Source organism: Variovorax sp. Varisp36, assembly GCF_047304235.1.
Taxonomy (GTDB): domain Bacteria; phylum Pseudomonadota; class Gammaproteobacteria; order Burkholderiales; family Burkholderiaceae_C; genus Variovorax.
This window is the reverse complement of the sequence record NZ_JBGLYU010000002.1, coordinates 1-219,454: the sequence shown is the minus strand read 5'-3', so window position 1 is coordinate 219,454 and position 219,454 is coordinate 1. Positions and strand designations below refer to the sequence as shown.

Here is a 219,454-nt window from a genome sequence, read left to right as displayed (position 1 = left end):
GCGGTGGTCCGTGTTCAGCAGCGCATCAAGACTCGGCGGCGAACTTGTCGTACGAGGCCGCATCGAGCAGCGCGTCGAGCTGCGCCGGCTCGCTCAGCTTGACCTTGAAGAACCAGCCGCCGGCCAGCGGGTCGCTGTTGGCGAGCGAGGGGTCGGCGCGCAGCGCTTCGTTCACTTCGGTGATCTCGCCCGACACGGGCATGAACACGTCGGCCGCGGCCTTGACCGATTCGACGACGCCGGCGACTTCACCCTGGGCAAAGGTCTTGCCGACTTCGGGCAGATCGACGAACACCACATCGCCCAGCGCGTCCTGCGCGTGCACGGTGATGCCGACGGTGGCCGCGCCGCCTTCGGCCGAGACCCATTCATGGTCCTTGGTGTACTTGATGCTCATGTAAAAAACTCCTCGTGGAAAAAATGATGATCGGGGTGCGTAGCCTAGCCGCGGTAGTAGCGGGTGGGCACAAAAGGCATGGTCGAGACTTCCATCGGTACCGGCTTGCCGCGCACGATGGCCTGGATGCGCGTGCCCGGCTCGGCGAAGGCGGTGGCCACGTAGCCCATGGCGATGCAGCGGTCGGCGGTCGGGCCGAGCAAGCCGCTGGTGACGAGGCCGATGTCCTGGCCTTCGAAGGATTGCAGCACCGTGCCGTCGCGCACCGGAATGCGTTCGAGGGCAACGAGGCCCACGCGCTTGCGCTTCAGCGTGTCGTGATCGGTGTGGCCTGCCGCGCCCACGGTGGATGCGGTGAGCTGCGCCAGGACCTTCGCGGCGCCCGGAAAGCCGCCTGCGCGCGCGCCGCCGGTGCGGCGCACCTTCTGCATCGCCCAGTTGAGCGAGGCCTCGACCGGCGTGGTGGTGGTGTCGATGTCGTTGCCGTACAGGCACAGGCCGGCTTCGAGCCGCAGCGAATTGCGCGCGCCCAGGCCGATGGGCTTGACTTCGGGCTGGGCCAGCAGCAGGCGGGCGAGGGCGTCGGCGCCCTTGGCGGCCACCGAGATCTCGAAGCCGTCCTCGCCGGTGTAGCCGCTGCGGGTGACGAAGGCGGGAATGCCGCCGATCTGCACCGCGCCGCCCGTCATGAACACGAAGCGCTCGACACCGGGCGACAGCCGCGCGAGTGCGGCGGCGGCCTGCGGGCCTTGCAGTGCGAGCAGGGCGTGGTCGGGCAGGGGCTGCACGTCGCAGCGGGCGCCGATCTTCTGCTGGATGTGCGCGATGTCGGCCACCTTGCAGGCCCCATTCACGATCACGAAGATCGAGCCGTGGCCTTCGTTGAAGAACATCAGGTCGTCGAGGATGCCGCCCTCGTCGTTCAGCAGCAGGCCGTAGCGCTGCTTGCCGGCGGGCAGGTCGATCACGTCGACGGGCATCAGGGTTTCGAAGGCGGCTGCCGCATCGGGCCCGACGAGGCGCAGCTGTCCCATGTGGGAAATGTCGAACAGGCCGGCCGCATCGCGCGTGTGCTTGTGCTCGGCCATCAGGCCGGCGGGGTATTGCACGGGCATCGAATAGCCGGCGAAAGGCACCATGCGGGCGCCGAGCTCCAGATGGAGGTCGTACAGCGGCGTCTTGAGAAGAGGGGCGTCGGAGGGAGCGGAAGAAGCAGCCACGGGGCACTCCAAAGGGGCAGTCGAAATCCATGGCTGCAACGCCATGGGCCACCCCTGCTGTCCGCTTTACCTGAGAGATTCGCCCCACGATCGGGGTTTGCTCCTTCGGTGGGCCGTTGCTTGGCAACGGCCTCTCTCCAGCAAGGAAACACCGGTGTCCACCAGTGCCTTGTCAGTCCTTTTGCCTGAGCGTTCGGGAATCCCTGCGCCTTCGGCGGCCCCGGCGTGCGGGGCTCTCTCCTGACCCCGGCAAGTGTAGTGGATCGCGCAGCCCGCAGCCCCGGAATTGCCCTTCACCCTATCGCGACCACAGGCGCCACGCCGCGACGCCGACCGCGATCCACACGGCCACGACAAGCGCGGCGCCATACCGGCTGGTCGGCCTGGCGCCCGACTTCTGCATCCAGTCGTCGGCTTGCCGGCGGCACTCCGCGAGCACCGGCGGCGGAATCATCCGGATCGCAAGCCAGATCAGCCCCGGCAGCAGGAGAACGTCGTCGAGGTAGCCCAGGACCGGGATGAAGTCGGGAATGAGGTCGATCGGGCTGAGCGCGTAGGCGACCACGAACATGCCCAGTGCCTTGGCATACCACGGGGTGGATGCATGCCTGCCGGCGAACCACAGCGTGACGCCGTCGCGCTTGACGCGCCGGGCCCAGGCGCGAAGCCGGTCGGACAGGGGCGGTTTTTCAGGAGCGGAGTTCACCTCGCGATGGTGTCACAGGCTGCGTTCGCGCCCGGGGTGCGCTCTTCAATGAACGATTTCGGCCGGCGGCAGCAGCCGGTCGATGCGCTCGCGCAGCGATTCGGCCCGCTCCACGCCGGCGGTTTTCTCGATCTCGGTCAGCATCAGCGCGGCGATGGTCAGCATCGCCTCGCGGTCGCGCGCCTCGCGCAGTGCGTCGCGCATCTGCAGCGCGAACTTCGGGTCGCGCCGCACGAACATGCGCTCGCAGATGTCGAACAGGAACATGCGCGTGGTGGCCAGCGAGCGCTTGCCGTCGAAGGTATCGGCCGAGGTGGGGAGGCGGATCGGTTCGTTGGCGGGGATCGGCACGGGCTGGGCGGGTGCCGGTGCGTCCGCGGCTTGCGGGCTCTGCAGGTAGCCCCTCTGGATCAGCGCCCGGATCGCCAGCTCGGCTTCATGCCGGTCGGGGAACAGCGCGCTGAAGTCGGTCAGCGAGCGCCGGCCGTCGGCCATCAGCAGCAGGGCGCGCTCGCGCTGGCTGAGCGTGCGCTGTCCGCCCTGGAGTTCGTCGCGCGCCTTGTCGGTCTTGGTGGGAAACATGGCAGCCACAGCTTTGGGGAGTCGAGGGCCGCAGCATCGTTGCAACCGATGACATCTTCATGAACCGTTTGCCTCGCAGGGCCATTGGCTGCCCCGGGGCGGCCCCGCGCGTTCCGCCGCACGCCGGGCGCGCTGCCCGGCGTGGACCGCGCCTCGGCTACCTGGCGTAGACCAGGTCCCGCAGCGCGAGCGAGATCCACGGCACGTAGGTGATCACCATCAGGCAGGCCAGGATCACCAGTACGAAGGGCACCAGGTATTTAATGATCCGGTCGAGCGAGATGCGGGCCACCGTACAGGCCGCGAACAGGTTCACGCCGAAGGGCGGGGTGATCATGCCCAGCGCGAGGTTCACTACCATGATCAGCCCGAAGTGCACCGGGTCGATGCCGAAGTGCACTGCTACCGGCGCCAGGATCGGCGCGAGCACGATGATGGCCGCACTGGTCTCGATGAACATGCCGATGATGAACAGCGCCGCGTTCACGCCCAGCAGGAACATCGCGGGCGACTTCAGCACTTCCTGCAGCCAGTGGCCGATGGCGTCGGGCACGCCTGCGCGCGTGATCAGGAACGCGAACAGTCCCGCGTTGGCGATGATGAACATGATCACCGCCGACGACAGCACCGACTTGCGCAGGATCGCGTACAGGTCCTGCAGCTTGATCTCGCGGTAGATCACTATGCCCACCACCAGCGCGTAGAACACCGCCACCGCCGAGGCCTCGGTCGGCGTGAAGATGCCGCCGTAGATGCCGCCCAAAATGATGACGGGCATCAGCAGCGCCCAGCCGGCCTGCCACAGCGCGCGGCCGAAGGGCATGCGGCCGTCGCCGTCGTTCTTGCCCCAGCCCTTCCACTTGCAGTAGATCCAGACGAACAGCATGAGCGCCAGGCTGATCAGGATGCCGGGGCCGAAGCCCGCGATGAACAGCTCGCCGATGGACACCTCGGCGCTCACGCCGTAGAGAATCATCGGGATCGAGGGCGGGATGATCACGCCCAGCTCGGCGCTGGTGGCCTGCAGCGCCGCCGCGTACGCCGTGGGGTAGCCGTGCTTGATGAGCGCCGGGATCAGGATGGCGCCGATCGCGAAGGTGGTGGCTACCGACGAGCCCGACACCGCCGCGAAGATCATGCAGGTGAGCACGCAGGTCATGGGCAGGCCGCCCTGCACGCCGCCCACGATGCTCTTGGCGAACTCGACCAGCCGGCGCGAGATGCCGCCGGTTTCCATCAGGTTGCCGGCCAGGATGAAGAACGGGATGGCCGCCAGCGGAAACTTGTTGATCGCGTTGAACATCTCCTTGACGGAGATCAGCATGTTGGCGTTGGCCACCTGGATGCCCAGGATCGACGCCAGCCCGATGGACACCGCCACCGAGATCGACAGTGCGAAGCACACCACCATCGTTGCAACCATCACGACACTCATTGCGCGGTCTCCAGTTCGAGCCGCTTGGGATCGAGAAAATTGCCGACGATGCCGAACAGGCAGAACAGCGAGCCGACCGGCAGCGCCAGGTAGGACCACATCATGGAGAGGCTCTCGAGCCCGGCCATCGATTGGACGCGGCCGCGCATCGCATAGTCCCAGCCCCACCAGAGGATGACGAGCATCAGGGCCAGCGCCGCAATGCTCACAACCGCGTCGAGCACGCGGCGCACGCGCGGCGGGCTCCAGCGGTAGAGCACGTCCACGCTCACCATCGCGCCCTGGCGGAACGCCATCGGGATGCCGAGGAACACCATCCAGATGAGGCTCACGCGGATCAGGATCTCGCTCCACTCGGCCGGCTGCTCCAGCACGAAGCGGGTGATGATCTGGAACACGCCCAGGGCGGATGCAATGACCAGCATCACGCAGGCCAGGACCATCGACACGCCGGTGGTCCAGCGCTCGATGCCAAGGAATTTTTCTTTCACTTGTAGTCGCGGATCTTGTCGAGATTCGCCTTGCCGAATTCCTTCTCGAACTGGGCGTTCACCGGTGCCAGCGCGGCGACGAACTTGGCCTTGTCGACGTTGTCGATCACGGTCATGCCCTTGGCGCGCAGGTCGGCCACGCCCTTGGCGTCGTCCTCGTCGACACGCGCGCGGTTGGCCTTGGTGCCTTCCTTGGCGGCGTCGAGGAAGGCCTGCTTGTCGGCGGCGCTGAGCTTGTCGAAGCTCGCCTTGTTCATCAGGAAGATACAGGGCGAGTAGACGTGGCCCGTGAGCGACAGGTGCTTCTGCACCTGGTCGAACTTGGCCGAGATGATGACCGGCAGCGGGTTCTCCTGGCCGTCGACCGTGCCCTGCTGCAGCGCGGTGAACACCTCGGGGAAGGCCATCGGCGTGGTGATGATGCCGAAGCCCTTGTAGGCCGCGATGTGCACCGGGTTCTCCATCGTGCGCATCTTCAGGCCCTTGAGGTCTTCGGGGGCCTTCACGTCGCGCTTGCTGTTGGTCATGTGCCGGAAGCCGTTCTCGGCCCAGGCCAGCGCCTTGAAGCCCTTGGCGTCGAACTTGGTCAGCAGGTCTTGTCCGATGGGGCCGTCGAGCACGGCACGCGCATGGGCCTTGTCGCGGAACAGGAAGGGCACGTCGAGGATCTTGGTCTCGGGCACGAAGTTGGGCACGGGGCCGGTCGAGGAGAAGGCCAGTTCCTGCGTGCCCAGCTGCACCGCCTCGATCGACTCGCGCTCGCCGCCCAGCGAACCGTTGTAGAAGGTCTGCACCTTGTAGCGGCCCCCCGTGCGCTTCTCGACTTCCTTGGCGAAGGTGTCGATGGCCACGCCCTGGTGGGAGTTCTGTGCCGTCGAGATGCTGATCTTCATGGTCGTCTGCGCGAAGGCGACCGAACTCAGGGCGAGCGAAAGGCAAGCGGCGGCGATGGGGCCGAATTTCATGGTGTCTCCGGGGAGTTGAGGTCAGGAGCGCGTCAGGTGCGCTTGGCCCCGACTATGCAACACCAGGGAGTTTCACCGCGTCGGGATTTTCACGGACGTACTCGCGAATGACCGTCTCGAAGTTCTCGTCGCAGTCGAGACCCAGCGTCCTGGCGCGCGCGGTCTCTATGCGACCGGGCCAGGTCTTCACGATGCGCATGATCGCCGGGTCGGGCGTGCGATCGAGCAGGGCGGTGGCGGCCTTGCCGGCCACGCGCTCCAGCGCCGCGGCCATCTCGCCCACGGTGGTGGCCAGCGACGGCAGGTTGAGCGCGGTGCGCGGGCCCCACTGCGCGTCGCTCGCCTCGGCGGCGCGGATGATGCCCTCGATGGTGCGCGCCGGTGACGCGATGGCGACAGGCGTCGAATCGGGCACGGGGCAGGCCGCGCGCAGGCCGGCCAGCGGCTCGCGGATCATGCCGCTGAAGAAGCCCGAGGCCGCGCCGTTGGGTTTGCCCGGGCGTACGCTCACCGTCATGAGCCGCACGCTGCGCCCGCGCACGAAGCCCTTGCGCGTGAAATCGGCCACCAGCTGCTCGCCGATGAATTTCTGGATGCCGTAGCTGGTCTGCGGCGTGGGCAGCGTGTGGTCTTCGATGACCTTCGGCAGCGGCTGCTCGGGCGAATCGCCGAACACCGCGAGCGAGCTGGCGAACACCAGCACTGGCTTCGTGCCAAGCGCACGCACCCGTTCGAGCAACGCGTGCGTGGCTGCGAAATTGCTGCGCATGCCGAGGTCGAAGTCGGCCTCGCACTCGCCGCTCACGGCCGCGGCCAGGTGGAAGACGGCATCGGCTTCACGCCAGACGGTCGCGTCTGCATCGAGCGAGAGTTGCGCGTTGAGGTCGCCCGTCACGGTGGCGATGCGCGCATCGGACGCGAGGTCGACGGGCGCGCCCACGCGGTCGACCAGCGTGATGCGCTCGATCGGCCGGGCCGGTGCGCCGGCCAGCGAGAGGGGGCCTTGCTTCAACAGCGTGCGGGCGAGGCGAGCGCCCAGAAAACCGGCGCCGCCGGTGATGACGATGTGCATGGGTTTTGTCTCCTGTGAGCCGCCAGAATACGCGAGGCTCCGGCAACACGAAGCGCAGCGGAGAGCCGAAATGAAAAAGCCCTCCGAAGAGGGCTCGCCGACGAGGCAAGGAGGCCTTACATGCCCACGTAGTTCGGCCCGCCGCCGCCTTCGGGTGTGACCCACACGATGTTCTGCGTCGGGTCCTTGATGTCGCAGGTCTTGCAGTGCACGCAGTTCTGCGCATTGATTTGCAGGCGCTGCTTGCCGTCCTCGGTGCCCACGAACTCGTACACGCCGGCCGGGCAGTAGCGGCTTTCGGGGCCGGCGAACTTGGCGAGGTTGATGTTGACCGGCACCGTCGCGTCCTTCAGCGTCAGGTGGGCCGGCTGCTGCTCTTCATGGTTGGTGTTGCTGATGAACACGCTGGAGAGGCGGTCGAAGGTGAGCTTGCCGTCCGGCTTCGGATAGACGATGGGCTTGCACTCCGAAGCGGGCTTCAGGTAGAGGTGGTCGGGCTTGTTGCGGTGCAGTGTCCATGGAATGTGGCCCTTGAGCAGCCACTGCTCGATGCCGTTCATGAAGGTCGCGATACCCAGGCCCTTCTTGAACCAGGCCTTGAAGTTGCGCGCCTTGTTCAGCTCGGTGTAGAGCCAGCTCTTCTCGAACGCGGCCGGGTAGGCCGTGAGTTCGTCGTGCTGGCGGCCGGCCTGCACCGCCTCGAAGGCGGCTTCGGCGCACAGCATGCCGGTCTTGATGGCCGCATGGCTGCCCTTGATGCGGCTCACGTTGAGGTAGCCGGCCTCGCAGCCGACCAGCGCGCCGCCCGGGAACACCGTCTTGGGCAGCGACATCAGGCCGCCGGCCGTGATGGCGCGCGCGCCGTAGCCGATGCGCTTGGCCGGCTTGATGCCCTGGGCCTCGTCGCCTTCGAGGTACCAGCGGATGTTGGGGTGCAGCTTCCAGCGCTGCATTTCCTCGAACGGGCTCAGGTAGGGGTTGCTGTAGTCCAGGCCGGTGATGAAGCCCATCGTGACCTTGTTGTCCTCCATGTGATAGAGGAAGGCGCCGCCATAGGTGTCGCTCTTCATGGGCCAGCCGGCCGTGTGCAGCACGAAGCCGGGCTGGTGGCGCTTGGGGTCGATCTCCCACACTTCCTTCACGCCGAGGCCGTAGGTCTGCGGGTCCTTGCCGGCGTCGAGCTTGTACTTCGCGATGAGCTGGCGGCCCAGGTGGCCGCGCGCGCCTTCGGCGAACACGGTGTACTTGCCCAGCAGCTCCATGCCGAGCTGGAAGTTCTCGGTGGGCTCGCCATCCTTGCCGACGCCCATGTTGCCGGTGGCCACGCCGCGCACCGAACCGTCTTCGTTGTAGAGCACTTCCGCCGCGGGGAAGCCCGGGAAGATTTCGACGCCCATGTTCTCGGCCTGCTGCGCCAGCCACTTGGTGAAGGCGCCGAGGCTGATGATGTAGTTGCCGTGGTTCTGGAAGCAGGCCGGCAGGAACAGGTTGGGGGTGCGCAGGCCCGACTTCTCGCCGAGGAACACCATCGCGTCGTCGGTCACGGGCTGGTTGAGCGGCGCGCCGAGTTCCTCCCAGTCGGGCAGCAGCTCGTTGAGCGCGCGCGGGTCCATGATGGCGCCAGAGAGGATGTGCGCGCCGGGCTCCGAGCCCTTTTCGAGCACCACGACCGAGATCTCCTTCTCGTGCTGCGCGGCCAACTGCTTGAGCCGGATCGCGGTCGAGAGGCCGGCCGGGCCGCCGCCGACCACGACCACGTCGTATTCCATGGCTTCGCGAGGGCCGAACTGGGCGAGGATTTCGTCGTGGGTCATGTGGGTTGGGTCGATAATGATTTTTCGAGGCGCGGGGCATTTTATGCGGCGTCCACGGGCGGTCCGTGTCACTCGCGGACGGGCCTGTTTCGTCACCTGCGCGACTCCACAGGATCCAGTCCATGGCTTACAGCATCGATCTTTCCGGCCGCGTGGCCTTCGTCACCGGCGCCTCCAGCGGGCTCGGCGCGCAGTTCTCGAAAACCCTGGCGCGCGCCGGTGCCGCCGTGGTGCTGGCCAGCCGCCGCGTCGAGAAGCTCAAGGAGCTGCGCGCCCGCATCGAAGGCGAGGGCGGCGACGCCCATGTGGTCGAGCTCGACGTGACCGACATCGGCAGCATCAAGGCCGCGGTCGCGCGTGCGGAGACCGAGGTCGGCCCCATCGACATCCTGGTCAACAACTCGGGCGTGAGCACCACGCAGCGCCTGCAGGACGTGACGCCCGACGACTACGACTACATCTTCGACACCAACGTGAAGGGCTCCTTCTTCGTCGCGCAGGAAGTCGGCAAGCGCATGCTGGCGCGCGCCACGGGCACGGCACCGGGCACCTACATCGGCGGGCGGATCATCAACATCGCCTCGTCGGCGGCGCTCAAGGTCATGCCGCAGATCGGCACGTATTGCATGAGCAAGGCCGCGGTGGTGCAGATGACCAAGGCCATGGCGCTCGAGTGGGGCCGCTTCGGCATCAACGTGAACGCGCTGTGCCCGGGCTACATCGCGACCGAACTCAACGAGGAGCACTGGACCACCGAGGCAGGCGCCAGGCTGGTCAGCATGCTGCCGCGCAAGCGCGTGGGCAAGCCCGAGGACCTGGACGGCCTGATCGTGCTGCTGGCCAGCGGCGAGAGCCATTTCGTGAACGGTGCCGTCATTGCGGCCGACGACGGGTTCGCGCTCTGAGTCCGCGGGCCTGGACCGGCATTGCCGCCGGCCTGGGCGCGGGTGCGCTCTGGGGGCTGGTGTTCGTAGCGCCGCGCATGGTGGGCCAATTCGGCATGGTCGACATCACCGCCGCGCGCTTTCTCGTGTTCGGCGCGGTCTCGGGGCTTGCGGTGTTCGCGCGGCCGGCCGCCGTGCGCTGGCCAAACGGTCGGCAGGCGCTCGCGGCGCTGGGGCTCAGCGTGCTGGGCTTCAGCGGCTACTACCTGCTGCTCGCCTTCGGCATCGCGGCAGCCGGCACCGAGGTGCCGAGCCTCGTCATCGGCACGATCCCTGTCTGGATGATGCTGCTGGGCCGGCCCGCGGGCCTGCACATGCGGGCCTTGCTGCCCGGGCTGTTGCTCACGGGCGCGGGCATGGCACTCATGATCTGGGGCGCCTGGTCGGCGCACGGCGGCGCGGGCAGTGGTGCTGGCGCGCGCTTCGGCGGGGGCATTGCGCTGGCGCTGTGCTCGATGGTGAGCTGGACGGTCTACGGCTTGCTCAACGCCGCCTGGCTGCAGCGGCACCGCGAGGTGCACGCGGCCGACTGGGCCAACTGGCTCGGCATTGCCACCGGCCTCGGGGCCTTGCTGCTGTGGGCGGCGGCGGGCAGCGATGCCGCCACGCTGCGGTCGCAGCCCGACGGCATGCTGTTCATCTGGATCGCACTGGCGAGCGGTTTCGGTTCGTCGTGGCTCGCGACCATCCTGTGGAACGTCGCGAGCCAGCGGCTGTCTGCGAGCCTGTGCGGCCAGCTGATCGTCAGCGAGACGCTGTTCGCATTGCTCTATTCCTTCCTCTGGGACGGCCGCTGGCCGCTGGCCACCGAATGGCTGGCTGCCTTGCTGTTCGTCCTGGGCATCCTCGCATCCATCAAGGCTCACCGATGAGAATCGAAATCCCCGAAAAGAAGAAGCTCGTGTACGAAATGTCGATCCCCATCCGCTGGGGCGACATGGACGCCATGGGCCACCTGAACAACGGCACCTACTTTCGCTATCTCGAAACCGCGCGCATCGACTGGATCCGCTCGATCGGTGTCGAGCCCGCGCCGGGCGGCGAGGGCATGGTGATCGTCAATGCCTTCTGCAACTTCTACCGGCAGATCGAATACCCGGGCAACGTGCGGATCAAGATGTACGTGAGCGACCCGGGGCGCACCACCTTCGAAAGCTGGGCCACCATGGTCCGCGAAGACGCGCCCGACGTGATCTGCGCGGCCGGCGGCGCAACCACCATCTGGGTCGATTTCCCGAAGCAGAAGGCGCTGGCGCTGCCCGACTGGCTGCGCACGCTGGTGAGCGACTGAGCAGGAGCCGCTGACGCAGCTCAGGCCGGCTGCAGCACGATGCGAGCCTCGAAGCCATGCGCCGCGGCCGCCGGCGGCGACGAGAGTTCGAGCCTCGCGCCGTGCTTCTCGACGATGGTGCCCACGATCGAGATGCCCAGGCCGTAGCCGGCGCGGTCGGAGCTATGGCGCACATGGCGCTCGCGCAGGGTTTCGAGCTGCGCGGGGTTCACGCCGGGGCCGAAGTCGCGCACGGCAAGGGTGCAGGGCGCCGTCACCTCGACGACGACGCGGCCACCCCCGTAGCGCAGCGCGTTCTCCACTAGGTTGCGCAGTGCGATCGCGAGTGCGTCGAAGTCGCCGAGGGCCAGGGGCGTGGCGCTGTCGGGCACCTTGAGCACGAGGCGCTCGGTGTTGCGCGGGTCTTGCCAGAAGTCCTGTGCCACGGCGCCGGCGAGCTGCACCAGGTCGACCCGCGTGCGTGTGAGCGAGGCGCCCGATTCCGCGCGCGACAGCTGCAGCAGCTTCTCGGTGCGGTGGCTGAGGGTGCGCAGCGCATCGAGCGCGGCCTGCACGTCGTTGCGCTGCAGGTCGTGTTCGAGCGCGGTCTGCAGCCGCAGGCGCGCGGCGGCAAGCGGTGTTCGCAGTTCGTGCGCGGCGTTGGCCGCCAGCGCGCGCTCCACGTCGAGCGAGTGCGACAGGCGCTCCAGCAGCCGGTTGACGTGGTCGCCGACGGTGCGCAGCTCCCTCGGCAGGCCGGGCAGGGCGATCGGGCTCAGGTCGGCGCCGCTGCGTTTCTCGATCTCACCGGCCAGCTCCTGCAGCGCCCGCAGCTCGGCACGCGCCACGTTGCGCAACACCAGCGCGAGCAGCGGCAGCACCGCGACGAGCGGAATGATCAGGCCGAAGAGCGTGCGGTTCAGGGCATGGCGGCGTTCGTCGAGCGGGTCCGCCACCTGGAAGAACAGGCCCAGCGTCGGATGGCGCACGGTGTAGATGCGCCAGCTCGGGTTGTTCGCGAAGCCGGCGGCCAGCGGCACATCGAAGGTGTCCGCGGGCGCTTCGGCGGAGCGCAGCAGTACGTGTTCGTGCAGGTCGACGATCTGGTAGATCACCGCGTCCTCGGAGAACAGCTGCTTGGGCGCGATCAGCGGTTCGCGCGGCGGCTCCTGTCTGGGGTGCTGCAGCTTTTCCAGTTCCTGTACGGCCATCGCGAACATGCGGTGCGAAACTTCGACCATTTCGTTGTCGAAGTTGTGGTTGATCTCGCGGTCCACATACCAGACCACGGCGAACACGCACAGCAGCCACACGCCGCCGACCCAGAGGATCAGCGTGCGGGTCAGCCGGCCCGCGAGCGTGTCGCGGCCGGCCACGAGCTTGTTCAGGCTCATTCGTCGTCGTCCGCCGAGAACGACAGGCGATAGCCGAGGCCGCGCAGCGTCTGGATGTGGTTGCGCCCCAGCTTGCGGCGCAGGCGGCTGATGAAGACCTCGAGCGTGTTGCTGTCGGCCTCGTCGCCGAAGCCGTAGAGCGCATCGGCAAGGTTCTCGCGCGTGTGGATGCGCTCGGGTCGCGTGGCCATGACACGCAGCAGCGCCCATTCCTTCTGCGTCAGCGTGATCGGCGAGCCGTCCTTGCGCACCATGTCGTGCGCCAGGTCGATCTCCAGCGTGCCGAGCTGCAGCACCGGCGAGCTGCTCGCGCTGCGGCGGCGCTCGACCGCGCGCAGGCGCGCCAGCAGCTCGGCGGGGTCGTAGGGCTTGATGAGGTAGTCGTCGGCGCCGGCATCCAGGCCGCGGATGCGGTCGGTCACCTGGTCGCGTGCCGTCAGCACGATGACGATGGGGCGCTCGGGCAGGGCGCGCACCTGCGGCAGCAGCGAGAGGCCGTCGCCGTCGCCCAGGTGAAGGTCGAGCAGCACGGCCGCGTATTGCACCGAAAGCAGGGCGCCGCGGGCGTCGGCCAGGCTCGAAGCCACGTCGACCACGAAGGCCTTGGCCAGCAGGTAGCTGCAGACGGCATCTGCCAACGCAGTGTCATCTTCGACCAGCAATATGCGCACGCCATGTCCTTCCAACAAAAAATGGAGTCTAGCGCTGCCCGGTTGCACGGGGCCTGCCAGTCAGGTTCGGTTCATCTTGCTTCAGGCTGGGTTCATTCCGCGAACGTAGGCTCGCGTCTGTTTTTCAGTCCCGCCTTCGTTCATGACACGTTTCCCGCTATTTCGCCTGGGGGTCTTGACCCTTTTTGCACTGGTTGCACTGATGGCATGGGACGCGACGGGGGCAGACCTGGCGCTGGCGCGCATGGCAGGTTCGCACGCGGGTTTTCCCTTGCGCGACAACCCTTTCATGGTTCACGTGATGCATGAGGGCGCCCGGAACCTGAGCTGGGCGCTCGTGATCGCATCGTTCGCCGCAATCCGGTGGCCGTTCGGCTTCCTGCGCCGCCTGAGCACCGGGGGCCGCGTCCAGCTGGCGCTCACGGTGCTGGCCTCGGTGATCGCCGTCAGCGTGCTCAAGCATGCCAGCCAGACCAGCTGCCCGTGGGACCTGCAGGAGTTCGGCGGCGTTGCACGGTATGTGTCGCACTGGTCGTGGGGCGTCAACGATGGCGGACCGGGCGGGTGTTTTCCTGCCGGCCATGCGTCTGCGGCCTTTGCCTACGTGGGCGGGTACTTCGTGCTGCGCCGGGTGTCGTCCCGTGCGGCGGCGATCTGGCTGGGGGTGTCCGTGGTTGCGGGGTTCGTGCTGGGCGCGTCGCAGCAACTGCGCGGCGCCCATTACATGAGCCACACCCTCTGGACCGCGTGGGTCTGCTGGGTGGTGGGCTTCGTCATCGAGGCGGCGGTGACTCGCTTCAAATCGCGCACGCTGAAGCCGGCGATGCCCGCACATGCAGGATCTTGATTTCGCACTGTTCAGGCTGATCAACGCGGACCCTTCGGTGCCTGCGTGGAGCCTGCGTGTCGCCGAGTTCTCCTCCAACCTGCTGCCGGCCCTGCTGACGCTCGCCATCGGGGTCTGCGCGCTGTTCAGCCGGCGCTGGCGCCATGCGCTGTTCACGGTGCTGGTGAGCGTGCTGGCCGTGTGGTTGATCGTGAACATGATCCGCACGCTGATGCCGGTTCCCCGGCCTGCGTTCTATGGCCTTGGCATCCAGTGGGTGCCCCAGGGCGTGCGGCCCGGTTTTCCGAGCCTGCATGCGGCCGGAACCTTTGCCGCCGCCTTTTCGCTCTGGTGCCTGCCTTCCCGCGCAGCCATGCTGGCGGCGCTGCTGGTGGCTGTTGTGGTGGCATGGAGCCGGGTGTTCCTGGGCCTGCATTTCCCCTCCGATGTCGTCGTGGCGGCGGTGCTGGGCGCGATGGTGTCGGTCGTTGTGGAACGCGGCGTCAGCCGGCCGCTGGGCCTGGCCGCTTCCGGCGCGCTCGTGGCGCGCAGGCGCGCGAAGATGCGACTGCGCCGGGCCAGCCTGAACACCGACTGAAGGGGCAATTCAGGCTCGCTTCAGGCGGACTCGCTACATTCGCCGCATGTCTGTTTCGCGAATCGAGCCCGCACCCCTGCAGCGGGCGAGCACTTCTGACCCCAAAACGCCGCACTCACCCGCCTCCGGTACGTCGTGGGAGCGCTTCAACCTGTGGTTGAAGCAGCCGCGTTCGGCCGCCGTGCTCGTTCTTTGGCTCAGCCTCTACCTCGTATTGACCACCAACTGGCCGCTGTGGAACGAGCTGGCCCGTATCGGCGGTGCGCCGAGCACCTACATGTCCACCATCGTGGCCATGAGCCTGCTCACGCTGTGCGGCTCGGCGGCCATGCTGGCGCTGACCGCCTGGTCGCGCTGGATGAAGCCGCTGTGGCTCGCCGTGGTCGTGCTGGCCGCGGTGGTCCAGCACTACATGCTCCAGTACCGCGTGGTGATGGACCCGACCATGATCGCCAACGCGCTGCAGACCGATCCGAACGAGGCGCGCGATCTGCTGAGCTGGCGCATGGCCTTCAACGTCGGCGTGGTGGTCCTGCCCGCGGCCTGGCTGCTGTGGCGGGTGCGCGTCACGCCGATGCGCTTTCTGTCGAAGCTCTGGCGCAACGCCGCGCTGCTGCTGCTGTCGGTGCTCGTCGCGCTGGGCGCGGCGGTGTCCATGAACCGCGAGCTGGCGCCGCTGATGCGCAACAACGTTCATCTGCGCTACATGATGAACCCCATCGCGACGCTCTATTCCACGGGCTCGCTGTTCATCAAGCCGCTGTTCAAGCGCAGCGGCAAGCTGATTCCGATCACCGCCGGCACGGCGCTGGGCGCCAGCTATGCGGCCCAGACCAAGCCACCGCTGTTCGTGGTGGTGGTGGGCGAGACGGCTCGCGCCGACCACTTCGCCTTGAATGGCTATGCGCGCGACACCACGCCCGAACTCGCCAGGCGCGGTGTGCTGAGTTACCGCGAGGTGCATTCCTGCGGCACCAACACGCTGGCCTCCGTGCCGTGCATGTTCTCGCCGCTGGGCAAGGAAGGCTACGAATCGCGCAAGGACGACTACGAGACACTGGTTGACGTGCTGCAGGCTGCGGGCCTGGCCGTTTTCTGGCTGGACAACCAGGCCGGCTGCAAGGGTGTGTGTGTCCGCGTGCCGAACGCCTCGGCCTTCGAAGGCCTCGATGCCGCCACCAAGAAGGCGCTGTGCGACGGCGACGAATGCCTCGACGACGTGATGCTCAAGGGCCTCGACGAGCGCATTGCCGCGCTGCCGGCCGAGCGCCGCGCCAAGGGGGTCGTGCTGGTGATGCACCAGATGGGCAGCCACGGCCCGGCCTACTACAAGCGCTCGGCGCCCGACGTGAAGCGCTTCCTGCCCGAGTGCAAGACCAATGCGCTGGCCGAGTGCGGCCACGCCGAGCTCATGAACGTGTACGACAACTCGATCGTGCAGACCGACCGCTTCCTAGGCCAGACCATCGACTGGCTCAAGGCCCAATCGAAGCAGTACGACCCGGCGATGCTGTACGTGAGCGACCACGGCGAGTCGCTCGGCGAATACGGCCTGTTCCTGCACGGCGTGCCGTACAGCTTCGCGCCCGAGGCGCAGAAGCACGTGCCGATGGTCACGTGGTTCAGCGAAGGCATGAGTCAACGGCGCAAGCTTTCGCGTTCGTGCATGGAGGCGGGGCTCGACACGCCGCTCACCCACGACAACCTGTACCACACGGTGCTGGGCGTGATGGACGTCGCCACGCCTACCTACAAGCCGGCGCTGGATGCACTGGCTTCTTGTCGCGGCAAGGGCTGAGCTTCTATCGGAGCTTGCCTGCGGTTGATGGCCCAGGGGCATTCGCGCAGAGGAGTACCCGGTGCCCTGTGCACACGCCCTGAACGGACCCCGCATCAAATCAGGCTCACTTCTTCTCGCGCGGCAGCCGCCCCATCAGGAAGAACTCGTTGTTCGGCTGCATGCCGCTGAAGCTCGCCAGCCGGTTGCTCAGGCCGAAGAAGGCGGTGATGGCCGCGATATCCCAGATGTCCTCGTCGTCGAAGCCGTGCGCGTGCAGCGGCGGGAAGTCGCTGTCGTCGATCTCGTGCGAGCGCTCGCAGACCTTCATCGCAAAGTCGAGCATGGCGCGCTGGCGCGGCGTGATGTCGGCCTTGCGGTAGTTCACCGCCACCTGGTCGGCCACCAGCGGCTTCTTCTCGTAGATGCGCAGCAGCGCGCCGTGCGCCACCACGCAGTACAGGCACTTGTTGGCCGCGCTGGTGGTGGTGACGATCATCTCGCGGTCGCCCTTGGTGAGCGAGCCTTCCTCCTTGAGCATGAGCGCGTCGTGGTACGCGAAGAAGGCGCGCCATTCGGCGGGGCGGCGCGCGAGACCGAGGAACACGTTCGGCACGAAGCCGGCCTTTTCCTGCACCGCGAGGATCGCGGTGCGGATGTCTTCGGGCAGGTCTTTCAGTTCGGCGAGGGGATAGCGCTCTGCGGCCATGTTGTCTCCGGTGCGGGTTGCTTTGATGGAGCCATCATAGGCAAGCCGCACCGCAGACGTGGAACCGCTCCTTCTCCTACTTGAGTGCCTTGCCCTGCGTCGCACCCAGCGGCGTGTGCAATTGCGACGGCACCCACTCGCCGGTGTTGTCGTTGCGCCCCTGCAGCAGATAGCGCGTGTCGGCCTTGCCGTAGTTCTGCACCGCCATCGCCGAGAACTTGCCGATGTCGGTCTTCGGGTCGCGCAGGCGGTTCACGATCAGCACCTTCTTCGTGTCGGCGAAGTCGGCCATCATGTTCTGGTCGCCTTCGCTGTCGCCGGCCACGAAGCTCGGGCCGTAGCCGTACTTGGCGACGAGGAAGCGCTGGATGTTCTTCGTCTTGCCCGGGCCCTGCGTCTGGTCGTAGCCGCGGCGGAACTCGGGCTGGATCACGCCATTGGCATCGCGCTCCAGTTCCATCGCGAGCACGCGCTCGGGCGGGTTGTTGTAGCCGAAGGCGGGGTTCGACGAGATTTCCTTGATGACATCGACGAACGACGCCGAGCACACCCACACGTCGAAGCCCGCGTTGCGGAAGGCGGCGTACAGCGCCTGTATCTCGGGTTGCAGCCGCAGGCCGTTCTTCCAGCTCACCGACACCACGCCGGCGCGGCCCGGCAGGGCTGCGGGCGACGTCCACTTGACCTTGACGATCGGCTCCTTCAGCTGCCATGCCACCGTGTCGGCCGTGAGCTTGCGCACCTGCGCCTCGGTCATGCCGGCGAAGAGGTAGGTCACCCACGGGTAGGCCGTGTCGTGGTCAAAGGTGTCGCCGATGGCTTCGTAGAGATAGCGCACCTTGGTGGTGAACGCGATGTAGTGCGGGTTCAGCTTCACGGCCGCCAGCGGCTGGCTGCCCTTGAGGCCGGCATAGTTCTGATAGAGCCAGGTGTAGCTGGCCACGATGTCGGGCACCACCAGGTCGATGTTGACCGACCCGCCGGCCGCGTTGTTGAACGGCGGGAGGAAGTCTTTCTTCGGAATGTTCTTGCGCAATGCCACCTCGAGCTGCGCGGGCGTGGCGCCGAACACCAGGTTCTCGAGCTGGTAGATCAGCGAGGCTTCCTCGATGTCGAGGAAGACGCTGGTGTTGTCCCAGTCGAAGACGACGTAGGGCGGCCTGGCGGCGTTGTAGCCGGGGCTGTCCTTGCCGAGGCCGGCGATCAGGCCTTCGATCTGCGCGCGGTTGAAGGCGTCCCAGTGGCCGGGCGACAAGCCCTTGGCGGGCGAGAGGCTGGCGCAGCCGGTGGCGACGAGCGCGGTGGCGAGGGGGGTAAGGAGAATGAGGCGGCGTTGCATGCGTTCCCTGTTGTTGTGCGGTGTGGATGGGAAGCACCAAGCGTATGCGGCGCTGGTGACACTTCCGCGTCGACTTACGCATCAGCCGTGCCAGCCCACCGCATGAGCTCACGCTTGCCTCCTGCCGCCTCGACGCTCGCCGCGGCCCGCCGATCTCCACGCCAGCTTCGACACGCCGGGAATTGGAAGGCGTCTAGCCGGGCAGCCCCGGCCTCACCGCACCGGGTTGCTTCAGCACTGCGAGATCGCTCTCGTCCTTGAGCCCGACGCCGGTCAGCCCGCGGCGCAGGGATTCGCGCATCAGCCATGCCAGCTTGAACGCGGCGGTTTCATAGGACAGGCCTTCGGGCCGCACATTGGAGATGCAGTTGCGCTCGGCATCGTGCCGGCCGCGCTTGGGCGAATGCGTGAGGTAGATGCCGAGGCTGTCGGGCGAGCTCAGGCCGGGGCGCTCGCCGATCAGCATGACCGAGAGCGCCGCGCCGAACAGCTCGCCCACCTCGTCGGCCAGCGCCACGCGTGCCTGCGTGGCGATGACCACCGGGGCGAAGCTGGTGTCGGGCGGCAGGTGCGAGCGCAATGCGGCCAGCAGCGGCGCCGCATGGCGGGCGACGGCGAGCGAGGAGAGCCCGTCGCCGATCACGACGCAGACATCGCAGCCGTAGCGGCCGTCGACGAGCAGGCGCGTGGCGTCGTCCTCGTCGAGCTGCCGGCCGAGGTCGGGGCGGCGCAGGTATTCGGTGCGGTCCGCTGCACGGCTGCGTGCGCGCGCCACCTCCCAGTGCTGCGATCGCAAGGCGGCTTCGAGCGCATCGACGTCGAGCGCGGCATGGATGGCATCGCGTGCCATCGCATGTGCCCAGCCAAAGCGCAGCGTCTCGTCGGTCGGCATGCCTGCGCCGGCGCGGCCCAGCGCCAGCCGCGCGGGCGTGGCCGAGCGCCATTGCGCCCAGGGGTTGGGTGTGACCGGTGAATCGCTCATGACGCGAGCGCGGACAGCCCGCTCATGTCGGCCAGCAGCCGGTTGGCAGCAGGCGGCGCCAGTTGCCCGGCCGCGTTGGTGATCTGCATGCGCTGCAGCCAGGCCTCGAATTCGGGCGCGCGCTTCAGGCCCAGCGTTTCGCGCAGGAAGAGCGCGTCGTGGAAGGAGGTGCTCTGGTAGTTGAGCATCACGTCGTCCGCGCCCGGGATGCCCATGATGAAGTTGATGCCCGCCGTGCCCAGCAGCACGAGCAGCGTGTCCATGTCGTCCTGGTCGGCCTCGGCGTGGTTGGTGTAGCAGATGTCGCAGCCGATGGGCAGGCCCAGCAGTTTGCCGCAGAAGTGGTCCTCGAGCCCGGCGCGGATGATCTGCTTGCCGTCGTACAGGTACTCCGGCCCGATGAAGCCGACTACCGTGTTGATGAGGAAGGGCTTGTAGCGCCGCGCCAGCGCATAGGCGCGCGCCTCGCAGGTCTGCTGGTCGACACCGAAGTTGGCATTGGCCGAGAGCGCGCTGCCCTGGCCGGTCTCGAAGTACATGACGTTGTCGCCGATGGTGCCGCGCTTGAGCGACAGCGCCGCGGCATAGGCCTCGTCGAGCAACTCGGGCGTCACGCCGAACGAGAGGTTGGCCTTCTCGGTGCCCGCGATCGACTGGAACACCAGGTCCACCGGCGCGCCAGCCTCGGCAAGCTTGAGCGTGTTGGTCACGTGCGTGAGCACGCAGCTTTGCGTGGGAATCTCGAAGCGCTGGATCACCTCGTCGAGCATGCGAAGCAACTGGCCCAGCACGGGCATGCTGTCGGAAGCGGGGTTGAGGCCGATCACCGCATCGCCCGCGCCGTAGAGCAGCCCGTCGAGCGTGGAGGCCGCCACGCCGCGCAGGTCGTCGGTCGGGTGGTTGGGCTGCAGCCGCACAGCCAAGTGGCCGGGCAGCCCGATGGTGTCGCGAAAGCGCGTGACCACGCTGCATTTCTTCGCGACCGATACCAGGTCCTGGTTGCGCATGAGCTTGGACACGGCCGCGACCATCTCGGGCGTGAGGCCCGGTGCCAGCGCGGTGAGCGTGGCGGTGGTGGCCGCTTCGGACAGCAGCCAGTTGCGCAAGTCGCCGACCGTGAGATGCGCGACCGGCGCGAACGCCTGCGCGTCGTGGCCGTCGATGATGAGGCGCGTGATGTTGTCGCTCTCGTATGGAATCAATGCTTCGGTCAGGAACTGCCTGAGCGGCGTCTCGGCCAGCACGTGGCGCGCGGCCATGCGCTGCTGCGCGGTGGCCGCGCCGATGCCCGCGAGGTAGTCGCCCGAACGCGCCGGGCTCGCGAAGGCCATGACCTGCCGCAAGTCGTCGAAGGCGAAGACATGGCTGTCGATGGTGGTGCGGTACAGCATCTGTCAGGCGGCGGTCTTCGAGGAAGACAGCATCTCGTCGGGCGCGGCCGCCTTGCGCTGCGCCGAGGTCAGCAGGAAGTAGCCGTACGCCGCTGCCATCAGCACGATGAACAGCAGCGTGAGCATGCCGTTGAACCACACCATTGCGCCCAGGCACACGACGCCGAGCCCAAGCGCAATGGCCGGGAACACGGGATAGAAGGGCGCGCGGTAGGTGCGCAGCAGGTTGGGCTCGGTGCGGCGCAGCTTGAACAGCGCTGCCATCGAGATCAGGTACATCACGATGGCGCCGAGCACGGCCATGGTCACGATGTTAGCGGTGAGCGTCTGGCCGCCGAACTGCACCCACTCGTCGCTGAAGATCGCGACCACGCCGATCACGCCGCCGGCCAGCAGCGCGCGGTGCGGCGTGTCGAAGCGCGGGCTCAGCCCGGCGAAGTAGCGCGGCAGGTACCCCGCGCGCGCCAGCGCGAAGATCTGGCGCGAGTAGCCCATGATGATTCCGTGGAACGAGGCGATCAGCCCGAACAGCCCGATCCACACCAGCATGTGCAGCCAGCCGCTGTTGTCGCCCACCACCGCCTTCATGGCCTGTGGCAGCGGATCGTTGATGTTGGCGAGCTTGCGCCAGTCGCCCACGCCGCCCGCGAAGATCATCACGCCGAAGGCCAGCACCACCAGCGTGACGATGCCCGTGGTGTACGCGATGGGAATGGTGCGGTGCGGATCGCGCGCCTCCTCGGCCGCCATGGCCGCGCCCTCGATGGCGAGGAAGAACCAGATCGCGAACGGAATGGAGGCGAAGATGCCCGAGATGGCCGCGCCGTTGAGCACGCTGCCGCCGGCCCAGCCGTTGGCCACGAAGTTGGCCATGGTCCAGCCCGGCGTGACCACGCCCATGAACACCAGCAGCTCGACGATGGCCAGGATGGTGACGAACAGCTCGAAGGCCGCCGCGATGCCCACGCCGATCCAGTTGAGCCCGATGAAGATCACGTACGCGCCCAGCGCGAACCACTTCGGGTTGATGCCCGGGAACTGCACGTTGAGATACGCACCGATGGCCAGCGCGATGGCCGGCGGCGCGAAGACGAATTCGATCAGCGTGGCAAAGCCCGCGACGAAACCACCGTTCGGACCGAAGGCGCGCCGCGCATAGGCGAAGGGCCCGCCCGCATGCGGAATGGCGGTGGAGAGCTCGGTGAAGCTGAAGATGAAGGTGGTGTACATCGTGGCCACCAGCACCGTGGCGACGAGGAAGCCGAGTGTGCCGGCCGTGTTCCAGCCGTAGCTCCAACCAAAGTACTCACCCGAGATGACGAGGCCCACCGCGATGCCCCAGAGCTGGACGGGACCGAGCACTTTCTTGAGATGACCGGTGCCTGAATGGGCGGGCGTCGTGCCCGTGCTGGCGGCTGCGGTGGAGTTCATGCGGCTTCCTCTCTTCGTGGATGTTGACAGTGCACATTCCGCAAAGCAAGGGCTGTTCCAACACGCGCATCGGTCCCGAATATCCCCTTACAGGCCTGGCCGGCCGCTGGCCATAATCGACGACTTTCAACCTCCGAGGTCTTTCGTGAAGTCTCTTCTCTGCGCCGCAATCGTGTCCGTTCTCGCCGCTCCCGCCGCCTTTGCGCAATCCGCGCCGGTGACCACGCCCAGCGGCCTGGTCTACCAGTCGCTCAAGGAAGGCACCGGTGCCTCGCCTGCCGCGACCGACACGGTCAAGGTGCACTACCGCGGCACCTTCCCCGATACCGGCAAGGAATTCGACAGCTCCTACAAGCGCGGTGAGCCCACCGAGTTCCCGCTCAACGGCGTGATCCCGTGCTGGACCGAAGGCGTGCAGAAGATGAAGCCGGGTGGCAAGGCCAAGCTGACCTGCCCGCCGTCGATTGCCTACGGTTCGCGCGGCGCGGGCGGCGTGATTCCGCCGAACGCCACGCTCAATTTCGAAGTGGAACTGGTGTCGGTTACCAAGCGCTGATTTCAGGCTGCAGCCCCGCCCGCAGTCAGACTCCCGGCTGGTACTGATACAGCCAGGTTTCCGTAAGCGTCTTGTCCCCCGTCTTCAGGTAGAGCCGCATGTCGACCGGCTCGTTGCCTTCGGGCGTGAAGTCGAACTGCGCGCGCCAGTGGCCCGGCACGCCGTTGGGCACGGCCTCGGCGAAGATGTACGAGAACTTGCCGCGCGCCGCCGTCAGCACCACCTCGGGCTTCACGCCGAAGGGCACGGTGGTCAACGGTTGGCCGACGAACTCGACCATGAACTTGCGCACGCCCTGCGGTCGCGGCTGGCCCGGCTGTCCGCCGCGGCCGATGCGCGTGGCCACGCAGCGCGCGAGCGGCGACGGAAACGGCTCCTGGTCAGTCCAGTGCAGCCGGTACTGCAGGCTGTAGCTCGCGCCCGCCTTGGCATCGGCCTTCGGCACCCAGAAGGCGACGACGTTGTCGTGGATCTCGTCGTCGGTCGGAATCTCGATGAGCTGTACCGAGCCTTCGCCCCAGTCGCCCAGTGGCTCGATCCACAGGCTCGGGCGCTTCTCGTAGCCCACGCCGTCCTGGTAGTGGTCGAACGCGCGGTCGCGCTGCAGCAGGCCGAAGCCACGCGGCCTGGTGTCCGCGAACGCGGATGCGCGCGTCTGCGTCGGGTTGTTGAGCGGGCGCCAGATGCGCTCGCCCGCGCCGTTCCAGATCGCGAGGCCGTCGGAGTCGTGCACCTCGGGGCGCCAGTCGATGGCCGTGGGCTTGATGGTTTCCGAGTACCAGTACATCGACGTGAGCGGCACCAGGCCCAGGCGCGACACGTCGCGGCGCAGGAACATGCGCGCGTCGATGTCCATGATCACGGCCTTGGTGCGCTGCATGACGAACTTGAACACGCCCGTCACGCTCGGTCCTTCGAGCAGCGCGTAGACCGTCATCGAGGTGGTGTTGTTCGCGGCCGGCGTCTCGAAGTAGAAGCGCGTGAAGCTCGGGAATTCCTCGGGCTTGTCGGGCACCGCCACGTCGAGCGCAATGCCGCGCGCCGACAGCCCGTACTGGTAGAGCTCGCCGATGGCGCGGAAGTACGAGGCGCCGAGGAACGCGACCCAGTCGTTCTTCTGCCAGTCGAGCTTGGCCTGGTCGCCCAGCCGGCTCTCCTGCAGGCGAAAGCCCGCGAAGCCCGCGCCCGGCGGCAGCGCGCGCGCGGGGCTGTCGGGCGGCATTGAGAAGTAGGTGGGGCTGTAGAGCACCTCGCGGGCGAACGCATCGCCGTCGGTGTTCTCGAGCACGTGCATGCGCACCGGCGTCTGGAAGAAGCGGCCGAGGTGGAAGAAGGTGACCGGGAACGCGCCGGGCCCGTCGCGGAACAGGGCGTTGGCGACGTCGAACTTGATCTTGCCGTGCGCGTCGTAGTCGATGCGATCGAGCACCTCGGGGGCCAGCGGCGCCGCGGCCGCATAGGGCCTTGCGGCGAGCGACTTCGCTTGTGCGACCAGCGCGTCGAAGGAGAAGGGAGCGGGCTGGCTCAGTTGCAGTCCGTTGGCGGCAAGCGCCTCTTCGGGCAGTCCGAGGGCGGCGAGTGCGGCAGCGGCTCCGCCGGCGGCAAGGAAGGATCGGCGATCAAGCATGTGGTTCTTGAGGGTTGCGAATCTTTGGGGGAAGAAGGGAAAGCGGCGGAAACGACAGCGCATTTTCCGCGAATGGGAACACCGGCGAGCTTGGCCCGGCGCGGGATCGAACCGCGTCAGCCATCCAGCGCAAGCCGGGCCGGACAAAGCCGGCAATTCACGAAATTGTGCGTTTATGTATCGGCCTCGTTCTCCGCCTTCAACGCGTAGAGCGCATACAGCGGTACGCCCAGGAACAGCATCACCATCGGCGCGAACAGCGTGTAGGGCAGGCCGGCGCCTTCCAGCACGCCGTAGGTGGCGGCCAGCTGCAGGCGCGGATGGGGTTGCGTCAGCTCGGCCGGCCGATGGATGCCCCAGTGGAACTCCGCGCCGGTCGCGCGCACCGAAGGGTGCTGCTTCGCGTGGCCCACCGCGAGCCAGCACAGGGCGTCGAAGACCAGCATCGAGCCCGCAGGCGCGCGTTCGCCGAAGGTGGCGAGCACCGCCTGCACCTGCTCGGGCTTCAGGTACATCAGCACGCCTTCGGTGAACAGGAACACCGGCCGCGCATTGCGCCTGCGCGGCAGGCCCAGTTGCTCCCACCAGCCGGGCGTGGTCAGGTCGAGTTCGCGCAGGTCGTGGCGTTCGTTGGCTTCGGGGATCAACTCGCGGCGCAGTTCGAGCACTTCGGGCAGGTCGGCGTCGGTCATGCGGGACTTGCCGTCGTCCAGCCACTGGAAGTAATGGCTCAGGCCGCAGCCCATGTTCACCACGCGTGCTCCGGGGTGCTCCTTGAGGAAGTCCTGGGCCAGGCTGCGGAAGCGCCGCGTGCGCGAGAGGATGCCGTAGATGGTTGCCCGGTCTTCCGGCAGCGCGCTGCCGTCGTCGCGGATCTGCTCCAGGATGCCGGCGGCATAGGCGTCCCGCACGGCCATCTGCGGAAAGATGGCGTCGCCCGAGGCCCGCGCAGCGAGGGGGATCCGCAAGGTGGAAGGGACGGCCGAGAGGCGCTGTGCCTTTTTTCTGGTGGTCATGAATGCGAGGGCGAGGCCATGCGCAAAGTCTGGCCGCTGCGGCATGGCGGGGCAAGTCAGTCTTTGGTTGTGCGGGCGGCCTCCGCCGGCCGCCCTGTCAGTGCCCGGAAGGCTTGCCGCGCTGGCGCGCGAGATGGCGGTAGATGGTGCTGCGGTGAACGCCGAGGCGGCGCGCGGCCTTCGCCACGTCGTGCTCGCAGGCCTTCAACGCCTCGTCGATGGCGTGGCGTGTGATGGCCTGCAGCGGCTCGGCATGCGCAGGGGCGCACTCGAGCGGGTCGTCGGGCAAGACGGTAGGCTGCGCGCCCAGCAGGTGCGCGGGCAATGCGCTCGCCGTCACCGAGTCGCCCGTATCGGCCAGTGCCACGATGGCGCGCAGCGTGCTGCGCAGCTCGCGCACGTTGCCCGGCCAGCGGTAGGCGGCCAGCACTTCGAGTGCGTCGTTTTCCAGCTGCAAGTGCTTGGCCGCGCCGCCCGCTTCAAGAAACAGCCGCGCGATCAGCGCGTGCCGGTCGTCGCGCCGGCTCAAGGGAGGCAGGGCGACGGTGAACCCCGCCACGCGATACATCAGGTCGGCGCGGAAGCGTCCGGCCTCCACCAGCGCCGGCAGGTTGCCGTGCGTGGCGCAGACCAGGTCGAAGTCCACCGCCACCCCCTGGCCGCCGCCCAGCGGCGTGACCACGCGCTCCTCCAGCACGCGCAGCAGGCGCGTCTGCAGGGCCAGCGGGATCTCCGCGATCTCGTCGAGGAACAGCACCCCGCCATGCGCTTCGCGGATGCGGCCCCCCATGCCCTTGCGCTTCGCGCCGGTGAAGGCGCCTTCCTCGTAGCCGAACAGTTCGGACTCGATCAGCGTCTCGGGCAGCGAGGCGCAGTCCACCGCCACGAAGGGGCCCGTGCTGCGGCGGCTCGCGGCGTGCAGCCGGCGCGAGAAAACCTCCTTGCCGCTGCCGGTCTCGCCGTTGACCAGCACGGAGACGCCTTCGTTCAGCACCCGCACGGCCTTGTGCAGCAGAGGCTGCACATCGTCGGTTTCGGGCTCGGCCACCGCGCGCCGCGTGGGCGTGCGCGAACCGCCGGCCGCATGCGAACGCTCCATCACCGTCGCGATCTGCCGGCCGCCCGGCAGCGTCAGCAGGCTGCGCCGGTGTTCCATGCGCGGCCAGTTCGCGCCGAGAAAGGCCTCGGCGTCCAGTTCGAGAAGACCGTCCCACGAGCGCCCGAACAGCTCGAGCGCCACCCGGTTCGCCGCGACGATGCGCCTGCCCTCGATCACCATCAGCCCTTCGCGCGCAGTGCCGATCAGCGCCGGGCGCGCATGGAAGCGCAGTACGTGGCCGTTGGCCTCGGCCAGCATCATGCGGTGCTCGACCTGCTGCGCCGCCATGCGCACCAGGCCGAGCGCATGCGTGTTCACGCGCACCGTCTCGCCCGAGATGTCGAGCGCGCCCGCCAGTTCGCCGCGCCCGGTGAAGATGGGCGCTGCCGCGCATCCGAGCGTTCCGTTCTGCGCCAGGTAGTGCTCGGCGCCCAGCACCATCAGCGCCTCGCGCTCCGCCAGCGCCGTGCCGATGGCGTTGGTGCCCCGGTTGCGCTCCGACCATTCCACGCCGGGCTGCAGCGCGATGCGCTCGGCCTTGGGCAGGAAGTCGGCGCTGCCGACCTCCTCGAGGATCAGGCCGCTGGCATCCGACAGGATCACCACGCAGCCGTTGCCGACCGCATGCTCGGCCAGGCCGTCGAGCTCGGGCTGCGCGCAGTTCAGCAGCCGCATGGCCTGCTCGCGCCGTTCGCGCAGCAGGGCCAGCGCCATCGGCTCGGGGTCCGTGGCCTGGTGGCCGACCGGTCGGCAGCGCTGCCAGGAGCGCGAGATGTGCGGGGCGATCCACGGCGCGGGATCGCAGCCTTGTCCAAAGAACAGTTCGCGGGCCTGCGCCACTTTGATCGACGGCAACTGCGCTGCGCTCATGCGTGTCTCCGAGAGGTTTTCGCCTTGTGCGACATCCTAGTCGCCATGTTCGCGCGGACATGTCGCATATTGCGAATGAAAACCCCCTGCGGCATGCGATGCCCAGGAGGAAGTACCCAGGGAATGTACCGATCCGGCCGGGTACGCGGCTTGCGATTGCTCAAGCAGGTCGCCGCATGTCGCGGCGCCGCCAGCAGCAAATGGAGACAAGTCATGGACATGCTCGAACCGGGCAAATTCGGCACCGCGGTGCCGTTCAAGAAGCGTTACGGCAACTACATCGGCGGCGAATGGGTCGCGCCGGCGGACAACCAGTATTTCGAGAACATCACGCCCGTCACCGGCAAGGTCTTCTGCGAAGTGCCGCGCTCTACCGCGGCCGACATCGAACGTGCGCTCGACGCCGCGCACAAGGCCAAGGGCCCCTGGGGCCGCACCTCGACCACCGAGCGCGCCAACATCCTCAACAGGATTGCCGACCGCATGCAGGAGAACCTGCCCATCCTGGCGGCAGCGGAGACCTGGGACAACGGCAAGCCCATCCGCGAAACCACCGCGGCCGACCTGCCGCTGGCCATCGACCACTTCCGCTACTTCGCCTCGTGTGTGCGCTCGCAGGAAGGCGGCATCAGCGAGATCGATCACGAAACCTTCGCCTACCACTTCCATGAGCCCATCGGCGTGGTCGGCCAGATCATTCCGTGGAACTTCCCGATCCTGATGGCCGTGTGGAAGCTGGCGCCCGCGCTGGCGGCCGGCAACTGCGTGGTGCTGAAGCCGGCCGAGCAGACGCCGGTGTCGATCCTCGTGCTGCTGGAGCTCATCGGCGACCTGCTGCCGCCGGGCGTGTTGAACGTGGTCAACGGCTTCGGCGTGGAGGCGGGAAAGCCGCTCGCGTCGAGCAACCGCATCGGCAAGATCGCCTTCACCGGCGAGACCACCACCGGCCGGCTGATCTCGCAGTACGCGAGCCAGAACCTGATTCCGGTCACGCTGGAGCTGGGCGGCAAGTCGCCCAACATCTTCTTCGCCGACGTGATGGACAAGGACGACGCCTTCTTCGACAAGGCGCTCGAGGGCTTCGCAATGTTCGCGCTGAACCAGGGCGAGGTCTGCACCTGCCCGTCGCGCGCGCTCATCCAGGAGTCGATCTACGACCGCTTCATGGAGCGTGCGCTGAAGCGAGTGGCAGCCATCAAGCAGGGCAGCCCGCTCGACATGGCCACCATGATCGGCGCGCAGGCCTCCGGCGAGCAGCTAGAGAAGATCCTGTCGTACCTCGACATCGGCAGGCAGGAGGGGGCGAAGGTGCTGATCGGCGGCGAGCGCCAGCGGTTCGAGGGCGACCTGGCCGACGGCTACTACGTGAAGCCGACCGTGTTCCGGGGCCACAACAAGATGCGCATCTTTCAGGAGGAGATCTTCGGCCCGGTGGTGTCGGTCACCACTTTCAAAGACGAGGAAGAGGCGCTTTCCATCGCCAACGACACCCTCTACGGCCTGGGCGCCGGCGTGTGGAGCCGCGACATGAACCGCGCCTTCCGCATGGGCCGCGGCATCCAGGCCGGCCGCGTGTGGACCAACTGCTACCACCACTACCCGGCGCACGCGGCCTTCGGCGGCTACAAGCAATCGGGCATTGGCCGGGAGAATCACAAGATGATGCTCGACCACTACCAGCAGACCAAGAACCTGCTGGTGAGCTACAGCGAGAACAAGCTGGGCTTCTTCTGATGAGCTCCACCGGCGACGTCCTGCGCGTCACCGCGACCGATGCCGCGCTCGCGCTGATCGACAGGCTCGCCGCAAAGCACGGCCCGCTGATGTTCCATCAGTCGGGCGGCTGCTGCGACGGCAGCGCGCCCATGTGCTATGCCCAGGGCGAGTTCATCGTGGGCGACTACGACCGGCTGCTGGGGCACATCGGCGGCATGCCGTTCTACATCAGCGGGCCGCAGTTCGAGTATTGGCAGCACACGCAACTCATCATCGACGTGGTGCCGGGGCGCGGCGGCATGTTCTCGCTGGAAGGCCCCGAGGGCGTGCGCTTCCTGACGCGCTCGCGGCTCTTCACCGACGCGGAATGGGCCGTGCTGGAAGCCGAGGAGGCGAAGTAGGGCTGCTGCAAAGGGTGCGGCCCTGTCGCCACCGAAGTCACGCCAGACAGCCACGAGCAGCATGTTCTTCCGCAGCGGGATATCTTCGATCGCGCGAATGCGCCGCGCCATGTAGGCATTGATTGCGAGCAGGAGGGCGCAAGCGCCGAGCAGAATGAATGTAGACATCGTCATGCGCTGGCCTGTTTCAGGAGTTGCCCGACCAGCAAGAGGGCCGCGGGGGAGAGATCGGCACCCGTCTTCGTCGCCATCAGCAACCGCCGGGTGGCCCATGCATCCTTGAGCCGCACGACCTTCAGATCGAGCGCCTCCACCTGCGCCTTGCACGCCGCCAGCGGCACCACGCCGATGCCGAGGTTGGCCGCGATCATGTGGCACATCGCGTCGAAGCTGCGCACCTGTACGCGCAGGCGCATCGGAATGCCTGCCTGCTCGGCCGCGCGCGAGGTGAGTTCGAGCAACGAGCTGCTGCGGTTCAGGCCGACGAACTCGTGCGCGAGACAGGTCTTGAAGTCGGCCTGTTTCACGCGGCTTCGCGCCAGCGGATGCTGCTTCGCGCACAGCACCACGAGCTCGTCGGTCTGGAAAGTCTGCACGTCGAGGCCGTAGGCGGGCGTGTTCTCCGCGAACACGCCGACATCGGCAAGGCCATCGACCAGCGCACGCACGATGTCGCCGCTCAGTTGCTCCTCGACCTCCACACGGATGTCGGGATGCTGCGCGAGAAAGGTCGCGAGCGTGGTGGGCAGGAACTCCGTCAGCGCCGACATGTTGGCCCACAGCCGCACATGGCCGCGCACGCCGCTCGAGTAGTCGCCGAGCTCGTTGCTGAACTGCTCGAAGCCCTGGAAGAGCCGCATCGCATGCTGCATTGCCACATGGCCGGCCGGCGTGAGCGCGATGCCTTGAGAGCTGCGCTCCAGAAGTTTCGATCCCGTCGCCGCCTCGAAGTCCGAAAGCCGCCGGCTCGCGGCAGAAAGCGCAAGGTGGCATGCTTCCGCGCCCTTGGTGATGCTGCCGGACTGGGCCACGGCGCAGAACAGGCGCAGCGTCACGAAATCGACACGAGCGGGGTTGATGGGGTTGGCCATCGGCGGATTCTAGGGAGAACACAGGTGGCCTTCGCGTTTCGCGAAGGACCGCTGCTGCCAAAGCAATTCCACGTTCCGCGATCCGTTCCTAGAGTCGGGCCAGCCCAACAAAGGAGACGGACGCGGACATGAATGCACTCGAAGGCCTGAAGGTGCTGGAGCTCGGCCAGCTCATCGCCGGCCCCTTCGCCGGCAAGACGCTGGCGGAGTTCGGCGCCGATGTGATCAAGGTCGAGCCGGCCGGCGTCGGCGATCCGCTGCGCAAGTGGCGGCTGCTGCGCGACGGCACCTCCGCGTGGTGGGAAGTCCAGTCGCGCAACAAGCGCTCGGTGTGCCTGGACCTGCGCAGCGCCGAAGGACAGGAGGCCGTGCGCGCGCTGGCGCTCGAAGCCGACGTGCTGATCGAGAACTTCAAGCCCGGCACGCTCGAAGGCTGGGGTCTGGGCTGGGAAACGCTGCATGCGCTGAACCCGCGGCTCATCATGCTGCGCATCTCTGGCTACGGGCAGACGGGCCCCTACCGCGACAAGCCCGGCTTCGGCGTGCTCGGCGAATCGATGGGCGGGCTGCGCTACCTGAGCGGCGAGCCGGGCCGGGTGCCGGTGCGTGTGGGAGTATCGCTGGGCGATACGCTGGCGGCGCTGCATGGGGTGATCGGCGTGCTGACCGCGCTGCACCATCGCACGGCTCACGGCGGCGAAGGGCAGTTCATCGACGTGGCGCTCTACGAGTCGGTGTTCAACGTGATGGAAAGCCTGCTGCCCGAGTACGACGCCTTCGGAGCCGTGCGCGAGCGGGCCGGCAGCGCATTGCCCGGCATCGCGCCGACCAATGCCTACCGCTGCGGGGACGGACACTACGTGCTGGTGGCCGGCAACGGCGACAGCATCTTCCGCCGCCTGATGCGAGCTATTGGCCGCGAGGACCTGGAGAACGACCCTGGGCTCGTGCACAACGACGGCCGCGTGCTGCGCGTGGAAGAGATCGACGCCGCCATCGAGGCATGGACGCTGCAGCGCAGCCGCGACGAGGTGCTGGCCGCGCTCGACGCGGCGGGCGTGCCGGTCGGGCGCATCTACACGGTGGCCGACATCGCGAGCGACCCGCAATACCAGGCGCGCGGAATGATCGTGGAGGCACCGAGCTCCGACGGTTCCACGCTCAAGGTGCCGGGCGTGGTGCCCAAGCTCAGCGCCACGCCGGGGCGCATCGCGTACCCCGCGCCTCGGCTTGGCGAGCACGACGGCGATCTGCTCGGCGCCGGATGGCCCGCGCGACGCGCGGAAGGAGTGGTGGCATGAAGACGGGCGACGGCAAGCGGCTGTTCATCAACGAAGTCGCCACGCGCGACGGCTTCCAGATGGAGAGCCGCTTCATTCCCACGGACGACAAGATCGCGCTGGTCGACCGGCTGAGCGGATTGGGCTACGCCAAGATCGAAGTCACGTCCTTCACTTCGGCGAAGGCGATTCCCGCGCTGCGCGACGGCGAAGAGGTGATGCAGCGTGTCGCCCGTCGCCCCGGCGTGGTCTACACCGCGCTGGTGCCCAACCTGCGAGGGGCGGAGCGTGCGCTGGAGAGTCGCATCGACGAGTTCAACATCGTCATGTCTGTGAGCGAGACGCACAACCTCGCCAACCTGCGCATGGCGCGGGAGCAATCGTTCGCGCAACTGGCCGGCGTCATCGCGCTGGCGAAGCAGGCCGGTGTGCCGGTGAACGTGTCGCTGTCGTGCGTGTTCGGCTGCCCTATGGAGGGCGAGGTGCCGCTGGCGACGGTGCGGGGCTGGATCGATCGCTTCGCAGCGCTCGATGTGCAGGGCGTCACGCTTTGCGACACGACGGGCATGGCCTATCCCACGCAGGTGGGGCAGGTCTGCGAAGCCGTGATGGCGAGCCACCCGGCAATGGAATGGACGGCCCATTTCCACAACACGCGCGGCATGGGCCTCGTGAACACGGTCGCCGCCGTGGAAGCCGGCATCCGCCGGCTCGACATGTCGCTCGGCGGCATCGGCGGCTGCCCCTACGCCCCGGGCGCGACCGGCAACGTGGCGACCGAGGACGTGGTCCACATGCTGCAATGCATGGGCTATGACACGGGCATGGACCTCGCCGGCCTGGTCGCCGCCGCAGCGGAGCTGGAGGCGCTGGTAGAGCACGAGCTGCCGGCCCAGGTCTCGCGCGCGGGCCACCGGCTGACGCGCCATGCGCCGCCGCCCGATTTCAACGACACCGTGGCCCGCGCCAGGGAGCGCGGGCACGCACCGAAGGAGCTGCAACCATGATCGACCACCTGGACCACCTCGTACTGACCACCGCGCACGAGGAAGCCTGCATCCGTTTCTACGTCGACGTGATGGGCATGGCGCTGGAGAGCTTCGGCGCCGGCCGCAAGGCCTTCCGCTTCGGCAACCAGAAGATCAACCTGCATGTGAAGGGCCACGAGTTCGAGCCGAAGGCGCAGTTGCCGACGCCCGGCTCGCTGGACCTCTGCTTCATCGCCAGCGCGCCGCTCGACGAGGTCATCACCCGCCTCGGCGAGAAAGGCGTGCCGATTCTTGAAGGGCCGGTGATGCGCACCGGCGCCACCTCGCGCATCCGCTCGGTCTACGTGCGCGACCCCGACCTGAACCTGATCGAGATCTCGGAGCTGTCGCCCTGAGGGCACCGCCCGAAGACGGCAGGCAAGCGAATACAAAACCACCGGAGACAAACCATGAAACCCATTCACCGCCTTCTCGCGGTCGGCCTCGCTCTGGGCGCTCTGACCGCCTCGGCCAGCGACGCCTGGCCTTCGAAACCGATCACCATGGTCGTGCCGACCGCGCCCGCCGGCTCCACCGACATCATGGCGCGACTGGTCGGCGACCCGCTGCAGCGCGCGCTGGGCCAGGCCGTGGTCGTCGACAACAAGCCCGGCGCCAGCGGCAACATCGGCACCGAGTTCGTGGCGCGCGCCGCGCCCGACGGCTACACGCTGCTGATGCAGTACTCGGGCTACCACGTGGGCAACCCCTCGCTCTACCCGAACATCCGGTGGAGTCCCACGAAGGACTTCGTGCCGGTGGCGATGGTGATGCGCGCGCCGCACGTCGTCGCGGCGAGCGGCAAGCTGCCGGTGAAGTCGATGAAGGAGCTCATCGAGTACGGCAAGAAGAAGGAGGGCGGGCTCTTCTACGCCTCCTCTGGCAGCGGCTCGATCCAGCACATCGCGGGCGAGCTGCTGTCGCGGCAGACCAGGCAGGCGATGACGCACGTGCCCTACAAGGGCTCGGGGCCGGCGATCAACGACCTGATCTCGGGCAACGTGGACATGTTCATCACCACGCCACCCTCGGTCATCGGACATTTCGCGGGCGGGCGCATCAAGCCGCTGGCGTACACGGGCAGCAAGCGCCATCCGTCGATGCCCGACGTGCCGACCTCGGCCGAGGCAGGGCTGCCGGGCTACGAGGTCGAGTCGTGGTTCGCGGTGTTCGCGCCGGCGAAGACGCCGCCGGAGATCGTCAACAGGCTGAGCGCGGAACTCCGCAAGATCGTGGAGAGCGAAGCCTTCCGCAAGAAGGTGGACGAGCAAGGCGCCTTCGCGACCTACATGGACCCGCCGACGCTCGCGAAATTCGTCGACCAGGAGCTGGCGGCGTGGTCGAAGGTGATCAAGTCGGCTGACATCAAGCCCGATTGATTCGAAATACGGGCACGACCGGCTACAGCTTGACTAGCCCGCGATCAGCTTCTGCACCAGTTCCGCGGTGGTCGCGGCCGCGTACTTGCGCATCAGCCGGGCCCGGTGCAGTTCCACCGTGCGGTGGCTGATGCCCAGCGCCTTGCCGATCTCCTTCGAGGTCAGCCCGCGCATCACCTGCGCCGCCACCTCGCGCTCGCGCGGCGTGAGTTCGGCCTTGACGGCGCGGCGCGAGCCCAGGTCCTCGAAGGTCCAGATGCCGGCCTCGTGCGGCGCGGCGCGGTTCATGGCGTGGCCGGTGACGTGGCACCAGAAGGTCTCGCCGGCGATGGCGCCGTGCAGTCCGCCCAGGCGCTTCATCATGCGGTTGTCGGCGTAGTGCCCGCTGGCATTCAGAAAGGGCTCCATGCGCTTGCCGATGCGCTCGAACTCGACCACGCTGGGGTACAGGATGCTGAACGAATGCCCGACCAATGCGGAGGGCGTTGCGCCAAAAATCTCGCACACGCGAACGTTGCAGGCCACGATGGTGCGGTTGCTCGACACCACCATGCCGACGGGCGCGTGTTCAAAGGCCAGCCGGTAATCGATCTCGGGCATCGGGGGTCACCATTACGAAATACTACGTATGCGAGTAGGTAGTATCGTTCAGGGCTTTCCCACCTCTCTCCATTCACCCTTCAAGGAGCCCGAGTGAACAAGATTTATCCCACCGCGGACGCGGCACTCAAGGGGGTCGTCGCCGACGGGCAGATGCTCGCGGTCGGCGGCTTCGGCCTGTGCGGCATTCCCGAAGCGCTGATCGACGCGCTGAAGGACTCCGGCGTGCAGAACCTCACCGTCGTGTCGAACAACGCGGGCGTCGACGGCTTCGGCCTCGGCAAGCTGCTGGAGACGCGCCAGATCAAGAAAATGATTGCGTCCTACGTCGGCGAGAACAAGGAGTTCGAGCGCCAGTACCTCGCGGGCGAACTGGCCCTCGAATTCACGCCCCAGGGCACGCTGGCCGAGAAGCTGCGCGCCGGCGGCGCGGGCATCCCGGCCTTCTTCACCAAGACCGGCGTGGGCACGCAGGTGGCCGAGGGCAAGGAGCTGCGCGAGTTCGACGGCGAAACCTACGTGATGGAACGCTCGCTGGTGCCCGACGTGGCGCTGGTGAAGGCCCACGTGGCCGACAAGTCGGGCAACCTGCGCTTTCGCCTCACGGCGCGCAACTTCAACCCGGCCGCTGCCATGGCCGGCAAGATCTGCATCGTCGAGGTCGAGAAGATCGTCGAGGTGGGCGAACTGGCCCCCGACGACATCCACCTGCCGGGCATCTACGTGCACCGCATCGTGCTCAACGCCAAGCCCGAGAAGCGCATCGAGAAGCGCACCGTGAGCGCCTCGGTCGATGCCGTCGCCGCCAAGGTCGAGGCCCAGACCGCCATCGCCCAGGCCGCTGCAGGCAGTGAAGTGCCAGCCAAGGTCGTCAACAAGAAAGAAGGAGCCTGAGATGCCCTGGACCCAAGACCAGATGGCGGCCCGCGCCGCGCAAGAACTCGAAGACGGCTTCTACGTCAACCTCGGCATCGGCATTCCGACGCTGGTGGCCAACCACACCGGCACCAAGGAAGTGTGGCTGCAGAGCGAGAACGGCATGCTCGGCATCGGCCCGTTCCCGACCGAAGACAACGTCGACGCCGACCTCATCAACGCCGGCAAGCAGACCGTCACCACGCTGCCCGGCTCGGCCATCTTCGGCAGCCATGACAGCTTCGCGATGATCCGCGGCGGCAAGATCAACCTGTCGATCCTCGGTGCCATGCAGGTGAGCGTGAAGGGCGACCTCGCCAACTGGATGATCCCCGGCAAGATGGTCAAGGGCATGGGCGGCGCGATGGACCTCGTGGCCGGCGTGAAGCGCGTGATCGTGCTGATGGAGCATGTGGCCAAGAAGAAGGACGGCACCGAGGACCTGAAGATCCTCGAACAGTGCACGCTTCCGCTGACCGGTGTGGCCGTGGTCGACCGCATCATCACCGACCTGGCCGTGATGGACGTGGTGCCCGAAGGCCTGAAGGTCGTCGAGCTGGCGCCGGGCGTGAGCTTCGATACGCTGCAGGCCAAGACGGGTGCGAAGCTGATCCAGTAACAAGGCTGCGAACGCAACGACGACAAAGGGCAGGGCCGCGCAAGCGGGCCCTGCCTTTTTTCCTGGAGAGACGGAATGAATGCAAGCGAAGTTCTGGGCGACATCTGGCAGCAGGCGGGCCTGCCCGCCGAAGCCTTGGTGTTCGCGCGATTGACGGGCGCCGACCCAGTGCTGCCGTCGTCCTTCGCGGTCGGCACAGCGGCGCAGAGCACCATCGCGGCGGCCGCGCTCGCGGCCTGCGAACTGGGGCACAGGCGCGGCACGGCGCGGCAGCAGGCCGGCGTCGACATGCAGCATGCGGCACTCGACTGCACCGGCTGGTTCAGCCTCGACGGCCGCGTGCCCGACCCGTGGGACGCCTTCTCGGGGCTGTACCGCTGCGCGGACGGCTGGGTGCGCGTGCATGCGAACTTCGCGCACCACCGAGACGGTGCATTGCGCTTGATGAAGCTGGACCCGGCCACCGCCATCCGCGCCGACGCCGAGGCTGCGATGGCCGGCTGGCGCGCGCTCGATTTCGAAGAGGCGGCCTCGGCACTGGGGCTGGTGGCGACCGCGCTGCGGCGCTTTGACGAGTGGGATGCGACGCCGCAAGGGCAGGCCATCGCGGCCCAACCGCTCTTCACGCTTGAGCGCATCGGCGATGCGCCACCACTCGCACTGCCGCCGCTGCGCGAAGACCAGCGTCCGCTGAGCGGCCTGCGTGTGCTCGACCTCACGCGCATCCTCGCGGGACCGGTCGGCGGCCGCGCGCTCGCGGCCTATGGCGCCGACGTGATGCTGGTCAATTCGCCGCAACTGCCGAACATCGAAGCCATTGCCGACACCAGCCGCGGCAAGCTCTCGGCGCACGTGGACCTGCGCACCGACGAAGGTCGCGCCGTGCTGCACGGCCTCGTCGCCGACGCACACGTCTTCGTGCAGGGCTACCGTCCCGGCGGCATCAAGGCGCTGGGCTTCGGCCCCGAGGCGCTGGCGCGCGAGCGGCCGGGCATCGTCTGCGTCTCGCTCACGGCCTATGGCACGCAGGGGCCGTGGGCTGACCGGCGCGGCTTCGATTCGCTGGTGCAGACTGCCATGGGCTTCAACCATGCCGAGGGCGAGGCTGCAGGCGACGGCAGGCCGCGCCCGCTGCCCATGCAGATCCTCGACGAGGCCACCGGCTACCTGATCGCCTTCGGCGCCGCTGCGGCGCTCTGGCGCCAGCAGCGGGAAGGCGGCAGCTGGCATGTGCAGGTGTCGCTGGCGCAGACGGGGCAGTGGCTGCGCGGGCTGGGGCGCGTGCCGAATGGGCTGTCGATCGCGAGGCCCGATATCAAGCCGTACGTCGAGACCTCGGCTTCCGGCTTTGGTGAGCTCGCGGCGTTGCGCCACAGTGCGCAGCTGCCGCGAACGCCTGCGGCATGGCCGCGGCCGTCGATGCCGCCGGGCAGCGATGCGCCGGTGTGGCCGGCCGTCACGACCGGGTAGGCGCCGCGCATCACTGGGCGAGGGGCGCGCGTCTACTCCCCGGCCTGCGCTGGGGCGGGGATCGGCAGCCCCTCGAAGCCCTTGAATTCCTGGAGCGAGAAGCTCGTGCGCACCTGCCGCACGCCGGGCAGCCGATGCAGCCGGGTCTGCAGCAGCGTGGAGTAGTGGTCCAGGTCGCGTGCCACGACCACCAGCATGAAATCCTCGGGCCCGGAGATGCCGTGGAACATCACCACCTCGGGAATGGCCTGGACTGCCTCCTCGAACTCGGTGGAGCGGGCGTCGTTCTGGTGGTCGATGCCAATCATCACGAACGCCATGACCCCATACCCCAGCGCGCGACGGCTGAGCCGGGCCTGGTAGCCGGCGATCAGCCCGCTTTCTTCCATGCGTTTGATGCGGCGCCAGCAGGGCGATTGCGACAGCTGCGTCATCTGTGCGAGCTCGCCCGTGGTGAGCCGTGCGTTGTCTTGCAGCGCCTTCAACAGCTTTCGGTCGGTCAAATCGAGGTCGGTTTGCATAATTATTTCTTCAAATTGAAAAATGGGAATAAACATACCTCAAATTGATATATGTAGGGTTCAACACTACGTTATTTGTGGATTCGATGCATAGCATTGCGTGAAATTCAAAAAGCAAGACCGGCCCCGGTTGCGTTTTTCCTGCCCCCTCCGAAGCTCCAGCCTCCACGACCATGTCCATGTCACCGCCCCCCCTGTTCGCCCACGTTCCGTCCTATGCCGGCGACCCCATCCTGTCCTTGATGGAAGACTTCCAGAAAGATCCGCGGACGAACAAGGTCAGCCTCAGCATCGGCATCTACTTCGACGGCGCGGGCCGGCTGCCCGTCATGGAAGCCGTGCGCAAGGCCGAGACCGCATTGCTCGACGGCATCGGCCCGCGTCCGTACCTGCCGATCGAAGGCGTGGCGGACTACCGCCAGGCCGTGCAGCGCCTGCTCTTCGGTGCCGGGCACGAGGCCGTGGCCAGCGGCCGCATCGCCACGCTGCAGACCCTCGGCGGCTCGGGCGGGCTCAAGGTGGGCGCCGATTTCCTGCGCCGCTACTTCCCCGAGTCCCAGGTCTGGGTCAGCGACCCCACCTGGGAGAACCATCGCGCGCTGTTCGAAGGCGCGGGCCTGGCCGTCAACACCTACCCCTACTACGACCCGGCCACCGGAGGCCTGTGCTTCGACGAGATGCTGGCCAGGCTCGCGACCCTGCCGCGCCACGGCATCGTGCTGCTGCACGCGAGCTGTCACAACCCGACCGGCGTCGACCTTTCGCCGGCCCAGTGGCAGGCGCTGATTCCGGTGCTGCGCGACCGCGGCCTGATCCCGTTCGTCGACATCGCCTACCAGGGCTTCGGCGACGGGTTGGACGAAGACGCCTTCGCGCTGCGCGCGCTCGCCGACGCGGGTCTGCAATTCTTCGTGGCCAATTCCTTCTCCAAGAACTTCTCGCTGTACGGCGAACGCTGCGGCGGCCTCAGCGTGGTGTGCGCCGACAGCGCCACGGCGCAGACGGTGCTCGGACAGCTGAAAGCCACGGTGCGCGCCAACTACTCGACGCCGCCCACCCATGGGGCGCGCATCGTCGCCACGGTGCTGCGCAGCGCCGAGCTGTTCGCGCTGTGGACGCAGGAAACCGCGCAGATGCGCCAGCGCATCCGCGCCATGCGCGAGCGCCTGCACGCCGCGCTGGACGAAAGATTCCAGGGCCGGCGCAACTTCGACTACCTGCTCACGCAGCGCGGCATGTTCAGCTACACGGGCTTGAACGAAGCGCAGGTGACCCGCCTGCGCGACGAGCACGCGGTGTACCTGGTCCGCTCGGGCCGGATGTGCATCTCGGGCCTGACCGACGGCAACGTCGATCACGTGGCGGCGTCCATGGCCGCCGTGCTGGGCCGATGACACAGCCGGCGAGGAATGCCATGAAAGAGATCATCGACGTCGGCCTGCCCGCGCTGAGCCAGCCGTTTTCCTGGGCCGTGAAATCGGCCGGCCTGCTGTTCACCGCGCACGGCCCCGTGCGCTCCGACGGCAGCATCGACACCGGCGCCGTCGACGATCAGGCTCGCCTGACCTTCGCCAACCTGCGCCGCGCGCTCCATGCTGCCGGCGGCACGCTGCACGACGTGACCCAGGTGCTGATCTACATGACCGACGTGCAGGACATGAAGGCCATCGACGCGGTGTATCGCGAGTTCTTCGAGGCGCCTTACCCCAACCGGTCGAGCATGGGCGTCAACGGCCTCGTGGTGCCCGGCATGAAGCTCGAGATCGTGGCCTACGCCGTGATCCCCGAGCCTCCTGCATCCGCATGACTTTCCAAAATACGAGGAGATGACGATGTCCAGCAGCTTTCAGGAAATATCGAACAGGGAAAAGGGCCTGCAGAAGGAGCTTTCCGCAGGCCAGATGGCGATGATCGCGATCGGCGGAGCCATCGGCACCGGCCTGTTTCTCGGCAGCGGCTTCGCCATCGGCCTGGCCGGCCCCAGCGTGCTTGTGAGCTACGCGATCGGCGGCCTCATCGCACTGTTGCTGATGGGCTGCCTCGCCGAGATGACCGTGGCGCATCCCACCTCGGGCTCGTTCGGCGCCTACGCCGAGCACTACATCGGCCCGTGGGCCGGCTTCATCGTGCGCTACGTCTACTGGTCCTGCGTGGTGCTGGCAGTGGGCACCGAGGTCACGGCCATCGGCGTGTACATGGCGTACTGGTTTCCCGGCTCGCCGCAGTGGCTCTGGGTGGTGCTGTTCTCGGCACTGCTGATCATGGTCAACGCCATGAGTGTGAAGGCCTTCGGCTTCGTCGAGTACTGGTTCTCGATGGTCAAGATCGTGGCCATCGTGCTGTTCATCCTGATCGGCGCCTACGTGGTGTTCGGCTCGCGCCCCGCCGGCATCGGCCTGGACAACTACGCCGTGCAGGGAGGCTTCTTTCCCAAGGGCGTGTGGGGCACCTGGGTGGCGGTCGTGGTCGCCATCTTCAGCTACATGAGCGTCGAGACCATCGCCGTCGCCGCCGGCGAAGCCAAGGACCCGGAGCGCGCGGTGACCGGTGCCTTCCGCGCCACCATGCTGCGCCTGGCGGTGTTCTACCTCGCATCGATCGCGTTGATGCTGGCCATCGTGCCGTGGAACGCCACCAACGCCGACAAGAGCCCGTTCGTGAAGGTGATGGAAATCATCGGCATTCCCGGCGCCGCCGCGGTGATCAACTTCGTGGTGCTGATCGCCGCGCTGTCGGCCATGAACAGCCTGCTCTACATCGCCACGCGCATGATGTTCAGCCTGTCGCGCGCCGGTCATGCGCCCAAGCGCTTCGGCCGCATCCGCGGCAACGGCGTGCCGGTCGACGCGCTGGCGATCTCCTGTGCCGGCATTGCCATCGCCACCGCGCTGAGCGTCGTCGCGCCCGAGCAGTCGTTCGCGCTGATGATGGCCATCGCCATGTTCGGCGGCCTGTTCACCTGGTTCATGATCTTCACGACCCACTGGTTCTTTCGCCGCCGCTGGGTGAAGGAAGGGCGCTCCGGCCCAGGCTTCCGCATGTGGGGCTTTCCGTGGCTCACGCTGCTGGGCGCGGGGCTGGTGCTGGCGATCCTGGTCACCACATACTTCACGCCGATGTTCAGGTTGACGCTGCTGGTGGGCCTTCCGTTCCTGGCCGTCCTGGTGGTGGTGTACCTGGCCTGGTACCGCCCGCTTTCCGGCGGTGCGGCGCTGCCGGCCCGGGCACGCCGCTAGGCGTCCAGCGCGGCGCGCACCTTCTCGCCCAGTCCGCGCAGCCGTTCGACCGGCTCGTTGGAAAACACGAAGCGCAGGTACTGCGCGCCATGCGTCTCGCCCCAGCCCTTCATCGCGGTGGCACACACGCGATGCTTCAGCAGACGCTCCGACAGCGTCTGCCCGTCGATGCCGAAGTCGCTCGCATGCAGCAGCAATGACCAGCCGCCCGCGGGCACGCCGACCGGCAGTCCCCTGAGTTCGTCGAGCACGGTGTCGCGCCGCCGCTCCAGTTCGCCCACATACGGCGCGAGCGTGTGCGCCGATTGCGCCAGCGCCGTGGCCACCGCGTCCTGCGCAATCCCCACGGGCACCACCACGTTCGCGAGCGACACGGCCACGAGGTCCGGCATGTAGCTCTCGGGTGCCACGGTCCAGCCCACGCGCCAGCCGATCATGCGCAGCTCCTTGGCCGATGAACCCACCGTGATCGTGCGTTCGGCCATGCCGGGCAGGCCTGCAGGGTGGATGACCTTGCGGCCGTCGTACAGCAGGCGTTCCATCGCGGTGTCGAGGATCAGCGTGATGTCGTGCCGCACGCACAGCGCGGCGATGGTGCGCCAGTCGTCCGCGTCGAAGTACCCGCCCGTCGGCATCGACGGCGACATCAGCAGCATCACGCGCACGCGGGGGCCGATGGCCGTTTGCAGCGCGGCGCGGTCCAGCTTCCATTCGCCGCCGGGGTTGAATGCAAAGGGCACGTACTTCGGCGTGCCGCCGGCGAGCCGGATGCGGTTGAGCAGGCCGGCGTAGGTCGGATCGGTGACCAGCACTTCGTCGCCCACCTCGACGGTTGCGAGCAGCGCGTTGAGGATGCCCGAGAGCCCGCCGGCCGAGATCACGCAGTTGCGTGCGTCGTAGGCAACGCCCGAGAGCGCGGACACATGCCGCGCCGCGATCTCGCGCAACCGGGACTGGCCGACGAACGGGAGGTAGCTGTTGTCGGCGTCTTCCGAGGCGGCACGCACGGTGCGCGCGATGGCATCGGGGTCGGGCGGGATGTCGACGTCGAGGTTCTCCAGCCGCAGGAACGGCGGGCCGTCCGCGTCGTCGGCGATCGCGCCCATGCGGTCGACGCCGATGCCTGCGATGTGTTCCAGGCGGGCGGGGCGGTGGCGTGGCATGGGGCGAATCTCCGTGTCGGGGTTGGCTTGCTACGGGGCCGGCCTGCGCGAACGGGCCGGCCGCTGCTGCGACGCGCCATTCTCATCGCCGGGCGGGGCCGGGAGCAACAGCGCCTGCCGGGCCTGCGCCGTCTCGCGCAGGAAGCTCCACACCGCCTGCATGCGCGCCAGGTGCTTGGTTTCCTCCGGCATCGACATCCAGAAGGTGCGCGTGAAGTTCGCCTGCCCCGGCAGCACGGGCCGCAGCGCGCTGTCGTTCTCGGCGATGAAGGCCGGCAGCACCGCGATGCCCGCGCCCGCCGCCACCGCACTGTGCTGCGCGAGCACGCTGGTGCTGCGCAGCGCGAAGCTGTCGGGGCGGTGCAGTTCGTCCAGGTACTGCAGCTCCTTGCTGAACAGCAGGTCGTCTACGTAGCTGATGAAGGTGTGGCCGCGCAGGTCTTCACGCGTCCTGATGGGCTTGTGCGCTGCCAGGTACTTCTTCGACGCATAGAGCCGCAGCGTGTAGTCGGTGAGCTTGGTGACGACCACCGGTCCGCGCGCCGGCCGTTCGAGCGAGATCACGATGTCGGCTTCGCGCCGCGACAGGTGCACGAGCCGCGGCATCGCGAGCAGGTCGATGGTGAGTTTCGGATGCTGCAGCGCGAACAGCGCGAGCTGCGGAGCGAGCACCACGGTGCCGAAGCCCTCGGTGGCGCCGATGCGCACCAGCCCCGACAGGCCCTCCTGCGAGGCCGGCGCGGTGCTCTCCACGGCCTAGAAGGCGCTCTCCATCGCCTCGACCTGCGGCTGCAGCCGCCGGCCGGCCTCGGTAAGGCGGTGGCCGCCCGCTTCGCGCGAGAACAGCGGGGCGCCGACTTCCTTCTCCAGCGCCTGGATGCGGCGCGCCACCGTGGTGTGGTCGACCTCGAGGCGGCGCGCGGCGCTCATCAGCGTGCCGGAGCGGGCGAGTTCGAGGAAGTAGCGCAGGTTGTCCCAGTCCATGTGTGTTCGGGTTCTCGATGGAGGTTTGCATCCTCTGCGCCTTGTTCCGCATTCTGCATTTATGCAAAACCAAGGTGCAGATTTGTCTATTGTCATGGCAAATATGCAAAGCTAGGATGCACGCTGTACCGCCCCCCGACCGGCATCGCCTTCCCGAGATTCACAGGAGACAAACCCCATGGACGCCACCACCACCCCCTCGACGCAAGTCGCCACCGTCAAGCTGCTGATCGGCGGCAAGCTCGTCGAGTCGAAGACCACCGAATGGCGCGATGTCGTCAACCCGGCCACGCAGCAGGTGCTGGCCCGTGTGCCCTTCGCCACGCAAGCCGAGCTCGACGCTGCCGTGGCCTCCGCCAAGGAGGCCTTCAAGACCTGGCGCAAGACCCCCATCGGCGCGCGCGCCCGCATCTTCCTGAAGTACCAGCAGCTCATCCGCGAGAACATGAGCGAGCTGGCTGCCATCCTCACGGCCGAGCAGGGCAAGACGCTGCCCGACGCCGAAGGCGACGTGTTCCGCGGGCTCGAAGTAGTGGAGCACGCATCGAACATCGGCAACCTGCAGCTGGGCGAGCTGGCCAACAACGTGGCCAACGGCGTCGACACCTACACGCTGCTGCAGCCGCTGGGCGTGTGCGCCGGCATCACGCCATTCAACTTCCCGGCCATGATCCCGCTGTGGATGTTCCCGATGGCCATCGTCACCGGCAACACCTTCGTGCTGAAGCCTTCCGAGCAGGACCCGATGGTCACCATGCGCCTGTGCGAACTGGCACTCGAAGCCGGCATTCCGCCCGGCGTGCTCAACGTGGTGCATGGCGGCGAAGCGGTGGTCAACGGCATCTGCGACCACAAGGACATCAAGGCGATCAGCTTCGTCGGCTCGACCAAGGTCGGCACGCACGTCTACAACCGCGCCACGCTGGCCGGCAAGCGCGCCCAATGCATGATGGGTGCGAAGAACCACGCCATTGTGATGCCCGACGCGAACAAGGAGCAGACGCTCAACGCACTGGCCGGCGCCAGCTTCGGTGCAGCCGGCCAGCGCTGCATGGCCGTGTCGGTCGCGGTGCTGGTGGGCGAGGCACGCAACTGGGTGCCCGAACTCATCGAGAAGGCCAGGACGCTGAAGATCGGTGCGGGCACCGAGAAGGGCGTGGACGTGGGGCCGCTGGTGTCCTGCGCTGCCTACGACCGCGTGAACGGTCTCATCGAACGCGGCGAGGCCGATGGTGCCAAGCTCGTGCTCGACGGCCGCAAGCCCACGGTGCCCGGCTACGAGAAGGGCAACTTCGTCGGCCCGACGATCTTCACCGGCGTGAAGCCCGGCATGTCGATCTATGACCAGGAAGTGTTCGGCCCGGTGCTGTGCATCGCCGACGCCGAGACCATCGACGAAGCCATCGAGCTGATCAACAGCAATCCGAACGGCAACGGCACGGCGATCTTCACGCAGTCGGGCGCGGCCGCCCGCCGGTTCCAGGAAGACATCGACGTGGGCCAGGTCGGCATCAATGTGCCGATTCCGGTGCCGGTCCCGATGTTCTCGTTCACCGGCTCGCGGGCCTCGAAGCTCGGCGACCTGGGGCCGTACGGCAAGCAGGTCATCATGTTCTACACGCAGACCAAGACGGTGACGGCGCGCTGGTTCGACGACAGCACCGTCTCGCACGGCGTCAACACCACGATCAGCCTCAAGTAAGAAGTCCGCCGGATGGACTTCGAACTTTCCGAAGAGCAGCGCGCTTTCGCGCAAAGCGCGCGCGACTTTGCGCAGGCCGAGTTCGCGCCCCATGCGGCGCAGTGGGACGCGGAGGCCGTCTTCCCGAAGGAGGCCATCGCCAAGGCCGGCGAACTGGGCTTCTGCGGACTCTATGCGCCCGAGCGCATCGGCGGCCTCGGACTGCCGCGGCTCGATGCGGCGCTGGTGTTCGAAGAGATGGCCGCGGTCGACCCCTCGACCACGGCCTTCATCACGATCCACAACATGGCGACGTGGATGCTCGGCACCTGGGCCACCGATGCCGTGGCGCAGCAGTGGGGCGAAGAACTCACGAGCGGGCGCAAGCTCGCGTCGTACTGCCTGACGGAGCCGGGCGCGGGCTCCGATGCGGGTTCGCTGAAGACGCGCGCCGAGCTGCGGGGCGCCGAGTACGTCATCAACGGCGGCAAGGCCTTCATCTCGGGCGCGGGCTCGACCGACGTGCTGGTGCTGATGGCGCGCACGGGCGGCGCGGGCGCCAGCGGTATCTCGGCCTTCGCGGTGCCGGCCGACGCGCCCGGCGTCAGCTACGGCAAGAAGGAGCACAAGATGGGCTGGAACAGCCAGCCCACGCGAAGCATCAACTTCGACAACGTGCGCGTTCCCGCGCAGAACCTGCTGGGCAAGGAGGGCGAGGGCTTTCGCATTGCCATGAAGGGGCTCGACGGCGGGCGCATCAACATCGCGACCTGCTCGGTGGGCGCGGCGCAGGGGGCGCTCGACGCGGCCCGCCGCTACCTGCACGAGCGCCAGCAGTTCGGCAAGCCGCTCGCGAGCTTCCAGGCGCTGCAGTTCAAGCTGGCCGATATGGCGACCGAACTGGTGGCGGCGCGGCAGATGGTGCGGCTGGCGGCATCGAAGCTCGACGCCGGGCATGCCGACGCCAGCACCTATTGCGCGATGGCCAAGCGCTTTGCGACCGATGCGGGCTTCAACGTCTGCAACGACGCGCTGCAGCTGCATGGCGGCTATGGCTACCTGAGCGAATTTCCGCTGGAGCGGCTGGTGCGCGATGCGCGCGTGCACCAGATCCTCGAAGGCACCAACGAGATCATGCGTGTGATCGTTGCGCGAAAATTGCTGGAGGGCGACAGCGATATCCGCTGAAGTTTTCGCATCCAGAACCTCTCAAGACAATGACCGACTCCGTAGTTCTCTTCGACGAAATCAAGACCGCCGGCGGCCAGCGCTTCGGCGTTGCCACCCTCAACGCGCCGGCTTCGCTCAATGCGCTCTCCGTGGACATGGTTCGCCTGCTCACGCCCAAGCTGCGCGAATGGGCGAAGGACGCAGGCATCGTCGGCGTCCTGCTGCAGGCCGCGGGCGAGAAAGCCTTCTGCGCCGGCGGCGATTTGCGCCAGCTCTACCAGACGCTGCTCGACTGCGGCCCCGAGCGCAACACCTACGCCGAAGACTTCTTCCGCGAAGAGTACGAACTGGACCACCTGATCCACACCTTCCCCAAGCCCTTCCTGTGCTGGGGTCACGGCATCGTGATGGGCGGCGGCGTGGGCTTGCTGGCTGGCGCCTCGCACCGCGTGATGACGCTGCAAAGCCGCATCGCCATGCCCGAGATCAACATCGGCCTGTACCCCGACGTGGGCGGCAGCTGGTTCCTGCGCCGCACGCCGGGCCGCACGGGCCTGTTCCTCGCACTCACTGCCGCGAACATCAACGCGGCAGACACCATCTTCTGCGGGCTGGCCGACGTGCTGGTGCCGCAGGAGCGCAAGGGCGAGGTGCTGGAAGCCGTCGCTTCGACGAAATGGGCCGGCGAGAACAAGGCCGACCGCGCCACGCTGTCGCGCATCCTCGCCAAGGCGGGCGAGGGCACCGAGATGCCGCCATCGAAGGTGCGCGAGCACTACGACACCATCAACGCGCTGATGGCGGGCGACGACCTGCTCGACATCGCAAGGCGTTTGCGCGATCTGCAGAGCGATGACACATGGCTGCAGACCGCAGTCAAGACCTTCGCCAAAGGCGCACCCAGCTCGGCCGCGCTGAGCTTCGAGCTGTGGCAGCGAGTTCTGCGCATGTCGCTGGCCGAGGTGTTCCGTCTCGAATACTGGGCCTCGCTCGGCTTCTGCGCGCACAAGGACTTCGCCGAAGGCATCCGCGCGGTGCTGGTCGACAAGGACCGCAATCCGCGCTGGAGCCCCGCGACGCTCGAAGAGATCACGCCAGCATTCATCGAAGATCATCTGCGCCCGCGCGGCGAGATGCCGGTCGAGCTGGCGTCGCTGGTCTGATCCACACGCATAGATTCCTGCACAGAACAACGGAGACAAGACATATGAAGATCGCATTCATCGGCCTCGGCAACATGGGCGGCCCGATGGCCATGAACCTGCTCAAGGCAGGCCATACGCTCAGCGCCTTCGACCTCTCGGCCGAGGCCTGCAAGAAATTCGGCGCCGAAGGCCTGCCCATTGCCAAATCGGCGGCCGAGACGGTGGCCGATGCCGAGGTGGTCATCAGCATGCTGCCGGCCAGCGCGCACGTCGAGGGGCTGTTCCTCGGCAGTGGCGGCAAACCTGGCCTGCTCGACAGCATCCGCGCCGGCACATTGGTGATCGACAGCAGCACCATCGCCGCAGCCACCTCGCGCAAGGTGGCCGAAGCCGCTGCCGCCAAGGGCGTTGCGATGATCGACGCGCCCGTATCGGGCGGCACCGGCGGTGCGATGGCCGGCACGCTGACCTTCATGGTCGGCGGCGAGACGGGTGACCTGGAGCGCGCGCGCCCGGTGCTCGAAAAGATGGGCGCCAACATCTTCCACGCCGGCGCGGCCGGCGCGGGGCAGACCGCGAAGATCTGCAACAACATGCTGCTGGGCATCCTGATGATCGGCACCTCGGAGGCGCTGGCGCTGGGTGTGGCCAACGGGCTCGACCCCAAGGTGCTGTCGGAGATCATGCGCCGCAGCTCGGGCGGCAACTGGGCGCTGGAAAAGTACAACCCGATGCCGGGCGTGATGGAAACGTCGCCCGCCTCGAAGAACTACGCGGGAGGGTTCGGCACCGACCTGATGCTCAAGGATCTGGGCCTGGCGCAAGAGAACGCGACCGCCGTGCGCGCGGCCACGCCCCTGGGTGGGCTGGCGCGCAGCCTGTATGCCGCACACAGCCTCGCCGGCCACGGCGCGCTCGATTTCTCGAGCGTGCTGAAGCTGGTGCAGAAGGCTTCCTGAAGCGGGCTCTGTGATCAGCCGTAGTGGGAGTGCAGGGCCCACAACAGGCTGATCACCACCACGAAGAGCACCGCGAAAAGCGCCCAGGCACGCATGACTGCCTGGTTCTCCGTGATTTCGGCGGGAGCTGCCTCGGGAGGCTGGCTAGGAGCGGCGGGCGGCGGTTGGGTCATTCCCGACTGTACCCCGCGCCGAGGCGGCCGGGGCGAGCTTTGCAGAAGCGTCCATCCGCGACATCGCCCACATGATGCCGGCCGCCACGAGGTTGGCGCCCACGCTGGACAGGATCGGCAGCATGTAGCTGCGGCTGATGTCGAAGGCAAAGCCCGCGGCGGCGGGGCCGACCAGCGTGCCGAAGGCCACGCTGGTGTAGAGCACCCCGATGATCGCGCCGATGTTGCGGCCGCCGAAGTAGTCCATGACCAGCGCCGGCAGCAGCGCGACGAAACCGCCGTAGAACGCGCCGTAGAAGAACGCGAACACGGCCAGCCCCGGGAAGCCGCTGGACGCCGCCCACACGAGCAGCGACAGGGCCATGCCCGTCGACATCAGCAGCATGGTCTGCGCACGCCCCATGCGGTCGGCCAGCCCACCGAGAAAGAATCGCCCGGCCGTGCTGCCGACGCCGATGGCGCCCAGCAGCAGCACCGCGGAGGCGTTGGGCACGCCGTGGTCCAGGGCGTAGGGCACGAGGTGCACGAAGGGCACGAACAGGCCGAACGAGCTGATGAGGCAGGCCGCATACAGGCCGACGAAGCGCCGTGAGCGCACTGCATCGCGCACCGTGGAGCCTTCGGGCCCGGCCGAAGCGGCCAGCGGCTGCGGCGGATCGCCGTCGGGGCCGAGCCCCCGGTCGCGCGGGTCGTTTTCTATCAGCAGTGCCATGCCCACGCCCACCACCACCGCCAGCCCGCCGAGTGCCAGGTAGGCGTGCCGCCAGCCCAGGGTTTGGATGAACAGCGACGCCAGCGGCGGCATCACCAGCGTGCCCACGCCGATGCCGCTCACCGCCAGCCCCGACGCGAAGCCGCGCCGCCTGACGAACCAGCGCTGCACCGCGCCCAGCACCGGCACATACGACGCGCCAACCCCGAGGCCGACGCCAAGCCCGTAGGCCAGGTAGATCTGCGCGAGGCTCTGCGCCTGCCCCGCAACGGCCAGCCCCAGCCCGACCAGCACCATGCCGGCGACGGCCAGCCGCCGCGAACCCCAGCGGTCGGCCAGCGGCCCGCTCAGCACGCCCAGGCCGAAGTAGAGAAAGCCCGCCAGCGAGAACACCAGCGACACCGAGCCGCGCGAGGCGCCGAAGTCTTTCTGCAGCGATTCGAGAAAGGCGCTGAAGGTGTAGGCGCTGCCGAAGCCGACCAAGGTCACGGCGAAGGCGCCCGCGACCACCAGCCAGCCTCGGAAGAGGCCCCCGTTGCTCAACGGATGGCCTCCATTGGATGGATCAGAATATTTGAATTCATAGTTGCGAGTGGCGAATCAGATCGGTTTTCTTCTTTCCCTGCGTGTGCCAATATTCCTGCTTCGAGGCCCGCTTCGCAAACCAGAATTTCTGACCGGTTCGGATCAGATTAGCTAAACCATGGAGCATCAACTCCCACCGCTCAACGCTCTTCGCGCCTTCGAGGCTGCCGCACGCCATCTCTCGGTGAAGAACGCCGCGGACGAACTGTGCGTGACGCCGGGTGCCGTGAGCCAGCTCGTCAAGACGCTGGAGCTGCACCTCGGCGTGGAGCTGTTTCGCCGCGTCAACCGCGGCATCTTCCTGACCGATGCGGGCCAGGCCTACCTGCCACCGGTGCGCAATGCCTTCAGGCAGATCAGCGACGCCACGCAAAAGGTGGCCGTGCCTGCGGACACCGGCCTGCTCACCGTGAGCACCACGCCGTTCTTCGCTGCCGTCTGGCTCGTACCGCACCTCAAGTCATTTCAGAAAGCGCATCCCGGTATCGACCTGCAGGTGCGGGCCAGCAACACGCTCGCCGATTTCTCGCGCGACGGCATCGATGTGGCCGTCCGCCACGGCATGGGCCGGTACCCCGGGCTTGCCAGCCAGCGCGTGCTCACGGTCGAGATGGTTGCCGTCGCCGCGCCCGCGCTGGTCGCCGAGCACGGCAAGCCGAAGAAGCCGGCCGACCTGCTGCAATGGCCGCGCGTGAACGACGCGGAACGCAAGGGTTGGCACATGTGGTTCGAGGCACAGGGCGTTGCTGACACCGGCCCGGCCCGCGGGCCGTCGTTCGACGATGCGGGGCTGCTGGTGGGCGCGGTGCAGGCGGGGCAGGGCGTCGGCTTGCTGCCCGCGGCCCTGGTGGCGAACGACGTCGCAGAAGGCCGGCTGGTGCGGCTCTTCAGGGCCGCATGGCTGGAAGACTTCGCCTATTACCTCGTGTACCCGCAGGCCAGCCACGATCGGCCGAAGGTGGCGGCCTTCCGCGCCTGGATCGGCGAGGCGATGCGCCGCGGTCAGACGGCGGCGAGAAAGTCGCCGGCGTCCCCGCCTTCGCATTTCCAGTCGGCAAAGACACCGACGAGGCTGCAATTGGTGCAGCGGCAGCCGAGGTAGTACCAGCGCACGTCGGTGCTGTCGGCATGGAGTGCTACGCCCGAGAGCAGCTCGAAGGCTTCGGCGCCGCAGACGCACTCGTGGTTCTCGAACTCGGCTTCGTCTGCGTATTCGGCGCTGTCGCCCATCAGGTGAACGTTGCCGCAGGCCGTGCAGGTGCGCCGCGCCGCGCCCGTGTCTTCGTCGGTCTCGAACTTGAAGACGCGTCGACCGCAGCTGCATGCCGATGCCGCGAACCGCGTGGCGGGGTAGGCGTTGGCCTGGCTGTAGCGCTGCATTTCGGCCTGGGTGTCTTCCGGACCATCGCCGTACCAGTAGCGGCCCTTTTTCTTCAGAGCCATCGGGTCTTCCTGTCCTCGAGTGTGGATGCGAAGTCGCGATTCTGCAGTGCCATTGCTACAGCAGCTCGATCCCCGGCAGGCTCTTGAAGCAACTCTCGCGCGTGATGCGCACGAAGTCCGCCAGCCATGGCTGCCCCGACGTGCCCCGCGTGCACGCCATGTAGAGCCGCCCCGTCAGCCCTTTGCTGCCCACGCGGCGTGCCGTGACGTAGCCGCGGTCGAGGTAGTTCTGTACCGCCCACAGCGGCAGCGTCGCCACGCCGCGCCCGCTCGCCACCAGTTGCAGCATCGCCACCGTGAGCTCGGTGGTGCGGCGGTGCGCGGGCTCCACGCCCGCCGGCGCCAGCACCTGCCGCACGATGTCGAGCATGTCGTCGGGCACGGGATAGGTGATGAGCGTCTGGTTGGCGAAGTGGCGCGCCGTCAGATACGCCTTGGCTGTCAGCGGATGGTCGTTGGCCAGCAGCGCCATGATCTCGAAGCGAAACAGCGCGTGGTAGTCGACGGTTTCGTCGGGGTCTTCCTCGGACACGATCGCCACCTCGGCGCGGTTCTGCAGCACCAGCGCGATCGGGTCGGGGTGAAAGCCGGAGACGATGTCGAGCTCGATCTCGGGCCAGCGCTGGCGGAACGCGTCCATCGCCGGCATCAGCCAGTCGAAGCAGGTGTGGCACTCGACCACGATGCGCAGCTGCCCGCTGCGCCCCAGCGCGAACCGGGCCACGTCGCGCTCGGCTTCCTCGATGAGCGGTAGGGCGGTGTCGGCCAGCTGCAGCAACCGCAGGCCGGTGGTGCTGAACTGGGGCGGCACCGACTTGCGTTCGAACAGCTGCGCGCCGTAGCGGTCCTCGAGCAGCTTGATCTGGTGCGACAGCGCCGATTGCGTGAGGTTGAGCAACTGCGCTGCGCGCACCAGGCTGCCGGTGTCGCGCAGCGCAATGAGTGTGCGCAGGTGGCGTATTTCGAGGGTCGACTGCGACATGAAAATTATTCAATCGAATGGGCAAAAGGTTTCGTTTGAATCATATGCCCCAAACGCCGACCATTGCAGGCTCCCAAGATCAGCGATTACTACCTGCAAATGACCACCCGTATCCACACCCTCGGCTTTCCGCGCATGGGCGCCCACCGGGAACTCAAGTTCGCCCTCGAAAAGCACTGGCGCGGCGAGATCGATCGCGCCTCGCTCGAAGCGGTCGGCGAAGAACTGCGCGCGCGCCACTGGCAGGCCCAGCGCGATGCGGGACTCGACTTCGTGACGGTCGGCGACTTTGCATACTACGACCACGTGGCCAACCATATCCAGCTGCTCGGCTGCGAGCCGTCGCGCTTCGGCTTTCATGGCGGCGAACCCGAACTTTCGCGTTACTTCACGATGGCGCGCGGCGTGGAAAGCGAAGCCGGCCACGTGCACGACGACAGCTGCAACCACGCCGAAGGCACTTTCGCGCTGGAAATGACCAAGTGGTTCGACACCAACTACCACTACCTCGTGCCCGAGTTCGATGCGGCCACGCAGTTCAAGCTCGTGTCGACGCGCCTGTTCGACGAAGTGGCGCAGGCGCAGCAGGCCGGGCACGCGGTCAAGGCCGTGCTGCTCGGGCCACTGAGCTTCCTGTACCTCGGCAAGGAAAAAGAAGCCGGCTTCGACCGCTTCTCGCTGCTCGACTCGCTTCTGCCCGTCTATGAACAAGTGCTCCGGCGGTTGAAGCAGCAGGGCGTGGAATGGGTGCAGATCGACGAGCCCATCCTCGGCCTCGACCTGCCCGACGCGTGGCGCAACGCCTTCGAGCGCGCCTACTGGCAACTGGCCCGCAGCGCGCCGAAGCTGGTGCTGGCCACGTACTTCTCGCCGCTGTCGGACAACCTGCGCCTGGCCTGCCAGCTGCCGGTGGCGGGCCTGCACGTGGACGCCGTGCGTGCGCCGCAGGAACTGACGGGCGTGGCCGACTGGCTGCCGGCGCACAAGGTGCTGTCTGTCGGCGTGGTCGATGGCCGCAACATCTGGCGTACCGACGTCGATGCCGCGCTGGCCAAGCTCAGGCCAGTGGCGGAGAAGCACCAGGGCGAGCTGTGGATCGCGCCTTCGTGTTCGCTGCTGCATGTGCCTTTCAACCTCGAGGCCGAGACGAAGCTCGACACCGAGCTCAAGTCGTGGCTCGCCTTCGCCATCGAGAAGCTCGACGAGCTGCGCGTGCTGCGCGCGGCCATCGACGGCGATGAAGCCTCGGTCGCAACCGAACTGGTGGCCGCCCGCGCGGCAGTGTCGGCACGCCGCGCCAGTCCGCGGGTGCACCGCGCCGACGTGGCCCTGCGCCTGGCGCGCAGCGTGGCCGGCGACGACAGCCGCGTGTCGGTCTTTGCGCTGCGCCAACCGGTGCAGCGCACGCGCTTCGCCTTGCCGGTGCTGCCGACCACCACCATCGGCTCGTTCCCGCAGACGCCGGACATCCGCGCCGCGCGCGCCGCCTTCAAGCGCGGCGAGCTCGACGCCGCCGGCTACCGCGAGAAGATGCGCGCCGAGATCGCACTCGCCGTGCGCAAGCAGGAGGAACTGGGCATCGACGTGCTGGTGCATGGCGAAGCCGAGCGCAATGACATGGTCGAGTACTTCGGCGAGCAGCTCGACGGCTTCGCCTTCAGCGCCAACGGCTGGGTGCAGTCGTACGGCTCGCGCTGCGTGAAGCCGCCGGTGATCTTCGGCGACGTGGCGCGCCCGGCGGCGATGACGGTGGAGTGGAGCGCCTATGCGCAGAGCCTGACGAAGCTGCCGATGAAGGGCATGCTGACCGGCCCCGTCACCATCCTGCAGTGGTCTTTCGTGCGCGACGACCAGCCGCGCGCCACCACCTGCGAGCAGATTGCCTGGGCGATCCGCGACGAGGTGGTCGACCTCGAAGGCGCGGGCATCGGCATCATCCAGATCGACGAACCCGCGATTCGCGAAGGACTGCCGCTGCGCCGCGCCGGCTGGCCTGCGTACCTGAAATCGGCCACGCGCGCCTTCCGCATCAGCGCTTCAGGCGTGCGCGACGAGACGCAGATCCACACGCACATGTGCTATTCGGAGTTCAACGACATCCTGCCGGAGATCGCGGCAATGGACGCCGACGTGATCACCATCGAGACCAGCCGTTCCGACATGGAACTCCTGCGAGGTTTCGGCGGCGAAAACGATGCGGGTGGCTTCCGCTACCCGAACGAGATCGGCCCGGGCGTGTATGACATCCACTCGCCGCGCGTGCCCTCGGTCGACGAGATCGTGCGCCTGATGCGCAAGGCCGCGGGCGTGGTGCCGCACGAGAACCTCTGGATCAACCCCGACTGCGGCCTCAAGACCCGCGGCTGGCCCGAGACCGAGGCGGCGCTGTCGAACATGGTGGCCGCAGCGAAGCTGCTGCGAAAGGAACTGGTTCCCGCTTGAGGTGAGGAGGGGCAATGCGGGCGCGCCAATAATGGCGGCATGCTTTGCCCAGACCGTCTCTTCCCGTTCCGTTTCTCCCTGTTGCTCCTGTTGCTCCTGGCCCCCGTGATGGGCTGGGCGCAGAACCGCGCGGAAGCGCTGCTGCAGTTCGAAGGCGTGCAGGCGCGCTATGAAGCGTCCTATGCGCCCGGTGCCGTCGCGCGTGGTGCGAGGGAACTGCTGGAGCCCGATGACCAGGCCATTGCCGACAAGGCACTCAAGGCGCTGGACACTGCCGCCGGCCGTGCGTTCAACACCAGGGCCTCCGTGGCCGCGATCCAGCAGGAAGTAGCGTTGGCCGGCAACGGCGGTGCCGCTCCCGGCCCGCAGGTGCTGGCCGCCGTGGCGCATCTCGTGAAACTGCGCACAGACTACGCCGCCATGACCGAGGCCGGCAAGGCCGAGTTCTTCAGCCGCGAGCGCGCCAAGCCCGCCGATGCGGCCCGCACCGAACTGCTCGAACGCATGGCCGTGGCAGAGGTGCGCGAGATCGACTTCTCGAGCCAGTTGCTGATGAGTGCGGTGGTCAAGCAGCTCGCGCGCGGCAATGGCGGCCAGCTCAGCTCGCTGCCGGACCGCACCCTGGACATGGCACTCGACACGCTGTGGTCGCGCGGCGTAACGTCGACGCGCCCACGCAACCTGATGATCGTGGCGCGCGAATTCGAGAAGCAGGTGACGCAGGCACAGCTCGCCGCGCTGCCCGATGCGGACGTGGCCGCATTGCTGGCCTGGCGCAACGACCCCCAGGCTGCAGCCGAGCGCGAGGCCCTGGTGGGCACCTACCGCGCAGAGGTCAAGGGGAGCGGCGCGGTCGCGCTCCGGACGCTGGTGCGCGCCTGGCCGCGCTCCTGATCGCGCCTGCCGCCGGTGCTGCCGCATAGGGCATGAACCGGCTCTGGTTCTCGTCCACGGCCAGCGGCCGGCCCACGAACGGAAACGCGCGCTGCGGGCAGGTCTCGCGTTCGCACACCTTGCAGCCCGCGCCGATGGGCGTGGGCACGTCGGGGTCGCGCAGGTCCATGCCCTTCGAATAGACCAGCTGCGTGGCATGGCTGATGTCGCAGCCCAGCCCGATCGAGAAGGTCTTGTTGGGCGAACCGTAGCCGCGGTAGCCGTGCGACACCGTGCGCGCGATCCAGAGGTAGGCGCGCCCGTCGGGCATGCGCGCGAGCTGCGTGAGTACGCGCCCGGGCTGCGCGAAGGCCTCGTACACGTTCCACAGCGGGCAGGTGCCGCCCGTCTTCGAGAAGTGGAAATGCGTGGCCGACTGCCGCTTCGAGATGTTGCCCGCGCGGTCGACACGGATCAGGAAGAAGGGCACGCCGCGCGCATCGGGCCGCTGCAGCGAGCTCAGGCGGTGGCAGATGGTCTCGAAGCCCACACCAAAGCGGCGCGCCAGCTGGTCGATGTCGTAGCGCAGCAGCTCGGCGGTTTCGAGGAACTCGCCGTAGGGCAGCAGAAGCGCCGCGGCGAAGTAGTTGGCCAGGCCGATGCGCGTGAGCGAACGGGCCGTATCGCTGGACAGCGGCGCGGTCGCCACCAGCTCTTCGAGTATGTCGCGGAGCTCCAGGAAGGCGAGCTGCGTGGCGAGCTGGAATGCATGCTGCCCGGGCTCCAGGTGAGGCGAGAGCCGCAGCACGCGCGAGGCCGGGTCGTAGCGCCGCAGCGCACCGGCTTCACCATCTTCGGCGGGCACCACCTGCACGCCGTGCGCTTCGAGCAGCCGGCGCGCGAGGCGGTCGCCGGGGTTGCCTTCGCGCAGGCGCCATTGCGCAGCGAAGGCTTCGGCCGCATCGTCGAGCGGCGCAATGTGGTTCTGATGCGCGAAGAAGAAGTCGCGCACTTCCTCGAAGGGCATGGGCCGCGCCTGCGGCAAGCGTGCGAGATCGCCACGGCCGTCACCCAGTTCGGCCGCCAACGCTTCGAGCCGTTCCATCGCATCGCGGTGGCGCTGGTGCAGGGCCACCAGCGCGCGGCCCACGGCCGGCATCTGCGTGGCCACTTCGCGCAGTTCGGCCAGCGCGACCGCGTCGCCGCCCGGGTTGTCGGCCAATGCCTCACGCAGGCTGGCGATGAGCCGCGCTTCCTCGTCTTCCGAGAAGGCCTGGATGTCGACGCCCAGCGCGGCATGCAGGCGCAGCAGCACCGGCACCGTGAGCGGCCGCTGGTTCTGCTCGATCTGGTTCAGGTAGCTGGGCGACAGGCCCAGCTGCTGCGCGAGCGCGAGCTGGCTCAGGCCGCGCTCCTCGCGCAGGCTTCGCAGCCGCACGCCCATGAAGGTCTTTTTCATCGTCTGTGTCCGTTGTTCGCAAGATTCGCAAACTTGATCGCGTTTCCTTCGCAATCATTCGCCAATTCAGTTCTTCATTATGGACACGAACTTGCGTAAATTGCGAATCATGCAAGGCACTCGCGGTTCGGTCCGTCTCATCGAGGTGGTGTTCCCGGAACACACCAACCACTACGGCACGCTGTTCGGCGGCCAGGCGCTGCAGCTGATGTCGAAGGCTGCCTTCCTGGGCGGCCGGAGCTTCGTGCGCGGCGACGTGGTGATGGCGCGCTGCGGCGAGGTGCTGTTCCATGCGCCGGTGCGCCTGGGCAGCACGCTGGTGCTCGACACGCACGTCTCGCGCGCCGGCCGCAGCTCGCTCACGGTGTGCGTGCGCGGCTGCGTGCAGGACGTGGCTACCGAGGCGCTTGCATGCGTGCTCGAGGGCGAGTTCGAGATGGTGGCGGTCGACGCCGCCGGACGCCCGAGGCGCATGGCACGCCTCGCCGAAGCAATTTCCGAGGAGATCGTATGACCACCGACACCGCAAGCCCCACCGGCTTCAAGCCAAAGAAATCCGTCGCGCTCTCGGGCGTGGCCGCGGGCAACACCGCGCTGTGCACCGTGGGGCGAACGGGCAACGACCTGCACTACCGCGGCTACGACATCCTCGACATTGCCGACGTCTGCGAGTTCGAGGAAATCGCGCACCTGCTGGTGCACGGCAAGCTGCCCAGCAGCGCCGAGCTGCGCGCCTACAAGGGCCGGCTGAAGGCGATGCGCGGCCTGCCCGCGAGCGTGAAGGAAGCGCTGGAGCGCCTGCCCGCCAGTGCGCATCCGATGGACGTGATGCGTACCGGCGTCTCTGCGCTCGGCTGCGTGCTGCCCGAGAAGGACGACCACTCGCTGCCCGGCGCGCGCGACATCGCCGACCGGCTGATGGCATCGCTCGGCTCGATGCTGCTGTACTGGTATCACTGGTCGACGCAGGGGCGGCGCATCGAGGTGGAGACCGACGACGACTCCATCGGTGCGCACTTCCTGCACCTGCTGCACGGCCGCGCACCCTCGGCGAGCTGGGAGCGCGCGATGCACACCTCGCTCAATCTCTATGCGGAGCACGAGTTCAACGCCTCGACCTTCACCGCGCGCGTGGTGGCGGGCACGGGCTCCGACGTGTACTCGGCCATCACCGGCGCCATTGGCGCGCTGCGCGGGCCCAAACATGGCGGCGCCAACGAGGTCGCCTTCGAGATCCAGAAGCGCTACGACACTCCCGATGAGGCCGAGGCCGACATCCGTCGCCGCGTCGAGGCGAAGGAAGTGGTCATCGGCTTCGGCCACCCGGTCTACACCGTGTCGGACCCGCGCAACGTGGTCATCAAGCGCGTGGCGAAGCAGCTGTCGGAGGAGGCCGGTTCCACCCGCATGTACGACATTGCCGAGCGGCTCGAAAAGGTGATGTGGGACGCGAAGAAGATGTTCCCCAACCTCGACTGGTTCAGCGCCGTGAGTTATCACATGCTGGGCGTGCCGACCGCAATGTTCACGCCGCTGTTCGTCATTGCGCGCACCAGCGGCTGGGCCGCGCACATCATCGAGCAGCGGCAGGACAACAAGATCATCCGCCCGAGCGCCAACTACACCGGTCCCGAAGACCAGGCCTTCGTTCCCATCGCCAACCGCTGAAAGCCTCTTTCTCCATGTCCGCACACATCAGCAACATCCGCCCCGAACCCGACCAGGTGCTGGTCGACATCGTCGACTACGTGCTTGCCCACCAGCAGATCACGAGCGCGCTGGCGTACGAAACCGCGCGCCACTGCCTGATCGACACGCTCGGCTGCGGCCTCGAGGCGCTCGAGTACCCGGCCTGCACCAAGCTGCTCGGCCCGATCGTGCCGGGCACGGTGGTGCCGAACGGCGCGAAGGTGCCGGGCACGCCGTACCAGCTCGATCCGGTGCAGGCCGCCTTCAACATCGGCACGATGATCCGCTGGCTCGACTTCAACGACACGTGGCTTGCGGCGGAGTGGGGCCATCCGAGCGACAACCTCGGTGGCATCCTCGCCACGGCCGACTGGCTCAGCCGCAACGCCGTGGCTGCCGGGCGCAAGCCGCTGACCATGCGTGACGTGCTCACCGGGATGATCCAGGCGCACGAGATCCAGGGCTGCCTCGCGCTGGAGAACTCGTTCAACAAGGTCGGGCTTGATCACGTGGTGCTGGTCAAGGTGGCATCGACGGCCGTGGTGGCGCGCCTGCTGGGGCTGACGCGCGACGAGATCGTCAACGCCGTGTCGCTCGCATGGGTCGATGGCCAGAGCCTGCGCACGTACCGCCATGCGCCCAATACCGGCAGCCGCAAGAGCTGGGCGGCGGGCGACGCGACCAGCCGCGCGGTGCGCCTCGCGCTGATCGCGAAGACGGGCGAGATGGGCTACCCGGGCGTGCTCAGCGCCAAGACCTGGGGCTTCTACGACGTGCTTTTCAAGGGGCAATCCTTCAAGTTTCAACGCCCGTACGGCAGCTACGTGATGGAGAACGTGCTCTTCAAGATCAGCTTCCCGGCCGAGTTCCACAGCCAGACGGCGGTGGAGGCTGGCATGGCGCTGCATGCGCAGTTGCACAAGATCGACAAGACCGTGGACGACATCGAGCGGGTGACCATCCGCACGCACGAGGCCTGCATCCGCATCATCGACAAGCAGGGCCCGCTGAACAACCCGGCCGACCGCGACCACTGCATCCAGTACATGGTGGCGGTGCCGATGATCTTCGGCCGCCTCGCTGCCGGCGACTACGAGGACAGCGTGGCGAACGACCCGCGCATCGACGCGCTGCGCGACAGGATCGTGTGCGTGGAAGATCCCCGCTTCACCGCCGACTACCACGACCCCGAAAAGCGCAGCATCGCGAACGCGCTGACGGTGGCGTTCAAGGACGGCACGAGCCTTGCCGAAGTGGTGGTCGAGTACCCCATCGGCCACAAGCGCCGCCGCGGCGACGGCATTCCGCTGCTCGAAGCCAAGTTCCGCACCAACCTTGCGCGCCGCTTCGCGCAGAAGCAGCAGCAGGCCATCCTCGATGTGTCGCTCGATGCGAGGAAGCTCGAGGCGATGCCGGTGCACGAGTACGTCGACCTGTACGCGGCCTGAACCATGCGGGCGAACAACGAATCCCCGAAGAAGGTATTGCGCCGCCTGGCCGAGGCGCGCCGCGGCGTGCTGGTGCCGGGTGCGTTCAATGCGATGTCGGCCCGCGTGATCGAAGACCTCGGCTTCGAGGCGATCTACGTCACCGGCGCGGGCGTCACCAACATGCACCTTGGCCTGCCCGACCAGGCCTTCATGGGCCTGCACGAGATCGCCGAGCACACGGCGCGCATCCGCGACGCGGTGAGCCTGCCGCTGCTGGTCGATGCCGACACCGGCTTCGGCAATGCGCTCAACGTGCGGCACACGGTGCGTGTGCTCGAGCGGGCAGGGGCCGACTGCATCCAGCTCGAAGACCAGGTGAGCCCCAAGCGCTGCGGCCATTTCGCGGGCAAGGCTGTGATCGAGACAGGCGAGATGCTCGGCAAGATCAAGGCCGCGGTCGATGCGCGGCAGGACGGCGATCTGCTCGTCATGGCCCGCACCGATGCGGCGGCAGTGCATGGCTTCGAGGCCGCCATCGAGCGCGCGCAGAAGTTCGGCGAAGCCGGCGCCGACATCCTCTTCGTCGAGGCCGTGACGCTGGCCGAAGAAGTGCGCACCATGCCGCAGCGCCTCGGCAAGCCGCAGCTCATGAACATGGTGATCGGCGGCAGGACGCCAACCTTCGGCGCGCAGGAACTGGGCGCGCTGGGCTATGGCTTCGTGCTCTACGCCAATGCCGCGTTGCAGGGCGCGGTGGCTGGCATGCAACGTGCGTTGACCGTTCTGCGCGATACCCGGCGGCTGGATGAAGACCCGGCACTGGTAGCACCTTTTGCTGAAAGGCAGCGCCTGGTCGGCAAGCCATTGCTTGATGAGCTAGAGAAAAAGTACACGAATTAGCCGCGGTTTTGACGGCGAAGAAGGCGGTTGAGTTAGCTTCGTCAGAAAGTTCCTCGTCATTGTTTCGATTTCATGAACACTGCGATTCGGTTGCATAGGGGTTTGCCCTAGTAATCGTGATGCACACTTGAGGCACCCAAAGGCCCAATGAATAAGGAATTGAAATGAAGACCTCGAACATCCTCGCCGCCGCCGCCCTGTCCCTGCTCGCCGCTGCTGGCGCTCACGCAGAAAGCTACGAAGGCGTGCAGCCCCTGACTTCCGGCTACAGCCGCGCCGACGTGGCGCCCCAGGCAGTTGCTGCGGCCCGCGCCGGCAATGCATATGGCGACAACGACGGCGCTGCTTCGACCGCAACGCCCGCGCTGACTGCTTCGGCCGACCGCGCCGCCGTCCGCAATGAAGCTGTTGCCGCTGCACATGCACCGGGCCAGAACCTGCGCCCCGAAACCTTCGCCGGCAGCGTGATCCCCGCGCAAGCGAAGGGCCTGGCCTTCACGCGCCAAGCCGGCCTGTAAATTGTCGCGGCGCAAGCCGCTTCACTTAGCAGCCAGACAAAACCGGACCATGCGAAAGCGTGGCCCGGTTTTTTTATTGCGTCATTTCAGCTTGGCCTCGTGCCGATGGCAGTCGTGCGCATGGTCGTCCACGATGCCCGTGGCCTGCATCCACGCGTAGACGATGACGGGGCCGACGAATTTGAAGCCGCGCTTCTTGAGCGCAGCCGAAATGTCTTCCGACAGCGGCGTCTTCACGGGCACGCTGCCCGTGCGGTTGACGATGGGCTTGCCGCCAGCCATGCCCCAGATGAATTCCGAGAAGTCTTCGCCCGCCGCCTGCATCGCAAGGTAGGCGCGCGCATTGCCGATGGTGGCTTCGATCTTCGAGCGCGAGCGCACGATGCCGACGTCCTGCATGAGCCGTTCGACATCGGCCTCGGTGAACTTGACGATCTTCTCCGGCACGAAGCCCTTGAAGGCCTTGCGGAACGCATCGCGCTTGCGCAGGATGGTGAGCCACGAGAGACCGGCCTAGAAGCCGTCGAGCATCAGCTTTTCCCACAGCGCACGGCTGTCGCGCTCGGGAACGCCCCATTCGGCGTCGTGGTAGGCGGCCAGCAGCGGGTCGGTCTGGGCCCATGCGCAGCGGATCTTGGCGTTGCTGTTGTTCATCGTTCGGTATTTCGCTCGGCTATCGTCGGGAATGTTTTTCAGAATGAGGAGGTCACCCTGATGCAGCATTTTCGATTTTCATTGTCGGCCCTGTCGATGGTCGTGCTCGGCCTTGGTGCGAGCGTGCACGCCGAAGCACTCAGGAAGCCCCAGCTCGATCAGCTCGCCGCCGCATGGCAAGCCGGCAAGGCCCCGGCCGATTTCAATGCCTTCCTCGCGCAGGCAGCCAGGAGCAACCCCGCGCTGCAAGCCAACGTGGCCGCCTATCGCGCGAAGAAACCGCTGGCCGGGGACGACCTCGTCAACATCGCGCGCCTGCTCGGCTTGTACAACCGCCTGCAGAACCAGCAGGCCGTGATCGCGAGCATCGGCACCATGGTGGCGATTCCGACGGTGCGCAACGTGCAGGTTCCGCCCCACGAGAGCGCACCGATCATCGAGTTCGGCAAGCTGGTCGAGAAGATGGCGGGCGACTTCGGCCTTGCCTACCGCAATGTCGACAACCGCATCTTCGAAGTCAGCCTCAAGGGCAAGGGTACGGAAGAATTCGGCATCCTCACGCATGCCGATGTGGTGCCTGCGGTGCTGTCCGAATGGGTGCTCGACGACGGCACGCGGCTCGACCCGTTCAAGATGACCCGCGTGGGCGACTTCCTCTACGGCCGCGGCACCATCGACGACAAGGGCTCCATCGCCGCCGTGCTCTACGCGATGAAGGCCGTGAAGGACAGCGGCCTGCCCATCGAGCGAAGCATCCGCCTGATGATCGAGACCACCGAGGAAACCGGTGGCGACGCCATGCAGTACTACCGCGCGAAGACGCAGCTGCCGGCCTACAACATCGTGCTCGACAGCAAGTACCCGGCCGTGGTGGCGGAGAAGGGCTCGGGCGCGCTGAAGGTGCTGTTCCCGGCGGAAACGGCCGATGGCGCATCGACGGCGATCACGGCCATGGCCGGCGCCGCATCGGCCAACGCGATCTCGCAGACGGCAACCGCCACGCTCAAAGGCGGCGACCTTGCAGGCGTGCTCGCAAAGCTCGAAGCAGCAAAGCCGGCCTTCCTGCAGAAGTACGAAGCGCAGGGCGGCAAGTTCGCCATCGACATCGCACGCGGCGCCGACAGCATCGAGCTCAAGGTGACAGGCGTCTCGGCGCACGGCTCGCGCCCGGAGGAAGGCGTCAACCCGCTACCGCGCCTTGCACTGTTCCTGGAGGAGTCCGGCGTGCCGCTGGCCGCCAACCAGTACCTGAAGGCCGCGAAGTACATCGACGCGCTCTACGGCACCGGCTACCTCGGCGAGAAGATGGGCCTGGGCTACACCGACGATTTCATGGGCCCGCTGACCTTGTCGCCGAATCTCGTGCGCATGGGCAACGATGGCAGGCTGGAGGTCACGGTCAACGTGCGCATGCCGCGCGGCCGCACGCCCGATGAACTGAAGGCGCAGGTCACCTCGAAGGTCAACGCCTGGGCGAGCGCGAACAACGTGAAGCTCGATGTGGTCTACGACCAGGGCAACTGGATGGCGCGCGACCCCAAGGGCGCATGGCTGTCGACGCTGCTCGACATCTACGGTGACACCACCGGCCTTGAAGCCAAGCCCGTGCCCACGGCCGGCAGCACCACCGCGAAGCTGATGCCCAACGCCATCAACTTCGGTCCCGCCATGCCAGGCAAGAAGTACACGGCGCACAACGCCAAGGAATACAAGGAAGTGCCCGACCTCGACGCCGACATGCAGATGTTCACCGAGATGCTGGTGCGCATCGGCAACCTGCAGCAGATGCAGTAGCGTCAGCGCAGGCCGTGTGCCTGCAGCACGGCCTTGAGCCGCCGCACTTCGTGCTCCAGGTCGAGGATCAGCGCGGCGGCATCGAGCCCCACGCCGAAGTCGCGCTCCAGCCGGCGCACTTCGAGCGCGTGCTGCAGGTCTTCGCTGGAAAATTGCCAGCGCTCGGGCTGGGTCTCGGCCGTTTCGATCTGCAGGATGCCGACCTCGACCAGTTGCACGACCCAGGCGGTGTCGGCGCCGACGGCGTGCGCCAGTTCGCTCGCCGCGAGCGGCTGCGAGGCGCTGATGGCGGTGGCGGTCGTAAGGGTGAAGTTCACCATGCTCAGACTCCCAGATGCTGGCGTGGGTGGAACGATGCCGTGGCTTGCGCCAGCTGCTCGTAGGCCTTGCGCGCATCGTCGCTGTCGGCCGGCGGCAGGGCGATGTCGAGCAGCAGGTACAGGTCGCCGGGCGTCTTGCCCGCGAGGCCCCGGCCCTTGAGCCGCAGCTTCAGGCCGTTGCGCGCATTGCGCGGCACGGTCACCTCGACCACGCCGCCGGTCGGCGTCGGCACCTGCACCTGCGTGCCCAGTGCCGCCTCGGTGGGTGTGACGGGCAGCGTCATGTACAGGTCGCGCTCTTCCACGCGGTACAGCTTGTGCGGCGCAATGCGCACTTCGAGATACAGGTCGCCCGGCGGCTCGCCGCCGTGGCCGGGCATGCCTTGCCCCGCGAGGCGGATGAACTGGCCCGGGTGCACGCCCGGCGGGATCTTCACGCTGAGCGTGCGGTTCTGCCACTGCGGGTGGCCCTGCGCGTCGACGGTCTGGGCGCGCAGCGTGATCTCGCGCTCGGCGCCGTTGAGCGCGTCCTCGAGTGCAATCTCGATGGCCGCATGGTGGTCTTCGCCGCGCGCCTTGTAGTTCCGCCGCGCCGCGTCGCGCCGCTCGGCCTCGCCGAACAGCGACGAGAAAAACTCGCTGAAGTCCGCGTGGTCGGCCGGGCCCTGGCGCGGGCCGCGGTGGAACTCGAAGCCCTGGTCCCAGCCCGGCGGCGGCTGGAAGCCGCCCTCGGGGTGGCCGCCGCGTGCGACACGGTCGGCCAGCGCGTCGTAGGCCGCGCGCTTTTCCTTGTCGCCCAGCACGTCCTTGGCCTCGTTGATGTCGCGCATGCGCTGCTCGGCGTCGGACTCCTTGCTGACGTCGGGGTGGTACTTGCGGGCGAGCTTGCGGTAGGCCTTGCGCACTTCGTCGTCGGACGCGGTGCGGTCGACGCCCAGTGCGCTGTAGTAGTCCTTGAATTCCATGGTGTGTGGCAGTTCGTTGTGTGGACGGCATCAGGGCCCGGGGCGCCGGGGTTGGTTAAGCCAGGGCTGCGTTTCCGTCGGTTTGCCGCAGCAGCGGCGTTACGCCCCATGTGGGGCCTGTGCGCTCGAAACGCAATGGCTGTGCGTTGCCGAGCAGGCCGAGGTCGATAGGTACACCCAGCAGTGCAGCCAGCGCATAGAGCGTGCCGCCGTGCGCCACCACCAGCACCGGGGCGGGCAGCCGCAGTGCCTCGTCGAGGGCGGCGCGCGTGCGCGCGACGAACTGCGTGAGCGTCTCGCCGCCCTCGGGCTCGCAGGCCCAGTCGATGTTGGCGGACGAGGTGCCGATCAGCGCGCCGAAGTTGCGCTCGCGCAGCGCTGCCTGCGCGGCCGGCACCAGTTTCAGCGCCGTGCCAACGGCGTGGGCGGTGTCGTTCGCGCGCCGCGCATCGCTGCACACGACGGTGCGGATGGGCTCGCCCGCCAGCAGCCCGGCAGCGCGCGCGGCCTGCTGCAGGCCGAGCTCGCTCAGGGGTTCGTCCACCGCCTGGAAGATGCGCTGCGCATTGCGCCCGGTCTGGCCATGGCGCAGGAAGTAGAAGTGATCGCAGTCGGGCGACAGCGGTTGCGTCTCGGCGATGCAGACGAGCTGATCGAGGCCGCCGGTGCCGATGTGAACGGACGTGGTTTGTGACATGGCGTGTCGCTTTCAGCCGAACTTCATGCCCTTGGGGCGGCCCTGCAGCCGGTTGACGTAGGCGTCGAGCTTGGGCCGGTTCAGGATGCCGCCGAACGCGCGGTGCCAGATGAGCATCGAGCCGATCATCACGTCGGCCGCGGTGAACTGCGCGCCGAACAGGTAGGGGCCATCGCCCAGTTCGCGCTCGACCGCGTCCTTGGCCGCCTCGAAGTCCGTCCAGCCGCGCGCTCTGTTGTTGCTGCGGATCTTCAGCAGGCTGTCGCCCATCGCAGGCTCCAGCTGCGAGGTCGAATAGACCATCAGCGACAGGTAGCGGCCACGATCCGGTGAACCGGGGAAAGGCGCGAGCCGCTTGCCGGGAAACTTCTCGGCGACGTACATACAGATGGCCGCGTTCTCGAAGACGCGCGTGCGGCCGTCGACCAGCGCCGGCAGCTTGCCCGCCGGGTTGATCTTCAGGAACTCGGGCGTCTTGTGGGCCTTGTCCTTGATGAGCGTGGTCACGATCTCGTAGTCGACGCCGGCTTCGTCAAGCATCCATCTGGCAACCTGCGAGCGGCTGTGCGGGTCGAAATACAGCTTCATCGTCATCGGCGTGTTTCCTTCGTGTTGAACGGTCAGAACTTGGGGATGCGCAGCGTCTTGCTGATCATGAGCGTGCCCGACAAGGCGAACAGCAACACCAGCGGATGCAGCTGCCACGGGCCGACGGCCCAGGCGGCGCCCCACAGTGCGTCGCCGATGCGGCCCTGCCAGGCCGCGTACGCCAGCACGCCCACCAGCACCACGCTGGTCGGGATGGGCGTGCCCTCGAAATACTTCACCTTGTCGGCGCCGGCCGACAGGGCTTCGGCCGTGACGTTGTAGCGCGCGAGCCGGCTCACGCCACAGCCCACAAAATAGATCAGGATCACGCAGTCCCAGCCGCCGCTCAGCCCGGCCGCGAAGCCGAGCGCGGCGGGCGCCACGCCGAACGAGATCACATCGGCGAGCGAGTCGAGCTCGCGCCCGAGGGCCGATTGAGTCTGGCGCCAGCGCGCGATGCGGCCGTCGAGCACGTCGAAGATGAAGGCGGCCGGCGCGAGCGCTGCCGCCCACAGGAACTGCGCGAGCGAATGGCTCGCCATGAAGGCCATCGCCAGGAACACCGCGCCCACTCCGCAGGCCGCATTGCCGAGCGTGAACGCATCGGCGAGGTGGAACCCCCGGATCATCGAAAAATGCTTGCGGGCTGGCGCGGTGGAAGGAGTGGTCATGAAAGAAGGGTTGGCAAACGGCGAATGGACCGCACCTTAACCGAAGCGCGCGGCGCTTCCTGTAGTCGCGGTCCGACGGACCGGCGGCGCTTTCGGGCCGCCGAAGCTCAGCTGCCGTGGTGCGCTTCGACAATCCGCGCGAAGCGCCCGAGCAGCCCGGCCGCCGCGTCGGTAGGGCCTACGCGCTCGCGCAGCGCGGCCGGATCGACGCCGGCGGAAGCCAGGTCGTCGGCCAGCAGGTCGATGTAGCCGCGCATGGCCTCGCCGTCGAACTCGGGGTGGAACTGCACGCCCCAGGCGTGCTTGCCGATGCGGAAGGCGTGCACCGGCTCGTGGTCGTTGCCGGCCAGCCGCACCGCGCCTTCGGGCAGGCGAAGCGCGCTCTGCCAGTGCACCACGTGCGCCGGAAACTGCGCGGGCAGGCCGCGCAACAGCGGGTCGGTGGCGGCCGCCTCTTCGAGGGTGACCGTGACGGTACCGACCTCCACGCCCGCCGGATGATTGCCTGCTTCGCCACCGAGCGCATGCGCGAGCAGCTGGTGGCCGTAGCAGATGCCGAGCACGGGCGTGTCGTGCGCCACCAGCTGCGCGAGCCACGCGGCGGTGGTTTCGCTCCAGGGCTCGCGGTGCGACACCATTGCGTGCGAGCCGGTCACCACCACGCCGGAGACCGCTTCCGCGTCGGGCAGTGTGTCGCCGCGGCGCGGGTCGATCACCAGGATCGGCAGCGCCTGCGTGTCCAGCCCGTCGGCAATCCAGTTCTCGAAGTCGCCGCGCTCTGCGCGAAGGGCTTCGAAAGTGCTTCCAACCTTGACGATGACCAGCGGATTCGGGGGCGTTTTTTCCATGCCCGCGATCATGCCGCAGACCGAAAGAGAGGTTTCGACGTGCGGTTTCAGCGCGAGGCTTCCCTGCTGTGCAGCAGGTCCATGAAGGCCCGGCCCACCGGCGAGGGCGACCGGCCCGCGCGCGTGATGAGCCCGATGGGCCGAGACATGGCCGGGCGCTGCAGCGGCACCGTCACCAGGTCGTCGTTGCGCGTGAGCTGCAGCGCCAGCCGCGGCAGCGCCGTGATGCCCAGACCCGCGGCCACCAGCGCGCCGGCTGCGGCCACGCTCGGGTACTCCAGCGCCGGCACCACCTGCAGCCCGCGCTGGAGAAAGGCCGCGTCGGTGATCGGGCGGATGCTGCTGCGAAAGCCGCTGGCAATGAAGGGCCGCGTCGCGAACACCGACCATGCCACCGTCGTCCGCGCCGCCAGCGGATCGTCGCGCCGGCACAGCAGCATGAACGGGTCGTCGATCAGGTGGCGGTACAGCATCGGTTCCTGAGGCCCGGGGCGCACGCTGATGCCGAAGTCGGCCCGGCCTTCGTCCACGGCCGAGCGCACCAGCTCCGCCGGCCCTTCGATCAGCGAGAACTCTACCTGCGGGTGGCTGCGGCGGAATTCCACGATCGCGTTCGGCAGCAGCGCCGCGCCCGTGGACGGCAGCGACGCAATGGTCAGGTGGCCGCTTCGGCCTTCGAGAAACTGCGACAGCTCGCTGAACGAGCTGTGAAAGTTCTCCAGGATGCGCAGCGCAATCGGCAGCAGCTCGCGCCCGGCGGGCGTGAGTTCCACGTGGCGCGTGTCGCGGTCGAACAGCCGCGCGCCGGCCAGGTCTTCGACGATGCGGATGGTGCGGCTCAGCGCAGGCTGCGACACATGCAGCGCGAGCGCGGCGGCGCGGAAGTTCGAGGTCTTCGCCACTTCGGCGAAGGCCTCCAGCTGCTGCAGCGTGATGTCGATTCGCACCGGCGCATCCCTTGTGGATTGATCCATCCAAGTTATCACAGATATAGAAATATTCGTCTTCCAAGATCAATGCGGGAAGCCCAGACTGGCGCCACTGAAACGAGACGACGGGCCTGGCAACAGGCGCGAGACATGCAAAAAATACTGGAAGGCATCCGGGTGCTCGAACTCGGACAGGTGCTGGCCGGGCCGTTCGCGGGGGCGATCCTCGCGGACCTGGGGGCTGACGTGGTCAAGCTCGAACGCACCGAGGGCGGCGACGACGCGCGCCACATGGGCCCCGCGTTCCGGCACGGCGACGCGCTCAACTTTCATGTGTTCAACCGGGGCAAGAAGTCGGTGGCCATCGACCTCAAGGGCGCCGACGGCATGGCGGTGTTCGAGCGGCTGGCGGGCGAGTCCGACATCCTGATCCACAACCTGCGCCCGGGCGTCACGCAATCGATGGGCATCGACGGACTGGCGTTGTGTGCGCGCCATCCGCGCCTCGTCTACTGCGAGATCTCCGCCTTCGGCCACGCCGGGCCGCTGGCCATGCAGCCGGGCTACGAGCCGCTGATACAGGCCTTCAGCGGGTTGTCGAGCATCAACGGCGGCCCCGAAGACCCGCCCCTGCGCACCGGCGCCTCGGTGTGCGACCAGGGCACCGGCATGTGGGCCGTGATCGGCGCGCTGGCGCTGCTGCAGCGGCGCCACGTCACCGGCAAGGGCGGCGTGGTGAGCGCCTCGCTGCTCGAGACGGCGCTGGTCTGGACCGGTCAGAAGGCCGACGCCTATGCCAACGAAGGCCGCCTGCCCGATCGCCACCGCTCGGGCCACCCGGGCTTCGTGCCCTACGAATCCTTCGACACCGCCGACGCGCCGCTGCTCGTGTGCTGCGGCAACGACCGGCTGTTCGCCAAGTTCGCACACGAACTCGGCCGCGGCGACTGGACCGGCGACGAGCGCTTTGCCACCAACCGCCAGCGGCTGCGCCACAAGGCGGCACTGTTCGAGCAGATCGTGCCGCTGCTGCGCGCACGCACCCGCGACGACTGGGCTGCGCGCTTCGCCGCGGCCGGCGTGCCCTGCGCGCCGGTGCACACCGTGCCCGAGGCCATCGCGCACCCGCAGGTCGAGGCACTGGGCATGCTGCAGGCCGTGCCGGGCGAAGACTTCAGGCTGACCGCGCTGCCGCTGTCGATCGACGGCGCGCGGCCGCGGCACCGCGCGGTGGCGCCGCGGCTGGGCCAGCACAACGCGGAGTTCGGCGCGCCCGCTATACCGCCACAGAAAGACCAGGGAGCCGCACATGTCTGATTTGCCGCGCCGCGTTCACTTGCACGAGGAAGGCCCGCGCGAGGGCTTCCAGATCGAGGTCGGCCCCATCGCGTCAGCCGACAAGGTGCGCCTCATCGAGGCGCTGGCAGAGACCGGGCTCGAAGAGGTGCAATGCGTGTCCTTCGTCAACCCCGAGCGCGTGCCCGGCATGGCCGACGCCGAACTGGTCGCCCAGTCGATCCGCAAGCGCGAAGGCGTGCGCTACTCGGGCCTGTGGCTCAACCTGCGCGGGATGCAGCGCGCCATGCGCACGCAGCTCGACATCGAAGGCACCATCGGCACCAGCGCGTCGGAGGCCTTTTCGGTGTGCAACAACGGCAAGGGCCTGGCCGCGCTGCGCGAGGCCCAGCGCGAAACGCTGGCGTTCTGCGTGGATCACGGCATTGCGGTCACGCGCGGCATCGTCACCACGGCCTTCGGCTGCAACCTCGAAGGCACGATCGCCCCGGCCACCGTGGTCGAGCGCGTGGCGCAGATGCTCGACACCATGACCGAGTTCGGCCTGCGCCTGCCGATATTGCGGCTGGCCGACACCGTGGGCTGGGCGCAGCCCAACGCCATTGCCGCGGTGGTGGGCGCCGTGCGCGAGCGCTGGCCCGGGCTGCGGCTGGGCCTGCACCTGCACGACACGCGCGGCACCGCCATGGCCAATGCATTGATGGGCCTGCAGATGGGCATCGACACCTTCGACAGCGCCTGCGCCGGCCTGGGCGGTTGCCCGTTCGCGGGCCACACCGGTGCGGCCGGCAACATCTGCACCGAAGACCTGGCCTTCATGTGCGAGGAGATGGGCATCGAGACCGGCGTGGACCTCGACGCGCTCATCGGCTGCGCGCAGCTGGCCGAAGACATCGTCGGCCACCCGCTGCCGGGCAAGCTCATGCGGGCCGGCACGCTGGGCCGGTTCCGGCACTGAGCGCTTGACGGCCCCCTTGCAAGCCGAAGAAAAAACATTCCACAGGAGACAACGACATGCCGACATTCTTCTCCCGACTCTGTGCCGCCTCGACGCTGTGCGCGGCCGTGCTGGCCGCCGGCCCGGTGCACGCGCAGCCGTACCCGAGCAAGCCCATCACCATCGTCGTGCCCTTCGGCGCCGGCAGCGGCACCGACCAGCAGGCGCGCAGCATGGCGCAGGCGCTGGGCGCCGAGTACAAGGTGCCCGTCATCGTGGACAACCGGGCCGGTGCGAGCGGCTTCATTGCCGCGCAGTACGTGGCCAAGGCCGCGCCCGACGGCTACACCCTGCTCATGACCACCAACACCACCCACGCGGCCAACGAGCACCTGTTCAAGAAGCTGCCCTACGACCCGGTGAAAGACTTCACCCCGGTCACGCTGCTGTCCAAAGGACACATGCTGCTGCTGGTGAATGCCGAGTCGCCCATCAAGTCGGTGGCAGACCTCGTGGCCGCGGCGAAGAAGTCGCCCGGCAAGCTCAACTTTGGCAGCGGCAGTTCGTCGAGCCGCGTGGCCAGCGAACTGCTCAAGCAGATGGCCGGCATCGACATGGTGAACGTGCCCTACAAGAGCAACCCGCTGGCCATCACCGACCTGCTGGGCGGGCAGGTCGACTTCATGTTCGCCGATGCGCCCACCGCACTGCCGCAGGTCAAGAGCGGCAAGCTGCGCGCGCTGGCTGTCAGCGGCAACAAGCGACTTGCCGCCGTGCCGGCGCTGCCCAGCGTGGAAGAGGCCGGCGTGAAGGGCTACGACATGTCGTACTGGACGGCCGTGTACCTGCCGCCGGGCGCGCCCGCGGCCGTGACGAACAAGGTCAACGAGATGATGATCAAGGTCTCCGCCGCGCCCGCCGTGGTCGCCTACCAGACCACCACCAGCGGCGAGGCCGTGACCAGCACGCCCGAGGGGCTCGCGCAGTTCCAGGCGGCCGAGTCGCAGAAGTGGGGCCAGGTGATTCGCGCGGCCGGCATCCAGCCGGAATGACGACGCCGTGAGTGGGGGCGGGCGCCGGGGGCTCGCAAGGCGGGCAGGGTGCGGCTACAGTTGGTGCATCTTTCGCAGCCGACCTGCAACCCGACCCGACCTCACCTCACCTCACTGGCCCATTCATCAATGCGTTCCCTGGCACTCTTCCTGTCGATCTTCGCCGCCGCGGCAGGCGCGCACGCGGAAGTGGTTCGCTGCACCGATGCCAATGGGGCCATCTCGTACACCAACGTCGAATGCCCGGCGGGTAGCAAGCAGTCGCGCCAGGTGCAGATCCTGGAAGCGCCGGTGCCCGTCCCCAACCGCCGGCCCGACTACGCGCCACCGCAAGGCGCTGCGCCATCCACCCCGCCGCCCGCCCAGGTGGCCGCCAACCCGCCGTCGGGCCCCGCCATCATTCCGCGCTACCCCGCCGGCATGCAGGAGCTGCAGCAACAGCAGCCGGCTGCCGACCCGCCCGTGGTCATCCTGAGCCCCGACCCGTACTACGACGGCGTGCGCCCCATCCGCCGGCCGCCGCCGCATGTGCGCGACCCCGGGCCGCCGCCGGGCCAGCGGCCCTGCCAGAACCTCGCGGGCATCAAGCGCAACAACTGCTGAATGAGCGCAGGGGAATCCAGCGGGCCTGGCAGCCTTCTTCCGTGGACCGTCTATTGCGACGGCAGCGCCATGCCCAACCCGGGCCGCATGGGCATCGGCGCCGTCCTCACCGCGCCGGACGGAGCGCGCCACACGCTGTCGCAGGCCACGCACACCACCGGCTGCAACAACGAGGCCGAACTGCTCGCACTGACGCTGGCCCTGCAGGAGTTGCGCGCACGCGGCGCGACGGCGGTGCGGGCCTACAGCGACAACAGCATCCTCGTCGAGCAGCTGGCCGCGTCCGAAGCGAAGCCGATCGTGCGCATGGCCGCGTTGTTCGACGATGCCCGCGCCTTGCTCGCAAGCTTCGACGACGCGCGCGTTCAGTGGATCCCGCGCCACCGCAATGGCGAGGCCGACGCACTGGCCCGTGCCGCCCTGGGCTTCGCGCCAAAGCCCCCGGCGCGGCACGCGAAGAAGAAGCGGCGCTAGGGCAGGGCGCGGAGCCCCTATCATCACGCGCCATGACAGAAGCCACTCCCCGCCCACCCCTTCCCGATCACCTCTCCATCGATCCGCGCAGCCCGCATCACGTGGCCGCCGCCTTCGAACACGACATCGGCATCCGTTTCAACGGCAAGGACCGCCTCGACGTCGAGGAATACTGCATCAGCGAAGGCTGGGTCAAGGTGCCCGCCGGCAAGACCCTCGACCGCAAGGGCAAGCCGCTGCTGCTCAAGCTGAAGGGCAAGGTCGAGGCGTTCTACAAGTAAGCCGGTTCAGCGCCACTGCAGCAGCAGCGACCAGGGCTGGCGGCTCATGTGGCGATCGATGCAGCCCGGCGTGCCCGGAGTGCATCCCTCGGACTGGTAGCTCGGGTCCAGCCACCGAGTGCCCGGCGCAAAGTCGAGCCGGCGCCGCGTGACCGACTGCAGCACGTTGCCGCCCACCGTGTCGAAGCCCGTGGCATCCACGGCCACCACCACGTCGCAGTGCATGGGCAGCGACTCGCCGCCGGTGTCGCGCGTGGCCAGCACTCCACCGATCTTGTCGAAGGTGTCGAGTTCGGCGCCCGCGCCGCGCGCCTGGCAGACGATGTCGCCGATGCGCGGGGGCGTGCGCCTCAGGTCGCAGGCTCGCAGGGCGTAGCGCGTGGGCCGGCCCGCGGCCTCGACGATGCCGGCTTGCCAGGCGGCGCCCGCATAGTCGACATGCGCTTCGGAGAAAACGAACTCGTCGTCCGCCAGACCGGCCTGTCGCGCCAGCCAGCTGATGAAGGCCGCGGACCAGGGCGTGTCGATCACCGCGACGCGGGCGAGGGCGACCTGCACCGCGCGCAGCTCTCCAGAATCAAGCCCCTCGTCGGGGCCTACGCCCATGCCCTGAAGCCGCCCGGCCGTCGCCTCGTTCAACGCCTGCATCAGCAGGTGCCGGTCGGCGGGGCGCAGGGCGCCGAAGCGCACGAGCGACGGCAGCCGCGGGTCGACCGCCTGCCAATAGCCGAGCACCCGCTGCCATGGCGCCAGGCCCGGCAGGGTGGGGCGCGTGTCTTCGGCCTCGGAGCTGCCGGCTTCGGTCATGCGGCCTTCGGCGTCCATGGCCTGGCCACCGAAGGCTTCGTGCTCCTGCAGCGCGAAGGTGGCCATGGCGAGCGCGCGCGATGGCGAAGGGGCTTGCGTAGCGGTGTCGAGGCAGCCTTGCGCGGCCGACGCGGGACTTGCGAAGGCCAGCCACAGGGCGCAGGCGAGCACGGCCAACGAGCGGCGAGGCGTGCGAGGAATCGTGACGGGTGGCGGCATGTGCCGGGAGCATAGCTGCGGGCAGGATGCTCCGGATGCGGAGGTCTATCGCCGCGTCATTTCCGCTTTTCCTCGACGGGCTGTGGCGCCACCTGGAAGTTGTTGCGGCCCGCCCCCTTGGCCTGGTAGAGCATCTCGTCGGCCTGCCTGACGAGCGCGGCAGCCGTTGCGGTGCCGCCTTGGTAGAACGCCACGCCGATGCTCGTGCTGATGGAGATCGTCCGCTGTTCGGTGGTGAACGGCACCTGCATGGCCTTGATCAACTTCGAGGCGGCGGAAACCGCGGCGTCCCCATTGGACAGACCCTCCATGATTACCGTGAACTCGTCGCCGCCCAGGCGCGCGCGGACGTCGCTGGAGCGCAGCGCCTGCGACAACCTGCCCGCGAAGCCCCGCAGAAGCTCGTCTCCCGTCTGGTGGCCGAACCGATCGTTGATCTGCTTGAATCCATCGATGTCCAGGTACATCAGCGCCATCAATGCACCGGGGCCTCGCGCACGCTCCATCGCCTGCGCCAGGCGCACCTCGAATCCCGCGCGATTGGCAAGACCGGTGAGAGGATCGATCTGCGCCAGGTTCACCAGGCGCTTCTCCTCTAGCTTTTGCCGCGTGATGTCGGTGATCACGGCATGGAAGCCGACGATGGCCTCGTCGTTCACCGCAGGTTGCGGGATGTACTGGGCTTCGTAGCAGTAGTAGGCGTCGCTCTTGTCGATCTCGCTCTGGAAGGTGACGACCTCGCCGGCCAGGGCCGCGCGGATGTGCGGTTGCACGGCCTCGTAGGCGGGCTCGCCCAGGAGCTCCTTCACGGTGTGCCCCTCGATCTGGTCGCGGGAGAGTCCGAACCCGCGCTCGTAGGCCAGGTTGTTGAATCGATAGCGCTCCTCCGCATCGATGTAGGCGACGCGCATCGGCAGCGCGTCGGCCACCGTGCGCAGGCGGGCCTCGCTTTCCTGGAGGGCTTCCTCCGCCTCGTGGTGCGCGGTGATGTCGCTGTCCAGCGTATAGAGGCCGATCACTTCGCCGCGTTCGTCGCGCTCGGGAACCAGCGTGGCCTGGATATCGCGGCGCCCGCCAGGCGTTGCCAGCCTGCGCTCGTAAGTGACCTGGCGCCCGGCCAGAGCGGCGCGCATGTGCGGCTCCATCTGTGCCCACGCTTCATTGCCGTAGAACTCGCGCAGGCTCAGGCCGAGCAGTTGTTCGGGCTGGACGCCGAACCAGTCCTGATAGGCCTTGTTGACGAAGCGCAACCGCAGGTCGCGGTCCAGGTAGGAGACCAGCGCCGGCAGGTGGTCCGTCACCATGCGCAGGCGATGCTCGCTCTCGCGCAGCGCCCGCTCCGCGGCCTTGGCCGCCGAAATGTCGCGCATCAGCCCCGAGAAATACTCCACCTTGCCGTGCTTGTCGCGATGCGCGATCACCATGTGGCTGGCCGGAAACTCGTTGTGCTCGGCGTCCCACACCATCGATTCGCCCACCCAGACGCCGGTCTTGACCGCTGTGGGCACCACCTCCGACCGGAATCTTTCCATCGTCTCCGGCGGATTGAAGTCGGCCGCGCTGAACTGTTCGATGGGGGCGTCGAGGGCCAGCCCCGTGCGGCGGCGCGCGGCCGGGTTCATGTAGATGAGCCGCCCCGCCGCGTCGAGCTGGACGATGTAGTCGGTCGTCATGTCGAAGATGGCCGTCAACGTGCGAAGTGCCCGTTCGGCCCGCGTGCGCTCGGTGATGTCGGTCACCGTTCCCACGTGGCCGAGGACGCGGCCTTCGGCGAGCACAGGCCGGCTTCTCAATGCCACCAGCACCTGGGTTCCATCCCTGCGATGGAGCCGGCGTGTGGCGCTCAACGGCGCGGCCGTGCTGACGACACGAACCCAGTCCTGGCGAACCGTCCCTCGAATCTCCTCGCGCACGAGCGTGAGCCAGCCTTCTTCGGCGTCCTTCCGCTCGAGCCCGTGGATCGCCAGGTACTCGTCGTTCACGTAGGTCATGCGCCCGTCGCTGTCGCAACGGAACAATCCCACGGGTGATGCATCGGTGACCGCCGCCATCTCGAGCCGCTGCTCGCGCAGGTCGGCCATCAGTGCATCGAACTCGCGTGCCAGGTCCCCGCGCTCGTCGTTGGCGACGACGTCGAGTCTTACCTCGCTGTCCGGCGAACGGCGCAGGGTGCGGATCGCGCCGCTCAACGCCTCCAGGGGACGCATGACCCACGCAGTCCCCAGCCAGACCAGGAGCGCGCAGCCCAGGCCCAGCCCGATCAATTGCAGCAGCAGGTTGCGCCTTGCCTTTTCCAGTGGCGCGTAGGCGATGCGCGCAGGCACGATCAGGCGCAGTTCCCAGTCGGCACTGGGCACGGTGGCGCGCGTTGCCATGTCGCTCTCGGTACCGCCGTTGAAGGCGATTGTGACTGCGGTTGCAGGCTTGAGCAGCAGGTTCGCATCGGGGTGCATGACGACCTGCGGAGACTGGCCGCGCGTGACGATCATGTAGTGGCCGCCCCGGCCGATGGTGGCGCGGCTGAGATCGCCAAGCACGTTGGCGCGCTGCAGGTTCAGCGCCGCGCCGAGCACGCCGGCGAGGCGGCCATCGGGGCCCTTGACGGGGACCGCCATGACGACCGCGGGCTGTTGGGTGCTCTTCGTGAGCAGGGGCGCAGAGATCGCGGGCTGGCCCATGTCGCGCACGCGCCGGAAGTAGTCGCGGTCGCCGACGTTCGAAGGCCGGCTGGTGGGCGGGTCGATGGCGACGATGGCGCCGTCCAGTGTCGCCAACGCGGTGTTGTCGAACATCGTGCGCAGGTCCTCGTCGGCAAGGAAACGCTGCTGCGCCGCGGGGTCCGCGAAGCCGTGCAGGCTGAGTTCCCGGGCCGCGCGCGCCAAGGCGGCCAGATGGATTTCGAGCTTGTAGTCGAGATCCGCCGCTGCGCTGTCGGTCAGTGCCTGCTGCTGCTCGCGCATCAGGTTGAGGTATTCGCTGGACAGGCTCCGGTACTGCCACCAGCCGGCCACACCGACCAGCGTGAGTACGAGCGCTGTGATCAGCAGTGCTGTCTTTGTTCTTAGCTTGAGCCGCACTTGGTTTCCTCCGCCACCACGGTGCCGGCGGCCGCATTGTTCGATGATAGCAACGGCTTTTTTCACGGCCGCCGCAATGCCGCACGCGCACACGCCAGAAACGGCTTGATGAGCGGACTGTCCCAATCGCTGCGCCAGCACGCGGCGATGTCCATCGTCGCGTCGATGCCGCGAAAGGGGCGGAACACCACGCCCGGGGGGCGGCCGATCTGGGCGCAGGCAGGCAGGATGGCCACGCCCTTGCCCGCCAGGACAAGCGCCAATGCGGACACCATGGTTTCGACCCGCAGCGCAATCGGCATATTGACCTCGTGCCTGCGCAGCATCGACGTGACGACGGATTTGTCGATGTCGCCTTCCGGAACGGGAAGGCCGATCAGAGGCATGCCGGAGAGGCGCGCCAGTGGAATGCTGGACATCCGTGCCAACGGCGAATCCGATCGCACGGCAAGCAGCAGCGGCTGGGTGCCGATGCGTTCGATCGCAATGCCTGGCTGTGCAATCGGTGGGATGCAGATCGCAACCGAAACGTCCGAGTCGGTGATGGCCTCTACGTTGTTGACGGCGTTCAGCTCCACGTACTGGATCTCCACGTCCGGGAGCCTCAGCCGAAGCTCGTTTTCCAGCCGTGGCAGCACCAGGTAGGACAGCACGACCATGGTTCCGACCGCGAGTCGCCCTCTGCTGCCCGAACCCACGGCGCGCGCGGCGTCGAATCCTTCGTTGGCGAGCAGCAACGCCTCCTTGGCGCGCTGGAAGAGGGCATTTCCCGCGTCGGTGATCTCCATGCCGCGCGCTGCCCTGCGGAACAAGGGCGCGCCGATGGCCGCTTCCAGGTTCTTGATGTGAACAGACAGCGGCGGCTGGGCCATGTTGAGCCGCCGCGCCGCCTTGCCGACGCTGCGCTCCTCTGCAACGGCCACGAAGTAGCGAAGCGATCTAAGGTCGGGTGTAGCCATACGCTGTGCATATGCCTTTTCTGGAAAACAGTATTGGACGCAATGTTGCCGCGTATCAATCATCTACGCATGAAGAATTTTCCGAGCCTTCCAAGGTCCGAGATCTGCGAGATGTCCGCGTCGGCGATGCGCACGCTGGTCGCGCAGCGCGAACTCTCCCCGGTGGAGATCGTCGACGAGGTGCTGCGCCGCGCCGATGGGCTCCAGCCGCACCTGAACTGCTTCATCACTCTGTGCCACGACGAGGCGACGGAACAAGCCCGGCAGGCCGAGCAGGCGATCATGAGAGGCGACACCGTGGGGGCACTGCACGGCTTGCCGTTCACCGTGAAGGACATCGTCGACACCGCGAACGTCAGGACTACCTACGGATCGCTGCTGCATCGCGATCACGTGCCCGCGCACGACGCCGTGGCCGTGGCGCGCATGCGCGAGGCGGGCGGCATCCTCATCGGCAAGACGACCTCGTCGGAGTTCGGTGCCAAGTGCATGACCGACGCGCCACTCTTCGGCAGCACGCGCAATGCATGGGATCCGACGCGCACCAGCGGCGGCTCCAGCGGCGGAGCCGCCGCGTCGATGGCGGCAGGCATCGCGCCGCTGGCCATCGCGACCGACGGGGGCGGCTCCACCCGCATTCCCGCGGCGTGCAACGGCGTGGTCGGGCTGAAGCAGAGCCTGGGCGTGGTTCCGCACAGCCAGGTGCAGGACGCGTTCGGCAATTACACCTACGTGACGCCCACCACGCGCAACGTCGGCGACACGGCGCTCATGCTGCAGGCGATGACCGGCGCCCACGGTTCGGACCCCTGGTCGCTGGGCGTGCCGGCCCGACGCTACTTCGACGACCTGCAGCCTGGCGGCGACCTGCGCGGCAAGCGCGTCCTTTTCAGTGCGGCCCCGGCGGGGCGGCCGATTGCCGCCGACGTCGCCGCCGCTTTCGAGGCCGCCCTCGCAACCCTGCGGTCGATGGGCGCGGACCTGGAGGAGATGACGGGCGAGGGCTATGACGTCGAGCCGGTGTGGCGCGTGATCAACCACACGAGCTGGCGAGGCCGGTTCGCTCCGCTGGCCGAGGCGCATGCCGACCGGTTGAGTCCGTCGCTGCTGCAGCAGCTGGCGCTGGCGGAGCACGTCGACGGGGTCGCCTTCCAGCAGGCCATGTTCGCGAGGACCGCGCTCTTTCGCAAAGTCCAGGCGCAACTGGAGACGCACGACTTCATCTTCACGCCGACTCTTTCGCGCACGGCGCTGCCGATCGACCAGGACCTCTTCGGAAGCATCGAGATCGACGGCAGGGAATTTGCAGAGCTGCGGCCCAACTGGTTCCCCTGGACGATGCCGTTCAACCTTACCGGGCACCCCGCCATCAGCCTGCCGTGCGGCGCGGGCCGCGACGGATTGCCCATCGGCATGCAACTCGTCGGCGGCTTCCGCGAAGACCTGCAGTTGCTGCAGGCCGCGGCGGCTTTCGAGGCCAACCACCGGCCGGCCAATCCGCTGCCGGTCCTGGCCTTCTGAGCACGCCATTTCTCTTCCTGTTTTCGTCAATCAACCTTGCGGGTACCTCACCATGACCTCGTTTCCAAAGACACTCGTGCTCAGTGCGTTGGTCGCCCTGGGCGGAAGCTTCGCGCATGCGGACAGCAACGCGCCCATCAGGCTGATCGTGGGCTTTCCACCGGGTGGCGCGCTCGACAACCTGGCACGCTCGGTGGCCGAGGACTTGCGCACGGCGCTCAAGGAACCGGTGCTGGTGGAGAACCGGCCTGGCGCGTCGACCCGCATTTCCATCGAAGCGGTCAAGGCGTCGCGGCCTGACGGGCGCACCATCCTGATCGGCGCGACGCCGCCGTTCGTGTTCTTTCCGATGACTTATGCGCGGCTGAACTACGACGTCGACAAGGACTTCATTCCTGTTGCCCACCTCGCCAACGTGCCCAGCGTCGTCTCCACCGGCGCGGGCCAGCCGTACAGGACGGTTCCCGAATACGTGGCGTGGATCAGGAAGAACCCCGGCCAGGCCAGCGTGGGCATGACCAACCTCGGGGGCGGGCTTCACTTCAGCGTGCTGCAGCTGTCCAAGGCCATCGGCGTGCCTCTGACGGCGGTCACCTACAGGGGCGGGGCGCCGCTGGCGACCGACATCATCGGCGACCACGTGCCGGTCGGCACCGACGCGCTGGCCAGCCAGCTCGAGCTGCACCGTTCCGGAAAGCTGCGCATCCTGGGCGTCGCAGGAACGAAGCGGCTGAGCTGGCTGCCCGACGTTCCGACGATCAAGGAAGCGGGCTACGACGCGTTCGACCGGGCCAACGCCGCCTATGCCGCGTTCGTGCCGGCGGGCACGCCGAAGGAAGTTGTGGCGAAGCTCGAAAGCGCGTTCCTGGCCGCGATTCGCAGCCCGCGGGTGCGCGGGCAACTCGATCACATGGGCCTCGAGCCGACGGGGCTTCCCGGCGCGGAAGTGACCCGGGTGATGAACGAAGACCGCGAGTACTGGCGCCCCATCGTCAAGGCCTCGGGATTCAAGAGCGAAGACTGAACCGGTGGCAGCTGCATTCATCGCCGGTTCTTTGCGTGCAGAGGCGGCTGCCGACGACGAGGACAGGGCCGGATGGGCCGTGCTCGCCGCGGCATGCCTCGGCGCGCTGCTGTGCTTCCTGAATCTCAGCGCGCTCAACGTGGTGCTGCCCGCGGTGGGGCGCAGCCTGCAGGCCTCGCCGGCGCAGGCGAGTTGGATCCTGCTGTCCTACATGCTCGTGAGCACCGTGTGCATCCTCAGCTTCGGAAGGCTCGCCGACCTGTGGGGGCGGCGGCACCTGTTCCTGGCGGGGCTGGGCCTCTTCGTGACCGCCTGTGCAGCCTGTGCCGTCGCGACGAGCGCGGAAACGATGCTTGTCTTCCGCATCTGCCAGGCCGTGGGCGCCGCGGGCGTCATGGCCAACACCAGCGCCCTGGTGGGCGATGCGTTCGGCCGCCGCAGGATGGGGCTCGCCCTGGGTGTGCTCGCGATGGTGGCCGCGCTGGCCCAGGTCGCCGGCCCGCTGGCGGGCGGCTTCATCGTGTCGTGGTGGGGGTGGCGGGTTCTCTTCATGCTCAATGTCCCGGTCGGCCTGTGCGTCCTGGCATGGTCGTGGCGGATCCTCCCGAAGACGGCGGCGGTCCGTGCCGAGCGCTTCGACATGGCCGGCGCCGCGTTGTCCCTGGCCGGGATCGGATGCGTCACCTATGCGCTCTCGCTGGCGGGGAGCCACGGCTGGGCCAGCATGTCGGTATGGGGCTTCCTGCTCGCGGGCGGCGCGGGAATCCTGTCGTTCGCCCGGCTTCAGCGGCGCGTGGCCAGTCCGCTGGTCGACCCCGAACTCTTCGGCGACCTGCGACGCCGCACCGCCTACATATGCATCCTGCTGCTGTCGATGACGCAGGCGGCGCCTCTTTTGCTGATTGCGCTGTATCTGCAGGCATGCACGGCCCTGTCTGCCTCGGATGTCGGGCTGCGCGTGGCGCCTGTGGCCCTCGGGATGCTGGTGGCCGCGCCCGTGGCCGGCGGCCTGCTGCAGCGCTTCAGGCCCGAATCGATCTGCATGGCTGCGATGCTGCTTGCCGCAGGCGCGCTGGCGCTGCTGGCCGCGCTGCTGCAGCCGGCGATCGGTGCCGGGCAGCTTGCCATGTGCCTGCTGATGCTCGGCTGCGGCATAGGGAGTTTCGTGACGCCCAACAACGCGTCGATCCTGCAGAGCGTGCGTCCCCAGCGCCGGGGCATCGCCAACGGCGTGCGCTCGACGCTCCAGAACGCGGGAATCATGGTAGGCACAGCGTTGACGCTGGGCGTGGCGATGGCGCAACTGCCCGGGGACTCGCAGCGAATGATCCTGGGACACAGCGGCACAGGCCTTTCGGCCTTGGATGTTGCGCTGCTCACCCGGGGCGCGAGGTACGCGCTGCTCATGCTCGCGTTGTGCTGCGTGTCGGGAGCAGTGCTGATCGCGAAGACATGCCTTCGGCCCGCGCCGCCGCCGCCGGCCTGAAGCCGCTCGGCGCCGTTACAGCAGATACACCCGGGACGCGGAACGTCGCCGGGCGGCTGGATCGCCGGGAGGGGCGCTCCTAGGATTCGCTTCGTCCCATCCACTCGCCGAATGAAAGAGAAGACGAAATGAATCCTCCCGTCCAGCGCCGCAGCCTGCTGCTCGCGGCCTCCGTCCTGCCGCTCGCCGGCGCATGCACCGCGTGGTCCCGAACGGGATCGCCGTCTTCGGCCGAGGCGCAGCTCGCCGAGCTCGAACGCGCTTCGGGCGGCCGCCTGGGCGTGGCCGGCTTCCACACCGGCAGCGGTGCGCGCATCCAGCACCGGGCGCACGAGCGCTTTCCGCTGTGCAGCACCTTCAAGCTGATGCTGGCTGCGGCCGTGCTCGAACGCAGCGCGAAAGACGCCAGCCTGCTCGCGCGGCGCATCGGCTACGGCAAGGCCGACCTCGTCTCCTGGTCGCCCATCACCGAGAAGCATGTGGCCGACGGCATGACGGTCGCCGAACTCTGCGCCGCCACCGTGCAGTACAGCGACAACGCCGCCGCCAACCTGCTGCTGAAGATGCTGGGCGGCCCGGCCACCGTCACCGCCTTTGCGCGCGGCATCGGCGACCAGGCTTTCAGGCTCGACCGCACGGAGCCCGAACTCAACACCGCAATTCCCGGGGACCTGCGCGACACCACCACGCCCGCGGCGATGTCCGACAGCGTGCAGCGGCTGGCGCTGGGCGACGCGCTGGGCACGGCGCAGCGCGACCAGCTGGCGACCTGGCTGCTGGGCAACACCACCAGCGCCGAGCGTTTCCTGGCGGGGGTGCCGGCCGGCTGGAAGGTGGGCGACAAGACCGGCTCGGGCTCCTACGGCAGCACCAACGACGTCGGCGTGCTGTGGCCGCCGGCCGGTGCCCCGGTGGTGCTGTCGGTGTACCTGACCTTTCCGCAGAAGGACGCGAAGGGACGCAGCGACGTCATTGCATCGGCAACGCGCATCGTGGTGGCTGCGCTGGCGGGCTGAGGCGACCTCAGCTGCTTTGCCGCACCACCAGTTCGAACCCCATGTCCACCATCGGTTCGTTCACCGGCTCGCCGCGCATCAGTGCCAGCAGCATCGAGGCGGCGCGCATGCCGATCTCCTTGCGCGGCGTGCGCACGCTGGTCAATGGCGGCAGCATCTGGTCGCTGCCGTCGAGGTCGTTGAAGCCTGCGATCGCCACGCGCTGCGGTACCGCGACGCCGGTGCGCAGCGCGGCGAGCAGGCCTCCCTGCGCAAGGTCGTCGTTGCAATAGAAGATCGCGTCGACGTCCGGGTGGCGGGCGAGCAGGTCTTCGAACTGCCGTCCGCCGAGCGCCATGGACGTCGGACCCGGCGTGAGCAGTTCGAGCTGCGGGTCGTGGCAGCCCGCCGCTCGCAGCGATTGCCGATAGCCTTCGAGCCGCTGCATCACACGCGGATCGAGCTGGCCCGCCGCATAGGCGATGCGCCGGCGGCCGCGCTGCAGCAGGTGCTCGGTGAGCGCACGGGCCGCATCCTGCTGGGAGAGCCCCACGCTGTAGGTGCCCGGTGCCGGCGAGGTTTCCATGAGGTGCACGCAGGGCACGTCGCTTTCTTCCAGCATGCGCGAGGCGGCCGCGCTGCGGTCGAGGCCGGTCAGCAGCAGCCCGGCGGGGCGCTGCGAGAGATAGCTGCGCAGCAGCGCTTCTTCCTGCGCGAGGTCGTAGTGCGTCACACCGATCAGCGACTGGAAACCCGAAGGCGCCAGCGTGTCCTGCACCGCCTCGAGCAAATCGACGAACAGGGCGTTCGTCAGCGACGGGATCAGCACCGCGACATGGGAGCTGCGGGCCGAAGCCAGCGCGCGCGCGGCAACGTTGGGCACGTAGCCGAGTTCGTCCACCGCGGCCTGCACGCGGGCCTGCAGGTCCGGCGCCACGTTGCGTGCTCCGCGCAGCGCGCGGGACACGGTGATCGGGCTGACGCCGGACACCCGGGCCACGTCGTCGAGCGTGACGCGGCTGGAAGAACGGGAGCGGGGGCGTTCAGAGGTGTCGGCCATTTTTATTGGGGTTAATACCAGTATTTAATTGGACAGCGCAGTCCTAGGATAGCGCTATCCCAGCCCTGGGCCATCGGCACAAACCCGGTTCGATTGCCCTGCGGCTGATTTTTTCGATCTTTGAGGATAGCGCTATCCCAAAAATGCCTGGCCACCCCCTTGCAGCCAGGATCCTGGAGACAACATGTTCGGTTTAAGCAAAGAGGTGTTCCTGCTGGTCGATGCCCTGGCAGCGATCCTCGGGCTCATCCTTCTGATCACGCGCTGGCGCGTGCATCCCTTCATCGCGTTGACGCTGGCCGCTGGCTTCCTGGGCCTGACCTCGGGCATGCCCGTGGCGCTGGTGATGAAGTCCTTCCAGGACGGCTTCGGCGGCGTGCTGGGCTTCGTGGGCATCGTGCTGGGCCTGGGCACCATGCTCGGCAAGATGATGGCCGAGTCGGGCGGCGCCGACCGCATCGCGCGCACGCTGGTCGGTGCCTTCGGCCGCGAGCGGGTGCACTGGGCGATGATGTTCGCGGCCTTCCTGGTCGGCATTCCGCTGTTCTTCGAGATCGGCTTCGTGCTGCTGATCCCGCTGGTCTTCATCGTGGCGCGGCGCACCGGCGTATCGCTGATCCGCATCGGCATCCCGCTGCTGGCCGGCCTCTCGGTGGTGCACGGCCTCGTGCCGCCGCACCCGGGGCCGCTGCTGGCCATCGGCGTGTTCAACGCCGACATCGGCAAGACCATCTTCTACGGCCTGCTCGTCGGCCTGCCCACGGCGATGATCGCGGGCCCGATCTTCGGCAAGTTCATCTCGAAGTACGTGCCGGGCGAGGCTTCGCCCGAACTGCTGGCGCAACTGGCGCACGAGCCCGAGGCGCGCGAGCTGCCGGGCTTCGGCATCACGCTGCTCACCGTGCTGCTGCCGGTGGTGCTGATGCTGCTCAAGACCTTCGCCGACGTGGCGTTCGACGAGAAGAACGTCGTGCGGCAGTGGTTGGACTTCATCGGCCATCCGATCACGGCCCTGCTCGCCGCGCTGCTGCTGTCGCTCTACACCTTCGGTACCGCGCGCGGCTTCACGTCGAAGCAGATCATGAAGTTCGTCGACGACAGCCTGGCGCCCACGGCGGCCATCGTGCTCATCATCGGCGCGGGCGGCGGCTTCAAGCAGATGCTGGTGGCCAGCGGCGTGGGCAACGCGATCGGGCAGATGGCGCTGCATGCGCAGATATCGCCGATCCTGCTGGCGTGGCTCGTGGCGGGCCTGATCCGCATCGCGACCGGCTCGGCCACGGTGGCGACCATCACGGGCGCGGGCATCGTCGCGCCGCTCGCCACCATGGTGCCGGGCGTGAACCGCGAGTTGCTGGTGCTTGCCACCGGCGCGGGTTCGCTGATTCTTTCGCACGTGAACGACGCGGGTTTCTGGCTGGTGAAGCAATACTTCAACATGAGCGTGGCCGAGACTTTCAAGACCTGGACCGTGATGGAAACGCTGATCTCGGTTGTCGCGATCATCTTCATCATGCTGCTCAGCATGGTCGTCTAGGAGAAGGCACATGAACCGCATCGCCATCGGGGTCGACATCGGAACCACCAGCACCAAGGCGGTCGCCTTTTCCACGGCGGGGCGCGTGCTGGCGAACGATGCGGTGGAGTACCCCCTGCTGCAGCCTGAACCCGCGGCCGCGGAGCAGGACCCGGAGCAGATCTACAGGGCCGTGCTGTCGACCATTGCCTCGTGCGTGCGGCAGTGCAAGGCGGCGCCGGGCGATGTGCTGTGCGTGTCGTTCAGCGCAGCCATGCACAGCCTCATCCTGGTGGACGAGCACGGCGCGCCGTTGACGCGCAGCATCACCTGGGCCGACCACCGCAGCGCGGCCTGGGCCGGGCGCATTCGCGCGGAGTGGGAGGGCGACGCGATCTACCACCGTACGGGCACGCCGATCCATCCCATGTCGCCGCTGGCCAAGCTGGTGTGGCTGCGCCACGAGCGCCCGGAGCTTTTCGCGCAGGCCCGGCGCTTCGTCGGCATCAAGGAGTACGTGTTCTTCCGGCTGTTCGGCCGCTGGCTGGTGGACCATTCGATCGCCTCGGCCACCGGGCTCTTCAACATCGGGCAACTCGACTGGGATGCCGGGGCGCTCGCGCTCGCGGGTGTGCGCGCCGAGCAGCTCTCGGATCTCGTGCCCACGACCTGGCACGTGGAGGGATTGGCGGGCGAGACGGCGGCGCAGCTCGGGCTGTCGAGCGACACGCCCTTCGTCGTCGGGGCCAACGACGGCGTGCTTTCCAACCTGGGCGTGAACGCGGTGGCGCCGGGCGAGGTGGCCGTGACCATCGGGACCAGCGGCGCGATGCGCACGGTGATCGACCGCCCGATGACTGACTCCGAAGGCCGCACCTTCTGCTATGCGCTGGCCGACCGGCGCTGGGTGGTCGGCGGGCCGGTGAACAACGGCGGCATCATCCTGCGCTGGGTGCGCGACGAGTTCGCCTCCGCCGAAGCCGAGACAGCCAAGCGACTGGGCATCGACACCTACGAGGTGCTCACGCGCATTGCCGAACGCGTCTCGGCCGGCTCCGAAGGGCTGGTGTTCCATCCCTTCCTGACCGGCGAACGTGCGCCGTACTGGAATGCGGATCTGCGCGGCTCCTTCTTCGGCCTGGGCATCCATCACCGCAAGGAGCACATGATCCGCGCCGTGCTCGAGGGCGTCATCTTCAATCTCTACAGCATCCTGCCCGCGGTCGAGTCGATTGCGGGCACGAGCACCAGCATCAAGGCCACGGGCGGCTTTGCGCGCTCGGGGCTGTGGCGCCAGATGATGGCCGACGTGTTCGACCGCGAAGTGGTGGTGCCGGAGAGCTTCGAGAGCTCCTGCCTCGGCGCGGCCGTCCTCGGGCTTTATGCGCTGGGGCACGTCGATTCCCTGGACGTGGTGTCGGGCATGGTGGGTGCCACGCACCGCCACACGCCCAATCCGAAGAACGCGGCGCTCTATCGGCAATTGCTGCCCGTGTACCTCTCCCTGCCGCGCAAGCTCGGCGACGAATACCGCACCCTTGCCAAGTTCCAGCAGCAGGCGGTGCAGCGCACCGGTGACTGAAGCGATTCCTTTCTCTTTCTAGTTGGAGATCCGGTCTTGTTGAACACGATCCCGCCAGCCATCGCCGCCCGACCGCACATGCCCGACACCCTGCGCCGCGCGATGCTCCAACGGCCTGGTGCCGACGTGTTCGACAAGAAAACCTCGATCCACTGCGCCGAGTACGCAGCCCGCGACCGGCAGGCCGGCCTGCACGACTACGAACTCCATCTCACGGGGGCCTTGCCAGGGCGCATCCGCGTGAGCGACGGCGTGGACAGGGAGGTGCCGCCGGAGGCGGTCGTTCTTCTGGGCCCCAGGCTGCCGCACAGGCTGGCCATCGAATACCGCGCCAGCGGGGCGGCTGAGCAGCTGTGCGGCCTGGTGCTGCGCTTCGGCGACGAACCGCTGCGCCGGGGCATGGCGCTGTTTCCCGAACTCAATGACGCGGGCCCGCTGCTGGCCCGCGCACGGCATGGCGTGCAGTTTCTCGGCCTCGGCGAGGGCACGGTTGGGCGCTTCAGGCGCATCCACGCGCTGCAGGGGCTCGCACGCTTCTCGGAATTCACTGCGCTGCTGAGCGAGCTTGCGCAGTGGAACGACTACCGTCTTCTTTGTACGCCGTCGCTGCAGGACGACGCGCATGACGAGAACGGCCGCGCGACGCGCATCCACACGGCGCTCGACCACATCCGGGAAAACTACGCGGAAGAACTCTCGCTCGCCGAAGTCAGCGCCGTGGTCGGCATGCGCGAGCACACCTTCTCGCGCTGCTTTCGCCGTGCCACGGGACAGACCTTCACCGATGTGGTGATCGGCCTGCGCGTGGACAAGGCCTGCCGGCTGCTGCTGTCCACGCGCCAGCACGTCAGCAGCATCTGCTACGAGGTGGGGTTCAACAACATCTCGAATTTCAACCGGCACTTCCGCAGGCTCAAGGGCATGGCGCCGGGTGAGTTCCGCGCCATTGCGCGGGAGTAGGACTTACAGCACGAACCACCCCACCGCCACATAGTGGCTCGCCGTCCCCGCCAGCACGAACAGGTGCCAGGCCCCGTGCGCATGCCGGAAGCCCTGGCGGTTGCGGTAGAACACCGTTCCCGCTGTGTAGAGCACGCCGCCGATCAGCAGCCATGCCAGCCCCGCGCCCTCGAGCCGCGCGGCCAGCGGCACGGCGGCCAGCACACCGAGCCAGCCCATGCCGATATACAGCGCCAGTGATGGCTTCTTCAACGCCTTGCCTCCGGCCGGCATCAGCTCGCGCCAGATGCCGAAAAGCGCCGCGCCCCAGATCGTCGCCAGCAGCAGCCAGCCCCACGGACCTTGCAGCGTGACCAGCGCGAAGGGCGTGTAGGTGCCCGCGATCAGCAGGTAGATCGCGCAATGGTCGGCGCGCTCCCACATGCGCTTGAGCCGGCCGCGCGTGCTGTGGAAGAGGGTGGAGGCCGCATACAGGGCCACGGCCGAGAGCGAGAACACCAGCGCTCCCGCGATGCGCGCGGGATCGCCGGTGGGCACGGTCTTGGCGAGCAGCAGGGCTGTCGCGGGCAATGCGAGCAGCAGGCCCAGCAGGTGGCTGTATCCGTTGAACCGTTCGCCGGGGTACATGCGCTCGCTGCAGGCCTCAGCGGCCCGTTTCCTTCAGGTAGCTCGCGCGCGCCGCGAACGCCGTGTTCGCGAAATCGGAGAACACGCCGTCGATGCCCGCGCGGAAGTACGCGAGGTACTCGGCCGTCGGATCGCCCTTGTAGACGCCTGCCAGGTACTTGGCCTCGTTGCGGAAGGTGTAGCTGTGCACGAACAGGCCGGCCTTGTGCGCATCGGCGATCAGGCTGGTGGGCTTGATGGTGTTCACATCGGCAAGGCCCTTGCCTGCGACAAAGGGCACGATGGTGTGGGCCATGACCTGTGGCTTCCACGGGCCGATGCCGTCGGCATAGGTCTTCACGTCGGCCAGGCCCGCTGGCGTGAGCATCTCTGCGAACCACTTCGGGTTACCGGCCAGCGTCCAGCTGTAGGGGCGACCGTCGACGAAGGTGTAGACGTCCTTGGTGACGTAGATCATCTCGCCGGTCTGGTAGTTGACGTCGTTGCCGTCCACCAGTTGCACCGCACGGGCCTTCATGCCGGCCGAGCGCAGGTACTTCAGGCTCTCGGGTTCGAAGCTCTGCACGAAGATCGGCGCGTCCTTGCGGTTCAGGCCGTTGAAATTCATGATCTTCAGCAGCGCGTCTTCCAGCGGATGGCTGCCGGCCGGCCCGCAGCCGTTGGCGATGGCCTGGGCGTTGTTCCAGATCGGGTTCTTGGTCTCCGGGTACACGGTGAGCGTGCGGCCGGTGGCTGCGCTCTTGGCCTTGGCGATGTCGATGATTTCCTGGAAGCTCAGGATCGGCAGCTTGCCGTTGAGGTCGGTCGGACGCTGGTCCCTGGCGTCGTAGGTGGTGCCGCGGATCCACTGGCGCAGCTCGTCCATCGTGAAGTCGGTGATCGACCAGTCGTTGGTGTGGTCCTCGCCATCGACGACGAGCGACTTGAGCACCGACTTCGGATCGCTCGGGTCGGTCAGGTCGCTCAGGTACTGGGCCGGGCCGTTGGCCTCGACGGGCGGGTACGTCACGTTCACCAGCACGCCCGGCACGGTGCGCTTGCGGCCCGCGACGGTGGTGTTGGTCTTGGCCACGTCGGCGACGTTGGTGTTGTCGCTGAGCCAGGGATTGTGCCGCGCGACGAGCACGCAGTCCTTGGTGAGGTGCAGGTCGGTCTCGAGCGAATCGGCGCCGGCATCGGCCGCGGCTTCGTAGGCGACCTTGGTTTCCTCGGGGTACAGGCCCGGCAGGCCGCGGTGGCCGATGACCAGCGGGACCGAGCCGTCGAGCGTGCCCAGGGGCGCGGGAGCCGGGGCAGGGGCCGGCGGTGCGGGGGCAGGTGCCGGTGCCGGCGGGAGAACCGGGAACGCGATGCCCCCGCCGTTGCCGCCCCCGCAGGCTGCAATCACGAGGCAGCCGCCGATGGCTGCGATGGCGGCGCGAACCGGGCGTGGCGCGGGCACGGGGACGCTCTTTTTCATATGCGGTCTTCGGGTGTTCGTTGAAAGAGAGACAAAAGCCGCCGGATGCTAGGTCGGGTGCGTGACGCGGCAGTGACCGGGGCCGAAGGCCCAGGCCTCGGGACTGCGAGCGCGGCGCGAACGAATGGCAGACGATGTTCCGAGCGCATCGGAAATAACTGAAACGCAGCGCGAGCCCGCACCATCTAATGGGAAAAGCAGCACACCATGCCCCACAGCGCCTCCACACCCGACGCCGCCCCCGAAACCGGGGGTGCATCCGACCGCGAGCTTGCGGCACGCTCCGCACAGGGCGACACGCGGGCTTTCGCGGCCATCATGCGGCGCCACAACCAGCTGCTGTTCCGCACGGCGCGCAGCGTGCTCAAGAGCGACTCCGAGACGGAGGACGCCGTGCAGGAGGCCTATTTGCGCGCGTGGCGGGCCATCGGCACCTTCCGGGACGACGCGCAGCTTTCGACCTGGCTGGTGCGCATCGTCATCAACGAGGCCCTGGGGCGCCTGCGGCGACGAGGGGCGCAGGTGATTCAGCTCGACGGGGCGCACGTTGCCGACGTGGACCCGGACCCGGCGTCGGCGGTGGCCGACGATCCCAACCTGCAACCCGAACATCTGGCCATGCGTGAAGAACTCCGCCTTCTGATGGAGCGCCGCATCGATCGGCTGCCCGATGCCTACCGCACCGTGTTCATGCTGCGGGCGGTCGAGGAAATGAGCGTGGCACAGACGGCGATTGCGCTCGCACTGCCCGAAGCGACCGTGCGCACGCGCTTCTTTCGCGCACGCAGCCTGCTGCGCGAGGGCCTGTCTCGCGACATGGACGTCGCTTTGGGCGACGCCTTCTCATTCGACGGCGCACGTTGCGATCGCATCGTGGCGGGTGTGCTGTCGAGCCTTGTCAAGGGGCGGGAATCGCCCCGCTCGTGACGTTCACCCTGCGAGGAAAACAAAATGTCCTTCTTTCAGATGGCTTCCCCCATTGCCGCCCGGCGCATGTTCCTGGGCCGTTCGGGCCTGGCGCTGTCCGGCGCCGCGGTTGCGCTGCTGGCCGGCAAGGATGTGCTGGCCGCCAAGGCCGGCGGCGCGACCGGAAACGATGTGCAGATTCTCAATACCGCGCTGGGCGCGGAGCTGGAAGCCATTGCGGCGTACCAGCTCGGTGCCGAAAGCAAGTTGCTCGAGAAGCCGGTGCTCGACCTGGCGGTGACCTTCCAGGGGCACCACAAGGCGCACGCGGAGCTGCTGGCCCAGACGATCGCCAAGCTCGGCGGCAAGGCCGTTGCGGCAAAGCCGAAATACGACTTTCCGGCGAACCAGCTGAAGTCGCAGGCGGACGTGCTGCGGTTCGCGGCCAAGCTCGAACAGGGCGCGGTGAGCGCCTACCTGGGGGCCGTGCCGCTGTTTGTGAACCGCGACCTGTCGAAGGCGGCGGCGAGCATCCTCGGCGACGAAGCCATGCATTGGGCCGTGCTGCGCCACGCGCTTGGCGAAGCACCGGTTCCTTCGGCCTTCGTGTCGTGACGCCGCTGCAGCTTCTGGCGGTTGCCGCGCTGTTCTCAAGCATGGCCGCATGGGGCGCCGCGCCCGATGCGGTGCGCGGCGAGCAGATCTACGCGCGCTGCCTGGCGTGCCATGCGCTGGCGACCGACCGGGTCGGGCCCAGGCACTGCGGCCTGTTCGGACGGCTGGCTGGCAGCGTGCCCGGTTTCAGCTATTCGCAGGCCATGAAGAATTCGAAGATCGTGTGGAACGACAAGGCACTCGACCGCTTCCTGGCGAAGCCGCTGGCCATGGTGCCCGGAAGCGCCATGACCTATGACGGCGTGCCGGACCCCATGGAGCGGGCGGACCTGATTGCGTACCTGCGGCAGGCGAACGGCAAGCCTCCGTGCACGAACAGCCATTGAAGAAAAGCATCACGCGCGCGTACCCGCGAGCACCGGCTGGAAGAACGCGCCGTCGACGCGCCCCAATCGGCGCTCATGCCCGCGGCACCTTCCCCGCCGTATTCGGCGCACGGAGAAAGTCGAAGTCCACGCCCTTGTCGGCCTGCGTCACGGTCTGGAGGAACAGCTTTCTGTAGCCGCGCTCGGCGGTGGGTTCGACCACTGTCGTCTCCTGCGCGCGGCGCGCCAGTTCTTCGTCCGTCACCAGCAGCGAAATCTCGCGCCTTGCCACGCTGAGGCGGATGCGGTCGCCGCTGCGTACGTAGGCCAGCGGCCCGCCGATGGCCGACTCGGGCGTCACGTGCAGCACGATGGTGCCAAAGGCGGTGCCGCTCATGCGGCCGTCGGAGATGCGCACCATGTCCTTCACGCCGGCACGCGCGAGCTTGCGGGGGATGGGGATGTAGCCGGCCTCGGGCATGCCCGGCGCGCCCTTGGGGCCGATGTTCTTGAGCACCAGCACGTCTCGCGGCGCGACGTCGAGCGTGTCGCTGTCGATGCGGGTCACCAGGTCTTCGGCGTTCTCGAACACCACCGCGCGGCCTTCGTGTTCCATCAGCGCCGGGTCGGCGGCCGATTGCTTGATGATCGCGCCGCCCGGCGCCAGATTGCCCCAGAGCACCGCGATGCCGCCCTGCGGATAGATCGGCCGGGCAGCCGGCCGCACCACGTCCTGCCGAAAGCCGGGGCCCGCGCGCTCGAGCTCCTCGCCCAGCGTGCGGCCGGTGACCGTGAGCGCGTCGAGGTGCAGCAGCGGCTTGAGTTCGCGCAGCAGCGTGGCCATGCCGCCCGCGGCGTGGAAGTCTTCCATGTAGTGCTGGCCCGAGGGCTTCAGGTCGAGCAGCACCGGCGTCTCGCGGCCCATGCGGTCGAGCGCGTGCAAGTCGATGTCCAGGCCCATGCGCCCCGCAATGGCCGCGAGGTGCACGATGCCATTGGTCGAGCCGCCGATGGCCAGCAGCACGCGCATCGCGTTCTCGAAGGCGGCGGGGGCCAGCACCTTGTCGATGGTGAGGCGATCGCGTGCCATCTGCACGGCCTGCGCGCCGGTCTGCTCGGCGATGCGGATGCGGTCGGCCGTCACAGCGGGCGGCGAGGCGCCGCCCGGCATCGTCATGCCCAGCGCCTCGGCGATGCAGGCCATGGTGCTGGCCGTGCCCATCACCGAGCAGGTGCCCACGCTTGCGACCAGCTGGTTGTTGACGTCGGCGGTTTCCTCGGCGTCGATCTCGCCCGCGCGGTACTTGCCCCAGTAGCGCCGGCAGTCGGTGCAGGCGCCCACGCGCTCGCCGCGGTGGCTGCCCGTGAGCATCGAGCCGGTGATGAGCTGGATCGACGGCAGGCCCGCCGAGGCCGCGCCCATGAGCTGCGCGGGCACGGTCTTGTCGCAGCCGCCGATCAGCACCACGGCATCCATGGGCTGCGCGCGCACCATTTCCTCGGTGTCCATGGCCATCAGGTTGCGCAGGTACATGCTGGTGGGCGCGGCGAAGCTCTCGTGCACCGAGATGGTCGGAAAGTCCATCGGCAGTCCGCCCGCGAGCATCACGCCGCGCTTGACGGCCTCGACGAGTTGCGGCGCGTTGCCGTGGCAGGGGTTGTAGGCGCTGCCGGTGTTGGCGATGCCGACCACCGGACGATCAAGTGCGGCATCGGTATAGCCCGCGCCCTTGATGAAGGCCTTGCGCAGGAACAGCGAAAAGCCGCGGTCGCCGTAGCTGGTCAAGCCCTTGCGCATGCCTGCACGGTCCGGGTCCGTGCCGTTGTCGTCATCGGGTTCGAGGGGCAAGGGGGACATGGAAGGGCCTCTGTGTTGCTTGCGTGATCGTATGCCCGTGCCCGGGCAAACCCGATTACCACTTTTTGTTTCAAATCCTTACGATTGGAGCCGGGGATGTTTCCGTGGCATCCCCTTGCGCTGGCGCGCAATTTGCACTGGTTTTGCCTTTTCTCATCGAGGGAGAGTTCATGAAAAGCTTCTTGCCGTGGCACCGGGCGGGTGTGCTGCTGATGGCATTGGGTGGCGTCATCGCTGTCCACGCCCAGGCCCAGGTGCTGCAATTCAAGTGGGGCCATGTCTACGAGCCCGCGAGCATCTTCCACCAGCAGGCGGAGCTGGCGGCGCGCAAGATCGCCGAGCAGTCCGACGGCAAGATCAAGATCGAGGTCATTCCCTCCTCCAGGCTGGGGCAGGAGGGCGACTTTCCGCTGATGCTGGCGAACGACTCGGTGCAGATCGCCTACGTCGGGCAGGCCACGCTGGCCGAAGGCTATCCGCCGCTGAGCCTGGGAACCTACCCCTTCGCCTTCAAGGACCTCGACCACATGCGCAGGTACCTGGCGAGTCCGCTGTTGGCCGAGCTGATGAAGGGCTACAACGAGAAGAGCGGCAACCGCATGGTGGCCTCGGTGTACTACGGCGCGCGGCAGGTCACGTCGGCAAAGCCGCTGTCCAGGCCCGAGGACTTCCGCGACCTGCGCCTGTACGTGCCCGCCGCCGCGGCCTACCAGCTGTTCGCCACCGCGCTCGACGCCAAGCCAGTGACGCTGCCTTTCATGAGCCTCTACGGCTCGCTCAAGAAGAACGAGGTGGAGGCGCAGGAAAACCCGCTCGACATCGTCAAGTCGAAGAAGCTCTACGAAGTCCAGAAATACGTGCTGCTGACGGGGCACGTCTACGACACGCTGGGCATCGTCATCGGCAAGGCCGCCTGGGCGAAGCTCGCGCCGCCCCAGCAGGCGATGGTCGAGAAGGTGCTCGCGGAAACCGCGAAGTGGACCAACGTGGGCGTGATCGCCGGCGAGCTCGAGGACGAGAAGTTCCTGCGCGACAAGGGTATGACCGTGTCGCCGGCCAACCGGCAGCTGTTCCTGGAGCGGATCGCGAAGCGGTCGACGCCCGAGCAGATGGGCGCGCGGCCGGGCGACTACGCGCGCCTGCAGGCGCTGGCCACGGGCGCGAACTGAACCGCTTGCGCCGCTTCAGCGGCCGGTGCCGAACGAGTTGACGTGCACTTCGACGATGTCGACGAACTCCGGCAGTTCCAGCAGGAATTCAGGGTCGCGTGCGAGCGGCGCTACGCGCAGGGGATTGCCGCGCGTGGCGTGCATGGCCTGCATTTCATCGATCGAGCGCCAGAACGACACCGTGCGGAATTCGGCGACCTTGCCGTTCAGCTTGCGGAAGTACTGGACGCCGAGGCAATCGGGCTTTTTCGCGATCTCGGCGATGCCGTGCTCGACGCTGTAGTGCAGATATTCGTCCGCTCGCGCGATGGGCGTGCGGCCTTCCCAGATGCGCCCGACCAACGGGCTCGACAACAGCTTGCATTCGACGGCCATGGGGTGTTCCTTTCGATGTGCCGGTGAACATCGCCCGAAACATGGCGTGCTTGCAGAGCATGGGGCGTAGGAGCCGGCCACCTCCGGCTGCAAGCGAAGCCTGGGCCGGGTCAGGCTTCGAAGGCGCGCAGCAGCGCGTGCGAGAGGTCGGCCACGAGTGCTTCGCGCTGGGGAGAAGGGCGCCAGAACGCGCGGCTGGCCACGCCCGTGGCTTCCCATTCGGGATGGTTGCGCGCCGGCTGCACGCCGCGCACCGCGGCCGCGGCGGCACGCGTGGGGGCATCGCCGTTCTCGGGCGCATCGGCGGCGATGCGCTGCGTGGCCGCGTGGCCGCGCTGCTCGAGGGCCTGCGTGAGCTTGAGCTGCCATGCGGCCAGCGTGAACAGCACGCCGTCTTCCACCGTGAGTTCGTGCACGTCGCGCAGCTTGTTGGCCAGCTTGCGCCCGAGCGGCGCCAAGCCCTGCGACACCGCACCGCCGATGGCGCCGCCCAGCGCCGCGCCCGCACCGAGCGAGATGCCGGCCACCGCCAGGTCGGCCACCACGCCCACGGCCGCGCCGATGACCGCGCCCTTGCCGAGCCGCAGGCCCGCGTCCTTCATGGCTTCGGGGCTGAAGAAGTCGAGCGTCCAGCGGCCTTCGATCATCGGCAGCGGTGCCTCGTCGGCGTCGCCCTGGCGGAAGCCGTAGAGCGCGAGCAGGTCGTCGGTGCAGCGCTGGGCCTTGTCGAATACCGCCTTCTGCAGCGCCTCGACGAGCGCCTGGCGGCGTGCCGCGTCGGCGAACTCGGTGGACGACACCGTGCGGCGCACCGCGGCCGCATCGACGAGCAGGCCGGCGATGCGCGTGCAGGCGGACTGGCGGCGCCGGGCCGCCTCGGCGTCCAGCGCATCGACCACGGCGCGCAGCAGGTCGCGGCGCTCGCGCAGCAGCGTGGCGAGGTCGTTGTACAGGTCTTGTTCGGCGCCGACGAAGGGGGCCGCCGCGTCGAAGCGCACCTGCACGTGCAGGCCATAGGCCGAGAGCAGTTCCTTCCACGCCGTTTCGCGGCTGGCGGCATCGCGCACGAAATTCAGCACCGGCAGCACGGGGCGCGCACAGGAGTTGAGCAGTTCGATCTCGTCGCGGAACTTGGGCAGCACCGGCTCGCGCACGTCGATGACCAGAAAGGCCGCGTCGATGTCGAGCATGGTGCGCAGCACCTTGGCCTCCTGCTCGAACACGCCATGGGCTTCGGGACCCTGCAGGAACCGGCGGATGCGCTCGGGGGGCGTGGCCTGCTGGTCGAATCCGGTCAGGTGCTCGCGCAGCGCGACCGCGTCTTCCAGGCCTGGCGTGTCGAAGAAGCGCACGGCGGCTGCGCCATCCACGTCGAGGTCGACCGATTCGACATGGCGCGTGGTGCCGGGGCGCTGCGACACCTCGCCGAAGCCGACGCGGCGCGTGAGCGTGCGCAGCAGCGAGGTCTTGCCCGCGTTGGTGTGGCCGACGACGGCGATGCGGATGGGCGGTTGCGGCGTCACGGTGCGGCGACCCCGTCCTGCAAGGAGACGTCCAGGCGGTCGCCGGCGGTTACGCGCTCCAGGCCGGTGTCGCGCAGCCAGTCGAGCCAGCGCTGCGTGGCGCCGGCATGCGGCGCATCGGCCAGCCAGATTCGGCACTCGCCGCAATGCGCGAGCAGCTCGCGCAGGAAGCGCTCGGTGCCGCGATCGGGGCTCGATGCGGCGTGGCAGACCAGCAGCACGGTACGCGGATGGACGTGGGCCAACTGGTCGAGCAGGGCGCGGCGCGCGGGGGCGCTGCCGTCGATGCGCTGCACCTGCGTCGCGATGCCGGCGGGCAGGGCGGCTGGGGGCCAGGGCATGTCGGGTGGCAGTTCGAAGCCGACGACGAAGAGCGCGTCATGCAGCTCCGAGGCCGGCAGGCCCGTGGGCAGCGCACCGCGCGTGCGGCCCGGGTCGGCATCGACGATGGCCGCCGGGGCCATCGCGGCGAAGCGGGCCAGCAGCTTGCGGTAGTAGGGCTCGCTCCAGTCGGGCTGCAGCGCCTTGCGGCGGCTGCGCCACACGGCCGCGCTCCACAGCACGAGCACCACGCGCGGCAGCAGCCCGTAGACCACGATGCAGCCGGTAAGCCACAGCGCCCAGGCGCGTTGGCCGCCGGCGTTTGCGGCACCGGGTGCCGCGGCCAGCACGGCGGTGGCATCGGGCACGGGAAAGCCGAGCCGCGCCGGCGCCCAGCCCAGCGCCTGCACGGCCCGCACGAAGAATGCCGGCTCGAGGATCGTCGTCTCCCAGCTCAGCGTGTAGCTGCGGAACGCGAGCGCGAACAGCATCGCGGCCAGTACCACGGCGAACGACAGCGACCAGATGCCGTGGCTCACGAGCCCGAAGGCCCATGGCAGCAACTTCGCGCGGGACAGCAGCCCGGTGGCCGCACGCACCAGCAGCGGCGCCTGGCCGCGCCTGCCGCCGGCCACGCGGGCGGTGAGCGACAGCCAGATCCAGCCGAGCGATGCGGTACTGAAGGAAACGAAGGGCACCCACAGGCCCACGAGCCAGAGCAGCAGCGTGAGCACATGCAGGCCCAGCAGGCTCGCGAGCGCGACGATCACGTTGATGTGGCGCTCGCCGCCGCCGACCACGTTGCCCGCCAGCCCGAGGCCGGCCGCAACGATCAGCGCCACCAGCGCGAGCAGCACCCAAGGGGCCCAATGGCGGGCGCGTGCGAGTTCAGCCTGCAGGCCGATGCGTTCGCCGAGCCGGAGTGCGCGTTCGACGATCTGTCCGTGGGCATCGGCTGTGCGCGAGGCTGCGGTGCGCAGGGCTTGCGCATCGTCGAGCGGACCGGCCTGCTCGGTCCATCGGATGGCCTCGGTGATCACCGCGTCCGGAAAAGCAGTTTCGCGCAGCGCGGTGTTGGTCAACAGGGTCCCTTCGCAGCCAATCGGTCATCGCCCCGCCGGGTGCGGGGGGCGCGCGAATTATGCCCGGCGCATCAGGGACGGCCACGAAGGAAACGGGGCCGCAAGCGGCCCCGTTCTGCATGTCGCGGGAGGCGATGGCGCGTGCCCGGTCTCAGCGAAGGCCGAAGAACGAAAGCACGGCTACGACCACCACGATCAGACCGACGATGTAAATGATGGAATTCACGCGAGGACTCCTCTGTGTTGAGACGGGTCCAGCATTGCGCCGCCTGCGTGGCACCACTGTCGGCAGGGGGCGGCGTGTGCTGTAGGCGCGGGTGAAGCACCGCCCGGAGGTTTCCCCGGGGGCTCGTGGCGGCTCGCCTCATTTGTGACGATTGTTTGCAGGCGCAACCGGCGCCGTTCAGGCGCGCATCGCCTCGTCTTCCTCGAGGTTGTCGCCCAGGAAGCCACCGCTCTGGTGCGCCCACAGCCGCGCATACAGCCCGCCCTGCGCCATCAGCGTGCGGTGGTCGCCTTCTTCCACCACGCGGCCCTCGTCGAGCACGATCAGGCGGTCCATCGCGGCGATGGTCGACAGCCGGTGCGCGATCGCGATCACGGTCTTGCCCTCCATCAGCGCGTAGAGGCTTTGCTGGATGGCGGCCTCGACTTCGGAGTCGAGCGCGCTGGTGGCTTCGTCGAGCAGAAGGATCGGCGCGTCCTTCAGCATCACGCGCGCAATGGCCACGCGCTGGCGCTGGCCGCCCGAGAGCTTCACGCCGCGCTCGCCGACGTGCGCCTCGTAGCCGCGCCGTCCGGTTGCGTCGCCGAGCGTCTGGATGAATTCGTGCGCCTCGGCCCGCTTCGCCGCCGCCTCGATCTGTGCGTGCGTGGCATCGGGCCGCCCGTAGGCGATGTTGTCGGCCACCGAGCGGTGCATCAGCGAGGTGTCCTGCGTGACCATGCCGATGTGGCTGCGCAGCGAGTCCTGCGTGACGTGCGCGATGTCCTGCCCGTCGATCAGGATGCGGCCGCTCTCCAGGTCATGGAAGCGCAGCAGCAGGTTCACCAGCGTCGACTTGCCCGCGCCCGAACGGCCCACCAGGCCGATCTTCTCGCCGGGCTTCACCACGAGGTTCAGGTCGTCGATCACGCGGCGGCCTGCATCGGCATAGCGGAAGCTCGCGCGCTCGAAGCGCACCTCGCCGCGCGGGACTTCCAGGGTCTTGGCACCGGGCGCGTCGAGCACGGTGCGCGGGCGCGACAGCGTCTTCATGCCGTCCTGCACCGTGCCGATGTTCTCGAACAGGCTGGTCATCTCCCACATGATCCAGTGCGACATGCCCTGCAGCCGCAGCGCCATCGCCGTGGCCGCGGCCACCGCACCCACGCCCACCGCGCCGTGCGACCACAGCCACAGCGCCGTCCCTGCCATGCCGGCGGTGAGGCCCATGCTCAGCGTGTGGTTGACGATCTCGAAGGCGCTCACGAGGCGCATCTGCCCGTAGCCCGTCTTCATGAATTCGCGCATCGCGTCGCGCGCGAAGCCGGCCTCGCGCTGCGTGTGCGAGAACAGCTTGACGGTCGCGATGTTGGTGTAGGCGTCGGTCACGCGGCCGGTCATGAGCGCGCGGGCGTCGGCTTGCGCCTTGCCGACCTTGCCCAGGCGCGGCACGAAGTACACGAGCGAGCCGATGTAAAGCGCCAGCCAGATCAGGAAGGGCCATGCCAGTTGCGCGTCGAGCACGCCCACCAGCAGGATCATGGTGGCCACGTACACGCCCATGGCCACCAGCACGTCGGCCAGCACGAAGATGGTGTCGCGCACGGCCAGTGCGGTCTGCATCACCTTGGCCGTGATGCGGCCGGCGAACTCGTCCTGGTAGAAGGCCATGCTCTGGCCCAGCATCAGGCGGTGGAAGTTCCAGCGCAGGCGCATCGGCAGGTTCACCGCGAGCGTCTGGTGCTTCACGATGGTCTGCAGCGCGACCACGCCGATGCTGATCACCAGGAACGCGGCCAGCCACATGAGCGTGGTGCCGCGTTCTTCCCAGAGGCGCGAAGGCTCGAGCCCGCCGAGCCAGTCGACGATGCGCCCGAGGATCGCGAACAGCGCCGCCTCGAAGATCGACATGACGGCGGTGAGCGCGGCCATCGCGGCGATCTTGCCGCGCACGCCGTGCGTGCAGGCCCAGAGAAAGGCCACGAAGCCCTGCGGCGGCAACGCAGGTTCGGCTGCAGGGTAGGGGTGAAGGAGTTTTTCGAAGAGGCGGAACAAGGAAACAGTCTCCCGGAGAGCTCAGGACTTTAGCCGCGCATGCATGACCTTGCCCCGCAAAGGTGCGCTCAGCGGCGCATCCCTGCCGAGCCGCTCACCCAGGAAGTCAATGAAAGTACGCAGTTTGGGCGACATGTACTGCCGGCTCGTGTACACCGCGAACAGCGTGACGGGCGCGGCCTCGAACTCCGGCAGCAGCCGTACCAGCCGGCCCTGTGCGATGTCCTCGTCGATCAGCCACAGCGGCAAGAAGGCGATGCCCATGTCCGCGCGCACCGCGTGCAGCGTGAGCGTGGTGTCGTCGGAGCGCAGGGCCGGCGCCAGCCGCAGCGCAAACATCCGTCCGCCCGGCCCCTTGAGCGCGAGGTTCTCCAGATTCACGTAGCTCGGCACGATGGCACCGAGCTTCGCCAGGTCGGCCGGCAGCGCGGGAGCGCCGCCCATGCGCTCCAGGCAGGCCGGCGTGCCCGCGAGGTAGAAAGGCACGCGGCACAGCGGCCGGGCGATCAGCGCGGGCGAGGGCTCCTGCGTGGCGCGCAAGGCGAGGTCGTAGCCGTCGGCGGCGAGATCGACCTTGCGGTTCTCCAGATGCATGTCGACCAGCACCTCGGGGTATTTCTCGCGATAGTCGGCCAGCACCCGTGCGAAGCGCGGCGTGGCGCACCACACGGGCGCGCTCACCTTGAGCTGGCCGCGCGGCGCGTCGTGGGCCTGGCCGATGGCGGCTTCGGCCGCATCGAGCAGGTCGAGGGCGCGGCGGCTCTGCTCGTACCAGGCGGTGCCGGCCTCGGTCAGGCTCAGGTGACGGCTGGAGCGATGCAGCAGCCGCGCCCCGAGCGACTTCTCGAGCTGTGCCACGTGCTTGCTGGCCATCGGCGGCGAAAGGCCCAGCCGCTCGGCCGCGGCCACGAAACTGCCGGCCTCGACGACTTCGCGGAACACACGCAGGCTGGTCATCCGGTCCATGGCAATCTTTCCTGTGGAGAACTGATTCGATGCATGGTAGCCCGTCGATTTCCTTGCAGGAAATGTCTACAGTCGATGCAACGCCTTCAAGGAGCATCGACTTGACCCACGACAACGCCAGCGCTTCATCGCGCCTGCCCACCTACTTCATCTCGCACGGCGGCGGCCCCTGGCCCTGGATGAAAAAGGAAATGGGCCCGACCTACGACCAGCTCGCCGCCTCGCTGGCCGACATGCCGCGCCAGATAGGCCGCACGCCCAGCGCCATCCTGATGGTGTCGGCGCACTGGGAGGCGCCCGTCTTCACGGTGCAAGGCAACCCGAAGCCGCCGATGATCTACGACTACGGCGGCTTTCCGGCGCACACCTACGAAGTGCACTACGGCTCGCCCGGTTCGCCCGAACTCGCGCAGCGCGTGCAATCGCTGATTGCCGCGGCGGGCCTGCCGGTGCAGATCGACCCCGAGCGCGGCTACGACCACGGCATGTTCTCGCCGATGGCCGCGATGTACCCGAAGGCCGACGTGCCGGTGGTGCAGCTGTCGTTGCGCCGCGGGCTCGACCCTGCCGAGCACCTGGCGCTGGGCCGCGCGCTCGCGCCGCTGCGCGACGAGAACGTGCTGATCGTCGGCAGCGGCCTGAGCTATCACAACCTGCGCAACTTCGGGCCGCAGGCGCACGGTGTGTCGAAGGCTTTCGACGACTGGCTCGACGACGCGGTGGTGCAGGGCGCGCCGGCCGGGCGCAGCGCCCGACTGATCGACTGGGCTTCAGCCCCGGCGGCACGCATGGCGCATCCGCGCGAAGAGCACCTGATTCCACTCATGGTGGCCGTCGGTGCGGCAGAGGGCGAGACCGGCGAGCGCGTGTACCACGAGGATGCCTTCATGGGCGGCCTGGTGGTGTCGAGCTTTCGTTTCGGCGCCTGATCGGGGCTCAGCCGGCCGGGCTGGAGGCGCCCAGCGCCAGATAGCTGTCGTCGCCATTGAGGCTGCAGTCGAGCGTGTTCGGCGCCACGTCGCGCTCGAGCACTTCGAACATGCTGTCGACGAAATCCATCAGTCCATCCGACGCGGCAATGGCGCCGTCGACGTTCCCGCTCGCCACGGCCTCGATCACCGCAATGTGCCCATCGATGGTGCCCTGCAGGTCGACCTTCTCCGGCGCATGCATGTGATAGATCCAGCCGATGCGGCGAAAGATCGTGTGCAATGGCCGCAGCGTGCCCTCCACGAAAGGCTCCTGCGCGGCTGCCAGGAAGAGCTGGTCGATCAGGCGGTCGGCCACGTTGAACTGCTCGATCGTCATGTTCGCGCCGTGCTCGACGAGCTGCCGCTTGATGTGCTGCATGCGGTTGCGCTCCGATGCGCCTGAGCGCTCGGTGGCGAGCCGGATGACAAAGCGCTCCATGTCCCGGCGCAGCCTCAGCAGCAGGCGGTCGCGCGTGAGGTCGATGGGGGCGATGCGGATGCCGTGCCGCGGCGTGATCTGCACCAGCGTGTCGGCCGCCAGGCGATTGAGCGCCTGGTGCACCGGCGTGCGGCCGTAGCCGACCATGGCTTGCAACTCGTGCGTGGCCAGGAAGCGGCCGGGCGCCAGCTTGCAGCAGATCAGCAGTTCTTCGATGCGCTCGTAGGCCTGATCCGACTGGTTGGCGGGGCTCTTGTGCAAGGTGCCCGGCGCTGCGGTGTCGACGGAAACCAGCTTGGGCCTGGCAGGGGAACGGGTTGCCATGGAAATTCCTTGTTTCGAGGTCGGAGCATATCTGATATGCAAGGGAAATCACAGGACCGAACGTCCAATCTCCAATGAGGACGGTGCATTCTCTTCCTCCGTGTGAGGGAAGGGTAATTACGAATAAATATCGTGAAATATCACGATATTCTTGCGCACCTTTCACCGAAGAACTCGCGGCCACTGAGCTGCCTCCTGGAGACCTGCATGAAGAAACTCTCGAGCCTTCCTCGCCTACCCGTCAGCGCCGTCGCGCTCGGAGCCGCAGCCGTGTTCGCGTGGGCATTGCCCGGCGCTGCCTGCGCTCAGGCCAAGGAAACACTGAGCTTTGCCGGGGCGACCTTTGCGGAATCGGGGCGTGGCGACAAGCTCAAGCAGTGGGTCGACAAGTTCAACAAGAGCCAGACCGCCATTGAAGTGCAGCCACTCGCGCTGCCTTTTTCCACGCTCGCCAAGACCGTGTTCACACAGATGGGCGGCGGCGCCGGGCCCGATCTCATCCGCTTCGATCTGATCGACTACTACGCCGCCGCGCAGGCGCAGCGCATCGTGGCCATCGACGGCGACATCAAGCCGGCCGACTACCGTCTGACCGACCCCAACAAGTACCTCGTGATCGGCGGCAAGCGCTACGGCGTGCCATTCGAGATCAGCAACTACCAGCTGATCTATAACCCGCAACTGCTCAAGGGCGGCAAGCCGCCGGCCACGTTCGACGAGTTCCTGAGCGCCGCCAAGGCGGCCACCGGTGAGAACGTATTCGGCTTCGCCTACCGCGCCACCATGGCCGAGAGCAACGGTTTCTGGCAGGACCTGTGCAACTTCGTCTACGGCTTCGGCGGGCGCTGGAGCGACGACAAGGGCAACCTCACCATCAACAGCGCCAAGGTGGTGGAGGGTGTGGTCGCCTACAAGAAGATGTACGACCTGGGCGCCACGCCGAAGGGGGCCGATGCCGCCACCTACCGCCGCATGTTCTGGGAGAAGAAGCTGGCGATGGAGATCGACAACGGTGGAGTGGCCGGCATCTTCAACCAGCAGGCGCCCGACCTGCCGCTTGCCGCCGCGCCGTCGCCGTTCCCGACCCGCGCGCAGGGCCTGATCCTCGCGCCGCTGGCCATCAACGCCAACACGAAGCACAAGGCCGCCGCCATCACCTTCGTCAAGTGGATGATGCAGCCGGACAACCAGAAGGAGCTGCAGGCCATCCTCGGCGCGGCCGGCGTCGCCACGGTGGTCGAGCGTACGCCCGAGGAGCTCAAGGCCAAGCCATGGCTCAAGGTGTATGACGACCAGTCGCCGCACAGCGTGCCCCAGCTTGTGCGGGGCTTCGAGGCACGCACGCCCGAGATCCAGCAGGTGATCCTGGAGCAGGTGCTGCGCGTGCTTCAGGGTGGCGCCGATCCGCAGAAGGCCATGGACGACGCCCAGCGCTTGGTCAGTGCCCGCGTGCTGCGCAAGTAAGCCGGCGCGAAAGCACTGCCGATGACTGCCAACAAGCAAGCCGCCTCGGGCGGGGTGGGGTGGGCGCCTTATCTGTTCTGCGCGCCCGTCATGCTGTACCTGCTGGTCTTTCAGGCCTATCCGCTGGTGCAGGAGCTGTACCTGAGCTTCACGCAGACTTCGCTGCTGTCGCCGGGCCAGCACGGCTGGGTGGGGCTGCGCAACTACACGGACCTGTTCGGCCAGCCCGAGTTCGCCCAGGTGCTGGTGATTACCGGGGTCTACACGGTGGCCTGCGTGGTGTTCGCAATCGGCATCGGCCTGGGGACGGCGCTGCTGCTCAACATGCCGTTTCGCGGGCGCGGCATCGCGCGTTCGCTCATCACCATTCCGTGGGCGGCGCCGCCAGTCGCGGTCGCGTTGATCTTCATCTGGATGTTCAACGGCCAGTACGGCGTGCTGCAGCACGTCTTCCAGTTCCTCGGCCTGTCGTCGGGCATGGAAGGCTGGCTCGACAACCCCGCGCGGGCATTGCCCGCGGTGCTGCTCACCACCGTGTGGCAGATCTTTCCCTTCACCTCGGTGGTAATCCTGTCGGCGCTGCAGGGCGTGTCGAGCGACCTGCGCGAGGCAGCGATCATCGACGGCGCCGACCGCCTGAGCGTGTTCGGCGCGGTCGTGTGGCCCGCCATCCGACCTACCGTGATGTTGCTGACGCTGTTCATCACGATCTGGTCGCTGCGCCGCTTCGACCTGATCTGGCTCATGACGCAGGGCGGCCCCATCGGCTCCACCAACACGCTCGTCATCGAGCTGTACCGGCGGGCCTTCACCTACCGCGAGCTGGGCGAGGCCGCGGCGGTGGGCATGGTCGGCCTGTCGCTCGCGCTGGCGATCACGGTGATCTATTTCCGTCTGACGGTGCGCGCTGAGCGCGCGGCGGGGCACTGATGAGAACAACAACGACAACCCTCGCTTGGCGCCAGGCGCTGCTGATGATCGTGATCCTCGGCATGCTGGGCGTCACGGCCTTTCCGATCTACTGGATGCTGGTCACCTCGACCACGTCGTCGGCCGATCTTTTCTCGACCTCGCCGCACCTTCTGCCCGGCCTGGCGCAATGGCACGTGTTCCGCGATGTGTTCGCCAGCACCGAGGTCGGCACCTGGCTGCTCAACAGCGCCATCGTGGCGGTCGGCACCACGGTGCTGAGCCTGGCGCTCGCGGTGCTGCCGGCGTATGCGCTGTCGCGCTTCAGGTTCGCCGGCATTGCCATCGTGGGGCTCGCACTCTTCGTCACGCAGATGCTGCCCGAGGCGATGCTGGTGGTGCCGCTGTACGCGATCTTCGGGCAGCTCTCGCTGCTGAACACGCTCACCGGCCTGATCCTGGTGAACACCGCCTTCACGGTGCCGGTGATCACCTGGATATTGAAAGGCGCCATCGACGGCGTGCCGATCGACATCGAGGAGGCTGCCAGCATCGACGGCTGCTCGCGGCTGGGCACGGTGTTCATCGTCGTGATTCCGCTCATTATGCCGACGCTCGCGGCCACCGCGGTGATCGCCTTTTTCCACGGCTGGAACGAGTACGTGTTCGCGCAGACGCTGGTCAGCGCGCCCGAGCTGCACACCGCGTCGGTGGGACTGGCCGGCTTTGTCGGCGAACTCAGCACGCCGCTGCATTCGGTGATGGCCATCGGGCTGATGTACACGCTGCCCGCCGTCTTCTTCTATCTCCTCGTGCAGCGCTATGTCGTTGCCGGCATGACCGCCGGCAGCGTCAAGGGCTGACGGAACGCAAGGATCGCATCGTGTCATCCATCTCCCTGAAAAACGTCACCAAGACCTTCGGTGCAAAGACGGTGCTGGGCAACATCCACGTTGATGTGCCCGCCGGCGAATTCCTGGTGCTGCTGGGCCCCTCGGGTTGCGGCAAGTCGACCCTGCTGCGCATGCTGGCAGGTCTTGAAACCGTCAGCGGCGGCGAGATCCACCTCGGCCAGCGGCGCGTCGACACGCTGCCGCCCAGCGCGCGCGACATGGCCTTCGTGTTCCAGTCGTATGCGCTCTATCCCCACATGACGGTGCGGCGCAACATCACCTTCCCGCTGATCATGCGCAAGTTCCGGTGGTGGTTTCACATACCGGTTCTGGGGCATTTCGCCAAGCGCCGAATCGAAAGCTCGCCCGAAGTCCGGGAACTGGTCGATCGCACCGCGAAGATCCTGTCGCTCACCGAAATGATGGACCGCCACCCGCGCACGCTCTCGGGCGGGCAGCGCCAGCGCGTGGCGCTGGGCCGCGCCATGGTGCGCCAACCCGAGGTGTTCCTGATGGACGAGCCGCTGTCGAACCTCGACGCCAAGCTGCGCTCGTCGATGCGCGCCGAGATCATCAAGCTGCACCGCGACCTGGGCGGCACCTTCGTCTACGTCACGCACGACCAGATCGAAGCCATGACCATGGGCACGCGCATCGTGCTGATGCATGCCGGCGAGGCGCAGCAGATCGGCACTCCGCGCGAGATCTACACCAACCCCGCCAACACCTTCGTGGCGCGCTTCATCGGCACGCCGGCCATGAACCTGGTGCACGCGCGCATCGACGGCGGCCGGCTGGCCATCGGCGAGCTGCGGATGCCGCTGCCGGCGCACCTGGGCGTACGCGGCGCCAGCAGCGGCGCGGAAGTACTGGTGGGCGTGCGGCCCAACGCGCTCGCCATCGGCACCGATCCGGCGCAACCCGGCATGGCCGGCACCGTGGCGCTGGTCGAGCACGTGGGGGCCGAATCGATCGTGACCGTTCGCCTCGACACGGCCCGCACCGCGCACGACCGTGACGACGGCGTGGGTGACGAGATCATGGTCACGCAGGCGGGCTATAGCACGCTGCAGGCTGGCGACAAGGTGCGTGTCTCGCTCGACCTGACGCAGGCCGTGCTGTTCTCGGCCGAGTCGGGCCGGCGCATCTCGAACGACATCCCTCTGCCCGCCGAGGCGCCGCACGCGGCCCCGGGCTTTTCCACCCAGCACTGACGAACGCGAAACATGGCAACACTCATCTCCGACGTGAAGGTCATCCTCACGGCGCCCGAGGGCATCAACCTCGTGGTCGTAAAGGTCGAGACCAACCAGCCCGGCCTGTACGGCCTCGGGTGCGCGACCTTCGCCTACCGCCACCTCGTCGTTCAATGCCTGGTCGAGCAGTACCTCAAGCCGCTGCTGGTCGGGCGCGACGTGAGCGCGATCGAAGAGCTCTGGCAGCTCATGCACCAGAACGCCTATTGGCGCAACGGCCCGGCCGAAAACAACGCGATCTCGGGCGTCGACATGGCGCTGTGGGACATCAAGGGAAAGATGGCAGGCATGCCGGTCTACCAGCTGTTTGGCGGCAAGGTGCGCGAAGGCGTGCCGATCTACCGGCATGCCGACGGCCGCGACCTGGCCGAGCTGTGCGACAACATCCAGGGCTACATGGCGCAGGGCATCACCCACGTCCGCTGCCAGAGCGGCGGCTACGGCGGTGGCGGCTTCGGCGCCGCGCCCGCCAGCGCGCCGCGCGGCGCACCCGACGGCGTCTACCTCGACAGCCGAAGCTACATGCGCGACACGCTCAAGCTCTTCGAGGGCATCCGTAGCAAGGTGGGATTCGACGTGGCCCTGTGCCATGACGTGCATGAGCGCCTGAGCCCGATCGAGGCGATCAGGTTTGCCTGCGAGATGGAACGCTTCGAGCTGTTCTTCCTGGAAGACGTGATCCCGCTGGAAGAGGGCAAGTGGCTGCGCCAGTTGCGCGAGAAGACGCGGATTCCGTTGGCGCAGGGCGAGCTCTTCAACAACCCTTATGAGTGGAAGACGCTCATCACCGAGCGGCTCATCGACTTCATCCGCGTCCACCTGAGCCAGATCGGCGGCATCACACCCGGGCGCAAGCTGCAGCTCTTTGCCGAGCAGTTCGGCGTCAAGACGGCCTGGCACGGGCCCGGCGACATGTCGCCGGTCGCGCACGCGGCCAACATCCACATCGACCTGGCCGCGCGCAATTTCGGTGTGCAGGAATGGTCGGGCGTGCAGCCGCCCAACTTCGTGATCCAGGACCTGAAGGGCCCGCCCGGCGCGCTGCTGGACGTGTTCCCCGGGCTGCCCGAATTCAAGGCGGGCTACGTCTACGCCAACGACAAGCCGGGCCTCGGCGTGGACATCGACGAGGAAGAGGCCCGCAAGTACCCCTGCGAGAACGCCGTGACCACCTGGACGCAGACGCGCCTGGTCGACGGCACCCTGCAAACCCCCTGAGGAAATCCATCATGTCCACCCAACTCTTCAGCCTCGCGGGCAAGACCGCACTCGTGACCGGTTCCTCACGCGGGCTCGGCTTCGCCATTGCAGAAGGACTTGCCGCCGCGGGCGCGCGCCTGATGCTCAACGGCGTCGACGCCGCCCGGCTCGACGCCTCCGCCGCCGCCTTGCGCGACAAGGGCTACACCGTCGACGCCCATGCGTTCGACGTATGCGATGAAGCTGCGGTCGTCGCGGCCTTCGCCAAGCTCGATGCGGCCGGCATTGCCGTCGACATCCTGGTCAACAACGCCGGCGTGCAGTACCGCAAGCCGATGGTCGAGCTGGCCACCGAAGACTGGCGCCGCGTGATCGAGACCAACCTCACCAGCGCCTTCGTCGTCGGGCGCGAGGCGGCCAGGCGGATGATCCCGCGCGGCCGGGGCAAGGTGATCAACATCGGCTCGCTCACCAGCGAACTGGCGCGTGCCACGGTGGCGCCCTACACGGTCGCCAAGGGCGGCATCAAGATGCTGACCCGTGCCATGACCGCCGAGTGGGCGGCCCACAACATCCAGGCCAACGCCATCGGACCGGGCTACATGCTGACCGACATGAACCAGGCGTTGATCGACAACCCGAGCTTCGACGCCTGGGTCAAGGGGCGCACCCCGGCCGGGCGCTGGGGCAAGCCCGAGGAGCTGATCGGCACCGCCATCTTCCTTGCGTCCGACGCATCCAACTACGTGAGCGGGCAGATCATCTATGTCGATGGCGGCATGGTGTCCGTGCTCTGACGATCACCCAAAGAAGGAGACATCCATGAAGCACTTTCGTCTTGCCTGCGCAGCCGCCGCGACTTTCGCGGGCATGCTGCTGACCTTGCCTGTCGTGCATGCAGCGGACTACCCCACGCGGCCGATCGAAGTGATCGTGCCTTCCTCGGCCGGCGGCGGCACCGACGTGATGGCCCGGCTCTTCGCCGATGCGGTGAAGAAAAGCGTGCCGCAGCCCCTGATCGTCGTCAACAAGCCCGGCGCGGGCGGCGGCATCGGCATGACCGAGGCGCAGCGCGCGCCGGCCGACGGCTACAAGATCGGCGTGCTCATTTCGGAGCTGGCGATCATTCCCCACCTCAACATGACGAAGGTGACGACCGCCGACTTCATTCCGATCGCGCGGCTCAACGGTGACCCGGGCGTGATCGCCGTGCGTGCCGAGTCGCCGTACAAGACCATCGACGACCTGCTGGCCGCCGCGCGCAAGCAGGACGGCGCGGTGTCGATGGGCAATGCGGGCACCGGCACCATCTGGCACTTGGCGGCGGCTGCCGTCGAGCAGAAGACGCGGGTGCGCTTCAACCATGTTCCGTTCCAGGGTGCGGCACCGAGCGTGGGTGCGCTGGTCGGAGGGCACGTGGATGCAATCATGGTGAGCCCGGCCGAGATCGGCTCGCACGTCGCAGCGGGCAAGGTGCGCGTACTGGTCGCGATGTCCGACCAGCGGCTGCCCGCGCCCTACGATAAGGTCGTGACCTTCAAGGAGAAGGGCGTGGATCTTGTCGTCGGTACGTGGCGCGGATTGGGTGTGCCGCTGAACACGCCGCCCGACGTGGTCAAGTACCTGCGCGATGCCACGCGCAAGACGGCCGAAGACCCCGCATTCCGGGATGCGCTCGTCAGGGCCAACCTGCAGCCGGCTTACATGGAGGGCGAGCAGTTCCAGGTCTTCATGAACAGCCAGTCCGTCTACTTCAAGTCGCTGCTCGACAGCGTAGATCTCAAGAAATAAAGGGCCATCACCATGGAAGCTCTCGTCATTCATGCCCCGGGCGATCTGCGCGTCGAGGAGTTCGAAACCGCCGAGTTGGGTGCCGGCCAACTGCAGGTGCGCGTGCGCTGCGGCGGCATCTGCGGGTCGGACCTGCACTACTACCAGCACGGCGGCTTCGGCACCATCCGCATCAAGGAGCCGATGGTGCTCGGTCACGAGGTGGCGGGCGTGATCGAGGCGGTCGGCACCGGGGTCACGGACTTCAAGCCGGGCGAGCGCATCGCGATCAGCCCGAGCCGTCCGTGCGGCCTCTGCACGTACTGCCAGCAGGGCCTGCAGAACCACTGCCTGGACATGCGCTACTACGGCAGTGCGATGCGCACGCCGCATGTGCAGGGTGCCTTTCGCCAGCAGATCGTGGTCGACACGCACCAGGCGCACCGGCTGGCAGATTCGCTCAGCGATGCCGAGGGTTCGATGGCTGAGCCTTTCGCGGTGGCGCTGCACGCGGTGCGTCGCGCCGGGCCGTTGCTCGGCAAGCGCGTGCTGGTCACGGGCTGCGGGCCGATCGGTGCGTTGGCGATCATCGCGGCGCGACGTGCGGGGGCGGGTCACATCGTCGCGACCGACGTCGGCGCGCACACGCTGGGCAAGGCGCTCAAGGTCGGCGCGGACGAAGTCGTCAACGTGGCCGAGACTCCGGACGGTCTGGCGCGCTTCACAGCGGACAAGGGCAGTTTCGATGTGCTGTTCGAAGCGAGCGGCAATGCCCGCGCGCTGGTCGGCGCCTTCGACGCGCTGCGGCCGCGCGGCGTCATCGTGCAACTGGGCCTCGGCGGCGACATGACACTGCCGATCAACACCATCGTAGCCAAGGAGTTCGACCTGCGCGGGGCGTTCCGTTTCCACGAAGAGTTCGCGGTGGCGGTCGAACTGCTCAACAAGGGCCTGGTCGACGTGAAGCCGCTGATCTCCGCGACCTTGTCCTACCGCGATTCGGCGCGGGCCTTCGCGTTGGCGGCCGACCGGTCGCAGTCCATGAAGGTGATCCTGAACTTCGATTGAGGCTTCAGCCCCGCCGCACGCCCTCGGCATCCACCAGCCCGACGCGCGTCTGCCGGCCCCAGGTGCCGCGCCCGGTCAGGAACATCCACCAGCCCCAGGCCGCGCCCGTGTGGCGCAGTATCTGGAAGGTGAAGGGCTCGACCAGCGCGGCCAGGAAGGCCTGCACCATGTTGGCTTCGCTGCCGTGGCCTATCCAGCGCCGGTACAGGAACACCGACCACAGGTGGAAGACGAGGTCGAGCACGATCTTCGCGCCGATCACGCCGGCCACCGGCGCGAGCACGCCGAAGTTGCCGCGCACCAGGTACACCAGCAGCAGCCCGAAGGCCGCAAGGCCGTAGAGCGGCTGCAGCGTGTCGATGGCCTTCACCGGCAGCATCGCAACGCCGAGCCAGCCATAGCGCCGGTCGCCAACCATGGCGCGGTACCAGAACTGCGTCTGCAGGAAGCCGCCGAACCAGCGGCGGCGCTGGCGCAGGAAGGCGCCCGTGCTGCTGGGCGCATCGGTGTGGGCCTGCGCGTCGCCCAGCACGCGCACCGTCCACGGCAGGCCGTGGGCCTGGGCGTGGCGGTGCAGGCGGTGGATGAGCTCGTAGTCTTCCACCAGGCAGTCCGTGTCGAAGCCGCCCACGGCGCGCACAGCGCCGGTGCGAAAGCCGGCGAAGGCGCCCGAGATCAGCAGCAGCCCGTTGACGCGCATCCACGCGTAGCGCGAGAGGAAGTTGCGGATGTACTCGTAGGTCTGGAACCACTGGAAGCAGCGCCCGGCCAGCGTGCGGCTGCACACCGGGATGATGACGCCGGTGGCGGCCACGAGGTTGGGCTCTTCGGAGAACGCCCGGCGCACGGCGCCGATGGCCTGGCTGTCGAGCAGCGTGTCGCCATCGACCGTGAGCACGGTGTCGGTGTCGATACGCAGGATGGCCGCGTTCAGCGCGGCCGCCTTGCCGCCATGCGGCAGGCGCAACCAGAAAAGAGAAGGATGTGTCGTGCTGGGCGCGCTCAACTCGCCCGGGGCCGGCGCGACGAGCCCGTAGCGCGTGGTCAGCAGCTCGGCCGTGCCGTCGGTCGAACCATCGTCGGCGATCACGATGCGGTCGGGCAGGTCGGTCTGGCCGAGCAGGGCGGCCAGCGTCACAGGCAGCACGGCGGCCTCGTTGTGCGAGGCGACGATCACGCCCAGCGTGTCGCGCCGGGTCGCGCTTGTGACAGCGGGCAGGGGGCGCGGCCGCAGGATCGGCAGCGTCATCCACGCCACGAACAGCAGCAGTACCGTGTCGTACAGCACATAGGCCACGCCTACCGACCATGCGGCGACGTTGCCGAACTTGAAGGCCATGGCGAAGAGCAGCGCCCACAGCACGAGCACGCCGCCGTGGATGAGCCAGCTTCGCAGCGGAGTATTGGGGGGCGACAGGCGCGGCGATGCGGCCGCGAAGGCGCGTTGGAGAGAATCGTTCAAGTGAAGGTGCCCCGGGGCGACAGTCGGTCGTTCGTCGATACGCAAAAACTCGGCCTGCGGTTTCGAAAATCCCGGGCAAAGCCGGGACAATCGCACGCGCCTTCGACTGAGTCGCCTCACGCCCGAAAATTCCCCGCATGCTCGCACAAACCCGCTACACCCGAACCGCCATCGTGCTGCACTGGCTGGTCGCGGTGCTCATGATCGCCAACATCGTCCTGATCCTGCTGGTCGACCATTACCCCGACGACTGGGTGCGCCCGGCCGTCGACACCCACAAGTCGATCGGCATCACCGTGCTGGGCCTCGTGATCCTGCGGCTCCTCTGGCGCGCCACGCATAAACCGCCACCCATGCCGGGCTCGTACGGTGCGCTCGCACGGTTCGCGGCGCATGCGGCCCATGGCGCGCTGTACCTTGTGATGGTTTTGCTGCCGCTGTCGGGCTGGATGCACGACTCGGCCTGGAAGGACGCGGCCACCCACCCGATGCAGCTCTTCGGCCTGTTCGAATGGCCGCGCATCGGCTGGATCATGGCCATCGAGCCTGCCGTGAAGGAAACCTGGCACACCGTGCTGGGCGGCGTGCACGCCTGGGCGGGCTATGTGCTGTACGTGCTCTTCGGGCTGCACGTGCTGGGTGCGCTCAAGCACCAGTTCCTCGATGGCGAGGCCGAACTCCAGCGGATGCTGCCATGACGACACCGCAGGCCGGGGCACGCGACCTCATCGCGCGCATCGACGCACTCTCCACCCACCACGACCCGGTGCACGAGGGCGTGCGCGTGCGCTGGCGCCGCTTCGGCACCGACGTGACGAAGCCCCCGCTGGTGCTGCTGCACGGCGGCCACGGCAGCTGGATGCATTGGCTGCGCAATGCCGAGGCGCTCTCGGCCGGCCGCACGCTGTGGCTGCCCGACATGCCGGGTTTCAACGAATCCGATGCGCTGCCGCGCGTGGCGCCGGGCGAAGACCCGCTGCAGCCCCTGCTGGCCGCGCTCGGTGGCACGCTCGACCAGCTCATCGGCGCGGGTACCGTCATCGACCTCGGCGGCTTCTCCTTCGGCGGTCTGACGGCCGCGCGCTTCGGGGCCGGGCGCGGGGCGGTGCGCCGCTTCGCGCTGATCGGCAGCGGCGGCCACGGCACGCTGCGGCGCATGACGGCGAAGATGATCAACTGGCGCGCCGCGCCCAACCGCGACGAAGAGCGTGCCGCACTGCTGCGCAACCTGGGCGCGCTGATGCTGCACGACGAGCCAGCCATCGATGCGCTGGCCTTCGAGATCCACGACATCTCCTGCCATGGCACGCGCTTTCGCAGCAAGGAGGTGTCGCAGTCGGGCGGGCTGCAGCAGGCGATCGGCACCATGAGCGTGCCGACGCTGCTGCTGTGGGGCGAGTTCGACGTCACGGCCGATCCGCGCCCGCTGGTGGCGCAGCTCGCCGCCGAAGGGCCGGCGCGCGAAGGCGTGGTGATCGACGGCGCCGGGCACTGGGCGCAGTACGAGCGCGCCGATGAGGTCAACGCGCGGCTCGTGGAGTTCTTCCGCTGAGCCTGACTTACTGGGACTGCTTCACCAGCCCCAGCTTGCGGATGATGTCGCCCCACTGGTCGTAGGTCGCGCGCGTCAGGTCGGCCAGTTGCCGCGGGCTCGACGACTCGGCCTCGTAGGCGCCCTGGCGGAAGAAGTCGCGCGTGGCCGGCATCGCCAGAACCTGCGCCAGCGCGGCGTTGAGCTTCTCGACCACCGGCGCCGGCATGCGCGCCGGCCCGTAGAAGCCCAGCCAGCTCGGCATGTCGACACCGCTCACGCCCTGTTCGCCCATGGTGGGCACGTCGGGCAGCATCGGGCTGCGCTTCGGTGCGGCCACGGCCAGCATGCGCACCTTGCCGGTGGCGGTGTTCTGGATGGCGTTGGGCGCCGCGTCGAAGTAGTACTGCACGCGGCCCGCGAGAAAGTCTTTTGCGGCATCGGCGCCACCCTTGTACGGCACGTGCACCACGTCCAGCCCGGCCTGCCGCGCGAAGGCTTCGCCGTAGATGTGCGAGGAGGTGCCGGTGCCGAAGGAGGCATAGCTCATCTTCCCCGGGTTGGCCTTGATGTACGCCACCAGCTCCTGCACCGTGCGCGCCGGCACGCTCGCGTGCACGGTCAGCACCAGCGGGCCGCGCGCGCCGAGCGATATCGGCGTCAGGTCCTTGAACGGGTCGTAACGCACCTGCGCCAGCGTCTGCGGGTTCTGCGCCACCACGGAGGAGGGCGCGTACATGAAGGTGTAGCCGTCGGGCGCGGCGCGGATGACTTCCTCCGTCGCGAGGATGAAGCTCGCGCCCGGACGGTTCTCCACAATCACCGGCGTCTGCAGCACCTCGCCGAGCTTGTTGGCGACGAAGCGGGCCTGCGCGTCCGAGGCGCCGCCGGCCGCCAGGCCCAGCACGATGCGGATGGTGCGGCCCTTGTCGGGAAAGGGCGCGGCGGCATGCGCAAGCAGTGTAGGCATGGCCGCGCCGAGCGCGAGCCAGGCGGCAACGCGGCGGCGGCGAAGAGAAGAAACAGGCCCGCCGCTCATTGCTTGACGAACCCCACCTGCTGCACCATCGCGCCCCAGCTGTCGTAGGTCGAGCGCGTGATGCTGGCGAATTCCGCCGGCGTGGTCGAGCCGGCCTCGTAGCCGCCGCTGCGGTAGAACTCGCGCACCTGCGGCATCGCCAGCACCTTCGCCAGCGCGGTGTTGAGCTTCTCGACCACCGGCGCCGGCATGCGCGCCGGGCCGTAGAAGCCCAGCCAGCTCGGCAGGTCGAGCCCGGCGTAGCCCTGCTCGGCGAAGGTGGGCACGTCGGGCAGCGCGGCGATGCGCGCATTGGCCGCCACCGCGAGGATCTTCACCTTGCCGGTGGAGGCGGTGATGATGGCCGAGGAGGCCGAGTCGAACATGTACTGCACGCGCCCGCCGATCAGGTCCTTCGCCGCGTCGGAGCCGCCCTTGTACGGGATGTGCACCGCGTCGATGCCGGTCTTCTTCACGAAGGCCTCGCCATAGATGTGCGAAGAGGTGCCCGCGCCGAAGGAGGCGTAGCTCACCTTGCCCGGATGCGCCTTCACGTAGGCCACCAGTTCCTTCACGTTGTTCACCGGCACGCTGGTGCTCAGCGACAGCACCAGCGGCCCGCGCCCGCCCATCGAGATGGCGGTGAAGTCCTTGAATGGGTCGTAGGGCACCTGCGCGAAGGTGTGCGGGTTCTGCGCCATGGTGGACGAGGGCGCGTACAGCAGCGTGTAGCCGTCGGGCTGGGCGCGCGACACCTCGTTGGCCGCCAGCATGGTGCTGGCGCCGGGCTTGTTGTCCACGATCACGCTGGTGTCGAGCACCTCGCCGAGCTTCTGCGCAACGATGCGCGCCTGCGCGTCGGTGCCGCCGCCGGGCGTGAAGCCCACGACGATGCGGATGGGCTTGCCGCGCACCGGGAAGTCTTGCGCGAGTGCCAGTGGCGCGAGGCCCAGAAGGGCTGCGGCGCCGAGGGCCGAGCCGAAGGCACGGCGGGTGCCGTGGGGTTTCTTCATCGATGTCTCCGTTGGGATGCTTCTTCAATATTGATCTTGAAATCCATAAAAATCCATATTAACTAGGGAATACCCCAAATAAACGCGCATTTTGTTTGACAAAATGGAAAGTGAAATCAAAATACGAAGAAACAAGCCAAGCCGAGAACGCATTCATGAAAACTGTCGTCCGTACCGACGAGCGCATCCTGTCCTCCGACATCTTCGACCGCGACAGCCGCGTCAAGCGGCCTGACCACGGCAGCTGGGCCGAGCCCGGCAAGAGCATCCCGGTCTATCACCGTTGCGGCGTGCTGGTGGTGGGCGGCGGCCCCTCGGGCACCGCCGCCGCTGCCGCCGCGGCCCGTGCGGGCGCCGACGTGGCGCTGCTGGAGCGCTACAACCACCTGGGAGGCCTCTCGACCGGCGGCCTGGTCATCTGGATCGACCGCATGACCGACTGGGAAGGCAAGCTGGTGATCCGCGGCTTCGCCGAAGAGCTGTTCGACCGCCTGCCGGCCGAGGCCATCGCCGGCCCGGCACGCGAGGACTGGGGCTCGCAGGACGCCGCCAAGGCCGCGCACTGGTCGCAGCGCACCGCCGCCTACCACGGCGTCGTCACCTGGTCGCCCACCATCGACCCCGAGCGGCTGAAACTGCTCTCGCAGGAGATCGTGCTGGAGCGCAAGGTCAAGCTCATCTACCACTCGTGGGCGGCCATTCCCATCGTGCAGGACGGCGCGGTGAAGGGCGTGGTGTTCGAGAGCAAGGAAGGCCGCATGGCCATCATGGCCGACGTGGTGGTCGACGCCACCGGCGACGGCGACCTGTTCGCCCGCGCCGGCGCCGAGTACGTGAACGACATCGAGGAGGCCGACGTGCATCACTGCATGAACACCTCGTGGCTCTTCGGCGGCGTGGACATGAACCGCTGGATCGGGTTCAAGGCGGGCAAGCCCGAGGCCTTCACCGCCTTCATGGCGGGCGGGCGCGAGCAGTGCGGCCTGTTCGAGCGGCCCTTCGTGTCGTGGCGCAACGACGTGGCGCTCTTCATGGGGCCGCGGCAGTCGGGCTACTCGGCGCTCGACGTGGACGACCTCACTGCCGTGGAGGTGCGCTCGCACCGCGCCATGGCCGCGCACCTGGACTACTTCCGCGCCCATGCGCCGGGCTTCGAGAACGCCTACCTGATGCTGAGCGCGCCGCAGATCGGCGTGCGCCATGCGCGGCGCCTTGTCGGCGTGGGCTCGGTGCTGCGCAGCCAGTGGCCCGACGGCGTGCCGCTGGCCGACGAGATCGGCGTGTCGCCCGCCGTCTCGCCCAAGTTCCCGAACATCTCCATTCCCTACGGTGCGCTGGTGCCCAGGCAGCTCGACGGCCTGCTGGCCTGCGGGCGCCACATCTCTTGCGACCGTAACTCGCACGGCTTCATGCGCGAGATCCCGCAGTGCTGGATCACAGGCCAGGCGGCGGGCGTGGCGGCGGCGCTGGCTTCGCGCGGCGACATCGCTCCGCGCTTCGTCGACGTGGGCGCGCTGCAGTCCGCGCTGCTGGAGCAGGGCGTGTACCTGCGCGCCGGTGCCGGCGCCGGGCAGGGCGACAGCGCTTCGCTGGCCACGGCCGAGGCAGGTGCCTGACGCACGCGCAAGGCCATGAACCCGGCAACCCTGCGTTCGCGAGCCTCTACATTGGAGAGTCTTGCGAAGGATTCCTCCATGTCCACTGAAAAAAACGACAGCTCCTTTTCCGCGGCCGAGCCGGCCGATGTGCGCGGCGAGCGTTCCGACACGGTGAGCGCGCTGGAGCGCGGCATCTCCGTGCTGCGCTGCTTCAGCGAAGAACGCCCGGTGCTGGGCCATGCCGACATTGCACGCATCACCGGCATTCCGCGCCCCACCGTCAACCGGCTGGTCGCCACGCTGCTCTCGCTGGGCATGCTCAAGCCCGCGCAGGCGGCGGACCGCTTCATGCTCGGGCCGGGCGTGGTGTCGCTGTCGCGCGTGTTCCTCGGCAGCCTCGACGTGCGCGCCGCCGCGCGGCCCAGCATGCAGGCGATGGCGGAAGAAGTCGGCGCCTCGGTCTACCTGGCCGTGCGCGACGGCATGGAGATGGTGCTGATCGAAGCCTGCCGCCCCCGCTCGTCGATGCTTTCGGCGCGGCTGGACGTGGGCTCACGTGCGCCGCTGGCCAACTCGGCGCTCGGCCGCTCGTACCTTTCGGCGTTGCCCGAGGCCCAGCGCAATCAGCTCATCGATTCGATGCGCCTGCTGCGCGGCCCCGAGTGGGACAGCATCGCGCCCGGCATGAACCGCGCCATCGGCGAGTCGAAGCGGCTGGGCTACTGCCTCTCGCTCGGCGAGTTCCACCGCGAGATCAACTCGGTGTCGGTGCCGCTCATCGGACCCGACGGCGAGGTGATGGCGCTCAACGGCGGCGGCGCCGCCTTCGTCTTCACCGAGGAGCGGCTGCGCAACGAACTCGCGCCGCGCCTGCACGACATCGCGCTGAGCATCGCGCGCGACATCGGCGGCCACGTACCTACACCCTCGCCGGGCTAGCAGTCCCGGCCGGGGTTCATTCCCCACGACACAGAAGAACGGAGACACAGGTCATGCACCTGAGCGATGAAGAAAAGGCCATGTACGACGGGCGCGACGGCCCGGCGGTGCAGAAGGCGATGGACCTGCTGGTGCGCTACGGCGAAGCCCTCGGGGCAGAGCGATTGGTCGAGACGCGCAACGTCTGCGCCACCATCACTTCGACCACGCCCTTCCAGCGCGACTTTGCGCTCGCCAAGGGCGGCGGCATGGATGCGGTGTTCTCCGAATTCAGCCTCGACAGCCAGGAGACGGTCGAGATCCCGAAGTTCAAGGTCTTCACCAGCCACCTGCAGCTGGGCTTCGACCCCGGCCAGCCCGAGCGCATGGGCGTGAGCGAGGAGATCGTGCGCTTCTACGAGAAGAGCGAGCGCCACGCAGCCGGCCTCGGCGCGCAGATCATGAACACCTGCACGCCCTACCAGGTGGGCAACATCCCGACGCGCGGCGAGCACTGCGCGTGGATGGAATCTTCGGCGGTGGTCTATTGCAATTCGGTGCTGGGCGCGCGCACCAACACCGAAGGACGCGAGAGCACCGGCGCCGCCATGCTCACCGGCCGCATTCCCTACTGGGGCTACCACCTCGACGAGAACCGCCGTGCGACGCACGTGGTCGAGCTCGACATCGAGGTCGAGTCGGTGCAGGACTGGGGCCTGCTCGGCTACTACATCGGCGAACACGTGCAGGAGCGCGTGCCGGTGGTGCACAGCCGGCGCGGCATCTCGCGGGTGCCGAACCTGCCGAGGCTCAAGCACTTCGGCGCGGCGGCGTCCTCTTCGGGCGGCGTGGAGATGTATCACATCGCGGGCGTCACGCCCGAGGCGCTCACGCTCGAGCAGGCACTGGGCGGCCGCCCCCCGGCGCAGGTGCTGCGCTACGGCGAGGCCGAGCGCCGCGCCACCTACGAGAAGATCAACATCACCGCCAAAGACGCCGAGGTGCAGTACGTGATGCTCGGCTGCCCGCACTACACCATCGAGCAGATCTGGGAAGCCGCGCAGCTCATCGAGGGCCGCAAGGTGCACCCAGACTGCGAGCTGTGGATCTTTACGCCGCGCGCCATCAAGTCGCTGGCCGACCGCAACGGCTACACGAAGATCATCGAGGATGCGGGCGGCATCATCATGGGCGATAGCTGCTCCGCCATGAGCCGCGCCGTGCCCAAGGGCACGAAGACCGTGGCGCTCGACTCGGCCAAGCAGGCCCACTACCTGCCCGCCATCCTCGGCGTGCAGGCCTGGTTCGGCAGCACGGCCGAATGCATCGATGCAGCCTGCACGGGCCGCTGGAACGGAGCCTACGCATGAGCGCCGAAGTCATGAGCGAAGCAACCATCGTCATCCGCGGCCGCAAGGTGGTGGGAGGCGTGGCCGAAGGCGAGGCGCTGGTCACGCGCGACCGCATCTCGGGCTGGGGCGGCATCGATCCGCGCACCGGCACCGTCATCGAGACCCGGCACGAACTGCGCGGCCAGAGCTTTGCCGGCAAGGTGCTGGTGTTCCCGGGGGCCAAGGGCTCCTCGGGCTGGTCGGCCATGTTCCACATGACGCGGCTCATGAACTCGGCGCCGGCCGCGTTCCTGTTCAACGAGATGACGACCAAGATGGCACTGGGCGCCGTGGTCACGCACGCGCCTTCGATGACCGACTTCGAGCGCGATCCGCTCGAATGCATAGAGACCGGCGACTGGGTGCGAGTGGACGCCGACCGCGGCGTGGTCGAGATCACGAAGAAGAAACAGGAAGGTGCCGCATGACCCGACCGCTACGCAGCAACTTCCCGCGCGGCTCCTATCTCTGGTCCGTGCGCAACGCCCACTGGCGCGCGCTCGGCATTCCGGAGGAGGACTGCGAGAAGCCCAAGATCGCCATCGTCAACAGCTCCTCCGAGCTGGCCGCCTGCTTCAGCCATCTCGACCGCGTGGCGGCCGAGATCAAGGACGCCATCCGCGCCGCGGGCGGAGTGCCCTTCGAGATCCGCACGGCCGCGCCCAGTGACTTCATCACTGGTGCCGGCGCGCGCGGCGCCTACATGCTGGCGGCGCGCGACCTCGTCACCAACGACATCGAGGTGGCCGTCGAAGGTGCGCAGCTCGACGGCATGGTGTGCCTCACCTCCTGCGACAAGACCGTGCCGGGCCAGCTCATGGCGGCCGCGCGGCTGAACATACCGACGCTGCTCGTGCCCTGCGGCTACCAGCCCAGCGGCGAGTACAAGGGTCACCACATGGACATCGAGGAGGTGTTCATCGGCGCGATGCATGCGGTCACCGGCAACCTGCCGGTGGAAGAACTCGTGGGCATGAGCCGCGAGGCGATTCGCGGCCCCGGCGTGTGCTCGGGCCTGGGCACGGCGAACTCGATGCACATCGTCTGCGAGGCGCTCGGCATGGCGCTGCCCGGCAGCGCGCCGGTGGCTGCGCTGAGCCCGAAGATGATGGCCGACGTGCGCGCGGCCGGCACGCGCATCGTGCAGATGGTGTGGGACGACCTGAAGCCGCGCGACATTCTCACGCCCGGCGCCTTCGCCAACGCGGTGCGCGCGGTGCTGTCCATCGGCGGCTCGCTCAACACCGCCAAGCACCTGCAGGCGGTGGCTACGGAGGGCGAGAGCGGCGTCGACGTGTACGGCATGTTCGAGCGCCTGGGCCCCGAGACGCCGGTGCTGGCCGGTGTGCGGCCCATCGGCGCGCATTCGATCGAAGCCTTCGAGGCGGCGGGCGGCTGCCGCGCGCTGATGAAGCAGCTCGAGCCGCTGCTGGACACCGGCGCACGCACCGTCACCGGCGGCACGGTCGCCGACAACCTGCGCGATGCCAAGGTGGCGAACGCCGAAGTGATCCGCCCCATCGGCCGCCCGGTGGCACCGCTGCCGGCCATTGTGCTGCTGCGCGGCAACCTCGCACCCGAGTCGGGCCTCATCAAGACCGGCATCGCCGAGCGCAAGGTGCGGCGCTTCACCGGCCCGGCCGTGTGCTTCTGGACTTCGGACGCCGCCATCGCCGCGCTGAAGAAGGGCGAGATCGTGCCCGGCCAGGTTGTCGTGATGCGCGGCGCCGGTGCCTGCGGCGGCCCGGCCATGGGCGGCGGCGCGTCGCGCGTGGTCTTCGCCGTCGACGGCGCGGGGCTGGGCGACCAGGTGGCGCTGCTGACCGACGGCCATCTCTCGGGCCTGGTCTGCAAGGGGCTGGTGGTGGCCGAGGTGTCGCCCGAAGCCGCGCTCGGCGGACCACTGGGGCTGGTGCGCGACGGCGACACCATCACCATCGACCTCGACGCGCGCCGCCTCGACATCGACCTGACGGACGCCGAGCTGCAGGCGCGCCGCGACGGCTGGCAGGCGTCGCCGCCGGTGCATGACACCGGCTGGCTGCAGCAGTACCGGCGCAACGTGGGGCCGCTCTCGAAGGGCGCCGTGCTCGTGCGCACCGAGCGGCCCGAGCCCTCGAGCTAGACCTTTTTCACCCCCCGGCCTTCGCCAACCGGTGCGCACACCCGAGCGCACCCGGTGGCGCAGCCCTGCGCGTGTTCCGAGTTTTTCAACCGAAGAGAAGAAGCAGGAGACAAGGAAACCATGAAGAGAATCTTGATGTGGTCGGCGCTGGGACTGGCCGGCACCGGCGTGGCGCACGCGCAGTCGAGCGTCACCGTGTTCGGCGTGATGGACCTCGGCATCCAGTACACGAACGGCACCGGCGGCGGCTCGGTGAAGGCGCTGTCGAACGGCGGGCTCTCCACCAGCCGGCTCGGCTTTCGCGGCACCGAGGACCTGGGCGGCGGCCTGCGCGCGGGCTTCTGGCTCGAAGGCAGCCTGAACCCCGACACCGGCACCGGCCGCCCGAGCAACAGCAACAACCAGGCGAGCGGCGCGGGCACGGCGGGGCCGATCACCTTCGACCGCATGTCCTTCGTGAGCCTTTCGTCGGACACGCTGGGCGAGCTGCGGCTGGGCCACGATTTCATTCCCACGCACTACAACAGCATCTACTTCGACCCCTTCAACGCCAACGGCGTGGCGCGCGCGGGCAACCTGACCTTCGCGGCCGTGGGCACCGGGCCGCTGCCTACCACCATCACCGGCAGCAACACCGTGAGCTACTGGCTTCCGCCGAACCTCGGCGGCTTCTACGGCATGGCGATGGTGGGCACCGGCGAGAACGATTCCACCCTGGCGAACCGCCACGACGGCAACTTCGCCGGCGCGCGCTTCGGCTTCGCATCGGGCGCGTTCGATATCGCAGCGGCAGTCACGCGCTCCCATTTCGATGCCACCGCCACCATCGGCAACTACACGCACGCCAACATCGGCGGCTCGTGGGACGCGGGCTTCGCCAAGTTCTTCGCGCTCTACAACAAGGTGACGGTGAAGCTGGCGGCCGGCACGGTGCGCAAGAACACGGCCGAGATCGGCGCGCACATCCCGGCCTTCGAGGTGGGGCGCATCCGCATCAGCTACGCCTACCTCGACGACCGCAGCGACGAGAGCCTGCGCAACGCCAACGGCATGCCGCGCAACCGCGACGACGCGCGGCAGTTCGGCATCGGCTACGTGCACAACCTCTCCAGGCGCACCGCGCTCTACGGCACCTACGCGCGGCTCATGAACAGCGGGCAGGCGCGCTACGTGGTCAGCGGCGGCGTGGCGCCCGGAGCCGGGCAGCGCTCGACCGGCTGGGAATTCGGTGTGCGCCATCTCTTCTGAAGGAGCCTCTCATGCGACGCAGAACCCTGACCCTGGCGGCCTTCGCCGCGACTGCCTTGCCCGGCACGGCCGCATGGAGCGCCGATGCCTTTCCCAACAAGCCGCTGAAGCTGATCGTCGGCTTCGCGGCCGGCGGCGGGGCCGACGTGCTCACGCGCATCATCGCGGAGGGGCTGGCCAAGCAACTCGGCCAGCAGGTGATCGTGGAGAACAGGCCCGGCGCCGACGGCGTGCTTGCCGCGCAGGCCACCTCGGCGGCCAGGCCCGACGGCTACACGCTGCTGATGGGCACCAACACCGCGATGGTGGCCGCGCCCACGCTGCGGCCGACGCCGCCCTACGACCCCTTCAAGGCCTTCACGCCGATCAGCTCGGCCGGGCAGTTCTCGATGTTCCTGGTGGTGCCCACCAGCCTGCCGGTGAAGAGCGTGAACGAGCTGCTCGCGCTGGTGGCCTCGAAGCCCGGCGCGCTCAACTCGGCGTCGAGCAACAGCGCCTCGGAGCTCGCGATGCTGCAGCTGCTGGGCGACCGCAAGGTGGTCAACGCGCGCTACAAGGGCGACATGCAGGCCATGACCGACCTGCTGGGCGGGCAGATCCAGATGATGTTCACCACCGGCACGCTGGCGCCGGGCTTCGTGAAGGAAGGGCGCATCCGCGCGCTGGTGACGCTGCTGCCGCAGCGAAGCGGCCTCCTGCCCGACGTGCCCACGGGCGGCGAGCTGGGGCTGGGCAAGCTCACCATCACGCCGTGGGCCGGTTTCTTCGGGCCGCCCGGGCTGCCGCAGGCGATCACCGACAGGCTCTCGCAGGAGCTGCAGAACACGCTGAAGCGCCCCGAGGTGCACGCCCAACTGGTCCAGCAGGGCTTCGAGGGCTACGGCATGAGTCCCGCGAAGTTCACCGAGTTCTTCCGCACGCAATACGACGCCTTCGGCGCCACGGTGCGCGAGCACAACGTCAAGTTCGAATAGAGGCGGCCTCGCGCTGCCAGAAGGCCGCGTCGGGAAAACTGCCCGTGCCGGCTGCCGCGTTGTCGGCCATGTGCTCGCGGCGGCTGGTGCCCGGTATGGCGCAGGTCACGGCCGGATGGCTCAGCACGAACTTCAGCAGCACCTGCGCCCAGCTCGTGCAGCCGATCTCGCCGGCCCAGGCGGGCAGGGGCCGGTCGCGCAGCCGGCGCAGCAGTCCGCCGCCGCCGAAGGGCATGTTGACGATCACCGCCACGCCGCGCTCGGCGGCCAGCGGCAGCAGGCGCTGCTCGGCCTCGCGCGCGTCGAGCGAGTAGTTGATCTGCAGGAAGTCGAGCTTCTCGGCCTTGAGCACCGCCTCGACCTCGCCGTAGGCCGAGGCCGTGTAGTGCGTGATGCCGATGTAGCGCACGCGGCCCCGTTCCTTCCAGCCGCGCAGCGTGGCGAGATGCGTGCGCCAGTCGACGAGGTTGTGCACCTGCATCAGGTCCATGCGCTGCGTGCGCAGCCGCGCGAAGGACTGCTCCATCTGCGCGATGCCGGCCTCGCGGCCCGAGGTCCAGACCTTGGTGGCGAGAAAAGCCTTGCCCTGCTGCTTCGAGGCGGCCAGCAGCTCGCCGGTGGTCTCCTCGGAGCGGCCGTACATCGGCGAGCTGTCGATCACCTTGCCGCCGGCCGCGAACAGGGCGTCGAGCACGCCGGGCAGGCGCGCGTATTCCTCGCTGCCGGGGCGCTGGTCGAAGCCGATCCAGGTGCCGCAGCCGATCACGGGCAGGGCCTCCTGGGTGGAGGGGAGGGGGCGGGTGTTCATCTTCATCGCAGGCCTGCCTTGTTGCTGGGCGAAGGAGGGGAGCGCGGCGCCAGCGCAAAGTGCGACGCTCGCACGCAGCAGCCGGGCGCGCGTGAAAGCGGGGAGGTGGGGCTCGTTCGTGAAAGGCGTCGTCACGGACGAAATTCTGCGCCGACAGGTTTCGGCTTGGAACCTGTCGGGGCCAGCGGCAGGCAAGGCCCTCAGCGCAGGTAGCGCCCGTCGGCCTTCAGCATCGACAGCTCGGAGAAGGTGAGGCCGCGGTGCTCGCCGGGCCGGTATGACACCGCAATGCCGCCGATGTCGAGCGTCTTGAACGACTCCAGGCCCTTCTGCAGCGATTCCGGCGTCGGGTTCGCCCCGGCGCGCTTCAGGCCTTCGACCATGACCTTCGCCGCGACATAGCCTTCGAGGCTGGCATAGCCGAACTCGGTCGCTCCGATCTTCTTCATGGCCGCCTGGTACTCGGCGATCACCGGCATTGCGCTGTTCCACGGATAGGGAACGACCTGCGAGATGACCACCCCGGCAGCGTCCTTCTTGATGTCCTGGAACAGCTTCTGCCCGTTCAGGAAGGAGAACGAATAGAAGGCCGTCTCGCCGCCCGTCGCGCGGTAGGCCGTGATGAACTTCGCCGCCACCTCGTTGGTGGCTGCCAGCACCACCGCCTTGGGCTTGAGCTTGGCCAGCTCGGCGGCGCGCTCGGCGGCGTCGGAGCCGTCGTTCTTGATCGCCACGCTGCCGGCCATCTTCTCGCCGCGCTCGGCAATGAACTTCTGCGTGCTTTCCAGCGCCGACCGTGCGCCCGGGTTGTCGTTGTGGGCGAAGGCGATGCGCGAGAGGCCGATCGTGTAGAGGTGGTTCACGATGCGGCTGTATTCCTCGTCGAAACTGATGCGCACCGGGAAGCCGTATTCGGTGGGCTTCACCACCGGGCCAGAACCCGAGTAGGGCCCGACGATGGGAACCTTGAGTTCGTTGGCCGCCTTGATCGCGCCGATCGACGACGAAGTGCCGATGGGCATCAGCACGCCGATGGCGCCGTCCTTCACGAAGGTCTTGACGTTCTCGGCGCCCTTGGCCGGGTCGTAGGCGTCGTCGAGCTGGCGCAGCTCGACCGGCCGGCCGTTGATGCCGCCGTTCGCGTTCACCGCGGCGAACATGGCACGGATGCCGAGCAGGGGCTCGGGCGACAGGGACGCCAGCGGCCCCGTCTGCACGTAGGTCTGGCCGATCAGGAGCGGCTTGGTCTGCGCCTGCACCGCAGACGGAAGCCCCAGGACAGTGGAGAGAGCGACGAAGGCCGAAGCCAGCAGATGAATCTTTTTGTGCATGTTGGTAACTTGGTGTTATCGATTCCATCTTAAGGCGATGGCCCCGCGAGGTAAATCGGGTCTTTGGTTGCGGCCTGGAGGGTACTGTATAAAAATACAGTTAACAGTCTTCACCATGGGCCTCCCTTTCCTCGACTCCTTTTCCGCTGCCGCGGGCCGCGGCGTCTGGCATGCCGACGAACTCGGCCTTGCCGACGCGCAGGTCGCCGCTACCGGCCACGCCGCGCTCGATGCGCAGCTGCCGGGCGGCGGCTGGCCGGTGGGCGCGATGACGGAACTGCTGCAGGGCGCACCCGAGGCCCATGTCTGGCGGCTGCTGCTGCCCGCGCTGGCGCAGGCGGTGCAGGCGCGCGGCGGGCCGGTGGTGCTGGTCGGCGCGCCTTATGAACCCTGCGGGCCGTCGCTCGCGGCGCAGGGGCTGCCGGTGGAAGCGCTGATGTGGGTCAGGAGCGAGGCTCCGGCCGCGCGGCTGTGGGCCTGCGAGCAGGCGCTGCGCTGCGCGGACATCGCCGCCGTCGTGGCCTGGCTGCCGCAGGCGCGGGTGGGCGAATTGCGGCGGTTGCAGCTGGCGGCCGCGCAGCACGAGGTGCTGCTGTTCGTGTGCCGGCCCGAATCGGCCGCGCTGTCGGCCTCGCCGGCGCGGCTGCGCATCCGCGCCGGGCGCTGCGAATCGGATGCGTCGCAGATCGAGCTGCACATCCTCAAGCGCCGCGGCCCGCCGCTGGCCGCGCCGGTGATGCTGCCGGCGCGCAACGAACGCATGGCCGCGCTGCTGGCCGCCGCCCGGCTGCGGCGCAAGTTGCGGTTGCAGCAGTCGGGCACGGTGCCGGCCGGCGAGACGGCAGCGTCTTCGGCGACCGTGGTGCGCATCGACGCGTGGAAAGGAGGAGGCCCGGATGCACTGGATCGCCTTGCAGTGGTTGCCTGACGCCGACACGCCCGACGTTCCCGCGCTGCCTACGCCCGAATCGCTGGGCTGGTGGGCGCTGCAGTACACCCCGCACGTCGCCTGGCAGGACGAGGCGCTGATGCTCGAAGTCTCCGCCTGCGAGCGCCTGTGGGGCGGGCGGCTGCAGCTGATGCGCCAGCTGGTCGCCTCCAACCCCGCGCCCGATGTGCGCATGCTGGGCGCGCAGGGCGCCACGAGCCTGATCGCGCTGGCGCGGCTGCGCCTGTTCGAGCGCGACGAGAACAGGCCCCAGGACATTCCGGCCGGCCTGCCGCTCGACACCCTGAGCGCCGCGCGTGAGCACCTCGACCTGCTCGCGCGCCTGGGCTGCCGCACCTGGGGCGATGTGGCGGCACTGCCGCGCGGCGGCCTCACGCGGCGCTTCGGCACTGGCTTGCGCGAGGCGCTCGACGCCGCCTGGGGCCTGCGCCCCGAAAGCCATGCCTGGCTCACGCTGCCCGACGTGTTCGAGCAGAAGCTCGAGCTGCCCGCGCTGGCCGAGACTGCGCCCGAACTCATGTGGTCGGCCAACCGGCTGCTGTCGGCCCTGCAGATCTGGCTGCGCGCCCGCCAGCGCGGTGCGCGCGCGCTCGAGCTGCAGTGGACGCTCGACCTCAAGCGCTTCAACGGCGTGAACCTGCCGCCGCACCAGCAGGTCACCGTGCGCACGGCCGAGCCCACGCAGGACATGGCGCACCTGCGCCGCCTGCTGTCGGAAAAGCTCGCCCTCACCACGCTGGCCGCGCCCGCGAGCTGGCTCAGGCTGCGCACGCTCGAAACCGATCCGTGGGCCGGCGCCAGCACCAGCTTCCTGCCGGAGGACAACCGCAAGGGCGACAGGCTGCACGAGATGGTCGAGCGGCTCAGCGTGCGGCTCGGAGCGCAGCAGGTGGTGGTGCCGGCGGCGCAGGCCGATCACCGGCCCGAGCGCAAGCAGGCATGGCGCCCCGCGCTGCAGAAGGAGAACGCGCCCGCCAAGGCCCGCAAGGACGAAAAAGCCGCAGCCTCGCAGCCCGATGCCATCTATCCGCCGTGGCTGTTGCCCGAACCGCTGCTGCTCGAGATGGACGGCGAGCGCCCGTGCTACCGCGGCCCGCTGAGCAGGCTGATCGGGCCGCAGCGTGTCGAGGCCGGCTGGTGGGGCGACAAGGAAGACGGCGGCCAGCCTGCCATGCGCGACTACTACGTCGCCGAAAGCCCCGAAGCCGGCCTGGTGTGGATCTTCCGCGAGCGGCCCTCCGCCCGTTTTTCGTCCGGCGAGGTGCGCTGGTACCTGCAGGGGTTCTATGCCTGACCTGAGCGGCAAGCAACTGCGTGGACGCAACTCGGCGAAGGTGCATGCGCTGCCCTTGCCGCTGCGCGGGAAGCCCACATTCACGCTGCCCGACTACGCCGAGCTGCATTGCCTCACCCACTTCAGCTTCCAGCGCGGCGCCTCGACGCCGGAGGAAATGGTGGAGCGCGCCTACCAGCTCGGCTACACGGCCTTGGCCATCACCGACGAATGCTCGGTGGCGGGCATCGTGCGCGCGCATGTGGCCCTGCGCGACCTGCCTGCGAAGCTGGACGAGTACGAGCGCGAACATCCCGATGAGCCGCCGATTCCGCGCAATCCCGGTTTCCGCCTGCTGTTCGGCAGCGAGTTCCAGTTCGAGCGCTTCAGGCTCGTGGTGATCGCGAACGGCACCGAAGGCTGGGGCAATCTCTGCGAGTTCATCACCGCCGCACGCAACACCGAACTGCCCAAGGGCGAGTACCGCGTGAGCTGGGAAGACAGCGACGTGGCCTCGCTGCAGGACTGCCAGGTTCTTTTCGTACCGCAGCGCAACCCCGGCGGCGCGATGGACACGGCGACGCTGCACGAAGACCTGTCGGCCGCCAGGGCGCTGTATGGCGCGAATCTCTGGCTGGCCGTGGAGCTGTTCAACGAACTCGACGACGACCTCTGGTTCGTCACGCTGATGCAGGCGGGCGAAGAGGCCGGCGTGCCGCTGGTGGCGGCCGGCGACGTGCACATGCATGCGCGTTCGTGCAAGCCGCTGCACGACGTGCTGACGGCCGTGCGCGAAGGCCGGACCGTGGCCGAATGCGGCTTTGCGCTGCAGCCGAATGCCGAACGGCACCTGCGCCCGCGCATGCGGCTGGCCGATCTCTACCTGCCGCAGATGCTGGCGAACACGCTGGTGGTGGCCGGTCGGTGCAGCTTCGATCCCGAGGTGATCCGCGAAAACTACAAGTACCCGCTGGAAAGCGTGGGCAGCCATGAAACACCGGCGCAGACGCTGGTGCGAAAGACGTGGGAGGGCGCGCAGGTCCGCTATCCCCAGGGCGTTCCCGACGTGGTGCGGGCGCAGGTGCAGAAAGAGCTCGACCTGATCCTCGAACTCGAATACGAGATGTTCTTCCTCACCGTGGAAGACATCGTGCGCTTCGCGCGCTCGGAGCACATCCTCTGCCAGGGGCGCGGGTCGTCGGCCAATTCCGCAGTCTGCTATTGCCTGGGCATCACCGCGATCAACCCCGAGAAGGGCCACCTGCTGTTCGAGCGCTTCCTGAGTCGCCACCGCCGCGAGCCGCCCGACATCGACGTCGACTTCGAGCACCAGCGGCGCGAAGAGGTCATCCAGTACATCTACAGGAAGTACGGTCGCGAGCGCGCCGCCATCGCGGCCGTCGTCATCTGCTACCGCTCGCGCAGCGCGTTGCGCGATGTGGGCAAGGCCATCGGCATCGACGAGCGGCTGATCGACGAGTTCGCGAAAGACCACTACTGGTTCGACGACACCGTGCTCGGCGAGCAGCTGCGCCAGGCGGCCGCACGCGTGGGCGTGGAGGAAGACGAACTCAAGCTGGTGCAATGGATCGAGATGACGCAGCGGCTCAAGGGCTTTCCGCGCCACCTGAGCCAGCACGTGGGCGGCTTCGTGCTCACGCATACGAAGCTCACGCGGCTGGTGCCGGTCGAGAAGGCCTCGATGAAAGACCGCTCCGTCATTCAGTGGGAGAAGGACGACCTCGAAGCCATGGGCATGCTCAAGGTCGACGTGCTCGCGCTCGGCATGCTCAGCGCGATCCGCAGGGGACTCGACCACATGAACCGCTGGCGCAACTCGGCGATCGAGATGCATCACATCCCCAACGACGACCAGAATGTGTTCGACATGATCTGCGATGCCGACACCATCGGCGTGTTCCAGATCGAGAGCCGGGCGCAGATGTCGATGCTGCCGCGCCTGAAGCCGCGCACTTATGAAGACCTCGTGATCGAGGTCGCCATCGTGCGGCCGGGGCCGATACAGGGCGGCATGGTGCATCCGTATCTCAAGCAGCGGGAGCGGAAGCGCAACGAGCTGCCCATCCACTACGAGAAAGAAGAGCTTCGCCCCGCGCTGGAGCGCACGCTGGGCATCCCGATCTTCCAGGAGCAGGTGATGCAGATCGCGATGATCGCGGCCAAGTTCACTGCCGACGAGGCCGATCAATTGCGCCGCGCCATGGCCGCGTGGAAGCGCAAGGGCGGCCTGGGCAAGTTTCACGACAAGCTCGTGGATGGCATGGTCGATAACGGCTACAAGGCCAGCTTCGCCGAAGCCATCTTCAAGCAGGTCATGGGCTTCGGCGACTACGGTTTCCCCGAAAGCCACGCCGCCAGCTTCGCGCTGCTGGTCACGATCAGCAGCTGGCTCAAGAACTACGAGCCGGCCTGCTTCCTCGCGGCATTGCTCGATTCGCAGCCGATGGGCTTCTACAGCCCCTCGCAGCTCGTGCAGGACGCGCGGCGCCATGGCGTGGAAGTGCGTCCGGTCGACGTCACGAAGAGCGAGATGGACACCACGCTCGAAGCCCGCGCGCTCGATGCGCCACGCATGCCGACGGGCACCGATGCGCGCTACGCTGATCGCCTGGGCAACGAGAACCAGCCCGCGGTGCGGCTCGGCCTGAAACGGATCTCGAGCCTCAGCGAGCAGGGCGCCAAGCGACTGCTTGAGGCGCGTGCGCAGGCGCCTTTCACCAGCACCGAAGACCTTGCCCTGCGCGCTGAACTCGACGGCAAGGACATGGCCGCGCTGGCCGCGGCCGATGCACTGATGTCGCTCTCGGGCCATCGGCGCCAGCAGGTGTGGGACGCCACCGCCACCCGTGGCATGGGGAGCCGCGCCCCGGCCCTGCTCAAGGGCGTGCCGATCCACGAACAGGCGCTGCTGCTGCCGGCCGCGCCGGAGGGCGAGGAGATCGTCGGCGACTATGCGGCGCTCGGCCTCACGCTGCGCCGCCATCCGCTCGCGCTGCTGCGCCCGCGCCTCGCGCGCTTGAAGCTCATGAGCGCGGAGCAACTGCGCGCGCAGCCCAGCGGCCAGACCGTGCGCGCCTGCGGCATCGTCAAGGGGCGCCAGCGGCCCGGAACCGCCAACGGCACCATCTTCGTCACGCTGGAGGACGAGACCGGCAACGTCAACGTGATCGTCTGGAGCCATGTCATCGAAGCCTGGCGCGAGCCGCTGCTGAAGTCGCACCTGCTCGCGGTGCAGGGCACATGGCAGCGTGACGACGACAGCGGCGGCAAGGTGCAGCACCTGATCGCCACCGGTTTCAAGGACCTGACGCCGCTCATGGGCCGGCTCGCGCAGAGCAACACCAGCCGCGACTTCCATTGACGGGCAAGGGCGAATGCAACCGATCGTTCCATGCCTCGCGCACCCCTCGACTTTTCGCTAACCTGTTTCTCCCATGTCCGCACTCGCTCTTGACTCCGTCGTCGACACGCCGATCGGCCCACCGCCGCCCGCGCCCGACGTGCCCATACCCGTGCCGCCGCCACCGCCGCCCGGACTTCCGCCCGAGGGCGATCCGCCACCCGCGGAGCCGCCGTTCACCGATCCCGGTTTTCCGCCACCCGTGGTGGAGCCTCCGCCGCCCATACAGAGAACCGGCGAGGTGCCGTTCGGAAAACTGCATGCGCGGCGGCTGCGCGAGATCTACCGATCCGCGGGGTGGCCCTGCTGCGATGCCATCGAGGTCGAACTGCTGGCGGGCGGTTATCTGGAGCGCGTGCGCACGCCGCACGGCCACGAGACGCTGCGCGTGACCGACGCCGGCATCGCGCGCATCGCCACCACGCTCACCATCAACCGCGCGGCGCTGTCGCCGCACGAGGCATTGGTCGGGCGCGTGGCGCGCGAGATGACGCGCGGCGGCCGCGTCGCGTGGCGCGGCCTCGGCCTGCGGGCTCGCCTGCCGCCGTTGGAAGAGGGCGGCAAGCCGCGCTGGTGCGTTGCGCGGCCCGATGTGTTCTCGATCCGCAATACCAGCGTCGAGGCCTATGCGCACCCCATCGTGCACGAGGTGAAGGTGAGCCGCGCCGACCTGCTGGGCGACCTGCGCAAGCCCGACAAGCGCGCGGCCTACCTCGACCTGGGCGGCGAGTGCTGGTACGTGCTGGGCAACGACGCGAAAGGCCGCTGCATCGCCACGCCCGAGGAGGTGCCGGCCGAGTGCGGCGTGATGGTGCTCGAGGGCGATCGCCTCGTGGTGGCACGCGCGGCCGTGCATCGCGCGTTCGATCGCATTCCGTTTGCGGTGTGGCTTGCGCTGGCCAAGGCGCAGCCGGTAGAGGGCTTCGAGGACGACGCGCAGGACATGCTGATCTGAGCCGTTTCCTTGCGCAGTTCAGTGCAGGGGATAGGAGTCCAGCAGCTCGTGGCGGAACGGGGACGTGAAATGCGAGCGCACCAGGCGGAATTCGGTCGCCGTCCAGCGGATCGGGGCCCGCAATGTGGGCCCTGCGGCATGCTCCGAGTGCCGTGCGATCGTGATGTGCGGTGTCCACACGTGAACCAGAAGGGGAAAGCCGGCCCGCAGCAGCACGTGGGTGATGTCGCGCTGAAGGCGTCGCAATCCTTCGTGCTCGGACAGCTGCATCACCGAGACATTGTTCGACCAGGTGCATGAGCGGTCGAGCGTGAGCTCCAGCGGCTGCATCGACACTTCGGCGAGCGCGGCACGCAGCCGTTGCTCGGCGTCTTCCTGTTGGTCGTCGAGGTACTGAAGCGTCAGGTGCAGGCGTTCCTGGGGCGGAAAGGAGCAGCCGCGGGGCCACAACCAGTCCTTGCGGTGAGTCTCGATGTCGACCTGGACTTCCCTGGTGGGAAAAAGCCCGATGAGAAGCTGTCTGCGAGCAGCCATTGCGCACCTCCATCAGGATTCGGATGGCCACCAATTCTCGGCCGTCGTGCGGATCACGCGCGCCGCCTGGACGCGAATGTCGTCCCTGTCGCGGGCTACCTTGAAGGGCCAGGTCGAAATCCGGCCAGTGCGAGAGCGGGAGCGGGCCTGCAACGGGTGCAGCCGGGAGAAAAAAAGAACCTGCGCAGAGGGCGCAGGCGGATTGGCGGTGGTCATGGTCGTCGCCTTGAAGTTGTTCTCGGAGACGACGAATTCTAGGGAAATACTGTGTTTGTGTACAGTATGTTTCCGGGCTCGCAAGCCCTGAGGAAGGCTGCTCTCTAAGGCTGGACGGGTGCGCCGAGCAGGGCGTCCAGGTCGATGGCCGCCGCCATCGCCTTGTAGCCGGCATCACCCGGATGCAGGTGGTCGCCCGAGTCCATTGCCGCCTTCAACCGCGAGGGGCGGGCCGGGTCGCGCAGCAGCGCATCGAAGTCGACTACCGCGTCGAACACCCTGCTCTCGCGAATCCAGCGGTTCACGGCCTGGCGCACCTTGTCCTTGTCGGGCGAGTAGTGGCCTTCGAGCGGCGTGCCTTCCAGCGCGCGCTCGGTCGGCGCGATGGTGCCGGCCATGATGCGCACGTTGTGGGCATGGGCCATCTCGGCCAGTTGCCGCAGGCCCTGGATGACGGCTTGCGCGCTCACCGCGGGCTCGTCCGGTGCGAAGGGGCCGCCGGGCCAGCCGATGTCGTTGGTGCCCAGCAGCACGACCATGGCGCGCACGCCGGGCTGGCTGAACACGTCGCGGCCCGCGCGCTCCAGGCCGGCACGGCCCATGCCGTCCTTCAGCAGGCGGCCGCCGGAGATACCGGCGTTCAGCACCGCGACGTTGCTGCCCGCCAGCCGCTCGGCCAGCGCGTCGGGCCAGCGGGTGTTGGCGCCGGGCGTGGAGCCGTTGCCGTCGGTCAGCGAATCGCCGAGGGTGACGACGGTGATGGGTGGCTGCTGCGTCTCGACCATGAGGCCGCTCACGTAGACGCGGGTGCTCCACGCGGTGGCCGTGGCAGGCAGGCGCTGCGCCGCGCTCAGGTCGCCGTCGGCCACATAGGCTGTCTGGCGTGCATCGAAATGAAAGCCCGCGGGCTGGCTGGGCTGCGGCAGGTAGAGCGACACGGCCACCTCGGCGAGTGCAGGCAGGGCAATGTCCACCGGGTCGCTGACCAGCCGCGCGCCGGGCGGGATGGTGACTTCGGTCTGCCCGCCGAAGCGCAGCGGCCGGTCGCTGCCTTCGACGACCGCCGAGCCCTCGGCATGCCGCGCCAAGCGCGCCGCGCCGATGTGCAGCGGTGTGGTGCCGCCTTCGTTGCTGATCGCCACGCGCAGCCGCGAGCCACCGATGCTCAGCCGCGCCACCTGCCGCACGGTCTGCCGGTTGAACTGGAACGGCAGGCCGGTGGGCAGCACGAAGTCGCCGCTCCAGATCGGCTGCGTGCTGGACATCCAGCTGGGGCTCCAGTGCGCGGCGGCCGGTTCGGCCACCGAGCCGGCAGCGAGGCCGGCCAGGGTGAGTGCGAGGGTGCCGTGGCGCAGGATCGATGCGAATTTCGGGGTTGTCATGAGAGTCCTTCGATGAGCGGTGAAGCCAGGACTCGACTTTCTTTCATGCGTATCCGGATGGGTAGACGGCAGAATGGCATGCAGACCATTCCATATTCGAATACACCATGGACACCCTGCGCGCCCTCGAAGCCTTCGTGCACAGCGTGGAGCTGGGCAGCCTGTCGGGCGCGGCCCGCGCGCTCGGCACCACGCAGCCGACCGTCAGCAAGCTGGTCGCGGGACTGGAGCGCTCGCTCGGGGTGCGCCTGCTGCGGCGCACGGCGGCCGGCCTGAGCCTGACGGAGGAGGGGCAGCGATTTCACGAGCGCGCACGGCGCATGCTGGAGGACTACGGCGACGCGGTGTCCGATGCACGCGAAGGCATCCAGCAGCCGCGCGGCCTGCTGCGCATGAGCGCGCCGGTGACGATGGGGCAGCGGCATCTCAATGCGATGGCGCTGGAGTTCCTGGGCCTGTATCCGGACATCGAACTGGAGCTGGTGCTCGACGACCGCTTCGTCGATCCGCTGGAGGAGCGCATCGACGTGTCGCTGCGCGTCGGCGGCGCCTTGCCGCCCGACCTCGTTGCCCGCCACCTGGGCACGTGGCCGCGCGTGCTGGTCGCCTCGCCCGACTACATCGCGGCGCGCGGCAGGCCGCGCAAGCCGCAGGACCTGCTGGCGCACGACTACCTGCGCTATGCGTCAGGCGACGACGGCGTGCTGCTGCAAGGCCCTGAAGGCTCCGTCACGGTGCCGGTGCGCAGCCGCTACCGTGTGAACAACGCGGTGGCTTTGCTCGACAGCGTGCTCGGCGGCGCAGGCATTTCGCTGCAGCCCACCTGGATGGTGGCCGACCCGCTCGCGCAAGGCCGGCTGGTGCGCGTGCTGGGCCGGCACACCGGGCCGCCGCAGGAGGCGCACCTGCTGTATGCCCCGCGTCGCCAACTGCCGCTGCGGGTGCGCGTGCTGGTGGACTTTCTGTCGGAGCGGGTGGCGAAGCTGCCGGGCGCCTCCCGCGCGGCTGTTTCGTCTGCTGGGTTCAGTGGCAGCCGCAGGCCGGCTCCCGAGCCGTTGCAAAAGAAGACGGCAGGTCAGTCGAGGCGGATCTCGAAGTAGGCCTCGTCGGCTTCGCCCAGCGCACGGAAGCCCGCGGTCTTCGCGGCTTCGTAGGCCTTGGCCCAGGTGGCGGCCAGTGCGAGTTCGTCCTTGGTGAGTTCGTCGGCGCTGGACTCGCTGGCGTTCTCGAATGCCTTCAGCGCAGGTTCGACGCCGTCGCCCAGCAGCTTGTCGAGTTCACGGCGAAAGCGCGACTCCGCGGTGGCGATGACGTCGGCCGGGGCGTCGGGAAAGTCGACCAGTTTCACGGTGTAGCTCATGGCCGGATGCTACGTGATGCGGGTGCAGGGAGCGGCCCCTTCGCTCAGACGACCGACACAGCGGCGGACCCCGCGGCGCGGTTGTCGAAGATCGGCGGCGTCTTGACGATCGACGTGAGCGCGGGTACGGCCGCGCGCAGCGAGGCCAGGTCGGGGCGCGGACGGCGCAGCTGCGCGTCCGGGGAGAACGCCGCCTCCATGGCATGCGCCGCACCCAGCACCTGGTGGTCGGCCCTGAACCCGCCCACGATCTGCAGCCCGAACGGCATGCCTGCGTGGTCGAGGCCGCAGGGCAGCGAAATCGCCGGGTGCGTCGTCAGCGTGACCACGTAGGTCAGCGCGAGCCAGCGGTAGTAATTGGCCTGCGTCTCGCCATTGATGGTGTCGGCGTACAGCTGTGTCCACGGGAAGGGCGAGACCGGCGTGGTCGGCGACAGCACCAGGTCGTAGTCGGCGAAGGTCGCCTGGAAGCGCTTGAGGAGCCGGGTCTGCTCGGCCTGCGCCCAGGCGCTGTCGAGCAGGCTCATGCGTGCGCCCATCTCGTAGTTGGCGCGCGGGTTGGGGCCCAGGCTGTTCGGGTCGCGCTCGTAGGCTGCCTGCATGCCCGCCACGAAGGCCTCGGCGCGCAGCACGTCGAAGCAGCGATGCGCTTCGCCCATGTCGAACTCGACCTTGTCGCAGCGGCGAAACAGGTGCCGCATGGCCTCGATCTTCCGGCGGAAGGTGGCGCGGATGCCGTCGTCCACCGCGCAGGTGCCGAAGTCCTCGGTCCACGCCACGCGCAGGTTGGCCAGGTCGACGCGCTCCGGCACGAGAAATGACTGCGGGTCCAGTGGATAGCTCAGCGGGTCGCCGGCGTTCGCGCCCGCGGACGCCGCCAGCTGCAGGCAGGCGTCTTCCACCGTGCGGCCCATCGGGCCGACCACCGAGATCGGCGTCCAGCCCAGCGGCTTGCGCACGCTCGGCACGACGCCCGGCGAGGGACGGAAGCCCACCACGCCGCACTTGGATGCGGGAATGCGCAGCGAGCCGCCGGTGTCGGAGCCCGTGCACACGGGCAGCATGTCGCAGGCCAGAGCGGCCGCCGAGCCGCCGGACGAGCCGCCGGCATTCAGGTTCGGGTTGAAGGGGTTGCCGGTGGCACCCCACACGTCGTTGCGCGAGTTGGCGCCCGCGCCCATCTCGGGCACGTTGGTCTTGCCCGCCACGATGGCGCCCGCGCGGCGCAGCCGGGCCACGAGCTCGATGTCTTCCGTCGGCACGTGGTCGCGGTAGATCGCCGAGCCCCAGGTCGTGAGCAGGCCCTCGGTGGGCTCCAGGTCTTTCACGCCCAGCGGCAGGCCATGCAGCAGGCCGAGCGTGTCGCCGCGCAGGACGGCGCTTTCCGCCGCCTTGGCCTCGGCGCGCGCGCGCTCGAAGCTGGTGGCGGTCACCGCGTTGACGAAGGGGTTCACGCGCTCGATCCGCGCGATGCACGCCTCCAGCAGTTCGACGGGCGAGACCGCCTTGCTGCCGATGAGGCGGCGGAGTTCGACGGCGGACTTCTCGACGAGCTCCGTGCCGGTGTTCATGTGATTCATCAGTCGGCAGTGATGTTGGCGCGCGCCGCAACCGCGCGCATCAGGGGCAATTCACGGGTGATCAGCTCGCTCGCCGCGGCGGCGTTGCTGTAGCTCGGCTCCAGGCCCTGGCCCAGCAGCTTGGTGCGCGTGTCGGGGTCGGCGATGGTCACGGCCAGCGCCTTCTCGAGCTTGGCCTTGACGTCGGCGGGCAGGCCCTTCGGCCCCGCCACCATCAGCCACGAGTCCATGTCGATGCCGGCGTAGCCGCTCTCGGCGAAGGTGGGCACGTCGGGCAGCAGCGCGGAACGTTTCGCGGTGGTCAGTGCAATGGCCTTGATCTTGCCGCTCTTGAGCTGGGGGATTGCCGCGCTCACGGTATCGATGCTGAACGGGATCTGGCCGCCCATCAGGTCGGTCATTGCGGGGGCGCTGCCCTTGTAGGGCACGTGCGTCATTTTCAGGCCGGTCGCATGCAGCATGGTCTCGCCGGCGAACTGGGCGGTCGTTCCGGTGCCGAAGGAGCCGTACGAGTATTTGCCCGGCGAGGCCTTCACGTAATCGACGAACTGCTTCACCGTCTGCACCGGCACCTCGCTGTTGGCCAGCAGGATCAGCGCGACGCGCCCCGCGATGCCGATCGGCTCGAAGCTCTTCACGGGGTCGTAGGGCAGGTTGGAGCGGATCGCCGGGTTGACGGTGAATGTGGAGCCCGAGCTGATCAGCAGCGTGTAGCCGTCGGGGGGCGCTTTCGCCACATAGCTTGCGCCGACGACCGTGCCTGCGCCCGCGCGGTTCTCGATGACGACGGGCTGGCCGAGTTCCTTGCCGAGCCGCTGTGCGATCACCCGGCCGTTGACGTCCGTCGCGCCGCCGGGCGGGAAGGGAATCACCAGCGTGATGGGGCGCGACGGGAAACCCGTGTCCGCGGCGAGGGCGGCCAGCGGTGCAAGACCAAGGCAGGACAGCAGCGCCGTGCCGACCATGAGCGGGAGACGGTTCATCGGGATACTCCTGGAGCTAGGGGGATGAGTTCATCCTAGGAGTGGCGGGGCGCTGCTACAAGCGCAATGTTTAGAATTGTCGATTGCCGATTCGGCAATCGACGCAGGCCGCTTGTGGCCGCACCAACCGGGAAATCCATGGCAATTCGCGCCTTGCAGGAAACCGCGGTCCGGTACTTTCTAGAGGTTGTGAAGACCGGTTCCGTGAAGGACGCCGCGCTCAAGCTCAACGTCGCGCCCTCGGCGGTCAGCCGGCAGGTGGCACGGCTGGAGCGTGAGCTCGACACGCTCCTGTTCGAGCGCCACGCGCGCGGCATGGTGCCCAACGCGGCCGGCGAGATGCTGGCCGCGCACGCCAAGCGGGCGCAGCAGGACATCGAGCGGGTCACCAACGACATCGCCGGCCTGCGCGGCTTGCGCAGCGGGCATGTGCGCGTGGCGAGCACGGAGGGTTTTGCCTTCGACTTCATCCCGACGCTGATCGCGCAGTTCCGGCAAAAGCACGAAGGCATCCGCTTTCACCTCGAGGTCTGTTCGCTGGGCGACATTTCCAGGCGCGTGCGCGACGGCGAAGCCGACGTGGGCATCACCTTGAGCGCTGTGCCCGAGCCCGGCATCGAGATCGAACTGCGGCACCCCAGCCCCATCCTGGCCGTGATGGCGAGGGATCACCCCCTGGCGATGCAGCGGCAGTTGTCGCTGCGCCAGGTGGTGGCGTACCCGCTGGGGTTGCCGCAGGAAGACAGCTCGATCCGGCGCCTGCTCGACGCCAGCTGCATCCGGCAGGGTTTGCGCTATGAGCAGGCCATGTCCAGCAACCACGCGAGTGCGCTGCTGAGCTTTGCGGCGGCCGGCGGCAGCGTTGCTTTCTATGGCGCGCTGTCGATGCGAACGCTGTTGCGGAGCAAGGCGCTGGTCGCCATTCCGCTCAAGGACCGCGAGATGAACGAGCGCCACCTCGAGATCGAGACCATGGCGGGGCGCTCGCTGCCCGATGCCGGGAAAGCCTTTGTGCGGTTTTTGGTCGAGGCCGTGAAAGCCTCCGGCTGATCCGGCCGCCCAGCAAGGACCGCCCCACGCGAATCGCGTGCGGACCTCCTATAAATACGGGATGCCTGGAGAGGCTCCTTTCAGGTCAACTCGGGCACTTGCAAGCATGCGAAAGCGAAGCAATGCCGAGACGGACCATCCACAGCGCGACCATCACCTTGAAACTGCCATTCGACCTGGACGCCAGCGAAGAGGTCACTGCCCTTCGGGCTGCCGGCATTCCCGTTGACGCGCAGGGCAATGCAGAACGGGGCTTTCTCTTCGTCAGGTTCGGCGAAGAAAGGGGAAAGCAGACCAACATCTTTCGGTGGTTTGCCGGTGGGGTGGGGCCAGACCGTCGCGATGTCCGCACTGCTTCTCGATCCCGCGAACACAGTGCCGCGCGTTCAGGCGACGTGCTCAATGGCTGGATGCCCAACTAGCTTCGCGTCCAGGTCGGGTGGTCGAATAACCCCGCCTTCGCCGCTGGGGTCGAACATATACCCGACGCCCCACACCGTCAGGATGTAAGAGGACGGCCCGTTCTGCAATAGCTTTCGAAGCCGGGAGACTTGCACATCCAGGCTGCGCTCGAAAGCGCCGAGTTCGCGGCCACGCGCTACCTGAGCGAGTTTTTCCCGCGAAAGCGGCTGCCCCGCATGGCGGACCAGCACCTTGAGTATCGCGATCTGAACGGTTGTGATGCCCAGGATTTGCCCGTCCCTGCGAAGCGTGCGGGTGCCCAGGTTGAATTCGAATGGACCAAACCGGACCACCTCGTTTCTGCTCGAAGGACCGCCCGGCTCCTCCCTCGGAGGGCTGCGCCGCAGAATTGCCTGGATACGCGCTCGTATTTCCCTGGGATTGAATGGTTTGCGGACATAGTCGTCCGCGCCCATCATCAATCCCGCAATTCGATCGGTATCTTGCGCCTGCGCACTGAGAATGATGATGGGAACCCGGATGCCATTGGCTCGCAGCCGCTGGCAGATCGAAAAGCCGTCCTCGTCCGGCAGCAGCAGGTCGAGCACGATGAGGTCAATCGCGCGGCGATGCAGGATCGACGAGAGCGATGCACCGTTCTCGGCCTCGAATACCTCGAATCCCTCTTGCGAAAGATAGCTGCCTAGCAATTGCCGCACGCGGGGGTCGTCATCAACTATTGCGATCGCGTCGGCTCGGTGGGCTATCGTCATGGAAGCAAACTTTGTTAAATGAGAATCTCGCTCGTATCGGCGGTTTTGCGGGGTTATAGGGCTGCACCAGTTGATTGATCAAATCCATCAATTTGGCCGAAGGGCTATTTGCGGAGCGAAAAGGCAGCCCCTCCGGACCCCGTTGTTTCCAATTGACACGATAAATGAAATTCAGTCTCTCATATTTCAATGCAATCTTGAGATCGATTCAGGATGCAATAAAAACGAACGTGAATAAATTGGCGTTTGTACGAGGAATGCATAATTCGGGCTGAGGCGAAAGCTCCAATTACGATTGTTTGTATTTAGAGTCCGCGGCTCGCACAGGGAGGCATGGAGCACCGGAAATACCGGCGCCCGCGCTCGCAGTTCTTGCGGAGCGCATTGCCAGGACAGACAGGTTATGAACCGGATTTTTCGCGTCATCTGGAACGACGCACTCGCCCTTTGGACCGTCGCTTCCGAATTGGGACGTGGCCACGCAAGATCTACCTCAGCCACGCAGGGCGTGGCCCTGCTAGCCGCCACTTTGCTGGCGGCTGCTTCCTTGCCCGCCTCCGCCGCATGTACGACGGACACGAATGCCAATGCAGTCAATTGCACGGGAAACCAGGGCACGACGGTAGGTACGGGCGCGGCGACCACGCCGGGCGTCTCGGTCACGGTCACGTCGGGCGCGACGGTCGATACAGGCAACAGCTCGGGCATCAGCGTCGGCGACCAGGCAGCCATCGTGATCCAGAACGGCGGGATCGTTCAGAACAATGCCGCCAGTGGCGGCGCGTCGCCTTACCCGGGCATCGGTGCGAACACGATCGAGGTCAACAACAACAGCACGATCACCATCGATGCAGGGGGCTCCGTCGCCGCCAGCGGCTCAGGTGGCAACTCCGAAGCCATCAACCCCCTGGGCAGCGGAAACATCATCACCAACAACGGCGCGATCAGCTCTGCCCATACCGCGATCTGGTTCCAGGCGAACAGTGGTTCCAACACCGTCGTGAACACCGGCAGCATCGTGGCCGGCGCCGGCACGAACTCGACCACGACGACCGTCATCGGCGCCAGCGGCACGATGGCGGTCGATTTCACCAACAAGGGCAGCCTCGTCGGCTCGCTCGCCTTCGCTGGCGGCAGCGACGTGCTGCGCTGGTACACGGGAGCCACGATCACCGGCAACATCAGCGGTGGCGCGGGCGCCGACCTGCTCACGCTCAACAGCGACAACGGCGCGAGCGACACTTTCGCGCCGCGGTCTCTCACCGGATTCGAAACGCTGGTCAACAACAGCGGCACCTGGAAATTCAATGTCGCGCTGGCACCAGCGGGCATCACGAGCACCACGGTCCTGGGAGGAACGCTGATCCTTGGCGCCGACAACAGCGCCTATGCAGGCAGCATGACCGTGGGCTCGGGCGGCGTGCTGCAGAGCAGCGCGCAGTTCGCGCCGGCGACGATCACCGACAACGGACTCGTGCGCTTTGCCCAGCCCGACAACGCAACCTACAGCGGCCTGTTGAGCGGCACGGGCGGCATCGAGAAGACCGGCACGGGCACGCTCACGCTGATCGGGGACCAGACCTTCACGGGCCTCACCACTGTTTCCGCGGGAACGCTGCAGCTCGGCAACGGCGGCACCACGGGCAGCATCGTGGGCAACATCCTGAACAACGCGACGCTGGCCATCAACCGCTCGAACGCGCTCACGCTGTCGGGCACGATCAGCGGCACCGGCTCGCTCGTGAAAGAGGGCGCCGGCGCCACGACGCTGACCGCAGCCAACAGCTACAGCGGGGGCACCGCGCTCAAGCAGGGCCGATTGAACGTCGGCAACAGCCTGGCGCTGGGCACCGGCGCGCTGGCAATGGACAACGGCACCACGCTCGGCTTCGCCGCCGACGGCCTGAACCTCGCCAACGCCATCGTGCTGACCGGCAGTGAAGACCCGGTCATCGACACCGGCAGCTTCAGCGCAGCGCTCAGCGGCAACATCAGCGGCAGCGGCTTCATCACCAAGCTGGGCAGCGGCACCCTCACGCTCTCGGGCGCCAACAGCTATACCGGCGCGACCGACGTGGCCGAAGGCACCCTGAGGGCAGGCGCGAGCGGCACCTTCAGTGCGGCCTCGGCACACACGGTGGAAAGCGGTGCCACGCTCGACCTCGCGGGCTTCAGCCAGACGGTGGCCTCGCTCGCCAACAGCGGCACCGTCTCGCTGGTGGGCACCGCACCGGGCACCACGCTCACCGTCACCGGCGCCTATGCCGGCAACAACGGCGTGCTGCGGCTGGGCACTTTCCTGGGCGACAGCAGCAGCGTGAGCGACCGGCTGGTACTGGACGGCGCGAGCGCCTCGGCCAGCGGCCGCACCAGCGTGCAGATCACGCAACTTGGTGGCCTGGGCGCGCTGACCACGGGCAACGGCATCGAGGTGATCTCGGCGCGCAACGGTGCCACCACCACCGCGCAGACCACGAAGGACGCCTTCTCTCTCGCAGGCGGGCACGTCGATGCGGGCGCCTACGAGTACCGCTTGCATGCCGCCGACGCGAGCGGTGCCGGCGAGAACTGGTACCTGCGCTCGACCACCACGGCGACGCTATCGACGGGAACGCCAGCGACAGGCGCGGACGGCTCGACCGGCAGCACAGGCGGCACCGGCACTACAGGCCCGATCACCGTGCAAGTGCCAACCTATCGCGCCGAAGTCCCGCTGCTGTCCGCGTTGCCCAGCCAGGTGCGCCAGATGGACCTGGCCATGATCGGCAACCTGCACCAGCGCATCGGCGACGACGACGTCAAGGCCGGCGGCCCCGCATCGACCGGCACCGAGCGCCGTGCCTGGGGCCGTGTGATCGCCACGGACATCGACATCCGCCAGCAGGGCACCGTCAGCCCGCACAGCAAGGGCAACGTCAAGGGTTTCCAGGCCGGCACCGACCTCTTCGCCACCTCGAACTGGCGTGCCGGTGTGTACGTCGGCCAACTCGACGGCCGCGTCAGGGTCAACGGCTTCGCCAGCGGCATCGCCAACCTGGCCGTCGGTTCCAACGACCTGCGCAGCCAGTACCTGGGCGCCTACGGCACCTGGACCGCCGATTCGGGTTTCTATGTCGATGCCGTGCTGCAGGCTGGGCGGCACCGCTACACCATCGAGCCGTTGTCGACCTCGCGCGGCGCGGGCAAGGGCGACAGCCTGATGGCGTCCATCGAAGTGGGCCAGGCCTTCGCGCTAGGCGAGAGCGGCTGGAAGATCGAGCCACAGCTCCAGCTGATCCACCAGCACCTTGGCCTGGACAACATCGCGATCTCCGGTGCGAACGTGCGGCAGGACAGTGACGACGGCTGGATTGCACGCGTCGGCGTGCGCCTGAAGGGCGAGATGGCCACGGCGCTCGGCACGCTGCAACCGTACGGCCGCTTCAACCTCTACAAGGCGAGCAGTGGTGCCGACGTGGTCCGCTTCGTCGGACCCGCTGCCGCGACCGACGTCACGGGCCGCACCGGTTCCACCGTCAGCGAGCTGGCCGGTGGCCTCACCCTGGCGCTGAATCAGACGACCAGCATCTACGGCGAAGTCGGCAAGCTGTGGGCCTCGGGTGGCGCGACGGATGTGAAGACTTCCCTGCAAGGCTCGCTCGGGCTGCGCATGAAGTGGTGAGAGCGCGCCGTGCCATGAACCAGTTCTTGGCGCGGTGCGGTCTTGCGCCGGCAGTCGAGAAGAAGCCCGGCCAGGACAAGAATTCAAAGGTACCTGCCAGCCCCCTATGAAGCCGGACATCGATCTTCCTTGGACTCCTTTCAGCTTCGATGGTGTAGCAACCTGGTTGTGTCCCAGTCTGTGGGACGAGACGAAGCACGTCCCCTTCAGGGGGGCGTTATTCGTACTTTCCTACAGCGCATCAACCATCTTCTTTTTCTCGGTAGTGATGGTTCCCGTCGGGTTGCTTGTTTCCGTTCCGTTGATGACGACGCTTGCGATCGCACTCATCCCCGGGACGTGGTTTGGTATCGCGATGGGTTTGCTTTCTGGGTGGCATTTCAGAAGAAAAGTGCATAAATCCAGGCAGCCATAGCACGGCGGGCCCCTGCCGAGCAAGACCTCAGGCCGCGGCCCACTCCAGCGCCTGGCCCACGCAGTGCAGCGCGGCGGCGAGCTCGGCGTTGGTCGCCAGGCCGAAGCCGAGGCGGAACACACGGGGCTGGTCGCCGAACCAGGGGCCCGGCGCCAGCCGAACACCGCGTTCATGCAGTGCCGCCTGAAAGCGCTGCAGCGCCGCATCGTCATACACCTGCGGCTTCAGCCGCACGCAGCACAGCGCGCCGGCGTCCGGACGCACCCATTCGATCCGCGCGGCGTGGCGGCCGACCCAGGCCTCGAGCGTCCCCAGGTTGTGCGCGAGATGCCGCCGCCGCGTGCCGACGATGTGCTCCCCTTGCTTCAGAACCGTGGCCGCCAGTGCCTCGTCCAGTGGCGAGCACGAGATCACGGTGTTGAACTTTGCCGTGATCAGCGCTTGCCGCAGCGCCGCGTCGCGCACGATCGCCCAGCCGATGCGCAGCCCCGCGGCGCCATGGCACTTGGAGAGCGATGCCACCGTGACCACCCGAGGCCCCAATGCACTGGCGCTGGGCAAGGTGGAGTGGTCGCCGTAGGCCGCCTCGCGATAGGTCTCGTCGACGATCAGCCAGGCATCGGGCGCATGCGTGCGCATCAGCTCGGCCACTTTGCGCAGCGTCGACGCCGGGATGGCGACACCCGAGGGATTCTGCGGCGAAGCGAGGCTCACGATGCGGGTCTTCGACGAGAGCAGCGCGCGCAGCGCCTCGAGGTCGATCCGGTAGCCGGCGTCGAAGTTCAGCGGCAGCGAGCGCACGGTCGCGCCGACCGCCCCGAGCGTATTGCGCGCGAGCGGAAAGGCCGGTTCGGCGATCACCGCTTCGTCGCCTGGCCCGCAGAGCGTGAAAGCAAGGAGAAACAGCGCATGCATGCCGCCGACCGTGACGACCACATCGTCGGCATCCACGCCATGACGCGCGGCGATCTGCGTGCGCAGCTGCGCACCGCCCGCCGCAGTGCCGTAGCCCAACTGAAGCGCGCCGATCTCTGCCAGGTTGGAGCCGAGCAGTTCGCCGAGCCAGAGGTTCGGTCCCACGCTCTCGGCCAGGTCGTGGCGCGGCGCGCTCGAGACCAGCGAGATGATGTCGTTGTCCGGAAATCGATCCATGGCTTCTCGTACCCGTCTTGTGTAGCTGCCTTCGATGGTGCAAGCTCCAGGTTCAAGATAACAGCCACAGTTTTCTGAAATTGCGACCAGCACAGTTGAAGCCATGACGCTCGAAACACATTCCGCCGGCGGTGCCGATCCGCAGCCCGCCACGCGCTTCCGCTACGAAGAGCTGGCCGATTTCATCGCCGGCCTCGTCGAGAGCGGCACGCTGCCCGCGGGCAGCCGCGCGCCATCGCTGCGCGAGATCAGCGCGCAGCACCGCACCAGCCTGAGCACCGCGGTGCAGGCCTATCGGCTGCTCGAGGACCGCGGCGTGCTCGAGGTGCGGCCGCAGTCGGGCTACTACGTGGCCCGGATACCGCCGGCGCTGCCGCTGCCGGCACCCACGCGGCCGCCGCTGCGCCCGACCAAGGTGGCAGTGTCGAACCTCATGCTGCAACTGCTCGAGAACGCATCGAACGAGGCCTACGTGCCGCTGGGCTGCGCCATTCCTAGCGCGCGGATCCTTGCTTCCTCCAAGCTCGACCGCATCCTCGCGCGCACCGCGCGTGTGAAGGGCGCGCAGCTCAACACCTACTCACCGCCGCGCGGCGAACTGTCGCTGCGCATGGAAATCGCGCGCCGTGCCATGCGCTTCGGACAGGCTTTGTCACCTGACGCCATCGCCATCACCTGCGGCTGCACCGAGGCGTTGGCGCTCGCGCTCGACGCGGTCACCGAGCCTGGCGATGCGGTCGCCATCGAATCGCCGACTTACTTCGGCCTGCTGCAGGTGTTGCGCATGCGCGGCCTGCGGGTGGTGGAACTGCCCACCGACGCCGGCACCGGCGTGGTGATCGATTCACTGCGCGACGTGCTTGCCGCGGGCCAGGTGCGCGCCTGCGTGCTGGCTTCGAGCTTCCAGAATCCGCTGGGTTTCACGATGCCGATCGAGAATCGCCGCGAGGTGCTGCGCCTGCTCGCGAAGCACCGCGTGCCGCTGATCGAGGACGACGTCTATGGCGACATCCATTTCGGCGAGGAACGCCCGATTCCCTTCAGCGCGCTCGACCGCCACGACAACACCATCTACTGCGGTTCGTTCTCGAAGACGCTGGCGCCGGGCTATCGCATCGGCTGGATCGTGCCGGGCCGCCACATGGCACGCGTGCTCGAGAGCAAGTTCGCCTCGACGCTGGCCACGCCGGTGCTGACGCAGGCTGCGCTTGCGGACTTTCTCTCGAACGGCGACTACGACCGCCACCTGCGCCGCTTGCAGCGCGAGTTCGCCGACACGCTGGAGCACATGTCGCGCGTGATCGAGCAAGCCTTTCCGCCGGGGACCAGGATCACTCGGCCAGCGGGCAATTTCGTGCTGTGGCTCGAACTTCCCAAGGCGCTCGACACGCGGGCGCTGTTCGCTCAGGCGCTGAAGAAGGGCGTGTGCTTCGCGCCCGGCGTGGTGTTCTCGGCGAGCGGGCGCTATGCCCACTGCATGCGCCTGAGCGGCGGCTACGGCTGGGATGCGCGCATCGAGAAGGGCCTGCGCACGCTGGGCGCGCTCGCGGCAAAGGCAGTGAGCTGAACGAAGAGGCAGCGGCGGGAAACCCGGGGCTCACACCCGCCGGTGCGCAGCCACCCGTTCGAGCAATTCGAACAGCATCCCTCGCTCGCCGGGCGTCAGGTGTGCCAGCAGATCGGCCTCCATCTTCGCCGCGACGGTCTCCGCCTTCTTGACGAGATCGCTGCCCTTGCGCGTGAGCCGTACGTGCGCCGAGCGGCGATCGATCTCGCTGCGGCTGCGATTCAGCAGGCCGCGTTCTTCGAGCCGATCGAGCGTGATCGTGAGATAAGGCATCGAGACGTACAGCGCACGCGCGAGCTGCTTGGGCGTCACATCGCTGTTCGAGTCGACCAGCACGAGCAGCGAGAACTCGACCCGCCGCAGGTTGAAGGGTTCGCCCACGTGCTTCTCGTAGAGGGTCGACGTGGGGATCGTGGCCTGCACGAGGCTGTAGCCCAGCAGCCGGCGCATGCGTTCGTCTTCCAGTCCGCTGCGGTCGGGATGGCGTGCGAGCTCATGGGAAGAAGAAGGAGGGGGGCGGGCCGTCATGGAGAGGGCCAGTGTAGCGGTCCGGCCGGACCGATCGCACCCCGTCTGGCAGGCGGGCGACCGCATCGCGGCCGGCAGTGCCCGCCGTCAGTTGGCGCAGACGAACTTGCCGGGATCGTTCTGTTCCAGCAGTGCCGCCGGCGCCGAGCCGGTGGTCCCGATGTACTGCGCGTATTGCGGGTAGGGGCACAGGGGCCGCACGCGCGAGCTCACTCCCGCGGGCAGCGTCCAGCCGGCGGTGTCGGGATTGCCGGGCTTCGAGCTCGCGATCAGGCGATCGGGCGCCTTGCCTTTCTCGACCCAGTCGACCACCGCGCTGAATACCGGGAAGGTATCGGTGGCGGGGCCGCCCGAGCAGTGGTTCATGCCGGGCACCGCGAACAGCCGCACGAAGTCCTTCACGGTGCCGTTCGCCGTGTTGCCGGCCAGCGAATCGACCCACTTGGCCGTGTAGTTGAAAGAGAAGACCGGGTCGCTGGTGCCGTGATAAAGAATCAGCTTGCCGCCCTTGCCCTTGAGCTTGGACATGTCGGTCGAGTGCGTGCCCATGAAGCTGTAGGCCGACTCGGTGTAGGTTCCGTCGGTGGCCTTGATCTTCGGCGCGTCGGCATCCCAGTCGAAGCGCAGTTGGAACTGCACCAGCGAGTTGCCGGTCGCCAGGCCCTGTGTGGGCGGGGTGGTGAAGATCAGCGGACCCGCGCCGCCGCCGAGGGTGGCGTTGATCGCATCGTTCGCGCCGCTCGTGCGGTAGCCGAATCCGGTCTTCCAGATCTGCCATCCGAAGGCGCCGATGCCTGCGTCCCAGGGCCAGTCCGAGTAGAGCGCGTCGCCGGCGCTGTTTTTCACGCCGCCCATGACCTTCTGCATGGCCGTGACCTGGGCCGGAACGAGGCAGCCCGGCGCGCCTGGTGCGCCCGGCGCGCCGCAGGCCAGGGTGCTGACATCGAAGGTGCAGGAGCGCTTGTTGATCATGCCGTCGACCAGCCCGTCGTCGGCATCGCACTTCGCCAGTACCGCTTGCTGCAGGGCCGCCCATTGCGCGGGCTGGAAGGCCGCATTCATCAGGGGGGTCGCGTTCGAGGCGCCGGGGCCCGTGGTTTCCAGGAAGCCCTGCGCTTGCGCCGCAGCCGCGAATTGCTGCGTGTCCCAGGCTTCGGCGAGCCAGGCCTTCGGAAGATCCGAGCCGGGGTCTCCGGCGACCACGCCGTCGAACTCGTCGCCGAAGCGCTGCGAAACCATCATCGCTTCGCGTCCGCCTTCGGAGCAGCCCATGAAATAGGCGTAGTCCTGCTTCTTGGCGTAGTAGCGCGCGACCAGCTGATTGGCGAGCTGCTTGGTCTGGCCGATCGCGTTGTAGCCGAAATCGACGCGTGCCACGGGGTCGAGTCCGAAGGAGGCCGTGCCCGCGTTGTTCGGATCGTTGTTGGTCGCGTTGCTGTGGCCGCTGTCGTTCGAGATGGTGGCATAGCCCGACAGCAGCGGCTGGACGGTTTCACCGTTGCTGATGGCGCCCGTGGTGTCCGGCACCGAGCCATCGGAGCCGCCGCCGCCGCTCATGAACATGCGGCCGTTCCACCGCGTCGGCAGGTTGATCTGGAACGCGATTGCATAGGTCGACATCGCGTCGGTCTGGCCCGCGGCCTGGAGGCCCTTGCGGCCGCCGTTGATGGTGCCGGCCACCGCGCAGTAGCTTTGCGGGTTGCCGCTCGCGTCGGTCGCCGTGGTCTTCGCGATCTTGGTCGAAGTGATGCTCACGGTGCGTCCCGCGGCCGAGAGCTCGGCCGCCAGTGCCGCGACCGCTGCACAGCCGCCGGCCTCGTCGGGCGTGTTGAGCAGCGCAGGCTGTGCCACGGGTGCCGGCGCGGGCGACGGCGGGGGCGCAGACGGGGGTGAAGTGGGCGCCGGGGCTGGTGTCGGCAACAGGGTGAATGCGGAAGCCGCCCTGTCGCTCCCTCCGCATCCGCTTGCGGCGGCCGCCGCGACGACACAGGCCAGCAGCGGCCTCCGGATTGGGGAACTCATTCGATTGTCTCCAGTTGTTAACTAGTTTCCGAGCCCGCACAGCCCGATCCCCCTCGTGAAATCGGAGGAAGCGAGTCGTTCGAACGGGAGAATAGTTAACTTGATTAATCAAATGATCGGGACTTACCCGAGGCCCCATGCAGCGGGCTGAAGCTCGCGCTCGTGCTATTGGTGCTGGCTGGACATCAGTGTCGGGCTCTCCCAGGTTCCGGTGCTGGCCGTCGCGGGCTTCCATGTTCTGAGCGGCCGCGTTTGGGCATTCGGTCCTCCGGGGGCGGGCAGGGTAGGGCCTCCGGATTTGACCGTCACCGCAACTGCAACTTCATCACCACTTCACGCGCACGCCAACCGAGCCATTGACCGAGCTCTTGACCCTGGCGTTGCCGCCGCTCGCCCAGAGCTTGCCGACTTCTCCGTAGAGGCTCGTCGACTCGCCCACGGTCAGCGTGAAGCCGCCCGCGAGCTCGGTACTCGCGCCGCCGGTGGGCACCGAGATGTCAGTCGTGATTGCTCCGTTCACGAAGCGCGCGATGTCCGCGCCGCTGGAGCTCCTGTAGACGTTGAAGCGGCCGTACGGCTGCAGCATGCCGATGCCGGTGTCGACCTGGCCCTTCACCCGCACACCCGCCCGGGCGATCCAGCCGCTGTCGGCCTGCGGTTGGACGACGGCGCCGACAATGGCGGAGTTGTTCAGATCCATGTGCTGGTGGATCAGCTGCAACTGGGGCTCGATGCTCCAGCCGCTGCCACCGAGCGCAAAGGCTTGCCCCACCTCGATCGAGCCCAGCAGGCTGTTGCCCTTGCCGCCGACGCCCTGGCCCAGCAGCGGCTCGACCGTGTAGCGGTGGCGGCCCGACTGCAGCACCGCATCGGCATAGAACCCGCTGTCACCGGTGTAGGTGCCGTACACGCCCACATACTGGCTGCGAAGGTCGTTGCGGCCCACGGCCAGGTTCTGGATACCGCTGGCGAAGCCCCGCACGCGGGCGTCGCCGTCGAGTTGGCCGACGTAGATGCCTGCGCGCCAGTTCGGCGCGGCCAGCAGGTCGGTGCCGGCCTGGAAGCCCGTGAGCCGGCCCTTGCCGGTGGGGGAGACGGCGCCACCTTGCTGGACGTCGATGTCGGCGGAGAGCACGCGCGCCCAGGCGTGGCGATCCGAGCCGCTCGGCATCGCCGCGCTGCCCTTGACGTCGTCGTCCCCCACGCGTTTGCGTAGGTCGCCCAGCATCGCAAGATTGCCCTGGCGCAGTTGGCTCGGCAGCGCCGCGTAGAGCGAGGCTTCCGATCGGTAGGTGATCACCGGCGCAGCGGGCGCCGCCGGTGGGACCGCATTGATGCTTGATCGCAGGAACCAGTTCTCCCCCGCGCCCTTGGCATCGGCTGCGTAGAGGCGGTACTCGTACGCACCTGCATCGACGTGGCCGCCGGCCAGCGAGAACGCGTCCTTGGTGGTCTGGGCCGTCGTGGTGGCGCCGTTCAGTGCGGAAATCACTTCGATGCCATTGCCGCTGGTCAGTGCGCCCAGTCCACCGAGATTGGTGATCTGCACACTGGTCTTTCCACTGGCCACCGCTGCGGCGCCGTCGAAGATCAGGCGGTCCGACGAGCCCGAGTTGCCGAGAGCCGTCCCTAGCCTCAGCACACCGTTGTTGCCGACGTAGGCGCCGTTGAGGGTCAGCGTCGTGCCCGCGGCCGCCCCGACCAGCGAGACGGTGCCGCTGTTGCTCAGCGAAGCCACGGTCTGGTTGAAGCCTGCAAGATCCAGCGTCGCGCCCGAAGCCACGCTGTACGCGGAGCTTGCACTGAAGGTGTTGGCGGCGCCGGCCTTCAGCGTGCCCTGCGCCACATTGGTGGCGCCGGTATAGGTGTTGGCGCCTGAGAGCGTCAGCGTGCCCGTGCCTTGCTTCGTGATGAAGCCGCCGCCGCTGATCGCGCCGCTCAGCGTTTCGTTGAAGCTGCCGGTGTCGATGACCGGATCGTTGTTGCCTGTCAGTTGGATCGTGTTGGCAATCGTCAACCCATCGGCGCTGAAACCCAGCGTGGTGTCGTCGTCCATCGCCAGCGCGCCGGTGCCCAGCGCCTGGTTGTGGCCGAGGTTCAGGCGCCCTTGACGCAGCGCGGTGCCGCCCGTGTAGGTATTGGTGCCCGAAAGCGTCAGTGTGCCGGTGCCGATCTTGACCAGCGAGCCGCCGGTGCCCGAGATCACGCCCGAGACTTCGGTGTTGGCGTTCAGCCCGCCCGTGGTCAGTGCCTTGGCGCCGAGAATCACGTCGCCCGTGCCCGACAGCGCGCCGATGGAGATTCCTGCTGTGGTCAGCGAGCTGATACGCAGGCGCCCGCCAGCGTTGTTGACCACCGTGGCTTGGCCGGCGCTCGCGCGGTCGAAGATGTCAATCAGCCCGCCGCTTTCGTTGACGAAGGTCGCCTGGCCCGCGCTGGCGTCGTCCAGCAGGTTGATCTGGCCGCCCGAGAAGTTGGTGATGCGCGCGTTGCCGGCCGTCGCGTTGAACCAGATGTTGGTCAGCCCACCGTGGTTCTCGATGACGGCGTTGCCCGCGGTGGCGTTGTCGCGAAACTCGGCGGCCGCGCCGTTGTTCATGACCAGACGGGCATTGCCTGCCGACGTGGTGCCGCCGAAGCGGACGAAGCCGGCATTGCCGGTGGCGCCGCGCTCGGCGGCGGTAATGGTCAGTCCGCTCGCGTCTGCGTTGCCGCTGAAGAGCAGCGAGGCATTGGCCGCCACCGAGACAGGACCGCTGCCCAGCGCGCCGGTCGCGGCTGCATTGAGGCTGCCCGCCTCCACGGCCGTCCCGCCGACGTAGTTGTTGGCCGCACTGAGCACCAGCGTGCCGGCGCCGGTCTTGCGCAGGCTGCCCGGACCGGAGAGCGTGCCGTTGAGGGTCAGCGTACGCACCAGATCGACTTCGAAGGTCGCACCGCCCGCTCCGAGGGTGATGCTGCGCGTGGCGGTGGTCGTGCCGGTGGAGCGCAACGTACCGGCGTCGAGCGTGAGCCTGCCGGACGAGTCGCCGAGCGCGCCGTCGTCGGCGATGGCGAGCGTGCCTCCGAGCACCGTCCAGGGCGTCAGCCCGGTGGTGGTGCCGGTCAGCGTCCAGGTGTTGGCGCCTGTCTTCTCGTAGCGCTCGAAGCCGCGATAGGTCGCGGCGCCGAGCGAAGTGGTGCCGTCGGTCGCCACGCCCGAGAGGCGCAGCACGTTCCCGGTGCCGATTGCCGACAGGGTCCCATTGATCACCGAGCCGTTCTGCAGCTCGACCGAGTTGTCGTTGCCGGTGACGCGAACCGCGTCGCCGCGCGTGACGCCGTCGCCGCCCATGCCGCCTGTCAGGGTGCCGCTGTTGACGATGCTGTTCGCATTGCCGCGGATGCGCAGGCCTGCGCCTCCGATGCCGTTGGCGGCACTGCTGCCGCCGGCACCGCCCGCGCCCCCCACCAGTGCCCCGGTATTGAGCACCGAGTTGCCGCTGGACTCCATCGCCAGGCCGGCGCCGCCCTCGCCGCCGCCGCCCACCATGCCGCCGATGGTCGCCACGCCGCCATTCCCCCCGCTCCCGCCAGTGGCCGTGCCGGTGTTGGTGACGGTGGCGCCCCCACCTTGCAGCACGATGCCGTCTCCGCCGCCGCCGCCACCGCCGGCCCATTGGCCGATACCGCCGTTGCCGCCGTTGCCGCCGACGATGGCCTGGCTCGCATTGCTGACTACCGCATTGGCGGCGACACCCTGAAGGCCCGCGCCACCACCGCCGCCGCCGCCGGCCAGTCGCCCGCTGCCACCATCGCCGCCACTGCCCCCCAGGAGCGTGGTGGCGCCCGTCACGGTGATGGAGGTGCCAGAGGTGTACACGGCGGCACCACCACCGCCGCCGCCGCCCGCCCCATAGATCGGATCGGGATCGGGAACGCCGGTGCTTCCCGACGATCCGCCGACGGAGCCCGTGACGCTGGTCGCGCCCACCGCTCCCCCGACTCCGCCGGCACCAGCCGCTCCGTTACCGCCGGCTCCGCCACTGCCTCCCGATGGAGACGATCCGTTGCTGGTGGGGTACATGCCGATGTTGCCGCCGCCGCCGCCGCTGCCATTTCCAGCACCGCCCCGGCCGCCAGTACCCCCGCCCGCGACGAATGCAGTACCGCCGCTGGCCTGCGCCCAGGCGCCTGCCGGCAGGCCAGCCAAGGCCAGCAAGCACACGGCGGCAGCGACCGAAGAAGCGCGCCGCCCGCACCGATGCGAAACCTCCGAAACGGCGACCCAGGCGCCGAGCGCAGCGTTCCAGATGCTGCGGTACACAGTGTTCATGTCCCAACCTCTCCTAACGATGGATATGCAACCAAAACAGGCTGAATGTAACTAAACGTGCAGGAGGGAGGGTACTGTTTTCGTCGGCGCTCAAACATCGCCGGAACGGGTGATAGCCAAATCACTGACGCAGGGCCGCTGAGTTGCCGATTGCAGTGTTCGTTCGTACTCATTTGCTCCAGACGATCGGAGCGGACAACCACCCTCGGGCTGCACTCAGGAGTGCCAGTAGAATCCGTGCCTGCCGCGGGTGTAGTTCAATGGCAGAACGGCAGCTTCCCAAGCTTCATACGAGGGTTCGATTCCCTTCACCCGCTCCATGCCTGCTACGCAGGCCATGTCATCGCCGCAGCGAACGCACCTACTCGCCGGGTACAGGCGGTATGTATTTCCCAGCCTGCTCAAGGCTCGCCCGCTCGACAACCTCCTCGCTGCCATAGGGACTTTCCCGACAAGCCTCCCGTTGTCAGGTGGAGGTCAGGTATTCGATCGAGCATTGAAACAGAAAGTACTACTTTCGCTCGCAGGCCTTGCCCGAGCCTCGGTTCGGCGGCAGGGGCCCAAAAGCGATCTGGAGGGTGCGATGCGCGTGACCAACTTGAATTGGGTCGGGACTTCGGAAACGACGTTTCGCGTGTGGCCGGATGACCCTGGCGGCTTCTCCACCCAGAGGATCACGCCGATGCACCACAACTTTCACGAGCATCCCCTGTTTCAGGTGCCCGAACTCGTGAAGCTCGGGATGGAACTCTCGAAGCTGGACCAATGCAGGTTCATGAACCCGGACAGGACGGTCGCGTCCACGCTTGCGCACGACAGCCGGCATCCTGACGGGCGCAGCATCGAGGAATTCTTCCAGCGCATGGAGGAGCCGGGTTCGTCGGTTTCCTTCTACAACATCGAAGTCATTCCCCGCTATCAGGCCCTGCTGATGTCGGTGGTGAATTCGATGCGCGCTCTCGTCGAACGTGAGCAGCCGGACATCTTCAGGGTGAACGGATTCGTCTTCTTCTCTGCGCCGCCGTCCGTCACGCCCTTTCACATCGACCGAGAGAACAACTTCTGGCTGCAGTTGCATGGGCACAAGACCCTCAACGTCTGGGATCACCGCGATCGCACCATCGTGCCGGCCGATGCCGTGGAGGACTTCATCGTCACGCAGTCGCTCAAGAAAGTGCGTTTCGACGAAGCGTTCCTGCCGCGCGGGCTGGAGTTCAATGCGCAGCCAGGGGATGCCATCTATTTCCCGAGCACCTCGCCCCACATGACGAGGTCCAAGGTCGACGGGGCTGGCCCAGGCGATCGCCTGTCGATCTCGATCGGGGTGACCTTCTACACCGCTGCCACGCGCGAGGTTGCCCGCATCCATCAGGTGAACCGGCTGATGCGCAAGTGCGGCCTGTCCCCCTCGTATCCGAGGGAATCGCCCACCGCGGACGCAGTCAAATCGGCCCTCGGCGGCATGGTCGGTGCAGGGCGCGCCAGGCTCGGCGCCGCGCGCGCCCGGCTCATCAGCATGACGACGGCGCGACGTTTCAAGCACACGCCGCCGCCCGGCTCCTACTGAAGAACGTGCCTGCGCCGGGCCGCTCCCTCCCGCTCGAACTGTGGTGGCATGTCCTTCGATGCCCACCCCACCAAGGAGGAGGCTGGCACCATATCGAGCATGAAATTCAAACCCACCAGGCTGGCTGTCCATCTGCTCCTCGCCGCGGCAGCCGGGTCGTGCGCCGCTGGAACGATCGTGTGCGCGCCTGCTTCGAGCGGCGCAGGGCCGGCTCCCTGGATCCGCAGGATCTCGATCGACGAGCACTCTCGCACCGTCAACATGGACGTCGTTCGCCAGAGGACGAAAGACGCGGACACCATGGGCAAGATGAGGGCCGAGCTGCTGAGCATGGACGAGACCCAGGGGGGCGAGCCGGTCTACGTGTTCAACGCCATTCCCGCCGCGAGTGACGAAGTTACGCACCTCTTCAAGCTGTTCAAGGCAGGGGAGTGGCGCCTGATACGTGCCGGGGTGACGTTCGTCGGCAAGGTGCCGGCACTGCGAACGATCGAGACGAGCACGGTCCTGGATTGCAAGCGGTCGGACTTGGGGTAGCTTCGTCGCCATCGGATCAAACAAAGAACGGACAACGTGCCACGGGCATGGAGCAGGGGCGGAAATGCCGCAACAAAAGCAGGTAACCCGAAGGTAGGCGTGTTCCGACAGACTTGAAGGCTGGCGCGGAGGAACATGGCTTCCCACCGCACCCTCGCGGAAAGGAGCGTGAAATGACGTTCGACTTCTTGTTTCGCCCGACTCACACCGCGTATCTCCGGCGCGCGGCGGCACTTCTGGAAGAGGCGCAGATGGCGCGCATCGAGCATCAGGCTGCGGCAGAGCATCACAGCGCCCTCGCCAGGATGTACGCCGAACGCGTCAGGCGTCTCGAGAACGAGCTCTATCGCCAGCCGCAGAATGTGGCGCACGGAATGCCCGCCGAAGGTGCCGCCGCCGACGAGCGGCCGCAGTTGTATTCGCTGGACGGAACCCGCAAACCCGGGCTGACCTCGGCGACCTGAGCCAGGGGGCGGCCTCTGGGCCATGCGTGGGCGAGTCCAAAAAAATACCCGCCGAAGCGGGTACGAATAGCCCATGGAGGGGCGCTCTGGGCACTGACCGAGAGCTCTTCTTTTATGGGCCCTGTTGCGTGACAGCATCGGTATCGTCGATGCCCCCCTGGGGTCCGGGTGTCAGTCGGAAATAGGCAGTTGCCGTAGGACACTCATAAAAACGTGAACTATTTGGCAATATTTTTCCGGCCATCAGCGCAGGAACACGTGCCGCATGAACTGCATGATCGGGTACTGGATGACCGTCTGCACCTTTGCCGGTAGTTCCAGCGGCCGCATCAGCATCTTGAGCGTGTGGCCGGGGCTCAGGTTGGTGCGGATGGTGCTGTTCATGTCCGCGCTCAGTTGCTGCACGTAGGCCGTGTCGGTGGCGCGGCCGGGCGAGCGCGTCTTCACCACGTGGCGGATCGCGCAGTCGGCGTCTTCGCTCTTGAGTTCGAGCGTGCGGCGGCCGATGGTGCCCATCACGCGCAGGCGGCCCAGCTTTTCCTGCTCGCGGTAGCGGCGGAAGAAGCGGTAGAAGTGCTTGTAGTGGTTGACCTCGTCGGTCGCGATGCGGGTCGCCAGGTCCCGCAGCACGGGTTCGTCGGTGCAGCGCGCCATGGCGCGGTAGTAGGTGGCGGTGCCGGTCTCGACCACGCAGCGGGCGGTCATTTCGAGGGCGCGGGTCGGGGCCAGCAACTCGACCTTGCAGTAGGTCGCGTATTCCTCCAGGAAGCCCTGATAGGCGACATCCCATTCGAACTCCGGCCAGACGTGGCGGACATATGCGCGCAGGGCCCTGCCGTGCTGCAGTTCCTCGAGTTCCCAGTGGTTCGACAACCAGTCGGTGACCTCGTCGTCGCCCCGGAAAAAATCGACCAGGTTGTGTGTGTAGAGGTCCGAGCCGCTCTCGACGAAGGAGGCGGAGGTCACCAGATAGAAGAGATTTTCGTCCGGGCGTACCTTGTCGAGCGCGATGCGCGAGAAATCCAGGTCTTCGATCTTCCAGTGCTGATCCGCCTCTTGGCTTGCCATTCGAGCTCCTTGATCTTGTGTCCGTACAAGTACGGATGGCGCCGGCCGTATTTGGTTCTCTTCTTTTGCGCCAAGTCACATATTAGCCGTGGCCTCCGGATCGTGCAGCTTGCGAGGCGGCGCGGGTGCATGGCGAAACCTATAATCGTTTGTTCAAGCAAATCAAGCAGTTAGGCCGGTTCGCCGCAGTGGGTTCGACATGAGGGTCGCCATCGCCGCGCCGCCCTCGACAGAAGACGAATCCAAAGATGAGCCAGCCCACATTCACGGTCGCGGACATCCGCAAGACCTTTCTCGATTTCTTCGCCTCCAAGGGCCATACGGTGGTGGCCTCGAGCTCGCTGGTGCCGGGCAACGACCCGACCCTCATGTTCACCAACTCAGGCATGGTCCAGTTCAAGGACGTGTTCCTGGGCGAAGACAAGCGCAACTACGTGCGCGCCGCTTCGGTCCAGGCCTGCCTGCGCGCCGGCGGCAAGCACAACGACCTCGAGAACGTGGGCTATACCGCGCGCCACCACACCTTCTTCGAGATGCTGGGCAACTGGAGCTTCGGCGACTACTTCAAGCGCGAATCGCTCAAGTGGGCCTTCGAGCTGCTGACCGAGGTCTACAAGCTGCCGGCCGAGAAGCTCTGGGCCACCGTCTACATCGAAGACGACGAGGCCTACGACATCTGGACCAAGGAAATCGGCCTGCCGCCCGAGCGCGTGGTGCGCATCGGCGACAACAAGGGCGGCCGCTACATGTCCGACAACTTCTGGATGATGGCCGACACCGGTCCGTGCGGCCCGTGCTCCGAGATCTTCTTCGACCACGGCCCCGAGATCCCCGGCGGCCCGCCCGGCTCGCCCGACGAAGACGGCGACCGCTACATCGAGATCTGGAACAACGTGTTCATGCAGTTCGACATGCAGCCCGACGGCTCGGTCAAGAAACTGCCCGCACCCTGCGTCGACACCGGCATGGGCCTGGAACGGCTGGCCGCGATCCTGCAGCACGTGCACAGCAACTACGAGATCGACATCTTCGACGCGCTCATCAAGGCGGCCGGCCGCGAGACTGGCACGCAGGACCTCGCGAACAACTCGCTCAAGGTGATTGCCGATCACATCCGCGCCACCTCGTTCCTGGTGGCCGACGGCGTGATCCCGTCGAATGAAGGCCGCGGCTACGTGCAGCGCCGCATCATTCGCCGTGCCATTCGCCACGGCTACAAGCTGGGCCAGAAGAAGCCCTTCTTCCACAAGCTGGTGCCCGACCTCGTGAAGCTCATGGGCGATGCGTACCCCAAGCTGGTGGCCGATGAGAAGCGCATCACCGATACGTTGAAGGCCGAGGAAGAGCGCTTCTTCGAGACGCTGGCCAACGGCATGGAAATCCTCGACGCGGCGCTGGCCGGTGGTGCCAAGGTGCTGCCGGGCGAAGTCGCCTTCAAGCTGCACGACACCTATGGCTTCCCGCTCGACCTGTCGGCCGATGTGTGCCGCGAGCGTGGCGTGAGCGTCGACGAGGCCGGCTTCAACGCCGCCATGGAAAAGCAGAAGGCTGCGGGCCGCGCCGCCGGCAAGTTCAAGATGGACCGCAACGTCGAATACGCCGGTGCGGGCAACACCTTCACCGGCTACGACCACCTCGAAGAAAACGCCAAGGTCGTGGCGCTGTACTTCGAAGGCGCTGCCGTTCAGGAACTGAAGGAAGGCCAACCCGGCATCGTGGTGCTCGACACCACGCCTTTCTATTCCGAGAGCGGCGGCCAGGTCGGCGACCAGGGCGTGCTCGTTGCCGAAGGCGTGCAGTTCGGCGTCGAAGACACGCAGAAGATCAAGGCCGACGTGTTCGGCCACCACGGCACGCAGACCCAGGGCACGCTCAAGGTCGGCGACACGGTCAAGGCCGCGGTCGACACCGCCCGCCGCGCCGCCACCATGCGCAACCACTCGGTCACCCACCTGATGCACAAGGCCCTGCGCGAAGTGCTGGGCGATCACGTGCAGCAAAAGGGCTCGCTGGTCGACGCCGACAAGACGCGCTTCGACTTCGCGCACAACGCGCCCGTCTCGCACGACCAGATCGTCGAGATCGAGAAGCGCGTCAACGCCGAGATCCTCGCCAACGCGCCGACCCAGGCCCGCGTGATGGACATGGAGTCGGCCCAGAAGACCGGCGCGATGATGCTGTTTGGCGAGAAGTACGGCGAGACCGTGCGCGTGCTCGACATCGGTACGAGCCGCGAACTCTGCGGCGGCACTCACGTGGGCCGCACGGGCGACATCGGCCTCTTCAAGATCGTCAGCGAAGGCGGCGTGGCCGCCGGCGTGCGACGCATCGAGGCCGTTACGGGTGCCAACGCGCTCACCTACCTGCAGGACCTCGAATCGACCGTGCACAGCGTGGCCGCCACGCTCAAGTCGCCGGCCGCCGAGCTGCAGGGCCGGCTCACGCAGGTGCTGGAGCAGGTGAGGGCGCTCGAACGCGAAGTGGGGGCGCTCAAGGGCAAGCTCGCGTCGTCGAAGGGCGACGAGCTCGTCTCGCAGGCCGTGGACGTCAACGGCATCAAGGTGCTCGCGGCCAAGCTCGACGGCGCCGACGCCAAGACGCTGCGCGACACCATGGACAAGCTCAAGGACAAGCTCAAGACCGCCGCCATCGTGCTGGCCGCCGTCGACGGTGACAAGGTGCAGATCGCGGCCGGCGTCACGGCCGACAGCGTGGGCAAGGTCAAGGCCGGCGAGCTGGTCAACTTCGTGGCCCAGCAGGTCGGCGGCAAGGGCGGCGGCAAGGCCGACATGGCCATGGCCGGCGGCACCAACGCGGCGGGCCTTGCGGTCGCGCTGCAGTCGGTGCAGGCCTGGGTTGCGGAACGCGCCTGACCATCCACCCGTCTCGACCCGCACAAGCACTTCATGCCAGACGCAATCCCCGGTGAAGTGCTCGTGATGGGGGCGGGCACCATCGGGTGCTTCATCGGCGGCAGCCTTGCAGCGGCCGGCGTGCCCGTCACTTTCGTCGGACGTCCGCGCATGCTGGACAAGCTCGCGGCGCATGGCCTGACGCTCACCGACATCGACGGGGCGACGCGCAGGCTGCCTGCCGAGAAATTGCGGCTGTGCGACCAGGTCCCGGTGGGTGCGCGGCCTTCGCTGGTGCTGCTGTGCGTGAAGAGCGGCGCCACTGCCGCGGCGGCCGGCGAGCTGGCTTTTGCATTGCCCGCGGGCACTACGGTGGTCTCGCTGCAGAACGGCATCTCCAATTCCGCGGCCGCATCGCAGACCGGCCCCTCGCTGAATGTGCGGGCCGGCATGGTGCCGTATAACGTGGCCGAGATCGGCCCCGGCGCCTTCCATCGCGGCACCGCTGGCCGGCTGGCCGCGGAAGACGATGCGGCGCTGCGACCCTGGCTGCCCGTGTTCGAGCGCGCCGGCGTGCCGCTCGACCTGCATGCCGACCTGCTGCCCGTGCAGTGGGGCAAGCTGATGCTCAACCTCAACAATTCGGTCAACGCGCTCTCGGGCCTGCCACTGCGCGAAGAGCTGATGCTGCGCGGCTACCGCCGCTGCTTCGCGTCGCTGATCGAGGAGGCGTTGGACATCCTCAAGGTCGCGGGCATTGCACCGGCGCAGGTCGCTGCCGTTCCGGCGCACCGGCTGATCAACCTGCTGCGCCTGCCCGACTGGCTGTTTCGCATCGTTGCGGCGCGCATGCTGCGCATCGATGCCAAGGCCCGCTCCAGCATGGCCGACGACTTGGCGCTGGGCCGCCGCACCGAGATCGACTCGCTCAGCGGCGAGGTCGTGCGCCTCGCGCAGGAGCACGGCCTGAGCGCGCCGCGCAATGCGCGCATGGTCTCGCTGCTCGAGGCCTGGCCGCAGAGCCCCAAGCGCTGGACGGCACGGCAATTGCAGGATGCGCTCGGCCTGTAGCGCTTAGCCTGTACCCTCGGCTGCGTTGCAGCAGCTTTCAAAGGGTTGTTCTCATGCAGGTCCTGATTCTCGGCAGCGGTGTCATTGGCACCTCGATGGCTTACTACCTGGCGCATGCCGGGCACGAGGTGACGGTGCTGGAGCGCCAGCCGGCGCCCGCGCTCGAAACCAGCTTCGGCAACGCGGGCGAAGTCTCGCCCGGCTACTCGGCGCCGTGGGCCGGGCCGGGCGTGCCGGTCAAGGCCATCAAGTGGATGCTGATGCAGCACAGCCCGCTGGTCATCAAGCCGATGCTCGATCCGGCCATGTGGCGCTGGGGCCTTGCGATGCTGCGCAACTGCACGCAGGCGCGCTACGAGGTCAACAAGGGCCGCATGGTGCGGCTCGCCGAGTACAGCCGCGATTGCCTGAAGGCCCTGCGCGCCGACACCGGCATCGCCTACGACGAGCGCATGCAGGGCACGCTGCAGTTGTTCCGCACGCAGCACCAACTCGACGGCACCTCGAAAGACGTCGAAGTGCTCAAGGCCTCCGGCGTGCCCTACCAGGTGCTCGACCGCGAAGGCTGCGTGCAGTACGAGCCCGCGCTTGCATCGGTGAAGGACAAGTTCGTGGGCGGCCTGCGCCTGCCGGGCGACGAGACCGGCGATTGCTTCAAGTTCACGCAGGCACTCGCCAAGCTGGCGGAAGCCGAGGGTGTGAAGTTCAGGTTCGGCGTGAACATCCAGGCCCTCGAGCACGATGCAGTCAAGGGCGTGACGGCTGTGCGCACCGATGCCGGCAGCTTCACCGCCGAGCGCTACGTGGTCGCGCTCGGCAGCTACTCGCCCGCGCTGGTCAGGCCGCTGGGCATTCGCCTGCCGGTGTATCCGGTCAAGGGCTTCTCGATCACCGTGCCCATCTCCGATGCCGGCGGCGCGCCCGAGTCGACGGTGATGGACGAGACCTTCAAGGTGGCCGTCACGCGGCTTGGCAACCGCATCCGCGTGGGCGGCACCGCGCAGCTCTCGGGCTTCGACCTGCGCCTGGACGCGCGTCGGCGTGACACGCTCGAACACGTCGTGACCGACCTGTTCCCCAGGGGCGGCAACGTGCGCGACGCCTCCTTCTGGACCGGCCTGCGCCCCATGACGCCCGACGGCACGCCGGTGATCGGCGCCACCCACATTCCCAACCTGATGTTGGGCACCGGCCACGGCACCCTTGGCTGGACCATGGCGGCCGGCACCGGCCGCGTGATGGCCGAGCTGATCGCGGGCCGGGCGCCCGAGATCGACATGGAAGGTCTCACCGTGGCGCGCTACGGCGGCTGAAGCGGCAACCGCGCTTTCCAATCCCGCAGGGCGGCCCGCAAAGGCCGCCCTGTTTTCGTTGTGTCACAGAGATCAGGGTTTGTACTTAGTCATGAAGTTGTCTTCCTCGGTATTCTTCGTGGCGTTCCATTAATAAATCGTTGTTTCTTTAGTGAAACAAAACTGCGATCCAAAGAACCCGATGAAACACACACGCCGCCATGCCTTTGCCGCTGCCATTTCCCTGGCGGCCGCTTGCGCCACCGGACTCGCCTGGGCAGAAAGCTACCCGAGCAAGCCGATCACCCTGGTCGTTGCCTATCCGGCCGGTGGCGACACCGACGCATTGGCGCGGCTTTTCGCCGAAAAGCTGTCGACGCGCGTCGGCCAGCCCGTGGTGGTCGACAACCGCCCCGGCGCCAGCGGCATCATCGGCAGCGCCTACGTGTCCAAGGCCGCGCCCGACGGGTACACGCTGCTGCTAGCGCCCAGCACCTTCTCGATCGCGCAGCTGGTGCTGAAGACAAACGGCTCCGCGGGCTACGACGTGCTGAACGGCTTTACGCCGATCGTGCAGACGGGCAGCCAGCCGCTGTTTCTCGTGGCCGCCGGCAGCAGCGGCTTCGCGAGCGTGAAGGATGCGGTGGCCGCTGCGAAGGACGGCAAGTCGCTGAGCTATGCGAGCCCGGGCAGCGGCTCGCCGATGCACATCCTCGGCGAGATGTTCGCCCGCACCTCGGGCGCGAGCCTCTCGCACGTGCCCTACAAGGGCGTGGCACCCGCCATCAACGATGTGCTCGGCGGCCACGTGCCGGTCACCTTCATCACGCTGGGCCCGGTGGCGCCGTACATCCCCAACGGCAAGCTGCGCCCGCTGGCAGTGGCCTCGGCCCAGCGCTCGCCGCTCGCGCCCAACGTGCCGACGCTGGCGGAGATGGGCTACAAGGACGTCGAGGTCACGGCCTGGAACGGCCTGTGGGGCCCGCGCAACCTGCCGCCCGAGATCGTGAAGATGCTCAACAGCCACTTCAACGAGATCCTCAGGATGCCCGACATTGCCGCACGCATGGCGGTGCTCGGCACCACGCCCGTGGGCGGCGAGGCCGGCGTGCTTGGCAAGACCAACGCTGCCGACTACACGCGCTTCGGCAAGGTCATCAAGGAGCTCGGCATCCAGGCCGACTGAACCACGCATCCCATGTCCGAACTCAAAGCCATTCCCGATCCTTCGAGCCTGCAGGCACTGCTGGCCGAACTGCCCGCCAACCTGCTGGCGGGCCGCCGCATCCTCGTGACCGGCGGCGCGCGCGGCCTCGGGCTTGCCTTCGCGCAGTGCATCGCCGCGGCGGGCGCGAGCGTGGTGCTGGCCGACATCCTGGGCGAGCTGGCCGACACCGAAGCGCAGGCGCTGCGCAAAGCGGGCCGCATCGCCCACGCGCTGCCGGTCGACCTGTCGAATCCGGGCTCCATCGTGGCCTGCGCCACCGAAGCTGTTCGACTGCTCGGCGGCCTCGACGGCCTCGTGAACAACGCCGCCATCACCAACTCGGGCGGGCGCGACGCACACCAGCTCGAGATCGACATGTGGGACCGCGTGATGGACGTCAACGTGCGCGGCAGCTGGCTCATGGGCCGCGCCTGCCGGCCCGCACTGGCCGAAAGCGGCCGCGGCGCCATCGTCAACCTCGCGTCCGACACCGCGCTGTGGGGCGCGCCCAATCTGCTGGCCTATGCGTCGAGCAAGGGCGCCGTCATTGCCATGACCCGTTCGCTGGCACGCGAATGGGGCGGCGACAACATCACCGTCAACGCCGTGGCGCCCGGCCTCACGCTGGTCGAGGCGACCGAGTACGTGCCGATGGCGCGCCACCAGAAATACCTCGAAGGCCGCGCCATCCCGCGCGAGCAGCAGGCCGCCGACGTGTGCGGCGCGACCCTGTTCCTGCTCTCCGGCCTCTCGCGCTTCGTGACCGGCCAACTGCTTGCCGTCAACGGCGGCTTCGCGATGCACTGAACGAATTTTTCCGACCAAGGAGTACACCTGATGAGCGATCTGTCCGAACAGCAAAAGATCACCGATGGCAACAGCAGCCTGGCGCAGCCCGAAGGCGCGAGCCTCGCGGAGTGGATGAACACCCGCATCGCACGCTACGAAACCCGCAAGTACGACTGGGATGCGCTGAAGTTCCAGGCCGACTTCGACCCCAAGTTCCGCCGCGCCCAGATGCGCTACGTGGGCACGGGCGGCACCGGCGTTGCGAAGGACGTCAACACCGTGCCCGCCGAGCACTTCACCTTCTCGACCATGGTGATCCCCGCCGGCCACGAAGGACCGCCGCACCTGCACACCGACGTGGAAGAAGTGTTCTTCCTGATCCGCGGCAAGCTCAAGGTGGTGATCGAGAAAGACGGCGAGCGCTTCGAGACCATCATGACCGACCGCGACCTGATCTCGGTGCCGCCCGGCGTGTACCGCGAGGAGATCAACATCGGCGACGAAGACGCGCTGATGTGCGTGATGCTCGGCGCGAAGAAGCCGGTCACGCCGACGTACCCTGCCGATCACCCGCTGGCCAAGATCAAGCGCTGAGCGAGCCGGCCATGAACGACGCCATCGCTTCCGACCTGCCAGCCTCCGAGCTGGCCCGGCTCGACGCCCGCTTTCCGGCCCGCCATGTGGCCGTGGGCGGCGATGCCGTCGTGTCGGTGCGCGAATGCGGTCAGGGCCCGGTGGTCGTGTGCCTGCACGGCATCGGCTCGGGTGCGGCGTCGTGGCTCGACACCGCCGCGCTGCTGGCGTCGCAGGCCCGCCTGATCGCGTGGGACGCGCCGGGCTACGGCGAATCGACGCCGCTCGAAGCCACCGCACCGACTGCCGCCGACTACGCGGCGCGGCTGAGCGCCTTGCTGGACGCACTCGCCATCGATTCGTGCGTACTCGTCGGCCATTCGCTGGGCGCAATCACCGCCGCATCGGCCGCACGCGGCGACAAGCGCATCCGCCGCCTCGTGCTCGTCAGCCCCGCCATCGGCTATGGCGCGCCGTCCCGCGCGGAAGCCCGCGCCAAGGTCCGCACCGAACGCCTCGCCACACTCGACGAACTCGGCATCGCCGGCATGGCCGCGAAGCGTGCGGGCCGGCTCGTGTCCGACAAGGCGAGCGACCACGCCCACCGGTGGGTGCGCTGGAACATGGCCCGCCTCAACGACCATGGCTACCGCCAGGCCGTCGAGCTGCTGTGCAACGCCGACCTGCTGGCCGATCTGCCGCCGCCGATGCCGGTGCGCGTGGCCTGCGGCGCGCTCGACGTGGTCACGCCGCCGGCGTCGTGCGCCGAGGTCGCGCGCCAGTGCGGCGTGACGCTCGAATTGTTGGACGATGCGGGGCACGCCGGCTATGTGGAGCAACCGCAGGCCGTTGCCACGCTGCTGCGCGAATCGCTCGCCGGTTGACCGCAATACACACAGACAAGAAATTCAAGGAAGGAACAGGCATGGCCACCAACGACAACGAAGCGATGGAAGAGGGCGCCGACCGCTACAACGTGCCGGCGCTGGAGCGCGGCCTGCGCGTGCTGTGCGAGTTCAGCCGCGAGAGCCGCACGCTCTCCGCCCCCGAACTGGCCCGCCGCTTCGACCTCCCGCGCTCGACCGTGTTCCGCCTGCTCACCACGCTGGAGAACATGGGCTTTCTGGAACGCGCCGAGGGCGGGCGCGACTATCGCCTGGGCCTGGCCGTGCTGCGCCTGGGCTTCGAATACCTCGCCTCGCTGGAACTCACGCAACTCGGCACGCCGCTGCTCAACCGCCTGTGCGACGAACTGCGCACGCCGTGCAACCTGGTGGTGCGTGACGGCCGCTCCATCGTCTACGTGGCCAAGGTCGCGCCGCCTACGCCTTTCGCCAGCTCGGTGACGGTGGGCACGCGGCTGCCGGCCCATGCCACGGTGCTCGGCCGCATCCTGCTCGAAGACCTCACGCTGCCGCAGCTGCGCGCGCTCTACCCCGAGGACAAGCTCGAGACCTTCTCGCCGAGCACACCCAAGACCGTGAACGAACTCTTCGACATGGTGCAGGCCGACCGCCAGCGCGGCTATGTGCTGGGCGAGGGCTTCTTCGAATCGAACATCTCCAGCATCGCCGCACCGGTGCGCGACCACAGCGGCCACATCGTGGCGGCGCTGGGAGCCACAGTCACCTCGGACCACATCGACGAGAGCCGCATGGACGAGATGGTGCTGCGCGTGCGCGGCACGGCCGACGAGATCTCGGGCCTGCTGAACTATTCGCCCGCGCGCGCTGCAAAAGTGGTGCCGCTTCGCAGCGCATGACGATCATGAAGACGCATTCTTCTTCCCTCCTTGCCGCCGACGCATTGGCCGGGCGCGTGGCCGTGGTCACGGGCGGCTCGTCGGGCATCGGCCTCGCGACCGTCGAACTGCTGCTCGGCTGCGGTGCGGCCGTTGCGCTGTGTGGCCGCAATGCCGAACGGCTCGACGCGGCCGTGGCCGGCCTGCGCAAGCAGCACCCGGACGCGAAGCTCTTCGCGCAGGCCTGCGACGTGCTCGACGCCAAATCGGTCAAGGCATTTGCCGCCGCCAGCGAGGCCGCGCTCGGGCCGGCCTCGATGCTCGTCAACAACGCAGGGCAGGGCCGCGTCTCCACCTTCGCCGACACCGACGATGCGGCCTGGACCGAAGAGCTCAACCTGAAGTTCTTCTCCGTCATCAATCCCACGCGTGCCTTCCTGCCGCAGCTCGAGGCGCAGCGCGCGGTGCTGGGCGACGCCTCCATCGTCTGCGCGAACTCGCTGCTTGCGCGCCAGCCCGAGCCGCACATGGTCGCGACCTCGGCCGCGCGCGCCGGCCTGCTGAACCTCGTGCGCTCGATGGCCACCGAGTTCGCGCCGCAGGGCGTGCGCGTCAACGGCATCCTGATCGGCCTCGTCGAGTCCGGCCAGTGGCGCCGCCGCTTCGAGGCGCGCGAAGACAAGTCGCAGGACTGGGCCGCCTGGAGCGGCCAACTCGCGAAGAACAAACACATCCCGCTGGGTCGCCTGGGGCTTCCGACCGAAGCCGCGCGCGCGATCCTTTTTCTTGCTTCGCCCCTCGCGTCGTACACGACGGGCAGCCACATCGACATTTCCGGAGGCCTTTCGCGCCATGCATAACCCCAACAAAACCGTCACGGTCGGCGCAGTCGTTGCCGCCTTCCTCGAGCAGTGCGGCGTCAAGGCTGCCTTTGGCGTGATCTCGATCCACAACATGCCGATCCTCGATGCCTTCGCGCAGCGCGGCACGATCCGCTTCATCTCGGCGCGGGGCGAGGCGGGCGCGGGCAACATGGCCGATGCCTATGCGCGCTCCACCGCCAGCCTGGGCGTGTGCATCACCAGCACGGGCCCGGCCGCGGGCAACATCGCGGGCAGCATGGTCGAGGCACTGACGGCGGGTGCGCCGCTCCTGCACATCACCGGGCAGATCGAGACGCCGTACCTGGACAAGGGCATGTCGTACATCCACGAGGCGCCCGACCAGCTCACCATGCTCAAGGCCGTGTCGAAGGCCGCGCTGCGTGTGCGCAGCGTCGAGACGGTGCTCGGCACGCTCAAGCGCGCGGTGCAGCTTGCGCTGACCGCACCCACCGGTCCGGTCAGCGTGGAGATTCCGATCGACATCCAGTCGGCGCTGACGACCATGCCGGCCGACCTGTCGCCGCTGCCCATCGAGCGGCCGGTGCCCTCGGCCGCCGCGCTCGACGCGCTGGCCGCGCGCCTCGTCGTTGCCAAGCGCCCGATGCTGTGGGTCGGCGGCGGTGCACGCCACGCCCGCGCCGCCATCCAGCGCCTGCAGAAGCTGGGCTTCGGCGTCGTCACCACGACGCAGGGCCGCGGCACGGTACCCGAGGACGATGCCGGCTCGCTCGGCGCCTACAACATCCAGAAGCCGGTCGAGGCCCTCTACCAGACCTGCGATGCGATGCTCGTGGTCGGTTCGCGCCTGCGCGGCAATGAGACGCTGAAGTACGAACTGAAGCTGCCGCATCCGCTGTACCGCATCGACGCCGATGCCGCCGCCGAGGGCCGCTGCTACGCGTCCGAGGCCTTCGTCTGCGGCGATTCCGCGCTGGCCCTCGACGGCCTGGCCGACCGCCTCGAAGCCGCCAAGTACAAGGCCGACCCGCAGCTGCTGGTCGACCTGCGCACCGCGCACGACCAGGCGGTCGCCACGTTGCGCGACGGCCTCGGCCCGTACGCCGAACTCGTGCGCCAGATCCAATCGGTGGCCGGCCGCAAGTTCAACTGGGTGCGCGACGTCACCGTTTCCAACAGCACCTGGGGCAACCGCGAACTGCGCGTCTTCGAACCCAGCGCCGGCGTGCATGCCACGGGCGGCGGCATCGGCCAGGGGATGCCCATGGCCATCGGCGCGGCCATCGGCGCGGCGGTGACAGGCTCAGGCCGCAAGACCTTCTGCCTGGCCGGCGACGGCGGCTTCATCCTGAACCTGGGCGAACTGGCCTGCATGGTGCAGGAGAAGGCGCCCATGGTGATCGTGCTCATGAACGACAAGAGCTACGGCGTCATCAAGAACATCCAGGACGCCCAGTACGGCGGCCGCCAGTGCTACGCCGAGTTGCACACGCCCGACTACGACCTGCTGTGCAAGTCGATTGCGCTGCCGCACGCCCGCGTGAAAGACCTGGCCGACCTGCCGGCGCAGCTGGACCAGGCGCTCGCCGCCAACGGCCCGTTCCTGCTGGAGATCGACATGCTGTCGATCGGCGGTTTCAAGACCACCTTCGCCGGCCCGCCGACCAACACGGTCACGCAGATTCCTGCGCTCGGCGCGGCCAAGTGAGCGGAGCCTTTCCCATGCCCGCCATCACGCGCATTGCACTCATCGGCTGCGGAGCCATCGGCACCTCGGTACTCGAACTGCTCCGGGGCGATCCGGCCCTCGAGGTTGTGGCCATCGTCGTGCCCGCGGAGGGCGTCGCCGCCGCGCAGAAGGCCGCGCCCGACGCACAGGTGGGCAGCGCCGTGCCCGCCGCCGGCATCGACCTCGTGGTCGAGACGGCCGGCCATGCCGCCATCGAAGAGCACGTGCTGCCTGCGCTGGCACGCGGCACGCCCTGCGTGGTGGCGTCTGTGGGCGCGCTGTCGGCCACAGGCTTCGCCGAGAAGCTCGAGGCCGCCGCCATTGCCGGCAACACGCAGGTGCAGCTGATTCCCGGTGCCATCGGCGCCATCGACGCGCTCGCCGCGGCCCGCATCGGCGGCCTCGACAGCGTGCGCTACACCGGCCGCAAGCCGCCGCAGGCCTGGAAGGGCACGCCGGCCGAGCAGGGCCGCGACCTCGACAGGCTGGCGCAGGAAACCGTGATCTTCGAAGGTAGTGCGCGCGAAGCGGCCCTGCTGTTTCCGAAGAACGCCAACGTCGCGGCCACTGTCTCGCTCGCGGGGCTCGGCCTGGACAAGACGCTGGTGCGCCTCATTGCGGACCCTGCCACCACCGAGAACGTGCACACCGTCGAAGCCGAAGGCGCCTTCGGCAGCTTCGAGCTGACCATGCGCAACAAGCCGCTCGCGGCCAATCCCAAGACCTCGGCGCTGACCGTGTACAGCGCCGTGCGCGCGCTGCGCAACCGCGTTGCCGCGCTCGCCATCTGAGTCACCCCATGATTTCTTCCGAACTTCTCCCGATCTGCATCGCCGGCGAATGGCGCCTGGGCGGCGGCGACGTGTACGAGAGCCTTTATCCGGCCACCGGCGAACCCATCGCACGCCTGAAGGCCGCGAGCCTCGCCGATGTCGAGGAGGCCATCACCCGTGCCGACCACGCGTTCCGCACCAGCGGCTGGGCCCAGCGCCTGCCGCACGAGCGCGCCGCCGTGCTGCACCGCGTGGCGCAGCTGATCCGCGAAGAGGGCGAGTCGCTCGCGCAGAAGCAGCGCCTGGACAACGGCAAGCCGATCAGCGAAACGCGCAACCTCGTGGCCAGTGCCGCGGGCACCTTCCAGTTCTTCGCGGCAGCGCTCGAGACGCTGGAAGAAACCATCACCCCTTCGCGCGGCGCCTTCGTCACGATGAGCGTGCACGAGCCGATGGGTGTGGTTGCGGCCATCACGCCGTGGAACTCGCCCATTGCGAGCGAAGCCCAGAAGCTCGCGCCCGCGCTCGCAGCCGGCAACGCGGTGGTCGTGAAGCCCGCCGAAGTCACGCCGCTGATGGCGCTGGAGCTGGCGCGCATCTGCGAGCAGGCCGGCGTGCCGAAAGGCATCGTGAGCGTGCTGCCGGGCAGGGGCTCGGTCATCGGCGATGCGATCACCAAGCATCCGCTGGTCAAGCGCGTGTCGTTCACGGGTGGCACCACCACCGGCAAGCACATCGCGCACATCGCGGCCGACAAGATGATGCCGGTGTCGCTGGAGTTGGGCGGCAAGTCGCCCACCATGGTGCTCGACGACGCAGACCTCGACCATGCGGTGAACGGCGTGCTGTACGGCATCTTCAGTTCGTCGGGCGAGTCGTGCATCGCGGGTTCGCGCCTGTTCGTGGCGCGCGGCATCTACGACGAGTTCCTCACGCGGCTGGCCGAAGGCGCCAATGCATTGCGCGTGGGCGATCCGGCCTCGGAGCGCACGCAGATGGGGCCGCTCATCACGGCGAAGCACCGCGAGGGCATCGAGCGCTATGTGGATCTGGGCGTGTCCGAAGGCGGGCGCATCCGCACCGGTGGTGTCCGGCCCCATGGCGACGTCTACGACAACGGCTACTTCTACAAACCGACCATCATCGAGGGCCTCGACAACAGTGCGCGCATCAGCCAGGAAGAGATCTTCGGCCCGGTGCTCGTCGCGATGCCCTTCGACAACGAGGAAGAGCTGATCGCGCAGGCCAACGACAGCGTCTACGCGCTGGCCGCCGGCGTCTGGAGCCGCGACTTCAAGCGCGCCTGGAAGCTCGGCCGCGCGGTGCAGGCCGGCACGGTCTGGGTCAACACCTACAAGCAGTTCTCCGTGTCCACGCCGTTCGGCGGCTGGCGCGACAGCGGCCTGGGCCGAGAGAAGGGCCGCGAAGGCATCTTCCAGTACATGGAGCAGAAGAGCATGTACTGGGGCACGAACGAACAACCCTTGTCGTGGGCACTGACATGAGCGTACTTGGCATCGACCAGATCACCTACGGGGCGGACGACCTGCCCGCCTGCCGCCAGTTCTTCCAGGACTGGGGCCTTGCATTGAAGTCGGAGGCCGCCGACGAACTCGTCTTCGAGTGTCTCAATGGCTGCAAAGTCGTCGTTGCGGCGTTGGACAAGCCCGGCCTGCCGCCCGCGATGGAAGAGGGCCCGACGCTGCGCGAAGTGGTGTGGGGCGTGGAGAGCGACGCCGACCTGGACCGCTACGCCGCCGCCATCGCGCAGGACTCGGCCTTCACCGACAGCACCGTCGACGGCGCACGCCGCATCGGCTGCATCGACCCCAACGGCCTCGCCGTGCGCCTGCAGGTCAGCCGCAAGCATGCCGTCGACGTCGAATGCGGCGCCATGAACACCTGGAACGCCAAGCCGCGCATCAACCAGGCCGCACCCATCTACGAACGCGCGACGCCCATCGAGGTCGGCCACGTCGTGTTCTTCGTGAGCGACGTGAAGGCCACCAGCGCGTTCTATGCGCAGCGCTTCGGCTTCGTCTCGTCCGACAGCTATCCAAACCGCGGCGCCTTCATGCGCTGCGCGGCGGAGGGTGGCCACCACGACCTGTTCCTGCTGCAGATTCCTTCGGGCAAGCGCGGGCTCAACCACGTGGCCTTCACCGTGCGCGACATCCACGAGGTGTTCGGCGGCGGTCTGCATTTCTCGCGCCGCGGCTGGGAAACCCAGCTCGGCCCGGGCCGTCACCCGGTGTCTTCGGCGTACTTCTGGTACTTCAAGAACCCGGCCGGCGGATTGATCGAGTACTACGCCGACGAAGACCAGCTCACCGCCGACTGGCAGCCGCGCGAATTCGAACCCGGCCCCACGTTGTTCGCCGAATGGGCGGTCGATGGCGGCCTCGACGGCAACACGCGGCGCCAGAAGAACGCGGATGGCCCCAAAGGTGCCTTTCTCACCGAGAAGAAATAGACCTATGCTCACCCCCAGTCTTCGCGCACTTCGTGTCGCTTCGCCAACCCCCTTCCAGGGGGCAACACCAGCGGCCCGGCAAAGCCGGTTCCACGGTGTTTCACGAACATGCTTCGCTGCGCTCGCAACGATGGCTTTCTGTGTTGCTGCTTTTGCCCAGAGCGATGCGCAGAAGCAGCTGTCGAGCGAGCGCTTCACCATCGTCTCGCCGTTCCCGCCCGGCGGTCCGGTCGACACGCTGGCGCGCGTTCTCTCCGACGGTCTCGCCAAGCGCTACGGCCAGGCGGCGGTGGTCGAGAACGTCGTCGGGGCGGCCGGCAACATCGGCATCGACAAGGTCAAGCGTGCGAGGGGCGACGGCCACACGCTGCTCGTGGTGCCCGCAGGCAATCTCACGATCAATCCGACGCTGATGCCGAACTTTCCGTTCGACATCGAGAAGGACTTCGTGCCCATCACCATGCTCGCCAAGGCGCCCAACGTGCTGGTGGCGTCGCCCTCGTCGGGCATCAAGAGCGCGAAGGAACTGGTGGCGCTGGCCAAGGCAAAGCCGAACACGCTGTCGTACGCCTCGCCGGGCGTGGGCAGCGGCCTGCACCTGGCGGGCGAGCTGTTCAAGCAGCAGGCCGGCATCGATCTGCTGCACGTGCCTTACAAGGGCACGGCGCCCGCGCTGAACGACGTGCTCGGCGGCTCGGTGCCGCTGATGTTCAGCAACCTGCCCGCGACCATGCCCTTCATCAAGAACGGCAAGCTCGTCGCATTGGGCGTGACCGAGGCCAAGCGCAGCGCCGCCGCACCCGACATCCCGACGCTCGCGGAGCAGGGCATCCAGGGCGTGACCGTGACCTCGTGGTACGGCCTGCTGGCGCCCAAGGGCACGCCGCCGGCCGTGGTCGAGCAGCTTGCGAAGGACGCGGCGCAGATGCTGGCCCAGCCCGATGTGCGCGAGCGCCTGAAGGTGCAGGGCATGACCGACGCGGCGATGAAGCCTTCCGAGTTCTCTGCGCTCATCCGCGACGAGACAGCCGTATGGGCCAAGATCATCAAGGCCCGCAACATCGTGGCCGAGTGAGCCGCACGCAAGAACCAAAGCGGAGACACCCATGAAGACAACAAGCGAATCCACCATCGGCATCGTCGGTGCCGGCATCGGTGGCCTGGTGGCTGCCATCGCGCTGCGGCGCGCCGGGCATGACGTGGTGGTGTTCGAGCAGGCGAAGCAGTTCGCCCGCGTCGGCGCCGACATCAACCTCACACCCAACGCCGTGCGCGCGCTCGATGGCCTCGGCGTGGGCGAGGCGGCCCGCGTGACGGCGGCGCGCCCGTCGCACCGCATCAGCCGCACCTTCGACACCGGCGAGGAAACTTCGCGCCTGGAGATGGCCGATTCGGCGGAGCAACGCTACGGCGCGCCGCAGCTCACCATCCACCGCGCCGACCTGCTGGCCGCATTGGCCGACATGTTTCCGGCCGAGTGCGTGGCCCTCGGCAAGCGCGCGGAGAAGATCGCCGCGGATGACAAGGGCGTGAGCCTCTCGTTCGCCGACGGGACCAGCGCCCGTGTCGGCGTGCTGCTCGGCGCCGACGGCATCCACTCGTGCGTGCGCACCGCCATGTTCGGCGCCGAGAGCCCGCGCTTCACCGGCATCGTCGCCTACCGCGCCGTGGTGCCGGCCGAGCGCGTGGCCGGCGTGCCGAACCTCGGCGCCTTCACCAAGTGGTGGGGCCCGACCCCGCAGAGCCAGATCGTCACGTTCCCGCTGAACCGGGGCAGGGACATCTTCATCTTCGCGACCACGCCGCAAGACACCTGGCATCTCGAATCGTGGACCGCGCCCGGCAGCGTGGACGAGCTGCGGGAGCAATACGTGGCCTACCACCCCGAGGCGCGCGCCTTGCTCGACGCCTGCGACACGGTGCTGAAGACTGCGCTGTACGAACGCGACCCGATGCCCGCCTGGGCGCAAGGCCGCATGGCGCTGCTGGGCGATGCCGCGCACCCGATGCTGCCCTTCATGGCGCAGGGCGCCGGCATGGCCATCGAAGACGCGGTGGTGCTGTCGCGTCATCTCGAAGGCGTGGCCATGGCCGACGTTCCGGCCGCGCTGAAGAGCTTCGAGACCGCCCGCATCGAGCGAGCCAGCCAGGTGCAGCTCGGTTCGCGTGGCAACAACTGGCTGCGCGAAGGCGGCAACGCCGACTGGGTCTACGGCTACGACGCCTGGACTGCACCTCTCGGCACGCCCGCGATGGCCGCCACCGCCTGATTCATTCCACCTCACTCCACGGAGGCACACGATGCAACAAGACCGCTATCTCCAACCGCACCAGGCGCGCCAGCGCCCCGCGACCACCTACGAAGACCTGCTGGGCGACGTGATCGAACGCGCCTTTGCCGACGGCATCCACGACCTTGGCGGGCTGGTGCAGCGCCTGAACGACAGCGGCCTTGCCACGCCCGGCGGCCAGCCGTGGACCGAGGCGCTGTACCGCAAGGAAATGGCCGCGCTCGGCGCCTGAGCAGAGAGACAGAGAGAGACATCACCATGACCATCGCCATCACCCCCGTCTCCGCCGACCCGGTGGACCACCTGCTCGAGATCGGCCTGAAGGATCTCTGGTACCCGATCTGCCCCTCGCATTTCATCAAGGAGAACCCCATCTCTCTGCGCCGCCTCGGCCGCAAGCTCGCGCTGTGGCGCGACAACGAAGGCGTGCTGCATGCGCTGGAAGACCGCTGCCCGCACCGCGGCGCGCCGCTGTCGCAGGGCGTGGTGCTCGGCGACCGGCTTTCGTGCCCGTACCACGGCGTCGAGGTGCGCCACGACGGCGTCGTCACGCGCGTGCCCGGCAGCCCGGGCTGCAAGCTGGAAGGCTCGCAGGCCACGCGGCACTTTCATGTGCAGGAGCGTGCAGGCGCCGTGTTCCTCTACAACTCGAAGGAATCGGTCGACGTGCCGCCACCGCTGGTGCTGCCCGAGCAGCTGACCGATGACGCCGAATACGCGAACTTCCTCTGCTACACCGAATGGAAGGGCGACTACCGCTACGTGCTCGACAACGTGATGGACCCGATGCACGGCACGTACCTGCACAAGCAGTCGCACTCGATGGCCGAGGGCGACTCGAGCGCCAAGTTCGGTATTCGCGCGACCGACATCGGCTTCGTGTTCGAGAAGGAAGGCCAGCGCAACGTCAACTTCGACTGGACCGAATGGGCCGACACCGGCATCCACTGGATGCGCCTCGAAATCCCGTACCCGAAGACCGGCGGCCCCGGCGGCAACTTCATCATCATCGGGGCCTTCTCGCCGATCGCGAAGGGCATGACGGCCACCTTCTTCTGGCGCGTGCGCAAGCTGCCGGCGGGCTGGGAGCGCGACACCTGGCGCTTCCTCTACAAGAACCGCCTGGAGGCGCGCCACTGGCACGTGCTGGAGCAGGACCGCGTGATGCTCGAAGAGATGGAGCCCGACGCCAACCAGCACGAGAACCTGTACCAGCACGACCTGGGCATCGTCCGCCTGCGCCGCCACATGCGCAACCTCGCGGTTGCCCAATTGGCCGAGGCCGAAGCCACCACGGCATGAACCGCAAGCGAGCATCGCCATGTCTTCTCCCACGCTGAACGCCCTCGTGCACACCATGCGCTACGAGGCCGACGGCATCGTCAGCGTCGAGTTCCGGCCGGCCACACCGGCGGTGGACTTTCCCGCCTTCGAGGCCGGCTCCCACATCGACCTGCACCTGCCCAACGGGCTGGTACGCAGCTACTCGCTGTGCAACCCTTCGAGCGACCGCCAGCGCTACGTGGTCGGCGTGCTCAACGATCGCAAGAGCCGAGGCGGCTCGCGCTACGTGCACCAGCAGCTGCGCGTGGGCATGACGCTGCCCATCTCGGCGCCGCGCAACAACTTCAAGCTGGAAGAGGGCGCCGAGCGCTCGGTGCTGGTGGCCGGCGGCATCGGCGTGACGCCCATCTGGTGCATGCTGCAGCGGCTGGTGGCCATCGGCAAACCTGTCGAGATCCTGTACTGCGCACGCACCCGCAAGGAGGCGGCCTTCTGCGATGCCATCGAAGCGCTGGCGAAGGAAAAGTCGGTACAGCTCACCTGGCATTTCGACGACGAGAAGGGCGTGCCGCCTGACCTCGCGAAACTGCTGGCCGGCAAGGGCGCGACCAGCCACTACTACTGCTGCGGACCGACGCCGATGCTCGACGCTTTCGAGAAAAGCTGCGAGCAACTCGGCTACGCCAACGCGCACATCGAACGCTTTGCCGCCGTGCACGTGGAGGCGCCCAGCGCCACGCAGAGCTGCGTGGTGATGTGTGCAAAGAGCGGCAAGAGTGTCGAGGTGCCTCCGGGCAAATCGATTCTCGACAGCCTGATCGACGCCGGCCTCAACCCCGACCACAGCTGCAAGGAGGGCGTCTGCGGCGCTTGCGAGACCGCTGTGATCGAGGGCGAAATCGATCACCACGACGGCATCCTCACGAAGATCGAACGTGCGTCCAACAAGACCATGATGATCTGCGTCTCTCGCTGCAAGGGCGAGCGGCTGGTGCTGGACATCTGAACAAGGCCACAACCCAAAGACGGCCGAGAAAAACCAACCGAGACATTCAATGAAAAAGTACTTGATCGCGATGGCTGCGGCCACCGCGGCTGGCGCAGCGCTGGCCCAATCTTCCGTCACGCTCTTCGGCGTGGTCGATGCCGCCGTCACCTATACCACGGGCAGCGGCGACGGTTCGGCCCACAAGACGCAGCTGACCAACAGCGGCAACATGTTCAGCCGCCTGGGCTTTCGCGGCACCGAAGACCTGGGCGGCGGCTACTCTGCCAACTTCTGGATGGAGATGGGCCTGCAGAACGACAGCGGGCAGGGCTTTCCGTCGAACTCGAACAACCAGGCCAGCGGCAACGGCACCGCGGGCATCCTGAGCTTCAATCGCCGCTCGACGGTGAGCCTTGCGGGCCCCTTCGGCGAAGTGCGGCTGGGGCGCGACTACGTGCCGGCGTTCTGGAACACGGCCATCTTCGATCCCTTCGGCACGGGTGGCGGCATCGGCGCCAACCAGATCTATTTCTCGGGCCTCGGCGGCCTGGTGGCACCCACCGGCACGCGCGCGTCGAACAGCGTCGGCTACTTCCTGCCGGCCAATCTTGGCGGCTTCTACGGGCAGGTGATGTATGCCATGGGCGAGAACGCTTCCAACTCGGTGCTGCCGAACACGCTGGCGTCGAACAAGCACGACGGCGAGCATACCGGCGCGCGCTTCGGCTACCAGAGCGGCGGACTCAACGTGGCCCTGGCCACCGGCCGCACGCGCTACGCGAGCGGCGACCTGCGCGTGACCAACCTCGGCGCGGCCTATACCTTCGATGCCTCGCTCATGAACCTCAAGCTCACGAGCGAGCTGTACAAGGAATCGAAGGGCAGCACCGACGCCAAGGGCGCGCTCATCGGCTTCCATTTGCCCATCGGGCCGGGAGAGATCAAGGCCTCGTATGCACGCTACAAGCTCGAGCCCGCCAACGCGGCGCTCAAGCCCACGTCGTCGAAGCTGGCCATCGGCTATGTGCACAACCTGTCGAAGCGCACGGCGCTGTACGCCACCATCGCGCGCATCAGCAACAAGAACGGTGCATCGCAGGCCCTGGCGGGCGCGATCACCATGCCGAACCGCGCCTCCAGCGGCACCGAGTTCGGCATGCGCCACATGTTCTAGGCGCGCAGGCGCGTCATCACCAGGACAGATCATGCAGAGCAAGAACTTTCGTTGGTACGGCGTCCTCACGCTGTTCGTGATCGTTGCGATCTCCTACGTGGACCGCATCAACATCGCGGTACTGATCACCGATGCCGCGTTCCTGAACCACGTGGGCATCGCCGCCACCGACCGCGTGAGCCAGGGCTTCCTGGCGACGGCCTTCATGCTGGGCTATGGCGTATCGGCTTTCGTGCTCACGCCGTTCTGCTCGGCCTTGTTCGGCGTGCGGCGCAGCCTGGTCTACGGACTGATCCTCTGGGGCGTGGTGACGTGGGCCTCGCCGATGTTGCACAGCTACGGCCTGCTGCTGGCCTCGCGCGTGCTGCTGGGCGTTTCGGAAGGGCCGCTGTTCTCGCTGGCCTCGTCGTACATCAAGGCGCATTTCCGCAGCGACGAGAACGGCAAGCCCAACGCCTTCGTCAACATGGGCACGGGGCTGGGGCTGGCCATCGGTTATCCGCTGGTGGGCTGGCTGCTCACCCGGTTCGCGTGGGACACCTCGTTCCACGTGCTCGGTGTGCTGAACATCGTGCTCGGCATTCCGCTGGTGCTGGCCTTCGTGCGCATGCCGCCCGCGCATGCCGACGGTGTCAAGCCTTCGTCGTTCGGCGAGGCGATGGCGCGCGTGGGCGGCATCGTGAAGGGTGCGCTGCACACGCGGCATCTGTTCCTCATCACGCTGCTGACCTCGGCCGCGCTCGCCTACCTGTGGGGCAGCAGCAACTGGCTGCCGACCTACCTGCGCGAGGCGCGCGGCTTCTCGATGCGCGAGATGGGTTGGCTGGCCTCGCTGCCGCAGTACGCCACCGTGCTCGCGGTGTTCGTGGGCGGCGTGCTGATCGACAAGGTCGGGCGCGAGCGCGTGCCCTTCATCTTCATGGGCGCGAGCGCGGGCGTGGCGCTGTCGGTGCTGATGGCCATCAACGCGAGCGACCCGTATGCGGCGGCGTGCTGCCTCGTGGCGGCCAATTTCTTCTGGGGCCTGCAGAGCCCGGCCATTCCGAGCACGGTGCAGTACTGCTCGCGGCCCGAGCACACGGCCAGTGCGTTCGGCGTGACCAATGGTGCCGGCAGCCTGGTGGCGGGCTTCATGCCGGCGTTGATGGGCGGCGTGATCAGCGCTGTGTCGCATGGTTCGGGCGCATCGGGCGCGGCCGCGGCTTCGGCCGCCTCCGCCTCGGGCTTCTTCGCGGGCTTTGCGCTGCTGATCGGCACGCAGGTGGTGGTGTTCGGCTGCGGCTTCATGTTGTGGCTGCGGGACCGTACGCCACCGGCGGTGGGCGTGTCTCAGTCGCAGGCTTCATAGCTGTTCCGCCGCAGAAATCCGATGCTGTGGCTGCAAGGTCACAGCGAATGCGCGCGGCATACGCGGCAGGCGACGCATGCGATGAACCATCTTCGTACCGCATGGCACACGCGATGTGCGGTGACTCCATTCGGCCTATCGCGCGCGAACATTTTGAGAGGGAAAAGTTCCGCGATCCGTTGAGCGAATGTGTGCGATCAGATAAAACTGAGCGCACACCAATGGACGAGGGAATGCGCGTGAAATCAACGACAAGAGCCGCAGACAGTCTTGCTATCGCCGAGATGGCCCGTGCCGTTTGCACTTCGCGCAAACGCACCGCTCCCTTATCTGAGCACTGAACGCAAGCCTTCGCGCTACAAGCCCGCGTTCGCATCCCACCACCCCGCGTCTCGACGGGAATGGAACCTCTTACGCCCCGCATCCTGGGACCACCGCTTTTTGCGCGGTGTGCCTTTGCATGACTGTGTGGTCCTGACGAACGCAAGCGTTCGCCGGGAGGGCATCGTGTTGCCCTTTTCTTTCAGATAACCCCGTTGTTCATCTCATCACCGCGCGCGTCACGCGCATCGCCGGCTATCCGCCGGTGCATGCAGGACGGCGCATGTTTCTTCTTACCAAGAGTACCCAGAGGCGATCATGAAAAAATTCAGTACACCCGTCATCAATCATCTTGCCATCACGGCGGTGACCCTTGCCGTGCTGACGGCATGCGGTGGCGGTGGAGACAGTGGTGGCGGTTCGCTCGGTGGCGCAGGCGTCGGTCTCGGTGCGCCATCGGAGCCGGTCGCTTCCGCTCCGGCGTCCGATCCCACGGCGAAGGCACCCGACGATGGCGCGCCCACCGTGGCGTCGGTCGACCGCACGGCCAAGCCCATGGAGCTGCCCGACACCGTCTGGCCGAGCAACTACAAGCTGTGGTTTCGCCCCGATGCGGCGCTCAAGACCTTCGTGGGCCGCGGCGACGTGGAGATCGAGGTGCTCAAGCCGGTCGATGCCATCGTCGTCGCCGCGCACAACCTGAACTTTGCCAAGGGCCGCACCACGCTGCGCAAGGTGTCGAAACCCGGCGAGGCGATCCCGCTGATCCCCACGCCGCAGACGCTCGGCGACTTCGTGCAGCTGCGCCTGAACGACGGCCAGATCGCCAAGGGCAAGTACCTGCTGCACATGGAGTGGGACGGCAAGATCCAGTTCTCCGATGCCGAGTACTGCCCACCCGCCGAAGTGGCGCGCAACCCGTTCTGCTCGGCCGCCACCGGCGTCTTCAAGGTGGGCCTTTCCACACCCGAAGGCGTGAGCAGCGACGCCATCGTGACGCAGGGCGAAACCAACTATGCGCGCCAGTGGTTCCCGGGCTGGGACGAGCCGGCCTTCCGCCACACCTTCGAGATCTCGGCCGAGGTGCCGGGTGACTGGAAGACCGTGTCGAACGGCGCGCAGACCGAGGCGACGAAGCTGCCCGACGGCTACCAGCGCGTGGCCTTCGAGAAGACGCCTTCGATGCCGATGTACCTGGCCTTCTTCGGTGGCGGCAAGTTCGACATCCTGGCCGACACCTTCAAGAACCCGCTCGACGGCAGCGACATGCCGCTGCGCTGGTTCACGCCGCCGGGCCGCTCCGACTGGGCGAAGTTCGCGATGGAGTGGACCAAGGTGTCGATGGACTACTACTACAAGTACACCGGCATCCCGCTGCCCTTCAAGAAGTTCGACACCGTCGCGGCCAACGACAGCTACGACAACAAGCCCAACACCGGCTTCGGCGGCATGGAGAACTGGGGCTCGATCTTCGAGTTCGCCGACCGCGTGCTGACCAAGCCGGGCGACACGCCGACGCTGTACTCGGTGACGGTGGTGACCCATGAGGTCGCGCACCAGTGGTTCGGCGACCTTGTCACGCTCGACTGGTGGGACAACGTGTGGCTCAACGAATCGTTTGCGCGCTGGTTCGAACGCCGCACCACGATCAAGTTCCACCCCGAGTACTACAGCTTCTCCGACTACGTGCTCGACAAGCACAACGTGATCGTGGCCGACCTGAAAAGCACGGCCGTGCCGGTGCAGCGCAACCTCAACGATGCGGGTTCGTTCGGCTTCATCAGCCCGTCGATCTTCGTCTACAACAAGGGCAGCCACGTGCTGGAGACCATCCAGAACTACATCGGCGAAGAGGCGATGCAGAAGGGCCTGCAGATTTACCTGAAGGACTACGCGTTCGGCAACGTCACGCCTTCGCGCCTGTGGAGTTCGCTGGAGAAGGCGACCGACAAGAAGGTCAGCGAGATCGGCGACAGCCTGATCCGCCAGACCGGCATTCCGCTGCTCACGGTGGACGCGCAGTGCGCGGGCAACAGCACCTACGTGAACATCACGCAGGAGTCGTTCCCCAACCAGAACGTGTACCCGGCCTCGACGTGGACCATCCCCGTCACGCTGGCGTACGGCGACGCGATGGACCAGCGCAAGACCTTCGTGATGTCGAACAACAGCACGCAGGTGGAACTGCCCGGCTGCACGGCGGTGCTGGCCGGGCCGACCGGGCAGGACTACTACGTGAGCAACTACAGCGCGCAGTCGTGGAGTGCGCTGCTGGCCAAGGCGCAGAGCTTTGCCGGCAACAAGCCGCTGCTGCTGAACATCGAGCGCGATGCGTTCCGGCTGCTGAGCGTGGGGCGCATCACGCAGGCGCAGTACGACCAGATCAAGGGCGTGCTGAACCTGCCGGCGACGCTGCTGGCCAAGACGCAGGTCAGCGAGCAGAAGATGGCGGCGGTGGCCACCGGTGCGGAGAAGGAGGAGTACCCGCATGCGCTGCGCTTCCAGGGCGGCCTGAAGCTGCGCGAGAACCTCAAGCGCTGAACGTTGTTTGAAACCCCGGCGCGCACCGTCCGGCATGCCTGCAGGGCGGCGCGCGCCTCATCACACCGGGATCATCATGAATACAGCATTGAAATGGTTGGCCATGGGCGCTTGCGCCATGTTGCTGGGCGCTTGCGGCGCAAGCAATGGCGGGCCGGAGGCCGAACTGGTCGGGGTCTACGCCGTGAAGCAGAACGGTGCGCTCAAGGAACTGGTCAAGATCGAGCGGCAGGGCGACCGCTACGTGATGCGCGACAAGGTGCGCACGCCCGAATGGAGCGAGCCGAAGATGCAGATGCAGCCCGTGACGCGCGAGCGCTGGAGCCGCATCACGACCGACACGGAGAACACGTCCTTCGTCGGCATCTCGAGCGACCAGCTCGGCATCTTCAAGGTGCCTCCTGGGTGGCAGAAGAACGGCTTCAAGACGCAGACAGGGTACTTCCTGTTCTACTCGCAAGGGCCTGTGGAGGCGTACAAGCTTTGATTCGCGCTGCGTGTTCGGGGCGTCGCTCACGCCGACGGGGACATTCGTGGAGGGAAGTACCCGGCGGCCCTGTGCACGCGCCCTGAACAGGAGCGCTCAACTACGGCGCAACGATTGCACCCTTGATGCGATGGCGTTTCAACGCATCGGCAACAAAGCCCGAAGCCTTCATCTCCTCGACAAAGGCAGCAAGCAGCGCCTGCGCCTCGGCGCCCCGGCTGGCCGGCGTACCCATCGCCTGCTGGATCACCATGAAGCGCCCAGGCAGCACACGCACACCCGGCGCGCGGGCAGCCTCGCCTTCGAGCAGCTGGCGGATGCCCGCTGCCACCTCGACCTGGCCCGCGCGCAATGCGGCGAGCGCAGGGCCGGCACCCTGGAGGCGCACGATCTCGGCGGCCTTGATCTCGCGTGTGAGGAACAGGTCGTAGGCGCTGCCCGAGCCGACCGAGATGCGATGGCCTTCGGCATCGACCTGCGCGTTGTCGGTCAGCGCCGACGATTCGGGCACGAGGTAGCTGCCTTCGATCAGCACGTAGGGTGCCGTGAAGCGCAGCCCTTCGCTGCGCGCGGGATCGACCGCGAAGAAGCCGATGTCGGCTTTCTCGTTCTTCACCGCGTCCACCGAGGCCGCGGCCTTCTCGAACACCACCAGCTCGACGCCCACGCCAAGGCGCCGCGCGAACTCGCGGGCAAGGTCGATCGATACGCCGACAGGCTCACCCGTGGCGACGTCCTTGTTGGCGAGGATCGGATTGCCGAGGTTGATCGAGGCGCGCAGCGTGCCGCTGGGCGCAAAGGCGGTCACGAGGATGGAAGAGGGCCGAGTGGTCATGGCGTCCGTTCGTCGGGAAGGAATGAAGGCCGCCAGTTTACGGGCCGTGGTTTCGCGGCTCAACGCGCCGTCAGCGGCTCCAGTCCCGTCTTCGCGATGGTCGGCGCCGCGGCCGGGGAGTTGAGATAGCGGATCAGCTGCCGCGCCGCATCGGGCTGCTTCGATGCGGTGGCGATGCCGGCCGAGAACACCGTCACGCGCTGCACCTCGGCGGGCAGCGGACCGATGTAGTCGATGCCCTCGATGGGCAGCAGCTCGCTCACCTGCTGCAGGCCGAGCGCCGCGTCGCCGCGCGCCACCACCGAGCCCACGCGCTCGCTCAGGATGCGCTTGCTCTTGGGTTTCACCTGGTCTTCGATGCCCAGCTTCTTGAGCAGCTCGGTCTCGTAGTAGGTGCCGCTCGCGCTCGCCGAGTAGGCAATCGACGGTGCCGCGAGCAGCGTGCGCTTGAGTGCGTCGACCGTGCCGATGTCCGGCTTGGGCGCGCCCTTGCGCACCGCGAAGCCGATGGACGAGCGCACCAGGTCGACCTGGCTGCCCGCCACCACCTTGCCCTGCGCCACCAGCGCATCGAGCGCTGGGCGCGCGAGGATCACGACGTCGGCCGGCTCGTTGCGCGCCAAGCGGCTGGGGATCGAGTCGGTGGCGTTGCCCATCGAGGCGCCATAGGCGGTTTTGACGGTGCGGCCGCTGCTGCGCTCGAACTCCGGGCGCAGGTCGTTGTAGGCGGCGGTGAAGCCGCCCGAGGTCATGACGTGGATGTCTTCGCCCGCAGGCTTGTTGCCGCCGCCGAGGGTGCCGCAGCCGGCGAGCGCGAGGGCTGCGACCAGCGGCAAGGCAGCGCGGCGGGTGAGAGCGAGGAAGGGGGAAGGAAGGGGCTTTGTCACGATGTCTCCGGGAGGAAGAAAAGGCCAGTGGCCTGGAGGCCGCCTGTCGTTTGCCTATCGTAGAGGCCGGAGCTGTCATTCCGCCTTCAGCGGATTCGGGGTTATCACCGAGGCGACACGGCTTGTTGGGTGCATCGGCGGATCGCGGCTGCCTGGACGCCGCATCTCTTGATCGACCGGCAGGGACGCTCCTTTCCCGCCGGCCGGGTTGGCGCATCAATCGACGAGGTCGAAGCAGCAGCCCGCGTAGTACGGCTTGTCGCCGCCAGCGACGAAGGGCACCTCGATCGGCTTGCCCTCGTTGCGCCACACGTCGCGCTTCCTGTAGCCCGAGCGTGCGAGATCGGCCAGGAGTTCGTCGTGGTGCTGGATGCGGTAGGCGCACACGGCCACGCCGATGCTGTTGAGCGTGTAGATCGTGCGCTCGGGGTGCACGGCCGTGGTGTTCATGACGATGCGCCTCGGCTTCACGGCCAGCGCGGAAAGAATCGCGTCCATGCGCGTCGGCAGGTACTGCAGGCTGCCCGAGACATACAGCACGTCGCAGCCGCTCGCATCGCGGTAGTCGGTGGTGAAGCCGAGCTGCGCGGTGGCTTCCCGCTTCACGGCCATCGCGCGGCCGCTCTCGACCACGCCGGGCACGTCGCACACGGTCCATTGCAGGGTGGCGGGGTAGCTCAGCACGCGCCGGAATGCGTAGTACTTGATGCCGACGTGCCCGCCGAGGTCGAACACGCGCGTCAGCCCCGCATCGATGGAGCGCCCCAGCCAGAAGAGGCCGGGATAGTCGTAGAAATAGATCTGCGGGCTGTAGAGGTCGCTCGCATCGGCATTGGCATAGCCCACGGCTTTGGAGGGCGGCGCGCCGGCCTCGGCCGCCGCGAAGCTCTCGAACGAGCCCATGAAGAGGTTCTCGTCCGTGTTGTTCAGGAACTTGCGCCTGTACGCACTTTCGCGGGGAGGAAACTGCAGAAGGCTTGAGAGCATTGTTGACTCCGGTGGCGTTCTCATTTTGAATGCAACCAAAGTATTCGCGACCTATAGCCCCGTGCCGTTGGGGCGGTTACCCCATGGGGGTTACATACCGCTCGCCAGCGCCGCCGCAGCCGCCCGCGTCTCCACCCCCAGCTTCTCGAAGATGTGCTCCAGGTGCTTGTTCACCGTGCGCGGGCTGGTGCCGAGGATGTCGCCGATGTCGCGGTTGGTCTTGCCCTTGGCGAGCCAGGAGAGCACTTCGGTCTCGCGCGGCGTGAGGGCGGCATCGGCCAGCCGGGCCGCCGGGCCTTCACGCTGGATGGCGAACAGCAGCATCGTCTCGCCGAGCGCCGCGGCGCCGAGGTTGCGCACCGACAGCCGCATGCCCGTGGCGGTGCCGATGGCAATGGCCGCGCCCGGCGCCAGCGCCGGTTCCAGCGACGCGGGCAGCAGGCCCGGCGCCACCGGGTCTTCGAGCGCGTGCAGCCACAGCGCGGCCTGCGGCGAGCGCCACGCGATGCGCCCGCGCGTGTCGACGAACACCACGCCCATGCCGGCCACATCGACCGCGTCGCGTGCCATGCGCGTGATGCGGGCGTTGCGCGCGTGCGTGTGCAGCCGCGCCAGCACCTCCTGAGCGCGGATCGGCTTCACCACGTAGTCGACGCCGCCGCACTCGAAGCCCTCGACCACGTGCGAGGTTTCCGACAGGCCCGTCATGAACAGCACCGGGATGTGCGCGAGCGCCGGGTTGGCCTTGATGCGCCGGCAGGTCTCGAAGCCCGAGAGACCGGGCATCAGGCCGTCGAGCAGGATCGCATCGGGCACCACGAGTTCGAGCCGCTGCAGCGCGGCCTCGCCGTCGACCGCCACCAGCACGGTGTAGCCGCTGGCTTCCAGCGTGTCGCACAGCATGCCGAGGCTGCTGGGCGCGTCGTCCACCACCAGCACCACAGGCCGTTCGGATGACGATTCAGGGGGCGAGGGTGTCTGCATCTTCGGCCAGTGCGTTGCGGAGGTTGTCGAGTTCGAAGCGCACGACCATGCCGCGCAGCCAGGTGCAGGTCGATGCGGCGGCGGGCGAGGCGGCTGCCAGCCGGTCGAGCGCCGTGTGCAGGCCGCGCACGTGGCCCATCTGCACGAGGCGCATGAGTTCGGCGCGGTCGTCTTCCGAAAGAGCGAGTTGCCGGGGGCGCTGCAGCGCTTCTTCTGATTCACCCGCGAGAGGCGCGAGCGCATCGGCGGTCGACAGCCATTCGAGCCCGAGGTGGCGCTCCAGCGTGGCGATCAGCTCCGACTCGATCACCGGCTTGCCCACAAAGGCCTGGCAGCCTGCCGCTTGCAGTCGCTCGTTCTTGTTCTCGAACATGTTGGCCGAGACGATGATGATCGGGATATCCCCGAAGCCCGAGGCGCGCACCGAGGTGGCGGTCTGCCAGCCGTCCATGTCGTCCATCGTCAGGTCGAGCAGGATGGCCGATGGCAATTCTTCGCGCAGGCTGTCGAGGCACTCGGTGCCGCTTGCGGCCTCGCGTATCTCGAAGCCCAGCGGCACGAGCATGCCGGCCAGCATCTGGCGCTGCACGGGCTGGTCATCGACCACCAGCAGCGTGCGGCGCGCGCCGATGTAGCCCGACACGGGCTGCCGCGGTGCGCCGGCCTTGGCCTGCGGGCCGGGGTCGGCCACCTCGCGCAGGTACACGCGCACGCTGAAGGTGCTGCCCTGCGACGATGTCGATGCCAGCCTGAGCTCTCCGCCCATCAGCGAGGTGAGCAGCCCGGTGATGGTGAGGCCCAGTCCCGTGCCCGGCTCGCCACGGCGGCGGCCCGCTGCGCCGCGCTCGAAGGGCAGGAAGATGCGCTGATGGTCCTGCGGCGCGACGCCGATGCCGGTGTCGACCACGTCGAAGCGCAGTACCTCGCGCCGCGCATCCACATGCAGCGTGACCGTACCGCTGTCGGTGAATCGCACGGCATTGGTCAGCAGGTTGATGAGGATCTGCCGCAGCCATTTCGCATCGGCGTGCACCCACGGCGGCAACCGCCCTGCATGCGTGCAAACGAAGGCCAGGCCCTTGTTCTCGGCCTGCGGGCGCACCATGTGCACGAGCTGGTCGAGAAACGCGGGCAGCGCGAGCGGCGCGGGTTCGAGCTGCAGCCGGCCGGCCTCGATGCGCGCCAGGTCGAGCAGCCCGTCGATCAGGCCCAGCATGTGCTCGCCGCTGCGGTGAATGGTCTGCACCGCCTCGCGCGGGGGCGCGACCGCGTCGCCCTTGAGCAGGATCTGCGAGTAGCCCAGGATGCTGTTGAGCGGCGTGCGCAACTCATGCGTCATGCCGGCCACATAGCGCGTCTTGGCCTGGTTCGCGGCCTCGGCGGCTTCCTTGGCGGTCTGCAGTGCGGCGTCGGTGCGGCGGTGCGCCTCGATCTCGAGCGCGAGCAGGTTGTTGTGGCGCATCGATTCTTCCTGCGCCATCTGCCGGCTCTCGCTGCCCAGCACCACCCACCATGCGGCGACCGCGGCCACCACCGAGAGCAGCGCGAACACTTTCAGGAAGGCCGTGGCCATGACCGAATCGCTCGTGCCCGCCAGCGCCTCCTGCGCATAGACCACGCCGACCACGGTGGCCAGCAATGCAATGAGCGAGGTGGCGATCAGCAGGTAATGCGCCACGCGGAAGTTGAGCCGCGCCGACAGCGCCGGCGGCAGCAGCGCCTGCAGCCAGCCGCTCATCTGCTCGGCCGCGCGCGAGTCGGTCTTGCAGCGGTCGTGGCAGCGCGATTCGAGCGTGCAGCACAGCGAGCAGATCGGTGCGCTGTAGGCCGGGCAGTGCGCCATGTCTTCCGACTCGAAGCTGTTGTCGCATACCGAGCACTTCACGTTCTGGCCGGGCGTCCAGCGGTCGATGTCGTGGCGCGCGAGGTAGTAGCGCCCGCGCGTGCGCCAGGCCAGCAGCGGCGACACGGCCATGGCTGTCACCAGCGCGATGAAGGGCGAGAAGGCTTTTGCCCAATGGCCGAGCACGCCCGAGTAGGCCAGCATCGCCAGCGCGGCGGCCACCAGCATCGCCACCAGCCCGACCGGGTTGATGTCGTACAGGTGCGCGCGCTTGAACTCGATGGTCTTCGGGCTCCACCCCAGCGGCTTGTTGATGACCAGGTCGGCCACCAGCGCGCCGACCCAGGCGATGGCGATGTTGCTGTAGAAACCCAGCACGTGCTCCAGCGCCGCGAACACGCCGAGCGCCATCAGCAGGATCGCGATGACCACGTTGAACACCAGCCACACCACGCGCCCCGGATGGCTGTGCGTGAGCCGCGCGAAGAAGTTCGACCATGCCAGCGAACCCGCGTAGGCGTTGGTGAGGTTGATCTTCATCTGCGAGACCACCACGAAGAGCACCGTGATGCCCAGCACCCAGGCCGGGTCGCGCAGCACGTACGAGAAACCGGTGAGGTACATCTGCGTCGGCTCGATCGCATGGATGCCGGGTATCTCGTGCTGCAGCGCGAGGAAGGCAAGGAAGGCCCCGCCCATCATCTTCAGCATGCCCGGCACGATCCAGCCCGGCCCCGCGATCAGCACCGCGGCCCACCAGCGGCCCCGGTTGGCGGCTGTCTTCTCGGGCAGGAAGCGCAGGTAGTCGACCTGTTCGCCGATCTGCACCACCAGCGAGAAGGCCACCGTGGCGGCCGCTCCGAACATCAGTGGGTCGAAGCCGCTGCTGTCGGAGGTGCGGCCCACGAGGCCGGTGAAGTCGGCGTAGAGCTCGGGCTTCTTCACCATCACCGCGATGAAGGGGCAAACGAACAGCACGATCCAGATCGGCTGCGTCCACAGCTGCAGCCCCGAGATGAGCGTGATGCCGCGCGCCACCAGCGGAATGATGACGATGGACGACACCAGGTACAGCAGCCACAGCGGCCAGTCCAGGTACATCTGCAGTGCCAGCGCGAGGATGGCCGCCTCCAGCGCGAAGAAGATGAAGGTGAAGCTCGCGTAGATCAGCGAGGTGAGCGTGGAGCCCAGGTAGCCGAAGCCCGCGCCGCGTGTGAGCAGGTCCATGTCCACGCCGTGGCGCGCCGCGTAGTAGGAGATCGGCAGGCCGGTGAGGAAAGTGATGAGCCCCACCACCAGGATGGCCCACAGCGCGTTCGAGAAGCCGTAGCTCAGCCCGATGGCACCGCCGATGGCCTCCAGCGCCAGGAACGAGGTGGCACCGAAGGCCGCATTGGCCACGCGGAACTCCGACCATTTGCGAAAGCTGCGCGGCGTGTAGCGCAGCGCGTAGTCCTCCAGCGTTTCGTTCGCGACCCAGGCGTTGTAGTCGCGGCGGATGCGAAAGATCTTCTGTCCGGAGACGGATTGCATGGCGGGTTCTCGCGGCGGCGGTGGCATGAGGGCGGACACAGCAAGAAGCGCTCCCTGGTTGCATTGCCGCCAATGTCGTGCCTTCGAGTCTGCAGGCAGGGCGCCTGCGCACCGCTACGTTGAATGACGTATTCGCGAGTACGCAGGTGATTTCTAAAGTGCCAGCCATGGTGCTCGGGGCACCGTCCGATGCACTGTGATGGTGCGCGGCCCACTTTCCAACAACCTGCCTGGAGTTTCCTGATGTCGCGTGATTCCGATCTTTCTCTCGATGCCCTGGCATTGCGCCGCCGCCGTCTGCTGCAGGGCGCCGCCGCGTTGCCCGTGTTGGGCCTGAGCGGCCTCAGCTTCGGCCAAGGACAGTTCCCCACGGCCAAGGTGAACACCACCAAGCTCGCTGTGACCGACACCGAGGTGACGGTGGGCCAGCTGCACTCGTCTTCCGGCACCATGGCCATTTCGGAGACCGGCTCCATCCAGGCCGAGCAGCTCGCCATCGACCAGATCAACGCGATGGGCGGCATCCTCGGCCGCAAGATCAAGGTCATCAAGGAAGACGGCGCCTCCGACTGGCCGACCTTTGCAGAGAAGTCGAAGAAGCTGCTCGTCAACGACCACTGCGCCGCCGTGTTCGGCTGCTGGACCAGCGCCTCGCGCAAGGCCGTGCTGCCGGTGTTCGAGAAAGAGAACGGCCTGCTGTACTACCCGACCTTCTACGAAGGCCTGGAGCAGAGCAAGAACGTGATCTACACCGGCCAGGAAGCCACGCAGCAGATCATCTGGGGCCTGGACTGGGGCGCGAAGGAGAAGAAGGCCAAGACCTTCTTCCTCGTGGGCTCCGACTACATCTGGCCGCGCACCTCGATGAAGATCGCGCGCAAGCACATCGAGAATTTCCAGAAGGGTTCGGTCAAGGGCGAGGAGTACTACCCGCTGGGCCACACCAACTTCAACTCGCTGATCAACAAGATCAAGGTGGCAAAGCCCGACTGCATCTTCGCGGCGGTGGTGGGCGGCTCGAACGTGGCTTTCTACAAGCAGTTGAAGGCCGCGGGCATCACCGGCGACAAGCAGTTCCTGCTGACGCTGGCCGTGACGGAAGACGAAATGACCGGCGTGGGTGGCGAGAACTTCGCGGGCTTCTACTCGTCGATGAAGTACTTCCAGTCGCTGGACAACGCGAACAACAAGAAGTTCGTGGAAGCCTTCAAGGCGAAGTACGGCAAGGATGCGGTGATCGGCGACGTGACGCAGGCGGGCTACCTCGGGCCGTGGCTGTGGAAGGCGGCGGTGGAGAAGGCCGGCAGCTTCGACGTGGACAAGGTGGTGGCGGGCTCGCCGGGCATCGAGCTGAAGACGGCGCCCGAGGGGTACGTGAAGCTGGATGCGAACCACCACCTGTGGAGCAAGGCGCGCATCGGGCAGGGGCAGCTCGATGGCACGTTCAAGGTGGTGGCGGAGTCGGCTGAGCTGATCAAGCCGGATCCGTTCCCGAAGGGCTACCAGTAAGCCAGCAAGCAGGCCGTCGGCCCTCACCCCAACCCTCTCCCGCTGGCGGGAGAGGGGGCAACTCCAACATTCCGGACTTCCCGCCATGACTCTGTCGGACATGATGAACATCGGCCTCATGCAGGGCTTCGCGGGGCTGAGCCTCTTCGCGGTGCTGCTGCTGATGGGGCTGGGCCTGGCGATCATCTTCGGCCAGATGGGCGTGATCAACATGGCGCATGGCGAGTTCATGACCATCGGCGCCTACTCGATCTACCTGGCCGCGCGCGTCACCGAAAGCCTGGCGCCCGAGTTCATGCCGTACTACTTCCCGATCGCCATCGGGCTGGCCTTCGTCTTCGCCTTCATCGTCGGCTGGATCGTGGAGTGGGTGCTCATCCGCCACCTCTACAAGCGACCGCTCGACACGCTGCTCGCCACCTGGGGCGTAAGCCTGGGCCTGCAGCAGATTTTCCGCACCTTCATCGGCCCGAAGGAAGTAAGCCCGACGCTGCCCGAATGGCTCATGGGCTCGTGGACGCCGCATGAAGGCCTCGACATTCCCATCAACGGGCTGTTCGTGCTGGCGCTCACAGCACTGGTCACCGGCGGCGTGCTGATCGCGCTGCACAAGAGCCGCTGGGGCCTGCGGGTGCGTGCCACGGTGGCCAATCGCGTGATGGCCAACGCCACCGGCATCGACACGAAGAGGACCGACCGCCTGACCTTCGCCATCGGCTGCGGCATCGCGGGCATGGCGGGCGCGGCCTTCACCACCATCGGCTCGACAGGGCCGACCTCGGGCTCGCTCTACATCGTCGACGCCTTCCTGGTCGTCACCTTCGGTGGGGCGGCCAGCCTGTTCGGCACGGTGGTCTCGGCCTTCGGCATTGCGCAGACGCAGTCGATCTCCGAGTTCTTCATGACCGGCTCGATGGCCAAGGTGCTGACGCTGTCGCTGATCGTCTTCATCCTGATGCTGCGGCCACAAGGGCTATTTGCAGTCAAGGTTCGCCGCTGAATCCGATTCCCTCCTGGAGAACGTTCCGATGAATTTCATCAAGGCCTCGATCCAGCGCTACCAGCTCGGCAGCCTGTTGCTACTGGTCCTGCTGCTCGCGGTGGTGCTGCCGCTGTCGCTCGACATCTTCCGCCTCAACCTCGTGGGCAAATACCTCACCTACGCCTTCGTGGCCGTGGGCCTCGTGATGGTGTGGGGCTACGGCGGCGTGCTCAGCCTGGGGCAGGGCGTTTTCTTCGGCATCGGCGGCTATGCGATGGCGATGTTCCTCAAGCTGGAGGCGTCCGACCCGGTCTCCACCAAGATCCAGACCACGCCCGGCATTCCGGACTTCATGGACTGGAACCAGATCACCGAGCTGCCCACGCTGTGGCTGCCCTTCAAGAGTCTGCCGCTGAGTCTCGCGCTGGTGGTGCTGGCGCCGATGGCGCTGGCCTGGCTCATCAGCTTCGCGATGTTCAAGCGGCGCGTGGGCGGCGTGTACTTCGCGATCATCACGCAGGCGGTGGCGCTCATCTGCACCGTGCTCATCATCGGCCAGCAGGGCTATACGGGCGGCGTGAACGGCATGACCGACCTGAAGACGATGCTGGGTTGGGACACGCGCACAGACGGCGCCAAGTACGTGCTGTATTACGTCTGCGTCGGCCTCCTGGTGGCGAGCATCATGCTCTGCCGCTGGGTGCAGACCAGCAAGCTCGGCACGCTGCTGCTGGCCATGCGCGACAAGGAAGACCGGGTGCGCTTCTCGGGCTACGACGTGTCGAACTTCAAGGTCTTCATCTTCTGCCTGGCGGCCGCGCTTTCGGGCATCGGTGGCGCGATGTTCGCGCTGCAGGTGGGTTTCATGTCGCCGAGTTTCGTGGGCATCGTGCCTTCGATCGAGATGGTGATCTTCTGTGCGGTGGGCGGGCGCATGAGCCTGGTGGGCGCGGTGTATGGCGCGCTGCTGGTGAATGCGGGCAAGACGCTGTTCTCGGAGAGCTTTCCTGATCTGTGGCTGTTCCTGATGGCGGCGCTCTTCATCGGCGTGACCATGGCCTTCCCGATGGGGCTCGCGGGTTTGTGGGAAGAAAAGATCCGGCCATGGTGGAAATCGCGCCGCCAAGCCTTGCGCGATGCGGAAGTCAAACGACCAGCGGCCGCAGCACCCGTGGTGCCCACAGCCACACCATCCGAACCCACGCTGCCCGACGGCGTCGGCAGCCAGCGCGCCTGAACCCGGAGCCACACCCTCATGAGCAACACCGACTTCGCGCTCGCCGTGGAAGACCTCACCGTGTCCTTCGATGGCTTCAAGGCCATCGACGACCTCACGCTGTACATCGACCGCAACGAGCTGCGCGTGATCATCGGCCCCAACGGAGCCGGCAAGACCACGCTGCTCGACCTGATCTGCGGCAAGACGCGCGCGAGCGCCGGCAGCATCAAGTTCAACAACACCGAGCTCACGAAGATGGCCGAACACAAGCGCGTGCGGCTGGGTATCGGGCGCAAGTTCCAGACGCCGTCGATCTACGAGAACCTCTCGGTGTTCCAGAACCTGGAGGTCTCATTCCCGAAGGGCCGCTCGGTGTTCGGTGCGCTGGCTTTCAGGTGCGACGACGAGGTCAAGAACAAGGTGCAGGCCATTGCCGAGGACATCGGTCTTGCCGACAAGCTCGACGCCGAGGCCGGCCTGCTGAGCCACGGCCAGAAGCAGTGGCTCGAGATCGGCATGCTGCTGATGCAGGAGCCGGAGCTGTTGATGCTCGACGAGCCCATCGCCGGCATGAGCGCGCGCGAACGTGAACTCACGGCCGAGCTGCTCAAGCGCATCTGCCAGAACCGCGCAGTGATCGTCATCGAGCATGACATGGCCTTCGTGAAGCAGATCGCGCACAAGGTCACCGTGATGCATCAGGGAAAGATCCTTGCCGAGGGGCCGATGGAGAAGGTGCAGGCTGATCCGAAGGTCATCGACGTCTACCTGGGCCACTGACATGAGCAACATCAACCTGAAGGTCGAAGACCTGCACGTCGCCTACGGCCAGAGCGAGGCGCTGCATGGCATCTCGTTCGAGGGCCATGCCAACGAAACCATCGCCATCATGGGCCGCAACGGCATGGGCAAGACCACGCTCTTCAAGGGCCTGATGGGCGTGCTGCCGCTGAAGAGCGGGCGCATCGAGGTGGCGGGGCAGGACGTGTCGCGCGACGAGAGCTTCCGCCGCGTCGCCAAGGGCATCGCCTACGTGCCGCAAGGCCGCATGATCTTCCCGACGCTGACGGTGGAAGAGAACATCCAGACCGGCCTGGAAAACTCGAAGACCCGCCGAATCCCCGAGGAAATCTACGCGCTGTTCCCCGTGCTGTGGGACATGAAGACCCGCAAGGGCGGCAACCTCTCCGGCGGCCAGCAGCAGCAACTTGCGATTGCGCGCGCCCTCGTCACCGACCCCAAGGTGCTGCTGCTCGACGAGCCCACCGAAGGTATCCAGCCTTCGATCATCAAGGATATCGCCAAGGCGCTCAACGAGATCCGCAAGCTGCGCGGCATCACCATCGTCGTGTCCGAGCAGGTGCTCAGTTTCGCGATGGACGTGGCCGACAGGCTCTTCGTCATCGAAGGCGGCCGGTTCGTGCACGAGACCGCGCGCGACAAGACAGATGTCGACCACATCAAGGCCTATCTCTCCGTTTGACCTGACCGCAACCAACCCAACCAGGAGCCACTGCACATGACTGACACGCTGATCAAGGTCGACCTGACCAAGTCGCCCGTCGAGAACGAGAACATCCACAATCGCTGGCATCCGGACATTCCGATGGCCTGCTGGGTCAACCCGGGCGACGACTTCATCCTCGAGACTTTCGACTGGACCGGCGGCTTCATCAAGAACAACGACAGCGCCGACGACGTGCGCGACATCGACCTGAGCACCGTGCACTACCTCTCGGGCCCCGTGGGCGTGAAGGGCGCGGAGCCCGGCGACCTGCTGGTGGTCGATCTGCTCGACATCGGCGCCAAGCAGGACAGCCTCTGGGGCTTCAACGGTTTCTTCTCGAAGAAGAACGGCGGCGGCTTCCTGACCGACCACTTCCCCGAGGCGCAGAAATCGATCTGGGACTTCAAGGGCATGTTCACCAGTTCACGCCACGTTCCGGGCGTGAACTTCGCGGGGCTGATCCACCCCGGCCTGATCGGCTGCCTGCCCGACAAGCCCATGCTCGACATGTGGAACGAGCGCGAGAAGGCCCTTATCGCCACCGATCCGGAACGTGTGCCCGGCCTCGCGAACCCGCCGTTTGCGGGCACTGCCCACATGGGAAAGATGACCGGTGAAGCCCGCGCCAAGGCAGCCGCCGAAGGCGCGCGCACCGTGCCGCCGCGCGAGCACGGCGGCAACTGCGACATCAAGGATTTGTCGCGCGGTTCGAAGGTGTTCTTCCCCGTGTACGTCGATGGCGCCGGCCTGAGCGTGGGCGATCTGCATTTCAGCCAGGGCGACGGCGAGATCACCTTCTGCGGCGCCATCGAGATGGCTGGCTGGGTGCACATGAAGGTCACGCTCATCAAGGGCGGCATGGCCAAGTACGGCATCAAGAACCCGATCTTCAAGCCCAGCCCGATCACGCCGCAGTACAACGACTACCTGATCTTCGAAGGCATCTCGGTCGACGAGAGCGGCAAGCAGCACTACCTCGACGTGAACGTGGCCTACCGCCAGGCCTGCCTGAACGCCATCGAGTACTTGAAGAAGTTCGGCTACTCGGGCGCGCAGGCCTATTCGATCCTGGGCACGGCGCCGGTTCAGGGCCACATCAGCGGGGTGGTCGACGTGCCCAACTCGTGCGCCACGCTGTGGCTGCCCACGGGCATCTTCGACTTCGACATCAACCCGAACGCCTCGGGCCCGGTGAAGTTCATCGACGGCAGCATCGACATGCCGCTGTCGCACGACCTGCGCTGAAGCAAGCCATGCCGACCTACGACTACGCCTGCGGGCAGTGCGGCGGCTTCGAGGCGTTGCGGCCCTCAGGCCTGCGCGACGAGGCGGCTGCGTGCCCCGATTGCGGATGCGCTTCGCCGCGCGTGCTGTCGGCCGCGCCGCGGCTCGCACTGATGGCCTCGGGCACGCGCCGCGCCATGGAAACCAACGAGCGCGCGCGGCACGAGCCGGGCAACTCGCGCGACTACGCGCGCTTCAAGCATCCGGCGGGGTGCGGCTGCTGCGGCTCGGGCAAACGAAGTGCGACGGTGACGGCGCCGAGCGGGGCCAAGTCTGCGCCGTCGCGGCGACCGTGGATGATCAGCCACTGACGACCGGCTGTTTTCAAGGGTTCGATTGTTTCAATCCTGTGAACGCCGTGGTTCCTTTTGCCGGTGTTTTTCGAGGCTTTTCAGGATCAAACTTCTCCTCACCAACCAACCATCTGAAGGAGATTGAAATGAATGCCTCGAAGATCCTCGCTGCTGCTGCTCTCTCGCTCCTGGCCGCTGCCGGAGCCCATGCAGAAACCTACGACGGCGTGCACGTCGTGAACTCTTCTGTCACCCGCGCCGAAGTCGCACCGCAGGCCGCTGCCGCCGCACGCGCCGGCAACGAGTACGCCGATGCCTCCAGCGCTGGCGCACAGACCTTCACGTCGACCGCCAACCGCGCGACCGTGCAAGCCGAAGCCGTTGCCAAGGCTCACGATCCGCTCGCCAGCCTTGATCGCCGCGCGTTCTACCGCGACGAAGTGCCGCAAGCCTACAAGAAGCCCAGCGTGTCGTTCACGCGCCAGGCAGGCCTGTAAGCCGAACTGGCAAGCATGAAGAACGGGCCTTCGGGCCTTTTCTTCGTGTTCGCTTCGTGTAGTCCGCGTTATCGGCTGATGACGCCCGACCCTAGAGGGTCTCGTTTTCCTTGAGAACGCTCGCGTTGCGCAGCGCGGAGTTCAGCCATTTGGCAGCCGTGTTGCCATTCTTGATGGCCTCGATGCGCGCAGCCTCGTCCTCGACCTTCTTCGCCGCCGCCTGAAGAAGCGTCTCCACCTTCTCCCGCTCGACGACGACCACGCCATCCGCATCGCCGATGACGAGGTCACCGGGGGGCGGTGCGACAACGCCAGTCCCACGCTGGCGCGCGCATCGTCGAGCTGGCGGTGAAGACATGCGATTTCACTTCGAGGGCGAGCCAGCACGAGGTGGCGCCGGCGAACCCGCCGCGCGGTTCGGGTTCGACGCTGCGGCAGCGCTCGCAGCGCCAGGTGGCGAAGAAGCCCGCGAGGAAGACCCGTAGGTAGCCAAAACGGCGGGCGCTTGTTCGTTTTGCTTTGAAAATATACGCATTGAGTATATGCTTGTGGCCCATGAACATGCCGCAACAGGTGCTCCTCCGCGACGCGATGCGTCAACTCAACATGACGCGCGACGCCTTTGCCGAACGCATCGGCAGCCGCAGACGGGCGCTCGACGCCTGGCTGCTACCCGACGAGTCCAATGAATTCCGGGCCATGCCCGAAGTGGCCCGGCGCTTCGTGAGCGAAATCCTGGCTTCGGACGGGCGTCGCGCGGAATATACGCAAAGCGCATATGAAAGCGCCTTGCGAAGGTCGCTTGCCATTGAAGGCTCGCACCACCTGCTCTCGGTCAACCAGTTCAACCGCGACGCCATCGACGAGCTGTTCCAGCTGGCTGACGTCATGCAGCCCATCGCGCGGCGGCGCAAGGTCAGCCGCGTGCTCGAAGGCGCCGTGCTGGCCAATCTTTTCTTCGAGGCCAGCACGCGCACGCGTGTGAGCTTCGGCGCGGCGTTTTGCCGGCTGGGCGGTTCGGTGTGCGACACCACCGGCTTCACCTTCTCGTCCATGGCCAAGGGCGAATCGATCTACGACACCAGCCGAGTGATCAGCGGCTATGTCGACGCCATCGTGGTGCGGCATCCGGAGCAGGGCTCGGTCGCCGAATTCGCGCGCGCCACCAACGTGCCGGTCATCAACGGCGGCGACGGACCGGGCGAGCACCCGAGCCAGGCGCTGCTAGACCTGTACACCATCCAGCGCGAGTTCTCGCGTCTGGGGAAGCTGGTGGACGGTGCGCACATCGCCATGGTCGGCGACCTGAAATACGGGCGCACCGTGCACTCGCTCATCAAGCTGCTCGCGCTGTACAAGGGGCTGAAGTTCACGCTCATCTCGCCGCCCTCGCTCGCCATGCCGGCGGAAATCGTGGACGCCGTGAGCCGCAACGGCCACGCGGTCGAGACCGCGGCCGCGCCGGCGCAGGCGCTGGCCGGCGCCGACATCATCTACGCCACGCGCATCCAGAAGGAGCGCTTCGCGCACGACGAAGTGCTGGAGGGCTTCGACAACGCCTTCGAGATCAACCGCGCACTCGTCGAATCGGCCTGCAAGCCAGACGTGGTCGTGATGCACCCGCTGCCGCGCGACGGCCGCCCGGGCTCGCACGACCTCAGCGTCGACCTCAACAACGACCCGCGCCTGGCCATCTTCCGCCAGACCGACAACGGGATTCCCGTGCGCATGGCGATCTTCGCCACGCTGCTGGGCGTGGAAAAGCTCGTGAGCCGCTCGATGCGCGACGCCGCCTGGACGCCGCCCTCGCACATCGGGCCGGACGACAGCATGTTCCACGGGCTCGACTGAAACTGCCGCAGGGCGCACCGCCCCTGACGGGCGTCGACGGCTTCATTCCCGCGTGAGAGCGAACTGCTTGCGAATGCCGCCCGCAGCCGAAGGCCCCACCCAGAGATCGAAATCGCCGGGCTCCACGGCCGGCTTCATGTCGCGGCCGACGAATGCCAGGTCGTTGGCCGTGAGCGCGAACTCGACGACCGTCGATGCGCCGGGCGCAATGTCGACCTTGCGGAATTCCTTGAGCTCGCGCACGGGCCGGGTCACGCTGGCGGCGCGCTGGGCGATGTAGAGCTGCACCACTTCCTCGGCCTCGCGCTGGCCGGTGTTGCTGACGGTGGCGCGCACGCGCAGCGTGCCCGACAGCGGCAGGCGCTCCGAACTCAGCTCCACGCCGTCGTAGTGCACCGGTGCATAGCCGATGCCGAAGCCGAAGGGGTAGAGCGCCTCGTTGGTCGCGTCCAGGTAGCGGGTCCTGAAGGCCGTGCCCGGTGCGTTCTCGGGCGAGGGGCGGCCGGTGCGCTTGTGGCCGTAGTAGTAGGGCACCTGTCCCGCCGTCTGCGGAAAGCTCACGGGCAGGCGGCCCGAGGGATTGAAGTCGCCGAACACCACGTCGGCGATCGCGTTGCCGGTCTGCACGCCCAGGAACCATGTGACGAGGATGGCGCGCGCATCGCGCACCGCACCCTTGAGCGCCATCGCGCGGCCGTTGCTCAGCAGCACGACCACCGGCTTGCCGGTGGCGGCCACGGCTTCGGCCAGGTCCTGCTGCGCCTGCGGCAGGCCGATGTCGGCGCGCGAGCGCGCCTCGCCCGACATCTTCTGGCTCTCGCCGATGGCCAGCAGCACCACGTCCGCATCGCGCGCGGCGGCCACCGCGGCGTCGATGCCACCGGGCAACGCCGACTCGATGCCCGAGCCGCGCACGACGTTCACCGACGAATCGGCCCCCAGTGCCGCGCGCAGACCCTGGTCGACGCCCACCGGCGCCGACTGGCCCGGGGACAGGCTCCAGGCGCCCATCAGGTCGACAGTGCCCTCGGCGAAGGGGCCGATCAGCGCGATCTTCGTGCCGGCCTTGGACAGCGGCAGCAGCGCGCGCTCGTTCTTCAGCATCACGATGGAGCGGCGCGCGCTCTCGCGGGCCAGCGCGATGAACTCGGGGTTCTCTGTGCGTTGCGCGGCAGGCGGGCCGTCGAGGCCGCGCATGGGGTCGTCGAACAGGCCGAGCTTCTGCTTTACGCGCAGCACGCGCCGCACCGCGTCGTCGAGCCGCGCCATCGGCACTTCGCCCGACGCTACCAGGTCGGGCAGGTAGCGCGCGTACAGGCCGCTCTGCATGCTCACGTCGGTGCCGGCCATGAAGGCCTGTCTGGCCGCTTCGCGCGGGTTGGCGGCGTAGCCGTGCTCCACCAGTTCCTCGTCGGCCGTGTAGTCGGACACCACGAAGCCCTTGAACTTCCATTCGTCGCGCAGCACGCCCGTGAGCAGCGCGGGATTGGCGGTGGAAGGCACGCCGCCGATCTCGTTGAAGGCGCTCATGATCGACAGCGCGCCCGCGTCCAGTGCCGCGCGGAAGGGCGGCAGGTACACCTCGCGCAGCGTGCGCTCGGAGATGTCGCTCACGCTGTAGTCGAGTCCGCCCTCGGCCGCGCCATAGGCCGCGAAGTGCTTGGGCGTGGCCAGCATGGCGTCGGGCCGAGAGAGGTCGGGGCCCTGGAAGCCGCGCACGCGCGCGGCGGCAAACTGCCTGGAAAGGTACGCGTCTTCGCCCGCGCCTTCGAGGCCGCGGCCCCAGCGCGCGTCGCGCGCGACGTCGACCATCGGCGCGAAGGTCCAGCGGAAGCCGTCGGCCGTGGCTTCGATCGCCGCGGCGCGCGCGGTGCGCTCGGCGAGCGCGGGCTCCCAGCTCGACGCCTCGGCCAGCGGCATCGGGAACATGGTGCGAAAGCCGTGGATCACGTCCGCACCGAAGATCAGCGGAATGCCCAGGCGCGACTCGTTCACCGCCATCTGCTGTAGCCGCCGCTTGCCTTCGAGGCCCGCGTTGTTGAACAGGCCGGTGAGGCGGCCGGCGCGCACGTCGGCGGCTTCCTGCTGCACGTTGCGCGAGCCGGCCTGCGGGTTGTTGGGGGTGTCGATATCGGCCGGGCCGTAGAGGCTCAGCTGGCCGGCCTTCTCCTGCACCGTCATGCGGGCGATGAGCGATTCGATGCGGGCCTCGGCGGCGTCGGGCGAGCGGGAGGGTTGAAGGTCCTTGGAAACGGACGCCGCAGTGGCGGGAGGAAGCAGGGCGGGGAAGGAGAGTGCGGAAAGGAGGAAAACGAGGGCGGGAACCGCGGCTTTTCGAACGTGCATGGCCCTCTATTCTGCAGACAATGCACGCCGGCCCCGGCCAGCGGGTTTCCGCCCTGGCCGTAGGGGCTTGTCCGAGCCGGCCCGCCTATTCGGCGGTGGCGCCGGCTTCCTTCGCCACTTTGACCCACTTGGTCGTCTCGGTGCCGATGAAGTTGGCCAGTTCCGTGGGTTTCATGTTCCCGGCCGTTACACCCTGTTCCTCGAAACGTTTGATCACATCGGGCTGTTGCACCGCGCGGGCGAGTTCGGTGTTCAGGCGCTGCACGATCTCGGGCGGCGTGCCGTGCGGCGCCATGAGCGCGAACCATGTCGTCATGTCGTAGCCCTTGAGGCCGGCTTCGTCGAGCGTCGGCACACCAGGATAGGCGGGCGAGCGCGCCTTCGTGGTCACGGCCAGCGCATGCACCTTGCCGGCCTTGATGTGCGGCGAGGCCGAGGGGCTGGTCTCGATGGCCATCTGGATCTGCCCGCCCATCAGGTCGGCCATCATCGGCGCGCCGCCCTTGTAGGGCACGTGCACGATGTCGGTCTTCGTCATCGAGCGGAACAGTTCGCCCGAGATGTGCTCGGTGCTGCCGTTGCCGGCCGAGCCGAAGTTGACCTTGCCGGGGTTGGCCTTGATGTACGCGACGAGTTCGGCCACTGTCCGTGCAGGCACCTTCTCGTTGACGATCAGCACGTTGGGCGTGGAAGCCGCGAGCGCGACGGGATCGAAGTCGCGCTGGAAGTCATAGGCGAGCTTCTTGTAGAGGCCCGGCGCGATCGCGTGCGCGATGGTGGCGAGGAACAGCGTGTAGCCATCGGCCGGCGCCTTCGACGCGATGGTCGCGCCCACGGTGCCGCCTGCCCCGCCGCGGTTGTCGACGATCACCGGCTGCTTGAGCGATTCGGAGAGCTTCTGGCCGATGGTGCGCGCGACGATGTCGGTGGTGCCCCCGGCCACGAAGGGGACGACGAGCGTGATGGGTTTCGTCGGCCATTCGGCGGCGGATGCCGCGCCGCTGGCGAGCATCAGTGCGGCGATGGTGGTGCGAAGGAAGGTGTGTCGGTTCATGGTCTTGAGGTCTCGGTGTTGTTGTGGAGGTGAAGGGTCTCGCGCATTCAGTCCGCGCCCAGCCGCAGCCGGCTCGGCAGGCGCTTCTCGATGGCGAACTTCAGCAGCGCCGCGCAGCGGAAGATGCCGTGCGCGAACTTGCCGTAGGGCAGCGTGAGAAAGAGCGCCATCACCACGCCCAGGTGCACCGCGAGCAGCAGCGCCATGAAGCGGGTGTCGCGCCAGGCCAGCAGCGCCAGGCCGGTGAGGCTGGTGAGCAGCAGCAGCGCGATGAAGCCGCGGTCCATCGGCCGCTGCGCCGCGTCGCCGTGCGCGGCGTGGCGACGCAGGTTCAGCCAGAGCAGACCGACGGGACCGATCGCGAGGCCGATGCCGCCTGCAGCGCCCAGCAGCACCGGCAGGCTCGTGAGCGCGTAGGGCGCGTGCAGGTCGAACAGGTAGTGATAGAGCGTCGCCACGCAGGTCGAGGCAAAGCACAGCATGAAGCCGTAGAAGGTGAAGTGATGGAAGCGCCGACGCCAGAGGGTGAAGCGGTCGTCGTCGTTGTTGCATCCCTCGCCGTGGCCGCCGTCGAGGTACTTCAGGCGCAGCGCGTCGTGCGCGGCTTCGGCGCCGGCCGCGCGGCGCACGCCCGGCAGGTCGGGGGCGTTGCCTGGATCGTTCGCGGGCGACACCTCGCGCCAGAAGCGGCGCGTGCCCATCGCCAGCGCGAACATCACGAACAGGAACACCGCGCCGAACACCAGGGCGAGGAAGTTGTGCGGAAAGATCGCGTAGAAGTTGCCCGCAAGCGGTTCGTGCAGCAGCGCGCCCGACATCGCCACGGCCAGCACGAGGAACAGCGCGAGCCCGCCCGCCAGTGCGAGCGCGACGGTGAGCCCGGCCTTTTTGTAGAGCGCGCCCATCACGGGCGGCCATGCGTAGTCGTGGTAGGTCTGCAGGCGCACTTGCGCCATCGCCTGTGGCACGTTCACCGCGAACTCGTGCGGCGGTGCGTACTGGCAGGCATGCAGGCACGAACCGCAGTTGTGGCAGAGGTTTGCGAGGTAATGCGTATCGGCCTTGCCGAATTCGAGCCGTCGCGTCATCGCGGGGAACACGGCACAGAAGCCTTCGCAGTAGCGGCAGGCGTTGCAGATCTGCAGGATGCGTGCGACCTCGCCTTCAGGCGCGGTCAGCGGCAGGGCGGGCTGGATCGGGATCACGCGCGACGTGGGATTGCCGCCGATGCCGTCGGCATCGGCACGGGCGCGCGCGACGAGGTCAGTGAGCTGCTGCAAGGGCGGCCTCCGGAGATTGCTTTGAGACGTTCTTTGCTGCGTTCGCCGCTTGCGTGCCGGCGATGCGCCCGAAGGCCGTGCCGATGCTCATGCCCACGCCAGCCGTGTAGCCCTTGCCCAGCACGTTGCCGGCCATCATTTCGCCGGCCACGAAGAGGTTGGGGCTCGGCCGGCCGCCGAAGCGCACGGCGGCGGTCTCGTCCACCTTCAGGCCGAGATACGTGAAGGTGATGCCGGGGCGCAGGGGGTAGCCGTAGAAGGGTGCGGTGTCGATCGGCCGCGCCCAGTGCGTCTTGGCGGGCGCGAGGCCTTCGGTGTGGCAATCGTCCAGCGCCGTGTGGTCGAAGCGGCCGACGCGGCAGGCGGCGTTGTAGTCCTGCACGGTGCGAACGAAGGCGGCTTGGTCCAGGCCGAGCTTCAGCGCGAGTTCGCCGAGCGTGTTTGCCTGCGTGCCGGTGAACACCGGCGGCATGAAGCGCCCGACCGCTTTCTGATCGATGACCGACCAGGCGATCTGCTCCGGCTGCTGGGCCACGAGCCGGCCCCAGATCGCGTAGCGCTTGGGCCAGAAGTCTTCGCCCTCGTCGTAGAAGCGCTGCGCGTCGCGGTTGACCACCACGCCGAGCGACACGCAGTCGATGCGCGTGCAGATGCCGCCGTCGTACAGCGGTGCGCGCGCGTCGATGGCCACCATGTGGCCCTGCGACGGATCGCCGATGCTGTCGGCGCCCGCATCGATCATGTGCTTGAGCAGCACGCCCTGGTTGAAGCGCGTGCCGCGGATCAGGAAGTTGTCGGCCGGCCATTCGCCGCGTTCGTTTCGGCCCCACGCTTCGCGCAGCCACTCGCGGTTCGACTCGAAACCGCCCGAGGCCAGCACGCAGCTTTTTGCCGCGATGCGCCCGCCGGCTTCGGTGTGCACGGCAACGAAGCGGTCGCCGTCGAGTTCGACCGAGGCCACGGGCGAGTCGTAGCGGATCTGCACGCCCAGCCTTTCGGCGCTGCGGTAGTAGGCGTTGACGAGCGCCTTGCCGCCGCCCATGAAGAAGGCATTGGTGCGCGCCACGTGCAGCGCGCCCGACAGCGGCGGCTGGAAGTGCACGCCGTGGCTGCGCATCCAGTCACGGCAGTTCGACGAGGCGCGGATCACCAGCCGCGCGAGGTGCTCGTCGGTGAGGCCTCCCGTCACTTTCAGCAGGTCGTGCCAGTACTCCTCTTCAGGGTAGGCATCGACCAGCACATCCTGCGGCGCGTCGTGCATGCAGCGCAGGTTGCGGGTGTGCTGCGAATTGCCGCCACGCCATTCTTTGGGCGAAGCCTCCAGCAGCAGCACCGAAGCGCCGGCCTCGCGCGCCATCAGCGCGGCGCACAGCGCGGCATTGCCGCCACCGACAACCAGTACGTCTATCACTCGTGGGTCTCCTTGGAATGCAGGAGACTTTAGGGAGTGAAGCCTTCACGCGAAAGGCCAAAAGAAGCAACAGGTGTTCAGTGATCGAGAAGACTTGCGCCGGCCCAGCGGCCTTCGCGCACCAGCGTGCGCGCGGTCTCGGCCACCACCACGCGCGCGGCCAGCGCGGCGGGCGAGAGCTCGTCGTCCGACAGACTCACGAGCAGGTTGCGCCGGCCCACGTGCGCGTCGGAAATCTGCGTGAGCACGAGATCGTCGCGGTCGTGCCGCGCCGTGGCGGCGCCGGGCTGGATGGTCGCACCGTGGCCGGCGCGCACCGCGTCCATCAGCAATGCCAGGCCATCGACCTCGGCCACGATGCGCGGCGCCACGCGTGCCCGCGCAAAGGCGGCCATCAGCGTGGCTCGCAGGCCGTGGCTGCCGCTGGGCAGGATCAGCGGCACTTCGGCCAGCTGCGACAGCCGCACCTTCGCACCGGTGGGGCGCGGTGACAGCGTGGGCGAGGCGATCACGAAAAGCTTTTCGGCCAGCAGCGGCGCCACGCTCCAGCGCCGCGGCGTGTCGGTCTGGAACAGCACGGCCAGGTCGAGCTGGCGCGCGTGCAGCATCGTCGTGAGGTGACCTGACAGCGCCTCGACCATGTGCAGGCGCACTTCGGGGTAACGCGCCTGCATGGCCTGCATCAGCGGCACACCCAGCACGGTGGCGGTGGTGGGCGCCAGGCCCACGCTCACATGGCCCGACAGGCGCGCCTGCTGGGCGGCGCGCACGGCGTCGTCGGCGTGGCGCAACGTGAGCTGCGCCTGGTGCAGGAAGGCCAGGCCCGCGTCGGTGGGCATGACGCCGGTCGAATGGCGGCGCAGCAGCCGCGTCGAGAGTTCGCTTTCGAGCCGGCTGATCTGCTGGCTCAGCGCCGAGGTGACCACCCCCAACTCCACGGCCGCGCGGCCCATGCTGCGAAGCTCGCAGACCTTGACGAAGTAGCGCAGTTGCCGGAGTTCCATCGCCCGATCATCGCGCAGGCGCCGTCGGCCGCGAAAACAGCGGGCGGCGCGCGTCTTATTGTTTGTAGCTGTCGTCGATGCGGTCGAGCTTGCGGATCAGCGAAGGCCAGACGAACTGGCCGCCCATGCCGCCGGTCTGCACCTTCATTGCCTGGCCCACGCCCTCGACGATCTTGGGGTTCACCTGCGTGAGTTCACTGCCGCCCGACTGCGCCGCAATCTGGATCTGGCAGGTGTTCTCGAAGGTGTACATCGAGAGGAAGGCGTCGGCGATGGTCTTGCCGCAGGTCAGCAGGCCGTGGTTGCGCAGCATGAGGAAGTTGGCGCTCCCCATGTCGGCCTGCAGGCGCGGCTTCTCGTCGTCGCGAAAGGCCACGCCTTCGTAGTCGTGGTAGGCCAGCGAGGCCAGCACGAAGGTCGACTGCTGGCTGATGGGCAGCACGCCGTTTTTCTGCGCGCTGACGGCAATGCCGGCCTTGGTGTGGGTGTGCAGCACGCACTGGATGTCTTCGCGCGCGGCATGCACGGCGCTGTGGATAACGAAGCCGGCCGGGTTCACGGGGTAGGGCGAGTCGATGATCTTGTTGCACTGCTGGTCGACCTTCACCAGGCTCGACGCGGTGATCTCGTCGAACATCAGGCCGTAGGGGTTGATCAGGAAGTGGTGCTCCGGGCCGGGGATGCGTGCGCTGATGTGCGTGAACACCAGGTCGCTCCAGCCGTACAGCGCCACGAGGCGATAGCAGGCGGCAAGGTCGACGCGCAGTTGCCACTCCTCGGCGGAGACGAGCTTCTGGATTTCGGGTTGGGTGGTGGCGTTCATGGCGTGGTGTCCTTTGGTGGTTATGGAGTTCGGCATCAGGCCGCAGCCGGCTCTTGCAAGGCCGCCTTGTAGATGCTTTGCTTCGGCTGTGCCATCAGGCGGCGCAGCATGGGTTCGAATTCCCCGATCGGCAGGGTCTCGGCCTTGGGGTCGAAAGCGGGGTTGTCGTAGAGAGCGCAGAACTCGGCCGTGCGCTCGTAGTGCGGATGGTCCTTGAAGCTGTCGCGCATGTCGCGGTCCAGCCCGATGTGATGGAAGAAGTAGTGCCCCTGGAAGATGCCGTGGTGCTGCACCATCCAGTGATTGGCTTCGCTCACGAAGGGCTTGAGGATGGCGGCGGCGATGTCGGGGTGGTTGAAGCTGCCGAGCGTGTCGCCGATGTCGTGCAGCAGCGCGCACACCACGTACTCCTCGTCGCGGCCGTCGCGCAGCGCGCGCGTGGCGGTCTGCAGCGAGTGCGTGTAGCGGTCGACCGGAAAGCCGCCGTAGTCGCCTTCGAGGATCTGCAGGTGCTTGATCACGCGTGCGGGCAGGCCGCCCGCGAACTGCATGAACTCGCCGCCGATCAGCTGCCAGTCTTCGCGCGTGCTTTCCTGCATGCTCCTGAAACTTGCGCGTGCGTTGCTCATCGTGAGGTCTCCGTTCTTGTGGGTGCCGGTCACTGTATGCCTGCGCTTGACGCGGAACTGTCAAGAATTTGACAATGCGGGGTTCTGGTAAACCCCCGCCCGCATGGCCGCTTCGTCCAAACCCCGCCTCTCTGCCGCGCATCGCGGTGCCCTCGAGGGCAATCCATGGTTCACCAGCATTCCGCGCGCGCAGCGGGAGGCGCTGCTCGGCGCGGCCGAGCTCATCCATGCACGGCGCGGCGCGATGGTGTTTCGCCAGGGCGATCCCATTCACGCGGCTGGCGGCGGCTTCTATGGGCTGGTGGCCGGCACCATCAAGATCTCGTCTCTGCGGCAGGACGGGCGCGAGGCCATCCTCGCCGTGCTGGAGCCCGGCAACTGGTTTGGCGAGATCACGCTGATCGACGGCTCGCCGCGCACGCACGACGCCACCGCGCTGGAAGCGCTCGACCTGCTCGCAGTGCCGCCCGCGGCTTTCGTGCAGCTGATGCGCGACGTGGTCTTCTCCAACGCCATCGCCGCGATGCTGGCGGCACGCGTGCGCATGCTCTACGGCCTGACGGAAGACGCCATGCTGCGCAGCCTGCGCGCCCGCGTGGCGCACCGGCTGCTGGTGCTGGCGCGCGGCGATGCCACGCAATCGGTGCACCTGCGGCACCAACTGCAGCTGCCGCAGGAGGCGCTTGCCATGATGCTGGGCGTGACGCGGCAGACGCTGTCGAAGGAGCTCAATGCGCTGGCAGGCGAGGGCGTCGTCGCACTGGGCTACGGGCGCATCGAGCTGCGGTCGATCGATGCGCTGCAGGCGCTGGTGAGCACGGGTTGAGCCCGTGCGCAGGCATCAGCGCAATACGCGGCCGTCGGCGGAGATGCTGATGAGGTCGATGCTGCGCACGCTGTCGCGCAGGCCCGGGCGCAGGTTGATGCGGAAGCCGCCCACGTCGTAGTCGGTCATGCCGGACATCACACGCAGCAGGCTCGCCGTGTTGAAGCCGCGGCCCGCGCGGCGCACGGCCTCGCCGGCCGCCTTGGCCGCGATGAAGCCTTCGAGGCCTTCGTACGACGCGGTCTGGTCGGAGTTGTCGACGGCCGCAAGGTACTCCTTGACGATGGGAATGGCCGATGGCCGCGGCGAGGGCACCACCTGGGAGATCACGATGCCGCCGATGTCCTTGCCGAGCGTGGCGTAGAGCGGGTCGATGCCGACGATGGAGAAGGCCATGAAGTTGCCCGCATAGCCGCTCTTGCGCAGCTTGCGGATGGCGTTGGCCGTGGTGCCCGAGAGCGACACCAGCACAATGGCCTGGGGCGACTGCTGCTGCACCGCCTTCAAGGCTGCGTCGAGCTTGTCGCCGGTCGGCGGCACCAGTGCGGTTGCGACCAGCGGCGTGAGCTTGAGTTCGCTGATGGCCTGCTCGACGGCCGCGAGGCCGGCGCGGCCCATCGCGTCGTCGTCGCCCACCAGCGCCACGCGGGTCTGCCCCACGGTGGCGCACTGCTTCACGATTTTCAGGGCCTCGTCGATCATGCCGGGCCGCACGTGGAACACGTTGGGATGGTCGGCGCCGCGCAGCGTGTCGGAGGCCGCGAAGGGCGCGAACAGCAGGCTGCCCTGCTGCGTCGCAACGTTGGCGCCGGCCTCGCTGCTGGCCGTGCCGACGAAGCCGAAGAGCATGTCAGCCTTCTGGGTGGTGAGCAGGGTGCGCGCGTTGACGGCGGCGCGGGCCGCGTCGTAGCCGTCGTCGAGCTGCAGCAGCTTCAGCTGCAGGCCGCTGGCGGCGTTGCGTTCGTTGAAGTCGCTCACCGCGAGGCGGCTGCCGGCGGCGAAGGCGGTGCCGATCTCGTTGGCACTGCCCGTGAGCGGCACCGATTGCCCAAGCAGTACGACACGCGGTGCGCCGGCCGCCGTGCGCGCGGACTGCGCCATGGCGGGGTGAGCAATGCCGATGCCGCTGCCCAGCATCACCGCGCCCCATGCCTTGCCCAACCACTCTCTGCGTGATCCGTTCATTGGACACCTTCTTTCACATTAGTAAAAAAGTGTAGCAATTTCGGGGCCAAGGGGGAAGGCGGGTTAGCTCGGCCTCCTGGTCGCGAGGAGCCGGCTCAGGACAGCTGCTGGATGCGGATCAGGCTGCCCGCAGGATCGCGTACGGCGCAGTCGCGAACGCCGTACGGCTGGTCGGTCGGATCCTGGACGATCTCGGTGTCGCTGGACTGCAGCCGTGCGAAGGTGTCCTCGAGATCGGGAGTGGCCAGCAGGATAGCGGCATAGGTGCCCTTGGCCATCATCTCGGCGATGGTGCGGCGCTCGTCGTCGGTGATGCCGGGGTAGGCGGCCGGCGGCGCCAGCACGATGGACGTGCCGGGCTGGCCAGCGGGGCCGACCGTGATCCAGCGCATGCCCCCGTATCCGACGTCGTTGCGGACCTCGAAGCCGAGGAGGTCGCGGTAGAAGGCCAGGGAGGCTTCGGGGTCGTTGTGGGGGAGAAAACTCGCGTGAATGGTGATGTTCATGGTGCTCGGTCCAGTCCAGGTGTTGTCAGGCCGGCCAGTCTAGATTCGGACCTTCGAGTGGCGCTTCTCGATTTCTGATCGGTCTGGTGACCTGTTTCGCCACGCACGCCGGCATTCCCGCGGCCGCATGCGCGGCTTGGCGCTGGTAGGTGCTGGGCGGCACGCCGACCAGTTCGGCGAAGCGCGTGCTGAAGGTGCCCAGCGACGAGCAGCCGACCTCGAAGCAGACCTCGGTGACGTTGAGGTCGCCGCGGCGCAGCAGTGCCATCGCGCGTTCGATGCGCCGGGTCATCAGATAGGAATAGGGCGACTCGCCGTAGGCGAGCCGGAACTGGCGGCTGAGGTGTCCGGCCGACATGTGCACGCCATAGGCGAGCGCCTCGACGTCCAGCGGCTGTGCGTATTCCCGGTCGATGCGGTCGCGAACGCGGCGCAGCCGTGCGAGGTCGCGCAGATGCTGCGCCGCTTCGGGTTTGCTGGTCATCCGCGGGATCGTGCCACGCCCCACCGGGGCGCTCAAGCCCGCTGACAGGGCGTGGTCAGGTCGATGCGACCCGCTCGAACACCAGGTCCCACACGCCATGCCCCAGCTTGATGCCGCGGTTCTCGAACTTGGTGAGAGGGCGGTAGCCGGGCTTGGGTGCATAGCCTTCGGCCGTGTTGCGCAGCAGCGGCTCGGCCGACAGCACTTCGAGCATCTGCTCGGCATAGGGCTGCCAGTCGGTGGCGCAATGGATGTAGCCGCCAGGGCGCAGGTGCTGCGCGAGCTTGGTCACGAACTCGGGCTGGATCAGGCGGCGCTTGTTGTGGCGCTTCTTGTGCCACGGGTCGGGGAAGAACACGTGCACGCCGGCCAGGGTGCCGGGCTGCAGCATGTGGTCGAGCACGTCGACCGCGTCGTGGGCGCAGATGCGGATGTTCGACAGCGACTGCTCGCCGATGCGCTTGAGCAGCGCGCCCACGCCGGGCTCGTGCACTTCGCAGCAGAGGAAGTTGGTCTCGGGCAGCACGGTGGCGATGTGCGCAGTGGCCTCGCCCATGCCGAAGCCGATCTCCAGCACCGTGGGGCCGGCGCGGCCGCCGAAGGCGGCAGTCAGGTCGAGCGGTTCGGGCTTGTAGGGCAGCAGGAACAGCGGGCCCAGTTCGGAAAAGGCGCGTGCCTGGCCGTCGGTGGTGCGGCCGGCGCGCTTCACGAAGCTCTTGAGGCGGCGATGCAGCGGGTGCGGCTTGGCCGCGTCGTCGCTGCCTTCGGAAGAGGGCGCATCGTCGCTGCGCGGGAGGTCGTTGGACACGGTGTCGGGAGAATTCATTACGGCTGCGAATTGTAGAGAGCGCGCCATTCGGGCACCCAGCCGGCCAGGGCGTCCGCGCAGCCGGTGGCCGTGGTGGGGCGCAGGCCGAGCACGCGCGCGGCGCTGTCCAGTGCGGCCAAGGCAGCTTCGGGCGTGCCCGTGTCGATCGAGGTGGCGCCGTTCTGCTTCGACAACTTGTCGCCATCGGCGCCGCGCACCAGCGGTGTGTGCAGGTAGCTGGGTGTGGGAAAACCGAGCGCGCGCTGCAGCAGGATCTGGCGCGCCGTGTTGTCGGTGAGGTCCTCGCCGCGGACCACGTCGGTCACGCCCTGTTCGGCATCGTCGACCACCACGGCGAGCTGATAGGCCCACGGGCCATCGGCGCGGCGCAGCACGAAGTCGCCGACTTCGCGGCTCACGTTCTGGCACTGGCGGCCGAGGCGGCGGTCGGTCCAGCAGAGTTCGCTGCCGGCATCCGGGGCGTCGGCGTCTTCTTCCTCCCAGGGCACGCCCGGTGTGGGCGGCTGGTCGGCTTCGAACTTCGCGGTGGCGAAGCGCCAGGCGCGCGCCGGCTTGCCGTGCAGTCCGTTGCGGCAGGTGCCGGGATAGACCCGCTCGCCGTGGCGCTCGTGCCGCAGGCCGAGGCGCGCGAGCGCCTGGTTGATGTCCTTGCGCGAGCAGCCGCAGGGGTAGGCCAGGTCGCAGGCCTGCAGCCTGGCCAGTGCGGCTTCGTAGCGCGCGGTGCGCTGGGTCTGCCACACGGGGGCTTCGTCGGGCAGAAGGCTGCAATCGGCCAACTGCTGGAGGATGTGCTCGCCCATGCCGGGCAGGCAGCGCTCGGTATCGGCGTCTTCGATACGGACCAGCCAGCGCGCCTGCGGACCGCGGGCGCGCACGTCGAGCCAGCTTGCCAGCGCTGCCACGAGAGAACCCGCATGCAGCGGGCCGGTGGGCGAGGGCGCGAAGCGGCCGGTCTCCCTCATCATCTCCCGGTCAGATGACTTCGAGTGCGAGCGACAGGCCGGAGAGGAACGCGTCTTCCACGCGGTGGCCGGTGCACCAGTCGCCAGCCACGCCGATGTGCGCCTTGGCGTCCCAGAGGTGGGTGGTGCCCATCGGCACCTGTGTCTGCGCTTCGCTCCAGCACAGCGCCTGGGCGTGCGCGGGGGTGGCATGGACGCCGGTGATCTCGGCGAAGGCGCGCAGCAGCTTGGCCTCGACGCGCGTGGGCGTGTCGCGCACGTGTTCCTGCGACCATGCGGCGCTGGCCTGCAGCGTCCAGCGTTCGACGGGCTCGCGGCCGGGCTTGGAGGATTCGCGCGCCAGCCATGCCACGCGGTGGTGGGTACTGCGCGCCGCATTCCACTGCGGGCCGAGGTGCGACATGGTGGGCTGGTTGGCCTGAGGGTAGGCAATCATCAGCGTCCAGCAGGGCGCGATGCGCACGGGTTCGATCTTGCGGCTGAGCGCGGCCGAGAGCTTGCCGTCGCCCAGCAGCGCGCGGGCGCGCGAGGGCGGCACGGCGAGCAGCACGGCGTCGAAGCCCGAATACACGTGCCGGGAGTCGTCGGTGCCCGTGGTGCGCAGCTGCCAGCGCTGGGGGGCAAGTGCATCGGGCTCGATCTGCGTGACCTGCGTGCCGGCGACGAGGCTGTCGCCGAGCGGCTTGGCCCAATGGGCCACCAGCGCATCCATGCCGGGCTGCGCCACCCAGTGCGGCTCGAGCGAGGGCAGGGCCGCCTCGGCTACGCGGCCGTGGGCGTCGAGCACGCGCACGAGGTTGGCGCTCCAGCGCTTGCACAGGCCGGGCGTGCTTGCCAGCGCGAGCGCAAAGCGCGGGTCGCGCACGGTGAAGTACTGCGCGCCGCTGTCGAAGCGGCCGAAGGCGGTGTCGATGCTCGCCATGCGTCCGCCGGCCGTGGCCTCGCGTTCGAACAGCGTGACCTTGTGGCCGGCTTGCACCAGCGTTCGCGCACAGGCCACCCCGGCAATGCCAGCGCCGACGACGGCGTAATGGCGCGGGGTGGCTGGGGTTCGGTGGCGGACGGAGGGCTTGGCAGTTGCGCGAGTGCTCATTGCAGACTCTTTTCTTCTGGGTGGGAATGCGGTTGGATGTGTCTGCACTCTACATCGGTCCGAGAGGGGCTTCGCCTGAGGGCACACCCTTAGCGAAGCCGCGCGATCCTCGGCAATACTTATCGGCCCCGATGCCGATCGAGCAACGCGCGCCGCGTGCCTTCGTGCTCGAACTGCGCCAGCCACCATTCGAGCGCCTTCCCCGGCTTGCCCGCGCTGCGCACGCGCCATGCGCAATGCATCGTTCCAAGTGGCGGCTTGCGCTCCGTCTTCAGCTCGACCAGGTGCCCGGCCTCGATGTACGGCCGCGCCATCGGCTCCGGCAGGAAGCCACCGCCCAGCCCGTGCAGCTGCGCCGCGATCTTGGCCTGCATGCTCGGCACGGTGAGCACGTCCTGCCCGCTCACGAGGTTCAACGTCATGCTGGGGCCGTGCCGCGCCGAATCGGCTGCGGCCACCGCGCGGTGCTGCCGCATCACCGCGTCGCTCAGCGGCTCGGACACGCGCGCCAGCGGATGTTGCGGCGCCACGGCGTAGACGAAACGCAGCTCGCCGATCAGCCGGCTGCGGATGCCGGTGGCGGTGAACGTCAGGCTCGCCGCATCGAGCACCGCGCCGATGGCCAGGTCGGCCTCGCCGGTGGTCAGCGCCTCGATGGTGCCCAGCAGCGTCTCGTCGCGCAGCTTGAGCCTCGTCGGCGGCTCGAGGGCGAAGAAGGCGGTGGCCAGGTCGAGCAGCGGGTCGCGCGCGATCACGCTGTCGACCGCGATGGTCAGCATCGGCTCCCAGCCCGTGGCCACGCGCTTCACCCGGTTGGCCACCGCATCGATCTCGGCCAGCAGCCGGTCGGCCTCGCGCAGCAGTTCGGCGCCGGCCTCGGTCAACCGCGCCTGGCGGGCGCTGCGGTCGAACAGCAGCACGTCGAGCGCGTCCTCGATCTGGCGCACGCGGTAGCTCAACGCGCTCGGCACGAGGTTCAGCGAGCGGGCGGCGGCAGCAAAGCTGCCAGTGCCGGCCACGGTCTGGAGCATGGCGAGGGCGTCGGGGGTCAGCACGTCTCGGGGGCTGGGCATAGGGGCTCCATTGATCAAATTATTTGAATGGTGCCATCAAACCGAGGCGTCTTTCCGAATGGGGTGCGGACCTAAAGTTCTTCACATCCGCTGCGCATCCGGCGCGGCATACGAAAAAGGCCCGCACACCCCAACGGGGCAGGGCCAAAGGAGTTCGACGATGTTGCAAGTCCGTAAATCTCAGGAACGCGGTTATGCCGACCATGGCTGGCTGCGCTCGTTCCACAGCTTTTCCTTCGCCGGTTACTACGACCCTGCCTACATGGGTTTCGGCAACCTGCGGGTGATCAACGAAGACCGCGTGGCGGCGGGCGCCGGTTTCGGCACCCACGGCCACAAGGACATGGAGATCATCAGCTACGTGCTCTCGGGCGAACTGGCGCACAAGGACAGCATGGGCAACGTGGAAAGCATTCCGCCGGGCGACGTGCAGCGCATGAGCGCGGGCCGCGGCGTGATGCACAGCGAGTTCAACCACAAGGCCGACGAGACCACGCACTTCCTGCAGATCTGGATCGAGCCGAATGTGCGCGGCATTGCGCCGGGCTACGAACAGAAGCAGTTCACCGACGCCGAGAAGCGCGGCAAGCTGCGCCTCGTGGCCTCGCCCGACGGCAGCGACGGCTCGGTGACGGTGCATGCCGATGCCCGCCTGTACGCCGGCCTGCTCGACGGCGAGGAAAAGGCCGGCCTGGCGCTCGACCCGCAGCGCAAGAGCTATGTGCACCTGGTGCGCGGCGAGCTCGAAGTGAACGGCCAGAAGCTCGTCGGCGGCGACGCCGCGATGCTGCAAGGCGAATCGCAACTGACGCTGGGCGCCGGCAAGGACGCCGAAGTGCTGGTGTTCGACCTGGCCGCCTGATCCCCCTTGCCGGGCGCGTGGTGCGCCCGGTTCTTTTCTTTTCTCTTTTTTCTTTTTCAACAACCGAGGAGTTTTCAACCATGGCAACCGCAACCGCAACCACCACCAATTCCACACAAGACACGCTCGCTCTGATCGGCCGCATCCTGGTCGCCTACCTGTTCATTCCCGCCGGCATCGGCAAGCTCATGGGCTTCGGCGGCACGGTCGGCTACATCACCTCGGCCAGCCTGCCGCTGCCCGAAGTAGCGGCGGCCATCGCGATCCTCATCGAACTGGGCCTCGGCATTGCGCTGCTGCTGGGCTTCAAGACCCGCTGGACCGCCATCGTGATGGCGATCTTCTCTGTGGTCACGGCGCTGTTCTTCCACAAGTACTGGTCCGCGCCCGACGCGATGAAAATGATGCAGCAGATCAACTTCAACAAGAACATCGCGATTGCCGGTGGCCTGCTTGCGATCGCTGCTTTCGGCGCTGGTCGGTTCAGCATCGATAGAAAGTAAGCTCTTCCTGGGCTTCGCGCACTTCGGGTCGTTTCGGGGTGCGCTCATGCCGACGGGGTACCTTGCTCCGCGAATGTCCCCCGGCCTGCGGCCTCCTCCTTTATTTCGCTGCGCAAGGCACCCCA

Annotated in this window: 198 protein-coding genes, 1 tRNA gene, 3 pseudogenes and 2 riboswitches; of the genes and pseudogenes, 115 read left to right on the top strand and 87 right to left on the bottom strand. The window is 67.6% G+C overall.

Features of this window, described 5'->3' with window-relative positions; all coding sequences use genetic code 11:
• Positions 1-25: 25 nt before the first annotated feature.
• The 9 genes from gcvH to ACCD11_RS02735 all read right to left on the bottom strand — a co-directional run bounded on the left by gcvH (position 26) and on the right by ACCD11_RS02735 (position 8,682).
• On the bottom strand, positions 26-397 hold the full coding sequence (gcvH, locus tag ACCD11_RS02775; protein ID WP_007834443.1) for a glycine cleavage system protein GcvH: 372 nt from the start codon (positions 395-397) through the stop codon (positions 26-28).
• A 44-nt stretch (positions 398-441) separates the two neighbouring features.
• Complete coding sequence (gene gcvT, locus ACCD11_RS02770; protein WP_413312216.1) at positions 442-1,617, bottom strand: glycine cleavage system aminomethyltransferase GcvT; 1,176 nt, start codon at positions 1,615-1,617, stop codon at positions 442-444.
• Between the two features lie 47 nt (positions 1,618-1,664).
• Positions 1,665-1,768: riboswitch (glycine riboswitch) on the bottom strand.
• A gap of 12 nt (positions 1,769-1,780) precedes the next feature.
• Positions 1,781-1,870: riboswitch (glycine riboswitch) on the bottom strand.
• A gap of 45 nt (positions 1,871-1,915) precedes the next feature.
• Positions 1,916-2,323: a YkvA family protein gene (locus ACCD11_RS02765; RefSeq protein ID WP_413312214.1), complete on the bottom strand. Its 408-nt coding sequence runs from the start codon at positions 2,321-2,323 to the stop codon at positions 1,916-1,918.
• Positions 2,324-2,368: 45 nt separating this feature from the next.
• Positions 2,369-2,905, bottom strand: coding sequence for a hypothetical protein (locus tag ACCD11_RS02760; protein ID WP_007834449.1), 537 nt, complete (start codon positions 2,903-2,905; stop codon positions 2,369-2,371).
• A gap of 157 nt (positions 2,906-3,062) precedes the next feature.
• Positions 3,063-4,340 (bottom strand): TRAP transporter large permease, encoded by a 1,278-nt coding sequence (locus ACCD11_RS02755; protein WP_413312212.1) that lies wholly within the window; start codon positions 4,338-4,340, stop codon positions 3,063-3,065.
• Positions 4,337-4,831 (bottom strand): TRAP transporter small permease, encoded by a 495-nt coding sequence (locus tag ACCD11_RS02750; RefSeq protein ID WP_056522364.1) that lies wholly within the window; start codon positions 4,829-4,831, stop codon positions 4,337-4,339. The genes ACCD11_RS02755 and ACCD11_RS02750 overlap by 4 nt, the downstream gene beginning before the upstream one ends.
• Complete coding sequence (locus ACCD11_RS02745) at positions 4,828-5,796, bottom strand: TRAP transporter substrate-binding protein (protein WP_056522366.1); 969 nt, start codon at positions 5,794-5,796, stop codon at positions 4,828-4,830. The genes ACCD11_RS02750 and ACCD11_RS02745 overlap by 4 nt, the downstream gene beginning before the upstream one ends.
• Positions 5,797-5,848: 52 nt before the next feature.
• Entirely contained in the window at positions 5,849-6,868 is a 1,020-nt protein-coding gene (denD, locus tag ACCD11_RS02740; RefSeq protein ID WP_413312209.1) for a D-erythronate dehydrogenase, read from the bottom strand.
• 116 nt (positions 6,869-6,984) lie between these two features.
• On the bottom strand, positions 6,985-8,682 hold the full coding sequence (locus ACCD11_RS02735) for an electron transfer flavoprotein-ubiquinone oxidoreductase (protein ID WP_007834459.1): 1,698 nt from the start codon (positions 8,680-8,682) through the stop codon (positions 6,985-6,987).
• A 122-nt stretch (positions 8,683-8,804) separates the two neighbouring features.
• Here ACCD11_RS02735 and ACCD11_RS02730 point away from each other — a divergent pair, with 122 nt between their 5' ends.
• The 3 genes from ACCD11_RS02730 to ACCD11_RS02720 are packed head-to-tail and all read left to right on the top strand — an operon-like array spanning position 8,805 to position 10,917.
• Positions 8,805-9,587, top strand: coding sequence for an SDR family oxidoreductase (locus ACCD11_RS02730; protein WP_007834461.1), 783 nt, complete (start codon positions 8,805-8,807; stop codon positions 9,585-9,587).
• Between the two features lie 20 nt (positions 9,588-9,607).
• Positions 9,608-10,498 (top strand): DMT family transporter, encoded by an 891-nt coding sequence (locus ACCD11_RS02725; protein ID WP_413312224.1) that lies wholly within the window; start codon positions 9,608-9,610, stop codon positions 10,496-10,498.
• Positions 10,495-10,917, top strand: coding sequence for an acyl-CoA thioesterase (locus ACCD11_RS02720; RefSeq protein ID WP_413312207.1), 423 nt, complete (start codon positions 10,495-10,497; stop codon positions 10,915-10,917). The genes ACCD11_RS02725 and ACCD11_RS02720 overlap by 4 nt, the downstream gene beginning before the upstream one ends.
• 20 nt (positions 10,918-10,937) lie before the next feature.
• On the opposite strand, the gene ACCD11_RS02715 is transcribed toward ACCD11_RS02720, so the two are convergent.
• Both ACCD11_RS02715 and ACCD11_RS02710 read right to left on the bottom strand, forming a co-directional pair.
• Positions 10,938-12,290, bottom strand: coding sequence for a sensor histidine kinase (locus ACCD11_RS02715; RefSeq protein ID WP_007834467.1), 1,353 nt, complete (start codon positions 12,288-12,290; stop codon positions 10,938-10,940).
• The gene (locus ACCD11_RS02710; RefSeq protein ID WP_007834469.1) at positions 12,287-12,961 is read right to left on the bottom strand and encodes a response regulator transcription factor; all 675 of its coding nucleotides are present in this window, start codon (positions 12,959-12,961) and stop codon (positions 12,287-12,289) included. The genes ACCD11_RS02715 and ACCD11_RS02710 overlap by 4 nt, the downstream gene beginning before the upstream one ends.
• Positions 12,962-13,103: 142 nt before the next feature.
• On the opposite strand from ACCD11_RS02710, the gene ACCD11_RS02705 reads away from it, so the two are divergent.
• Genes ACCD11_RS02705 through ACCD11_RS02695 form a run of 3 tightly spaced genes read left to right on the top strand, consistent with a single transcriptional unit; the run spans position 13,104 to position 16,183 of the window.
• Positions 13,104-13,808: a phosphatase PAP2 family protein gene (locus ACCD11_RS02705; RefSeq protein ID WP_413312205.1), complete on the top strand. Its 705-nt coding sequence runs from the start codon at positions 13,104-13,106 to the stop codon at positions 13,806-13,808.
• On the top strand, positions 13,795-14,385 hold the full coding sequence (locus ACCD11_RS02700) for a phosphatase PAP2 family protein (RefSeq protein WP_413312203.1): 591 nt from the start codon (positions 13,795-13,797) through the stop codon (positions 14,383-14,385). Before ACCD11_RS02705 ends, ACCD11_RS02700 begins: the two co-directional genes overlap by 14 nt.
• Before the next feature lie 46 nt (positions 14,386-14,431).
• On the top strand, positions 14,432-16,183 hold the full coding sequence (locus tag ACCD11_RS02695) for a phosphoethanolamine transferase (protein WP_413312201.1): 1,752 nt from the start codon (positions 14,432-14,434) through the stop codon (positions 16,181-16,183).
• A gap of 106 nt (positions 16,184-16,289) precedes the next feature.
• Here the strand turns inward: ACCD11_RS02695 and ACCD11_RS02690 are convergent, their stop codons facing one another.
• From ACCD11_RS02690 to eat, 5 genes are all read right to left on the bottom strand, one after another.
• A complete protein-coding gene (locus ACCD11_RS02690) occupies positions 16,290-16,871 on the bottom strand; it encodes a peroxidase-related enzyme (RefSeq protein WP_413312200.1) in 582 nt (193 codons plus the stop codon).
• Between the two features lie 76 nt (positions 16,872-16,947).
• Positions 16,948-18,210, bottom strand: a complete 1,263-nt coding sequence (locus tag ACCD11_RS02685; protein WP_413312199.1) for a haloacid dehalogenase-like hydrolase — start codon at positions 18,208-18,210, stop codon at positions 16,948-16,950.
• Between the two features lie 193 nt (positions 18,211-18,403).
• On the bottom strand, positions 18,404-19,192 hold the full coding sequence (eutC, locus tag ACCD11_RS02680; protein WP_413312197.1) for an ethanolamine ammonia-lyase subunit EutC: 789 nt from the start codon (positions 19,190-19,192) through the stop codon (positions 18,404-18,406).
• The gene (locus tag ACCD11_RS02675) at positions 19,189-20,583 is read right to left on the bottom strand and encodes an ethanolamine ammonia-lyase subunit EutB (protein WP_007834491.1); all 1,395 of its coding nucleotides are present in this window, start codon (positions 20,581-20,583) and stop codon (positions 19,189-19,191) included. The genes eutC and ACCD11_RS02675 overlap by 4 nt, the downstream gene beginning before the upstream one ends.
• 3 nt (positions 20,584-20,586) lie before the next feature.
• Positions 20,587-22,014, bottom strand: coding sequence for an ethanolamine permease (gene eat, locus ACCD11_RS02670; protein ID WP_413312196.1), 1,428 nt, complete (start codon positions 22,012-22,014; stop codon positions 20,587-20,589).
• A gap of 145 nt (positions 22,015-22,159) precedes the next feature.
• Here eat and ACCD11_RS02665 point away from each other — a divergent pair, with 145 nt between their 5' ends.
• Positions 22,160-22,570, top strand: coding sequence for an FKBP-type peptidyl-prolyl cis-trans isomerase (locus tag ACCD11_RS02665; protein ID WP_413312194.1), 411 nt, complete (start codon positions 22,160-22,162; stop codon positions 22,568-22,570).
• Between the two features lie 25 nt (positions 22,571-22,595).
• Here the strand turns inward: ACCD11_RS02665 and ACCD11_RS02660 are convergent, their stop codons facing one another.
• The 3 genes from ACCD11_RS02660 to ACCD11_RS02650 all read right to left on the bottom strand — a co-directional run bounded on the left by ACCD11_RS02660 (position 22,596) and on the right by ACCD11_RS02650 (position 27,182).
• Positions 22,596-24,197 (bottom strand): glucan biosynthesis protein, encoded by a 1,602-nt coding sequence (locus ACCD11_RS02660; RefSeq protein WP_413312193.1) that lies wholly within the window; start codon positions 24,195-24,197, stop codon positions 22,596-22,598.
• A gap of 173 nt (positions 24,198-24,370) precedes the next feature.
• The gene (locus tag ACCD11_RS02655; RefSeq protein ID WP_413312191.1) at positions 24,371-25,213 is read right to left on the bottom strand and encodes a class I SAM-dependent methyltransferase; all 843 of its coding nucleotides are present in this window, start codon (positions 25,211-25,213) and stop codon (positions 24,371-24,373) included.
• 97 nt (positions 25,214-25,310) lie between these two features.
• Positions 25,311-27,182, bottom strand: coding sequence for a sigma-54-dependent Fis family transcriptional regulator (locus tag ACCD11_RS02650; protein WP_413312190.1), 1,872 nt, complete (start codon positions 27,180-27,182; stop codon positions 25,311-25,313).
• 213 nt (positions 27,183-27,395) lie between these two features.
• On the opposite strand from ACCD11_RS02650, the gene adh reads away from it, so the two are divergent.
• Positions 27,396-28,916, top strand: coding sequence for an aldehyde dehydrogenase (adh, locus tag ACCD11_RS02645; RefSeq protein WP_413312189.1), 1,521 nt, complete (start codon positions 27,396-27,398; stop codon positions 28,914-28,916).
• The gene (locus ACCD11_RS02640; protein WP_413312188.1) at positions 28,916-29,299 is read left to right on the top strand and encodes a DUF779 domain-containing protein; all 384 of its coding nucleotides are present in this window, start codon (positions 28,916-28,918) and stop codon (positions 29,297-29,299) included. The genes adh and ACCD11_RS02640 overlap by 1 nt, the downstream gene beginning before the upstream one ends.
• Positions 29,300-29,469: 170 nt before the next feature.
• On the opposite strand, the gene ACCD11_RS02635 is transcribed toward ACCD11_RS02640, so the two are convergent.
• Positions 29,470-30,390 carry a LysR substrate-binding domain-containing protein gene (locus tag ACCD11_RS02635; RefSeq protein ID WP_413312186.1) on the bottom strand — a complete coding sequence of 307 codons (921 nt, stop codon included), beginning with the start codon at positions 30,388-30,390 and terminating at the stop codon, positions 29,470-29,472.
• 128 nt (positions 30,391-30,518) lie between these two features.
• On the opposite strand from ACCD11_RS02635, the gene ACCD11_RS02630 reads away from it, so the two are divergent.
• From ACCD11_RS02630 to ACCD11_RS02615, 4 genes are read left to right on the top strand one after another with little or no spacing between them, the layout of a single operon-like run.
• Positions 30,519-31,691, top strand: coding sequence for a CaiB/BaiF CoA transferase family protein (locus ACCD11_RS02630; RefSeq protein ID WP_413312184.1), 1,173 nt, complete (start codon positions 30,519-30,521; stop codon positions 31,689-31,691).
• A complete protein-coding gene (locus ACCD11_RS02625) occupies positions 31,688-32,677 on the top strand; it encodes a hydroxymethylglutaryl-CoA lyase (RefSeq protein WP_413312183.1) in 990 nt (329 codons plus the stop codon). The genes ACCD11_RS02630 and ACCD11_RS02625 overlap by 4 nt, the downstream gene beginning before the upstream one ends.
• Complete coding sequence (locus tag ACCD11_RS02620) at positions 32,674-33,054, top strand: VOC family protein (RefSeq protein ID WP_413312182.1); 381 nt, start codon at positions 32,674-32,676, stop codon at positions 33,052-33,054. The genes ACCD11_RS02625 and ACCD11_RS02620 overlap by 4 nt, the downstream gene beginning before the upstream one ends.
• 54 nt (positions 33,055-33,108) lie before the next feature.
• Positions 33,109-34,077, top strand: coding sequence for a Bug family tripartite tricarboxylate transporter substrate binding protein (locus ACCD11_RS02615; RefSeq protein ID WP_413312180.1), 969 nt, complete (start codon positions 33,109-33,111; stop codon positions 34,075-34,077).
• A 33-nt stretch (positions 34,078-34,110) separates the two neighbouring features.
• On the opposite strand, the gene ACCD11_RS02610 is transcribed toward ACCD11_RS02615, so the two are convergent.
• The gene (locus ACCD11_RS02610; RefSeq protein ID WP_007834514.1) at positions 34,111-34,677 is read right to left on the bottom strand and encodes a LuxR C-terminal-related transcriptional regulator; all 567 of its coding nucleotides are present in this window, start codon (positions 34,675-34,677) and stop codon (positions 34,111-34,113) included.
• A 93-nt stretch (positions 34,678-34,770) separates the two neighbouring features.
• On the opposite strand from ACCD11_RS02610, the gene ACCD11_RS02605 reads away from it, so the two are divergent.
• From ACCD11_RS02605 to ACCD11_RS02595, 3 genes are all read left to right on the top strand, one after another.
• The gene (locus tag ACCD11_RS02605) at positions 34,771-35,571 is read left to right on the top strand and encodes a CoA transferase subunit A (RefSeq protein WP_007834516.1); all 801 of its coding nucleotides are present in this window, start codon (positions 34,771-34,773) and stop codon (positions 35,569-35,571) included.
• A gap of 1 nt (position 35,572) precedes the next feature.
• A complete protein-coding gene (locus tag ACCD11_RS02600) occupies positions 35,573-36,211 on the top strand; it encodes a 3-oxoacid CoA-transferase subunit B (protein WP_007834518.1) in 639 nt (212 codons plus the stop codon).
• Between the two features lie 75 nt (positions 36,212-36,286).
• On the top strand, positions 36,287-37,681 hold the full coding sequence (locus tag ACCD11_RS02595) for a CoA transferase (RefSeq protein WP_413312178.1): 1,395 nt from the start codon (positions 36,287-36,289) through the stop codon (positions 37,679-37,681).
• Positions 37,682-37,713: 32 nt separating this feature from the next.
• On the opposite strand, the gene ACCD11_RS02590 is transcribed toward ACCD11_RS02595, so the two are convergent.
• On the bottom strand, positions 37,714-38,202 hold the full coding sequence (locus ACCD11_RS02590; protein ID WP_007834520.1) for an Lrp/AsnC family transcriptional regulator: 489 nt from the start codon (positions 38,200-38,202) through the stop codon (positions 37,714-37,716).
• A 194-nt stretch (positions 38,203-38,396) separates the two neighbouring features.
• On the opposite strand from ACCD11_RS02590, the gene ACCD11_RS02585 reads away from it, so the two are divergent.
• From ACCD11_RS02585 to ACCD11_RS02575, 3 genes are read left to right on the top strand one after another with little or no spacing between them, the layout of a single operon-like run.
• Positions 38,397-39,596, top strand: coding sequence for an aromatic amino acid transaminase (locus ACCD11_RS02585; protein ID WP_193386559.1), 1,200 nt, complete (start codon positions 38,397-38,399; stop codon positions 39,594-39,596).
• Positions 39,597-39,616: 20 nt separating this feature from the next.
• The gene (locus tag ACCD11_RS02580; protein WP_007834522.1) at positions 39,617-40,009 is read left to right on the top strand and encodes a RidA family protein; all 393 of its coding nucleotides are present in this window, start codon (positions 39,617-39,619) and stop codon (positions 40,007-40,009) included.
• A 25-nt stretch (positions 40,010-40,034) separates the two neighbouring features.
• Complete coding sequence (locus tag ACCD11_RS02575; protein WP_413312177.1) at positions 40,035-41,438, top strand: amino acid permease; 1,404 nt, start codon at positions 40,035-40,037, stop codon at positions 41,436-41,438.
• On the opposite strand, the gene ACCD11_RS02570 is transcribed toward ACCD11_RS02575, so the two are convergent.
• The gene (locus ACCD11_RS02570) at positions 41,435-42,601 is read right to left on the bottom strand and encodes a pyridoxal phosphate-dependent aminotransferase (protein WP_413312176.1); all 1,167 of its coding nucleotides are present in this window, start codon (positions 42,599-42,601) and stop codon (positions 41,435-41,437) included. The genes ACCD11_RS02575 and ACCD11_RS02570 overlap by 4 nt on opposite strands.
• Before the next feature lie 30 nt (positions 42,602-42,631).
• A pseudogene (locus ACCD11_RS02565) lies at positions 42,632-43,585 on the bottom strand (LysR substrate-binding domain-containing protein).
• Between the two features lie 178 nt (positions 43,586-43,763).
• On the opposite strand from ACCD11_RS02565, the gene ACCD11_RS02560 reads away from it, so the two are divergent.
• The 4 genes from ACCD11_RS02560 to mmsB are packed head-to-tail and all read left to right on the top strand — an operon-like array spanning position 43,764 to position 48,540.
• On the top strand, positions 43,764-45,287 hold the full coding sequence (locus tag ACCD11_RS02560) for a CoA-acylating methylmalonate-semialdehyde dehydrogenase (protein ID WP_007834530.1): 1,524 nt from the start codon (positions 43,764-43,766) through the stop codon (positions 45,285-45,287).
• A gap of 12 nt (positions 45,288-45,299) precedes the next feature.
• Complete coding sequence (locus tag ACCD11_RS02555; protein ID WP_007834531.1) at positions 45,300-46,454, top strand: acyl-CoA dehydrogenase family protein; 1,155 nt, start codon at positions 45,300-45,302, stop codon at positions 46,452-46,454.
• Positions 46,455-46,483: 29 nt separating this feature from the next.
• Entirely contained in the window at positions 46,484-47,599 is a 1,116-nt protein-coding gene (locus tag ACCD11_RS02550; protein ID WP_413312175.1) for an enoyl-CoA hydratase/isomerase family protein, read from the top strand.
• A gap of 44 nt (positions 47,600-47,643) precedes the next feature.
• Positions 47,644-48,540 (top strand): 3-hydroxyisobutyrate dehydrogenase, encoded by an 897-nt coding sequence (gene mmsB / locus ACCD11_RS02545; RefSeq protein ID WP_413312174.1) that lies wholly within the window; start codon positions 47,644-47,646, stop codon positions 48,538-48,540.
• A gap of 144 nt (positions 48,541-48,684) precedes the next feature.
• On the opposite strand, the gene ACCD11_RS02540 is transcribed toward mmsB, so the two are convergent.
• On the bottom strand, positions 48,685-49,968 hold the full coding sequence (locus ACCD11_RS02540; RefSeq protein WP_413312173.1) for an MFS transporter: 1,284 nt from the start codon (positions 49,966-49,968) through the stop codon (positions 48,685-48,687).
• A 160-nt stretch (positions 49,969-50,128) separates the two neighbouring features.
• Between ACCD11_RS02540 and gcvA the strand changes: the two genes are divergently transcribed.
• Entirely contained in the window at positions 50,129-51,112 is a 984-nt protein-coding gene (gene gcvA / locus ACCD11_RS02535; protein ID WP_413312172.1) for a transcriptional regulator GcvA, read from the top strand.
• Here the strand turns inward: gcvA and ACCD11_RS02530 are convergent.
• Together ACCD11_RS02530 and ACCD11_RS02525 are read right to left on the bottom strand one after the other, a co-directional pair.
• Complete coding sequence (locus ACCD11_RS02530) at positions 51,013-51,453, bottom strand: hypothetical protein (protein WP_413312171.1); 441 nt, start codon at positions 51,451-51,453, stop codon at positions 51,013-51,015. The genes gcvA and ACCD11_RS02530 overlap by 100 nt on opposite strands.
• Before the next feature lie 55 nt (positions 51,454-51,508).
• Positions 51,509-52,435, bottom strand: coding sequence for a LysR family transcriptional regulator (locus ACCD11_RS02525; protein WP_413312170.1), 927 nt, complete (start codon positions 52,433-52,435; stop codon positions 51,509-51,511).
• Between the two features lie 99 nt (positions 52,436-52,534).
• On the opposite strand from ACCD11_RS02525, the gene metE reads away from it, so the two are divergent.
• Entirely contained in the window at positions 52,535-54,877 is a 2,343-nt protein-coding gene (gene metE, locus ACCD11_RS02520) for a 5-methyltetrahydropteroyltriglutamate--homocysteine S-methyltransferase (RefSeq protein ID WP_413312169.1), read from the top strand.
• Positions 54,878-54,958: 81 nt separating this feature from the next.
• Complete coding sequence (locus tag ACCD11_RS02515) at positions 54,959-55,771, top strand: hypothetical protein (protein ID WP_413312168.1); 813 nt, start codon at positions 54,959-54,961, stop codon at positions 55,769-55,771.
• Here the strand turns inward: ACCD11_RS02515 and ACCD11_RS02510 are convergent.
• Entirely contained in the window at positions 55,713-57,209 is a 1,497-nt protein-coding gene (locus ACCD11_RS02510; protein WP_413312167.1) for a short-chain fatty acyl-CoA regulator family protein, read from the bottom strand. The two genes, ACCD11_RS02515 and ACCD11_RS02510, sit on opposite strands and share 59 nt — an antisense overlap.
• 109 nt (positions 57,210-57,318) lie before the next feature.
• On the opposite strand from ACCD11_RS02510, the gene ACCD11_RS02505 reads away from it, so the two are divergent.
• The 5 genes from ACCD11_RS02505 (at position 57,319) to ACCD11_RS02485 (ending at position 61,746) form a co-directional block, all read left to right on the top strand.
• Positions 57,319-57,723, top strand: a complete 405-nt coding sequence (locus ACCD11_RS02505; RefSeq protein WP_413312166.1) for an acyl-CoA thioesterase — start codon at positions 57,319-57,321, stop codon at positions 57,721-57,723.
• On the top strand, positions 57,720-58,877 hold the full coding sequence (gene prpC / locus ACCD11_RS02500; protein ID WP_413312165.1) for a 2-methylcitrate synthase: 1,158 nt from the start codon (positions 57,720-57,722) through the stop codon (positions 58,875-58,877). The genes ACCD11_RS02505 and prpC overlap by 4 nt, the downstream gene beginning before the upstream one ends.
• 14 nt (positions 58,878-58,891) lie before the next feature.
• Positions 58,892-60,346: a bifunctional 2-methylcitrate dehydratase/aconitate hydratase gene (locus tag ACCD11_RS02495; protein WP_413312164.1), complete on the top strand. Its 1,455-nt coding sequence runs from the start codon at positions 58,892-58,894 to the stop codon at positions 60,344-60,346.
• Between the two features lie 3 nt (positions 60,347-60,349).
• Positions 60,350-61,228: an isocitrate lyase/PEP mutase family protein gene (locus tag ACCD11_RS02490; protein ID WP_413312163.1), complete on the top strand. Its 879-nt coding sequence runs from the start codon at positions 60,350-60,352 to the stop codon at positions 61,226-61,228.
• A gap of 164 nt (positions 61,229-61,392) precedes the next feature.
• Positions 61,393-61,746, top strand: a complete 354-nt coding sequence (locus ACCD11_RS02485; protein ID WP_056522489.1) for a hypothetical protein — start codon at positions 61,393-61,395, stop codon at positions 61,744-61,746.
• 81 nt (positions 61,747-61,827) lie between these two features.
• Here the strand turns inward: ACCD11_RS02485 and ACCD11_RS02480 are convergent.
• Positions 61,828-62,400: pseudogene (locus tag ACCD11_RS02480) on the bottom strand (DNA-3-methyladenine glycosylase I).
• 60 nt (positions 62,401-62,460) lie between these two features.
• On the opposite strand from ACCD11_RS02480, the gene ACCD11_RS02475 reads away from it, so the two are divergent.
• Entirely contained in the window at positions 62,461-64,194 is a 1,734-nt protein-coding gene (locus tag ACCD11_RS02475) for a dipeptidase (protein WP_413312162.1), read from the top strand.
• Between the two features lie 2 nt (positions 64,195-64,196).
• Here the strand turns inward: ACCD11_RS02475 and ACCD11_RS02470 are convergent, their stop codons facing one another.
• The 7 genes from ACCD11_RS02470 to ACCD11_RS02440 all read right to left on the bottom strand — a co-directional run bounded on the left by ACCD11_RS02470 (position 64,197) and on the right by ACCD11_RS02440 (position 69,230).
• On the bottom strand, positions 64,197-64,514 hold the full coding sequence (locus ACCD11_RS02470; RefSeq protein ID WP_413312161.1) for a chaperone modulator CbpM: 318 nt from the start codon (positions 64,512-64,514) through the stop codon (positions 64,197-64,199).
• A gap of 2 nt (positions 64,515-64,516) precedes the next feature.
• Positions 64,517-65,479, bottom strand: a complete 963-nt coding sequence (locus ACCD11_RS02465) for a DnaJ C-terminal domain-containing protein (protein WP_007834568.1) — start codon at positions 65,477-65,479, stop codon at positions 64,517-64,519.
• A 55-nt stretch (positions 65,480-65,534) separates the two neighbouring features.
• The gene (locus ACCD11_RS02460; RefSeq protein WP_413312160.1) at positions 65,535-66,176 is read right to left on the bottom strand and encodes a histidine phosphatase family protein; all 642 of its coding nucleotides are present in this window, start codon (positions 66,174-66,176) and stop codon (positions 65,535-65,537) included.
• A 12-nt stretch (positions 66,177-66,188) separates the two neighbouring features.
• Positions 66,189-66,770: a glutathione S-transferase family protein gene (locus ACCD11_RS02455; protein ID WP_413312159.1), complete on the bottom strand. Its 582-nt coding sequence runs from the start codon at positions 66,768-66,770 to the stop codon at positions 66,189-66,191.
• 26 nt (positions 66,771-66,796) lie between these two features.
• Positions 66,797-67,435, bottom strand: coding sequence for a CDP-alcohol phosphatidyltransferase family protein (locus ACCD11_RS02450; protein WP_413312158.1), 639 nt, complete (start codon positions 67,433-67,435; stop codon positions 66,797-66,799).
• A 107-nt stretch (positions 67,436-67,542) separates the two neighbouring features.
• Positions 67,543-68,283 (bottom strand): glutamine amidotransferase, encoded by a 741-nt coding sequence (locus ACCD11_RS02445; RefSeq protein WP_413312157.1) that lies wholly within the window; start codon positions 68,281-68,283, stop codon positions 67,543-67,545.
• Positions 68,284-68,330: 47 nt separating this feature from the next.
• Positions 68,331-69,230 (bottom strand): LysR family transcriptional regulator, encoded by a 900-nt coding sequence (locus ACCD11_RS02440; protein WP_056591889.1) that lies wholly within the window; start codon positions 69,228-69,230, stop codon positions 68,331-68,333.
• A gap of 132 nt (positions 69,231-69,362) precedes the next feature.
• Between ACCD11_RS02440 and ACCD11_RS02435 the strand changes: the two genes are divergently transcribed.
• The 6 genes from ACCD11_RS02435 (at position 69,363) to ACCD11_RS02410 (ending at position 73,855) form a co-directional block, all read left to right on the top strand.
• On the top strand, positions 69,363-70,529 hold the full coding sequence (locus ACCD11_RS02435) for a CaiB/BaiF CoA transferase family protein (RefSeq protein ID WP_413312156.1): 1,167 nt from the start codon (positions 69,363-69,365) through the stop codon (positions 70,527-70,529).
• Positions 70,522-71,466 carry a hydroxymethylglutaryl-CoA lyase gene (locus tag ACCD11_RS02430; RefSeq protein ID WP_413312155.1) on the top strand — a complete coding sequence of 315 codons (945 nt, stop codon included), beginning with the start codon at positions 70,522-70,524 and terminating at the stop codon, positions 71,464-71,466. Before ACCD11_RS02435 ends, ACCD11_RS02430 begins: the two co-directional genes overlap by 8 nt.
• 56 nt (positions 71,467-71,522) lie before the next feature.
• The gene (locus ACCD11_RS02425; protein WP_413312154.1) at positions 71,523-72,497 is read left to right on the top strand and encodes a Bug family tripartite tricarboxylate transporter substrate binding protein; all 975 of its coding nucleotides are present in this window, start codon (positions 71,523-71,525) and stop codon (positions 72,495-72,497) included.
• A 129-nt stretch (positions 72,498-72,626) separates the two neighbouring features.
• Positions 72,627-73,100 (top strand): hypothetical protein, encoded by a 474-nt coding sequence (locus tag ACCD11_RS02420; protein WP_413312153.1) that lies wholly within the window; start codon positions 72,627-72,629, stop codon positions 73,098-73,100.
• Complete coding sequence (locus ACCD11_RS02415; RefSeq protein ID WP_413312152.1) at positions 73,101-73,574, top strand: ribonuclease HI family protein; 474 nt, start codon at positions 73,101-73,103, stop codon at positions 73,572-73,574. It abuts the gene before it with no gap.
• Positions 73,575-73,606: 32 nt separating this feature from the next.
• Complete coding sequence (locus ACCD11_RS02410) at positions 73,607-73,855, top strand: DUF3297 family protein (RefSeq protein WP_007834582.1); 249 nt, start codon at positions 73,607-73,609, stop codon at positions 73,853-73,855.
• Positions 73,856-73,861: 6 nt separating this feature from the next.
• Here ACCD11_RS02410 and ACCD11_RS02405 read toward each other — a convergent pair whose 3' ends face one another.
• The 3 genes from ACCD11_RS02405 to ACCD11_RS02395 all read right to left on the bottom strand — a co-directional run bounded on the left by ACCD11_RS02405 (position 73,862) and on the right by ACCD11_RS02395 (position 78,917).
• A complete protein-coding gene (locus ACCD11_RS02405; RefSeq protein ID WP_413312151.1) occupies positions 73,862-74,881 on the bottom strand; it encodes a DUF2272 domain-containing protein in 1,020 nt (339 codons plus the stop codon).
• Positions 74,882-74,937: 56 nt separating this feature from the next.
• Positions 74,938-77,958, bottom strand: coding sequence for a PAS domain-containing protein (locus ACCD11_RS02400; RefSeq protein ID WP_413312150.1), 3,021 nt, complete (start codon positions 77,956-77,958; stop codon positions 74,938-74,940).
• Between the two features lie 62 nt (positions 77,959-78,020).
• Positions 78,021-78,917 (bottom strand): LysR family transcriptional regulator, encoded by an 897-nt coding sequence (locus ACCD11_RS02395; RefSeq protein WP_413312149.1) that lies wholly within the window; start codon positions 78,915-78,917, stop codon positions 78,021-78,023.
• A gap of 69 nt (positions 78,918-78,986) precedes the next feature.
• Here ACCD11_RS02395 and ACCD11_RS02390 point away from each other — a divergent pair, with 69 nt between their 5' ends.
• The 4 genes from ACCD11_RS02390 (at position 78,987) to bla (ending at position 83,964) form a co-directional block, all read left to right on the top strand.
• A complete protein-coding gene (locus ACCD11_RS02390; protein ID WP_413312148.1) occupies positions 78,987-80,438 on the top strand; it encodes an amidase in 1,452 nt (483 codons plus the stop codon).
• A gap of 52 nt (positions 80,439-80,490) precedes the next feature.
• The gene (locus ACCD11_RS02385; RefSeq protein WP_413312147.1) at positions 80,491-81,462 is read left to right on the top strand and encodes a tripartite tricarboxylate transporter substrate-binding protein; all 972 of its coding nucleotides are present in this window, start codon (positions 80,491-80,493) and stop codon (positions 81,460-81,462) included.
• Positions 81,463-81,466: 4 nt separating this feature from the next.
• Complete coding sequence (locus ACCD11_RS02380) at positions 81,467-82,948, top strand: MFS transporter (RefSeq protein WP_413312146.1); 1,482 nt, start codon at positions 81,467-81,469, stop codon at positions 82,946-82,948.
• A gap of 128 nt (positions 82,949-83,076) precedes the next feature.
• Positions 83,077-83,964: a class A beta-lactamase gene (gene bla, locus ACCD11_RS02375; RefSeq protein WP_413312145.1), complete on the top strand. Its 888-nt coding sequence runs from the start codon at positions 83,077-83,079 to the stop codon at positions 83,962-83,964.
• A gap of 7 nt (positions 83,965-83,971) precedes the next feature.
• Here the strand turns inward: bla and ACCD11_RS02370 are convergent, their stop codons facing one another.
• Complete coding sequence (locus tag ACCD11_RS02370) at positions 83,972-85,003, bottom strand: LacI family DNA-binding transcriptional regulator (protein ID WP_007834597.1); 1,032 nt, start codon at positions 85,001-85,003, stop codon at positions 83,972-83,974.
• 184 nt (positions 85,004-85,187) lie between these two features.
• On the opposite strand from ACCD11_RS02370, the gene ACCD11_RS02365 reads away from it, so the two are divergent.
• Genes ACCD11_RS02365 through ACCD11_RS02355 form a run of 3 tightly spaced genes read left to right on the top strand, consistent with a single transcriptional unit; the run spans position 85,188 to position 89,061 of the window.
• Complete coding sequence (locus ACCD11_RS02365) at positions 85,188-86,540, top strand: GntP family permease (RefSeq protein ID WP_413312144.1); 1,353 nt, start codon at positions 85,188-85,190, stop codon at positions 86,538-86,540.
• Positions 86,541-86,550: 10 nt separating this feature from the next.
• Positions 86,551-88,101 carry a gluconokinase gene (gntK, locus tag ACCD11_RS02360; protein WP_007834599.1) on the top strand — a complete coding sequence of 517 codons (1,551 nt, stop codon included), beginning with the start codon at positions 86,551-86,553 and terminating at the stop codon, positions 88,099-88,101.
• Between the two features lie 36 nt (positions 88,102-88,137).
• A complete protein-coding gene (locus ACCD11_RS02355; protein WP_413312143.1) occupies positions 88,138-89,061 on the top strand; it encodes a helix-turn-helix domain-containing protein in 924 nt (307 codons plus the stop codon).
• 3 nt (positions 89,062-89,064) lie between these two features.
• Here ACCD11_RS02355 and trhA read toward each other — a convergent pair whose 3' ends face one another.
• Both trhA and ACCD11_RS02345 read right to left on the bottom strand, forming a co-directional pair.
• Positions 89,065-89,688 (bottom strand): PAQR family membrane homeostasis protein TrhA, encoded by a 624-nt coding sequence (gene trhA / locus ACCD11_RS02350; RefSeq protein ID WP_007834601.1) that lies wholly within the window; start codon positions 89,686-89,688, stop codon positions 89,065-89,067.
• A 16-nt stretch (positions 89,689-89,704) separates the two neighbouring features.
• The gene (locus ACCD11_RS02345) at positions 89,705-91,147 is read right to left on the bottom strand and encodes a glycerophosphodiester phosphodiesterase family protein (protein WP_413312142.1); all 1,443 of its coding nucleotides are present in this window, start codon (positions 91,145-91,147) and stop codon (positions 89,705-89,707) included.
• Between the two features lie 207 nt (positions 91,148-91,354).
• Between ACCD11_RS02345 and ACCD11_RS02340 the strand changes: the two genes are divergently transcribed.
• The 3 genes from ACCD11_RS02340 to ACCD11_RS02330 are packed head-to-tail and all read left to right on the top strand — an operon-like array spanning position 91,355 to position 93,054.
• A complete protein-coding gene (locus tag ACCD11_RS02340) occupies positions 91,355-92,074 on the top strand; it encodes an RNA polymerase sigma factor (RefSeq protein WP_413312141.1) in 720 nt (239 codons plus the stop codon).
• A 24-nt stretch (positions 92,075-92,098) separates the two neighbouring features.
• Positions 92,099-92,668: a ferritin-like domain-containing protein gene (locus ACCD11_RS02335; RefSeq protein WP_007834612.1), complete on the top strand. Its 570-nt coding sequence runs from the start codon at positions 92,099-92,101 to the stop codon at positions 92,666-92,668.
• Positions 92,669-92,709: 41 nt separating this feature from the next.
• Positions 92,710-93,054 carry a c-type cytochrome gene (locus ACCD11_RS02330; protein ID WP_413312221.1) on the top strand — a complete coding sequence of 115 codons (345 nt, stop codon included), beginning with the start codon at positions 92,710-92,712 and terminating at the stop codon, positions 93,052-93,054.
• A gap of 73 nt (positions 93,055-93,127) precedes the next feature.
• On the opposite strand, the gene ACCD11_RS02325 is transcribed toward ACCD11_RS02330, so the two are convergent.
• Positions 93,128-94,891 (bottom strand): IlvD/Edd family dehydratase, encoded by a 1,764-nt coding sequence (locus ACCD11_RS02325; RefSeq protein WP_413312140.1) that lies wholly within the window; start codon positions 94,889-94,891, stop codon positions 93,128-93,130.
• 170 nt (positions 94,892-95,061) lie between these two features.
• On the opposite strand from ACCD11_RS02325, the gene ACCD11_RS02320 reads away from it, so the two are divergent.
• A complete protein-coding gene (locus ACCD11_RS02320; protein ID WP_413312139.1) occupies positions 95,062-96,060 on the top strand; it encodes a sialic acid TRAP transporter substrate-binding protein SiaP in 999 nt (332 codons plus the stop codon).
• A gap of 15 nt (positions 96,061-96,075) precedes the next feature.
• Here the strand turns inward: ACCD11_RS02320 and ACCD11_RS02315 are convergent, their stop codons facing one another.
• From ACCD11_RS02315 to ACCD11_RS02295, 5 genes are all read right to left on the bottom strand, one after another.
• Positions 96,076-96,435, bottom strand: coding sequence for a hypothetical protein (locus ACCD11_RS02315; RefSeq protein ID WP_413312138.1), 360 nt, complete (start codon positions 96,433-96,435; stop codon positions 96,076-96,078).
• Positions 96,436-96,545: 110 nt separating this feature from the next.
• The gene (locus ACCD11_RS02310) at positions 96,546-97,958 is read right to left on the bottom strand and encodes a GTPase/DUF3482 domain-containing protein (protein WP_413312137.1); all 1,413 of its coding nucleotides are present in this window, start codon (positions 97,956-97,958) and stop codon (positions 96,546-96,548) included.
• Positions 97,955-99,361, bottom strand: coding sequence for a DUF2868 domain-containing protein (locus ACCD11_RS02305; protein WP_413312136.1), 1,407 nt, complete (start codon positions 99,359-99,361; stop codon positions 97,955-97,957). The genes ACCD11_RS02310 and ACCD11_RS02305 overlap by 4 nt, the downstream gene beginning before the upstream one ends.
• A gap of 403 nt (positions 99,362-99,764) precedes the next feature.
• Complete coding sequence (locus ACCD11_RS02300; protein WP_413312135.1) at positions 99,765-101,621, bottom strand: ABC transporter ATP-binding protein; 1,857 nt, start codon at positions 101,619-101,621, stop codon at positions 99,765-99,767.
• A 21-nt stretch (positions 101,622-101,642) separates the two neighbouring features.
• Positions 101,643-102,587, bottom strand: a complete 945-nt coding sequence (locus tag ACCD11_RS02295; RefSeq protein ID WP_413312134.1) for a LysR family transcriptional regulator — start codon at positions 102,585-102,587, stop codon at positions 101,643-101,645.
• A gap of 101 nt (positions 102,588-102,688) precedes the next feature.
• On the opposite strand from ACCD11_RS02295, the gene ACCD11_RS02290 reads away from it, so the two are divergent.
• Entirely contained in the window at positions 102,689-103,516 is an 828-nt protein-coding gene (locus ACCD11_RS02290) for a DODA-type extradiol aromatic ring-opening family dioxygenase (protein ID WP_413312133.1), read from the top strand.
• Positions 103,517-103,523: 7 nt separating this feature from the next.
• Here ACCD11_RS02290 and ACCD11_RS02285 read toward each other — a convergent pair whose 3' ends face one another.
• Positions 103,524-104,321 (bottom strand): GntR family transcriptional regulator, encoded by a 798-nt coding sequence (locus tag ACCD11_RS02285; RefSeq protein ID WP_413312132.1) that lies wholly within the window; start codon positions 104,319-104,321, stop codon positions 103,524-103,526.
• A gap of 207 nt (positions 104,322-104,528) precedes the next feature.
• Between ACCD11_RS02285 and ACCD11_RS02280 the strand changes: the two genes are divergently transcribed.
• The 8 genes from ACCD11_RS02280 to ACCD11_RS02245 are packed head-to-tail and all read left to right on the top strand — an operon-like array spanning position 104,529 to position 112,881.
• Positions 104,529-105,785: an ABC transporter substrate-binding protein gene (locus tag ACCD11_RS02280; RefSeq protein ID WP_413312131.1), complete on the top strand. Its 1,257-nt coding sequence runs from the start codon at positions 104,529-104,531 to the stop codon at positions 105,783-105,785.
• 21 nt (positions 105,786-105,806) lie between these two features.
• Entirely contained in the window at positions 105,807-106,715 is a 909-nt protein-coding gene (locus ACCD11_RS02275; protein WP_413312130.1) for a carbohydrate ABC transporter permease, read from the top strand.
• The gene (locus ACCD11_RS02270; RefSeq protein WP_413312129.1) at positions 106,715-107,557 is read left to right on the top strand and encodes a carbohydrate ABC transporter permease; all 843 of its coding nucleotides are present in this window, start codon (positions 106,715-106,717) and stop codon (positions 107,555-107,557) included. Before ACCD11_RS02275 ends, ACCD11_RS02270 begins: the two co-directional genes overlap by 1 nt.
• A 20-nt stretch (positions 107,558-107,577) precedes the next feature.
• On the top strand, positions 107,578-108,801 hold the full coding sequence (locus tag ACCD11_RS02265; protein WP_413312128.1) for an ABC transporter ATP-binding protein: 1,224 nt from the start codon (positions 107,578-107,580) through the stop codon (positions 108,799-108,801).
• A gap of 12 nt (positions 108,802-108,813) precedes the next feature.
• The gene (locus ACCD11_RS02260) at positions 108,814-110,061 is read left to right on the top strand and encodes an enolase C-terminal domain-like protein (RefSeq protein ID WP_413312127.1); all 1,248 of its coding nucleotides are present in this window, start codon (positions 108,814-108,816) and stop codon (positions 110,059-110,061) included.
• Positions 110,062-110,072: 11 nt separating this feature from the next.
• Positions 110,073-110,840, top strand: coding sequence for an SDR family oxidoreductase (locus ACCD11_RS02255; RefSeq protein ID WP_413312126.1), 768 nt, complete (start codon positions 110,073-110,075; stop codon positions 110,838-110,840).
• 25 nt (positions 110,841-110,865) lie between these two features.
• Positions 110,866-111,834 (top strand): tripartite tricarboxylate transporter substrate binding protein, encoded by a 969-nt coding sequence (locus ACCD11_RS02250; RefSeq protein ID WP_413312125.1) that lies wholly within the window; start codon positions 110,866-110,868, stop codon positions 111,832-111,834.
• A gap of 12 nt (positions 111,835-111,846) precedes the next feature.
• Positions 111,847-112,881 (top strand): L-idonate 5-dehydrogenase, encoded by a 1,035-nt coding sequence (locus ACCD11_RS02245; RefSeq protein ID WP_413312124.1) that lies wholly within the window; start codon positions 111,847-111,849, stop codon positions 112,879-112,881.
• A gap of 4 nt (positions 112,882-112,885) precedes the next feature.
• Here the strand turns inward: ACCD11_RS02245 and ACCD11_RS02240 are convergent, their stop codons facing one another.
• Positions 112,886-114,343: a glycosyltransferase family 2 protein gene (locus ACCD11_RS02240; protein ID WP_413312123.1), complete on the bottom strand. Its 1,458-nt coding sequence runs from the start codon at positions 114,341-114,343 to the stop codon at positions 112,886-112,888.
• Between the two features lie 137 nt (positions 114,344-114,480).
• Here ACCD11_RS02240 and ACCD11_RS02235 point away from each other — a divergent pair, with 137 nt between their 5' ends.
• Positions 114,481-115,041, top strand: coding sequence for a cytochrome b (locus ACCD11_RS02235; protein WP_413312122.1), 561 nt, complete (start codon positions 114,481-114,483; stop codon positions 115,039-115,041).
• Entirely contained in the window at positions 115,038-115,895 is an 858-nt protein-coding gene (locus ACCD11_RS02230; protein ID WP_413312121.1) for an alpha/beta fold hydrolase, read from the top strand. Before ACCD11_RS02235 ends, ACCD11_RS02230 begins: the two co-directional genes overlap by 4 nt.
• Before the next feature lie 7 nt (positions 115,896-115,902).
• On the opposite strand, the gene ACCD11_RS02225 is transcribed toward ACCD11_RS02230, so the two are convergent.
• Both ACCD11_RS02225 and ACCD11_RS02220 read right to left on the bottom strand, forming a co-directional pair.
• A complete protein-coding gene (locus ACCD11_RS02225) occupies positions 115,903-116,913 on the bottom strand; it encodes a Bug family tripartite tricarboxylate transporter substrate binding protein (RefSeq protein WP_413312119.1) in 1,011 nt (336 codons plus the stop codon).
• A complete protein-coding gene (locus ACCD11_RS02220; RefSeq protein ID WP_413312118.1) occupies positions 116,910-117,905 on the bottom strand; it encodes a Bug family tripartite tricarboxylate transporter substrate binding protein in 996 nt (331 codons plus the stop codon). The genes ACCD11_RS02225 and ACCD11_RS02220 overlap by 4 nt, the downstream gene beginning before the upstream one ends.
• Positions 117,906-118,060: 155 nt before the next feature.
• Here ACCD11_RS02220 and ACCD11_RS02215 point away from each other — a divergent pair, with 155 nt between their 5' ends.
• From ACCD11_RS02215 to ACCD11_RS02185, 7 genes are all read left to right on the top strand, one after another.
• Positions 118,061-119,521, top strand: coding sequence for an FAD-dependent oxidoreductase (locus ACCD11_RS02215; protein WP_413312116.1), 1,461 nt, complete (start codon positions 118,061-118,063; stop codon positions 119,519-119,521).
• 78 nt (positions 119,522-119,599) lie between these two features.
• A complete protein-coding gene (locus tag ACCD11_RS02210) occupies positions 119,600-120,442 on the top strand; it encodes an IclR family transcriptional regulator (RefSeq protein WP_413312114.1) in 843 nt (280 codons plus the stop codon).
• A gap of 53 nt (positions 120,443-120,495) precedes the next feature.
• The gene (locus tag ACCD11_RS02205) at positions 120,496-121,791 is read left to right on the top strand and encodes an aconitase X (protein WP_413312113.1); all 1,296 of its coding nucleotides are present in this window, start codon (positions 120,496-120,498) and stop codon (positions 121,789-121,791) included.
• A complete protein-coding gene (locus tag ACCD11_RS02200; RefSeq protein WP_413312111.1) occupies positions 121,788-122,240 on the top strand; it encodes an aconitase X swivel domain-containing protein in 453 nt (150 codons plus the stop codon). The genes ACCD11_RS02205 and ACCD11_RS02200 overlap by 4 nt, the downstream gene beginning before the upstream one ends.
• Positions 122,237-123,937 (top strand): dihydroxy-acid dehydratase, encoded by a 1,701-nt coding sequence (locus tag ACCD11_RS02195; RefSeq protein ID WP_413312109.1) that lies wholly within the window; start codon positions 122,237-122,239, stop codon positions 123,935-123,937. The genes ACCD11_RS02200 and ACCD11_RS02195 overlap by 4 nt, the downstream gene beginning before the upstream one ends.
• A 120-nt stretch (positions 123,938-124,057) precedes the next feature.
• A complete protein-coding gene (locus ACCD11_RS02190; RefSeq protein WP_413312108.1) occupies positions 124,058-125,185 on the top strand; it encodes a porin in 1,128 nt (375 codons plus the stop codon).
• 11 nt (positions 125,186-125,196) lie between these two features.
• Positions 125,197-126,159 carry a Bug family tripartite tricarboxylate transporter substrate binding protein gene (locus ACCD11_RS02185; RefSeq protein ID WP_413312106.1) on the top strand — a complete coding sequence of 321 codons (963 nt, stop codon included), beginning with the start codon at positions 125,197-125,199 and terminating at the stop codon, positions 126,157-126,159.
• Here the strand turns inward: ACCD11_RS02185 and ACCD11_RS02180 are convergent.
• Together ACCD11_RS02180 and ACCD11_RS02175 are read right to left on the bottom strand one after the other, a co-directional pair.
• Positions 126,146-126,973 (bottom strand): aldo/keto reductase, encoded by an 828-nt coding sequence (locus tag ACCD11_RS02180; protein ID WP_413312104.1) that lies wholly within the window; start codon positions 126,971-126,973, stop codon positions 126,146-126,148. The genes ACCD11_RS02185 and ACCD11_RS02180 overlap by 14 nt on opposite strands.
• 194 nt (positions 126,974-127,167) lie before the next feature.
• Positions 127,168-128,298 carry an ABC transporter substrate-binding protein gene (locus ACCD11_RS02175; RefSeq protein WP_007834667.1) on the bottom strand — a complete coding sequence of 377 codons (1,131 nt, stop codon included), beginning with the start codon at positions 128,296-128,298 and terminating at the stop codon, positions 127,168-127,170.
• A 115-nt stretch (positions 128,299-128,413) separates the two neighbouring features.
• Between ACCD11_RS02175 and imuA the strand changes: the two genes are divergently transcribed.
• From imuA to ACCD11_RS02155, 4 genes are all read left to right on the top strand, one after another.
• Entirely contained in the window at positions 128,414-129,226 is an 813-nt protein-coding gene (gene imuA / locus ACCD11_RS02170; protein ID WP_413312102.1) for a translesion DNA synthesis-associated protein ImuA, read from the top strand.
• On the top strand, positions 129,195-130,541 hold the full coding sequence (locus tag ACCD11_RS02165) for a Y-family DNA polymerase (RefSeq protein WP_413312100.1): 1,347 nt from the start codon (positions 129,195-129,197) through the stop codon (positions 130,539-130,541). The genes imuA and ACCD11_RS02165 overlap by 32 nt, the downstream gene beginning before the upstream one ends.
• On the top strand, positions 130,534-133,902 hold the full coding sequence (locus ACCD11_RS02160; protein ID WP_413312099.1) for an error-prone DNA polymerase: 3,369 nt from the start codon (positions 130,534-130,536) through the stop codon (positions 133,900-133,902). The genes ACCD11_RS02165 and ACCD11_RS02160 overlap by 8 nt, the downstream gene beginning before the upstream one ends.
• Positions 133,903-133,975: 73 nt before the next feature.
• Complete coding sequence (locus ACCD11_RS02155) at positions 133,976-134,896, top strand: hypothetical protein (RefSeq protein WP_413312098.1); 921 nt, start codon at positions 133,976-133,978, stop codon at positions 134,894-134,896.
• Positions 134,897-134,914: 18 nt separating this feature from the next.
• Here ACCD11_RS02155 and thpR read toward each other — a convergent pair whose 3' ends face one another.
• The 3 genes from thpR to ACCD11_RS02140 all read right to left on the bottom strand — a co-directional run bounded on the left by thpR (position 134,915) and on the right by ACCD11_RS02140 (position 137,028).
• Positions 134,915-135,430, bottom strand: a complete 516-nt coding sequence (thpR, locus tag ACCD11_RS02150; RefSeq protein WP_007834677.1) for an RNA 2',3'-cyclic phosphodiesterase — start codon at positions 135,428-135,430, stop codon at positions 134,915-134,917.
• A gap of 12 nt (positions 135,431-135,442) precedes the next feature.
• Positions 135,443-135,646, bottom strand: coding sequence for a hypothetical protein (locus ACCD11_RS02145; RefSeq protein WP_056592037.1), 204 nt, complete (start codon positions 135,644-135,646; stop codon positions 135,443-135,445).
• A gap of 104 nt (positions 135,647-135,750) precedes the next feature.
• Positions 135,751-137,028: an SGNH/GDSL hydrolase family protein gene (locus ACCD11_RS02140; RefSeq protein ID WP_413312096.1), complete on the bottom strand. Its 1,278-nt coding sequence runs from the start codon at positions 137,026-137,028 to the stop codon at positions 135,751-135,753.
• Between the two features lie 107 nt (positions 137,029-137,135).
• Here ACCD11_RS02140 and ACCD11_RS02135 point away from each other — a divergent pair, with 107 nt between their 5' ends.
• Positions 137,136-138,128 (top strand): LysR substrate-binding domain-containing protein, encoded by a 993-nt coding sequence (locus ACCD11_RS02135; RefSeq protein ID WP_413312094.1) that lies wholly within the window; start codon positions 137,136-137,138, stop codon positions 138,126-138,128.
• On the opposite strand, the gene ACCD11_RS02130 is transcribed toward ACCD11_RS02135, so the two are convergent.
• Genes ACCD11_RS02130 through ACCD11_RS02120 form a run of 3 tightly spaced genes read right to left on the bottom strand, consistent with a single transcriptional unit; the run spans position 138,104 to position 140,951 of the window.
• Complete coding sequence (locus tag ACCD11_RS02130; RefSeq protein WP_007834682.1) at positions 138,104-138,388, bottom strand: hypothetical protein; 285 nt, start codon at positions 138,386-138,388, stop codon at positions 138,104-138,106. The genes ACCD11_RS02135 and ACCD11_RS02130 overlap by 25 nt on opposite strands.
• 44 nt (positions 138,389-138,432) lie before the next feature.
• The gene (locus tag ACCD11_RS02125; RefSeq protein WP_413312220.1) at positions 138,433-139,959 is read right to left on the bottom strand and encodes an amidase; all 1,527 of its coding nucleotides are present in this window, start codon (positions 139,957-139,959) and stop codon (positions 138,433-138,435) included.
• A gap of 8 nt (positions 139,960-139,967) precedes the next feature.
• Positions 139,968-140,951, bottom strand: coding sequence for a Bug family tripartite tricarboxylate transporter substrate binding protein (locus ACCD11_RS02120; protein ID WP_413312093.1), 984 nt, complete (start codon positions 140,949-140,951; stop codon positions 139,968-139,970).
• A 138-nt stretch (positions 140,952-141,089) separates the two neighbouring features.
• Between ACCD11_RS02120 and ACCD11_RS02115 the strand changes: the two genes are divergently transcribed.
• Positions 141,090-142,001, top strand: coding sequence for a LysR family transcriptional regulator (locus tag ACCD11_RS02115; RefSeq protein WP_413312091.1), 912 nt, complete (start codon positions 141,090-141,092; stop codon positions 141,999-142,001).
• Positions 142,002-142,159: 158 nt separating this feature from the next.
• A complete protein-coding gene (locus ACCD11_RS02110) occupies positions 142,160-142,423 on the top strand; it encodes a hypothetical protein (RefSeq protein WP_413312089.1) in 264 nt (87 codons plus the stop codon).
• Here ACCD11_RS02110 and ACCD11_RS02105 read toward each other — a convergent pair.
• Positions 142,388-143,176: a response regulator gene (locus tag ACCD11_RS02105; RefSeq protein ID WP_007834690.1), complete on the bottom strand. Its 789-nt coding sequence runs from the start codon at positions 143,174-143,176 to the stop codon at positions 142,388-142,390. The genes ACCD11_RS02110 and ACCD11_RS02105 overlap by 36 nt on opposite strands.
• 403 nt (positions 143,177-143,579) lie before the next feature.
• Between ACCD11_RS02105 and ACCD11_RS02100 the strand changes: the two genes are divergently transcribed.
• The gene (locus ACCD11_RS02100; RefSeq protein WP_413312088.1) at positions 143,580-146,837 is read left to right on the top strand and encodes an autotransporter outer membrane beta-barrel domain-containing protein; all 3,258 of its coding nucleotides are present in this window, start codon (positions 143,580-143,582) and stop codon (positions 146,835-146,837) included.
• A gap of 106 nt (positions 146,838-146,943) precedes the next feature.
• Positions 146,944-147,252 (top strand): hypothetical protein, encoded by a 309-nt coding sequence (locus ACCD11_RS02095; RefSeq protein WP_413312086.1) that lies wholly within the window; start codon positions 146,944-146,946, stop codon positions 147,250-147,252.
• A gap of 27 nt (positions 147,253-147,279) precedes the next feature.
• On the opposite strand, the gene ACCD11_RS02090 is transcribed toward ACCD11_RS02095, so the two are convergent.
• Positions 147,280-148,404, bottom strand: coding sequence for a pyridoxal phosphate-dependent aminotransferase (locus ACCD11_RS02090; RefSeq protein ID WP_413312085.1), 1,125 nt, complete (start codon positions 148,402-148,404; stop codon positions 147,280-147,282).
• A gap of 103 nt (positions 148,405-148,507) precedes the next feature.
• Here ACCD11_RS02090 and ACCD11_RS02085 point away from each other — a divergent pair, with 103 nt between their 5' ends.
• Positions 148,508-149,971, top strand: a complete 1,464-nt coding sequence (locus ACCD11_RS02085; protein ID WP_413312083.1) for a PLP-dependent aminotransferase family protein — start codon at positions 148,508-148,510, stop codon at positions 149,969-149,971.
• A 30-nt stretch (positions 149,972-150,001) separates the two neighbouring features.
• Here the strand turns inward: ACCD11_RS02085 and ACCD11_RS02080 are convergent, their stop codons facing one another.
• From ACCD11_RS02080 to ACCD11_RS02070, 3 genes are all read right to left on the bottom strand, one after another.
• Complete coding sequence (locus ACCD11_RS02080; RefSeq protein WP_413312081.1) at positions 150,002-150,499, bottom strand: MarR family winged helix-turn-helix transcriptional regulator; 498 nt, start codon at positions 150,497-150,499, stop codon at positions 150,002-150,004.
• Between the two features lie 87 nt (positions 150,500-150,586).
• Positions 150,587-152,350 (bottom strand): tannase/feruloyl esterase family alpha/beta hydrolase, encoded by a 1,764-nt coding sequence (locus ACCD11_RS02075; protein ID WP_413312079.1) that lies wholly within the window; start codon positions 152,348-152,350, stop codon positions 150,587-150,589.
• Positions 152,351-152,846: 496 nt separating this feature from the next.
• Entirely contained in the window at positions 152,847-156,836 is a 3,990-nt protein-coding gene (locus tag ACCD11_RS02070; protein WP_413312078.1) for an autotransporter outer membrane beta-barrel domain-containing protein, read from the bottom strand.
• A 246-nt stretch (positions 156,837-157,082) separates the two neighbouring features.
• Here ACCD11_RS02070 and ACCD11_RS02065 point away from each other — a divergent pair.
• The 4 genes from ACCD11_RS02065 (at position 157,083) to ACCD11_RS02050 (ending at position 159,404) form a co-directional block, all read left to right on the top strand.
• Positions 157,083-157,156: transfer RNA gene (locus ACCD11_RS02065), tRNA-Gly, on the top strand.
• A gap of 263 nt (positions 157,157-157,419) precedes the next feature.
• Positions 157,420-158,403, top strand: a complete 984-nt coding sequence (locus ACCD11_RS02060) for a JmjC domain-containing protein (protein WP_413312077.1) — start codon at positions 157,420-157,422, stop codon at positions 158,401-158,403.
• A 48-nt stretch (positions 158,404-158,451) separates the two neighbouring features.
• Positions 158,452-158,940: a hypothetical protein gene (locus ACCD11_RS02055; protein ID WP_413312075.1), complete on the top strand. Its 489-nt coding sequence runs from the start codon at positions 158,452-158,454 to the stop codon at positions 158,938-158,940.
• A gap of 173 nt (positions 158,941-159,113) precedes the next feature.
• Positions 159,114-159,404: a hypothetical protein gene (locus ACCD11_RS02050; protein WP_007834733.1), complete on the top strand. Its 291-nt coding sequence runs from the start codon at positions 159,114-159,116 to the stop codon at positions 159,402-159,404.
• A 243-nt stretch (positions 159,405-159,647) separates the two neighbouring features.
• Here the strand turns inward: ACCD11_RS02050 and ACCD11_RS02045 are convergent, their stop codons facing one another.
• Positions 159,648-160,472 carry a ferritin-like domain-containing protein gene (locus ACCD11_RS02045; protein WP_413312073.1) on the bottom strand — a complete coding sequence of 275 codons (825 nt, stop codon included), beginning with the start codon at positions 160,470-160,472 and terminating at the stop codon, positions 159,648-159,650.
• Between the two features lie 248 nt (positions 160,473-160,720).
• On the opposite strand from ACCD11_RS02045, the gene alaS reads away from it, so the two are divergent.
• The 22 genes from alaS to ACCD11_RS01935 all read left to right on the top strand — a co-directional run bounded on the left by alaS (position 160,721) and on the right by ACCD11_RS01935 (position 186,248).
• Positions 160,721-163,345, top strand: a complete 2,625-nt coding sequence (gene alaS, locus ACCD11_RS02040) for an alanine--tRNA ligase (protein ID WP_413312071.1) — start codon at positions 160,721-160,723, stop codon at positions 163,343-163,345.
• A gap of 33 nt (positions 163,346-163,378) precedes the next feature.
• Complete coding sequence (locus ACCD11_RS02035) at positions 163,379-164,395, top strand: 2-dehydropantoate 2-reductase (RefSeq protein ID WP_413312069.1); 1,017 nt, start codon at positions 163,379-163,381, stop codon at positions 164,393-164,395.
• 53 nt (positions 164,396-164,448) lie between these two features.
• Positions 164,449-165,708: a D-amino acid dehydrogenase gene (locus ACCD11_RS02030; protein ID WP_413312068.1), complete on the top strand. Its 1,260-nt coding sequence runs from the start codon at positions 164,449-164,451 to the stop codon at positions 165,706-165,708.
• 181 nt (positions 165,709-165,889) lie between these two features.
• Positions 165,890-166,873, top strand: coding sequence for a Bug family tripartite tricarboxylate transporter substrate binding protein (locus ACCD11_RS02025; RefSeq protein WP_413312066.1), 984 nt, complete (start codon positions 165,890-165,892; stop codon positions 166,871-166,873).
• 12 nt (positions 166,874-166,885) lie between these two features.
• On the top strand, positions 166,886-167,701 hold the full coding sequence (locus ACCD11_RS02020; protein WP_007834753.1) for an SDR family oxidoreductase: 816 nt from the start codon (positions 166,886-166,888) through the stop codon (positions 167,699-167,701).
• 30 nt (positions 167,702-167,731) lie between these two features.
• Entirely contained in the window at positions 167,732-168,277 is a 546-nt protein-coding gene (locus tag ACCD11_RS02015) for a cupin domain-containing protein (protein ID WP_007834755.1), read from the top strand.
• 11 nt (positions 168,278-168,288) lie between these two features.
• Positions 168,289-169,140, top strand: a complete 852-nt coding sequence (locus tag ACCD11_RS02010) for an alpha/beta fold hydrolase (protein ID WP_413312064.1) — start codon at positions 168,289-168,291, stop codon at positions 169,138-169,140.
• A gap of 41 nt (positions 169,141-169,181) precedes the next feature.
• On the top strand, positions 169,182-170,018 hold the full coding sequence (locus tag ACCD11_RS02005; protein ID WP_413312062.1) for an IclR family transcriptional regulator: 837 nt from the start codon (positions 169,182-169,184) through the stop codon (positions 170,016-170,018).
• Between the two features lie 5 nt (positions 170,019-170,023).
• Positions 170,024-170,857 (top strand): SDR family oxidoreductase, encoded by an 834-nt coding sequence (locus ACCD11_RS02000; RefSeq protein WP_413312060.1) that lies wholly within the window; start codon positions 170,024-170,026, stop codon positions 170,855-170,857.
• Positions 170,850-172,547, top strand: a complete 1,698-nt coding sequence (locus ACCD11_RS01995) for a thiamine pyrophosphate-binding protein (protein ID WP_413312058.1) — start codon at positions 170,850-170,852, stop codon at positions 172,545-172,547. The genes ACCD11_RS02000 and ACCD11_RS01995 overlap by 8 nt, the downstream gene beginning before the upstream one ends.
• A gap of 14 nt (positions 172,548-172,561) precedes the next feature.
• On the top strand, positions 172,562-173,359 hold the full coding sequence (locus ACCD11_RS01990) for an aspartate dehydrogenase (RefSeq protein ID WP_007834764.1): 798 nt from the start codon (positions 172,562-172,564) through the stop codon (positions 173,357-173,359).
• An 8-nt stretch (positions 173,360-173,367) separates the two neighbouring features.
• On the top strand, positions 173,368-174,846 hold the full coding sequence (locus tag ACCD11_RS01985; protein WP_007834765.1) for an aldehyde dehydrogenase: 1,479 nt from the start codon (positions 173,368-173,370) through the stop codon (positions 174,844-174,846).
• Complete coding sequence (locus ACCD11_RS01980; RefSeq protein WP_413312056.1) at positions 174,843-175,814, top strand: VOC family protein; 972 nt, start codon at positions 174,843-174,845, stop codon at positions 175,812-175,814. The genes ACCD11_RS01985 and ACCD11_RS01980 overlap by 4 nt, the downstream gene beginning before the upstream one ends.
• A gap of 130 nt (positions 175,815-175,944) precedes the next feature.
• Positions 175,945-176,889, top strand: coding sequence for a Bug family tripartite tricarboxylate transporter substrate binding protein (locus tag ACCD11_RS01975; protein WP_413312054.1), 945 nt, complete (start codon positions 175,945-175,947; stop codon positions 176,887-176,889).
• Between the two features lie 31 nt (positions 176,890-176,920).
• Positions 176,921-178,084, top strand: coding sequence for an FAD-dependent monooxygenase (locus ACCD11_RS01970; RefSeq protein WP_413312053.1), 1,164 nt, complete (start codon positions 176,921-176,923; stop codon positions 178,082-178,084).
• 31 nt (positions 178,085-178,115) lie between these two features.
• Entirely contained in the window at positions 178,116-178,337 is a 222-nt protein-coding gene (locus ACCD11_RS01965) for a recombinase-like helix-turn-helix domain-containing protein (RefSeq protein ID WP_007834985.1), read from the top strand.
• Positions 178,338-178,363: 26 nt separating this feature from the next.
• The gene (locus tag ACCD11_RS01960) at positions 178,364-179,407 is read left to right on the top strand and encodes an aromatic ring-hydroxylating oxygenase subunit alpha (RefSeq protein ID WP_007834984.1); all 1,044 of its coding nucleotides are present in this window, start codon (positions 178,364-178,366) and stop codon (positions 179,405-179,407) included.
• A 19-nt stretch (positions 179,408-179,426) separates the two neighbouring features.
• Positions 179,427-180,395 carry a PDR/VanB family oxidoreductase gene (locus ACCD11_RS01955; RefSeq protein WP_413312050.1) on the top strand — a complete coding sequence of 323 codons (969 nt, stop codon included), beginning with the start codon at positions 179,427-179,429 and terminating at the stop codon, positions 180,393-180,395.
• A 49-nt stretch (positions 180,396-180,444) separates the two neighbouring features.
• Positions 180,445-181,551, top strand: a complete 1,107-nt coding sequence (locus ACCD11_RS01950; RefSeq protein WP_007834982.1) for a porin — start codon at positions 180,445-180,447, stop codon at positions 181,549-181,551.
• A gap of 31 nt (positions 181,552-181,582) precedes the next feature.
• Positions 181,583-182,899, top strand: a complete 1,317-nt coding sequence (locus ACCD11_RS01945) for an MFS transporter (protein ID WP_007834981.1) — start codon at positions 181,583-181,585, stop codon at positions 182,897-182,899.
• A gap of 639 nt (positions 182,900-183,538) precedes the next feature.
• Positions 183,539-185,761, top strand: a complete 2,223-nt coding sequence (locus ACCD11_RS01940; protein ID WP_413312048.1) for a M1 family metallopeptidase — start codon at positions 183,539-183,541, stop codon at positions 185,759-185,761.
• A gap of 76 nt (positions 185,762-185,837) precedes the next feature.
• Positions 185,838-186,248 (top strand): hypothetical protein, encoded by a 411-nt coding sequence (locus ACCD11_RS01935; protein ID WP_413312046.1) that lies wholly within the window; start codon positions 185,838-185,840, stop codon positions 186,246-186,248.
• Positions 186,249-186,348: 100 nt separating this feature from the next.
• On the opposite strand, the gene ACCD11_RS01930 is transcribed toward ACCD11_RS01935, so the two are convergent.
• The 5 genes from ACCD11_RS01930 to ACCD11_RS01910 all read right to left on the bottom strand — a co-directional run bounded on the left by ACCD11_RS01930 (position 186,349) and on the right by ACCD11_RS01910 (position 193,317).
• Positions 186,349-187,083 carry a transporter substrate-binding domain-containing protein gene (locus ACCD11_RS01930; RefSeq protein ID WP_413312045.1) on the bottom strand — a complete coding sequence of 245 codons (735 nt, stop codon included), beginning with the start codon at positions 187,081-187,083 and terminating at the stop codon, positions 186,349-186,351.
• A 59-nt stretch (positions 187,084-187,142) separates the two neighbouring features.
• On the bottom strand, positions 187,143-187,970 hold the full coding sequence (locus ACCD11_RS01925; protein ID WP_413312043.1) for a substrate-binding domain-containing protein: 828 nt from the start codon (positions 187,968-187,970) through the stop codon (positions 187,143-187,145).
• A gap of 216 nt (positions 187,971-188,186) precedes the next feature.
• Entirely contained in the window at positions 188,187-188,957 is a 771-nt protein-coding gene (locus ACCD11_RS01920) for a TIGR04325 family methyltransferase (protein ID WP_413312041.1), read from the bottom strand.
• Between the two features lie 90 nt (positions 188,958-189,047).
• On the bottom strand, positions 189,048-189,941 hold the full coding sequence (locus tag ACCD11_RS01915; protein WP_007834970.1) for a response regulator transcription factor: 894 nt from the start codon (positions 189,939-189,941) through the stop codon (positions 189,048-189,050).
• The gene (locus tag ACCD11_RS01910) at positions 189,919-193,317 is read right to left on the bottom strand and encodes an ATP-binding protein (RefSeq protein WP_413312039.1); all 3,399 of its coding nucleotides are present in this window, start codon (positions 193,315-193,317) and stop codon (positions 189,919-189,921) included. The genes ACCD11_RS01915 and ACCD11_RS01910 overlap by 23 nt, the downstream gene beginning before the upstream one ends.
• 243 nt (positions 193,318-193,560) lie before the next feature.
• On the opposite strand from ACCD11_RS01910, the gene urtA reads away from it, so the two are divergent.
• The 8 genes from urtA to ACCD11_RS01870 all read left to right on the top strand — a co-directional run bounded on the left by urtA (position 193,561) and on the right by ACCD11_RS01870 (position 200,608).
• The gene (gene urtA, locus ACCD11_RS01905) at positions 193,561-194,826 is read left to right on the top strand and encodes an urea ABC transporter substrate-binding protein (RefSeq protein ID WP_056592157.1); all 1,266 of its coding nucleotides are present in this window, start codon (positions 193,561-193,563) and stop codon (positions 194,824-194,826) included.
• A gap of 85 nt (positions 194,827-194,911) precedes the next feature.
• On the top strand, positions 194,912-195,826 hold the full coding sequence (gene urtB / locus ACCD11_RS01900; protein WP_413312036.1) for an urea ABC transporter permease subunit UrtB: 915 nt from the start codon (positions 194,912-194,914) through the stop codon (positions 195,824-195,826).
• Between the two features lie 28 nt (positions 195,827-195,854).
• Positions 195,855-197,045 (top strand): urea ABC transporter permease subunit UrtC, encoded by a 1,191-nt coding sequence (gene urtC / locus ACCD11_RS01895; protein ID WP_413312034.1) that lies wholly within the window; start codon positions 195,855-195,857, stop codon positions 197,043-197,045.
• An 18-nt stretch (positions 197,046-197,063) separates the two neighbouring features.
• Positions 197,064-197,807: an urea ABC transporter ATP-binding protein UrtD gene (gene urtD / locus ACCD11_RS01890; RefSeq protein ID WP_413312033.1), complete on the top strand. Its 744-nt coding sequence runs from the start codon at positions 197,064-197,066 to the stop codon at positions 197,805-197,807.
• A gap of 1 nt (position 197,808) precedes the next feature.
• The gene (gene urtE, locus ACCD11_RS01885; RefSeq protein ID WP_007834953.1) at positions 197,809-198,510 is read left to right on the top strand and encodes an urea ABC transporter ATP-binding subunit UrtE; all 702 of its coding nucleotides are present in this window, start codon (positions 197,809-197,811) and stop codon (positions 198,508-198,510) included.
• A 36-nt stretch (positions 198,511-198,546) separates the two neighbouring features.
• Entirely contained in the window at positions 198,547-199,779 is a 1,233-nt protein-coding gene (fmdA, locus tag ACCD11_RS01880) for a formamidase (RefSeq protein WP_413312031.1), read from the top strand.
• Between the two features lie 8 nt (positions 199,780-199,787).
• Positions 199,788-200,129: a zinc ribbon domain-containing protein gene (locus ACCD11_RS01875; RefSeq protein WP_007834949.1), complete on the top strand. Its 342-nt coding sequence runs from the start codon at positions 199,788-199,790 to the stop codon at positions 200,127-200,129.
• Between the two features lie 128 nt (positions 200,130-200,257).
• Positions 200,258-200,608, top strand: coding sequence for a hypothetical protein (locus tag ACCD11_RS01870; protein WP_056521981.1), 351 nt, complete (start codon positions 200,258-200,260; stop codon positions 200,606-200,608).
• Between the two features lie 91 nt (positions 200,609-200,699).
• On the opposite strand, the pseudogene ACCD11_RS01865 reads toward ACCD11_RS01870, so the two are convergent.
• Positions 200,700-200,906: pseudogene (locus ACCD11_RS01865) on the bottom strand (RraA family protein); the annotation flags it as partial.
• On the bottom strand, positions 200,896-201,171 hold the full coding sequence (locus ACCD11_RS01860) for a hypothetical protein (RefSeq protein WP_413312226.1): 276 nt from the start codon (positions 201,169-201,171) through the stop codon (positions 200,896-200,898). The pseudogene ACCD11_RS01865 and the gene ACCD11_RS01860, both read right to left, overlap by 11 nt.
• On the opposite strand from ACCD11_RS01860, the gene ACCD11_RS01855 reads away from it, so the two are divergent.
• Positions 201,164-202,459, top strand: a complete 1,296-nt coding sequence (locus ACCD11_RS01855; RefSeq protein WP_413312028.1) for an aspartate carbamoyltransferase — start codon at positions 201,164-201,166, stop codon at positions 202,457-202,459. The genes ACCD11_RS01860 and ACCD11_RS01855 overlap by 8 nt on opposite strands.
• A gap of 42 nt (positions 202,460-202,501) precedes the next feature.
• On the opposite strand, the gene bglX is transcribed toward ACCD11_RS01855, so the two are convergent.
• The 7 genes from bglX to ACCD11_RS01820 all read right to left on the bottom strand — a co-directional run bounded on the left by bglX (position 202,502) and on the right by ACCD11_RS01820 (position 211,006).
• On the bottom strand, positions 202,502-204,805 hold the full coding sequence (gene bglX / locus ACCD11_RS01850) for a beta-glucosidase BglX (RefSeq protein ID WP_413312027.1): 2,304 nt from the start codon (positions 204,803-204,805) through the stop codon (positions 202,502-202,504).
• Between the two features lie 85 nt (positions 204,806-204,890).
• A complete protein-coding gene (locus ACCD11_RS01845) occupies positions 204,891-205,859 on the bottom strand; it encodes a Bug family tripartite tricarboxylate transporter substrate binding protein (RefSeq protein ID WP_007834925.1) in 969 nt (322 codons plus the stop codon).
• Positions 205,860-205,906: 47 nt separating this feature from the next.
• The gene (gene tcuB, locus ACCD11_RS01840; protein ID WP_413312025.1) at positions 205,907-207,139 is read right to left on the bottom strand and encodes a tricarballylate utilization 4Fe-4S protein TcuB; all 1,233 of its coding nucleotides are present in this window, start codon (positions 207,137-207,139) and stop codon (positions 205,907-205,909) included.
• A complete protein-coding gene (tcuA, locus tag ACCD11_RS01835) occupies positions 207,123-208,550 on the bottom strand; it encodes an FAD-dependent tricarballylate dehydrogenase TcuA (RefSeq protein ID WP_413312024.1) in 1,428 nt (475 codons plus the stop codon). Before tcuA ends, tcuB begins: the two co-directional genes overlap by 17 nt.
• A 77-nt stretch (positions 208,551-208,627) precedes the next feature.
• Entirely contained in the window at positions 208,628-209,554 is a 927-nt protein-coding gene (locus tag ACCD11_RS01830) for a LysR family transcriptional regulator (protein WP_007834918.1), read from the bottom strand.
• Between the two features lie 55 nt (positions 209,555-209,609).
• Positions 209,610-210,377, bottom strand: coding sequence for a class II aldolase/adducin family protein (locus ACCD11_RS01825; RefSeq protein ID WP_007834916.1), 768 nt, complete (start codon positions 210,375-210,377; stop codon positions 209,610-209,612).
• Between the two features lie 35 nt (positions 210,378-210,412).
• Complete coding sequence (locus tag ACCD11_RS01820) at positions 210,413-211,006, bottom strand: HD domain-containing protein (RefSeq protein ID WP_413312021.1); 594 nt, start codon at positions 211,004-211,006, stop codon at positions 210,413-210,415.
• Positions 211,007-211,109: 103 nt separating this feature from the next.
• On the opposite strand from ACCD11_RS01820, the gene ACCD11_RS01815 reads away from it, so the two are divergent.
• Entirely contained in the window at positions 211,110-211,832 is a 723-nt protein-coding gene (locus tag ACCD11_RS01815; protein ID WP_007834912.1) for a Crp/Fnr family transcriptional regulator, read from the top strand.
• Between the two features lie 15 nt (positions 211,833-211,847).
• On the opposite strand, the gene ACCD11_RS01810 is transcribed toward ACCD11_RS01815, so the two are convergent.
• From ACCD11_RS01810 to ACCD11_RS01780, 7 genes are all read right to left on the bottom strand, one after another.
• A complete protein-coding gene (locus tag ACCD11_RS01810; protein WP_413312019.1) occupies positions 211,848-213,017 on the bottom strand; it encodes an ABC transporter substrate-binding protein in 1,170 nt (389 codons plus the stop codon).
• Between the two features lie 95 nt (positions 213,018-213,112).
• Entirely contained in the window at positions 213,113-213,523 is a 411-nt protein-coding gene (locus ACCD11_RS01805) for a VOC family protein (protein ID WP_413312017.1), read from the bottom strand.
• A gap of 25 nt (positions 213,524-213,548) precedes the next feature.
• Positions 213,549-214,007 carry a helix-turn-helix transcriptional regulator gene (locus tag ACCD11_RS01800; protein ID WP_413312015.1) on the bottom strand — a complete coding sequence of 153 codons (459 nt, stop codon included), beginning with the start codon at positions 214,005-214,007 and terminating at the stop codon, positions 213,549-213,551.
• Between the two features lie 55 nt (positions 214,008-214,062).
• Positions 214,063-214,833 (bottom strand): tRNA (guanosine(46)-N7)-methyltransferase TrmB, encoded by a 771-nt coding sequence (trmB, locus tag ACCD11_RS01795; RefSeq protein ID WP_413312013.1) that lies wholly within the window; start codon positions 214,831-214,833, stop codon positions 214,063-214,065.
• Positions 214,833-215,798 (bottom strand): tRNA glutamyl-Q(34) synthetase GluQRS, encoded by a 966-nt coding sequence (gene gluQRS, locus ACCD11_RS01790; protein WP_413312218.1) that lies wholly within the window; start codon positions 215,796-215,798, stop codon positions 214,833-214,835. The genes trmB and gluQRS overlap by 1 nt, the downstream gene beginning before the upstream one ends.
• Positions 215,799-215,808: 10 nt before the next feature.
• Positions 215,809-216,891, bottom strand: a complete 1,083-nt coding sequence (locus ACCD11_RS01785; RefSeq protein ID WP_413312012.1) for an NAD(P)/FAD-dependent oxidoreductase — start codon at positions 216,889-216,891, stop codon at positions 215,809-215,811.
• Between the two features lie 119 nt (positions 216,892-217,010).
• Positions 217,011-217,964, bottom strand: coding sequence for a LysR family transcriptional regulator (locus ACCD11_RS01780; protein ID WP_413312011.1), 954 nt, complete (start codon positions 217,962-217,964; stop codon positions 217,011-217,013).
• Positions 217,965-218,124: 160 nt separating this feature from the next.
• On the opposite strand from ACCD11_RS01780, the gene ACCD11_RS01775 reads away from it, so the two are divergent.
• Both ACCD11_RS01775 and ACCD11_RS01770 read left to right on the top strand, forming a co-directional pair.
• The gene (locus ACCD11_RS01775) at positions 218,125-218,826 is read left to right on the top strand and encodes a pirin family protein (protein ID WP_007834897.1); all 702 of its coding nucleotides are present in this window, start codon (positions 218,125-218,127) and stop codon (positions 218,824-218,826) included.
• An 80-nt stretch (positions 218,827-218,906) separates the two neighbouring features.
• Positions 218,907-219,329, top strand: a complete 423-nt coding sequence (locus ACCD11_RS01770; protein WP_413312009.1) for a DoxX family protein — start codon at positions 218,907-218,909, stop codon at positions 219,327-219,329.
• Positions 219,330-219,454: the final 125 nt, after the last annotated feature.

Coding starts and splice junctions, on each gene's coding strand:
- gcvH (WP_007834443.1), bottom strand. CDS start 397: ATGAGCATCAAGTACACCAAGGACCATGAATGGGTCTCGGCCGAAGGC.
- ACCD11_RS02760 (WP_007834449.1), bottom strand. CDS start 2,905: ATGTTTCCCACCAAGACCGACAAGGCGCGCGACGAACTCCAGGGCGGA.
- ACCD11_RS02755 (WP_413312212.1), bottom strand. CDS start 4,340: ATGAGTGTCGTGATGGTTGCAACGATGGTGGTGTGCTTCGCACTGTCG.
- ACCD11_RS02745 (WP_056522366.1), bottom strand. CDS start 5,796: ATGAAATTCGGCCCCATCGCCGCCGCTTGCCTTTCGCTCGCCCTGAGT.
- denD (WP_413312209.1), bottom strand. CDS start 6,868: ATGCACATCGTCATCACCGGCGGCGCCGGTTTTCTGGGCGCTCGCCTC.
- ACCD11_RS02735 (WP_007834459.1), bottom strand. CDS start 8,682: ATGACCCACGACGAAATCCTCGCCCAGTTCGGCCCTCGCGAAGCCATG.
- ACCD11_RS02730 (WP_007834461.1), top strand. CDS start 8,805: ATGGCTTACAGCATCGATCTTTCCGGCCGCGTGGCCTTCGTCACCGGC.
- ACCD11_RS02720 (WP_413312207.1), top strand. CDS start 10,495: ATGAGAATCGAAATCCCCGAAAAGAAGAAGCTCGTGTACGAAATGTCG.
- ACCD11_RS02715 (WP_007834467.1), bottom strand. CDS start 12,290: ATGAGCCTGAACAAGCTCGTGGCCGGCCGCGACACGCTCGCGGGCCGG.
- ACCD11_RS02705 (WP_413312205.1), top strand. CDS start 13,104: ATGACACGTTTCCCGCTATTTCGCCTGGGGGTCTTGACCCTTTTTGCA.
- ACCD11_RS02700 (WP_413312203.1), top strand. CDS start 13,795: ATGCAGGATCTTGATTTCGCACTGTTCAGGCTGATCAACGCGGACCCT.
- ACCD11_RS02695 (WP_413312201.1), top strand. CDS start 14,432: ATGTCTGTTTCGCGAATCGAGCCCGCACCCCTGCAGCGGGCGAGCACT.
- ACCD11_RS02690 (WP_413312200.1), bottom strand. CDS start 16,871: ATGGCCGCAGAGCGCTATCCCCTCGCCGAACTGAAAGACCTGCCCGAA.
- ACCD11_RS02685 (WP_413312199.1), bottom strand. CDS start 18,210: ATGCAACGCCGCCTCATTCTCCTTACCCCCCTCGCCACCGCGCTCGTC.
- eutC (WP_413312197.1), bottom strand. CDS start 19,192: ATGAGCGATTCACCGGTCACACCCAACCCCTGGGCGCAATGGCGCTCG.
- ACCD11_RS02675 (WP_007834491.1), bottom strand. CDS start 20,583: ATGCTGTACCGCACCACCATCGACAGCCATGTCTTCGCCTTCGACGAC.
- eat (WP_413312196.1), bottom strand. CDS start 22,014: ATGAACTCCACCGCAGCCGCCAGCACGGGCACGACGCCCGCCCATTCA.
- ACCD11_RS02660 (WP_413312193.1), bottom strand. CDS start 24,197: ATGCTTGATCGCCGATCCTTCCTTGCCGCCGGCGGAGCCGCTGCCGCA.
- ACCD11_RS02655 (WP_413312191.1), bottom strand. CDS start 25,213: ATGACCACCAGAAAAAAGGCACAGCGCCTCTCGGCCGTCCCTTCCACC.
- ACCD11_RS02650 (WP_413312190.1), bottom strand. CDS start 27,182: ATGAGCGCAGCGCAGTTGCCGTCGATCAAAGTGGCGCAGGCCCGCGAA.
- adh (WP_413312189.1), top strand. CDS start 27,396: ATGGACATGCTCGAACCGGGCAAATTCGGCACCGCGGTGCCGTTCAAG.
- ACCD11_RS02640 (WP_413312188.1), top strand. CDS start 28,916: ATGAGCTCCACCGGCGACGTCCTGCGCGTCACCGCGACCGATGCCGCG.
- ACCD11_RS02635 (WP_413312186.1), bottom strand. CDS start 30,390: ATGGCCAACCCCATCAACCCCGCTCGTGTCGATTTCGTGACGCTGCGC.
- ACCD11_RS02630 (WP_413312184.1), top strand. CDS start 30,519: ATGAATGCACTCGAAGGCCTGAAGGTGCTGGAGCTCGGCCAGCTCATC.
- ACCD11_RS02625 (WP_413312183.1), top strand. CDS start 31,688: ATGAAGACGGGCGACGGCAAGCGGCTGTTCATCAACGAAGTCGCCACG.
- ACCD11_RS02620 (WP_413312182.1), top strand. CDS start 32,674: ATGATCGACCACCTGGACCACCTCGTACTGACCACCGCGCACGAGGAA.
- ACCD11_RS02615 (WP_413312180.1), top strand. CDS start 33,109: ATGAAACCCATTCACCGCCTTCTCGCGGTCGGCCTCGCTCTGGGCGCT.
- ACCD11_RS02610 (WP_007834514.1), bottom strand. CDS start 34,677: ATGCCCGAGATCGATTACCGGCTGGCCTTTGAACACGCGCCCGTCGGC.
- ACCD11_RS02600 (WP_007834518.1), top strand. CDS start 35,573: ATGCCCTGGACCCAAGACCAGATGGCGGCCCGCGCCGCGCAAGAACTC.
- ACCD11_RS02595 (WP_413312178.1), top strand. CDS start 36,287: ATGAATGCAAGCGAAGTTCTGGGCGACATCTGGCAGCAGGCGGGCCTG.
- ACCD11_RS02590 (WP_007834520.1), bottom strand. CDS start 38,202: ATGCAAACCGACCTCGATTTGACCGACCGAAAGCTGTTGAAGGCGCTG.
- ACCD11_RS02580 (WP_007834522.1), top strand. CDS start 39,617: ATGAAAGAGATCATCGACGTCGGCCTGCCCGCGCTGAGCCAGCCGTTT.
- ACCD11_RS02575 (WP_413312177.1), top strand. CDS start 40,035: ATGTCCAGCAGCTTTCAGGAAATATCGAACAGGGAAAAGGGCCTGCAG.
- ACCD11_RS02570 (WP_413312176.1), bottom strand. CDS start 42,601: ATGCCACGCCACCGCCCCGCCCGCCTGGAACACATCGCAGGCATCGGC.
- ACCD11_RS02560 (WP_007834530.1), top strand. CDS start 43,764: ATGGACGCCACCACCACCCCCTCGACGCAAGTCGCCACCGTCAAGCTG.
- ACCD11_RS02555 (WP_007834531.1), top strand. CDS start 45,300: ATGGACTTCGAACTTTCCGAAGAGCAGCGCGCTTTCGCGCAAAGCGCG.
- ACCD11_RS02550 (WP_413312175.1), top strand. CDS start 46,484: ATGACCGACTCCGTAGTTCTCTTCGACGAAATCAAGACCGCCGGCGGC.
- mmsB (WP_413312174.1), top strand. CDS start 47,644: ATGAAGATCGCATTCATCGGCCTCGGCAACATGGGCGGCCCGATGGCC.
- gcvA (WP_413312172.1), top strand. CDS start 50,129: ATGGAGCATCAACTCCCACCGCTCAACGCTCTTCGCGCCTTCGAGGCT.
- ACCD11_RS02530 (WP_413312171.1), bottom strand. CDS start 51,453: ATGGCTCTGAAGAAAAAGGGCCGCTACTGGTACGGCGATGGTCCGGAA.
- ACCD11_RS02525 (WP_413312170.1), bottom strand. CDS start 52,435: ATGTCGCAGTCGACCCTCGAAATACGCCACCTGCGCACACTCATTGCG.
- metE (WP_413312169.1), top strand. CDS start 52,535: ATGACCACCCGTATCCACACCCTCGGCTTTCCGCGCATGGGCGCCCAC.
- ACCD11_RS02510 (WP_413312167.1), bottom strand. CDS start 57,209: ATGAAAAAGACCTTCATGGGCGTGCGGCTGCGAAGCCTGCGCGAGGAG.
- ACCD11_RS02505 (WP_413312166.1), top strand. CDS start 57,319: ATGCAAGGCACTCGCGGTTCGGTCCGTCTCATCGAGGTGGTGTTCCCG.
- prpC (WP_413312165.1), top strand. CDS start 57,720: ATGACCACCGACACCGCAAGCCCCACCGGCTTCAAGCCAAAGAAATCC.
- ACCD11_RS02495 (WP_413312164.1), top strand. CDS start 58,892: ATGTCCGCACACATCAGCAACATCCGCCCCGAACCCGACCAGGTGCTG.
- ACCD11_RS02490 (WP_413312163.1), top strand. CDS start 60,350: ATGCGGGCGAACAACGAATCCCCGAAGAAGGTATTGCGCCGCCTGGCC.
- ACCD11_RS02485 (WP_056522489.1), top strand. CDS start 61,393: ATGAAGACCTCGAACATCCTCGCCGCCGCCGCCCTGTCCCTGCTCGCC.
- ACCD11_RS02475 (WP_413312162.1), top strand. CDS start 62,461: ATGCAGCATTTTCGATTTTCATTGTCGGCCCTGTCGATGGTCGTGCTC.
- ACCD11_RS02470 (WP_413312161.1), bottom strand. CDS start 64,514: ATGGTGAACTTCACCCTTACGACCGCCACCGCCATCAGCGCCTCGCAG.
- ACCD11_RS02465 (WP_007834568.1), bottom strand. CDS start 65,479: ATGGAATTCAAGGACTACTACAGCGCACTGGGCGTCGACCGCACCGCG.
- ACCD11_RS02460 (WP_413312160.1), bottom strand. CDS start 66,176: ATGTCACAAACCACGTCCGTTCACATCGGCACCGGCGGCCTCGATCAG.
- ACCD11_RS02455 (WP_413312159.1), bottom strand. CDS start 66,770: ATGACGATGAAGCTGTATTTCGACCCGCACAGCCGCTCGCAGGTTGCC.
- ACCD11_RS02450 (WP_413312158.1), bottom strand. CDS start 67,435: ATGACCACTCCTTCCACCGCGCCAGCCCGCAAGCATTTTTCGATGATC.
- ACCD11_RS02445 (WP_413312157.1), bottom strand. CDS start 68,283: ATGGAAAAAACGCCCCCGAATCCGCTGGTCATCGTCAAGGTTGGAAGC.
- ACCD11_RS02435 (WP_413312156.1), top strand. CDS start 69,363: ATGCAAAAAATACTGGAAGGCATCCGGGTGCTCGAACTCGGACAGGTG.
- ACCD11_RS02430 (WP_413312155.1), top strand. CDS start 70,522: ATGTCTGATTTGCCGCGCCGCGTTCACTTGCACGAGGAAGGCCCGCGC.
- ACCD11_RS02425 (WP_413312154.1), top strand. CDS start 71,523: ATGCCGACATTCTTCTCCCGACTCTGTGCCGCCTCGACGCTGTGCGCG.
- ACCD11_RS02420 (WP_413312153.1), top strand. CDS start 72,627: ATGCGTTCCCTGGCACTCTTCCTGTCGATCTTCGCCGCCGCGGCAGGC.
- ACCD11_RS02415 (WP_413312152.1), top strand. CDS start 73,101: ATGAGCGCAGGGGAATCCAGCGGGCCTGGCAGCCTTCTTCCGTGGACC.
- ACCD11_RS02410 (WP_007834582.1), top strand. CDS start 73,607: ATGACAGAAGCCACTCCCCGCCCACCCCTTCCCGATCACCTCTCCATC.
- ACCD11_RS02405 (WP_413312151.1), bottom strand. CDS start 74,881: ATGCCGCCACCCGTCACGATTCCTCGCACGCCTCGCCGCTCGTTGGCC.
- ACCD11_RS02395 (WP_413312149.1), bottom strand. CDS start 78,917: ATGGCTACACCCGACCTTAGATCGCTTCGCTACTTCGTGGCCGTTGCA.
- ACCD11_RS02390 (WP_413312148.1), top strand. CDS start 78,987: ATGAAGAATTTTCCGAGCCTTCCAAGGTCCGAGATCTGCGAGATGTCC.
- ACCD11_RS02385 (WP_413312147.1), top strand. CDS start 80,491: ATGACCTCGTTTCCAAAGACACTCGTGCTCAGTGCGTTGGTCGCCCTG.
- bla (WP_413312145.1), top strand. CDS start 83,077: ATGAATCCTCCCGTCCAGCGCCGCAGCCTGCTGCTCGCGGCCTCCGTC.
- ACCD11_RS02370 (WP_007834597.1), bottom strand. CDS start 85,003: ATGGCCGACACCTCTGAACGCCCCCGCTCCCGTTCTTCCAGCCGCGTC.
- ACCD11_RS02365 (WP_413312144.1), top strand. CDS start 85,188: ATGTTCGGTTTAAGCAAAGAGGTGTTCCTGCTGGTCGATGCCCTGGCA.
- gntK (WP_007834599.1), top strand. CDS start 86,551: ATGAACCGCATCGCCATCGGGGTCGACATCGGAACCACCAGCACCAAG.
- trhA (WP_007834601.1), bottom strand. CDS start 89,688: ATGTACCCCGGCGAACGGTTCAACGGATACAGCCACCTGCTGGGCCTG.
- ACCD11_RS02345 (WP_413312142.1), bottom strand. CDS start 91,147: ATGAAAAAGAGCGTCCCCGTGCCCGCGCCACGCCCGGTTCGCGCCGCC.
- ACCD11_RS02340 (WP_413312141.1), top strand. CDS start 91,355: ATGCCCCACAGCGCCTCCACACCCGACGCCGCCCCCGAAACCGGGGGT.
- ACCD11_RS02335 (WP_007834612.1), top strand. CDS start 92,099: ATGTCCTTCTTTCAGATGGCTTCCCCCATTGCCGCCCGGCGCATGTTC.
- ACCD11_RS02330 (WP_413312221.1), top strand. CDS start 92,710: ATGGCCGCATGGGGCGCCGCGCCCGATGCGGTGCGCGGCGAGCAGATC.
- ACCD11_RS02325 (WP_413312140.1), bottom strand. CDS start 94,891: ATGTCCCCCTTGCCCCTCGAACCCGATGACGACAACGGCACGGACCCG.
- ACCD11_RS02320 (WP_413312139.1), top strand. CDS start 95,062: ATGAAAAGCTTCTTGCCGTGGCACCGGGCGGGTGTGCTGCTGATGGCA.
- ACCD11_RS02315 (WP_413312138.1), bottom strand. CDS start 96,435: ATGGCCGTCGAATGCAAGCTGTTGTCGAGCCCGTTGGTCGGGCGCATC.
- ACCD11_RS02295 (WP_413312134.1), bottom strand. CDS start 102,587: ATGGACCGGATGACCAGCCTGCGTGTGTTCCGCGAAGTCGTCGAGGCC.
- ACCD11_RS02285 (WP_413312132.1), bottom strand. CDS start 104,321: ATGGCAACCCGTTCCCCTGCCAGGCCCAAGCTGGTTTCCGTCGACACC.
- ACCD11_RS02280 (WP_413312131.1), top strand. CDS start 104,529: ATGAAGAAACTCTCGAGCCTTCCTCGCCTACCCGTCAGCGCCGTCGCG.
- ACCD11_RS02275 (WP_413312130.1), top strand. CDS start 105,807: ATGACTGCCAACAAGCAAGCCGCCTCGGGCGGGGTGGGGTGGGCGCCT.
- ACCD11_RS02270 (WP_413312129.1), top strand. CDS start 106,715: ATGAGAACAACAACGACAACCCTCGCTTGGCGCCAGGCGCTGCTGATG.
- ACCD11_RS02260 (WP_413312127.1), top strand. CDS start 108,814: ATGGCAACACTCATCTCCGACGTGAAGGTCATCCTCACGGCGCCCGAG.
- ACCD11_RS02255 (WP_413312126.1), top strand. CDS start 110,073: ATGTCCACCCAACTCTTCAGCCTCGCGGGCAAGACCGCACTCGTGACC.
- ACCD11_RS02250 (WP_413312125.1), top strand. CDS start 110,866: ATGAAGCACTTTCGTCTTGCCTGCGCAGCCGCCGCGACTTTCGCGGGC.
- ACCD11_RS02245 (WP_413312124.1), top strand. CDS start 111,847: ATGGAAGCTCTCGTCATTCATGCCCCGGGCGATCTGCGCGTCGAGGAG.
- ACCD11_RS02235 (WP_413312122.1), top strand. CDS start 114,481: ATGCTCGCACAAACCCGCTACACCCGAACCGCCATCGTGCTGCACTGG.
- ACCD11_RS02230 (WP_413312121.1), top strand. CDS start 115,038: ATGACGACACCGCAGGCCGGGGCACGCGACCTCATCGCGCGCATCGAC.
- ACCD11_RS02225 (WP_413312119.1), bottom strand. CDS start 116,913: ATGAGCGGCGGGCCTGTTTCTTCTCTTCGCCGCCGCCGCGTTGCCGCC.
- ACCD11_RS02220 (WP_413312118.1), bottom strand. CDS start 117,905: ATGAAGAAACCCCACGGCACCCGCCGTGCCTTCGGCTCGGCCCTCGGC.
- ACCD11_RS02215 (WP_413312116.1), top strand. CDS start 118,061: ATGAAAACTGTCGTCCGTACCGACGAGCGCATCCTGTCCTCCGACATC.
- ACCD11_RS02210 (WP_413312114.1), top strand. CDS start 119,600: ATGTCCACTGAAAAAAACGACAGCTCCTTTTCCGCGGCCGAGCCGGCC.
- ACCD11_RS02205 (WP_413312113.1), top strand. CDS start 120,496: ATGCACCTGAGCGATGAAGAAAAGGCCATGTACGACGGGCGCGACGGC.
- ACCD11_RS02200 (WP_413312111.1), top strand. CDS start 121,788: ATGAGCGCCGAAGTCATGAGCGAAGCAACCATCGTCATCCGCGGCCGC.
- ACCD11_RS02195 (WP_413312109.1), top strand. CDS start 122,237: ATGACCCGACCGCTACGCAGCAACTTCCCGCGCGGCTCCTATCTCTGG.
- ACCD11_RS02190 (WP_413312108.1), top strand. CDS start 124,058: ATGAAGAGAATCTTGATGTGGTCGGCGCTGGGACTGGCCGGCACCGGC.
- ACCD11_RS02185 (WP_413312106.1), top strand. CDS start 125,197: ATGCGACGCAGAACCCTGACCCTGGCGGCCTTCGCCGCGACTGCCTTG.
- ACCD11_RS02180 (WP_413312104.1), bottom strand. CDS start 126,973: ATGAAGATGAACACCCGCCCCCTCCCCTCCACCCAGGAGGCCCTGCCC.
- ACCD11_RS02175 (WP_007834667.1), bottom strand. CDS start 128,298: ATGCACAAAAAGATTCATCTGCTGGCTTCGGCCTTCGTCGCTCTCTCC.
- imuA (WP_413312102.1), top strand. CDS start 128,414: ATGGGCCTCCCTTTCCTCGACTCCTTTTCCGCTGCCGCGGGCCGCGGC.
- ACCD11_RS02165 (WP_413312100.1), top strand. CDS start 129,195: ATGCACTGGATCGCCTTGCAGTGGTTGCCTGACGCCGACACGCCCGAC.
- ACCD11_RS02160 (WP_413312099.1), top strand. CDS start 130,534: ATGCCTGACCTGAGCGGCAAGCAACTGCGTGGACGCAACTCGGCGAAG.
- ACCD11_RS02155 (WP_413312098.1), top strand. CDS start 133,976: ATGTCCGCACTCGCTCTTGACTCCGTCGTCGACACGCCGATCGGCCCA.
- thpR (WP_007834677.1), bottom strand. CDS start 135,430: ATGGCTGCTCGCAGACAGCTTCTCATCGGGCTTTTTCCCACCAGGGAA.
- ACCD11_RS02145 (WP_056592037.1), bottom strand. CDS start 135,646: ATGACCACCGCCAATCCGCCTGCGCCCTCTGCGCAGGTTCTTTTTTTC.
- ACCD11_RS02140 (WP_413312096.1), bottom strand. CDS start 137,028: ATGACAACCCCGAAATTCGCATCGATCCTGCGCCACGGCACCCTCGCA.
- ACCD11_RS02135 (WP_413312094.1), top strand. CDS start 137,136: ATGGACACCCTGCGCGCCCTCGAAGCCTTCGTGCACAGCGTGGAGCTG.
- ACCD11_RS02130 (WP_007834682.1), bottom strand. CDS start 138,388: ATGAGCTACACCGTGAAACTGGTCGACTTTCCCGACGCCCCGGCCGAC.
- ACCD11_RS02125 (WP_413312220.1), bottom strand. CDS start 139,959: ATGAACACCGGCACGGAGCTCGTCGAGAAGTCCGCCGTCGAACTCCGC.
- ACCD11_RS02120 (WP_413312093.1), bottom strand. CDS start 140,951: ATGAACCGTCTCCCGCTCATGGTCGGCACGGCGCTGCTGTCCTGCCTT.
- ACCD11_RS02115 (WP_413312091.1), top strand. CDS start 141,090: ATGGCAATTCGCGCCTTGCAGGAAACCGCGGTCCGGTACTTTCTAGAG.
- ACCD11_RS02105 (WP_007834690.1), bottom strand. CDS start 143,176: ATGACGATAGCCCACCGAGCCGACGCGATCGCAATAGTTGATGACGAC.
- ACCD11_RS02100 (WP_413312088.1), top strand. CDS start 143,580: ATGAACCGGATTTTTCGCGTCATCTGGAACGACGCACTCGCCCTTTGG.
- ACCD11_RS02095 (WP_413312086.1), top strand. CDS start 146,944: ATGAAGCCGGACATCGATCTTCCTTGGACTCCTTTCAGCTTCGATGGT.
- ACCD11_RS02090 (WP_413312085.1), bottom strand. CDS start 148,404: ATGGATCGATTTCCGGACAACGACATCATCTCGCTGGTCTCGAGCGCG.
- ACCD11_RS02085 (WP_413312083.1), top strand. CDS start 148,508: ATGACGCTCGAAACACATTCCGCCGGCGGTGCCGATCCGCAGCCCGCC.
- ACCD11_RS02080 (WP_413312081.1), bottom strand. CDS start 150,499: ATGACGGCCCGCCCCCCTCCTTCTTCTTCCCATGAGCTCGCACGCCAT.
- ACCD11_RS02070 (WP_413312078.1), bottom strand. CDS start 156,836: ATGAACACTGTGTACCGCAGCATCTGGAACGCTGCGCTCGGCGCCTGG.
- ACCD11_RS02060 (WP_413312077.1), top strand. CDS start 157,420: ATGCGCGTGACCAACTTGAATTGGGTCGGGACTTCGGAAACGACGTTT.
- ACCD11_RS02055 (WP_413312075.1), top strand. CDS start 158,452: ATGTCCTTCGATGCCCACCCCACCAAGGAGGAGGCTGGCACCATATCG.
- ACCD11_RS02050 (WP_007834733.1), top strand. CDS start 159,114: ATGACGTTCGACTTCTTGTTTCGCCCGACTCACACCGCGTATCTCCGG.
- ACCD11_RS02045 (WP_413312073.1), bottom strand. CDS start 160,472: ATGGCAAGCCAAGAGGCGGATCAGCACTGGAAGATCGAAGACCTGGAT.
- alaS (WP_413312071.1), top strand. CDS start 160,721: ATGAGCCAGCCCACATTCACGGTCGCGGACATCCGCAAGACCTTTCTC.
- ACCD11_RS02035 (WP_413312069.1), top strand. CDS start 163,379: ATGCCAGACGCAATCCCCGGTGAAGTGCTCGTGATGGGGGCGGGCACC.
- ACCD11_RS02030 (WP_413312068.1), top strand. CDS start 164,449: ATGCAGGTCCTGATTCTCGGCAGCGGTGTCATTGGCACCTCGATGGCT.
- ACCD11_RS02025 (WP_413312066.1), top strand. CDS start 165,890: ATGAAACACACACGCCGCCATGCCTTTGCCGCTGCCATTTCCCTGGCG.
- ACCD11_RS02020 (WP_007834753.1), top strand. CDS start 166,886: ATGTCCGAACTCAAAGCCATTCCCGATCCTTCGAGCCTGCAGGCACTG.
- ACCD11_RS02015 (WP_007834755.1), top strand. CDS start 167,732: ATGAGCGATCTGTCCGAACAGCAAAAGATCACCGATGGCAACAGCAGC.
- ACCD11_RS02010 (WP_413312064.1), top strand. CDS start 168,289: ATGAACGACGCCATCGCTTCCGACCTGCCAGCCTCCGAGCTGGCCCGG.
- ACCD11_RS02005 (WP_413312062.1), top strand. CDS start 169,182: ATGGCCACCAACGACAACGAAGCGATGGAAGAGGGCGCCGACCGCTAC.
- ACCD11_RS02000 (WP_413312060.1), top strand. CDS start 170,024: ATGAAGACGCATTCTTCTTCCCTCCTTGCCGCCGACGCATTGGCCGGG.
- ACCD11_RS01995 (WP_413312058.1), top strand. CDS start 170,850: ATGCATAACCCCAACAAAACCGTCACGGTCGGCGCAGTCGTTGCCGCC.
- ACCD11_RS01990 (WP_007834764.1), top strand. CDS start 172,562: ATGCCCGCCATCACGCGCATTGCACTCATCGGCTGCGGAGCCATCGGC.
- ACCD11_RS01985 (WP_007834765.1), top strand. CDS start 173,368: ATGATTTCTTCCGAACTTCTCCCGATCTGCATCGCCGGCGAATGGCGC.
- ACCD11_RS01980 (WP_413312056.1), top strand. CDS start 174,843: ATGAGCGTACTTGGCATCGACCAGATCACCTACGGGGCGGACGACCTG.
- ACCD11_RS01975 (WP_413312054.1), top strand. CDS start 175,945: ATGGCTTTCTGTGTTGCTGCTTTTGCCCAGAGCGATGCGCAGAAGCAG.
- ACCD11_RS01970 (WP_413312053.1), top strand. CDS start 176,921: ATGAAGACAACAAGCGAATCCACCATCGGCATCGTCGGTGCCGGCATC.
- ACCD11_RS01965 (WP_007834985.1), top strand. CDS start 178,116: ATGCAACAAGACCGCTATCTCCAACCGCACCAGGCGCGCCAGCGCCCC.
- ACCD11_RS01960 (WP_007834984.1), top strand. CDS start 178,364: ATGACCATCGCCATCACCCCCGTCTCCGCCGACCCGGTGGACCACCTG.
- ACCD11_RS01955 (WP_413312050.1), top strand. CDS start 179,427: ATGTCTTCTCCCACGCTGAACGCCCTCGTGCACACCATGCGCTACGAG.
- ACCD11_RS01950 (WP_007834982.1), top strand. CDS start 180,445: ATGAAAAAGTACTTGATCGCGATGGCTGCGGCCACCGCGGCTGGCGCA.
- ACCD11_RS01945 (WP_007834981.1), top strand. CDS start 181,583: ATGCAGAGCAAGAACTTTCGTTGGTACGGCGTCCTCACGCTGTTCGTG.
- ACCD11_RS01940 (WP_413312048.1), top strand. CDS start 183,539: ATGAAAAAATTCAGTACACCCGTCATCAATCATCTTGCCATCACGGCG.
- ACCD11_RS01935 (WP_413312046.1), top strand. CDS start 185,838: ATGAATACAGCATTGAAATGGTTGGCCATGGGCGCTTGCGCCATGTTG.
- ACCD11_RS01930 (WP_413312045.1), bottom strand. CDS start 187,083: ATGACCACTCGGCCCTCTTCCATCCTCGTGACCGCCTTTGCGCCCAGC.
- ACCD11_RS01920 (WP_413312041.1), bottom strand. CDS start 188,957: ATGCTCTCAAGCCTTCTGCAGTTTCCTCCCCGCGAAAGTGCGTACAGG.
- ACCD11_RS01915 (WP_007834970.1), bottom strand. CDS start 189,941: ATGCAGACACCCTCGCCCCCTGAATCGTCATCCGAACGGCCTGTGGTG.
- ACCD11_RS01910 (WP_413312039.1), bottom strand. CDS start 193,317: ATGCAATCCGTCTCCGGACAGAAGATCTTTCGCATCCGCCGCGACTAC.
- urtA (WP_056592157.1), top strand. CDS start 193,561: ATGTCGCGTGATTCCGATCTTTCTCTCGATGCCCTGGCATTGCGCCGC.
- urtB (WP_413312036.1), top strand. CDS start 194,912: ATGACTCTGTCGGACATGATGAACATCGGCCTCATGCAGGGCTTCGCG.
- urtC (WP_413312034.1), top strand. CDS start 195,855: ATGAATTTCATCAAGGCCTCGATCCAGCGCTACCAGCTCGGCAGCCTG.
- urtD (WP_413312033.1), top strand. CDS start 197,064: ATGAGCAACACCGACTTCGCGCTCGCCGTGGAAGACCTCACCGTGTCC.
- urtE (WP_007834953.1), top strand. CDS start 197,809: ATGAGCAACATCAACCTGAAGGTCGAAGACCTGCACGTCGCCTACGGC.
- fmdA (WP_413312031.1), top strand. CDS start 198,547: ATGACTGACACGCTGATCAAGGTCGACCTGACCAAGTCGCCCGTCGAG.
- ACCD11_RS01875 (WP_007834949.1), top strand. CDS start 199,788: ATGCCGACCTACGACTACGCCTGCGGGCAGTGCGGCGGCTTCGAGGCG.
- ACCD11_RS01870 (WP_056521981.1), top strand. CDS start 200,258: ATGAATGCCTCGAAGATCCTCGCTGCTGCTGCTCTCTCGCTCCTGGCC.
- ACCD11_RS01855 (WP_413312028.1), top strand. CDS start 201,164: ATGAACATGCCGCAACAGGTGCTCCTCCGCGACGCGATGCGTCAACTC.
- ACCD11_RS01860 (WP_413312226.1), bottom strand. CDS start 201,171: ATGTTCATGGGCCACAAGCATATACTCAATGCGTATATTTTCAAAGCA.
- bglX (WP_413312027.1), bottom strand. CDS start 204,805: ATGCACGTTCGAAAAGCCGCGGTTCCCGCCCTCGTTTTCCTCCTTTCC.
- ACCD11_RS01845 (WP_007834925.1), bottom strand. CDS start 205,859: ATGAACCGACACACCTTCCTTCGCACCACCATCGCCGCACTGATGCTC.
- ACCD11_RS01830 (WP_007834918.1), bottom strand. CDS start 209,554: ATGGAACTCCGGCAACTGCGCTACTTCGTCAAGGTCTGCGAGCTTCGC.
- ACCD11_RS01825 (WP_007834916.1), bottom strand. CDS start 210,377: ATGAACGCCACCACCCAACCCGAAATCCAGAAGCTCGTCTCCGCCGAG.
- ACCD11_RS01820 (WP_413312021.1), bottom strand. CDS start 211,006: ATGAGCAACGCACGCGCAAGTTTCAGGAGCATGCAGGAAAGCACGCGC.
- ACCD11_RS01815 (WP_007834912.1), top strand. CDS start 211,110: ATGGCCGCTTCGTCCAAACCCCGCCTCTCTGCCGCGCATCGCGGTGCC.
- ACCD11_RS01810 (WP_413312019.1), bottom strand. CDS start 213,017: ATGAACGGATCACGCAGAGAGTGGTTGGGCAAGGCATGGGGCGCGGTG.
- ACCD11_RS01805 (WP_413312017.1), bottom strand. CDS start 213,523: ATGAACATCACCATTCACGCGAGTTTTCTCCCCCACAACGACCCCGAA.
- ACCD11_RS01800 (WP_413312015.1), bottom strand. CDS start 214,007: ATGACCAGCAAACCCGAAGCGGCGCAGCATCTGCGCGACCTCGCACGG.
- trmB (WP_413312013.1), bottom strand. CDS start 214,833: ATGAATTCTCCCGACACCGTGTCCAACGACCTCCCGCGCAGCGACGAT.
- gluQRS (WP_413312218.1), bottom strand. CDS start 215,798: ATGAGGGAGACCGGCCGCTTCGCGCCCTCGCCCACCGGCCCGCTGCAT.
- ACCD11_RS01785 (WP_413312012.1), bottom strand. CDS start 216,891: ATGAGCACTCGCGCAACTGCCAAGCCCTCCGTCCGCCACCGAACCCCA.
- ACCD11_RS01780 (WP_413312011.1), bottom strand. CDS start 217,964: ATGCCCAGCCCCCGAGACGTGCTGACCCCCGACGCCCTCGCCATGCTC.
- ACCD11_RS01775 (WP_007834897.1), top strand. CDS start 218,125: ATGTTGCAAGTCCGTAAATCTCAGGAACGCGGTTATGCCGACCATGGC.
- ACCD11_RS01770 (WP_413312009.1), top strand. CDS start 218,907: ATGGCAACCGCAACCGCAACCACCACCAATTCCACACAAGACACGCTC.